The sequence below is a fragment of the Paenibacillus sp. GP183 genome (genome assembly GCF_900104695.1).
Lineage (GTDB): Bacteria > Bacillota > Bacilli > Paenibacillales > NBRC-103111 > Paenibacillus_AI.
Map to the genome: position 1 here is coordinate 3,856,715 of NZ_FNSW01000001.1, position 230,686 is coordinate 4,087,400.

The following is a 230,686-nucleotide window of genomic DNA, read 5'->3' on the forward strand; positions in this document are numbered from 1 at the left end:
TGTGGAACAGCTGCGGCCGCTAACCGGGCAAGATGCCGATGTGTACGAGTATGTCATGAAATGGTCGGAGACACAGGAGTTTTTGAGCAAGCTGCTCGATATGCTGCATTTCTTGATGCCGCAGTATAAGAAGGAAGGCAAAAGCCAAGTCGTCCTCGGCATCGGATGCACGGGCGGCAAGCACAGGTCAGTGGCTATCGCTGAATATCTGGGCAAGGTTATAGATAACAGTGAGACGGAGATCGTCAGAGTGAGTCATCGAGATGCGGATCGGGACCGCCTATAAGAAGGTGAAATGGAAATGAAACGTGACGATCCCTCCAAAGCTCCTCGAATTGTGGTTATCGGCGGCGGAACCGGTCTTTCCGTCATGCTTAGGGGACTTAAGGAGAAGCCGGTAGACATTACCGCGATTGTTACGGTGGCGGATGACGGCGGAAGCTCCGGTATTCTCAGGAATGAAATGCAGATGCCGCCTCCCGGGGATATTCGAAATGTGCTGACAGCACTTGCTGATGTAGAACCTCTGCTGTCCAAAATCCTGGAATACCGATTTCAATCGGGTACGGGACTAGCGGGACATAGTCTGGGTAATCTAATTTTGGCAGCGATCAGTGACATTACCGGCGATTTCGTAACGGGAGTCAAGGAGATGAATCGGGTATTTGCCGTACGCGGCAGAGTGCTTCCGGCATCCAATCAAGCCATCCATTTAAAAGCGGAAATGCTGGATGGTTCCATAGTCGAAGGCGAATCCAATATTCCCAAAGCACAGGGAGTTATCAAGAGAGTATACATTGAACCGCCCGATGTTTCTCCTCTGGAAGAGGCGCTCCAAGCCATTCGAGAGGCTGACGGCATTGTTTGCGGACCTGGAAGCTTATATACAAGCCTGCTTCCGAATTTATTGGTTCCGCATGTGGTCGATGAAATAGCGGCTTCACAAGCGGTTAAAATGTACATTTGCAACGTGATGACCCAACCGGGTGAAACGGACGAATATTCGGTCAGCGACCATTTGAAAGCCATCCATGACCACGTAGGACATCCTTTATTCGATTATGTGATTGTGAATAATGGTGAAATTCCGCCTGAGGTACAAGCTCGATATGCCGAGCAAGGCGCCAAAGCCGTACATCTGGATTTGGATGAGGTGGCGAGGCAAGGCTATCGGATCATAGCCGACCGATTGGTGCTGTTCAAGACCTATCTCCGGCATGATGCGGAAAAACTGAGTGATCATATTTATCAGCTAGTAGAAAGCTGGATGATGAGGAAGAGGTGAGTCCTTTGTCCTTTGCGGCACAAACCAAGAAAGAATTGACGCTTATCGAAGCTGAGCCCTGCTGTGAGAAGGCGGAGCTGTCTGCCTTAATCCGGATGAATGGATCCGTTCAGCTCTCGAGCCAGCGAGTCATTCTGGATATATCCACCGAGAACGCCGCCATTGCAAGGAGAATCTACACCCTCCTCAAAAAGACGTTTCAACTGCATGCCGAGCTGCTCGTGCGCAAGAAAATGCGCTTAAAGAAAAACAATGTGTACATTGTGCGTGTTCCGAGTCAAGTGCAGGAGCTGCTTTCCGAGCTGCGGATTGTTTCAGAAGGATTTATGTTTACTCCCGGAATTGATAAAGAAATCATCCGCAACAATTGCTGTAAACGAGCCTATTTGCGAGGTGCCTTCCTGGCCGGCGGTTCTGTGAACAATCCGGAGGGATCCTCCTATCATTTGGAGATCGCTTCGATTTATGAGGAGCACTGCCGATCCTTATGCCGGTTGGCTAATCGGTTTGATTTGAACGCACGCTGCATTGAACGTAAAAAGGGTTTTGTGCTCTACCTCAAGGAAGGCGAGAAGATCATTGAATTTCTCAGCATCATTGGAGCGCATCAAGCTCTTTTGCGATTCGAGGACGTTCGGATCATGAAGGATATGCGCAATTCCGTCAACCGGATCGTCAACTGTGAAACCGCGAACCTCAACAAAACCATCGGCGCTGCCGTTCGCCAAATCGAGAATATCCGCCTTTTGCAGAAAAATATCGGGCTTGAGAATCTTCCGGAAAAACTGAGGGAAGTGGCCAAAATTCGTCTGCAGCACCCGGATATGAACCTTAAGGAGGTTGGCGATATGCTGAAAGGGAATGTGAGCAAATCCGGAGTCAACCATCGTTTGCGTAAAATCGACGAAATGGCCGAAAAGCTGAGAAATTCATCGGTTTAGTCCGTGAATCAGGTCGTTTATGAAGTTTTTCTGATTTGTTCTAGTGTACATGTGGGAATAATGTTATAATGTCTAATAAACATCAGTTGCAGCGTACATCATGTAGTTTATATGAGTTAAAGTAGGGGGAATTAGTAACATGTCCAGACGGCCAGTCGTAGTGAAATTAAAAACCGGCCTTCACGCCAGACCTGCGGCATTGTTCGTACAAGAGGCGAATAAATTTTCATCAGAGATCTTCGTGGAAAAGGATGAAAAGAAGGTAAACGCGAAAAGCATAATGGGCATCATGAGCCTTGCGATCAGCACAGGCACTGAGGTATCCATTAGTGCAGAAGGCTCAGACGCGGAGCAGGCTGTAAACGCTTTAGTCACATTGGTGAGCAAAGAGGAATTAGAAAACCAATAAGTCGTTGAAAGCTTCCTGGGCTGGAAGCTTTTCACTTTAAACAAGCTTTTCAAATATGGCAAATTTGTTACAACCATACGCTGCAAGAAACCTTTTCCTCATCCAAGCTGTCTATATAGGCAGTAAGATCAGGGGAAAGGGGTATTTGCCGTCCCAATCACATGTTAAATCAATCCAAACCGCGTATAAACAAAGGAGCCCATATGAAGCTACATAAGAAACAAGCCGCAATACTTTTGGCCATAGTTGTTTGGATATCGAGCTTTTTAGCCGTACATCCAGTGGATGCCGCCATTTCCACCAGCTCAAGCACCATTCTGATGGATGTAGATAAAACGGATGCTTTCATCAATGGGCAGAAGATTGAATTGGAAGTGCCAAGCTCCATCCTCGCCGACAGCAAGATGTACGTACCCGCCAAATTTCTCGGAGATGCCATGGATTTTACAGTGAAATGGGACGATGCAACCCGCACCATTCGAATGACGCCTCCGGGATACGAGATCCTGATGGATCCGGATCATCGCAAGGTTACGATCAATGGGGTGGATACTCCCTTTGAGACTGTGGCTGCGATCGTAAGAGGGAAGCTGCTGGTCAAATTAACATGGGTAACGGATTATATGGGGGCAAGCTATACCTTTGATGATGCGCTTAGACGGGTAACCATTGGGTACACTCCTCATCCGGCAAGTATTTATATCGAAAAAGACGGTAATTCGCGACCCGTTGCCAAGTTTACAACCGCCAAGCTTTCTTACCGCATTGGAGAGCCTGTGAGCTACGTGGATCTCAGCTATGATCCGGATGCGGAAGGTCTCAGCTATTCGTGGGTCGGCCGACAGGAAGCTTTTTTTACACCGGGCGAGTATCAGGTAAGTCTGCAGGTAACGGATCAGCACAGACATACCAGCGAGCGGTTTACCTATCAGGTCATAGTGAGAAATGAGCCCTACTTGACCGAGGCGGAATATCCCTTTTACATGAAGCCCATCGGAGGATTTATTCAAACGAGCTTGGGAGTTCCATGGTCGAGGTTTGATGAACTGCCAGCTTTGGCGAAGACGGTGACCCAAAATTCAGACCGCAAGCTGTTGGTCAGCAGCAGTCCTCAAGATATAACGGATAAAGGCATTCTCTATCAGGATCAAGTGAATGGCAAAGCCAGATTGTATGCCAACCATACGAATGGAACCGGTCGGAAAATGACATTTGCCATCCTGGCCACGAACAAGACGGATAAGCCCGTGACCATCCAGTCCACACATAAAGGAACTGTGGTATCTTCAGTATACGAGAATATTGTGGGTGATCAAACGGCCTCAGATTTATTAATCAATAAGGATTATGATGAAAAGATCGTTGTCCCTCCCAATAAGTCCTTGGTTTACTCGCAGGTTCCCAATCTGTATCCCGGTGAAGTGACCAATAACTTCTATGACATCACGACGGACGGAGAGCTGACAGTGACATTTGTCGCGGATAACGAGCTGACTCAATCCACTTTAACCAGCCTGTTCGTTCTTCCTAAAACAGATCAAGCCAGAGGAACTTTTCCGGTTACGGAGCAAAGTTGGAATATCCAAGCCTCATCATTAGATAAGGTGCATATAATAACCATCGGTGACAATAAGATTGATCCTTTTATAAAAAGTACAGATGCCACGATGAAGCAGGAAGCGGTAAATACCGGTAATTTCGGTGTTGTTTATAAAATCCATGCGGACAAGCCGCGTAAAATGGCCGTAATGGTATTGGCGCGCGGGGGTATCTTTAAGGGCTCCTTCAAAGTCAACGGTGAAATCGTTAGTGCTCCGTCAACAGGAGTTATGACAGCTCTGGACGGTATGAGAGTCCTTGCACGCACAACAGGCAAAGAGGATTCGCTTGATATTGAATTCACTCCTCCTGTCGGCTCCGTGCTGCCGATTGATTTAGTCTTTTACCCATTGGATGAAAGAAAATAAAAAAACCGGCTGGCGCCTCATGCGCACAGCTGGTTTTTTGTTTGAAATTATACGCGTTCGATGACTTTATCAATCAGGCCGTAAGCAGCTGCTTCAGCGGCGCTCATGAAGTAATCGCGGTCGGTGTCCTTCTCGATGCGCTCCAGCGGCTGTCCGCTGCGCTCCGCGAGAATTTTATTCAAGCTGTCGCGCAGCTTCAGAATACGTTTGGCGCGAATCTCAATGTCGGAGGCTTGGCCTTCGGCACCGCCGAGAGGCTGATGAATCATCACTTCGCTATTGGGTAAGGCATAGCGTTTGCCGATAGCGCCGGCTGTAAGCAGGAATGCGCCCATGGAAGCCGCCATACCTACACAAATCGTGGATACATCCGGTTTGATGAACTGCATGGTATCATAGATGGCCATGCCCGCAGTAATCGATCCGCCGGGACTGTTGATATAAAGGCTGATATCCTTCTCAGGATCTTGGGCGGCCAGGAAAAGCAGCTGGGCAATAATGGAGTTGGCCACAACATCGTTGACGCCGGTACCCAGGAAGACGATGCGATCCTTCAACAAACGGGAGTATATATCATAACCTCTCTCACCGCGTGCGTCTTGCTCTACGACCATAGGAATAAAACTCATACGAAAATGCCTCCTTCTAGTGCTTCTTTTATTTGTAAGTATAACTTGTATCAAGGTTCTACAAACATAATACCGAAAAATCCTTCAAAGGTCAATAAAGGTCAAACTGTAATGAAAAAAAAGGGGTTTAACGCGCCCGCAAGGAATCGAACCTTGATCTCAGGCTCCGGAGGCCTACGTCATATCCATTGGACCACGGGCGCATGCATGTTTAATATTATGAAGCAAGGGTAATTATACGGTAGGCGCAAGAAAAAATCAAGCCGTGAGGGATTATAAATACTTGATGAGATTTCTCGCCAAATGGTTGAATCATTTTGGGAAATTGGGTATAATATAAGAGCTTACAGATTTACTTTGTCCTAGTGGGACTTAAAATGCATACCTGGGACATAAATCGTCCATCTTTGAAATCAGAGGAGCTGCCGATTTGCCATGAGAGAAATCCTCGAGATTCAGAAACAACTCCTGCCTGATTTGCTTGAGGTTATGAAAAAAAGGCATTCCGTCCTCCGCCATATTCAAGTGACGGGTATTGTCGGCCGAAGGACGCTAGCAAGCTCACTCCATATGACCGAGCGGGTGCTGCGTGCAGAGGTTGATTATTTAAAGGACCAGGGATTGCTGGATATCGATGCCAGCGGCATGAAGATTACTGAATCTGGCCGGCGGTTATTGGAGGATATGGAGCCTCTGATCAAGGAAATTTTGGGCATTTCCGCATTAGAGGAACGGATCCGCACTGCTTTTCAAATAAAGCAGGTCGTCATTGTTCCCGGAGATTCGGATGTTTCAGATTTAACTAAAAAAGAGCTAGGTCGTGCGGGAGCTGCAGTTTTGCGTAAATATGTCGCTAACAATGACGTGATCGCAGTTACCGGGGGTTCAACCATGGCACAGGTGGCCAACCACCTGACAGCCTCTGCTCCAATGAAGAGCAGCTGGTTCGTACCGGCACGCGGGGGTCTGGGTGAAAGTGTCGAGTTGCAGGCGAATACGATTGCTTCGACCATGGCCAACAAGACCGGCGGTAAATACCGGCTGCTGCATGTCCCTGACCACCTGGGCGAGGAAGCCTATCAGTCTCTGATTCAGGATAGTCAGATCAAAGAGATCATCGAGGTCGTGCGACAAAGCCGCATCGTCGTTCACGGTATCGGAGATGCTATGGTCATGGCTCGCAGGCGCAAGGTCGATGATGCAACCAAGCAGAGCCTTCAGACGGAGGGCGCTCTGGCGGAAGCGTTCGGGTATTATTTTGATAGGCAGGGCCAGGTCGTACACAAAATGCCGACCGTAGGCATCAGGCTGGAGGATCTTCTCCATATTGAAGTCATTATCGGTGTGGCGGGCGGCCAAAGCAAAGGCGAAGCGATTGCATCCGTGCTTTTACACGGGCAAGAGGATGTGCTGGTCACTGACGAAGCTGCTGCACTAGAGATATTGAAGTATGCGCCATCATGATGTGCATTTTTGCATGTCTTGAAATATAAAAGAAACTATATTCTAGGAGGAATTTCACTATGGTAAAAGTAGGTATTAATGGTTTCGGACGTATTGGTCGCAACGTGTTCCGCGCAGCGCTTAACAACCCTGATGTACAAATTGTGGCTGTGAATGATTTGACCGATGTTGCAACACTGGCACATTTGCTGAAATACGATACCACTCACGGCATAATCGATGCAACTGTTGAAGTCGGAGATGGCGCAATCATTGTAAACGGACGCTCGATCAAAATTTTTGCAGAACGCGACCCTGGCAACCTGCCTTGGAAGGACTATGGTGTTGAGATCGTAGTGGAATCCACTGGAATTTTCACAGCCAAGGAAAAAGCATCCCTTCACTTGAAAGGCGGAGCCAAGAAGGTTATTATTTCCGCTCCGGCGACAGATGAGGATATCACGATCGTGCTTGGCGTTAACGATGACAAATACGATGCTTCCAAGCATACCATTATCTCCAATGCTTCTTGTACAACGAACTGTCTGGCTCCTATGGCCAAAGTGGTCAATGATAAATTCGGAATCGTCAAAGGAATGATGACGACCGTTCACTCCTATACCAATGACCAATCCGTTCTGGATCTTCCGCATAAAGACCTTCGTCGTGCGCGTGCTGCGGCTGAGAATATCATTCCATCCTCCACGGGCGCTGCAAAAGCGATCGGACTTGTCCTGCCTGAGCTAAAAGGCAAATTGAACGGTATGTCTATGCGCGTGCCTACACCTAACGTATCCGTGACTGACCTAGTCGTAGAGCTCAGCAGGAATGTAACGGTTGATGAAGTAAACGCAGCCTTGAAAGAAGCGGCTGACGGTTCGCTGAAAGGCATCTTGAACTACTCCAATGAGCCGCTGGTATCCAGTGACTACAACGGCAACCCGGCTTCCTCCACTATTGATGCATTATCCACTATGGTTGTTGGTGACAATATGCTGAAGGTGGTTTCCTGGTACGATAACGAGTGGGGCTACTCCAACCGTGTCGTTGACCTTGCTGCCTTTATCGCTAAAAAGGGCCTATAATTTCACACGTACACTTATAAAGGGGAGAAGCGATTCTCCTCTTTCGGTGTGAATGAAGGATGGAAAACCGAAAAAGTAAAGAAAATTCCACCAGCGAGCAGAAAAGCCGTGTTTTGCTGCTTATTGCACGCCGAAGGGCTCTACAGGCAAAGCTTGATTGCTCAAAAGAGCCTCACTTGCGCATAAAAGCCTCATTTGCGCAAAAAAGCTCCACAAAGAAATCATCCCCAAGGAGGATGCCGTCCATGAATAAGAAAAGCGTTCGCGATGCGGATGTTGCAGGGAAAAGAGTGTTTGTTCGCGTTGACTTTAATGTGCCCTTGGAAAATGGGCAAATTACGGATGATACACGAATCAGAGAGACGCTGCCCACCATCAAGTATTTGGTGGACAAAGGCGCTAAGGTCATTTTGGCCAGTCACCTGGGCAGGCCAAAAGGTCAGGTAGCGGAGGACCTGCGGCTCACTCCGGTTGCCGCCAAGCTGTCCGAGCTGCTCGGCAAGCCGGTAGCTAAGGCGGATGAAGCTATTGGCGAAGCGGTCAAAGCCAAGGTGGCAGCGCTGCAAAAAGGCGATGTGCTGCTTTTGGAAAATGTGCGTTTTTACGAAGGTGAAGAGAAGAATGATCCCGAGCTGGCGAAGGCTTTTGCCGAGCTTGCCGATCTATATGTGAACGACGCTTTCGGAGCGGCGCACCGTGCGCATGCTTCTACGGAAGGCATTGCTCATTACCTTCCTGCAGTTTCCGGCCTTTTGATGGAGAAGGAGCTGGAGGTTCTGGGCAAGGCACTGAACAATCCGGAGCGTCCTTTTACCGCGATTGTCGGCGGAGCGAAGGTGAAAGATAAGATCGACGTCATCAGCAACCTGCTGAATCTGGCGGATACGGTGATTATCGGCGGCGGGCTTTCCTATACATTTATCAAAGCTCTGGGCCATGAGATCGGTAAATCGCTTGTAGATAACGAGAAGTTGGATCTAGCGCTCAGTTTCATTAACAAGGCTAAGGAAAAAGGCGTGAATTTCCTGATCCCGGTGGATATTGTGGTGGCGGACAAATTTGGTGCTGATGCCCAAACCAAAATTGTAGGTATCGATGCTATTCCTGCAGATTGGGAAGGTATCGACATCGGTCCCAAAACACGAGAAATCTATGCTGATGCTATTGCCAAATCCAAGCTGATCGTTTGGAACGGGCCTATGGGCGTGTTCGAAATCGAGCCGTTCTCGCATGGAACCCTTGCGGTGGCTGAAGCATGTGCCAAAGCATCCGGATATACGGTCATTGGCGGCGGTGATTCTGCTGCGGCAGCTGAAAAGTTTCATTTGGCGGATAAAATGGATCATATCTCTACAGGCGGCGGTGCTTCTTTGGAGTTTATTGAAGGTAAAGCTTTACCTGGCGTTGTAGCCTTGAACGATAAATAAGGAGTGGACCAAACGATGAGAAAACCGATTATTGCGGGCAACTGGAAAATGTTCAAAACCGTCACGGAAGCCGTGAGCTTCGTGAATGAGGTCAAGGGCAAAGGAGAAGTCCAAGGCGTAGACAGCGTTATTTGCGCTCCGTTTACAAACCTGCCCGCACTCGTTGAGGCTGTAAAAGGAACTTCTCTGCATGTGGGTGCACAGAATCTGCATTTTGAGGACAATGGAGCCTACACAGGCGAGATCAGCGGAATTATGCTGAAAGAGCTGGGCGTTGAGTATGTGATTATCGGCCACTCCGAGCGCAGAGCTTATTTTGCCGAGACTGATGAGACGGTGAATAAAAAGGTGGCAGCCGCATTCAAAAACGGATTAACGCCAATTGTATGCGTGGGCGAGAAGCTGGAAGAAAGAGAAGCAGGCCAAACTAAAGACGTTTGCAAGGTGCAAACGGAAGCGGCCTTCCAGGGAATCAGCGCCGAGCAAGCGGCGAAAGTGGTTATCGCTTACGAGCCTATCTGGGCGATCGGCACAGGGAAATCATCGACAGCAGCGGATGCGCAGGATGTTATCGGCTACATCCGCGAGCTGGTCAAAGGCCTATATGGCGCCAAAGTTGCGGATGCAGTACGCATTCAATACGGCGGCAGCGTGAAACCGGGTAACATTGCGGAATACATGGCGCAGCCGGATATCGACGGGGCGCTTGTAGGAGGAGCGAGCCTGGAACCAGCTTCCTACATCCAGCTCGTGGAAGGGGCGAAGTAGCATGTCCAGACCGAAACCGGTGGCGCTGATCATCCTTGACGGGTTTGGCCTTCGTTCGGACACGCAGGGCAATGCGGTCGCTCAAGCCAAAAAACCGAACTACGACCGGTATTGGTCAACATTCCCTCACACGACGCTTACAGCGTGTGGTGAAGCCGTTGGTCTACCCGAGGGACAGATGGGCAATTCGGAAGTCGGCCATTTGAACATCGGGGCAGGACGTATCGTTTATCAGGACCTGACGAGAATTTCCAAATCGATTCGTGACGGCGATTTTTTTCATAACGAAATGCTGCTTGGGGCTGTAAGATATGCGAAAACAAACAAGAAGAAGCTCCATCTTTTTGGCCTTCTTTCGGATGGCGGTGTACATAGCCATATCCAACACTTGTTCTCGCTGCTGGATTTAGCGAAGCAGGAAGGGCTGGATCAAGTGTACATCCATGCTTTTCTGGACGGACGGGATGTAGCTCCCGATTCCGCCAAGATGTACATGGAGCAGCTTCTGCAAAAAATTGCAGAGGTTGGCGTTGGCAAAATTGGAACCGTGCAGGGCCGTTACTATGCCATGGATCGCGATAAGCGCTGGGAGCGTACGGAGAAATCTTACCGCGCGATGGTCTATGGCGAAGGTCCGCGTTACACGGATCCGATGGCAGCGATCCTTGAATCTTATGCAAAATCCGAATTCGACGAATTCGTCATACCGTCGGTTATCGCGGATTCATTAAACCAGCCTGTGGGACTCGTTGAGTCCGAGGATGCCGTGATCTTCTTCAACTTCCGTCCCGACCGTTCGATTCAGCTTTCCCAAGTGTTTACGAACGAGGATTTCAGCGGGTTCGATCGCGGCTCCAACCCGCCCAATAGGCTGTATTATGTCTGTTTGACGCTGTACAGTGAAACGGTGAAGGGCTTCGTAGCCTTTAAACCGAAAAACCTGGATAACACGCTCGGCGAGGTGCTGGCGCAGCATAACCTGAAGCAGCTGCGGACTGCGGAAACGGAGAAGTACCCGCATGTGACGTTCTTTTTCAGCGGAGGCCGTGATAAGGAGCTTCCGGGTGAGACGCGGATCTTGATTCCTTCTCCGAAGGTCGCCACGTACGACTTGAAGCCGGAAATGAGTGCGTTCGAACTGGCAGAAGCTGCAGTAGCCGAAATCGAAGCGGAGCGTCAGGATGTGATCATCATGAACTTCGCCAATCCTGACATGGTTGGCCACTCCGGTTTATTGGAGCCTACCGTCAAGGCGATCGAAGCGACTGACACCTGCCTGGGCAGAGTGGTGGAAGCTATTCTCGCCAAAGGCGGCGTGGTGTGCATCACAGCTGATCATGGCAACGCGGATGTCGTGACGAATCCGGACGGATCGCGCAACACGGCGCATACGACCAACCCCGTTCCTTTCATTGTGACGGACAAACATGTTACACTGAGAGAAGGCGGCATTTTGGCCGATATTGCCCCAACCATGCTGGATTTACTCGAAATATCGCTGCCTCCGGACATGACCGGATTCACGATTATCAATCGCTAACCAACCAATTTATATAATAAGGAGTGTATGTTTAACGATGAGTGAAATTATTGATGTTTACGCACGCGAAGTTCTGGATTCCCGCGGGAATCCAACAGTAGAAGTAGAGGTTTACCTGGAATCCGGTGTTATGGGCCGCGCAATCGTGCCTTCCGGTGCTTCCACAGGCGCTTATGAAGCTGTTGAGCTTCGCGATGGAGACAAGAGCCGTTACCTGGGTAAAGGCGTCCTGAAAGCAGTCGAAAACGTAAATGACATTATCGCTCCGGAATTGATCGGATTGGATGCCCTGGATCAAGTCGGTATCGATAACAAAATGATCGAGCTCGATGGTACTCCAAACAAAGCCAAGCTGGGCGCCAATGCAATCCTGGCGGTATCCATGGCAGTAGCACGCGCTGCTGCTGAGGCTGTTGGTGTTCCGTTGTACGTATACCTCGGCGGATTCAATGCCAAGACACTTCCGGTTCCCATGATGAATATCGTGAATGGCGGAGCACATGCCGACAATAACGTGGATGTTCAAGAATTCATGGTGCTTCCGGTAGGCGCGCCTAACTTCAAAGAAGCTCTGCGAATCGGCGCGGAAATTTTCCACAGCTTGAAGTCCGTTCTGAAGGAAAAAGGCCTTAACACGGCAGTTGGTGATGAAGGCGGATTTGCTCCGAACCTCAGCTCCAATGAAGAAGCGATTAAAACCATCATCACAGCTATCGAGCGTGCAGGCTACAAGCCGGGCGAGGATGTATTCCTCGGTATGGACGTAGCTTCAACTGAATTTTATAAAGACGGCAAGTATCACCTGGAAGGCGAAGGCAAATCCTACACATCCGCAGAGTTCGTTGATTTCCTTGCAGATTGGGTAGACAAGTATCCGATCATCACGATTGAAGACGGATGTTCCGAGGATGATTGGGAAGGCTGGAAGCTGCTGACCGAGAAGCTGGGCGGCAAGGTTCAATTAGTGGGTGACGATCTGTTTGTAACGAACACAACTCGTTTGTCCACGGGGATCGAGCAGAACATCGGCAATTCCATCCTGGTAAAGGTTAACCAGATCGGTACGCTGACTGAAACCTTTGACGCAATCGAAATGGCTAAACGCGCTGGTTATACAGCGGTCATCTCCCACCGTTCCGGTGAGAGCGAAGACAGCACAATCGCAGATATTGCGGTTGCTACCAATGCAGGCCAAATCAAAACAGGCGCACCTTCCCGTACGGATCGTGTAGCGAAATACAACCAATTGCTTCGCATCGAAGACGAGCTAGCTTATGTGGCTCAATATGCGGGCAAGAACGCATTTTACAACCTTAAAAAATTCAAGTAAAGCCTAAACCATGAGAGGGGTTGAGGGTATGAGCAACTGGTTGAAAACTATTTTATTTCTGATAGGATCCGCTATGCTGACGCACCTTCTCCCTACATCTTTTTTTCGCAATCTGGATACGATGATTCACGAGTTCGGACATGCGATCATGACGCTGGCTTTCTCGGGCCAAGTCATGTACATTGAGCTTTATGCCAATCACAGCGGTGTCACCTATTCCACGATAGCGAACTCTTGGGCCGTTATTCCTGTCTCCCTGGCCGGTTATATGTCGGCATCGTTGTTTGCTTGGTATCTGTTCTCGGCCTATGCCAAAGGCAGGCAAAAGCTTGGACTTCAAATCATCACACTGCTGGCTGTTCTGTCACTTGTGCTGTTTGTTCGCAATCAATTCGGCATCACCTGGCTGATCGGTTTTATTTTGCTGAACTTATTCATGATGATCGTCGGCAAAATAGCATGGATTCGCAATTTCTACTATTTACTGCTTGCCTTTCTATGCCTGGAGGAGTCGGTGTTCGGTCCATTATCACTCGTCCTTTACGCACTCAGCGATCCGAATAAAGCAGGCGACGCAACAAATTTAAGTCAATTCACGGGTATTCCTTCCCTTCTGTGGGCTGTCCTGTTTACCTTGTTCGCCCTTTGGTGTGCCAAGCGAGCTGTTCAAGCCTTTCTTGGTAGAAATAAGCGGGCACGCCCTGTACGATCAGCATCGCCTTATTATCAGGAGTGAGATTATGCTCATTCTTGTATTCTTGCTGGTTGTATGATAGAATACTCATGCTGATTCATTCGGCAAAGTTCATGCAATTGGGGTGCACAATATGGTAATAGCAATGAAGATTTTATTAATCATAGCATCAGTCGGATTGATCGCGATCGTCTTGCTTCAAAAAGGAAAAAGCGCTGGGTTATCCGGAGCGATTTCCGGCGGCGCAGAGCATCTGTTTGGTAAACAAAAGGCTCGCGGCCTGGAGCTTTTCTTAAACCGCCTGACCATGGGATTAGCTGCGGCTTTTTTCATCCTTTCGATTGTTGCAGCTTACGTAGTTAAACTTTAATGTATAAAACCAGGACAGCAGGGGAATTCTACTCCTGCTGTTTTTTCTTTTCATAGCAAAAACGAAACAACAAGAAGGTGGAACTATGGTGAACAAGATAGAGATTGTCGATTTTATGCGGGATACCGCTTATAAGCCCATGACTTACCAAGAGCTGGAGCAGCATTTTGGAATTAGCACAGCGGCGGACTTTAAGGAGCTTTTGAAAATCCTCAACGAGCTGGAGCATGAAGGGCTTATTCTAAGAACGCGCAACGACCGTTATGGCATCCCCGAGCGGATGAATCTTCTTCGTGGTAAGCTGCAGGCGCATGCCAAGGGGTTCGGTTTTCTGATTCCGGACGACCGGGAGCATCCCGATGTGTATATAAACGCACACGATATGAATACCGCCATGAACGGCGATATTATTTTGGTGCGGGTAACCTCCAAAAGCCAGGCCGGAGGCAAGCTCGAAGGCGAAGTGGAGCGGGTGGTCACTCGAGCCAATACGCAGCTGGTGGGTACTTTTCAGAATCAGGAGAGCTATGGCTTTGTTGTTGCTGATGATAAGCGTGTGGGCCGTGATATTTTTATTCCCAAGGAAGGCTTTATGGGGGCGACGACCGGTCAGAAGGTTGTTGTCAAAATCGTCAGTTATCCGGAGGGACGAGCGGCAGCAGAGGGAGAGATCATCGAGATTTTGGGTCATAAAGACGATCCGGGTGTCGATATTTTGGCGATTATTCGTAAGTTCCAGCTCCCCGAGGCGTTTCCTGAAGAAGTGATATTGGAAGCTGATGCTGCACCGGATTCGATTAGCGAAGATGAACTCAAAGGCCGGCGCGATTTGCGGGACAAACGGATCGTAACGATAGACGGCGAGGATGCCAAGGACCTGGACGATGCAGTCAATGTGGAAAGGCTGCCTAACGGCAACTATTTGCTGGGCGTACATATTGCAGACGTTGGTTATTATGTGAAAGAGGGCTCAGCTCTCGATACAGAGGCCTATCAAAGAGGCAATTCTGTGTATCTTGTGGATCGTGTAGTCCCTATGCTGCCGCATCGGCTATCCAATGGGATCTGCTCGCTGAATCCGAAAGTGGACCGGCTGACCATGTCCTGTGAAATGGAGCTGGATGAGCAGGCGAATGTGGTTCGCCATGATATTTTTACAAGTGTGATCCGCACTAGTGAGCGTATGACCTATACGAATGTTCGCAAGCTGCTGACCGATGAGGAAGTTGAGCCTGAGCTGCTGGAAAAGTATGATTATTTGCTCGAGGATTTCCGTGCGATGGAAGAGCTGGCGGGGAAGCTTCGCGGTAAGCGGATGCGCCGCGGCGCGATAGATTTTGATTTTGAAGAATCGAAAATTATCGTGAACGAAGAAGGCAAGCCGATAGATATCGTAAAAAGAACCCGTTCCATCGCCGAGATGATGATCGAGGAGTTCATGCTTGCGGCGAATGAAACGGTTGCGGAGCATTTTCATTATCTGAAGGTTCCGTTCTTGTATCGGATTCATGAGGATCCGGACTCCGAGAAGCTGATTCATTTTATGGAGTTTATCACGAATTTCGGATACGTGGTTCGCGGCAAAGGCAATACCGTGCATCCGCGGGCTTTGCAAACGCTTTTGGAAGAGATCAAAGGGAAGCCGGAAGAGACGGTCATCAGCAAAGTAATGCTGCGTTCGATGAAACAGGCGAGATACGATGCGCAGAGCCTGGGGCACTTTGGCTTGGCGGCTGAGTATTACTCGCACTTTACCTCTCCAATCCGTCGATATCCCGATTTGGTCATCCACAGGGTTATCCGGGAAGTGCTGGAGAACGGTGGAATGTCCGACAAGCGGCTGGATTACCTGGCTTCTCGTATGCCTGACATTGCTCAGCAATCATCCGAGCGCGAGCGTGTCGCTGTGGAAGCGGAGCGGGAGACCGACGCACTGAAGAAAGCGGAGTTCATGCTGGATAAAATCGGCGAGGAATTCGAGGGTATCATCTCGAGCGTTACCAGCTTCGGTATATTTGTGGAGCTTGATAATACCGTGGAAGGGCTGATCCGGCTCAGCGATTTGACGGATGATTATTATCATTATCATGAGATGCAGCATGCTCTTATTGGAGAGCGCACATCCAAGGTGTTCCGCATCGGCGATGAAGCCAAGGTTCGGGTGGCCCGTGTGAGTGTGGCGGAGCGGACCATCGATTTTGAGATGGTGAATATGAAGTCGCGCGGTAACAAGTTCAGCATGGTCGGCGGGGATCGCGGAGCAACAGGCGGCGGCCGCGGTGGATCTGGCGGTGGCAGACGCGGTGGAACCGGTGGGTCTCGCGGGCGGAGCGGCGGCGCCGCTGGCCGAGCCGGAGGAAGCCGGGACAAAAACGGCGGCACCGGCGGGTTTCTGGCCAAGGGCGGCAAGAGCCGCGGCGGTAAAGGCAAAGCTGGCAGCGCAGGAGGCGGCAAAGCACGCACCAAGGGCGGCGGCGAAAGCATCGGCGCCATGACCGGTGCGGGAAGCGGCCGGAACGGCAGCAGGCAAGGCGTGTTAGCTGGCGCAGGCGTAGACAAGGATGGCAAGGCCGGGTTGGTTGATTCGGCCGCCAGCAAAGGTGTCAAGCTCAGCGCAGGCGGCGGCAGAGGTGGAGAAGGCAAGAGTGGCGGCAGTAGAGGCAGTGCGGGCGACACCGGAAGCGGCAGAGCCGGTGAAGGGAAGCGCGGCCGAGGCGGTAAAGCGGGTGAGACGGGAAGCGGCAGAGCCGGTGAGGGCAAGCGCGGAGGGCGTCTCGGTGCGCAGGCCAAGAGCGGTGAAGCCTTGACGGGCGTCAAGGCGGCGAAGCAAAGGATCGAGGCCAAGAACCGCGAGCTGCGTGCAGGCGCCAAGCCCGCGGGAACGAGCAATTGGGCGAGCGACGTGAACGTGCTCGCCAAGAGCGGACGCCGCCGGGAACCGGAAGGCGACGGCGATGGTGCGAAAAAGCGGCGGACGTAATCGCCGCTTTTTGTCTGGGCTGCGCGCTTTGCTGCGCAGCCATGTTTGGGCCGCCTCGGTGGGCGGCGGGTTCTTGATTTATCGAGGCGAAGTTGATACAATAGGCTTCACTTAGGCGAAAGGAGAGATGGACGTGGCGACCAAAAAAGCCGAAAACAAAGTGCTCGCGCAGAACAAAAAAGCTTCGCATGATTATTTCATCGAAGATACCTACGAGTGCGGACTGGTGCTGACCGGCACGGAAATCAAATCCTTGCGAATGGGCAAAGCGAATTTGTCAGACAGCTTTTCGACGATTCGTAATGGGGAAGCCTTCGTGCACAACATGCACATCAGTGCTTTTGAACAAGGCAATAGAAACAACCCGGATGATCCCACCAGGGCACGGAAGCTGCTGCTGAAGAAGATGGAGATTCGCAAACTGCTGGGTCTGGCCAAGCAGGAGGGCTACACCCTGGTTCCGCTTAAAGTGTATATTCGTAATGGTTTTGCGAAACTATTAATCGGCGTTGGCAGAGGGAAGAAGCAGTTCGATAAGCGCGAAACCGCAGCGAAGAAGGATGCCGAACGCGATATCCAGCGCGCGCTTCGTGAGAAGCAGAAGGTAGCTCGTTAATGTTTGACCTATTTTACACTTAATAGACTTAACCAATATGACCATACACATTTAGTTAGCTTAACTAGGTGGAATGGTTGTTTTATTTTCGTGGAATACTTTAGATTCAGAGCAGTTTTTCTATGTCTTTAGCAATTCGGCTTGGAGCTGTCACCGGTGCAAAACGACGCACTGCATTTCCCTGACGATCGACCAAAAATTTCGTAAAGTTCCATTTGACATCCCTGGATAAAAGGCCGCCGGTTCGCATGGTTAAGTATTGAAAAAGGGGATGTGCATCCGGGCCCTTTACATTGATTTTGGCGAACATGGGAAAAGTAACTCCGTAATTGGTTTCACAGAATTGATTGATCTCTTCGTTCGTTCCGGGTTCCTGCTCCCCGAATTCATTCGTCGGAAAGCCCAGCACAGCAAAACCTTTGTCCTTGTATCGGTCGTAAAGCTGTTGGAGCTCTTTATATTGTTTCGTAAACATGCACTTGCTGGCCGTGTTTACGATTAGCAGAACTTTTCCGTCGTATGTGGATAGGGGAAGCTCCTGCTCTTGAATTGTTGTACCCGAGAATGTATATACGCTCATTATGGATTCCACCTTTGATATTTTTGTCTATTTTTCCCATTATAACTCACAATCATTACTATCGGTTAATTATGGAGGAATAGCTATATTACTGGTGCTGGCTTTACTTTGATTTTGGGGCGCTATATAATATTAAGGTACCTAGTAACGACTATGTCGTAACGGGTCATCTTTTATCTTGGGGGCGTTTTTGGATTCGACGGGGATAGTTCGAGCGCGGGTTGCGGGTAGTGGGGACGCGTCCACTATAACAACGCTAAAGCCTATTAAACGGCAAAACACAAAACAACTACGCTTTAGCAGCTTAATAACCTGTTAGCGTGCTCCTCCCTAGCATCGCCCATGTGACTAGGATAGGGGCTCAACTATAGTGGGATACGACGTTCGGTCTCCGCCTGGGGTCGACGTAAGAAGACAATCAGGCTGACCCAACGCATAGCCGGTTACGGGGCGCTGCTCGGGTGACATCAAAACTGTGACTACACCCGTAGATGCCTGTGTGGCGATGTTTTCGGACAGGGGTTCGACTCCCCTCGCCTCCATCTTGAAACCCGCTCCTGGAGCGGGTTTTTCTGTGAAATCAACCATAATTTTGCCGCCTTGGCAAGGATATGCTTGATTTAGTGTATGGCAGCAATATGCTTGATTTTTTAAATTGTTTTTACACGGGGGCGTTATTGGATTCGACAGGAGTAGTACGAACATGAATAGCGGGTAGTGGGGACGCGTCCACTATAACAACGCTAAAGCCTATTAAACGGCAAACAACAACCAACTTACGCTTTAGCAGCTTAATAACCTGTTAGCGTGCTCCTGCCTAGCATCGCCCATGTGACTAGGATAGGGGCTCAACTATAGTGGGATACGACGTTCGGTCTCCGCCTGGGGTCGATGTAAGAAGATAATCAGGCTGACCCAACGCATAGCCGGTTACGGGGCGCTGCTCGGGTGACATCAAAACTGTGACTACACCCGTAGAAGTTTATGTGGCGTTGCTTTTGGACAGGGGTTCAAATCCCCTCGCCTCCATAAAGTTCTAACTCATAAGCATATTCTTGCCAAAAACTTGGCTTGGATATGTGTTTTTTTATTAATATATTGTACAAATTTGGAGATGAATTCATTTGGAGAAACACTCTTTGCCTAACTTAATTGGAGTTCGAATAAAGTATATAAGAAAACTGCATAAGCTAAATCAAATTAATTTCTCTGAAAGTATTGGTATCTCGCAGGGAAACTTAAGCGAAATTGAATCAGGGAAAATATTGCCTTCGCTTGAGACGGTTATCAAGTTAGGGCAACAGTACAATTTGGATTTGAATTGGCTAATAAACAATACTGCTAAAAACGTATCTACACAGCTCCTTGAAGATGAAGACAAATTAATTTATTTATATAGGCAATTACAGAGTACAGCAAAAGAAGAGGTAATTGATTTTCTTGAATTAAAGGGAAAACGATATACAAAAAGTTAAAAATAAAGAAACTAATTAGCTGTATACTCGTAATATAGAATATTATTTAATAATTTTGAAAAGTGGTGTTTTAATGGAGCAAGAGAGATTAAATTCACTCATGGCAACGCTACAAGAACAATTTGAAAGCGGAAAACTCCATATAAACAGCAAAGAAACCTTAGAATCAATGTTAAAAGTTCGCTATAAACCAGATGGTGTTAATGTAGAACCAACTTCAGTGGATAGTAACGTTAGGGCTTTAGCACTTGGAGTTTTATTGACCAAACAAAATGAACACTATCTTTCCATACCTCTTAAGGAATCCCAAGAAGAATATTTTAAAGTACTTGATCTTTTCTTCGAAGTACCTTTTAAAGAAATGCAGAAAAAAGGTGGAAACCCTCATCTAATTGCTATTAGTATGTCGCAGAAACCTTCTATGGTAAAAGCTTTTATTGAGGATTTTGTGCATTTGGAACAAGGGCTAAGAGAATTTTGGGATTATTACGCTCCAGTTGTTAATGCACATATTAGACATTTAAAAGGGATAAAGTCTGTTTACGGCGGTGACATCTTTCCTTCGTATACTCAGAATATTGCACATAATGTTGGCCTTTATGTAGATACAATCATCCTTCCTGATCCATTATTAAGGACAAGCACATTCTTTAATAAAATGCCACCCGAAAAGGCTTTATATTACTTTGCCAAACACGCTCTTAACGCTTTACAATATAAAGAATTAGCTTTGGCTGATGTAGAAAACCCAATTATTATCATATCACCTGATGAAATGTATTTAGATGATACTATTGCAAAACTAATTGATAGAAGCTCTCAGGAAAATGTCGTCTCGCACTTAAACAAGGTGTTTGGCACATCGTTTAAAACAGAAGAAGAATTCGATCAATATTTAGAGACCATACTAACCTCAAATGAATTAATTCAAACAATTAAAAACCCCAAAAGAGTATTATTTGATACAGATTGGGAGGATACTCCTGAAAGTCAAATTTCACAGTGGCAAACTGATAGCAATCATGATTTTGGTGATTATTTCCGTGATATACCTATAGGAGGTCAATTCAAATTTAGTATTTTAGGTCGGATGATGCAAACGAACGATATTGTTATTCGGTCTACAAAGTTCGGCGGATCACCCTTAATTGATGCGCCTACGTCATGGCAATATCTCTTGTGGAAGTATGAATATGATTTAGAAAGAGCAAAAGAGAACGATCAAGATATAAAGATAATGTTAGTAAGTAATTCATTAACTAAGATTAACTTTAATATGATTGGTAAATTGACGGATCAAGCTATCATTAATTTGAGAAGAGAAAATGCATTGCATGATTTGAGAGATTTAATAGCAAAAGGCATCAAAGATATAGGTGAGGCAACTGACGAAACATTCAAAGAGGTAACAGATGAGGTCTTCAAGACATTAAGTAACGCTTTTGACAGTCATCAAAAACAAATCGAAGATCTTTCGTTAATGAAGAAGAAGTTTTTTGGTTGGGATCTTACTTCAATGTTAGTATCAGGCGGACTTTCGATTGCTGCGGCATCAACGGGCAATCCGTTATTATCTACACTCGCAGCAAGTTCAACTGCTTTGTTTGGTGCACCGTCAGCTAAGGAAGTAATAACTAAAGCGTCACAGATTCGAGATGGTCATCAAAAAATCTTTAAATCTCCCGTGGGAATATTGATTAAAAATTCAAAGTAGACTTAGGAAACAACGTTTCCTCTTGCTGAGTTGTGATACAATTGCAAGCAATAATTCCTGTTATGGATGATTGTGACATTTTAACGCTAAAGCTATTTTAATTCTTGTACAGAAATAATGTTTTACAAGTGTTAGTCATAAATTGGGGAGGATTGGCATTATTATGGACGGAATAAACTGGGACATACTTAATGGCACTGAATTAAGGGGAATTGCGATTGATTTAGTTCAAGAAAAGTTTCGGCAAACTGGGTTTTAGTTTACCTACATCTTATGAACAAGGGGTAAACTTTAGTGATCTCATTTGTGTTGTACAGCGAGTTTATTCGATTGACGATCTTTGTTATCGGACCATCTGGCGGATGAAGTTTTACACCTTGGAGTTGAATCAATACGACACCTCCGTTAGGTTGGTTTTCTCTATCTTAGCACATACCACATTCTCGTTTTAGGGTTAGTTATTACAGTTCGAATGATTCTGAACCAGCAACGTGATGAGCGGCTGCTCAGATCAGGTATATATGACATCGATAAGATGGACGGCCGGCAGTTTGAATTGTACCTCGGCCTGCTGTTTAAGGCGCTTGGATACAAGACCGAAGTGACCCTTTCGGCCGGTGATTACGGCGCCGATCTCGTAATTGAGAAGAACGGCGTGCGAACGGTTGTCCAGGCAAAGTGCTTCGTGTAGAATGTCGGCATAGATGCTGTACAGCAAGTCCATGCGCCGAAAGCGTACTCCATTTTCAAGCCCCAAATTCAATGAAATCACGATAAACCTCGTCGCTTTTATACCACCCATGTTCTTGTCGTACAATGTGTTCTTTTATGCATTTTTCCCAGTACAAAAGAATCAGCTCAAAGTTAAGTTGGTTTTGCGGAAAACAAAAAACACAGGATAAGGTGCTTATGTATTTTCACTATATATTGCCGTTTGGCATAACGAGTGCAGCAACAGTCAACTCGGGTGACTGACCCGTGCCATTTAAGTTCGCTGCACTAACGGATAACGATAGCGTAAACGGCTGCCGATCTAATGATCAGCAGCCGTTTGCTCAACTAACGGGCAGAAGTGTTAAATGTTTATCAGTAATTTTATGGTAATATTGGTATATGCCGTAACGAGGAGTGTCAAGGTAATAACTTTTGAGAAAAGAGGGTGCTTTATGTTAGGAAAGATTCACCCACATTATTATTTGGGGGCACTAATTGGTGTGGTTATAGGGTATGTAATATCTAAAATTTATCAAATATGGGCTATTGTTTATCGTGAGAGTCATTTTGACCTCCATATGCAAAATTCTTGGAATGCTAAAAACCCACCACTTTGGATTACAGCTACAGAAAATCCAGAGGTGTTTTCTTTTTGGGTCGTTTTTATTTTTATCATAGTCGGTGTAATTTTTGTGAGGATATTAAAAACAAAGAAAAACTAAATGATGTGTTCCTTTAGAGGCTTATTTTGTACAAAGGACCGCTCCACTAACGGAAACGATAGTGGAGGAGCTGCATGTCGGCAGCTCCTTTTTCGTTTTCTGAAGTAACCATCCATGACCTTTCGGTCACAAATTTGAATGAAAAACCCAATCGTGATTAAGCCCATTCTTTTTTCATATCAACGGGCCGGAATCTTTAATGAGGCGAGTTTGAAATAAACAAGTGTGATAGTATAAAACTATCTTTTTATGTAGGAGAGAGAGGTACCACATGAAAAATAGAATAGAAACATTCACAGGCTCAAAGCATTTCCGGTTGAATCATATTGCTGGGGGTGTATTTGCAGCGATTTCGGTCCCTGGTACCGGTTCTTTGGGGAATGCTGCAATCATTGATCTAGGTGATACAACGCTTGTCGTGGATACATTCACGACAATACAGGCTGCAGAGGATTTGCAGGCAGCCGCAGAGCACCTCACAGGAAACCCGGTTTCTTATGTAATCAACACGCATTGGCACAGTGATCATACGTGCGGGAATCAAGTGTTTACCCCCACTGCTCAAGTTATTTCTACATCTACTACACGTGAAATCATGGCTACATTTGTCAAAAACAGGTTAGCCCAGCATTTGTCAAATCCGGAACTGATTTATCAGGCTATCGACGAACTCGAAGAGAAAATACAACAAGAGACGGATGAAAAGTTAAAAAAGGAAATGGAATGGGAAACTGCATGTGACCATGAGTACATGAAGATGCTGCCTAATCTGGTATACACACTGCCGACGATAACTTTTGATCATCAGATGACCATTCATGGTAGTAATCGGACCGTGCAATTCATTACGTTTGGCGGCGGTCACACGCAAAGTGATGCATTCGTGTATATTCCGGAAGACAAAATTGCCGTTATGGGGGACCTGGTGCTTTCCAAGCATCACCCGGTTATGACTTATGCAAATCCTCAGGAATGGCTAAACATTTTGGAGCAGGTCGAACTACTAGGTGTAAAAACTATAGTACCGGGGCATGGCGAAGTGTGCTCACTGAAAGAACTTCATGAGGTAAAAGGTTACATAACCGATATAATGGCTATGGTGACGAAAACCGTTCAAAGTAAGAAAAGCATCGATGATATCTTAGTACCGAAAGCTTATCAAGACTGGTACTTTAGTACATATTTTAAGACAAATTTGAAAATAGTTTATGATTTGATCACTAAATCAGAGGATTAACGAAGACAATAGCTCAATAAACATCAGGAGAAGGCTGCCGACAGCAATGAATCGGTAGCCTTCTTCACTACGAACAGGCTGGTCTGGAACAAAGACATCCATACCTGTTTACAGTCCATTAAAATGTGTGATAATGTTTTATCTTACTAATCGATTTATTGCGTAAAGCGTCTAAGTGCGAAAACTATTGGGGGGAGTGCATTTTATGACAAAACTAGATGAACTGAGGAATAACATTGACGAAATTGACCAAAAAATAATTGCTTTATTAGCTCAAAGGTTTAAATATACGGAAGAAGTCGGAATATATAAAGCGAAGTATCATCTAAATGCCCAAGATGCTAACCGTGAATCTCAACAGTTTCAGAGGATCTTTCAGCTTTCGGATCAGAATGGTTTAAATCCTGAATACTCATCTGAAATATATAGACGTATTATTGATATTGTAATTTCTCGGCATCAAGAGTTAGTGACAATGGAAGGATGATTAAGCTAACGGATACGATAGTTATACATAAGGGTTCCGTATATTAGTCATGTATAATATGTGGAACCCTTTATTTCATCTAAATTTTATAAATTTAGGTCTTGATAAATTGAGAAAATAAAGTATTAGACTAGACCGCAAGGCACATTAAGTAAAAATACGATACGGACTTGTTGAATTCCCTGCATCTATCAACGCCATCTTGTTTGCCAACATTCGGGCGAGATGCGTTTGAACTTGCTCCAATTCGTCTTTTTTCCTTTCGATCTCCTGCATCTTTTGACGAAGAAGCTCAACGACCTTTGACAGGGGAAGCTCATTGGCTTCGTCTGCCTGGATCACTTCTTTCAGTTCTGCTATCGAAAACCCTATGGTCTGAATCTTTTTGATCATCCGAAGATGATCAACTGCTTCCTCGCAATAATCGCGATAGTTATTTTCTCCGCGTCGAACATGACGTTCATCCAGTAGCCCCTCCTTCTCATAAAATCGAATGGTAGGAGCCGTTAAACCTATCCTTTGAGCCAACGTATTAATTTTCATGGGAGTCTCCTCAAAAAAAGGTATTGACCTTCAAGTATACTTTATAGTTTATACTCTAAACATCGAGCAACATTATGTCAAAATGTTCGAAAGAAGGAGATGCTTGATGAGTACGATTCGTGCAATTGTTGTTGATCCTACAGTAGAAGGTCGTCTCAAGATTGACGATGTGGAATCGCCCCGCCCTGCTTTATCTGAAGCACTGGTCCGTATTTCTGCCATCTCGCTCAATCTTGGCGAGGTACGTACTACAACCAGAGCAAGTGCAGGGTGGCGACCAGGGTGGGATCTATCGGGAGTAGTAGAACAATCGGCCGCCGATGGATCGGGACCGCCGATCGGAACCAGAGTCTTTGGAATGGTCACTTCCGGATCATGGGCGGAACTTGTGGCAGTTCCAACAAACTTCTTGGCGGAGATTCCTGAAAATGTTACTTTTGCTCAGGCTGCGACGCTGCCTGTCGCCGGTCTCACAGCTTTAAATGCATTGGAGAAAGGCGGCTTTCTGCTCAATCGCAAAGTGTTGGTTACCGGAGCGTCGGGCGGTGTAGGCCATTTTGCCTGCCAACTCGCTCAGCAAGCAGGCGCTGCAGTTACCGCCCTTGTACGTCGTGAAGAACGTGCAGCGAATCTTCGAGAGATGAGGATAAACAAAGTAGTCATTGGAGAAGACGTTGCTGCAGCTCAATCATCGGGGCCTTACGATTTTATCGTTGATACGTTGGGCGGAAAATCTCTGGTCACCGTTTCGACCTTTCTCGAATTGGATGGCCGTTGTGTTAATGTTGGAGCAGCAACAGAACCGGAAATGACACTGCAAGCCCGGCTGGAGTCAATTCCGGATGGCGTACTTGTCAATGATGGAATTGGAAACCGGCTAGGTGTGTCGAAAGATCTCGGCCGATTGGTTGAAATGGTTGCCGAAGGACGATTGCATCCGCAAGTCGATCGGGAGGCATCTTGGACTGAAATCGCCGAGGTTGCCCAGAGCCTTTTGAACCGTCGTATTGCCGGTAAAGCGGTGCTATCTGTCTCCTGATGTTACATCTCAAATGGTTATGTTAGTGAAGTATAAGGGTCATAAGTTATACTTTTCACTCTAATGGTCACAATGCACAATTCGTGCCAAGAAGGGGACAGAAGTCATTCCCGATACTGCGTTGTGATAACGGATACGATAGCTCAATAAAGCACAAGAAGAGCAGGCTGCCGTCTAATGGCAGCCTGCTTACTTATTGGGTAGGAGAGTAAAAATAAGACAATTGTTATCTTTTAAAATTAATAAATCTAGAACCTTTATAAGTAATCTTTCCGTGATCACCATCAACGATCAGTCCAAATTGGTTTCCAGTAACACGGAGTTCTATCCTACGATTTTCTTCTAATTCAAATGTAATGTAATACCAAGTGCTTGTACCGAACATTCTGCTTGAAACGTTGGTACGTTTGGATATAACTTTTCCTTGTGTTTCAATCAAATTAGCAGATTCGTTTCTAAACCACCTAACAATTCTAGGTAATACTATGAATAAAAACATGCAAAATATTATAATAATGATGGGAATTAAAGTTATGAAAATTGGATACTTCATCTTATTATTCCTCATTTCTAATTTTTGTTACTCCAAGTACATAAGACAATACGTACTGATATAACAATAGTTTCCATTATTCTTTTTAGATCGTGGACACTGGTACAAAAGACGACTTGCAATTATTTTTTCAGCTAACGGGCAGCATAGCTCAGTATTAATATTAATATCTTGATGAAACACTAATTTATCCAAAACGTAGTTAGTAGTAAATAATAAACTGAGGATGTCTCCTAAGAAAGCAGGTGAATATTTTGGTGGCTTTTGCAATATTTTTAGCGCTTTTAGGATTGTTCAATCTTTTTGCTCCTCGGGCAGCATGGTATGGCAGTATTGGCTGGAAGTTACGCGATGCTGAACCTTCAGATGCATACTTGATTATACTTCGTATTGGAGGGGGGATAGTATGCATAGTTGCCATTATTATTTTTCTTACTGCGGGGACAGGGGATAGGGAAACTTCCACTGAAAAGATGATTCGTGATAACCTGGCAAATAACCAAATTGAATCTGTAACTTTGCAGATGAAACCTGTTACATCGATTGATGCTGATGAATTGAAAAATTGGATACTTAAATCGAATTGGAAAAAGCCTGCTATTGATTACCGTAAACAAAGCAGTTTCAGTTCTGCTGCAGAACTCGACATACATTTAAATAATGGAAGGGAAATCGAAGTGTTTAAAATGGGAAATGATCAAATTGGTATTGGTGAGAAAGTTTTTTATCCTGAATATGTATTCTCCAGTCCTTTGCTAGAAAATTGGTTCTCTACTCATGGATATTGATAGTTCCACTACGGGTACATAGTGGAGGAGCAAATTAGCTGTGGGCATTCGGTCCATCTAAAATAAAAATAGACGTTACGGAGGTGGAAATAATGAGCAAGCAAAAGCTAAGAGTTGCCTGGATTATCCCAAATATCTTCATATACGTTCTATTCATCTTTTTTAGTGGCTTTGTAATAATTAACCAAATGGACTGAGAGAAATAAATCGGCTTAGTATTTGGATTTTTGTCCTGATTTTGTTGCTTTTCATTGCATTGTTTGGCACTCATCGTATTTGGGTTTGGATTAAACAAGGTAAGTTATATCCTTAGCTGACGGAAACGATAGCTCAAAGGACATCCGTACAAAAACAATAGCTTTTGTGAAGATGTGCAGGTGCAGCAGTATTTTGTAATCAAAATGAAACAAGTTGTTTACACTGCGATAATGAACCACGCCTATAATAAAACTCGACCCCTTTAAAATATATAAAATTAAGATCCACAGTCTGTTGCTGTGGATCTCTTTCTGTCTGCAGCCTTATCACTACTAACTGGCAGGATAGTTGAGTAATCTATTTACCAGATGTGATATAATTCAGTTAACTTTTTTAGCGGAGTTTTTAGATAGATAATTAGGAGGGCTAAAATATGTATGAAAAGTCAAGCATTGATTATTTGATCGATCAAGAACGAGATAGTGATTCTTCTTTAGTCGTATTAATGTGTGGAATAGCTGGTTCGGGAAAAACAACCTTCTCTCAAAATTTAGAAAAGGATGGATTCGTACGTCTTTCTATTGATGAAGAAGTATGGTCTACGAATGGTCGCTATGCAATTGATTATCCAGCTGAAAAATACAGGGAGTATTTGGATGAAGCGCATATAAGATTACGTAATAAGTTAGTAAAGTTAATACAAGATAATAAACAGGTTGTGGTTGACTCTAGTTTTTGGCAACGGTCAGAAAGAGATGAATTTAAACAGCTTATTGAAAACTCTGGAGGTAAATGGAGACTTATTTATCTGAAAGTACACCCTGATGAATTGCGAAAGCGCCTTAAGATACGAAGCCAACGTTTTGATGCAAATGCAGCTTTTACTATAACTGAAGAAATTTTATCAACCTTTCTTAATGGATTTGAAGAACCAAGAAATGAGGGGGAAATTGTTATAGAAAATTAGATAAAAAGGTCCATATAGCTCAATAAAGGACTTCAGTAATTAGGGGGGATAAAATGTTTGGTATTCTAATTTCTGTATTTGGTTTTATAATTGGTTCACTTATTTTGTTCTGGATCATCCGTAGTGCAATTAATGATTCCAATCTTAACACTCATTTACAAGAGTTAAAGAACGAACTTGTAGAATTAAAACAAGAATTGAAATCATTAAAAAAATAATGAGGTTATGGACGTGCTTATACTGGATCAGTGCGCCGATTTTTCTTTATCTAAACGATAATTAAGCTTCTAACGGAAAACGATAGTTGAAACACCGAAAGGGGTGCCGAAGGGCACCCCTTCGCTGCACTAACGGGCAGTTTAGCGTAGAAAGATAAAAAAATACATTTACAAAATGGAACATGTGTTCTATGATTAAACTAAAATTTTCCATAGATACAAACACAATTTGTAGAAATGAATTAAAAAAGCTAAATTACTAAGAATGGAGTTGTTAACAATGAATCGAGTAGTAATGTTTGAACTAAGTAGTCAAAATCCGGAATTGCAAGCAAAGTTTTTCTCAACCGTATTTGGATGGGAAGTATCAGAACCGCAGTGGGGTTACAGTTCTGCTAAAACAGGTACCGATGAAAAACCAGGAATAAACGGTGGGATAGCTCAAGGTCCAGCTGAATTTCAGCAAGGTACTCGCATACAAATCCAAGTAAATTCAATTGATGAATCAGTTGAAAAAGCAATTGAAAACGGGGCAAAGGTTGTACAAGCGAAAATGGATCTGGGGGATTTCTACCTTGCATATATTGTTGATCCAACAGGATTGCATTTAGGACTCATTCAATATAAATAACAATGAAATTTGGAACATGAACTAAATCAGTTGGTGATTCTTCTTCTTTGATCCGACATAAGAAATGTTAACTAACGGATGATAACTATAGCTCAATAAACATCAGGAGAAGGCTGCCGATTGAAATGGATAGGTAGCCTTCTGTGCTATAACGGGCAGTTATGCGTATAAGAATGGCGAGGGAATTTCAATAATCAGGACACCATTTTCCGAATTATGGTAGTATGAATTGAGATGATACTCTCTTTTCAATTAAAACCAAGTGTTTCGGGAGGAATTTTCATGACGAAATATTTTGAAGGTTTAGCTCAGATTAATTTTTACGTTAGGGATATCGAGAAATCAATTAAATGGTATCAAGATGTTCTCGGAATGAGATTGCTCCAGAGATGCGGTGCCCATACTGTTGTTTTAGATTTTGGGCAAGGTAATGACAATTATGACATGGGAAAGAACGCAACAACCCCTGTTCTATGCTTAATTTATAAAGATGGCATGCAGCCCATTAAATTGGAGTCCTGTCATCCTGTATTCCAATTAGCATTGGAATACAAAGATAAACTTTATGATGAACTGAAGAACAAGGGCGTTAAAGTAGAAGAAAACCCTAAAAACAAATCGCACTTTGTCTTCTACGATATAGATGAAAACATGATAGAAGTTTACTTTCCGGGAATTTACGATCAATAAAATAATCATTACCCGTCGGATAAATTAGTGATTAAACATTAAACTAACGAAGTACGATAGCACAACGTTCAGCCTCATTTTCACTGTATGGTTTTCAATCAAAGTTGACATTTTATTGACAATGGTGTAAAAAAGAATTAACTGAATGTCTTAATAAATTCATTGACGAGAAAGAGTACGCTAATCCCTTGTTCCCCAGAGAGTTGGGCATGTGCTGAAAGCCAACGTTCAAGACTTAGCAGAAAATCCTCTCCGAGAAGGAAAGCTGAAGCAATTAAGTAAGCTGACCCGGGATCCAGCCGTTATAAAGGATGCGTATGATGGTACGTAATAAGAGGTGTCGTAAGATCATGTCTTTCATGATCATTACGGAACTAGGGTGGTATCGCGAGATGAAATCTCGTCCCTTATGGGGCGGGATTTTTTTGTGTTTTACAATGTTAGCCGATAAATTAAATTCACTTTGTTTTAAGAAAGGTTGGTATGTATGAGAAAAGTTGATGTGAAAGAGAAAGCGAGAACCCGTGAGCTTCGTGTTCTGGAGCAGTGGATACAAAATGATACATTCCGCAAATCGATTGAAAACCGCGTGGGCAAACCGAACTTTGTCTTTTACGAGGGGCCTCCGACTGCAAATGGAGAGCCTCATATCGGGCACGTACTTGGACGCGTCATTAAAGACTTCATCGGTCGTTACAAAACTATGTCAGGATACCGTGTCATCCGTAAAGCCGGTTGGGATACGCATGGCCTTCCTGTCGAACTAGGCGTGGAGAAAAAGCTAGGTATTTCCGGCAAACAGGAAATCGAAAAATATGGAGTTGCCGAATTCGTAGAAAAGTGCAAAAGCAGTGTTTTCGAATATGAGAAGCAGTGGCGTGAACTGACCGAAGCGATCGCATACTGGACTGACATGGAAAACCCTTATGTTACGCTTACAAACGATTATATCGAGAGTGTATGGCACATTTTATCTGCAATTCATAAAAAAGGTTATCTGTATAAAGGCCACCGGGTAAGCCCTTACTGTCCTGATTGTCAAACAACACTCAGTTCTCACGAAGTTGCCCAAGGCTATGAAGATGTAAAAGATTTGAGTGCCACTGTGAAATTCAGAAGTAAAAACGGAAATGAATATTTCCTTGCTTGGACGACAACACCTTGGACACTGCCTGCAAACGTTGCTTTAGCAGTAAATAAAGATTTGGATTATGTCAAAGTAAATCAGAATGGCAAGGTATACATCGTCGCAAGAAATCTTGTTGAAAAGATCATGAAAGGGGAATACGAGATCTTATCAACGCATAAGGGTTCTGAATTTGTAGGCACTCCATATGAGGCTCCTTTTGGCTATATTAATGTGAATAAAGGGCATATCGTCGTAGACGCGGATTATGTCAGCGACACCAGCGGTACCGGTATCGTCCATATCGCTCCAGCTCATGGAGAAGATGATTATCGCACGGTCAGACAGCACGAAATGGATTTCGTAAATGTCGTGAATATGGCCGGCCGTTACACCGATCAGATCGCAGATTTTGCAGGACGCTTTGTCAAAGATTGCGACATCGATATTGTGAAAAACTTGTCCGAGCGTAACTTGTTGTTCTCCAAAGAACGTTACGAACATAGCTATCCATTTTGCTGGCGCTGCAAATCACCGCTGCTCTATTATGCGACCGAAAGTTGGTTCATCAAAACGACAGCAGTCAAAGAGCAGCTAATCGAGAACAACAGCAGGATCTCCTGGTACCCTTCTCATATCCGCGAAGGTCGGTTCGGCAAGTTTCTAGAAGAACTCGTCGATTGGAATATCAGCCGGAATCGCTTTTGGGGTACTCCACTTAATGTATGGGTATGCCAAGATTGCGCATCGGAATATGCACCGGGCAGCCATAAGGATCTCCGGGAAAAATCGGTTCATCCGATAGACGAAAGCCTTGAGTTGCATAAGCCCTACGTAGATAAAGTGAAGCTTCGCTGTTCTTGCGGCGGTTCCATGGAAAGAACGTCGGAAGTGATTGACGTCTGGTTCGATAGTGGCTCGATGCCGTTTGCCCAGTACCATCAGCCGTTCGAAAATGAAGAGCTATTCCATGAGCAGTACCCTGCTGACATGATCTGCGAAGGGATTGATCAAACGAGAGGCTGGTTCTTCAGTTTGCTGGCTGTCTCCACGCTATATAATGGCAAATCCCCTTACAAAGCTGTCATATCAACCGGGCACGTACTCGATGAGAATGGACAAAAAATGTCCAAGAGTAAAGGTAACGGTATCGACCCTTGGGAAATCATAAATGAATTTGGAACGGATGCATTTCGGTGGGCCTTGTTGTCTGACAGCGCACCTTGGAACAGCAAACGGTTCTCAAAGCAAATCGTAGCCGAAGCTAAATCAAAAGTAATCGATACGATCAATAACACGCATGCTTTTTATGCGTTGTATGCGACGATTGATCAATATAAACCGGAAGAGCATTCAAAGCAGATTTCTGTGAACTTATTGGATCGCTGGATTTTGTCGAGATTGAGCAGCACCTTGCAAAATGTAGAGAAGGGGCTGGAGATCAACGATTTCCTGAACCCAGCAAAGCAAATTGAAACATTCGTCGATGAACTGAGCAACTGGTACATCCGACGTTCTCGCGATCGTTTTTGGGGCAGCGAATTGACCGCGGATAAAATATCGGCATATCAAACGCTGCGTGAAGTTCTGCTGACACTCGCACGAATGATTGCACCGTATGCACCGCTAATAGCTGATGATCTATACGATAATTTAAGAGGAAAAGGAAGTGTACATCTGGCGGACTATCCGAAGATGAACGATACGGCACTCGATGAAACGCTTGAGAACGATATGGAAGCCGTTAGGCAAATCGTCGAATTGGCTCGCAATATTCGTAATGAAACGGGAATCAAGACCCGCCTGCCGCTGTCCGAGGTGCTCATTTCGCTCGACCGCGAATTTAACCTTGGACAATTCGAAGACATCATCAAAGATGAGATCAACGTCAAAGAAATCCGAGTAGTACGAAGTGATATCGGCTTCTTACGCTTCAACTTAAAACTAAACTTAAAGGTAGCAGGAAAAAAGTACGGCAAATTCGTGGGACCGGTGCAAACCCATTTGAAGCAATTGTCCGCTTCAGAAACGAAAATAGTGATCGATAACGGTTTCCTGGATGTTACGATCGAAGGTGAATCACTGCATATCCTGCTCGATGAATTGCTTGTGGAAATACAAGCGAATGTAGGCTTCGCTTCTGCATCGGGTTACCAAATGACAATCGCCTTAAACACAACAATTACCGAAGAATTGGAACAGGAAGGTGTTGTTAGGGAGGTAATACGTGCAATTCAGGATTATCGTAAAAAGCTAGGGTTGCCGATCGAAAAACGTGTCAATCTTGTTCTAGATGTTGATACTCAGTTGAAAACAGCTCTAAAGCGTTTTGATCATCTTTTGCAGGAAAACGTATTATTGTCCCGAGTCAGATACGCGAAAGAACTAGGCATGGAATCAGTTTCGTTTGGGGATAACAATTTCAGTATGCTCATTGAGTAACAATCACTGAACAAACTAATGAGAATTCCTATGAATTTAAACTCTTTAATCCAATATCAGAATAGTCTACCATCGAATAACTTGGTAGCCTATTCTGATATTGGGATGCGATACAATAAAAATTAGCCGCATTCTTAATCAAGCGGATTTACTTACATCGGAAAATAAAGTATTAAACTGGGTGGGGCGTTAAGCTAACGGGCAGAATAGCGTAATTCAATTTGTGGAAAATATGGACAAATTTTGTTTGGGAGTGATACATTTAATATCAACAACTCGTTAGGTGTGATATTGATTGGGAACCATCATAAGAAGAATGATTGTTGACGATATTCCTATGTTACAACAGGTTGCAAAAACCACGTGGAACAAAACATATGAAGGAATTATCCCATCACATATTCAAGAAGCATTCCTTCAAAGGAATTATTCGGAAACAGCGATGAAAAATAGAATGGATAGGTCAGTTGTATTTGTTGCAGACATTGCTGGGAAAATTAAGGGATTTGCGAATTTCTTTCGGTCTAAGGAACATGTCGAAGAAGCAGAACTTGGAGCAATCTATATCCTGCCAGAAAAACAATCACAAGGAATTGGTAGTCAATTATTAAATGCAGGAATTGAAGAATTGAGCGGAATTAAAAGCTTATTCGTTGTAGTGGAAAGAGAAAATACTATTGGCAAAAGGTTTTATGCTTCCAAAGGTTTTGTCACACTTAACGAGTTTGAAGAACAATTAGATGGGCATACACTAAAATCGTTGAAAATGGTACTGAAGGTTTAACTAATTGAGACAAGAGCTAAATAACCAGACCACGAGGTTGCCGAAAGATTGAGCCTCCCTCAGCTATCGAGCAGATTTCAACAACAGAGAAGGTATAAATGAACGCATGATGAATATACCATATTATCCCTATTGACGGAAGGGGTCAGACCCATGTTTAGAGTTGATGTCGCTTAAGCACTTCTTACAAATGAGGAGCATGACAAGGTTTTAATTGTTAGGAATATTCACTCCTCAAGTTGGTCTTTACCTGGCGGTGCTGTAGAGAGCGACGAATCATGGTCTTCAGCCGCGATCAGAGAGGCAAGAGAAGAAACAGGAATTGAAGTTGAATTACTGGGTATAAGTGCTGTGAATGAGTGCTTTTTTGAAGAAAAAGGTGAACATGTAGTATTCGTAACCTTTAAGGCAAAAGCAAAAAATACGGACATAAGGATTACACGACCACATGAAATAGCCGAAGTAAAATGGGTTGGTTTCGAAGAGGCTGATCAAAAAATGCCTTATTATAAATACGGTAAAAGAAAACTAATCGAATCAGATGTAATCCCTTACGATTTTCAAGGGAAACAAACCATTAAATCCTACAATTCTTTAAGCTAATTGAGACGTTAGTTAAATACCGAAAGGGCTGTCACGCCAGGCTTCGCTCAGCTAAACGGGTAGTATAGCGTAGTAAAGAGTATTCTAATGAATATGAGAGTATCTTGTATTACGGGGGCTTTATATCATGTTAGATAAAATTGAAGCACACCGATTGATGTATCGATTTATTAAGAATCAAATTCCGATATCTGAATTTGAACAGTGGTTGTATAGTCACGACGAGTTGGAAGACCTTCTTGGAAAGAAAGAATATTTTGACTTTGTTTCTAGAGACTATAAAAATAAATATGCTTTTCAAGATACAGAAAAGCAAATTAGAAATCTAAATCTGATCTCCCTTGGTTTGTTTGAACAAGAAAGAATACTGGGTTTGCTAAATAGATTGGAACAAAATGATAACGAGTCTTTGGGAATAATGGAAAGATTGTACGACGATTACTGTGATGGTTTTACTTTTCTGAGGTACATTGCGTTGTATTTTATTACGACGAGCGAAGAGTATTTAGAAACACTTAAAAACGACCATATAGCTCTTCAACAGTATTTGGCCCCTATAAAAGTCGAGGCGAAAAGGTTATTAGCCTTCTTTGAAAAAGACGAACTTTCGATTGTAGGTGAGAATGACTACTTCGACAAGAGACATGAAGCAGAACGGATTGAAATGCACAGTATAAATGAAATGTTAGCCAAGAAAAAATAACTCTAAAAACATTGAACTAACGGATACGATAGTTGAATGATCCTAGGAGCAGATTGCCGCTGCGGTAGCTGCTCTTTTAATCGTTGAAGTTACGGGCAGGATACCCTAATTACAACGCAGAATCACTTTATATCGGGAAACCCAAAGTTATCTAAAATGAAGTTGAGTATAAGGAGGTATTATGAACTCGAAGAATGATAATAAAAAATTGCGCGAGTCATTTGAACAAGCTGCAAATATTTATCAGCAGGCGCGTCCGGATTACCCAGAAGAATTGTTCGATGATTTAATCCATGCGACAAATTTGAATCCAGGTGATCGTTTGTTGGAAGTGGGTTGTGCTACAGGAAAGGCTACTCTCCCGTTAGCCAAGCGCGGATTTAAAATCACGTGTGTAGAACTTGGCGCTGAGCTCGCTGCAGTTGCCCGTCAAAACCTTGTCGGAATGGACGTTGAAATAATCAACGGGAGCTTCGAAGTCTGGCAACCGGAGGCGGAGAATGGGTTTGATCTGGTATTCGCTGCAACCGCTTGGAAATGGGTTGATCCCGAAGTTCGGTACAATAAGGCATGGCAGGTCCTTCGTCCCGGCGGACACCTCGCATTTTGGAACGCAGATCACGTATTTCCAGACGGTGGAGACCCATTCTTCCGTGAAATTCAAAATGTTTACTATGACATCGGCGAAGGTAAATCGGTGGACAACAACGATTGGCCGCGACCTGGGGAACTTCACGAGCAAAGAGATGAGATTGAGAAAAGCGGCCTGTTCGAGGTTGTTCACATACGACATTTTGATTGGGAGCGCATTTATCATGTTGACGAGTACATCAAACTCCTCGAAACCTTTTCCGGGCACATACTTATGGAGGAATGGAAACGCGACAAACTCTTCAACGAAATCCGAGTTCGCCTTAATAGTCGTCCAGAAAAGTCGGTTTCCCGCCATTGGGGCGCTGTTCTACATGTCGCCCGTCGAAAAGATTGACAATGGATATAATGGCATTTCATCGTTAAGCTAACGGGAAACGATAGTGGTATAGAGGCTAAATACATGGTTGTCATAAGTACTTCAAAACTTTTTTGTATTTTAGCCTTTTTGTACCAAACAACCACTTCAGAACTTTATTTGTATTTTATATTTCTCAAATAAACCAGCCAACCCATGAGTTTGCTGGTTTCTTGCACTTCAAGACTTTATTGTCCCCCAACATCATTTTGTTGAAGGACAATAAAGTTTTGAAGTAGACAATAATGTCTTGAAGTGAACAATAAAGTCTTGAAATAGACAATAAAGTTTTGAAGTATGAAAATTTAAAAATGGAGCTGGCGATAGATAATAAAAAGCCGACCTAGCTTTTAGAGCCGGCAAAGGTGATGTGAAAGTTATTCGGGCGATTGTCGGAGAACGGACTTGGGGAGCAATCGGCCAGCCAATTTTCAGGCATTTCGGTGCGGATATTGAGAACGGTTAAAAGTCCATCCTTTTGTGGGATGGACTTTTTATGTGCGATCAGGCGGTTATTTGATTAGATTTCCATGCCCTGACGTCCGGAAACTTGCCGGAATTTCACATAGCTGCCAAATCTCCAAATGCAAAGGTAGACAAACACCAATACCATCGTTAAAACTGTAAATTCACTGTAATCCATGCTCTTGAAATACAGCGACAAACCGATCCGGATGATCACAATCGCGATGATGACGTATTTAAAATTTTTATTCGGTTTTGAATAAACCAGACCGTCCTCCCGCTTTTCATACGACGTCTGCATGAGAATAATGACACCTAATGATATCCCCAGCAGCACAGCGATCACGATTTCCCAATAAGCCGGGAGGTGAAAAGTTCTGCCAGGTATGTGCATGAGCTGGTATAAACCTACATACATGAGCACGAACACCAGCAGAACGGGAGCTAAAATCCATAAGCCGTTTCCTTTAATCGGACTTCCTCTGCGTTTTAATCTGATCCATATGACCAAACCGATAATAATGAGAGCGAATACGTAGGGTACCCAGGCTAACATTGCAATTTCCACCTTTCTTCAATTCATAAGTCTTATAAAGTCAATTTGAGTTCAAGTACGTAGGCGGTAAATCGAATAATAAAATAAGCCGCGATCCAACTTGCCCCCATTCCGGCCGGCACTTCCCATGGGATAGGGTGCCAGGCTGCCTCGGTTAAACTGCGAGCAGTCGGGCTATCTGGAAAAAACTTGCCGAGCCCTCCGAAAGCATAGCTGATTCCTCCGACAAAACCCGCCCAAAGAATCGGGCTTAGGGGTCTTAATGAGCTGAATTGTGTGCCGGCAATTAGCAAACTGACCGCAAGTAAAAACGGACTGAAGCCGATCATCAGCAAAAGCCACTGTAGTCCAGTCAAAATAAACGATTCCACTTCCGCCAACGTATACAAGCTTAGCGATATCGATATCGCTAAGGCATATATCGAGAGCAAAGCGAAAACACTGAGCACGGCCACCAGCATTCGCAGCCACGCGGCGATCCACTTGGCGCTAACGAGCCAAAGCCGCGAATACGGCAACGTGAGCCACCAGCCGTAGGTCTCGTTTTCCCATTCCCTCTTTAGAATAGCGACCCCGAATGCGATCAATACGTAGGGAACGCCGATCCATACGGACCATAGTCGCTTCAATGGCAGTTCATAATGAACGGAATAATAAGTAGTGATTCCGGCACCGACAATCACGATCAGCGCGAGGTAAAGGAATACCCAACCTTTGGAGAGATGCAGCCGGCTGCGCCCTTTCCAGCTTCCTTTCAGCTTGAATTCATGATGCACCATTTTCCAAAACATGCCGGATGGATTCACCGTTCCCACTCCTTTTTGTACAGTGTCCGGAACACATCGTGCAAGGATCCGTGCCGGGCCCGCAATTCATCCGTTTCGCCCGACCAAATGGCTCTCCCTTGATTCATCATCACGGTGTAGTCGAACAATCCCTCGACCTCCTGAATATCGTGGGTGCTGATCAATACGGACTGCTCACTGTGCTCCAGATAATCGAACAAACCGGCAACGATAGCTTCTCTGGAAAGCACGTCGATCCCGGCAAACGGTTCGTCCAAGATGATCAGCGGCACATGCCGTGCCAAACAGAGGACGAGCATAACCCGGGCCTCCTGTCCGCGGCTCATGCCGGCGATTTTCATGTTGAGTTCGATATCCATAAAGGCAACTAGCCACCGCGCGATCTCTATATCGAAGCGCGGAAGGAACGATTGTCCCCAATCGAATGCTTGCTGCGCCGTATAATTCGGATACCATCGCGCTCTGTCCGGCAAATAGGCGATTCCTTGGTTCGTTTGCCAACCGACCGGTTGACCGAGCACTTCCAGCCTCCCTTCATCCGGTCTGATCAAACCGGTGATCGCGCGAAACAGGCTGGACTTGCCGCATCCATTGGGACCGAGTATCCCGACGATCCGGCCGGCTGGAATGGTAAGATTAAGGTCGTCGAGCGCGGTTTTCTTGTCATATCGCTTCGTCACTTTTTCGGCAACGACAATGGGTGAAGTCACGGCTCCATCCCTCCTCTATCCAATTGTTTCTTTTTCATGACATAGTGTTCAATATCCGTCCAGGCAACCCCCAGGCTTTCCATTTGCGCCATAAAAGCGTCAATATATTTGGTTGCAAGATCAGTACGAAACGACCTTACGCGCTCCGCCGATGAAGTGACATAAGTTCCTTGTCCGCGGCGTTTTTCTGTTAACCCGTCCCTCTCCAATTCCTGATAAGCCCGCATGACGGTATTCGGATTAATGCGCAATTCCTGCGCCAATTCCCGAACAGAAGGCATCCTGTCTCCCAACCCGATCTCTCCTTTCGCGATAGCGCTTCGCACCTGATCAAGTATTTGTTCGTATATCGGTTGACTGAAGTCGATCCGGAATCGCAGCCAGGCATTCGAAGATTGTTCCATGGGCGTTCCTCCTGTCGTCCACACTTGCATTAAGTGTATTATATCACTTAATACACTTAATGCAAGCCCATAATAGAAATCCAGGGTATTACGATCGTATCTGATACTACTCACATCATCTGCAAAATGTTGGTCCAGTTTTAGTCGATACACGGATTCTCCAACCTGGTGGCATTGTTGAATAGCTGATTTTTGCTTGACCCTAACACTAAGGTCAGGGTTTATAATGAGAATATCTCGAGCAGAAAGAGAAGATGCAGTAGAAGATTGGGAAGTTAGCGAAGTGAGGGTTATATTAATTTGTATAATCTACAAGAAAGGAAAAAAGATGCGTTATGGATATTACGCCACAAGAAGAAAACATGATTAAGGCTCTCCGTGAGGCTGCATTACCACCTTTATTTGTGCTCATACGAATTAGAAATGATATTTCAAATGATACTGAAAATGTCGAAGAGAGCCGAAGAGATGACGTCGTAAAAACATTAGAAAAATACATCGGCCCACTATGGGAAGACTATCATGAGGGGAAGAATTCACAAGCCAAAGAAAGACCTTAACGAATTAATCTTAACTATGCAGTGGCTACAAACCAGCACCACTTTGATTGATATCATTACGAGGGACGGATACGATAGTTGAATGAGACCTAAAGATACATGTTTGCAAGAAGTACTTCAAAACTTATTTGTAGTTCAGCCTTTTTTTCCAAACAACCACTTCAAAACTTTATTTGTATTTTATTTTCATGAAAGAAACCAGCAAAACCTTGCGTTTGCTGGTTTCTTGCACTTCAAGACTTTATTGTCTCCCAACATTTAATGCTAAAGTTAATGCTAATAATAGCGATTATCGAAGACTATGTTTATAAAGAGAGAAACACTTTAGTTACAATAGGAAAAGAAGGAGGGATTTCCTTCCATATTGCCGAATTATTGCACTAGGAAGTGACCATGTGATCTCTATCATTATGTTTATTTTTAATGGATACACCAAATTTAAATGATGACCTAGCCTTAAACTTTGGCTAGGTCATTTTTTTATTGTAGACTTATTACATTTTGGTATATAAGGTAATAATTCATCATTAATATTTATTTTAAAATAAAATATAATGAAAAATATATGAATAGCAAATATTATTTTGGGGGGATAATTATGATTAATGGCTACGAATTAGCCACGGCTTGGGTTTCAGAAGTTGGTATTTGTTTGGAAGATCGTACTTATTCGGGAAAGACTGCAATTCGAGAACAATGGTTTCAGAAAGCTAAGATTCATGGACCTTGGGCTATTACAGTAAATCACCTCCCCTGTGACTCATCACGTATATATCTAAACAATTATAATTTCGAGGTGTGTAAAGTTATTGAATTCACATTATTAGATCAAGTTGATTTAGAGCAATACTATAGCCTTATTGAGATCTATAAAGAAAGCAAGCGTAAGTTCGATCGCCTAAAACGGGGATATAACTATGGATCCTTACGCTAAGTTAGAGATAGGACAGGAAGAAATTATTTTACCGGCGATAAGTACCTTATATTGCCTGCAACCAATGGGTTTAAATACAATGGCTGCTGAATCCCTAACAAGTTATATCGCTCGACAATCTCAGGCGCATTGCATCAAAACTGGAAATCTGTTCTCAAGGCTCTTATTCCCGTATTTAGATAAGGAATATATGAACCAGGGCGGAAGTGGCTTTTACACTTCAGCCCACTTAATAAATGGATTAACAAAAATTGCAACTGAATTTGTAGACATGCTACGCGAATTAACCCTAAGCAACATTTTAGATCAACTTACTTTGTTACGGTATAAAAATGTGATTCCTACTCGGGGATTGTTAAGAAGAAATAAGGCATGGTGCCCCTTGTGTTTTCAAGAGATGAGAGAACAAAAACTTACTGTTTATGAACCACTAATGTGGATGCTCCAAGCTTTGAGTGTATGTATGAAGCATGACATTAGTCTTCAAGAAATATGTCCACACTGTTCAAATACAAATTTAGTTCTAGAAGGCAGAAGTGCTCCCGGTTACTGTTCAAACTGCTCCTCTTGGCTTGGTAGTCGAGAAGAAGAAAGGATTCAGACTAAGGCTAATGAATGGGAACTTTGTAAGGGGAGATTAATTAAAGATCTGCTTTCGTCTGAGATATCAGATTTTAAAAGAGATGATGTCAAATGGACTTTAATGAAGTTAGCCCAGCTTTACACGAATGACAATATATCTGGGTTTGCCAAGTTTATAGGTGTTCCTAAAACATCATTCTGGGGATGGTATACAGGAAAAAACCTTCCGACCCTCGAGGATGTAATGAGGATATGCAACAAATGCGACATCTCACTTGGTTCTTTTTATTCTGGGAATAGGTTAGGTAGTAATAGTCAATATGTGATATCTGCAAAAAGAATCAAAAAAGAAAACTTCATACTCACACAAAAGTCGGTAGCTGAAGTGGGCAGGATATTTAAACAATTGGTGTTGGATCGAAAAAATATGCGAATAAACGTTACAAGTATGGCTAAAGAAGTGCAAGTCAATAAAAAGACATTGTATAAGTATTTTGGACCAATTTGTAAACAGCAGACGCGTATGAACAGGTATTACAAAGTCGGACAAAAGAATTTACGGATTATTAAATTAAGTGGTGAAATATCAAAAGCATTTTCTTCGTTATTTAGTTCGGGTTTATTGCCTACTGTTCGTAGAATCGAGATAGAGTTACAGCGGCCAGCTATCTTACGAGAGAAAAAGATGAGTCGGCATTATAAATTGTGTAGGGAAGTATTCAATATATAGGTGATAATTGAAAAATTATATCTAGATGTAGTAGGATTTTTTGAATTAGTGGAGAATTATGATAATTAAACCAATAACAGGCGGTGATGGAAATGTTGAATGATGATGATTTCAGGAAAATATGTGAGTTACATCATCTCTCTAAAGAGGCTATTGAAGTTATTCAGCAAATTAGAACTTCTCCACCGGCAAGAAGAGTATCAAGCACCAGAGGAAGTCTGTCTGGCTTTTACAGCAGCAAAAAAATGGGAGTTACTATTCAATATGAAAGCCATACTTTGGAGCTCCCCATCACTTACCTTTTAGAACATGATCCAAAAGTTTATGAGTTCTATGATCAGCCGCCAACTTTTCCAATTCGGTATTTGGTGAATGGGAAGCGACGCGGCCATCTATACACAGCCGATCAGTTCGTAATCTCGGAGGATTTCGTCGGTTGGCAGGAATGTAAAACTGAAGAGAAGTTTGAAAAATTATCGAAAGAACACCCCGAACGATATTGACAGAACAAGGCACTTGGGACATGCCACCAGTAAGGGAATACGCAGAGCAGCTCGGTTTATCTTTTCGAATTCGTACTGATAAGGAAATTGATTGGGTGTTTCAAAGCAATCTTCAATTTCTTGAGGATTACCTGCTAGAGGAAAATGTAGAAGTTCCACAGGACATGAGACAAAAGATAATGGATATCGTAAACGAGAAGCAGGGAATATCACTTAAAGAATTAATTAATCGATTTGGTGGACAATCTGACTCAGTATATAAATTAATTGTGTTGGATGATATTTATATTGACTTGTGTCAAGAAAGATTAACTGAGTGGGAATATGTTCGAGTATATACCAATGAGATTATAGCCAACGTACATGCCAAGCTACGCTATTGTCATAAAACAGAAGGGAAGTTTACTGGGGCGGTCGATATAAAAGCAGGTAACAAAGTCCAATGGGATGGTCGGGCTTGGACTATCCTAAATCACGGGGAAACTACCACAATACTTCTCGGTGAAAGCAATGAACAACTTCCACTCACTAATGAGGTGTTTATTGATTTAATAAAATCTGGTGACATTCAAAACTTGAGGGCTGATTTCAAAGAAGAAGACGAATTGTTGAGTGAAATTTTATCGACTGCTGGTCCAATGGACTTGGAGAAGGCAATAAGAAGATTCAATATTGTATTTCCCTTAATCAACTGCGAAATGTCCGTCGAAGATTCCGGTATTCCATCCCGTACATTACGTGGTTGGATAAGTGATTATAAGAAAGGGGAAGAGGTCCACGGTAATGGGTTCATTGGTCTACTACCTGATTCCAAAAGTCAAGGAAATAGAACACCTCGGTTGTCGGAAGAAACTAAAGCTCTAATTGATGTATACATTGAAGAAGAATATGAAACTAGTACGAACAAAAAGATGAAAACGGTGTGGAGGGCTCTTAAAGAGAAGTGTGCTGAGAAGAAGATTCACTGTCCAAGCTATCAAACATTTTGTGAACATGTAAAATTAAGACCTCTATACGAACAGACTAAAAAGCGGGAAGGATTTAAAGCCGCGAATAATCATAAGCCTTTTTATTTTGAGTTAGAACAGACTACTCCTCGTCATGGAGAACGCCCTTTTCAAATTGGACATATTGATCATACAGAACTTGATCTTGACTTAAGATGTCCTAAGACAGGTAAGTCATTGGGAAAGGCATGGATCACATTTCTTGTAGATGCATTCACAAGGCGAATTCTGGCCTTTTACTTATCATTCAACCCTCCAAGTTATCGTTCTTGCATGATGGTTATTAGAGAATGTGTAAAAAGACATGGCCGACTGCCAAGAAATCTCGTTGTTGACGGTGGTAAGGAATTTGCCAGTGTTTACTTTGACACTTTGTTAGCATTATACAAAATTAATAAAAAGGAACGTAAAGGACAACCACGGTTTGGTTCAGTTATTGAAAGACTTTTTGGCGTTACAAATGAAATGTTGATTCATAATCTATTAGGTAACACTCAAGTGATGAAAAATGTTAGACAAGTCACTCCGGATGTAAATCCAAAGGGAAAATCAGTTTGGACATTATCTGAATTAACACAATTAATGGCCTTGTGGACATACGAGGTCTACGATACGAAAGATCACATTGCTTTGGGTGAAAGTCCGAGGGATGCCCATTTACATGGAATGGCTCAATCGGGACAACGTGAATTTACGATGATTCCGTACAACGAAGATTTCAAGATGCTAACTTTGCCAACAACAAGAAATAAAACTGCTAAGGTTTATGTGGGTCGAGGAATCAAGCTAAACTACATTTATTACTACTCGCCTGCTCTAAGACAAGCAGATGTGGAGAATACTCAGGTTCCAGTACGTTATGACCCATTTAATGTAGGCATCGCATACGCATTTGTAAAGGGCAGATGGACTCAGTTAAGGTCAGAGCAGTACATGACATTTATTAATCGAACTGAAAAAGAAATTCAAATTATTACTGAAGAACTTAAGAAAAGAACAAGCAATACGGTGAAAGCCGGTGATAGTATAACTGCTTCTAAGATTGCGGCTTTCCTTAACTCGTCCGAAGGAAAACAAATTACATTAATGCAGCATCTTAAAGATCTTGAATCACGACAAGCGCAGATGGTTCTAGACGGGAAACCAGCAACAGAACCAGTGAACAGCCAAGTTTCAAAAGAGCAAAACATAGAGACTCATTCTATGGTCGAAAACCATGCAAATAAAGGAACTACCATAAGGCAACCCTCGAAGCCGAAGTTGCGTGAAAATCCAACATACATTGCATACGGGGAGTTGTCATAATGACTAAAAAAATTGCACCTACAAATCCAAACTCCATTGAGGTACCAAGATTTCCAGAAGCTCTGCTTTCATCATCAATCCAGGAGCGAGTAAAATACTTTGAAAACTATCAAACAAATCATCCTCATTTAAGTGAAGCTAGAGATAAATTGCTAGACGCCATCACCAATCCAGGTAATCGGTCAATTGTCATGGTTTGTGGTCCAAGTGGGGTCGGTAAATCGACCCTCTTCAAAGTTGTTAGAAATCACATCATCAAAAATTTTGTGCAAACGAATAAAGGACATATACCGATTGTAGGGGTTGAGGCAGTAGCCCCCGACAATAGCAATTTTGATATTAGGGATTTTTATATTCGATCTTTGGAAGCTTTAATGGAGCCGTTAATCGAATACAAGATTTATTATGAAGACGATATTAAGTATTCAAATGATGATAAAAACAGAGATCTTCGGAAGTCTCTAGAGAATGCTCTTAAGAACCGTGCCCCTAAGGCCTTTTTAATTGATGAAGCTCAACATTTTACAAAAGTTACATCTGGGAAAAAACTAGAGGGTCAAATGGATTTGTTGAAGTCTATGGCCTCACTTTCTAAGGTTTTGCATGTACTAATAGGCACATATGAATTAGTTCCTTTCATAAACCAGAGTGGGCAACTTTCTCGCAGGGAATTCAACATTCATTTACCGCGCTATCGTCATGAAAATAAAAATGATATGCAGGCCTTCGAAAACGTTATTTATATTTTCCAACGTAATATTCCGTTGGAAAAGGAACCGGATCTCGTATCACATATTGATTATTTATATGAAGGAACCATTGGGTGTGTTGGAACATTGAAAGATTGGTTATTTAAAGCTGTCAAGGAAACATTGGAGTCTAAGAAAAAAAAGTTAACTATGGACTGTTTGAAGAAACATGCATACCAAACTGATCAGTGTATGACAATGCTTTTAGAGGCTCGTGAAAACGAAGACTTTGATGTAGAGAATGAGATTAAAAGCGCTGAGTATAGAAATTTACTATACCACGGAGTTATACCATCAAATAAAAACCAATCAAAAAAGAATGAAACAAATACAGGGGGAAATAAAAAACCGGGAGTAAGGAAACCAACACGCGATCCTGTGGGAGTACAGCAAATGTAATAATGAGCGATTGGTGTTCTGGAAAGGAGGGGAGATGTTGTACAATCAAATTGTTTTTATTGATGATGAGAGAATATTAGCTGATATTTTGAATAAAGTTAGTTGTTTATATTCATTACCTCCAATATACATAAATAGTTTTGAGGTCGAGAGTTTAACGAGTTATATTTCTAGGCTAGCTGTGAAACACTCATTAAGTGCGGGGATGTCCAATAAATGAAGCGACGGGAGTCGTACAAGCACAGTTTTGCTTCTGTCCTAGTATTAGTCCTTATAATTAGTTTAGCATCGAATTTTGCACAGCTTTCATACAAATGCGTTTATAGCTAAATTGCCCTCAAAATTAACTGTGCAGGTGAAGTTGCAAAGGAAGTTATTAATACTTTAGAACTGCTGACACCTCGATGGGGGATAGTAATATGTACGATACCATAACAACAGAGTTTGGTTTTAACGAATATAAAGATGAAGTTAGTACATTTTATTCTTTGGAACCAAGGGGACGGAATAGTTATTTGATTGAATGTTTAACAAGCTATATAACAAGGTTGGCATCAGTTCATAATGTTTCTACTGGTAGACTGTTAATATTTATAAATCAATTAAATGTGATTTCTCCACTCACCAGTAGCAGGAAAAATCCCGTTGAACTAGGAAAGCAGTTGAATGGCGTAGGAAGTGCATCCAAAGACTATTGTATGATTTTAAATAATCTTACTTTGCAGCAAGATCTCACCGAATTAACATTGATTCCATGGGTTGGAGTTAGAGCATCGCGGTTACTTCGAAAGTCTAGGGCTTGGTGTCCACTATGTTTAAGCGAATGGAAGAACCAACATAAAACGATTTATGAGCCTTTAATTTGGTCCATGAAACATGTCACATTTTGTCCAAAACATAATATTCGTTTGCATGAACAATGTATTCACTGTAAGTCTGATGTGTCATTTTTAGTATCAAACAACAGGGTAGGTCGATGCACAAAATGTTATAGATGGTTGGGGGAAGGGGGGCTTTTAAAAACCGAGCCAATCTCTGAATGGGAACGCTGGATAGTAAACAATATTGTATATTTAATGGATAAGATAACACAAAATAAACTCTCTATTAATAGAGACACTGTTGAGCAAATTATAAACTCAATCACGAACGATGGTTTTAAAGGCAATATTTCCGAGGCTGCAAGGAAAATGGGATTTGGCACAATTCTTTATAGTCAATGGAAAAATGGTTATGCATCCACCCCTCTGGAAGCAATATTAAAAATGGCTTACTACGTTGACACACCGGTCACAGAATTAATGGCAAATAATTATAAGTTTAACAAGGATAATTTTAACGTCTCTGCCACAGATATAAGTATTACAAAGAAAAAACGAGATGAGGCATCGTTTCTAGCGGCAAGAAATAAACTTCGGGTAATTATTGATGAAAATGAATTTCCCCCACCCAGTGTATGTGAGGTTGGTAGAAGATTAAAGCTCCATACAAGTTTTTTATATAGACACGCTGGCAATGAATGCAAAATTATTTCAGACAGGTACATGAGTTATAAAAGTGAAATGAGTTCTCGCAGATTATCACAATTACATTCAGATCTGAAGATGATCATTGAGACGAAGTGGAAAAAAGATGGGCAAATTCCAGGTGATCGGTACATACAAAAAAAATTACAAGGTCCATATTATCACGAAGAGGTCAAACATATAGTAGAAAAAGTGAAACAAGAACTAAATTTAATATAAACTGACATAAATTTATTTGGATTTGACCCCCGTAGTGAGACAGGGATGAAAACACCTTTCAAGTCTAAGCAACCTGTCGTCGGAATTGAATGCGAAATTAGTTATAGTAGTGAATGTAGTCTCGAACGATCTAAACAACGATTGCCGTCGTTGTACAGATAAATAAATCCTTCGAGAAAGAACGTATCAAACTTCAGCGTGGAATAACACGATTCGTTTGGGGCACTATCAGAGGGCGTACCCTTACGGGACAGGCTCATGGTAATGCCTTTCGTTTTACAGCATCATGGTACGCCCGGGATGTGTACACACTGCCTTGAACACCTAGTATTAGCTAAAGGTCGGTGGACCACTTTTACATACGGCAACAATATGACTGATTGCTCCTCGATATCGCGTCTAAAACTCTTGTATATTGCTTTATTCACGGCAAAATTATTACTGATTCTACGGCAAATATATGGCTGATGTCACATTTTTTGCTTTTATAGTCCTAAATTGTAGACAAAATGTAGACATACACAATTTTATTCTCGCCTTTTTTATAAAATTGTAGACCGATTGTCTACAATGAGGATGCACATTACCTCGCACGGTGGACGTAGACATATAGATTGAAGAAAGAAAATTCTGTTTACTAAAATCACCCAATAATATAAGATGGGTAGGAAAACTACTTAAAAAATAGTAATAGATTAGATTACTACTGCCGAATATATGCCATTTTAGCATGCCAATTACTATCATGTTTAAAATCAACACACTTATCTGTTTGGCGGGTAAATTAGTTGAATTATTTAGATAATCCTCAAAATGCCAAAGGTTACAAGAATAGCAGCTAACCCCTCTGTCAAATTATTTTTTGTTTCTACATTTCCTTTAGCTATAATATTAGCGTGCTAAAGACGTGTTACAGAGTTTTATTAATGTAAATTGGGGATTTGGAAAATCTGTTACAATAAAGAAAGAAAATAAAAGAAGAAGCCCGAGTCATAGTTCGGCAGAGATGATACTCCGCTACTCCAAGCCCACCGAAGATGATAATCAGAGAGCTGAGTGGCACTTATTAGAACACTTTGCACGAGCTTACAAGGTTTATCATTCATTAATCAGACCCAACCCAGTACCGAATGATTTATTTTTATTGTAGTGTCGGTTTTTACCACATTTTTTCCATACCAATTTCTTCTGACTTATTTGTACGTACCATGAAAATTAAGGTTGAAATTTATGTAACTTCAATTTATCAACTATGGTAGGTATAACAGGAAGATAGATTACTAGTTATTGATTGTAGGGAAATTTAAGTGTATAGTAGAGAAAGTAAATTGGAAAAACACACCACTTGAAACATTAAAATTACTGAAGGTGTTTTATGAGAGAGTTTATTGGGTATCATTGTAATGAGGCTAATGTAATCTCAAGTGCAGTAAAAAACGGCATTTATAATACCAGTGAAGGTCACTCACACTGGTTAGGAAATGGTACATATTACTTTGAGGAAGAACCAGATGGATTACAACACGCAAAGACGTGGGGGAGAAGAAAAAAACGACCTAAAATAATAAGTAACAAAATTAAAGTGGATGATCCCTATTTAGTTGATTTAGAAAAAAATGAACACAAAATTAGGATAAATAATTTGAAAAGAATATCAATTAAGCAAATTCTTGAACTAGCAAATTGGACACCGAATGATGGTTACATTGATGGCGTCTTTTTTAACATGTGGGATAGGATATTTCCTCTTACACCCATTCACGTAATTAGAAAATGGGAATATTATGTTGAAGATATTGATTACGAACTTAAAATTAGGTCTAGAATGGATAATGCCATAGTATTATGTGTTAGAGAAAAGGAATGCATAGTTAAACCCCCTATTTCTGTTGTATCTTAAATCTAAATAAAAAGGTGATTATTATGTGGGATGAAAAGGTGCTGATGGAACAGTTAGATGCATATTTCGAGACAGCAACCAAAGAACAACTCATGAAGGACTTAGAGGAAACAGGTTGTCTGGAGTTTATGCACGAAGTCAGGAATGAATTGCCTTACAATGACCATATTCACGATTTTAATTATAATATCAGTGGTGAAGTTATTGCTAATGAAGTTAAAACTAAAATTGGATTACAAGTGTTTCAAAAAAATATTACTTTTAGCAATATGACTTACAATAATAATAATATCTCAAAGCAAGATAATACTTATAAAAATATTTCTAATTTTTTTGAGTATCAAATCGGAGCGTGACAATGGAAAAAGAGATTGTACCTAGTAGTTTTACTTTTGATGAGTATATTATCAATAAATCAAATTTTGAAGTAAATCAAGATTTTATGCAGACAGATAACATAAATCTTGATTTTAAACTTAATACAGACTTTCAAGTAAATGAAGAAAATGATAGAGCACTTATTATTTTAATATGTGAAGTATTTAATGGATTTAAAGAAAAAAATTATCCATTTAATTTATATATTGAGATAGTAGGAAAGTTTTCATTAAACGGTGAAGTTGATGTGGAATTCGCTAATTTATGTAAAGTAAATGGTACAGCAATCTTATTTCCATATCTACGTGCATACATAAGTTTCGTAACTTCTATGTCAGGAATGCCAAATTTAATTCTACCAACTGTAAATGTTTTGAAAATGTTGGAAGAACAATAATACTTTCTGAAATAATTAAATAGAAGGACGAGTTCTCATTTACTCGTTCTTCTATTTAATTATTTATATTCACTTGTATATTGTCCCGTCCTTCTTCATATGTAAAGTCGAGTGCCAGTTTCATTAGAACGGGTACTTATTGACAGGGTTAACAAGGAAAATAAAGGTTTATATTCCAACTATATTGGCCAATCAAAGAAAGTAGATGCCATGAGTCAGGTTCTTCGAAAAATTTAATTATTATCAAAAAAATTGGTTGAAATCCGTGGTATTAGAACATTGTTTTTATTTAGAACTGCACAAATTCCTGTCCGAATTCTATAGACATATTGTAGACAAACACAATAAAACGAACATATATTCAACTAATGCAAGATATAATGAAAACATACAAAGGCTTGTGGGATAAGGGCAAATAGGTATTATATAATGCATGAGGAGACAAATTAAAAATATTGATTTCAGGAGTTCGACTTCCCTCGCCTTCATACAGTAAAGACACTGACCAATTTAGGTCAGTGCCTTTTTTAAAAGATAAGAAAGTATAAATTTTTAGGTCCCGAATGTGGACCTCTTTGCATTTTTGGTTAATAGAATAATATGGAGACAAATATCCTGAAGCAGATTCTATTCGACAAAAATGGGCACTGGGATGCCTTCATAAGCAAACATGGCAAAAAGATTCGACCAGTCGTGGTGCGTGAAGTGGAGAAGTTCCGAAAGTGTGGGGATCCACGGAATGGGTTCAAACTGCTGGTATGCGAAGGATGCCATGACATGAGACGGGTGCCTTACCGGTGTAAGGGGGGCCTGAGAAGGCAAGTTTCATTTTTAAACAAGCTGCATAAAACTTGAATAACACGTAGATTGACTCATTCGCAGGATTTTAAAAAGAAAGCACGGAGAACCTGCCCGAAAAGGGCTTAGACCCGTCCGCTAAACGCAATCGGTCTCCACACCTTGGATAGGTATGACGATGGATGTAAGGGCTTAGACCCGTAGAGCCATGGGATGGTAAACTTCCAGGGTATTCGTGGAATATGCGTGCAGAGGAGTAAGATTTAGAGGAAAGGCTTTTATGGTTCCTCTATTCCCGCACGCTCGGCTCGGAGTCTTCTTTTTTATGGATAAAGACGCCATGTTCACAAAAGATTTTGTACATTTGTCCTGTTTACTCAACTACCGGGCAGTTTAGTGGAGTAAATTTGGGCGGACAGTTTTAATAAAAAAAACTTTATGAGTGGTAATTAACACTAATATGTTGAGCTTTCCATTCAGAGATAGCTTTACTTATTTCTGCATCACGATATTTATCATTGGGTCTAGGTATGGTTGGAGAAACCTCATAAACGTTCAAACGCAATTTTAACATTGAACTTGCAATGTTACGTCTCATTCCAATTCTGTTCACCTTGCACCACCACCTTTACATTAAGTATACATTAATTAGCTGCTTAGATCGACTAATAGATCATCCCTTTAAGACATTCAGATAAATTCTTTTTCTTTGAGAAAAGTAGTGTTTTGTCCATTTGTCCTATCTAAGTTTAGTATTCAACTGGTTCTTCTTCATCAAGACATTTCATAATACCTAAAGTTTATTGTAAACTGGACATTCTAAATGTTTGAAAAATATGTTTTAGACAGAACCGCATAAATAAAAGAGTTGCAGTTCAGTAAGTGAAGTATTGGATTACAACTCTTTATATGGAGCTAACGTTACCCGTTAGCTGGAAAATTGCGCTTGTGGCAAGGATATGCTTAATTAATGTTCATTTGGCGGAAATATGGTTGATTATTATTTGATACATGTATGAAATCGCTTATAGAAACATTGGTTTTAGGCAAAAATATGCCTTATTAATTGGCATGAATATGGTTGAAGTCACATTTTCCCATTTATGGCCGAAATTGTAGCCATTTTGTAGCCAACAGTATTTTTGCCCCTCATTTTAGAACTAGTCTTGTAGCCATTTTGGCTACAGTCCGACGTATGGCATAACTTTTTGCGCCATGTTACGATGAAAATGAGGTAGGGAATTCCCCTACGAAAAATACTTTTGCTCTAGATAGGGGTTCCGGTTTAGTGTCCGGATACTTCCGGAATCGCCGTCCGGATCAGCCGGAATACGCACCCCATAGATATATCTTTTTTAAATCATCTGTTCCAATGCGTCTTATTTGTTCATAAAGTTGTAATTTTGGAGAAATTCTTTTTGACAAAAGATCGATGACATAATCATCTCCCTTCTGAAAATCATGTTTTGCTTTGTTTACAGCTGTGCTCCACTCCTCTCCCTCGACTAAATAAGTTAATAAAAGGGAACCATAAATAGAAGCTGAAAGACTGTTCACTTTCCACAAATTCCCTATTACTGACTGATTTTGATTTGCAAGAGTTGGACCAAATCCTATAAAGCCCATCCCATCATACCTAACGGGGGAGCAACCGCTTTGGCAAGCGTTGAGCACTAATAATCGCCTTTTGTCCAATGGTGGAATCTTCTCGATTAAAGTTTTTAGTGAAGTTTCATAGTAATCATCTAAAACTATCTTTGAATTTGGCGCATCATCATAATTAAACATTCCGTGGCTGATAACCCAAATTAAATCATAACTTGGATCTGCATATTCTTCGAGAAACTTATAGCTATCCTCTAACTTCAGCAAACGTTAACACTGACGGTAACAATATTGATTTGTGGATCAATAGGTGTTCCTTACATATTTAGTCATATTTAATAACATTAATGAATATTATTTATGTAACGAATTTTATTTAAATGTAATATAATATTACATTTAAATGTCAAAATTATTGACAGTTGAACTTTGGGTGATTTAAAATAACTGTATATACCAATCTTTCATAATTTAATAGTTATTTAAATATTAATTGAAGTGGTCTGACCTTAATAACTTAATATCAGTATAGGTGTAACTTGATTTTGAAATACCCCTTTATTTGGATGTTCACCCATTTGTTATCAATATTTACTGGATCGCTCTACTAAAGTCTGCCCGTGTTAATGGGCATTCGAAATTCAGGTTTATGATAAACGAGGAGGATACTATAGATGAAAAGAAAATACGCTTTGCATCGTATGACTGGGAAAGAGATCGAAGAAAATTATTAGTGGAGGTTTAAAATGTTAAAAACATCAAAATGGACAATCTATTTAACTGTACTAATCTCTATTTTATTAGCGTTAGCAGGATGTACAAACTCAAACAGCACTCAAAACAGCAGTCAACAGCCGGCGGCAACTGCCGGCAGCACACCTAAGGCTGGAGGAACATTAAACATTGCTTTATCTGCGGATCCTACGACATTTGATCCTAGTTTTTCAACCGCATTTTTCGATAGACAACCCTATCAAAATATTTACGATAAATTGGTAGATAGAGATGCTTCAGGGAAAATTGTTCCGATGCTGGTAGAGAAGTGGAGTATCTCCGATGATAATAAAACCTATACATTTAATTTGCGGCAAGGTGTCAAATTTCACGATGGAACCGATTTTAATGCCGAGGCTGTCAAGTTTACCTTTGAACGTAACATGGAAAAATCTTCAGGACGGAAGAGCGAGATGGCCGTTGTCAGCAAAGTAACCGTTGTTGATCCCAATACGGTGCAAATAGAACTCAAACAGCCGTTTTCAGCGTTTCTTTCCAGTTTAACTGATCGTTCCGGTATGATCGTATCTCCAGATGCCGTTAAAAAATATGGAAAAGATTTTGCAACCCACCCAGTAGGTACAGGACCGTTTATGTTTAAAGAATCCACCCGCGGTTCTACATTTGTATTGGATAAAAACCCAAATTACTGGAAAAAAGGTTTTCCAAAGCTCGATCAAGTTGTCTATAAGATTTTTCCGGATCCCAATATTGCATTAGTCAATCTAAAGAGCGGGGCAGTCGATATGATTACCGTGTTTCCTACTAAGGAAATTGCAAATATGAAAAACGATCCTAAATTTCAAGTAATTAATGTAGCGGGTCAAGGATTTGTCGGATTTGAAGTGAATACGACTAAACCACCCTTTAATAAGGTGGAATTGCGTCAAGCCGTAGACCTATTGATTGATCGGAATGCAATAGTCGATGTGGTGCTGAATGGCACCGGTATTCCTGCGCATTCACCTTTTGTCCCCTCCCATTTTGCTTATGGAGACAGCGATAAAGCTTTACAGCCAAATCTGGAAAAAGCAAAAGAACTGCTGAAAACGGCAGGAGTGCCAGGTGGATTCACATTCACAATGAAGTATGTCCAAACTCCTATGAATCAGCAGCTTGGGCAAATGATTCAGAGTATGCTGAAACCCGCCGGTATAATAGTAAATCTAGAATCAACGGATTCCGCCGCAAATAATGATAATCTTAATAATAGAAATTTTGAGGCGATCATTTCAGTATGGAGCGGACGGTCAGACCCGGACCAAAATATATATGATTTCTTTAGAACTGGGGGGGTATTAAATCGTTCCACTTACAGTAACCAAGAAGTTGACAAACTTCTGGATGAGGCGCGATTAGTAGTGGATGAAGGAAAGCGAAAGTTGATTTACGACAAAGCCATGAAAATCATCAATGAAGAGCTGCCATTTGTGTTTCTATATCACCCTAATAATACAATAGGATATTCTAAATCTATACAAGGTTTCAAATATATATCCGACGGGTTGATTCGCGCAGTTGACTTGAGCAAGAATTAGGGGTGACTCAAGACCATAATATCTTTATACGTTATGAAGTGGTTTTAATTATTTAATTATAATAGGAGGCTAAACAATGGCGAGTCACCATTTTCAACCCGAGCATTACCACAACACAATGGGGGAGCATCAACCTGTACTCAAAATTGCCGACGGCGATACTGTCGTGACAACCACCGTGGATGCCAGAGGCTGGGATCACAGGGGGGAAAGCGTAGCCACGCGCGGCAATCCGATGACGGGGCCATTCTATGTGGAAGGTGCGCAGCCTGGTGATACCCTTGCTATACAGCTCGAGTCGATAAAGCCCAACCGTGATTGGGGGTGGACGCGCAATATACTGGCGCCAAATGTCGTCGATCCGCAGGTTGCAGTAGATTTGCCACCATATGAGTTGACACGGTGGTCTGTGAATGCTCAGCAAGATTCGATTATTCTGGAAAAGCCCACACCCGGTCTGGCCAAATTAAAGCTGCAAGTACGTCCGTTTCTGGGCTCCTTTGGTGTGGCGCCTCCAAAGGGACAGATCATTTCAACGGGTACCAGTGGAGAATACGGCGGGAATATGGATTATAAAGGACTTGTATCCGGCGTTACCGTCTATTTTCCGGTTTTTTCAGAAGGAGCGCTCTTCCATCTCGGTGATGGGCACGCTGCTCAAGGTGATGGAGAAATTGTGGGTACCGGTGTGGAAATTTCGTTGGATGTTCGTTTCACCGCTCGGGTTCTGAAAGGGAAAACGATCGGTTGGCCGAGAGGTGAATCCAAGACGCATTTGTTTTGCATCGGCAACGCCAGGCCGTTGGATCAAGCGCTGCAGCATGCAACGACAGAAATGCTGACATTGCTTAAGGAAGATTACGGCTTATCGGCTACGGAAGCGAGCCTGCTTATGGGTCAGGCCGTCGAATACGAGGTGGCCAATACGTTCAACCCCGCTTATAGCGTCGTTTGTAAAATTTCAAAAACCGTATTATCCATGTTGGAATAACGGTTTGAAAAAAGCATAAGCTTTAGGTCATCTATGCTGCAGTTTGGGCTACCAATCTGACCATATAATATAATAAACAACATTGGTTGCTGAACCGGTTAGCCGAACTTGTAGATGAAGGGAAAATTCGTACTGATGTCACTGAGAGAATATCTCCGATTAATGCGACAAATTTTAAACATGCCCATGCTAAAATAGAATCCGGAAAAACAATTGGAAAAATTGTTCTTGAACATTTTGAATAAGCCAGACGAAAAAAAGCGTTCGATGGATTTATCCTCTCGAACGTTTTTTTGTTTTGTTTACAGGTATTGCACTACAATAGCATCTTGGGTTCGTTCAAGAAGATGAAATATGATATTTACTAAATTTGCGACTTTTCGTTGAACTAACGGAAACGAGGGAGTTCAATAACTAAATCAAGAGGCAGCCGCGGGATCAAGTGGCTGCCTTTGCACACCTAACGGGCAGGATGTTTTCTTTGCCGTGGCGGCGAGGGATGATATTATATTCTTATTTTATGACAAATGTATGTCAAACGCCCCCGAAAAAATAAAAAATTACTAGAATGGAACTACCCTTAAATATCAAATTAGTTTTGTCGAAATAAATAGTGCAAGAAAAAAATTCTAATTTAAAAAAGGATGATGAAATCATGAAAAGCTATTGGCAACCGCAGCAGCACTCTTTGTGTACCAGCTTTCGTTGCTCAAAACAACGGCAGTATCAACATTAAAGGCAACAACGACAACTAATGTTTCACATTTGAACAATACTTCTACCATGACAAAGGAGCGAGCTCATTGAAAGGAAAATCATCTGTTCACATAGTTGCGTTTTATTTTTCGCTAGAAGAACTCCACCGAGGGGCTATCCGTGAAGCGTTCCGTATTGAAGGGGCATTTGAAATCAAAACGGTAGAGGTATATTTATGATCCGGAGCGCGCTCGTAAGGCTGATTTTGCTTGTCCTTCTGGCCGCTCCGGCGAGTGCTGGGTTCGTCCTTCCGGCCAAAGCTTCCGGAGCGGACCCTGCGCCAAACTGGCGGCTGATCGAGCCTGCCTACCCGACAGCCGATACGTTCGTCGCCGCTTATTCCGTGAAGGATTTCGGGGCATCCGGCGACGGCGTCACCGACGTCACCAGCATTTTTCAAAAGCTGCTGGATGCGCTGGGCCGTTTGGGGGGCGGAACGCTGTTCGTGCCGGAAGGGCGCTACGCCATCCATGGAACGCTGCTCATTCCGAAGGGAGTCACGCTGCGCGGCGAGTGGAGCAAGCCGGTCAAGGGGGAAGCCGTAAAAGGCACCATCTTGATGGCATACGCCGGCAGGGGCGATGAGGAAGGTACGCCATTCATTACGATGGAGCCTTCATCGGCTGTCCGCGATCTCGCTTTCTGGTATCCCGAGCAGTTGCCGGATCAAATCACTCCGTATCCACCGACAATCATGTTCGGCAGACCCCATTATTTCGGCAACGATTTTTGCAATGCGAAGAACATTACGTTCGTCAACTCGTATACCGGAATCATGATTTCCCGAGTGAACGGCGGGTCGAGCCCGGTCCTGAACGAGATTTACGGAACCCCTTTATCGCGAGGGGTCGAGATCGACAATATCGCAGATGTCGGACGTCTGGAGCATATTAGCTTTTCGCCGGACTATTGGCCAGGCTCGGGGTTGCCCGGCGCCCCAGCGGCCGACGGCGCATTCAAACAGTGGATCTTCAATCATGGCACGGGCATCGTCATGAGGCGCAACGATTGGTCGTATACGAGCTATGTATCCATCGAAGGATACATGACGGGATTCCACGTAGCCCCTTCGATAGCCAGACCGGGCTCGAAACCGAACGGCCAAAATTACGCGTTGGATTTCAATATTTGCAAGACGGCCATCTACTTCGAAGCGGTCAGCACCGCTGGAATCATGTTCACTCAGGTTCATATTGCGGGCGCAGAAAACGGAGTTCTGGTCGGTCCCGGAGCCGTGGGAGCGATTCAATTAGACGCGTTCGATATCCAAGCGACGGACCATGCGATCGTGGCCGATCCGTCCTCAAAGTCGCAGGTTTTTATCAATCAAAGCACAATCAGGCAGGGCATGGTCGATATCGAGGGCGGCACCTTGGACGCGTTGGATTCGGATTTCGACAACGCGGCGCCGCAAATCCGTTTGGGCCCGGAAGCGAGAGGGATTATTGCCGGTAATCGGTTCAAGAAACCGGTTCAAATCGACAATAGTTCCCGCTATATATCGGCTATTAATCATACGGCGACCCAAGCGAAAAAGCTGCCCGCCTTTCCCGAGATGAAAGTACGGACGCACAAACCGCAGCGAATGGCGATGTATGTCGCGACCGGAGCGCCGTTTTACGCCAAAAACGACGGGTCCGCCGACAATACGGCAGCCCTGCAGGCAGCGCTCGACCAAGCGGGTTCGGACGGCGGGGGCATCGTGTTCCTTCCTCCGGGCAAATATAAAGTCCTCGGCCATCTCAAAGTTCCGACAGGAGTCGAATTAAAAGGCGCGGTTGACAACAGCACGGTTCCGACCGGTGTCGGTAGCATCATCGAAGTCTATGCCGATAAAGGAAAACCGTCGGAGAGTCCGTTCCTGAAGCTTTCCGCCGGAAGCGGCCTTCGCGGAATAACGTTCGATTACCCGGAGCAAGCGGCGGACCTGCTCCCCAATCCGGCCGCTTATCCCTACCTGATTCAAGTGAAGGGCAGCGACGTTTATATCGCGAACGTCGGCATGCGCGCCGCATACAACGGCATCGATATGTTCACTTATCGGACCGACCAACACGATCTGGATTTCGTGACCGGACACGCGTTTCATAACGGGATCAAGGTTGGCGGCGGTTCGACAGGCGGCATAATCAGCAATCTTCACTTTAATCCGATTGTGTATGCCAACGGCAGCGAATCGAAATTCGGGGGCTGGCCGAACTCGCCGAAGAAGGACAATAAGCCAGTATACGATTACGGGTACAATAACCTGGATTTTCTGGTGCTGGGCGATGTCCGGAACGAGATTCTCTACAACGATTTCCATTACGGCTCCGCACGCGGTGTCGTGTTTGAACGGGAAAATGGAACCGGTCCCTCGGGGATCAGCCTCGGACTCGGCGTAGACGGTGCCAAGCAGTCCATGGACATCGAAGCGACAGGAGCAGGAGGATTCGATTTCATCAATTCCCAGATCGTCTCGATCGGCGGGGGGCCGGACACGAGATATATCAAGACGGGTCCGAACTTTCAGGAAGAGGTGTCCTTTTACAGCTCGGACTATTGGGGAGGCCCGGCTTACGGTGTAGACCTGCAGAACGGCAAGATCAACTTCCGGCTTGCTCATTTCCGTAACCCGGGGCTGGAAGGCTTTGCTGTGTTGGATAAAGGCTCACTCAGTCTGGAGAGCTCCAGCTTAGGTAAGACAAAGGCGCTCTTAAACAGCGGAGCGGAACCGCGATTGTCCGTCAGGTCGTCGATTGCGGATGCGGTGGGGATCGACTGGAAGAATACGGCCTTGTGGCAGTATAACCTGACAAACTATGCCATCAGTGATATTTCTGGACACTGGGCGGAAGCGAATATCAATCAAGCGGTAAGCACCGAAATCGTCAGCGGCTATCCGGACGGCACGTTCAAGCCGGATCAAACCGTAAACCGGGCAGAATTTGCAGTCATGCTGATGAATGCGCTTGGACCGCATGGAGATGGCGCGGCACGGACGTTCACTGATAAGGCGAAAATCGGCTCCTGGGCGCAGAAATCGGTCGCGCAGGCCGTGTATGCAGGTATTATAAGTGGCTATGAGGACGGCACGTTCCGTCCGGATACCGAAATCACACGCCCGGAAATGGCTGTGATGATCGCGAGGGCCTTGGGCCAATCTAGCGCAGCGGCTTCGGCAACGGGCTTTGCGGACGATAAGGACATTCCGGACTGGGCGAAAGGCGCAGTGGCAGCCATGAAAAAGCAGGGCATTATCGATGGCAAAGGCGCGAACCAATTTGCTTCTGGCGATCAAACGACAAGAGCAGAGGCAGTAACCGTGCTACTGAAAATGCAGGAGCACAAGGGCAAGTAAATGAAACTCTCACAAGGCTCCCTTGCTGCATTAGGGCAGCCCCTTATTTTTCTTCCTCGCATCCCATCCCACATCGTTTTGTTGGAGAATGTGCAATCGATCAAGACAAGCGAGGGGATACGGGCGGAGGATGGAACGTCGGCCAGATCGTCGCGGGAGAGTGGCTGGAATGGCAAGAAATACCGCTGCAGGGCACTGTAACGATGAAGGTGCGAGTGGCGACACCCAACAGTGGGAAGCGGATGCGATTTGTTATCGACGGTGCAGCTGGCCCGACAGTCACGCTGCCTAACACAGGTGGCTGGCAGACTTACCAAACGGTTAACGCTGGCACATTCAGTTTTCCAAACGGAACATATCATACAGTTCGAATTGAAATGATCGACGGCGATTTCAATTTGAATTATTGGACGAATTGATTAGAGGTGGGGTGGGTTTTTTCTGATTGTTTGGGCTACTAATAAAAAGGGTTCAAGTGCTTTGTGGGTTCCAAACTGAGGTAAACTGCTCCAATAACGAATAACTATAGCTCAATGAACCACAGGTAGGCTGCCGCGAAGCTGATCGGCAGCCTTCGCTGCGCTCCCATGAAAATTAAATCTGCAGTCACTGAAAAAGACAATAGTAAATAAGACGCAGCTCATTCATTTTTTAAAAGGGTGCAGCGCCCGAGAATAAAGAATATTGGTATCTTAGGAGGCTTCTGTAATTGTCACGGTATAACCTAAGTTTTCTAACCGTCGAACTGCGTACTTTACAATAGATTGTTGCTTCTGTTTGTCAAAGTAATTTTCACCTAAGTCTACATACATTTCCTTACGAGTTAAGAGATAGAAGGCAATTCTTAACATAGCATGGGCCACATTTATTGCCGCTCGTTTTTTTCCTTTTCGTGCTGCTATTGGCAATCCATTCCGAATCCTTGACATCTGTTTTACGTCCAGGTAGTGCTTTCATATGCTGAGCATTCACCACTAAAAATTCAATGCCTTCAGCTTCAAGTAAATTAACAATAGGCTTCCAAAATACTCCTGTGCTTTCCATAGCAACGTGAGTACATTCATGTTGTTTAATCCAATCAATCAATTGTAATAGAAACACAGTTTTAGTTGAAAACGTTTGAATCTCCTTTCCCTCAGACGTTAGAATACATGCCGTAATGTTATCCTTATGAATATCCATACCGCATGCTCGTTCAATGACAACTTCCATCTTAAGAACATCCTCTCTATGGCTAAATCAGAGTAGAGGCTGGTGCAACAATCAGAGTAGGATTAATCTCCCATGAGTGCTTCCCAAAAGGGAGCGACAATCTGTGATGCACGTGGTCGTTGGAGTCAGACTAACGGATGGGCTCTAAGGCACCATAGCGGATCGACCTTCCTCTCCCAGCCATAGTAGCAGTATTGACGGATTCTTCGACACATTTTCATCATCTGTGGTGCGGCGCTTGCGCTGCATGTATGGCTAACGGGCAGTTATGCGAAAGATGTAATTGCAAATCCACAGACAGTATTCTCCAAAAAAATGGATACGATTGTTATATTGTAGGCTATTATACATTGTTGTTTTTCGTACATTTTATCGAAAAAGATAAAAGGGAAATTTCGACTATTTCAGGAATATAAATAACCAATTGACAATTTGGGGGTTGGCAAAATCGATTAACGGAAAACAATAGCTCAATAAAGGACTTCTGTAATTAGGGGGGATAAAATGTTTGGTATTCTAATTTGTGTATTTGGTTTTATAATTGGTTCACTTATTTTGTTCTGGATCATCCGTAGTGCAATTAATGATTCCAATCTTAACACTCATTTACAAGAGTTAAAGAACGAACTTGTAGAATTAAAACAAGAATTGAAATCATTAAAAAAATAATGAGGTAAGGGACGTTCTGATACTGGATCAGTGCGCCGATTTTTCTTTATCTAAACGATAATTAAGCTAACGGAGAACGATAGTTGAATAACAGAAATAAGCAGGCCAAGACTGTATTGTTCCAGTTTTGGACTGCTTTTTGTGATGCTCCCTCAAGAATACATTGAATACATGTAAACAATGTGCAGATCATTATATTTCAATGGGTTTTCACACGCTCGTTTAGATAACGTTAATTTGTTGGCGGTACCCCATGCCCATCAAGTTAAAATTTTCGAATACCCCCAAAACGAAAAAAAAGCCATCCTTTATTTACAAAAAGAATAGCTTTTTTTCGTTTTGGGGGTGTATTAATTTCTTAGCTTGATGGCTATGGGGTATCTGCATGTGGACGGCTATCCAGGCTACCACAAAGTCGCTGGTGTTACACTAGTCGGATGCTGGGCACATGCCCGGCGCAAATATGACGAAGCGTTAAAAGCGTCGCCGGAGAAGAAGGGGCAATCGGACACGGCGGCGGGTCAGGGGCTGACGTATTGCAATGCGCTCTTCGCCATTGAACGCGACTTGAAGGATGCCACGCCGGAAGAACGGCATGCCGTAAGGCAAGAACGAAGCCTTCCGGTATTGGAGGCTTATTCGAAATGGCTCCATCAGCAGCGATCGCGAACGCTGCCGAAAAGTTTAGTTGGACAAGCGATCGCCTACAGTTTGAATCAGTGGGAGAAGCTCACCGCTTTTCTGAAGGATGGAAGGCTTGAGATCGATAACAATCGCAGCGAGAGGTCGATCAAGCCGTTTGTCATTGGGAGAAAAAACTGGCTGTTTGCTAACACGCCAAGAGGCGCGAAGGCCAGTGCAGCGATCTACAGTATCATCGAGACGGCGAAGGAAAATGGACTGCATCCGTTTAAGTACCTCATGCATCTTTTCGAGAAATTGCCGCAGCTCGAGGATCCCCGTGATCCGAAGTCGCTGGAGCCGTTTTTGCCTTGGTCATCGTCTATTCCACTGATGTGCCGTGTCTTTACTTCGTGATAAGTCTATAACAGCCCCAGTACAATGATAGGCCTGGGGCTATTGACGTTTACTTTGAAACTGACCACATGCGAGTGTAACAACTCCATGTGGTTTTCATTTTGGTTAAAGAAAAATCGCCTTGGAGAACGATCAAAGAATCATTTGAATAAGACAACGAAAAAGCCCATCCTCGCGGCGGATGAGCTTTTTTTATTTTCCCAATAACCGTCCCACCGTTCCGTTAAGACGCGGCCGGTTTGATGATGATCTTGTTAAAGTTGTTGGCGAAAAAGTGGACGAAGGCCATCGTTTCGGCCATGGCGCCCATGGCGTTGCTCGTGGACGTCAGCAGCGCGACCGTTTGCTGGCCGTTCGTGGCGTACGCGGTAAATTTGGAGTTCGCGGGCAAGCCCCGAACGTCGACGATGATTTCGTCGATGCCCGGCATTGCGCGTACCTGGGCATGTCCGGCTCCCGTCGTGCCCTGCACGTCAAGGGTGAGGTACACGTTTTTCTGATTCAGGCCTTGCGAGCTGAGCCCCGTGCTGCTGCCGGGATCGGGGCGGGCGACGTAGACGAGCGCCATCGGGGATTGCCCGATCGGCAACGTATGGATGACTTTCATCGTTTTCGTGTCGATGACGTCCATCGCGTCGGCATATTGCAATGCGACGTAAATGCGGGTGTTGTCCGGACTCGGCCAAATGCCATGCGGACCCCCGCCGGAGTTGTTGATGCGCGTCACGAGCGTCGGCGGGCCGCCGTTTGGCGAACGACGGTAAACGAGCGTCTGGTTCAAGTCGCCGACCGTAACGTACGCATAATTAATGCCGTTAACCGTGACGAAGTTCGGATGATTGGTTCGCGGCCCCGTGTCCATTACGGCTTCGACTTTGAACGTTTTGGCGTTTACGACCGTAGTCGTTTTGCCGTTGATCGGCATGCCGAGCCAAATTTCCTTGCCGTCCGGGGAAACGGCCATGTCCGAGGATCCGCCGGCGTCGGTCGGAATCGCGACGTGCTGAATGATCCGGCGTTTGGCCACGTCGACGACGTCGAGCGCGTCGGCGCGCAAGTGGTTGACATAGGCTAGCTTGCCATCCGGGCTGAACAAGATTTTCGAAGGCCCGTCCTCCGATACGATGTGATCGACGACGCGATTTTGACGCCAATCGACGATTGCAATGGTGTCCATGCCGCGTTCCGCAACCCACAGTTCGCGTCCGTCGGGGGAGAAAAAGCCTTCATGCGGCGCTCTCCCCAAGTAAACGGTGCTCAAAATTTTGTTCGTGGCGGTATCGAAAACGTACACGGAGTTGGTTGTCACGTTGATGACGCAGAGGTAGCGTCCGTCGCGGGAAAACCCGAGGCCGTGAACGTTGATTTCGCCGTGATACATCGCGCCCAGAACATCCATGGTCGTGTCCATACGAACGCTGCCGAGCGGAATCGTGCCGAGCACCGTGTTCGTTTTCGGATTTACGACGGTGACCGTGTTGGAGTCTTGGTCGGCGGTGTACACGCGGTCGTTATCCGAGATGGGCTGCGCGCCCGGCAGCGCCGGGGCTTGGATCGGCGCTTTTTTCGGATAGGCGGCGGCTGAAGACGCCGCACCGAAGCTAATCGCGATCGTCAACGTGAGCGCAAATGCTTTGCGGGTGAAAATCATGCGTAAATCCCCCTACTTTTGCGGCGGTTTGTTTTTTTGAATGGGCGAATAGACTGTAGATATTGATAAGCTTTCCAAGACAGAAGCGCGTTATGCAAATATTAACAGCACCCCTCGTGCGGGCTTTTCGTTGGCTTGCATCATGCGGGCGCGTTGAGTCCAACATCGTACAAGGAAACCGCGGGCCGCAAGCTGAAAACGTCGTGAAGCGGTAAGGAACGCCAATATACCTCGAACGTCATCGTTCGGGGCATATTTTATCCGGACCGAGGAATCAAGCGGAAAGGAAGGGCCGGTTTATGTATCACTCGAAAAAAAAAGACCGCTGAAAGAAATCGATCAAACTGAGCCCGCATAAAAAAATCCCACCCTGACCATCCGGTCAAAGGTGGGATCGCATCAATCGTCAGCCGTCGATGCCGTTTAAATACCGTTCGACGTCGCTCGCGGCCATGCAACCGGAGCCTACGGCGCTGGCAATTTGGCCGTAGCGGGCGTCCTGCACGTCGCCGCAGGCGAAGATGCCGTCGATTTCCGTTTCCGTCGTGCCGGGCTTGACCAGCAAATGGCCTCGCTTGCTGACGGGAAGCTGCCCTTCGAGGAACGCCGTGTTCGGCGTGCTTCCGATCACGACGTATATACGTTCCGCCGGAATCGTTTCTTCCGCGCCTGTACGGTGGTTTTGCACCTTCAGGCCCGCGACGCGCCCCTCGTCGTTCAATACTTCAAGCGGCGTCGCGTCCAGCATCCATTTGATTTTGCCGGATTGCTGGGCGCGGTCTTGCATGCCTTTGGAAGCCCGAAGCTCGCTTCGGCGATGAACAATCGTCACCTCGGTGGCGTAACGGGTCAAATACAGCGCATCTTCGAGCGCGGAATCGCCGCCGACGACGACGATGACTTTTTTATCGGTCGCGTAATAGCTGCTGCAAGTGGCGCAAGTGCTTACGCCGCGCCCGAAGTTTGCTTCTTCGCCGGGAATGCCCAGCGTTTTGAAGGAAGCGCCGGTCGCGATCACGATCGATTCAGCTTCAATTGAATCGTGGCCCTCGATATGAATGCGGAGCCGAAGTTGAACGGGGCGAACTTGTTGCTCTTCCATGGCAAATTCCGGACTTGCACGTGTATACACAGATGTTATGGCATAAAGACAAGTGGCTTTCACCAATCATATTATCTTTCATAGAAGCAGCAAGGGAAGTTATCGCTATAGAGGAGGAGAATAAAACCGTTTAGCCTATTCAGCGATAGGAAAACACCTATTCACCTGCGGGCTATTTGACCCTCGATCCGCAACTGTTGGAGGACAAGAACATGTATCGTTAACCGAAAAGGACAAGAACATACGATTAAGCTAACGGAAACGATTGTACAGTAACGGTGCTGCGGCAGCCCGAAACCTGTGAACCACGGATAGCAATAAAGCCGGTTATCCTTATCGTGGTGAAAACCGGCTGTTTTTGTGTCCAAATCCCCTTAACGTTGTAAATCCGCGGTAATCCAAAGATGAGTCGCGGTTAATGCCGCGGCTTTTTTTCTTCTCGATTATCGACAAATGTTTTGATGAAATACAATAAAGATATGTCAAAAGTATTACAAATTGACCGAAAAAAAATAAATAATAGTATCAATGAACACAGACAATCTAGTTAAAATTAAAGATTTGCTGAACTAACGGAAATGTTCAATAAAAATAACGCAGGGCTACCGAACGAATGGGTAGCCCTGTTACATTAAAGCATGAACAAAAAGTACCTAAGTTGAAGCAAGGCCGCCCGCCATAAGGCGGTCCATAGTGGTGCAAAGCGCCGCCAACGCGATTGCTTGATCTTACGCTTACGGAAAGTCTCACTCGTAAACATTAAAGTAAAGGCAGACCGCAATTGCGGTGTGTTTTTCATATCAACGGGCAGAATACTTCAATAAAGAGATCAGATGCATTCAGCAATCTATAAGAAATTAAAGCAGAATGAATATGTTAAAATAAATAAAAAATTATCAGAAAATTGGAGGAATAATTATGACAAAGACAAATCAAAACATCGTTCCGCATTTATGGTATGACAAGGAGGCGAATGAAGCTGCAGAGTTTTATGCTTCCATATTCCCGGACTCAAAAATTACGAATATAACAACACTCCACGACACACCATCAGGTGACTCCGATGTAGTCTCTTTTGAGTTGTGGGGGCAGAAGTTCATGGCAATCAGCGCAGGGCCTTTGTTTAAGTTCAATCCGTCGGTGTCTTTCATAGTTAATTTTGACCCATCGCGAGAAAAAGACGCGAGAGAAAAAATAAATGAGGTTTGGAACAAATTGTCCGAAGGTGGCACAGCGTTAATGCCACTTGATAAGTATCCGTTCAGTGAAAGGTATGGCTGGATTCAGGATAAGTATGGTTTGTCGTGGCAGTTAATCTTTACCAATACAGAAGGTGAAGAGCGGCCTACGATAGTGCCGTCGCTAATGTTTGTCGGTGATAAATGCGGCAAAGCGGAAGAGGCGATTAATTTTTATTTATCCGTATTTAAGAACTCAAAGCAGGGCCTTATTGCCCGCTACCCTCAAGGCATGGAACCTGACAAAGAAGGAACAATCATGTTTTCTGATTTCATGCTTGAGAATCAGTGGTTTGCTGCAATGGACAGCGCGAGAGAGCATAAATTCAGTTTCAACGAGGCAATCTCATTTATGGTATATTGCGACAAACAAAAAGAGATTGATTACTACTGGGATAAGCTCACTGCGGTTCCTGATGCCGAGCAATGCGGCTGGCTGAAAGATAAGTATGGACTGTCCTGGCAAATTGTACCGAGAGAGATGAACGAGACTATGAGCAAGGGTACACCGGAGCAAATTGCGCGCGTAACTAAGGCATTTCTTAAAATGAAGAAATTTGATCTTGCGGAGTTAGAGAAAGCATACAAAGGATAATGAAAATACAGCCCGCGACTTGGTTGCATGGAAGCCCTGACTTAAGTAAAACTAAATTTTCCATTGATAAAAGAGATCTTTACATCAAAATGTTGTTGAACTATCGTGTACTATAGTAATAAAAGCATGAAATGTATTTAAAGAATTTAGGAGGCATTAGTGATGCTAAGATGCTCATGGTGTATGAAAAAAATCAAAGAAGATAAACCCTGCTACGGTTTAAATGTCAAGTTTGCTTCGGGGGTTGATTTTGACGAGAAAGATGGAAAGATAATATCCTTACATTTAAAAACTAGAAATACAAGTGTTCCTTTAATAGTTGTGGCCGAAGATTCAGAAGCAAAAAGAAATGGACAGGATGGGATCTTTGCAATTTGTAGTGAGAACTGTGGGACTAAGATGAAAGCAACAATTACAAAAGAATTAGAGCTATTTTCAGGTGAAAGCAGTATGATACGTTTATAAAAAACCTTTCAATGTGATTTAGCTATTTATAATCAGAACTTGCTGTAAAATCGGGAACTCTTTATAAGAGTAATAATTAAATAATTACTTTGGTCTGGTTCAAGCGACTCTAAACATTAAACTAACAGATCGATAATTGAACAAACAACACAGATAGGCTGCCGCAAATTAATCCGGTAGCCTATTCAGCTAACGGGCAGGATTTTTGAATGACTTTCACGAATATCCTGAATTCATGCTATATATTAATAATTAAAACCGATAAGTGAGGGGATTTCATGGAGAAGAACTTTATTGATTTAAGTCATACCATTGAAGATGGATTAATTACTTATAAGGGCCTCCCTGCTGAGGGACGCATTCCTGCAGCTGATTCCACCCCTCTCATATAATTCAGAAAAGACGCTAACCCATCAAGATCATGATTAAACCTAAAGATCTTCCCATGAGGTACTCCACGGTCTAAAAAAGCTTGTGCATGGCTCTCTCCCTTTGATACATCCAAACCAATGACTGGATTCATGACATCACTCCTGTAGTATTTTCACCGGCAACCCCTAACCTTTTTGTCTTCCACACTATCGCATGTGATACGGGATTCATATCCCAACCAGCCTAACCATGGTTTAACAAGTAGGGGGGATGAACTGAATAGCTCTCGGGATCCAAGTCCCACGGGCAGAAACGTTCGATCCCCGGCTACCGCTATCTTACGACCTTACAAAAAAGAGGTCGACCAGAAAGATCTGGTGACCTCATAATACGAACGGGCAGGATAGTTTAAAAAGGGTCACAAAAATAAACTTTTTCATTTGAAGGATAAATTAGTTTTTCTAGAGTATTTTATTAGAAACATTTTTTGCTCATTCAAGAACTAACCAAAGGGGAAGGTTTGTTTGATAAAACTAATAAAGTATGATGATCTTGCATTATTTAAGAAAGATGTGATCTCTTTCTTAGAACAATATGAAGCTGAAAACAATTTAGTATTAGGTGTCTTGCAATCTTTAAGTGAAAAAGATGAAAGTCCTCTTTTTATGGCTACTGCAATAAAAGACAACGAGATAGGGTTGGTCTTACTACAAACACATCCTCGTGAAATAATCTTATCAAAATCTGTTTCTTTTACATCTAAGGAAATACACGTTATAGGAGAAAAGTTGAATAACACAATTCGAGAAATACCTGGATTTATAGGTGAAAAGAAATTAACTACTGAACTAGCTATGTATATTTCGAACGTAAAAGGGATTCAAGCAAGTGTTTTTATGGACCAAAAAATTTATAAACTAGAAAAAGTCGAGAAAAAAACAAATACAAATGGAAAGCTTCGGAGAATTATAGAAAAGGATCATCACACAATAAAAGAGTGGGTGTATCAGTTTTGTAATGAAACTAACCAATCTATAAGTATAGAAGAAGCAGATAGTAAAGCTAAAGTAATGATTAATAAAGGAAACTTAGTTGCGTGGGAAGTGAACGGAGAATTGGTTTCCATGGCTTATGCTACACGTCCAACCCAAAATAATATTACAATCAGCTATGTTTACACCCCGATTAGCGAAAGAAAAAAGGGATATGCCTCTGATTGTGTTTCAGCTTTCACTCAATTCTTGTTAGATCGTGGTTATAAAACAACAAGTTTATACACTGATCTCAGTAATCCTACTTCCAATAAAATTTATATTCAAATTGGATATGAAGCGATAATGGATTCAATCGTTATCCTTTTTAAATGAAAGTATTGAAAAATCGAATTTTGTGTCCCACTTCAATGTAGTTTGAAAACCTTCGCTAGTGACCATCAAAATAAAGTAAAGTATTAAACTGGATGGGGCGTTAAGCTAACGGGCAGATTTGTTCAATAATATCTCAGTTAATTTAATTAGTCTTATGGTATCATCTAGGTAAAACTCCCAAGGAGTGAACCAATGAGTAGTGATTTAATTGTTGAAGCTCTTGGATTTGGAGTTGGAGGGAAGTGTTCGAATGATCATGAATTCACAACGACCTTGGCCAGTCCCAAGTGGTTCTTGGATCATAAAGCAAAGTTGGCGAGATCTTTTATTTTTGCATTACCCCGTCAAGGTAGAATCTCTTAGACATCATGTTCCCATTGGTTTAGAAATTGATACTTATAATGAATCTGCTTGGATTAGTGTTGTGCCTTTTTGGATGAGTGGAATTCGGTTTAGGGGAACTCCATCCGTACCTTATTTATCGAATTTTCCAGAACTAAACGTCAGAACTTATGTGAAAGTAGGAAATAAACCTGGAGTTTTTTTCTTTAGTTTAGATGCAGAGAGTGCGTTTGGGGTTTTCTTTGGCAGAAGAATCTATAAATTACCTTATTTCTTTTCACATATACATATCGCTCGCGAGGCGGATAATAAACAATTCTATGAAAGCATTAGAAAAGAGAAGAGAGTTACATTTAAGGGAAGCTATAAACCAATATCGGAAGTTTACCACGCAGAACAAGGAACCTTAGATTATTGGTTAGTTGAAAGGTATTGTTTATACAGTGAGGATCGTAATCGGGTATTTATTTCTGAAATTAATCATCAACCGTGGATTTTCAGGATGTGGAGTATGAGATTAGCGATAATTCGATGCTTAAAGCATATGAAATTGATTTACCAGAACCATTTTGTGCTCACTATTGTAAAAGGATAGATGTACATGTATGGCCACTGAAAAGAGTAAAGTTATAAAATTAGAGCGTCATCTCTTGATGTTTCGTTACGCTAACGGATAACTATAGCACTACAACGATAAGCTTAAAAAAGGAGCAATTTAACGATGTACGAACATCTCGTTGTATTCAAGTTCAATACTAATGTCACGCCAGCCAAGCAACAGGAATTACTGGATCAATTGCTCACGTTTCGGGATCGTATCCCCGGGATATTTGATATAAGTGCAGGTATCAACGTAACTGAAGAAACGGAAAATATCAAGGGCTACACGCTCGGATTGCGGGTTACATTCGAAGACCTTGCATCGCTGCGTTCATATGGTCCGCATCCTGTTCATCAGGAATTTGTTAAATCGCTGGATGGTATACTGGAAAATGTTATTGTAGTTGATTACCCAAAGGTTTAAGCAATCAGTACGAGGCTGCCGGAATAGATCAGTAGCTTCGTTGCGAACGGGCAGTATAGTGTGGTGGCAGCTTATTATGCTACGTTTGCATTTGTTGAAATAATGGGCTAAGAGTTTAAGAAGGATTTACCAATTTTCCAATGAATACTTATAGAAATAATGCAATTGGAGGGATAGAATGCTGTGTCCTTTAAATGGAACTTTTCCAACTGACAAAAAAATTGCTGGCGTACACAGCATACCAATTACCGAAGATGGCTCAATTGTTATGGTCTGGGATAAGAATGAAAAGGCGATCACTACAGTCGGTGGGAGGATAGAAGTTAATGAGGATATTGATACTGCTTTAAATCGTGAGACAATTGAAGAAGCCGGTCTTATTTTAGAGTCTAAGAGAGTACCGATTGCTGCTTGGTACTGGGAGAGTACGGATTCATACACTGTTTTTGTTATGGCAAGAGTAAAGGATTATGTAATCATGCCGGAAGGTTTTGAGACAACTGGAAAAGTGACCATGAATTTTGAAACAGCTCGCCAAATCATATCAAAAATTGAAGGGGACGGCTTTCGAGTTGAATTACTAGAGATGGCTGAATCGGTCTATGAACAGTTATTCAAAAGTTGATTTTGTTACGAGGGACGGATAACGATAGCTCCACAACAAGCAGGCTGCCGATGATAACTCGGTGGCCTGCTGTGCTAAACATTCCTGTAAGGGCTAAGAAATGACCTTTGTCAAAAAAGGAGCACCTCGGTATGATGGGTTTGTACACGGGTTCATAACCCAACCCCATCAAAGGAGGCGCTCTTACTATGAAGTTTAAGCAATCAGACGGACAAAATCAACGCATTGAACGAATCTCCACATCTCACCTTGTTGTAGGTATCGACATTGCAAAGGAAACTCATGTAGCACAAGCGACTAATTTTCGTGGCATCGTACTTACTAAGCGACATCTTACATTCCCAAATACACGTGAGGGTTTCGAAAAATTAGATCGATGGATGGATGGATTACAACAGAAACATCGATTAAAGGGACTCATCATCGGCATGGAGCCGACCGGACACTACGGGTTTAATCTGGCTAATTGGCTTGCCGACAAGGGCAAGCACGTTGTCATGGTGAATCCGGCCACCACCAAACGAAACAAGGAGAACCGCGATAATTCTCCCTCCAAAAGTGATCCGAAAGATGCGCTTGTCATCGCAGATGTGGTCAGCCGAGGCTACTACTATGAATACTCGCGACAGGCTACTGTCTTTCAAAGGTTGCGCACAATTATGAGTGACCGGGAATTTTGGGTGACGAATAGTGTACGGCTGCAGAACCGGATCATCCGCTGGTTAGACATTCGGTTCCCCGAGTATTTCTCGGTGTTTAAAAACTGGACCTACAAACGTTCCTTGACTACGCTTAAAGAATTCCCTTCTCCGCGGGATATAGAATCTCTGTCCGTCTCCGAGGTGATCACAGGATGGAAAAAGCATATGAAGCGAGCCGGTGGCTCCACTGGCATGCAGAAGGCTGCGCAGCTCATCGCTCAAGCTAAGCGAAGTGTAGGCGAAACGACTGCCCTCGATGAAGCGAAGCAGGATTTAGAGCGGCTATTACAAGAGTTCGAACGGATTGTTGAAATGCTAGATAGAATTGAACAGGATATAGAAGTGTTGCTCAGTGAAATTCCTATGGCCGATCATCTTCGATCCATCGGCCTAGGCACTATCTGCATTGCAGCCATTCTATCAGGTGCTGGCGACCTAACACAGTATGCCCATGGACGTCAGTTATTGCGTAAAGCAGGCTTAAACCTGGCTGAAAAAATGTCAGGAAAATATAAGGGTCAAATCATGCTCTCAAAAAGGGGCGATGCTACACTGCGGAAATATCTGTATCTGGCCACGCTCCAACTCGTTGGAAATCATGCTGTGTTCCGACAGCTGCATGAGCATAATGTTCAAGTCAAGAAAATGAAGAAGCAACAGTCGGTATTTAAACTGCTTGGAAAACTGGCACGAATCATCATTGGCATTGTTGGGCGGGGAGAAACTTTTTCTCCTGAAAAAGCGGCCCCTACTTGCACTCAAGCTGCTTAAGACTGAATAAACGATCACGTAAATTGACTCATTCGCAGGATTTTACAAAGAAAGCACGGAGGACCGAGTTACTGCCCGATAAGGGCTCAGACCCGTCAGCTAAACGTTATCGGTCTCCACGCCTTGGTCAGGTGTAACGAAGGAATGTAAGGGCAATGACCCGTTGAGCCATGGGATGGTGAACCGCCAAGGAAATTGTGGAGGATGCGTGCAGAAGAATATCACTTGGAGAAATGTTCCACACGCTTCTTCTGTTCCCGCATGCCCAAAACCGAAACAATGGTGTCTAATAAGCTTGCTTTCCGAACGACAACTGTTTTCCAAGGCGACGAAATCCTGCGAATGAGTGAGCATACGTGAGAAAATCCCTTAAAACCGAGGGACGGGCAGTATAGCGGAGTAAAGAATCTGTTGGAACGGTATAAGCCGACGGGTAAATACGGCTGTCTAGTTCTGAGAAATTTATGTACACGTATGATATGATTGCAAAAAGAAGGTGGATTCATGAAAGAAGGATGGGAACGAACGAAGCTGCCCATTTCTCTTGACCTTAGACAAATTAACTAATTTATTGGAGTTTAGGCATATAAACATTACTTGAATTTAACATTAGCGTCAAGCAAGATAGCATCCCAATTAAAATAAAACATAAAGGAGATAGAGATATGACGGAATTCTGGGAAACAAGTTTTATAGAAAAACAAACGATGTGGGGATTTGAACCTACAGACTCCGCAATCGTGACAAAGGACTTTTTCCTTGAAAGGAATGTTAAGGACATACTGGTACCAGGTATTGGATATGGCAGAAATGCAAAGGTTTTTATTGACAATGGAATAAAAGTAACAGGTATTGAGATTTCAAAAACAGCGATTGATTTAGCGAGGCAAAACGGGCTTGATATTAGTATTTTTCAGGGTTCAGTAACTGATATGCCTTTTGATAACAAACTCTATGACGGTATATTTTGCTATGCACTTATTCACTTATTGAATAATCGTGAGAGAGATAAGTTTATTAAAGATTGCTATAATCAGTTAAAGCCAAATGGATATATGATTTTTACGACTGTTTCAAAAAAAGCCCCAATGTTTGGAAAGGGCAAACAATTGGATAAAGACTATTTCGAGATAATGGAAGGCGTAAAAATGTTTTTTTATGATTCTGAATCCATAAAACAAGAATTTGAAAAATATGGACTGGTAGAGTTTTCAGAAATTGACGAGCCAAGTAAGAACATGAAAAATAAACCTCCAGTAAAATTTATAATTGTAAAATGTAAGAAAGAACTATAAATACACAGTTAGAGTCTCAACATTTTCAGTTAGCGGTAATTGTATTGGAGGGCTTTATTTGCATTTTTTTTAAGGAAACATGATTGAGCTAACGGAAACGATAGCTCCATAACAAAAGTGCAAGCAGGCTGCCAATGATAAACTCGGTGGTGGCCTGCTGTGCTAGACGGGCAGGAGTGTTGAATATGAACGCAACAAATACATGGAAAGTCTAAAGATTTATAATCATTTTTTCCTTAACTAATTGTACCTTCCGGCGATCGCTTTCACGCTCCAGTGCCGCCCAAGTAGCGAACATGTCACGTCGAATCATTCGCCCAAAGTAAAACCAGAAAAGTGGTACAAGAGGGCCGCTGACCCATACTGTCTTAGAACAGCGAATTCGTTCGTCGCCTAATGGCTCAAACACATTTTCACCGGCGATCTTCCCACCAGGCATGGGGCTCTCAGAAGCCCACATTTTCTGTTCAACTACTTTAGTGATTTTCCATGACGTTCCGGGGCCACCATTAGGTTTAGACCATCCTGTCGTTCCAACTGCGAAAGATCCGTCTAGTCGAGCCTCTTGTTCATGCGGATCCCAGGTCGGCCAATTATCAACGTCAATAACTACGGCCCATACTGAACTAAGGTCACCTTTAATTATCGTTTCTGCTGCAATCTTGTACATAAAAAATTCCTCCTAGTTTCCATAATCGTTCATACATGTGGGAGCAACATCCAAAACCTACTGCCGTCAATGCTCGCTTTACGTGATGATTTGTAACTTCTGGTTCCATTATTTTGACAATAAAAAGGTCGGTAACACTCTATAAGGTAAGTATAATGTAGACCTACTGACAACAGTGTGTCAGTAGCGTTTCGATTTAACAATAAAAGTTTTGTCATTGAAATAACGGGCAACATAGTTCCAGAACGCAAATAAAGGGTTTTGGGCAATTATGTAGAAGAGTTTGAGGAAAAGATATCCAAGATTGGTGTTACTTGATTTTGAAACTTTCTTTTGAAAAATTCGAAGCCGCCCATAATTATTTAATGAAAAACGGGAGAGATCTGGAACAAGAATTATTTCGATTTTACTTCGAAAACGGTTCTCTTCAAACTTTACTTGACGTCTTGAGTAGCTATCAGGGCGAAGATGGTGGATTCAAAAATATGGGCGAAGGAAACCCCATTTCTACAAATGCAATGGATACCAGCATGGCTTTCCAATATCTTAGTGAAGTTGTAACTTATGCAAAAAGCTATCGGGTACGAGTTTGATTAACGGAGAACCGATAGTGATATGAGCAGATGGCTGCAGCTGTCTGCTTTTTCAATGAACAAACGGGTAGGTTATTCAATAGCAACATGGTATGAACAAAAATGATATATTATCAGGTGATATCAATTTTATATAAAATTAGAACTGGACGGTGTTACTAATGACTAACGAGTATCAGTTGGCTCAGATTAATATTGCAAAAGCGATTGCTCCACTTGATCATCCCACGATGAAAGGTTTTGTCGATCAACTGGATTACAATAATGAATTGGCTGATAAAAGCCCTGGATTTGTATGGCGGTTACAAACGGAAGATGGAGATGCAACTGCATTTAAGGTATTCGACGATCCACTTATTATCGTTAATATGTCAGTATGGGAGTCTTTGGAATCGCTAAAGGCGTATGTTTACTTCGGTGATCATGTTGAGGCATTCAAGAAACGGAAAAACTGGTTTGAAAAGTTGGACTTTCCTTCATTAGCGTTATGGTGGGTTCCAAAAGGTCAAATACCAAAGTTGAAATCAGCTAAAGAAAAGTTGGAATTACTCAAATTACAGGGACCTACCCCCAATGCATTTACGTTTACCCGACCATTTCCACCACAAGAATAGTATTCAGAGAGATAGTACGTTATTTGGAAACAAAATATCTTTGCTTCAGCTAACGGGTACTATTGCACCACAACGATAAGCATAAAAAGGAGCAATTTAGCGATGTATGAACATCTCGTTGTATTCAAGTTTTATACTAATGTCACGCCAGCCAAGCATCAGGAATTGCTGGATCAATTGCTCACGTTTCGGGATCGTATCCCCGGGATATTCGATATAAGTGCAGGCATCAATGTAACTGAAGAAACGGAAAATATCAAGGGCTACACGCTCGGATTACGGGTTACATTCGAAGACCTTGCTTCGCTGCGTTCATATGGTCCGCATCCTGTTCATCAGGAATTTGTTAAATCGCTGGATGGTATACTGGAAAATGTTATTGTAGTTGATTACCCAAAGGTTTAAGCAATCAGTACGAGGCTGCCGGAAGATCGGCAGCTTCGTTGCGTTAACGGGCAGGATAGCTCCATAACGAAGATCAAGCAGGCTGCTGGTGATAAACTCGGTGGCCCTGCTGTGCTCCCTCGAATATAAATGCTGGTGCGAATGTCAGTTCCGTAAAATTGACGGTATATGTTAAACGCAGGATACAAAAGTAGGTGTTCCTACTAATCTACTTGAAGAAAGTTACTTATACATATCAATTGTGACCTCGCCATGTTCCCTCTAAGGTGCTACCCAGAATGGGTACGACAGTTTGTGATGCGCCTTGATGGTTGGAGTCAGACTAACAGTTGGGCTCTAATGGCACCACAAATGAAGATAGACAATTTTATTTGCAAAAAAATAAGACCGGGGGATATACCCTCACCGGTCTTACTGGTTACTTACTTTGTTTGAATTGTTGCGCCTTGGTCATTAGTACTTACAGTAAGATTTGGCAAATCTACAAGCGATTTTGCTGAAATGTAACCATGGCTGCTTGAGCTGTCCCAAATTGCATCCTTCAGTGTAATAGATTGTCCATCTATTGAAGCTTGATTGGAGTACAATTTAAGTCCTACTGAATGTCCATTGTATTGAAGTGTTATCGTTTGTGTATTGCTATCATAAGACACAGTGGCATTCAGGTTACGCGCAAGATCTACGATTGGAATCATTATGCTGCTATCTTTTACAAATGCATTTTCTTCGTTTAGCCCATGTGCTAGAAGGGCATTGTTAAATTGAACTTTAGCAGGTGTTCCCCAAGGAGATACCGCCTTGCTATTATCATCTTGATACATATAAGGTGTGAAGTTTGGATTGTTAAAATCAAACATGTCCGTTAAATTGTTGGCAGCAGCATCACGGTTGTTTAAAGCTGGCAAATTGTAGTTTGTTTCAAGGAACTTCAAAATGGAGGTATGATCGTATTGCACATGGCTGACATAATTTTGCTTTGCATAAGGTGAAATAACTAGTGCCGGTACACGCGGGCCGTTTCCAACCAATCCGTCCGCTGTTGTAACTGCCGCCGGTGGAGCTATATGGTCGTAAAAACCGCCACCCTCGTCGTAAGTGATAATAATAGCCGTGTCTTTCCAGTAAGGACTATTCATGATCTGATTAATGGTTTTAACGGTAAAATCCTCTGCGGATGGAGTACTTTGATTTCCGAGGCCCGGATGCTCATCGTCACCATATCCAGCTTTTACAAAACTGACTTGCGGCAGAGTTCCATTTACAACATCTGTACTAAAATTATTATAGTCTTTTAAGTTATTGTCATATTTTCCGTTCTCATAGTTTTGAAAATATTGGAACGGATTGTGGTGCGGTGAATATTTCAGTGCCTCAGGTGAAACTGTTGAAAGGATATTTTTGTCCAAAGCAGGTTTGGTTGCATTTGTTGCTGCTTTTGCTGCATCCCAGCCTCCTGAATACCACGCCCAGGATTGTTTCGAGCCAGTCAACTCATCCCCAATGTTTTTGTACGTGAGATTATATGTAAGTCCAGCAGAGTTATCTCCACCAAATGGACCATTTTTAGGAGTTGGGTCACCGGTGATTTGTGAATTAGGATCCTTATTGCTGGCCGCGGCAGACCCATTACCGGATTGCGCTGCTATAAGATAAAAAGCACCTGGTGTGGATGGACCCGAAATCGGTTGGAAATAATTATCAGCTAATGCATAATGCTGAGCATACTGCCAGTAAGCTGGGATTTCATTGTAGTCGAAGTACGACATGGACAATTTTCCGCGGGTGGGGTTTAAAGTTGTCCCTTTGGAATTCATAGTATAAAACTTGTCCATTTTTCCGCTGTTTACCATCGTGATCATGTCTGCATAATTATGGTTGACGTCCACTTGTTGAATATTAGCTTTTCCTGCATCGTGCCAAGGGTAAACCGGATTGCCGTTATCATCCGGATTGTAGACATTGCAGCTCACATCTCTTGCCGTATTACCGATTACATATTTAAAGTTTCTTACATCTTGAGGTGTGCTGCTGAGTGGATTAAAGCCCGGTGCATAAGGATACGTACCAAAGTAGTTGTCAAAAGATCGGTTCTCTTGGAAAATAACAACTGTGTGTTTAATAGGTGAAGAAGTGGTGGGAGACGACTCTGCGGACGCCAATGTAGCAAATGGTGCGGCTGCTAACAAAAGAGCGCTTGTAGATGTAACTAAACAACGAAAAATATTTTTCAAATTGAGTTTACCTCCTTAAATTTTATGTAAATAATGATACTCTAGCAATTATAAGAAAACATTAAATAATTATTTTTTTTATGTAAATTGAACTGGATTCTTTCAGGAGCAAGATTAAAAGAATGGAATTTCAAAGGTAATGGCGATGATATATTACATAGTGAAAGTAGTACTAACAACAATTTATGTCGGAGGACAAGAACATAACTTGAAAATAAAGTCTTAGACCATTAAGCTAACGGGCAGCATAGTTGAATAAGAATCCATGGTAAAATGAAGTACTTACTAGGGAATTTTATATAGTAGTGGTGTGAGGTTGAAATATCGTAAAGCAAATGTTAATGATATTGATGAATTGATTGGTTTAAGGAAAAAACAATTAATTGATGAGGGAATAGTACCTAATATTCTTCTGTAGAAGGTTAGTTCCAAATCGTGCCGCAATAACGGATTTGTCAAATCTGAGCCGGAAAATAGCCCTTTCGAGTTATTCTTCTTTGTCCCAGGTTATAGTAGATTGAGGGTGGTGGCGTGAAAAAAACTATTTCAGAAAGATAGGGTGATGATGTGAAAAGAAATTTTATTATCGTAGGTGTGTTGATGTCTTTGTTATTGATTTTTTCTCAATCTGTCTATGCTCATTCCACAGTCGTGAACTCAGAACCAAAGAGTGATGCCTTATTAACCACATCTCCCCAGCAGGTAAAGATCTTATTTAACGAACAAATTACAGCTGCTACTATTCCTGTTACTGTAACCGATGAAAACGGAGATCGCGTGGATCTGAATGATGGTGCTGTTTCCAAAGAAAATGTAGATATGTTGCAAGTAAGCTTGAACTCCCCACTTAAGCCGGGAATATATCAAGTTAATTGGTCGATCATTGCGGATGATGGTGATCCTGTTAAAGGTAATTTTAAGTTTACGGTTGGTAACGCTAGTTCTACGGAAAAACAACAAGACGACGTTGGGGTAAAAGTCGATGGTACATTAAAAGTATTTCCGGATGCAAAGCCTTACGTTGATCAGGATAGCGGGCACACAATGGTTCCTGTACGATTTGTGAGTGAAGCATTAGGTGCTGATGTAGCCATGGATAAAGATAATACTACAGTGAAGATAACGCGAAATGGGAAACAGATTAGCTTAATGACTGGGTCAAACACTGCAATAGTTGATGGCAATACTGTTGCTTTGGATACTGGAGCTGTATTAAAAGATAGCCGGCTTTTTGTACCAGTTCGATTTATCAGTGAGAGCTTTGGGGTACGAGTGGACTGGGATGCTGACACACGTACAGTTCTGATCAATACAAAATAAAGGAAGTTCGATTAAAACTAAATTCGAGTCTGTGTAACTTCAATTTATGTGGATTCTATACTACATGGGCTACTGTGTACTTTTGAACTGAACACCTATTTTTATGCAAATGTCATCTAAACAGGAGGATCCGCGACAGCGGGTCCTCTTTGTACTTCATCACAAAATAAATGTTTTTGTACATATGCCTAAAAACGTAAAGGTCTTCTTTTATTTTTATGGATACATCCGCACAACCGCTAACATTTTAAAACTTACTCATTATAATCTCATCTAAATCTCATTTTCCATTAAGCTTATCTTCAGAAATTATGGTTACCCTAAACAATGTAAGATAAATTTGGAAAACAAGGTGGTATGAGACTGTGAAATCGATTCGTAAGAAAATCGTTGTGGGCACCGTAGCAGCAAGTTTGATATTTGGAGGTGGCCTGATCGTAATGCCACATAATCAGTCATTCGCGGCAGTTACAGGAACTTCTACCGCAAACACGACAATAACAACAACAGACGACCAAGAGACAGCCGATGATGGAGGACCGATAGCAGATGACCAAAATAAAGAAGCCGCTGATTTAAGTCAAGTCGCTCTGCAGAAGCAAGCCAAAATTACAAAAGAGCAAAGCACCACCATTGCTACGGCACAAGTTCAAGGAACCGTAAAAGATGTTCAACTGGAAGATGAAAATGGCACAGCTGTATACAATGTACAGATTCAAGACAGCAATGGTCGAATCACGGAAGTTAATGTAGATGCTGCGACTGGAAAAATCAATAAACAGGAACAAGCAGATAATAAGCAAGAAGGTCAAGATAAGGAAACGAATGACGATCAACTACAATAAGGGCTTGGACTCCGACAATATTTAACGAAAGAAGTAAACTGTTTGTGCTATACTTTCCTTAAAGGAGCCAGCACCTTTGTTGGCACTTACAAAACGAGAAAGGAAACAAATCAACATGAAGAAGTTACTCGTATTAGGGCTTTCCGCTTGTTTACTATTTAGTTTCACAAGCTCTGCTTTTGCTGCTACTAAAACTACCGTTCAAACTAAACACACCGTAACTCATGCTAAGAAAAAGGATACAATAGCTAAGAAAACTACTAAGGCTAACTCTAAAAAGTACGCTGTGAGTAAAATTAAAAAGGCAAAGGCTGTACATAAAAAAACAACAAAGACTGCAAAAACAGCGTAATGCATAAAGTTGAATATCAAATTTTGGAGTCGCGGACCAGTATCGCGGCTTTTTATTTTACATATCGAAGACATTACATGAAATTTGGGGAGCGGTTCATTAGAATTAACAAAAAACGTTGAATAGGATTTTGTCACTTGTTACGCTAGCCATGGGATGGTGAATTTCCAGGGATTTTGTGGAGTATACGTGCAGTAGAAAAAGGCTTTAAGGAAATGTTCCAGCCATTTCTTCTATTCCCGTATGCCCAAAAATGTAACGGCGGGCTCTCATCAGCTTACATCCCTAACGATCACTGTATCCAATGGTGATGAAATCCTGCGAATGAGTGAGTATACGTGAGAGAACCCCTTAAAACCGAGGGACGGGTACGATAGCATCATTACGAACAGGCTGCCGGCATCATCGGTAGCCTACTCAACTATCAGGCAGTAATGCACAATAATACCTTGACTTGAATTAATTCTCCTAATATAATTTAGTAAATATTTGGTATGTGTAACTGGCGTAAACGTGGATAACCACGAGGAAACACATATTTATATGCCGTACGCCTGGGCAAAGTATTTGGTCAAATCTGATCGAATGCTTTTTTTGTTTTTGGTTGGAGGTGAAAGAGATGGATATTTCAGCAATCGTTCTTGATCTTGATGGGACTCTATTAAATTCAAGTAAGAAAGTGTCCGAGCGAAATTTGGATGCAGTTTTAAGATGCAGCCATAACGGAATGAAGATCATTGTTGCAACAGCCAGACCACCTAGATCAGTTCGGGCATTACTACCGATTGAACTGTTAGATATATCCTCATTTGTATTTTATAATGGCGCATTGATCGTGGATGTAAAGGCGGGACTAGAAGAACACATACCCATTGACAGAACAACTACAGAAGATATATTGGATTATTGTTCAGTGAAGCTGCCAGATTGTGTAATAAGCCTTGAAGTTAAAGACCATTGGTACTCTAACCATAAAATCCTGGATAATGCCGTGTATAACCCTTTATTCCATCCAATAGTATGTGAGTATAGGGAGTTAAAGCAGCATTTAGCAACAAAGATATTAATAACTGATTTCGGTGAGCCAAAGGAATTACGTCTATTATTCGAAGAAAAAGTTAATTATTTATTAACTGACAAAGGGAAACTTGTTCAGATGATGAATAAATCAGTTTCTAAGGCTACTGGAATACTAAAACTAATTAGTCATTATGGCATTAACACTTCCCAAATTATCGTTTTTGGTGATGATTACAACGACATTGAAATGTTTAAGATATCAGCATATTCGGTTGCGATGTTGAATGCAGTCGATGAGTTAAAGAACTTAGCAGATGAAATAACGGATACAAATGATAATGATGGTGTAGCGCAAATACTTGAAATGATTTTGAGGGGAGTTCGATAGTTACTTTTGAAAATGAGTTGTTTCATAACCCGTATCCAGGTAGGACTATCATAATTGGCATGACGGCGTGGCTTTTTTGTGTACTATTTCTGTAAGGGCATTCTATAGTCACAATTGCTAAAATTAACCATCATGGTGGCAAATCATTTTTTACATTGTTTTGTTTCGTGTTCCACATCGTCAAAATGATTGGGAGAAGGAAGTCGTGATGTGGCGGTTTGGCCTTTGAGCACAGTGGTGAGGAACGGACGCAGAGGGAAATTGCTAAGGAGCTGGGAATTTCTCGATCGTATGTGTCAAGAATAGAGAACCGGGCACTGATGGAGCTATACCATGAGTTTTATAAGGCGAAGCGGTAGTTTATAGTAGCGCTCACAAGACGTGAGGGTTCAAATCCCTTCGACCGCATCCTATTGATTAAACGATAAATGCCCTGAATAATAAGGCTTTTTTTGAGGTTCTGGTGTAACGATATAGGTGCTATTTATTTATAGATGCTCTACCTCCACCGATACAACATGATCAATGCGTTTAATAAAATAATAGATCTCGCTTGTAAATTGTTTCTCAGGTGCGGCTAGAATTAATTCGACTTGTTGGAAGCTTGAATCCAAATCTTTAATTTTCAAATGTCTAATATCCATTACCTTTTGATTGTGTTCTATTCCTGTTTGCTCCTTACCCTCAATGGTTTTGATCAGATCGGTTAGTTTGTAATTGGCTTCCATGACAATTTTTACGGATACATCCCGCTGGCTTAATTTGACCGGACCCAACCGTTTAATCGCATGAGGCAATACATTAACGGCTAGTAAAAGAAGACCAGCTACGTACAACGCTTCTAAATAAAAGCCTGCGCCAACTGCGATACCGAGACCGGAAGCGGCCCAGATCATGGCTGCAGAAGTAAGCCCAGAAATCACATCATTGTTTCTTCTCAAAATAATTCCGGCGCCTAAGAAACCTACTCCGCTTACAATTTGTGCTGCTAAACGCATGGGATCCCGGTTGGTAAGCCCAAGGACAGCAAACTTCGTTACCGATTCTATAGATATGACCGTAATTAAACAACTAGCAACACAAATGACCATGGTCGTATTAATATCCAGTCGCTTGTGTTTGAGTTGCCGGTCTATACCGATAAGCAATCCTAAAAACAGGGCAAAGGTTAGTTTAATGTAAAGTTCAAAATTCATGGGCATCACCTCTACTATATCATGTCAAGATTTCCCTATTTTTATAAGCGAATACTTAATTAGGTTCCGGTACACTGGTGTTGAATGGATCAAAAAATATTTAGGTATTGGGATAGGAAGGAAAAGAAAAAAAGGAAACCGAATATCATACTGACAAGTAGTTTCATTATTAGCAAGTTGGCAAATTGAACAGGATTACGGGACGATTTCTTTTGAATGAAAAGGACGGACAAATGTTCATTTGCATGCCAATGTAATCATTAAAGAATTTGATGATGCCACTCAGCTTGATGCGATTAAAATCATTGACATGGGATTGGGGCATAGTGTAATTATTGTTGGATTTGGAAATTGTTTGTGGTAAGGGGAATTTTCAAGTGAAAATTTTCCGAAATGGGGAAAGGAGGCTGAAGCATGGAAGCTAGATCCAGTTTTCACCATTCTTTAGATGAATTGCAGCGAAAATTGCTTGATATGGGAGCAAGTGTGAAGCATATGATCCATTCAGCCGGGGAGTCCCTAGCTCGTCACGACGATAAGTTGGCGAATGACGTTATTGATAGCGATGATAAAATTGATGAGTCGTTGCAACATATTGAAGAACTATGCTTGCAATTGATCGCCCTGCAGCAGCCGATGGCCAGCGACCTTCGTATTATTGGAACGGCACTGAAGATTTCCACAGACTTGGAACGTATCGCTGACCATGCTGTCGATATTGCAAAGATTACCATTCGATTGAGTGGCGAAGAACTGGTAAAACCGCTGGAAGACATTCCCCGAATGGTAAATCTGGCTAAGGAAATGCTGTTGGAGAGTTTGTTGTCTTACACGGAGCGAAACGTGCATCGTGCCGCCGCACTCTCGGAGAAGGAAGAGCAAGTCGATACACTTTACAGCAGCATCATGTCCGAAATGGTTGAATTAATGAGTTCTGAAACAGCGAAAAAAAACCGTCAACTAACCCATTTGATTTTGGTAGCACATCACTTAGAAAGAGTTGCGGACCATATAACCAATATTGGTGAAGGGGTCATCTACATGGTAACAGGAACAAGAAAAGTTTTGAACATTTGAATGCGAAATCAAGAATGAGATTGTGAAAAAAGAAGGAAGGATCTTGCCTTGCATATCTCGAGTACAAGTACCCTGAACCTTTAATTTCCGCACATTTATACGATGTTGCTATATAAACAACGAAGAAGATCACTAACGGGTGCCGTTTTGAGGTGCAAAAGTACGAAATGACACTTCTATCGACAGGGATAATTGGCAACATTTTTGAATTAAAACTGAAAAAATGGCGGCCGAATTGGTCGCCATTTTGTATGTGTGAATCTAATATGTTCAAAAAGTTGAAACTATAATATGATTAACCGCGTCTTAAAAGAAGGCTGTTTTCGCGTGGTCGTCAAATTTTACGACTGTTCAGTTTCTAAAAGAAATGGCTTAGGAGAGAGACTATATGAAAAAACTGTATAGATTAGGAATTATCCTGTTGATTTCATGGGCTTTTATCGTAGCCTTTGGTTTCATGTCATTAAATTACAAACAAGAAGGTTTGCTAACGCTCATAGTTAAATCTCTTTATATTGGCATCATATTTATTCCATTCCTTCTTTGCTTTTTCGTTCATTTATTACAAAGCAAGAAAGCATTGACAATATTATTGCTATTTAGCAACAATATTTACGAAAACAGCGTAAAAGAAAAACATTATTGGCCACGTTGGATCAGTCCCTGCGAATATTCCAATTGAATTATGCGGAGAAGAAATAGTTTGTGCAAATCCTGGTATATTTGATGAACTTCTCTCTTTACTACGTTCAAGAAATTGCTGACAGCTAGTGGACATTTTATTTATCTCACGGGTGATTAGTTAAGTTTCTTCATGTTGTGGAAGGAAAGGGCTATCTTTAGGGTAGCCGTCCTTTAACCTCGCGGTTTGAACTCCCATGAAAATTAAATCCGCGAAAAACCTCAAAAAGACAATAATAAATTAGACCTAGCCGAATGATTTTTTAAAAAAAGGCTGTGCCTGAGAAGAGATATGAAATTAAAGTACCAAATACCATTCAAGGCTGAAAATGAAAATGAGGCTGGTGCAGCAACCAGAGTAGGATTAATCTCCCATGAGTGCTTCCCAAAAGGGAGCGACAATCTGTGATGCACCGTGGTCGTTGGAGTCAGACTAACGGATGGGCTCTATGGCACCATAGTTCATCGACCTTCCTCTCCCAGCCATAGTAGCAGTATTGACGGATTCTAACCATTTTCATCATCTGTGGTGCAGTGCTTGCGCTGCATGATTGACTAACGGGAAACGATAGCTTAATTGTGGTTTGCTTTTGGTAGCTGCTTTTTTTTGCGAACGGGTAGTATAGATGATTTTTAACATTGTTGTTGGAAAAATTTAGAAGAGGTACAATAAAGTCAGAAAACAATACCCAAAGATACATATGATCGGAGGAACAGTGAATGAGTCTGCTTTCCATGAAAGACATCTATTTGCCAGTAACTGACCTTGAACGTTCGATCAAGTGGTTCAAAAACATATTCGACGTTCGGTTCGCATGGGTTGATGATAAGAAAGGAAAAATCAACTTTGCTAACGATACTTCGATCGTTTTGGTAGAGTCGAATCAGCTTAATGAGTATACGCATATCCCATTTAATTTAGAGTCTCAAAATATGGTTAAGTCACGTTCAATGTTAATCGAAAAAGAGGTAAGAACTAAGTCATCCATTTCAGACGGTTTTCATTGTTTGGATTTTTTTGACCCCGACGGGAATAGACTTGGTCTTGTTGGTGCCGAGATCCCCAATAAATTAGATCAACACCAAAAAGTAGCTATATGTGCTACATTTTTGGCTGTAAGAAACATCGATAAGGCAATCGATTGGTATAGTGAAATATTTGGTCTTTCCTTTAGAAGTTGGTCGTTTAGAGGTGGAGCTGGTTACAACAGCCATACATATGAACATGATTTGACGATAAATTATGCGGCCTCCAATTTTCCTCATTGGGGAGGCATAACTCTGGTTGAAACCCCAAAAGTGAATCCATTAGTACATATTCCATATATTATACAAACATCGGACGCACTGGCCTTATATAATAAACTACAAATAAAAGACATTAACATTGGCAAGCTTCAGCGTGATAACGGCACCAATTATTTTGAGTTTGTAGACATTGAAGGCAATCAAATAGGGATTAGCGATGAGCTAAATTAAACGATTGTTACTACGCTAACGGAAACGATAGTACAATAAAGGCCGTCGCGGTGGCCAGCCTTTTAAAGCGCATTATGTTGGTTGTTTCAGTCGTCAAGTCATCAGGGTCAGGAAAAAATAGGTGTTATCCACCGCCGAATCGAGGATCATGAATGTCCGTAATGAACAACTCTATTCAAACTCCCTTTGATGGAGGTGACATCCGCCGTTTGAGCTAGGAATCATTTCGAAACATGATATAAAACAAAGTGTACATGATGAAGCAATTCATCAGAGAAATCGAAAAGAAATAGACTGACCGGTTTGAAAAAATGACTCCGTAATCGTTTAACAACGATACAGAGTCTTTTCCTTTTTCAAAAAACGGTATACAAGGTATTATGTTGATTTCTTGAAAGTTCGCCATACCGGGATTGTTCCTTCCACGCGGTAGAGCCGGTAATCCGTATAGCGAATTGTTTAGCGTTTTGCAAATGAAATTCAGTATATTCCTGCCAGCGTATGATGTTTTCTACAAATTGTTTGTATGAAGTGGGGGCGGCATCCCTCATGACAAGTAAACCGGCGTTTACATTACGGTCTCTCTGTTCGCTGTTTTGTATGCAACCAATCAGCGTTTCCACTATGGATGGCGCGCTTTCTCCGTTCAACAACCTTTGCGCGGAGCCGGTTGCCGTCACACGATGATAGGATGCCGGAACAAGATGCGAATGCATTTCCGCATTTCCTTTCAAATCTTTCATTTTGGGTATATGAAACAACTGTGTACTCATGGAACAAACCATCTGTTCGTCATATAGGCTGTGGTGTAACTCGGTTACAACAGATTGCCACATTTCATTTTGTCTCAACAAGAACACCTTCCTGAACCATTTTGGGTAAATCGCCTACGTTATAATATGCAGGGTATTCCTGTTTGCATCTGATTGTTGATCTTTCATCAATATGTAGGCCAGATTCGCCTCTGTGGTCTGTATATCGCAACTAGTCTTTTAGGGGTGTTTTATACATTATTCGTAGGTATTTTGGTTTATATTTACAATAAATAGTATTTATTGCTTGGATTTTGTGATACCTTATATTTCAATAAGAAGTGTATTGTCGAAAAACAGAATATTGGCAAACTTATGGAAACATAATGTACGCAAAGCTAAGTGCCTAAAGGATTTAAGTCCTATGGTTGACTAGTTGCTGATAGGGGGAAGCCATCCTAATCGTGATTGCTTTTTTTGTGCGTTTATTTGTCGAAACTGGCAGTGAAGGAGTTTGTTAAAACATACAAACTATCAGCTGAATTCCAAAAAGGAGAGGAAAAATGATTCATCCAACAGCACTGGTACACCAAAATGTAGTTATCGGTGATGGGGTTCACATTGGACAGTTTTCTATTGGCAGGAAATTATTCCTGTCCTGCATGGATGGCAAAGGACGTGCCAAAGACAAGAAAGTAATTATGCGAAATGCTCAAATATTAAAGGAGAGATAATGATATGTTTTCTTTTAAAAAACGAAAGAATCCCTTTTCTAAAAGATTGGCAGCATTCGGCTTAATTGCGGTCCTTCTTATTAGCTTAGTGCCTATTTTTTCTTCAACTGCTTCTGGGGCAACTACAGCCTGGGCACCGAACACAGCTTATGCAGTAAACGATTTAGTTACGTATAGCGGAAGTACTTATTCCTGTATTCAAGCTCATACTTCACAAGTAGGCTGGGAGCCTCCTAATGTTCCGGCTTTATGGTCGTTACAAACTGGCTCACCAACACCGACACCAACAGCAACACCAACAGCAACACCAACAGCAACACCAACAGCAACACCAACACCAACACCAACACCGAGAGGAGCGGCAATTCCCGGGAAAATTGAAGCCGAAAGCTACAGCGCGATGAGCGGCATACAAACGGAAACGACAACCGATACAGGCGGTGGTCTTGACGTGGGCTGGACCGATACCGGGGATTGGATGGATTACAGTGTCAATGTGCAAAGCGCGGGCACGTATACCGTTGAATTCCGAGTAGCGAGCACCTCTGCAACAAGCCAACTCCAATTGAAGGATAGTGCTGGCACCATTTTAACCACGGTCAACGTACCGAATACGGGCGGGTGGCAGACATGGACAACAGTAAATACCAATGTAAGTTTAACGGCTGGCAGTCAAACGTTAAGGGTTTATGTGTCTGCCGGAGGATTTAACCTGAATTGGTTGAACTTTACCACTAGTTCTACACCAACACCAACACCAAGCACAATTGATTTCTTAAAAACCAACGGCAAAGTAATTAAAAATAACTCTGGTTCCGGAGCTACTATTAATCTTCATGGAACCAATTTGGGCGGTTGGATGCTGCAAGAAGGCTGGATGTCTCCTATGAACACGCCAGATCAGTATACTTTGACTCAAACGTTGTGGAATCGTTTTGGTACAGATACGAATCAAAGCTTGCAAAACGGATATCATGATACATGGATTCAGGCAAGTGATCTAGACAATATCAAGAACATGGGATTAAATCTTGTACGCGTACCTATGTACTGGGAAGATTTTATGAACCCAGACGGCAGTATGAAACCTGATTCTATCTCCTATAGAACACTTGATTGGTTGGTTACTCAAAGCGCCCAAAGAAAGATTTATGTCATGTTAGATTTTCATGGTGTACAGGGTGGAGATTGTCCATGGCAATCCTGCGGGATCTCAAATTCGAATCAATTATGGGTGAATTCAACCTATCAGGACAGAACCGTACAAATCTGGGAGCGACTCGCTGCTCACTACAACGGGAATCCTACCATAGCGGGTTACGATTTGTTGAATGAGCCGCTGCTAACTTCAGGGGGAGGAGAAAGCACAGCACAGGTAAAACAAAAATATGATTACTATAACAGGCTTTATAATGCTGTTCGTGCCAAAGATGCTAACCATATCATTATCGTCGCAGCATTTTTTGACTGGGAGCAAGCCTTAGCACCATCGACATATGGTTGGACGAATGTAGTCTATCAAACGCATAACTATAACATGTCTAATTACAACGACTGGAATACGACGAATTCTATGATGGACTCATGGCTAACCAAAATGGCTCAATATCAAGCAAATTGGAACGTTCCGGTTTATGCGGGTGAATATTCTTTTGGGCAGAATGACTTGTGGGAAAAATGGTTGACTGGATTAAATGCATTAAATGCTTCATGGTCAAATTGGTCTTATAAAGTAACGGGCTCAGGGAATTGGGGTTTCTATACGAATAACTCAAATCCCGTTCCAGATATATATAATGATAGTGCTGCTACGATTGCGTCCAAATGGAGCAAGTTTAATACGGCGAATTTTCAAGAGAACACAGCATTGAAAAATCTAGTCCAAACCTATGCAGCTATTCCAGTAACCTCCAGTATCAAAGCACTGGCGAATAATAACTATGTATGTGCGGATAACGCAGGACTTGATCCATTGATTGCAAACCGGACAACTGTTGGTGATTGGGAACGATTTAAGGTGATTAATAATCCGGACGGCACAGTATCGTTCTTGTCCATTGCGAATAATAAGTATATTACAGTCGACGTAAATAATAGCGGTAAACTCGTCGCAAGAGCAAAAGGTGTTCTAGGATGGGAAAAATTTATAAAAATCGATCGTGGCAGCGGAAAAGTGGCTTTTCAGGCCGTGGCGAACAATAAATATTTAAGTGCTGATCTGAACCAAGCATCTGTTTTATTTGCGAATAGGGATACTGTAGGTGGTTGGGAAGAGTTTACCATCACCGCTGCTCCATAAAGAATACCAATCGATATTTTTATTTGAAAAGGCAGGTGAATAGATCATTCGGCCTGCCTTTTAATTTAATTTTAAGAATTTACAATTTATCCTAGCATCCTATTATTCTTATCTTCTTTAATTAGTCCATTAAACATAAGGTTATTCAACTATCCTTTCGGTTTTATTATTGAATATATTAAGAATATATTAAGCTTATAAAAAATATAAAAGCATACATGATACTCCTGAAACGAATGCGGCGCTTAAAAAAAGGCTGCTCAATCCAGGATAACAGGGCTTTTAGTTCTATCAATTTTGCAAAGGAGGCAGCTCGTTCCAAATTAAAAAAACATTATTTTAATAAATGAAAAAAAAGCTTTTATTAAAAATTAAAGGAGTGTTATGAAATGTTTTTTATAAAACGAAAGAATCCCTTTTCTAAAAGAATAGTAGCCATCGGCTTAATTGCGGTCTTTCTTATTAGCTTAATGCCTATTTTTTCTTCAAATGTTTCTGGGGCTACAACAGCCTGGGCACCCAACACATCTTATGCAGTGAACGATTTAGTTACGTATGGCGGGAGCACTTATAAATGTATTCAAGCGCATACTTCGCAAGTAGGCTGGGAGCCGCCTAATGTTCCGGCTTTGTGGTCGTTACAAGCTGGCTCACCAACACCAACACCAGCACCCACAACAACACCTACAGCAACACCTACAGCAACACCTACAGCAACACCAACACCAACACCAACACCAACACCAACACCAACACCAAGCTCGACTCCAGCCTGGGCACCCAACATATCTTATGCAGTAAATGTTTTAGTTACTTATGGCGGGAGTACTTATAAATGTATTCAAGCTCATACTTCGCAAGTAGGCTGGGAGCCGCCAAATGTTCCGGCTTTGTGGTCCTTGCAAGCTGGCTCACCAACACCAGCACCGACTACAACACCTACACCAGCACCCACAACTACACCTGTACCAACAGCAACACCTGCACCAACAGCAACACCTACACCAACAGCAACAGCAACACCAACAGCAACACCAACAGCAACACCAACAGCAACACCAACACCAACACCAACAGCAACACCTACACCAGCACCGACTACAACACCTGCACCTAAACCAGCACCAACACCTACACCTCCAGCAGGAGCTTACAAGATTGTCGGTTACTATCCTGAGTGGGCAGTTTACGGTAGAGCCTATTCGGTTCCAATGATTAACGCTTCCAAAGTAACACACATCAATTATGCTTTTGCAGATATTTGTTGGAATGGCAGTCATGGAAACTCAGATCCTTCTGGTCCGAATCCACAAACTTGGACTTGTCAAGATGAAAATGGAGTGATTGCTTCCGCTCCAAACGGTACAATCGTACAAGGCGACCCTTGGGCTGCTACAGGAAAATCCTACCCAGGCGATACTTGGAATCAACCGATTAAAGGAAGCTACAATCAACTGATTAAATTGAAAGCAGCTAATCCGGGTCTAAAAACGATTATTTCCGTCGGCGGATGGTCATGGTCAAACCGCTTTTCCGATGTCGCAGCTGATCCAGCGACTCGCGCAAACTTTGCGAATTCCGCAGTCAGCTTCTTAAGAAAATATTCATTCGATGGCATCGATTTAGATTGGGAATACCCTGTTGGCGGCGGACTTTCTGGCAATAGCGTCCGTGCAGCGGATAAACACAACTATACCTTGTTGTTACAAGATATTCGATCTGCTTTGAATATCGCAGGTGCTGCAGACGGGAAGTATTATTTATTAAGCATTGCCTCTGGAGCAAGTCCAACTTACATTCAAAATACTGAATTAAGCGCTATAGCTAGTATCGTAGATTGGATCAACATTATGACCTATGATTTCCATGGTGGATTTGACCCGATTAGCGGTAACAATGCAGCATTAACGTTTGATCCAGCTGATCCCTCACCAAATAAATATTCATACTATGATGATGCGGCGATTACAAACTACCTTAACGCAGGAGTGCCTGCCAAAAAACTAGTCATGGGTGAACCCTTTTATGGACGCGGTTGGTCAGGCTGTACCAACGTGAACAATGGTTTATATCAATCATGTTCTGGTGCGGCAACAGTGGGTACATGGGATAAAGGCGTATTTGATTTCAATGACTTAGAGAACAATTATATCAACAAAAATGGCTATACTCGTTACTGGAATAGCGCCGCACAAGTCCCTTATTTATACAATCCTAATGGTGGAACCTTCATAAGCTATGATGATGCGCAATCCATAGGTTTAAAAAATAACTATATTAAATCCAAAGGATTAGCTGGCGTAATGTTCTGGGAATTAACTTCCGATCGCAACAATACATTACTTAATCAAATCAATGCGGATTTACCTCATTAATAGGATTCAAAGAATAGATAAACTGAATGGATCCAATAGAATAGACTGAATGCATCCCAAAGGGGCTGTCCTAAAAGCCATGAAAGTGGCTGAAGGATAGTCTTTTATTTTGTAGGAGGACAAGAACATTGACCTATTGAGATCCGCGCCCAGTTTCCGTTGACGTGACCCCAGACAATAGACGCGTTTATGTGGCAATTCAAGCCAGCAACGTAGTTTCAGTGATTGACGCAGCAAGTCAGACGGTGATGGCTGTCCTCCCTGGAGGAAGTGCACAGAGATCTGTTAAGATTACGCCAATCTTGCTATTTTAATTTGAGCATCTTCCAGCACTGACGCTCATAAGTGGATGTTACTTGCTCGTTAAAATTCCGGGGCAAATACTGAGACGAAACTCAGACAACCGAGTCCAATCCTCATTTTAGACCTTGAAAAATGGAGCTGGCGATAGATATATTAAATTCTATCTCTGCTCCTTTTTTATTCAACGATTGCAATTCAATTTGCCAAATGGATATTCTTTCGTATGGTTTTACGAGGGTAATGAATATAAATAGGCTGAAATCGAAACCTCTGTTGGGGAATTTGAAACCATAGAGGAAGCACTCAATTATTTTCGTGCGGACAAGTTGGTGAAACACAACGGGTGTAAGACGTGACCAGTCCAATCATTGGTTCGCAGTAAAAAAAGATTACCAAGGCTTAGGTCTTGGAAAGGCTTTAGTAGCGGAGTGCTTGAATAGATTACTGTACCTTGAGGGAAAAAAATGTGTGTTCCTGCACACGCAGACATGGAGCTACATGACGCTATTCCAATCTTAAAAAAGTAATTGTGTTCACTTTAATATGCAAATAATGGTGTACGGATACTCGGCACGAATGCTATTATTTTATGAAATGAGAGGTGAGAGTATGAAACGGACAAGTATCCGTTTGCGATTAATGATACTCATGATTTTTTTAACCACGCTTCCTATTATCACCGTAACCACGATTGCTACGAATAATACTCGGGATTCTGTGGAGAAAGAACTCATAAATGCAAATAACTCCCGAATGCTGTGGGCAGATCAATATTTAAAGGAGCTTACACAGCAAATTGATATTTTGTTTTATACACTGCAAATTAACCAACAGCTGATAACCAACCTAAACAACATGGACTATCCGGATGTCGGCGTACAATTCAGCACGCAAAATTATATCAAAGACACACTAACTACGGTTTTTCATGCGAATTCCCGAAAAATTGATAATTTGGATCTCTATATACACCCAAGTCAAAAAGCATTTTCGATCAGTTATGCCAATAGCGGAATCATATTTTCCTTAGACATACAAAATGGGAATTGGAGTCGAATGCTTCATACTCCTGTCAATATGTATTTCAAACAATCCAGTGACGGCATCTATGCCTATCATAGTATGAACAGGTTCGAGGACCGAAAACTCCTCGGAGGACTCTCGGTTCGAATCAATAAGCAAGTCTGGAAGGAAGTTATTGACATCTTAAAATCTGAGCCGGAAAGCTCGGTATTTCTAATCAACGATGAAGGTGAGTTTCTCTCTGGGTCTTCTTCGACGAAGGAATCGATTGAAATCCAATCCAGACTGAGAAGTCTGAACTTGCAAAATTCGGAGTTGAATTTTCTTAAAACCAATGACTATTTCTATTTCTTCAAGCAGGTTGGCGATGGCGAATTGACTGTGGCGAAAGCGATACCGGTTGAAACGGTCAATCAAAGCGCGCGTCCGACCATAAGAGCCGGTATTTTAACGGGCTTAGTCTTTGCTATAGTCTCGATCTTGCTCTCTATATTTGTATCACTTCGTATCAGTCGGCCTATTGTCAGCCTGGCAAGGACGATGAGAACAACGCACATTAGCAATTTCACTATGAAATCTGTGCAAAGCCGCGACGAAATAGGACTCCTTGAAAGCGGCTACAACCAGATGATGCAGCGCATGAAAGAATTGATCGAGGGTGAGTTACAAAAGGAAATCGAAGTAAAGAATGCGCAGCTAAATGCGCTGCAAGCCCAGATTAATCCCCATTTTCTGAACAATACCCTTCATCTCATTGGGGGAATGGCACTCTCCAAAAATGCGCCGGAGATCTATCACATTGCCCGTGTTATTGGCGAGCTGATGCGTTATTCCATCAGCTCCGAGGGTATTATCGTATCTCTGGAGGATGAGCTGAAGCACATGCGAAATTATTTGTTCATCCAAGAGCAAAGATTTGCGGGGCGATGTACGGTTATTGTTTCAACGGATGAAAGTCCACTATCCTGTTTGATTCCCAAGTTTTCCCTGCAGCCTCTTGTGGAAAATGCATTTGAACATGGATTGCAGCGGAAGGAAGGGGCTTGGAAAATCGAGATTCAGGTGAAACAAATTAGTAGCAGAATAGCCGTTTTGATTAAAGACGGAGGTGTAGGCATCGAACCAGATAAGCTGCAGCAGCTGAGAATGGACCTGCAAGGAGGTTTATCTTTGAAAACAATTGTTGAAAAGCAGGACGAGCCGAGAAAAAGAAAAAGTATCGGCCTAAGCAATGTCCAAGCAAGGCTCAAGCTGCAATTCGGTGAACAATACGGTATTCGAATATTTAGCAAGGTGGATGTCGGTACGTTGGTCGTGATGAGCTTACCTATATCCAGAAAGGGGGGCGATGCGGATGCTTAATCTATTGATTATCGATGACGAGCCTTGGTCCAGGCAGGTGGTTAAAGCGCTCGGGGATTGGGAAACTCACGGACTTCAAGTGGTTGGCGAAGCACAGGACGGCAGGGAAGGGATAGAAATGATTGAACAGCTGCAGCCACAGCTGGTTTTGACGGATATGCGCATGCCCGGTTTAGACGGAGTCGAGCTTCTGAAAGAATTGAATGAACGTTTTCCTGCTCTCAAGATCATTGTGATGAGCGGATACGATGATTTTGTTTATTTGCAACAGGCCATTCGTTCTCGCGCTGTAGAATACCTATTGAAACCTATTGATCCTGATGAGTTGAACAGAGCATTAGCCCAGTGCGTGCAGGAGTTGGAAAAAGCTCATCAGTTAATGAATTCGTCATGGAGTACACCTCATCTTTTTGCGAATAAGGCAGACTTGGATACTTATTTATCCTTTCGTGAGAAGATTTACGAGAATTTGTTGGAGCTCAACGGTTCAGCAGTTCTACTGACTTTTGACAGGTTAGGCGAATACCTGCAGAGCACATTTAAGGACAAACAGGACGACAAAGTGTTGATCAAAATCGGAAGTGATTTGATTGTTATGCTGGAGGAATTCGCTTCCGGGAACGAAGTTGATTTCGATTTATCTCGGTTGGAGAGGAATCGGGAAAAACCATTTAAGGCTGGCCTGCATTCCATTTCGGATGAAGTCACCCATCTTGCCACTTATTTTGGTGAAACCATTGAAGCCATTCAAGCGAATCGGAGAAACCGAAATCGACTTGATCTTGCTGCGGTACAAACCCACATCAATCGTCACTTTCAAGAACCGATATCGCTGGAAACGATCGCACAGTATTTTTATGTGAGCAAGGAACATTTAAGTCGGACGTATAAAGCTTCCTTCGGAGAAAACATATCGGATACGATTATCCGCAAAAAAATGGAGAAGGCACGGGAGCTTATTGTCGAGCACAAGCTGGCGATCAAGCATATAGCTGAGCTGACGGGATACACGGATCTAGCCTATTTTTATAAGGTGTTCAAGAAGCATTACGGACTGACACCCGGTGAGCTGCGGAAAGAAGAATAGATCAAGGATATCAATAAATTACAATAACGAATGCTAATATCCTCAAAAGATTTATCGGTAAGGACTCCTCTATACTAAAAGTGCAATTGAATAATTCTTAGGGGGAAAAAGAATATGAAGAAAGCGCTTCATTTAGGTTTGAGTGTTGCTTTAGTGGCAACGATTACAGCTGGCTGCGGCTCAAGCTCCAATTCAGGAAATGGAAGCGGAAGTGCGACATCGGCACCACCTGCTGCAACACCCGCAGAAACGAAAGCGGTTACGCCTGCCAAGAAAGTGGAATTAAAAGTATTTATGGGCTTTCCCAGATTTAAAGATCAGTTCGATAAATACTTTGAACAGTTCAAAGCCAAGGAAAAAGCAGAGAAAAACTTGGATGTAACCATTAATTTGGAAATGCCCAACCCGGACCAAGCCAAACAAATTTTACAAACTCGCTTAGCCTCTAATGATGCGCCTGATTTGTTTACACTTCATGCGGGAGCAGATATTCCAACCTGGTATAAGGCAGGCTACTTGGGCGACTTGTCGAGCCAGCCGTTTGTAAGTAGTTTATTCGACAATGTTAAGAAAACGGTTACTTATGATGGCAAGATCGTTGCACTTCCGCTCGAAAGCTTGGAGTGGGGATATTTGTACAATAAAAAAATATTCAGTGATCTCGGGCTAAAGCCGCCACAAACCTTGGATGAAATGAAGACGGTTGCAGAGAAAATAAAGGCGAACAAAATAGCACCCTTTGTGTTGTCCTTCCAGGAGTCTTGGATTCCTCAGCTCATGATGGCTTTATCCTTAGGGGGCGTCGTGAATTCCTCTCAGCCGGATTGGATCGAAAAAATGAATAAGGGCCAAGCGTCTTACAAAGATGTACAGGATGTTTTCAACATTATTGACATCATCATGCAAAATGGCACAGATAAACCGTTCGAAGTCGGCAGCGCTCAGGGTTCTACGGACTTTGCCAATGGTAAAGGGGCTATGTGGGTGCAGGGGCCATGGCAGGCGGAAGCCATTCAGAAGGCCAATCCGAAAATGGAATTCGGCGTAGCTCCACTGCCGGTCAGCAACGATCCGAAAGGAGCCATGATTAATCTATCGACCTCTACTTCATTAGCTATTTCACCGACCAGCAAGAACAAAGAGGTTGCTTTGGATCTGCTCAATTATATTCTCGACCCGAAGGATTCTTCAGCACTTTTCGAACAATTGAAATTTAATCCTGTTTCTAAAGTGCACACGTACAAATCTTACCCATGGATCGACGAGGCCATGACCTATGTCTCTCAAGGGAAGGCATACCAAGACTTATCTCTTCCGAATGGAGTTACAGACGAACAGGCAAAATTGCTGCAAAGTTATTACGCTAAACAAGTAAAGAAAGAAGATATTATTAAATCACTCGACAAAAAATGGGCAGACGCGATAAAAGCCCAGAAATAAACGCAATATCGGTTGACTGGGAGTGATGAATCGTTATGACGAAAACTAATAAACAAACGGTCATCCTATTGGCCTTCGTTTTCCCAGCGCTTGTGTTCTATGCTGTATTTGTACTCGCCCCCGCTTTTGGGGGCGTTTGGTACAGCCTTACAGATTGGAATGGGCTTAATCGCACATATCAAATGGTAGGATTGTCTAACTATATAGAAGCGCTGAAGGATGACCCCATTTTTCTGAAATCAGTTTGGTTCACCCTGAAGTTCGTGGTGTTCATGGTTGTTTTGCAAAATGCAATTGCCTTATCTCTAGCAGTTCTCGTGGAATCCAGAAAGCGAAGCAAAGTATGGTTTCGAACCATTTTTTTTATGCCTAACATGATGAGTCTGATTATCGGCGGTTTTATGTGGTTGTTCATTTTTACGAAAGTGCTGCCTTATATCGCGGAACACTCAGTGTTCAAATTTCTGGATCAGTCCTGGATCGGTGATCCGAAATTCTCCTTCTTTGCGATCCTCACCGTCTCACTTTGGGGCGGAGTTGGTTATCTGATGGTTATTTATATTGCGTCTCTTCAGGGTGTGCCTCAGCATTTGAAAGAGGCAGCTGCTATAGATGGGGCCAATGTGTTTCAGATTTTTCGTTATGTTACGCTGCCCATGATTTTTCCTGCACTGACAATCGGTATTTTTCTTACGCTCAATGGTTCTTTTAAAGCATTTGATGCCGTTTTTTCGCTCACCGGAGGCGGCCCGGGAAGATCCACACAAGTTATCGCCCTTAACATCTACGAGGAAGCTTTTAAATCCAGTTATAGGTACGGGTATGCCAATGCAAAAGCCATGATCTTATTCTTGGTCATATTCATCATCACAGTTATTCAGCTGTGGATTATGAAGAAAAGAGAGGTGGAGTCATGAGTCATGAAGGTACAAAATCCGTCTCAGCAAGTATCGGACACCGTGCTGGATCAGCTCTAATCTTTCTTATTCTGATTGCTTCAGCTGTGTTTACACTCTTCCCGATCTATATGGGTTTATTAAATTCTCTAAAGACGGAAGGCGCCATGATGAATAACATCCTTTCCATTCCCACTCAACTGGAATTCAAAAATTATGGAGGCGCATTTCATAAAACGAACTTCTTGCGCAGTCTGTGGAACACATCCTACATAGCAGTAGTGGGTTTGATTGGAATTATCGGTTGTGCTTCGATGGCAGGATACAAACTATCCCGCTCTCCGGGCAAGCTAAGCGCATTTTTGTTTCTTCTTTTCGTTATGTCCACGTTGATTCCGTTTCATTCCATTATGATTACATTGACTAGAATTGCCAAAAATCTTCATGTTCAGGGATCTACGACTGGTCTTGGGTTGATTTATATTGGAATGGGGGTTGCCTTTGCCATTTTTCTATATCATGGATTTGTGAAATCCATTCCTCGAGAGCTTGACGAAGCTGCGGTTATTGACGGTTGCAGTGAATTTCGTCTGTTTGTTGTTATCATATTCCCGCTGCTGCTTCCCATCACGGCGACTATAGCCATTCTCAATCTGCTGTGGATATGGAATGATTTTCTACTGCCGCTGCTCATGTTGACGGATTTCAAAACATACACCTTGTTGTTATCGACCAATATGCTTTTTGGCCAGTATGGCAACAACGATTGGTCGGCTATACTGTCTTCTTTGATACTGGCACTGCTGCCTGTCGTCGTTTTGTTCTTTTTGCTGCAAAAATACATTCTCCAAGGCATCGCTGATGGAGCTATAAAAGGATAATCATTATCTCTTAGGAGTGAATAAGCTTTGAAGGATCATATAGATTACGATGTTTCCGGATTCGTAAAAGCACAGGGCAGTAAACTTGTGAACGGAGAAGGACGGGAGTTTTTATTTCGCGGTGTCGGTTTTGGAAGCTGGCTCCTGCCTGAAGGCTATATGTGGTTGTTTCCTGATCAAGGAGATCGTCCTCGACGAATTGAACAAATGATTCGCGATTTGATTGGGGAGGAGAAGGCGAAGCAATTTTGGGAGCATTATTACCAGAAGCATACTTCTGAAGCGGATATCCGCCAAATTGCAGAAGAGGGCTTCAATTCTGTCCGAGTGCCAATCAATGCCAGATTTCTTCTGGATGAGGAAGAGACGAGTTTGTTTAAGGAGCAGCATCTGCAAATTATTGACCAGATTATTGAATGGTGTCGTACACATCGTCTGTATGTCATTCTTGATTTGCACGGGGCACCAGGTGGTCAAACCGGAACGAATATCGACGATTCCGAGAACGATCAGCCGGAATTGTTCATGGATGAGCGAAATCGGCGTCTTACGATTGAAATCTGGCATATGCTGGCTGAACGCTACAAGGACGAATGGATCGTGGCCGGATACGATCTTCTGAATGAGCCGCTGCCAAACTGGTTTTCAGCTTATAACAGCATGGTCATGCCGCTGTATCAGGATATCGTGAATGCAATCAGGAAAGTGGACAACCGTCATATGATTATCCTGGAAGGTGTCCATTGGGCGACGGATTGGTCCATATTCACGAATAAGCTGGATGACAATTTGATGCTGCAATTTCATAAGTATTGGAATAATCCGGATACAGAGAGTATTCAGGTGTATTTGGACAAGAGAGTAGAATGGAACGTGCCGATCTTCATGGGAGAAGGCGGCGAGAACAACAAAGAATGGTACGCAGGCGCATTCCGTTTGTTCGAGGATCATGAGATCTCTTGGAATTTCTGGACCTGGAAGAAGATGGGCAAAGGAAATTCTCCTTGTCGAGTAAAAACTCCAAATCAATGGCAACAGTTGGTTGATTATTTGCAAGGCGGCGCTAAACCTGATGTAGTTACCGCTGAACGCATTCTATGGGAGTATCTGGATAACCTCTCGTTCGATCATTGCGTATATTATCCTTATGTTGTGCGAGCACTGTTTCGCAGACCACAAACCCATATACCGGCCATATTTTATGGTTACCGTGGCGAGGGTGTAAGCTTCTCAATTGCGAATCGGACGAGTGAGCATGTTGGTTTTCGCATCAACGATGGGGTTGACATTCGGTTTGTGGAAAGCGAGAGGGAGATGGTTAACTTTCAGCATAGTAAAGGGGAACCGTGGCAAATAGATGAACGGCTTTACGTTCTATTGGCTCCAGGTGACTGGTTAGCATATGACATGCAGGTAGCTCCTTACTCGAGTCCGACACTTTATACGATTCATCTATGGGTGAGTGCATTTGGGGAGAATGGATCGATTGCCATTACTGTAGATGGAGATTTGGTTGGAGTTGCAGAAGTTTATGGACAAACCTGGAATAAGGTTCAGCCGGAACTCGGGTTTAGTCTTGACTCAGGCCAGCATACAATTGTTCTTAAAGCTGAGAAGAACCCTGTCCGTATTGAATGGTTCGAAGTCATAAGTAAAGGACCGGTACCCTTAGGGTAACCGGTTGTAATTGTTTATGTTGCCCAAATGTATTGCTGAACTCCCATGAAAATAAAAAGGCTCGAAATCTTAAAAAAGAGCAAATTAAAGTAGACCCAGGAGGAACTTTTTTAAAAAAAGGCTGAGCCTCTGATTGATCCTTATGAAGTTGGGTATTAGTTTAGCAACTTTCTTCCAAAAATAAAGGTAAGGCTGGTGCAACCAGTCAAAAAGGATTAATCTCCCATAAGTGCTACCCGTATTGGGTGCGACAGTCTGTGATGCACCGTGATGGTTGGAGTCAGACTAACGGTTGGGCTCTAATGGCACCATAGTTCATAGACCTTCTTCTCCCAGCCTCAGTAGAAGTATTGACAGATTTTATCCATTTTCATCCTCTGTGGTGCAGCGCTGATCTTGCGCTGCATGAATGACTAACGGGCAGATTACATAATAGTAAGTATAAAGATCTTGCATTACAAATTGTGGTATTATTGGGGTAAATATCACGTATTCATCGATTAGTTATTAGGAGGAGGTTTTATTGTGAACAGTATAAAATCACCTGGCGGCTCGTTATTTCCCTATTTTTATAAAGATGGCGAGATCCATTGTCTTAAATATGGAAGTTTTTATTCTAATAAAGACGCCTTGTTTTCCTTAATAAAATCGGAAGAAGAATTTATATTGGAAACTACATAGACGCCTGGATATTTGGGTTGATTTCTATAAAACAAGCTTAACACAAGAGGTAATAAATGAGTTTGTAGAGAGTATAAGGCGGTTAAACAAGTCCATTCGTAAGCTTTCAATTGTTGGTTGCTCATCTATAGTGAAATGGAGAATTCGTAATAAAATCAAGCGAAATGGAAATATCTCAATGCCAATAAATTTTTTTAACGATCCGGAGGATGCAAAATCTTGGCTTGTGATGGAGTAGATTTACAACATGGTGCGACTGATTCAGCTAACGGGTACGATAGTTCAGAATTAATCGCCTAATGTTTGGGCGGTTTTTCTTTTGTTTTCGATTCGCTTAAACGGATATTCTACCCTTCATTTAGTTTGATAGATGTATTTAATTTTGTGGGAAAATATGGTACGTTCATTGTGGAAAAAATATATCTATGTTATCACGCGATTTCGTTTTTGCACCAGAACCATGTAAAGAGTAATTGTTTTCTTTTCATTCATTCCATGTTACATTAAAATTAATAATTTTATATGCGATCACTAGGGGGGCCATTAGGCTGAGATGGAAGGTATTCCAAACCCTTTGAACCTGATCTGGGTTATACCAGCGGAGGGAAGTGGAATCGGTATCTTCCGTAGTTTTTTTATTTTATGGCAGATGACGACCACTTTTCTTAGGAGAAGTGGTCTTTTATGTATTTGGAGGTGTTTCATTATTGATTTATGAAGGTTTACATATTATTTCAAATAACAAATTAGCTTTAGATGACTTTGCTCTATTAGCCGGGAGGATAAAACAGTATGTAACTGCTTTTCATCTGCGAGAAAAAACGAAAACGGCTCGCGAATTGATAAACGGGATCGAGCTTCTCTTGGCTGCCGGTGTTTCTCCGGAATGTATCATTGTGAATGATCGCGTAGACGTTGCGGCTGCTATGGGTATTTCAGGGGTGCAGCTTACTTATCATAGTCTCGCAGTGAATCAAGTGAAACGTCTTTTTCCGCGGCTAAAGATTGGAAAGTCTGTACATTCGGTTGATGAAGCAAGACTTGCGGAGGATGAAGGCGCGGATTTCCTTATTTTTGGGCATATTTATCCGACAGATTCTAAACCGGGTTTACCTAGTAAGGGAGTGGATCTTTTACGTCAAGTTATGGGGAATGTGTCTCTTCCGGTCATTGCCATCGGTGGAATTAAACCAGAGAACACAAGGGAAATTTTGCGTAATGGAGCAAGGGGAATTGCCGTAATGAGCGGTATTCTTGATGCTGAAAATCCAGTACTCGCTGCAAAGGCATATTATGATTTTTTACAAATGGGGCGATCGGATGACAGGTTATGATGTGATTATTATAGGTGGCGGAGTAATCGGCGGGTCCATTGCCTTTCATCTGTCGAAGAAGGGCTTCAAGGTTCTTCTTTTGGAACGGGATCGTATTGCTTCCGGGGCATCGGGCGCAGCGGCGGGAATGCTAGGAGCGCAAGCAGAGATGCAAGACGGAGGGCCACTCTTTTAGCTAGCGCGGCGTAGCAGAAGAATGTTTCCTACGCTAGCAGAGGAATTAAAAGAAACGTGTGGGTTGGACATCGGCCTGGTTCAAAAGGGGATGTTGAAAATTGCTTTTCTCCCAGAACATGTTGAAGAATATCGCCGCACTGTGACTTTTCAACAAAGCTCAGGCGAGCAAGTAGAATGGCTCACCCTTTCGCAAGCATTAGAGAGGGAACCTGCGCTTTCAAACCATATTCTAGGCGCGATGTATTTTCCCGACGAAGGCCAAGTATTAGCACCTAGGCTTTCAACGGCTTATGTTAAAGCAACGGCTATTCTTGGTGCTGAAATAAGGGAATATGCTGAGGTTAATTCGCTTTTGATAACGAATGGCAAAGTAAGAGGGGTTATTACAAACGAAGAAACTATACATGGTGATCAGGTTATTATGGCAACGGGAGTATGGGGGAATCAGCTTCTAGAGCAAACAGGGTTATCCTTGAACGTATATCCAGTCAAAGGGGAATGTTTCTCTGTAGTGACCCATACGCCTCTCATTCAATCCACTATTTTTCATTATTTGGTCCCGAAACAAGGCGGCAGAATCGTTGTGGGTGCAACAATGATTGAGCATTCTTACGATAGATCTGTGAGTATGGAAGGTCTCTTTACTTTGATGGGCAAGGCTAAGGAGCTGCTTCCTTCCATTGCTTCCGCTCGTTGGGAAACAAGCTGGGCAGGGCTTCGCCCGCAAACCCTTGACGGTCTTCCCTATTTAGGGGAAGCGCCGAATCTTAAAGGACTTTTTATCGCAATGGGCCATTATCGCAATGGTATTTTATTAAGCCCGATTACGGGTAAAATCATGACGGATCTAGTAGAAGGCAAAGAACCCAATGCGCTGGATTTATCTGCATTCTCACCCGCGCGTCATCAAATTCAACAGTAAAGGAGTGCATATTGTGCAACTAATTATTAATGGGGACCCTATAGGAGTACCCGAAACGGTAACCACGATTTCTCAGCTCTTGTTGCATTTAGGTTTAGAAGAGAAGATTGTGATTGTTGAGTTGAATCAGGTTATTTTGGAAAAAGCGAATCATTTGAACACAACGGTATCCAGTGGTGATCGTATTGAGATCGTACATTTTGTAGGAGGCGGATGATAAATATGTTGAAAATAGGATCGTATACATTTAATTCAAGACTTCTTTTAGGAACGGGTAAATTTCCAAGCTTTGAGGTGCAGCGCGAAGCTGTTAAAGTATCGGAGACGCAAATTTTAACTTTTGCTGTGCGGAGAATGAATATTTTTGAACCCACGCAACCGAATTTTTTGGAAATGCTGGATTTATCGCAATTTACTCTTCTCCCGAATACGGCTGGGGCCAAAACAGCTGAAGAAGCCGTACGGATTGCGAGACTAGCTAAGGCTTCCGGGCTGTGCGATATGATCAAGGTTGAAGTTATCGGGGATTTTAAGACACTCCTCCCAGATCCGATTGAAACGTTAAAAGCGACTGAAATGCTATTGGCGGAAGGTTTTATTGTCTTGCCTTATACTTCGGATGATGTGTTATTGGCCAAAAGACTTCAAGATTTAGGGGCTCATGCCATTATGCCGGGCGCTTCACCCATTGGTTCAGGGCAAGGGATTGTGAACCCTCTTAATCTAAGTTTGATTATTGAGCAAGCGAGTGTCCCTATTATTGTTGACGCAGGAATTGGTACGCCTTCGGATGCTGTCATTGCAATGGAACTGGGTGCCGATGCTGTTCTATTGAATACCGCGGTTTCTGGAGCTAAAGATCCTGTCAAAATGGCATTGGCGATGAGATTAGCCATAGAGTCAGGACGTTTAGGCTTTGAAGCCGGACGCATTCCAAAGAAGCGTTATGCCACGGCAAGCAGTCCTGCAGAAGGAATGAGCAAATAATGAACGCACGTTATTCCAGACAGCAGCTGTTTAAGCCTATCGGGCCAAAGGGGCAGGAAAAGCTGGGTCAGAAGCATGTTTTAATTATCGGAGCTGGCGCCTTGGGTACTGGGATTGCGGAAACGCTAGTTAGGTCAGGTGTCGGTACGATTACAATAGTGGATCGTGACTATGTCGAATGGAGCAATTTGCAGCGGCAGCAGCTTTTTAATGAAGAAGACGCACGGCAGCGGCTGCCTAAAGCCATTGCCGCGAGACACCGATTAAAGGAAATCAACTCAGAGGTAGATATTCGAACGCATATCATGGATGTGACGATTAGAGAGATCGAAGATCTCGTCAAGGGCGTTGATCTGATTTTAGACGCAACGGACAATTTTGAAGCACGACTCTTAATAAATGACATCTCCCAAAAGATAGGGATACCGTGGATTTATGGTGCATGTGTAGGCAGCTATGGCCTAACCTTTACCGTTTTACCTGGGATTACAACCTGCTTGAATTGCCTCTTGGAAAATATGCCGATGGGAGGAGCTACCTGCGATACTGTGGGTGTTATTGCTCCTGTTGTGCAAATGGTCATTTCCTACCAAACCAGCGAGGCTTTAAAAATCCTAGTGGAAGATTTGATTTCTTTACATGGCAAACTCATTAGCTTTGATTTGTGGACGAATGCACATTGCGCGATAAAAGCCGATAAATTGAAAAAACCTAACTGTCCTTCCTGTGGCGAGAAACGAACATACCCCTATTTATTAAGCGAAAATCTATCCCATTCCGCAGTCTTATGTGGACGTGATACCGTACAAATCCGACCCGCCAAGCCTTTTTCACGAAACATGAAAGAAGTTGCGCAAACACTTATGCAGCAAGGGGGACATGTTGAGGCTAACCCCTATCTCATTTCATTTACAATTGGCAATCATCGTCTAGTCATTTTTCAAGACGGTCGTGTACTCATTCATGGCACGAAGGATATCGCACAGGCACGCAGCTTATATACTCGTTATCTTGGCTAATATTTTAATTTGTGTTAAAGGAGTCATTAAACATGATGGCAAAAGTAAGTAAAGTATTAACGATTGCCGGTTCAGATAGCGGCGGCGGTGCTGGGATCCAAGCCGATCTCAAAACCTTTCAAGAACTAGGTGTTTATGGCATGTCTGTTATAACTGCTGTCACAGCACAAAATACGCTTGGTGTGCAAGGTGTTCTTGCATTGCCAGTTGACATCATTATTCAGCAAATAGATTCCATTGGAACAGATCTTGAACCGCAGGGACTGAAGACAGGCATGCTGTTCAGCAAAGAGATTATCGAAGCCGTAGCCTGCCAAATTACAAAATACGGCTGGCCTAATTTAGTCGTTGATCCCGTCATGATCGCTAAAGGCGGTACTGCATTATTACGAGAAGATGCTGTGGAGGCTATGCGCAAGGTGCTCATTCCACTAGCGGAAGTAGTGACTCCCAACATTCTCGAAGCGGAGGTTCTAGCAGGATTTGGGATTGAAACTTTAGAGGATCGTAAGGAAGCAGCCAAACAAATTTATAAGCTGGGCGCCAAGCATGTATTGGTAAAAGGCGGTCATGGAAAAGAAAGTGAAGAAGCTATAGATATTTTGTATGATGGTAAAATTTTTACGAAATTTACTGCAACAAGGATATTAACCAAAGATACACACGGTACGGGATGTACATTTGCGGCAGCGATTGCATCCGAGCTAGCCAAGGGCTCTACGATGCAGAATGCCATTCAAACTGCAAAAAGTTTTATCCAATCGGCAATTGCGTACCCGCTAGGGTTAGGTCATGGTCATGGGCCAACCAACCATTGGGCTTATAATCGCATGAACGAAAGGACAAAGGTATGAAATCAAAATTAAAGGAGCGCTTGAAACTCTATTTTGTTATGGGGAGTCCGAATTGTGTCAAGGACCCGTTAATCGTTTTGCATGAAGCGATTGTTGGAGGGATAACTGCTTTCCAATTTCGTGAAAAAGGTAAGGGAGCATTAACAGGTCAAGACGCAATTTACCTTGGCAGTGAGCTGAGGAAGCTTTGTAAAGCGCATGACGTTTTATTCATAGTAAATGACGACGTGGAGCTGGCTTTAAAATTGAAAGCGGATGGCCTGCATATTGGACAGGAAGATGATTCCCTTCTGAATATTAGAGCTAATATGTTGGATAAAATAGTCGGTGTTTCTGCACATAATGTCGCTGAAGCTGAAATAGCTGTACGTAATGGTGCAGATTATTTGGGGGCAGGTCCCATGTATACGACCTTAACTAAGCTCGACGCGAGAGAGGTACAAGGACCCCAAATGATCCGTGAAATACGGCAAAACGGCATCGTTATTCCCATAGTTGGGATCGGCGGTATTACAGCTGAAACGGCGGAAAAGGTTGTGGAGTCCGGAGCTGACGGTGTTGCTGTCGTATCTGCAATCAGTTTAGCCGCTTCACCACAAAAGGCTGCAGAGGAAATACTGCAAATCGTGAACAATTACCATACCAAATGAAAGGGGATCTTTAATTTGGAACAAAATATTCAATTTGCCGGTAATGAATCTGTGCCCGATCTGAGTCGCGATATTGAGCGTAAAATGCCTCTTGTCCAGAGTTTTCTTTACGGTTTACAGCATGTATTCGTATCTAATGTTTGGTTAGACCCCTTATTTATTGCTGCAATGGTTGGTCTGCCTTTGGCGATGGCTTCCAATTTGGTTAATGCGATATTTATTGCCGCAGGTCTTGTTACTTTAACACAAGCAACTAGATTAGCCCGATTGCCCATAGTTCAAGGTCCTTCAGCCGCTTTTGATTCTTTAATGATCACCTCAGGTAAAGCGAATGGACTCTCGGCAGCAGGCGGTGCTATTTTGATTAGCGCAGTTGTAGTTTTCATTATGTCCGTCACCGGGTTGCTGGGCAAGCTTCAAAAGTTTTTCACTCCAGTTGTGTCTGGAACTGTCATTTGTGTCGTAGGCATTGCGCTTTCACATTTCACGATGTTTGAGTTTTTAGGCGGCAGTCCTGGTATGCCTGGATTTCTTTCCGGTCCTAATTTGCTATTATCCATTACAACAGCTGTCATTGTTATCCTTTTATCGAATTTCGGAAAAGGGCTGTGGAAATCGTATGGTTTTTTAATTGCTTTAATTATTGGAGACTTGTTGTCTGTCTTTATGGGAAAGACTGATTTTTCGGTTATTTCGCAAAAAGGCTGGTTTGGTCTTCCTCAATTATTTCCTTACGGTGCGTTCACTTGGGATGCAGGTATCATTCTTACATTTTTTATTGCTTATATCGTTGCCGTTATTGAAGCTATGGGCGTTTATCATGCTGCCGCAGAAATGGTTGATATTAAGCTTGATTCTCGGCGCATTAAGCTTGCTTTTACTGGTGAATCCGTAGGCTCGATGATTTCATCCGTTCTTGGTGGTACACCGACAACAGCTTATGCGCAAAATGTAGGACTGCTTCGTCTAACTGGAGTAGGTTCAAGGTTTCCGGTCATTATGGCTGGTGTGATTTTTCTTGTATTGGGCTTTGTGCCAAAAGCAGGCGCGGTGCTGGCTCTGACCCCTGATGCAGTTGTAGGCGGTCTATTCTTACCTGCTGCGGCTGGATTGCTGATGTCGGGTATCTCGATATTAGTGAAAATGCCAAAAACCGAGGCGAATTATACAATAGCGGGTTTATCTTTATTGCTTGCCATTGCCTTGCCTGAAAATTTTACACAAATCTCAGGGATTTGGGGTACTATTTTGACGAATAGTATTTTGGTAGGTGCGTGCAGTGCTATATTCTTACAACTATTTTTAGTCCATATTCCATTATTTTTACGAAGGAGTAAGAGCTAATGCGAGAAGCTTCTGCATTCATAAATCGTGAGGTTTTGCAATTTATCGCTAATGCTTCATTATCTCTGGAACAGAATGCTAGTGAAGCAGCTTTTAATTCGCTTGCGTTGCAATTGTTTCATTTTCAATATGAACACAACCGAGCTTTTCAAAAATACGCACAATTAAAACGCAAAACTCCCTATACAGTAAAAAACTGGCGTGATATTCCGCCCGTTCCAATCCAAGCCTTCAAAAATGCGGTGCTGTCTTGTGAACCAAGCGATGAGGCAGAGGCTGTTTTTATGACTAGCGGAACAACGAATGCTGAGCATAAAGGGCGGCAATTCCATCCGACTTTGGACGTTTGGGATGCTTCCATGACTAGTGCTTTCAAGCACTTTGTAATGCCGGATCTGGAAAAAATGACCCAATATGTGCTTTCACCCGCACGTGATAGGAATGTAAACTCGTCTCTATCCCGTTATTTATCCCTTGCTGTTGAACGATATGGCAGTCCGGATAGCCAGTTTTTCTTTAATGAACATGGTTTGCAAATGGAGGCACTTGTTAGTACTTTAAAGAAATCGGAAGCGTTAGGGAAACCAGTGCTTCTTTTAGGAGCTACCTTCGCTTACGTCCATTTTTTAGATTATTGCGAAGCACATAACTTAATCTTTCAGCTTCCTCCGGGAAGTCGCATTTTGGATACAGGCGGTTTTAAGGGACAATCACGTGAAATAGAGGTTGAGACGCTTTATCGTCAATTCTATACTTACTTTCATGTGCAAAGAGCATTCTGCATAAATATGTACGGGATGACAGAGCTGAGCTCACAATTTTATGACCAAACCATTTATGAGAATTTGTCGAATAGCGGTCAGATTAACTACATGAAGGCAGGTCCTGCTTGGTTAAGGACTTGTGTTTTGGATCCGAATACGCTGCAACCGGTTGAAAATGGCAAAAGTGGTGTTTTGGCGCATTATGATTTGGCGAATTGGAATTCTTGTACGGCCATTCTGACAGAGGATCTTGGGGTTAGACATGAACATGGCTTTCAATTAATGGGTAGAATCCAAGGCAGCGAAGCGCGGGGCTGTTCCATTGCCGTAGATGAATTTTTGAACATACAGGTAAATATATGAATACGAGACCATTTGTTTATCGAATTCAAGCGTATAAGCTACCCGTTGATATGTCGGTGGATGAGCAAGAAATCCAACAAATCGAGACTCCGCAAGGTGTTTATTCACTGATGTTTCCTACATTAAATGAACAAAAAATTCGCGAAATTTCATGTAGGCTTGAAAAAAATCGACATGATTATTTGGCGCTGCTTACCACTTCCGAGATCATAGATAAAATTGACCTCGCCGTACACAAGTGGTTAGACCCAAATTACCCACAACGCCGATTAGCTGAGCTGCTGCTTCCTTATGTGACTGGCTACGATGCGGATATGATTCGCCTTCAGCTCAAACGCTATATGCGGACTTTTCGCAAAAAAGAACTGTTGCGATTCCTCGATGAGGAGTTCGATAATCCAGCGATGTTGGATGAGTTTCGGCCAAGAAAGTCAGGCGGATTCAGTCGAATCTATGGTCCTAAGCTGATTTTTCATATATTTTCCGGTAATGTTCCCGGAATCTCGATTTGGAGTCTTATTATGGGGTTGCTCTTAAAATCGGCCCAACTAGGGAAGACTTCATCAGCAGAACCTCTAATGGCAGTCTGGTTTGCGGAGTCACTAGCTGAGGTTGATCAACGTTTGGGAGATGCCATTGCGATTCTTCCATGGCAGGGGGGAAATAGGGAATTTGAAGACCCGGCCATTGAAATGGCCGATGCAATAATTACTTATGGAAGCAACAAGACGCTTGAGAATATTCGCCCGCGTATACCTATCCATAAAAATTGTTTGACCTTTGGACATCGGATCAGCTTTGCGATGATTGGCCAAGAAGCATTGACACCTGATCGGATGGACGATACGATTGCTCGCCTAGCTGCAGATATAGCTCTCTATGATCAACAGAGCTGCCTCTCGCCACAATCAGTATTTGTTGAAGAAGGAGGGAGCTTGAGCCCACAACAATTTGCCCAGAATTTAGCTGCGGAAATGGATAGAATGCAGCTAAGAAAACCACGTGCAGATTTAACGGACGCGGAAGCTTGGGCGATTCAAAATGAAAGAAATCGTTATACATTCGAACATGACGACGTTTTTGTATATGAGAGTAAGCAAAATACGGCTTGGACAGTCATTTATCATACGAAACCAGGATTTCAAAGCTCTCCACTAAATCGAACCGTGCATGTATATGCTTGCAAACAGCTAGAAGAGGGGATTCCTTTCTTATCTTCCTTCAGAACTTATTTACAATCCTGTGGAATTGCAGTCAGTCCAGCAAGATTATTAAATTTAGCACAAACACTCGGGGAGGCTGGAGTGAGTCGAATTTGTCCATTGGGTGCAATGAATCAAGCAAAGCCAGGCTGGCACCATGATGGGCGATTTAATTTAGTAGATTTAATCCGTTATGTTGATATCGAAAAAGGGACAGAGGAATTGGCGGAGCAATATGATCCGGATGTTGAATAAAAGGGGTGAATAAATATGCTGCTTCATAATAAGGTTGCCGTAGTCACAGGAGCAAGTCGGGGTATTGGTGCTTCTATAGCTAAATCCTTTGCTGAGGAAGGCGCAATCGTGGTTATTAATTATTTGCATCAAAAGGAACGGGCAGATCTACTTGTAAAAGAAATCCAGCAAGCAGGAGGACAAGCTATTTCAATACAAGCAGATGTTAGAATTCTCGAAGATGTTGAGGCTATGCTCTCGCAAACCGTTGAACGGTTTGGATCATTGGATATTATTGTGAATAATGCTCTGAGTCCCTACAGCTTTAATCCGAAGAAAAGGAAAGCAGCTTGGGAACTGGAATGGATAGATTACCAAGAGCAAATCGAGGGAAGCGTTCATGGGGCGTTTAATATATGCATAACAGCTATGCCCTTTATGAAACAGCAATTATCAGGCCGAATGATCAATATGGTGTCTAATCTTGTAGATTTCCCGGTTGTCCCTTACCACGATTACACAACGGCCAAATCAGCTTTGTTAGGTTATACGAGAAATTTGGCAAAGGAATTAGGCAGGTTTGGAATTACGGTTAATGCAATTGCACCTGGGCTTACAGAATCTACCGATTCAAGTAAGGGTACACAAGAAGATATTCGAGATGCGATTATAAAGCTTACCCCACTACATAGACTTGCAGTTCCTCAGGATATCGCCAATGTTGCCTTGTTTTTGGCATCAAGCCTGAGTTCATTTGTGACGGGTCAATGCATAAAGGTAGATGGCGGGCTGGTAATGGTGTAGTTGAGCTATTGCAAAATTCGATTGTTGAAAAAATCAGGTATTGGTGCAAGCTTTATGAGCTATATTGATTATAAGTCGGAAGATCCGAAAAATTAAAAAGTAGGAGCAATAATTATTAATGAAAGTTGACTCGGAGGAGTTTATGGAAAAGAACAATGGAATCCACATAACTTTTCAAAAAAGCTTCATACAATTTAACACTTACTGCTTGTTCTACTGGACGATTATTTGCCTTTACGAATAAAACCTTTCTCATTCCCGTCTCCCACCTTATTTTGACTATTGCTTTCGATTCCAGTTTAATCCCTTCCACTAGTGTCAGGGTCAATACCTTTCTGTAAGAGACCTTCAAATTTGGAACGCTTGAGATCAATAAATAGGCCAGATCATTGCGGGCAGGATAGTATAACAATCAAAACCAAAATATAGTATGATTTGGAAAGGTGTATAATTTCTCGTATGTAGATTGGAGAGATCTATGATGGATCATGATACTGTATCGAAAAATGTATATATACTCGATAATTCGAGAAGATGGGTTAAAGAAGCGAATATGAAAGGTGTTGAATTATTGAATATAGTTGATAAATCGTTTGATCTCGGTGGTTCCTTTGATAATTTTAAACTTATCACGGATAGTAGATTAATTACACAATATTATTTTATTTTAGCTTTACATCGCTCTCTTGAATGGTTAAAGCAAGGTAAAAAAATTGCTCCGGAATTTGAAAAGTTCTTCTTTGAAATAGAAAAAATTCCATATCTTGAAGATATACGGAATATGCATGAGCACGAGCAGGAATATGCAATAGGAAAAGGAAGGGATAGAGAACGATTCTTTTATGAAGATAAAGAGAGGTCTTACGTTTCAGATGCTACGGGTTCAATCGGTACAATTGATGGGAAATATAGAATAGGTGGCAGGCTAATAGTTCAAGATGCTATTTCAATTTGTGAAAGAATCCTTCCCGAAATTGAACAGGTGATTGAAAAATATCAAAGTAATTATTAGGAAGTGTTGGACAGATAACGATAGCGGAGGAGCTTGCTGCACTTTTGGTTTATTGGAGTAGCGGACAGATTAATGTAACCAACCATAAATTGGAAACGTATATAGATATATTTCCGATTGTTAATAATGAACGATCTGTACTGAGGGGCAGGAAATGCGTTTATCCAGATCCAAGGCAAAGAATTTTGCCATTTCATGCTCAATTTGTGTTCTCGCCGGTTCCAAATTCGTTCATAGTGACACTTTCGAAATCAGCAGTATCGACAAGCTAATGGCCGATGGCCCATGGCGTTTAAGGGCAATGGCAATAACGATTCCTTTGCAACGGAAGAAATATGCAATACGGCATTGGATGGTGTTATAATAATTTAACATCTTATGGAAAGGAGGCGATAAATTTGAAAAAGTTTATATATTTATTTTTGTCTGTTATTGTATTGATTTTGGCTTGTCTTAGTCCTACCCAACACCTAATTTCAAGTGCGAATCATACTGTTAAACAATCAATTGTAGCTGAAAATGAATATGTAGCGACGAATAATTTTATTATTACTGAAAACAGTAAACACAATTACTTCCCCGACCTTCCGGATTTTATCTTTATCATACTCCTTAATGTTATCATTTCAACGAAGTTTAAAAACCATATTTACTCATATATCCCTCTTATAAAACTTCTCTATTTCCTATTTCCTATAAAATACAAATCCCGTTACTTAGTTTCTTTCCCATTCATTTAAATGCAAATATTAAATGAAATGGAGAGCTTAATACATGATAAATTTTAAGAAATTAACATTGTTGATGGTAATACTTGTATTTATGGCCACACTTGTTCTAACCACATCTTCTAAAATTACGAATAATATTAAGCTGGGGCTGGATTTGAAAGGTGGGTTTGAAACCCTATATCAAGCCTCACCTATTGAAGGCAATAAACCCGTTACACATGAAGCTTTAGTACAAACCGCAAAGAGTTTAATTGATCGCATCGGTAGGACAACCGGTTATGTAGCCGAGCCTGATGTCACGGTAGAAGGTAATGATCATATTCGTGTGAAATTAGCGGGCATAGAGAAACCAGACGAAGTAAGGCAAATATTAAGTAAGCCCGCTGAGTTAAGTTTTCGTGGTCCTAATGGAAAGAAAGAAATGTTAGGTAATGATTTTGTTGAAAATGCCGCAAAAGTCGGATTTAACCCACAAACGAACCAACCATACATTATTATAAAAACAAAAGATATTAATAAGTTCAAAGATGTAACAACCCGGCTTTTAGGAAAACCGCTTTCCATCTATCTGGACGACCAAGAGCTTTCCTCACCCGCCATTCGTAATGTAATTACAAACGGTGAGGCTACTATTGAGGGTTCATTCACTTACGACAAAGCCAAAAATATAGCAGATACAATTAATCTTGGTGCTTTACCACTGAAATTGAGCGAAAAATACATACAAAAGGTAGATCCAAACTTAGGACAGATGTCGTTAGAAAAGACAATCAAATTCGGCATAATTGCATCTCTTGTTATTTTGATATTCATGCTTTGCATTTATCGAACTCCCGGACTCGTAGCCAATATTTGTATTATTAGCTATGCGTGGTTGCTTCTTCTTGTCTTTTTTCTGATGAAAGCCACACTTACTTTACCAGGAATTGCTGCCTTCGTGCTTGGAATAGGAATGGCTGTCGATGCAAATATCATCACATTTGAACGAATAAAAGAGGAGATTCACAGCGGGAAATCGTTATCTTCAGCATTAATAGCAGGATCCCGCCATTCGTTTCGAACCATTATCGATGCACACGTAACGACAATTATTGCTGGTGCAGTATTGTATTGGTTAGGAAACGGCGCAGTTAAAGGGTTTGCCTTGACGCTGATATTAAGTATATTAGTGAGTATCTTGTCAAATGTATTTTTCTCACGTTTTCTCCTAAATTTATTAATTCGAATTAATTTAATAAACAATCCGGTCTTTTTTGGAGTTCGTGACAGCAATAACAAAGATCGATTTTTGTTTAATATAGTTAAACATCGCCGGAAATTTTTTATCCTTTCAGGAACCATAACGCTTATTGGCTTACTATCATTGACCATATGGGGATTTAATTTTGGGGTAGATTTTAAAGCAGGTACTAATCTGGATATATCCTTAGGAAAAACGGTTGAGAAAAGCCAAATTGAAAAAATCATTCAAAGTACCGGAACTATTAAAGAAGATTCGGTTAATGTCGGCCAAGGAGGGCATACGACAGTCCGATTTGGCAAGATTCTAGATCAATTTGAGGTGGATAGACTAAAGTCCGCCATAACCAATACATTTGGGAATCAAGTGTCTTTTGAAGAAAATAAAGTTAGTCCTGATATTGCCCAAGAGTTAGGGAAAAATGCGATTATCACCGTTTTGATTGCTAGCTTGGGTATCTTAATTTATATAACAATTCGTTTTGAGTGGAGGTTTGCGATAGCTGCAATTTTAGCACTGCTCCACGATGTGTTTATCGTAATTAGCCTTTTTTCAATACTCAGACTAGAAGTTAATCTTACCTTCATAGCCGCAGTGTTAACGATTATTGGTTATTCCATTAACGATACCGTTGTCATTTTTGATCGAATTCGTGAAAATTTACGTTTTTCAAAATTAAGATCATTTAATGATCTAGAAATACTTGTTAATAACAGTATAAGGCAAACGATGACTCGTTCGATATATACGGTTGTTACGGTATTTATTGCTGCAATATCTCTTTATTTTGGAAGTGAGTCTATTCGACTGTTCAGCTTAGCGATGATCTTTGGGCTCATCAGTGGTGCTTATTCCTCAATATTTATTGCGAGCCCCATTTGGTTACTATTGAAAAATTCTCGAAATGTGAAAAGCCAACTTGATAATAAAAAGGTCAATGTTGACTAAACTAACAATTTGAGGATTGCTAGAAAATTTTAATAAGGTTCTTGTCATCGGTTGATGCCAAGAACCTTATTAATTTCTGAATATTGAAAAGCAACCTAATGACATTATCATGATGACCCCAAATCATTAAGCTAACGGATAACGATATCGGTCAATTTCTGGACAAGCTTAATCGTCAGCTTACGGTCATATTAGATTGGCGAAAACAGTGTACAAATAGAATAACAAATATTGACAGTATAATTAGGGTCTGGTAAGATGTATTTAAATAAATATTTAAATAGTATTCATTCTTGTTTAATTAATATTGAATTAAAATGAAGGGAGAAATTGATCATCTTTAACCCTGAAGAGATAGGAAAGAGCATGAGATTCGGTTACAGTGAACCCTTAGAGTTTATTGCTGCAATGACGATGATTGCCAAAGTAGAGTACATGAGTGAGATTGCACGGGAGTTGAGGTTTACTCCGGATACCGAATTCATGGAGATGATGGATGTGTTGATAAGTCAACTGTCTCGGCATGTTAAAGAGGAGATGGCCCGTTTCTTCGGGAAAAGTTTGACTTACGACCGTCTGGATAATGTCTTGCACCAGGTATTTTACGATGTTGATGAACCGAAGACCGTGGAAGCTTGGTTGGAACTCTACAAATCGCGGCAGGGTGAGGAACTGGTGGCCATGCTGGCTGAAGCTGTCTATGCGGGGGCAGGTTCAGATTGGCTAGGCGGGAACAATTATGAGATGGTTCGCCAAGATCCAGTTCTTCTGTATCAACTGGTCGCAGCGCATCCGATTCCGGATGCAGAGGTCCACGCCGAATTAATGGAGCATATACGTTTCCATGAGGAATTCAAGCTGAGGACGCTGCTCGTTCTCGATTCTTTTCAACAAGGCTTCGCGGTGATTCGGGACCGTCTCAAAGAGCTTGGGGAGGAAGGGGCCGTCCGGTACGCAGAACATTTCGCAGGACATCCAGAACGGGCGTTCGGAGATCTGGCGAATTCCAATCAAGGGCTTATTGTGAAGCCCACTCGGATTCATGTTAGCTACATCTCGCAGGTTCGAATGGATTTCCGCCATATTGAAAGAGAGTCCCGGCCTGATTGGATGATTCTTGGTTTTCGAAACGACGCACTGGCCTGGCAGCGGGAAGAGAAAGAGACGATCGAGAAGTTCCTGAAGGTGATCGCCGATAAACGGAGACTAGACATGATCGAACTACTGAAGGAGCGTAATCGGTATGCAGGCGAGCTTGCGCAGTTGATGGAGTTGACACCTGCTGCCATCAACTACCATACAAATCTGCTGATAGACTTGAACTTGATTCGGATCACCCGGTCGGACAATCGGATCTACTATGAGTTAGACACTGATCGGCTGAGTATTATGATGGACCAAACCAAACGCTTGCTTCTGCGGTGAGCGAAGGAGACGATTTTCAATGGACAATTGGATATACGAAATTGAGGATGTCAGCCAGCTCTACAAGAAGGGTAAGATCAAAGCCAACGACGATATTTCTTTCACCATTCAGAGAGGCGAAATTCTGGGCGTGCTTGGTCCGAACGGAGCAGGGAAATCGACGCTTATCAAACAGTTGGTGGGACATCTAAAGCCGACCGAAGGCCGGGTGTTGTATAACGGACTGGATGTGTTCAAACAAACACACGTTGTCGCAAGCCAAGTGGCTTATTACGCACAAGAACCGCATGTTCTCTCGGCTTTAAAAGTGATCGATGCGCTGGTCTTCACCGGCCGATTACGCGGGATGAACCGGAAAGCGGCGGAACGGGAAGCGGAGGAATTATTAGATCGATTTGTGTTGACCGATATCCGTGACATGCAGTTGAAACGGCTCTCAGGCGGGCAGAAACGGATAGTTGGAATCGGAACGGCGCTTATCGGAAGTTCACCGGTGCTGATTCTCGACGAGCCGACCAATGAGCTAGATCCAAAAAAACGCCGGTTGGTCTGGAATCTCATTCTTGAACATAACCGTTGCGGTGCTACGGTCATCTTGGTGACGCACAACGTGCTGGAAGCAGAGCATGTAGTGGACCGGGCGGCCATCGTCAACCATGGAAAGCTTCTTGCCATCGACAACGTAGCAAAACTGAAGCAACGAGTAGATCAGCGATTGAAGTTTGAGATCCAAACAGTCTTCGGAAAACGTCAGGAAGCCGAAGTAGAGTTAGCGCAGTGGGGAATCGTCCAGGGAAGCGGGGAAAACCGCATCTGTCTAATGGTGGATAAAACGCAGGCAAGTGCCGTGTTGGATGCAATCATCTCACGACGAGATCTTCCGATCGAGGAATATTCCGTCCTCCCGCCTAGTCTAGAAGATGTTTATTTTCATATCGATGGGCACGTAGCAAAAGAGGTGATCGGTGCATGAACGCCCCTTTGAATCCACTAGGGCTACAACCGCCAAGAATTAAGGGCGGACCACGACGCTGGTGGACGGAAGCTTCGATCTTGTTCCGTATTCAGTTTGCGATCGTCAAGGACAGTTGGGCGTGGGTACTTCTGATGGCAACGTTGTTTCCTCTATCGACCATTCTGTTTATGCGGTTTTACACGGTGAATCCCAGTGATGAAATGATTGTGCAGATCATTGCAGGTAATCTCATTTTCGGCGTTATAGTTATGGGCATGAACGGGATTGGCCAGGAAATCTCTTGGCAAAAGCATCAGGACCATTTTACGTTCTATGCTTCCCTTCCAATATCTAAAAACAACTTCGTGCTTGCAAACATGCTGCGTGGACTGATGAACACGCTTCCATCTCTTTTCATTTTAGGAGTGCTTGGCCAATGGATATACGGAGTTCGACTTCATTATTCTCCAGGCCTACCGATTGTAATCTTACTTTGCTTGTTTAGCGTGGTCGGCATCGGGGTTATTCTCGGATTCTGGTCACCAAATCACCAATTGACCAATATGCTCTGTCAAGCCCTGATGATGTTCGTTTCCTTTCTGTCTCCAATCATGGTGGAGATGAATCAACTTCCCGTGCCACTGCAATGGATTTCGTACGCTTTTCCGACAACGTATGCCGCCGATGCGATGCGTAAGGTTTTGACAGTCGGGTGGACGGAGGACGTAATGTTGGATTGCGCAGTTATGCTAGTTTTTAGCCTGATTTCATTGTTTATAGTGAACCGAATAGTCAGTTGGCGGTTGGACAAATAGACTTATAGATAAGGTAGGGGAAGTTAAAAAAGCCAGAATTTAATGTTTCAAATTGCAAAGTGGAATAATGCCTGACCTGGGAGTTTGCGCCGAGTCATTGAAAGCAGAAGCCCTCAATCCTACTATAGGAAAGAAGGCTTTTTGTTTAATTTACATTGCAATTAGCTCAGTCATGAACTCATTTACTACACTGGATTAAATCGTAAAAATCAAACTCTTGTTGATTTTGTAGAGAAGCAGTTGCTAGAAAAGAAACATTTTTAGAGTAAACACTAAATACCAAAGTAATTGTCGGGTGACAAGAACTTTATCTCATTAATTGCCACGAATATCCGGCTATTTTATTTTATGTGAACAAGTTCTTGTCTTTTTCTGATGACAAGAACTTGTTCACATTCCCGAGATTGACAAGAACTTGAACTCATTCCCGACTAAGCAACATGGATTATAAATACGGACTAAGTCCGTTACGGGCAGTTATGTTTAATAAACATTTACCTACCCGATACTAAAATAGGGTAAGAACTCACCGAGGTGACGGTAAATGAAAATTATACTACGGCTTTTAAATTGGCTAAAGAACTTAATATATTTCTTAGTCATAACTTATTTAGGCTTGGAGTTGCTGCCCTACGCTGTGCTAACGGGCAGTTTAGTGGAATAGAGGAGGCTTAACTCAGTTGGGAGAGCGCATCGCTAGTAGCGATGATTAATTTCCCTGATTGGCGTCACGTAGGAAGACGGTATCTGATTCTGCTGCCGCGTTCTGCATCGACGAATACTCAAACAGAATCCTAACAGGTTTGGGCTGGCCTCAGGGCAAGCCATTTTCGTTATGGAACGCCACTGGCACAAGTGCAAGTGGTTTTTTGCATTTTTCGCTCGTCTGTTAGCGTCCTTGCTTAACACTCAAAATTCTTTTCAGATTTAGACATTATATTGACTAATAATCTCCTTCTTGTTATGATTCTGTTAGACAGTATAATGTCAAAGTGAGGAGATGTTTATGGATATTTACAGAGAAATATTTTTGATGCAGCAGACTTACGCGACCCTGTTTTCACTTGCAAACAAGATCCAGATAAAAGGCGACAGCTACCTGAAGAACTTGACATCCAGACAGTATATGGCAATGTTGGCAATTGCACATTTACAGGAAGATGAAACAACAATCAATAACATTGGAAGAAAACTTGGCACTACCAAACAGAGCGTTAAGCAAATCATCATGATTTTGGAGAAAAAAGGATACGTTCTCATTACAAACAATCGGAAGGACAAGCGCGCAGTCAATGTAAAAATCACAGAAGCGGGAAAACAACTCCTACTGGAATCCGCTGAAAAAGGAATATATTTTTTGATGGATCTTTTTACAGATTTCTCAGCGGAGGAATTGGAACAAATGTGGAGTCTGTTGAGGAAAATGTATCGTTTTGACGGTGAAGACCAGGATGGTTTTGAAGATGACGGCAGCTTGGAACCAGTTGAAAATCAAGATGAAATACAGGCAAGAGTATTAATGGAATTTGAAAGGCGGAGAAAGCTGTCAAAAATGGAGAGTGCAAATGATGAAGAATAAATTGGAGAGGCCTATTTGTCTTGAAGAATACGTAATCATAAATGGTATCAGTCAATTTTTATATCATTTGGGAACTAGCTACGATAATCCCGTAATGCTGTTTTTGCATGGAGGACCCGGCTCGGCTGAATCCTTGTTTACGAGGGCGTTCCAGGAAAAATGGGAGGAAATCTATACCGTTGTTCATTGGGACCAACGCGGAGCTGGAAAAACATTGACTAAAAATCCGGATAAGCTCCCTACAATTGACTTGCTGCTGCAGGATTTGTTTGAAATCATCCAATACCTGAAGAAGAAATATAACAGGCAAAAGATCGTTATACTCGGCCATTCATGGGGAAGTGTTTTAGGTTCGGTGTTCATCAGAAAGTATCCCGAAGAGGCAGCCTATTATATAGGCACAGGGCAGGTTGTCAGTATGTTGGAAAATGAGCGAGTTGGGTATAACAAAGTGAAAGAAATGATCGAGCAATCCGGTGATAAAAGATCTATGAAGAGGCTAGAATCAATCGGTGAATATCCTGGACATCGAATTGTTTTTAACAAAGCATTTTTGAAAAAGTGTGAACAGGTTAGAAAGCTTCAAGGAAAATATAAATTGGGTATGAAGTTGGATCTTACGATTTGGATAACTGTTTTCAAAAGTCCCATTTTCAGGGTTTCGGATATTATCGCGTTTATGAAAATTTTCCGGGCAAATGCCAATCTTCATAAATTTCTAGGTGATTTTAACCTCCGCACTGAAACGGCAGATTATAAAGTACCAATATACTACATTTTGGGAGGGAATGATTGGCAAGCCCCTTACGTCATTTCACAAACATACTTTGAAGAGATAGAAGCCCCGAATAAAGGTATATACATCATTCCCAATGCTGGACATATGACAATGATGGAACAACCTGATCTGTTCTTTGATGCATTGCTGGAAATAATCAAGATAGAAAAGATGAATCAATAATAGTTCTCTTTTTAGTGTTATGGGCAGTGAAACTAACCAGCGTGGGAGAGCGCATCGCTGTATTTCTTAAGTCCTTTATAATTAATCAACAAAAGTCCGATTATAAAAAAAATAAGTATTTTCCAGCCAATTGTAATAGTAACTGGTGTAACAGGAGGGTCATTATCAGTCTTATCAATCAATATGACAAAGGTAATTCCAACACTTTATTAGCAGGGCAATAAGGACATTTATCATTAGCGGGGTTACTATTTTGTCTTCAATTTCAGTTTTGTACCTATTAAAGGATTTCTTAAACTAAATGGAGCTGAACTGATAACAACAAAAGAAGAACCAACTTCATTCAGCTAACGGAGAACGATAGTTTAATTAACCGCCTATTTAATGGGCGGTTTACTTATGATTGAATTTAAATCCGATGTACGAACAGCAGATATTTATAAGCCAACCTGTTCCCATAGCTTGGACAAAAATATGTATAGTTCTGGAATATTTAATAAATTATGGGAGTCCATGCATCCTTTTCGAAGTATAATAATATCATAGGATACGTTTGGAGGTGTATTAATGCGATTGAGCGTATTAATAATGTTAATTGCTGTTGTATTACCAGCGTGTACTCAGGAGCCATTACGGGATAACGAAACGAAACAGGATATCAATAAGGTAAGGTCCACTGAGGGGATGAATGTGTACCAACACGGTTATGACAACATGGATCGTGGTCACCATGAATTTGATGGCGTCGATATCGTTGTTGACCAAACTTATTACAAAACACATTCTGTTCAAAGAGGAGACATTATTTATTATCGGAACCCGAAATTGGCGAACTCGAAAATGAATTTAAGCGAGAATGAAATCTCAAGAGTTGTCGCCTTGCCTGGGGAAAAATTTCGAATTGATAAAGGTCAGATTTATATTGACGGAAGACAACTTGATTCCTTTTATGGGCAGGCACACCGACTTGGGATGAATGTTAATGAACTAATAGAAACTTCCAACCGTTCTGAAATCACCGATAACATTCGCAATAACTTCAAAGGAAATGCGAAGTGGATCCAAGAAAGCGATGATTCCAATAAAAAAGAAATTCAGGTACCCAATGGGCAGTATTATATTATTGGTGACGATTGGTTTCGTAGTGCAGACAGCAGACACTTTGGCACAATTTCAAAAGAAAGTATACTTGGTAAGGTATTGGGTTACAAAGAGTAATTCAATAAAGCCTGCTGATGGATCGACAGCCTTACTCCGATAACGGGCAGGATAGTTGAATATTAAAAGGAAAAGTCAATGGAAGAGGAGAATTGGTTCATGAGATAGGCGAAAGCGAGGTGGTTAAGATGTTTACGGCTATTGCTTATTGGTCACTGCTTGTTTGTGTTATGTCCTTTATTTTCGCTATAAAAGGGATCCATCAACTTTATTAAATTGTCCCCCCCAATTTCAGTACACATGCCAGATTTCAGACATCTTGTATCTCAGCCTCTGTCCACTCTTGGGACAACTCCGCTTTGATCACATCCCGAAACATAAACCACTCCCATCAGCAACTCCAGTAAACGGATCTTCGGTGTCCAGACGGAAGCTGTCACGCTGGGTACATGTCACAATGCCGGTTACACTTCGCAAATCGTACTCACCGTATAGAGTCAATCTGACCACTTTCTGATTTCTGTGAGATTGAAAAAGAACGGTGCTGATAATCTCCACTTCCTGATCATCCAAAGTGGGCTTAACCAGGCGATCTGTTTGCTTTGCTTGCCTCCGAGTCACATCCTTGTGCTCAGGTAACATCATTCGTGAGGATTCCCATAGTCCATTAGCTTCGAGTTTTTTAGCCAAATTAATCATCTCCAAATAAGAACATATATTCCGACTATGCACTCTGCTCAGGAACACCTTTTGTCGGTTGACAAGAAATTGATGTCATAAATGCCAGAACTTTATCCCATTGCTGTAGCCCGCAGCAATGCAGCAATATTAAACATAAAACATCGCCTACAAACCTGGCGATGTTTTATGTTTAACGAACTTATTCATTTAGAATTCTAAACGGCCGCCTCAAGTTTGGAAAATCCGACACAACCCCGGTTTGCAGGCACCGCATTGTTAAGATTAATTCGTTAAGGGCTGTCTTTAACTAGTGATTTTTTCCCTTCATGATAGTCTTCCCATAATGGGCCGATGTATTTTTCTAATGTTTTAACAATAACATCTCTTTGGCTCTCTTTGACATTTCCAATGTCATTTTCAATATCATTTCTGACTCGTATGATTACAAATAAAGGTGGTAAGTCAGTCTCACGGAAAGCCTTAATCATGGATTCTTCTTGTGGTGTAATATCCATAAAGCATTCTCTTCCTTTCCAGTTAGATTATACACATTAATTTTCACACTCTTAGGCAATTATCACGTCCACGAATGGAAATCCTGTTATCCCAGCATTTGCATGCTCGGAGTAAGTTATCTCGGGACACTGGGCTGCTGCTTCAGGTCCGCTCCACTAATTCCCCAAATATTCAGTTGCATCCTCTCCTTCTGCTCGAGATAATCTCATTCTACACCCTGACGTCAGCGTTAGGGTCAAGCGAAAATAAGTGATGACCAATGTTCCATTTCACGGTGCCATATTGCTTTAATGATCTTTTTTCCCATTTCAAATCCCACTCTCCTCTGTTAATAACTACCTGTTACATGTTTCTAATTATTTACCCTTAATTGATCAGTGTTCAATAAAAGGACAAAAAAATTACGTCAGTCCACGCAGCAATAATTGGATATGTAAATCGGCCAACTTGGCAATGTCTTCATACGATTGCGCGCTGTGAATATAAAAGCTGACAAAACCATGAAGAGACAGAAACAGCACCCAGATCAATAGGTGGTCTTTTGCCCGGTCTGCGTTGATCACTTGCAGTGATTCGTTCACAGCGTTGAGAAATTTCTCATAGCTGCCCATCTTTGATTGCGCCGTGTAGCATTCAAGTCCCGGTTCCTGAATCAAAAACATCAGCTCGAATGACCGTTTGTTCTCAAGACCGAATCGGATAAAAGATAAAAAAATCAACTCAAGCTGATCGCGTCCTGGATTTGGCGATGTTCTTACCGCTTCTTCGAGCAGTCTATCCAACTGGAGAAAATCCTCGGCCGTCATCTCACTAAACAAATCTGCCTTCTCGCGAAAATGATAATAGAGCGATCCTGGTGAATATCCCAGCTCCTTCGCAATGCCTCGCATAGATACATCGCGATAACCATGCTGCACAAACTGCTCCCTTGCAACTTCAAGAATTCTTTTTCTGTTTAACTCATGCTCAACGGCTTTTCTAGCTGCCAAGTAAAATACCCCACTTCATTTGAACGGTGTTTAATAAAACATAGCATACGCAGTATAGCCCTGTCAACGCCCTTCGCCTCCACCATGTAAACCCCGACCGCAAGGAGTACGTGATCATGACATCTCCATTTTATGTTATATAAGTTAACAATATAAATAATACATATAACAAATATAATGGAAATTGGATAATTTACAATTGACATTCAGGGTATATGTCATTACTATGTAACTATATATAACAATTAATTTCAATAAATAAAATAAATATTCACTTTATTAAAATAATCATGTAATCTATGAATATAAGCGCTTTCATTAATTAGACGATTTATACCACATGTGAGGTGAATCATGGATACCAATCTCCAACCATTTCAGAATGAAGCCTTTTTTCGGTCAATTCCGATTTATGAATCAGGTGAGCCTTTAGTCTCTCTATCGAATATTTCTTCTAAAATTAAGGTTTTTCCTTATTATTTTCAGGAAAAGCTTCCGGGTACATTTAAAGAATGTTATTTACGTGAAGGAGCGGCAAAGAGACTGGTGAAGGCAGCAGAGAAACTGCCAAAAAACCTTGATTTTGTTGTGCTGGATGGCTGGAGGCCCTATGAAGTTCAAAAAGTGCTTTATGAAATGACAAGAGATGGTTTTAGAAAAAAAGGAATGGACGAGAGTGAAATTGATCGTGAAATCTCCAAGTTTGTATCTTATCCTTCTGAAAATGTAGATACTCCTTCTCCGCATATGACTGGGGGTTCTATTGATTTGACAATCGCTGATCAGGATGGATGGCTCGACATGGGAACAGGGTTTGATGAATTTACGGATAAAGCAAAAACTGATTGGTATGAAGAAGCTCCTAACCTTAGTGAAACCGAACAACAGATTCGAAATAACAGAAGGCTCCTCAAACAAGTAATGACGGATGTTGGATTTCATAATTTTGAAGAAGAATGGTGGCATTACGATTACGGGAATCAACGTTGGGCCATGTTGAGCCATCAATTAGCTATATACAAGGGTTTAAGATAATAAAGCATTCTTTATAAATTATGTTTCAATATATTGAAAATAAAATTAATATATTGCGACTTTATATAGTGGGTCTTACAACTAATTAGGAGGGTAACCATGAAATCAAGATTTCTACAAACTTTTCTCCTTCTCATCCTGATCGTGGCATTAGCAGCTTGCAGCAACAACCCCAGTCAATCGGCGTCGCAAAATCCTACCCAGACATCCACTGCCACTACTACAAATGGAAAAGATAGTTTAATAGTGGCCATGACAGCCGATGAGGGTACCCTTGACCCTGCTGTTACGATGGATAATGCAGCTTGGAAAATAACGTATCCAACGTATGAACGGTTGGTGGAATATAACGGATCCACTACAGAAGTAAAGCCAGGACTTGCCAAAGAATGGAAGGTAACTCCAGACGGGTTAACTTGGACTTTTACACTGAATGAGGGTAGAAAGTTTGCCGATGGATCACCGGTAGATGCGCAAGCAGTAAAATTCACATTTGATCGTATTTTACAAATAGCTAAAGGACCTGTCGATGTCTTTGGTGTCATTCAAGAGATCAAAGTCCAGGATGCTAAAACCGTAATTTTCACATTGAAGAAGAACTTCCCGCCCTTTTTATCTACATTAGCCGCAAACTATGGGGGCATCGTAAACCCGAAAGTGAAGGAACATGAAACGAGTGGAGATTTGGGTCAAAACTATTTGGCCAACCATACGATGGGAAGCGGGCCTTACCAGTTGGCGGAATGGAAAAAAGGAGAGTATCTTAAGCTCGAATTAAATACAAACTCTTCCGTAAAACCGGCTTTCAAAACTGTGTACTTTAAGATTGTTGCCGATTCGTCAGCTCAACGCTTACAACTGGAAAAAGGTGATATTGACATTGCGGAAGGAATTCCGGTGGAACAATTGAAGGGGATTAGCGCTCTTCCTAACGCACAAATTTTTCAGAAGCCAAGTTTATTTGTGGATATTGCTTATATCAATTCAAGCAAAGGAAACGCAGCATTAAAAAATCCGAAGGTACGGCAAGCGATCAGCTACGCAGTTGATTACGCATCTATGACTAAAGCGGTGCAGCAGGGTTATGCCACCCAAATGCGCGGCCCTATCCCTCAGGGACTATGGGGTCACGACAATCAGGCCAAACAATATTCATTTGATACAGCCAAAGCCAAATCGCTTCTTTCCGAAGCAGGAGTAAGCAATCTGTCCCTGGATCTGCTTTATTCGGATAAATGGCCTTGGTGGGAGACCGAAGCCTTAACTCTTCAATCTTACCTCGCAGATGCGGGAATTAAACTGAATTTGAAAAAGGTAGCATATGCTGCTCAGCGCGATATGATTGATAAGGGACAATTTGACTTAAGTCTTGGAATATGGAGCCCGGATTTTGCGGATCCTTTCATGTTTATGAACTATTGGTTTGATTCCAATAATTTTGGTTTATCCGGAAATCGCGCTTTTTATAAAAATGACAAAGTAGATGCATTAGTGCGTAAGGCTGCATCCAGCAACGATCAAACGGAGAGGGAAAAGCTTTATAAAGAAGCCCAGAATATTGTAATTGACGAGGCGCCTTATCTTTATTTGTATCAGAAAGATTATATACTTCCGATCAGTAAAGCTGTAAAAGGTTTTACGTACAATCCCATGTTGGAAGGGATCTATAATCTGGCAGAAATGTCGAAATAGATGAAGGACAGGAGTGTTTTCTCATGGGACAAATTATTGCTAAGCGTCTTATCATGCTTGTCTTCGTGGCATTCGGAGTTACGCTGATCATCTTTTTCCTTTCTCACATTATTCCGGGAGATCCCGCAAGAATGTTGGTAGGTCAGCGTGCGAATGAGGAAACACTGCAACAAGTCCGCCATCAATTGGGCCTAGACCAACCGGTCTGGGTCCAATACTTTATCTATATCAAAGGACTTTTTGCAGGAAATCTGGGAATGTCAATCAGAACTCAACAACCAGTTGCTCACGATTTGTTTGCGTTTTTTCCGGCCACGATAGAATTGGCCCTGCTCGCTTTTATAGTGGCTATTCTCGTTGGAATACCTCTTGGTATATTGTCTGCAGTGAAAAAGGATACCGGTTGGGATCACGGAGCCCGTGTATTCTCAATCGCAGGCGTTTCAACGCCGGTTTTTTGGAGCGGGTTAGTCATGATTCTTATTTTCTATGGATATTTGGGCTGGTTTCCATCTACCGGCAGATTGGATATGAACATTCCACCCCCAACAAAAATAACGGGTTTGTACCTATTCGACAGTTTTGTAACAGGGAACTGGCCCGCTTTTAAAAACAGTGTCTGGCACATTATCATTCCTGCAATCACTCTGTCTTATGCTCAGTTGGCCATAATCACCCGTCAGGTACGGGCAAGCATGCTGGAGGTTTTAGGACAAGAATATATTCGAACGGCCCTGGCCAATGGAATTAGCGGTCCGTTTCTTCTTCTTCGGTATGCATTAAGAAATGCACTTATCCCGACAGTTACAGTTGTAGGACTATCTTTTGGATCTCTGCTGGGCGGAGCTGTGGTGACGGAAACCATTTTTGGATGGCCGGGCATGGGCAAATATGTGGTAGATTCCATTACGTACCTGGATTTTCCGGCGATAATGGGATTTACCTTAATCATTTCAATCGGGTATGCACTTATTAATCTGTTCGTGGATTTGACTTATTACTTTCTCGATCCACAAATTAAACAATAAGGGAGAATAATGATGCAAATTCAGTCAACTGATCTGGTTCTCCCCATAAGAGAGGCCAATCCATTCTGGTATAAACTAAAAAAGAATCCGATGACTTTGATCGGCCTAACGGTCTTGGGGATCATCATCCTTCTTTCTTTAGCCGCTCCTCTTATTACCTCCTATGACCCGAACAAAATTAATGTAATTGAGCGTTTTCAGAGCCCTACGGGGAAACATTGGTTTGGAACGGATGAAGTAGGGAGAGATATTTTTACCCGTATTCTTTACGGCTCACGACTTTCATTAGGTATAGGGATAGTAATTGTTGTTGCGGCAGGATTGGTGGGTATTGTTTTCGGAACAATTTCAGGTTTTTTTGGAGGCAAAGTGGATCAAGTCATTATGCGAATCATGGATATGATTCTCGCCTTTCCCACATTAATCTTGGCTATGGCTTTTGCTGCCGCATTAGGCCCAAACTTACAAAATGCGATGATTGCTATTGCGATCGTCAAAATCCCGGTTTATGTTCGATTGGCACGAGGAGAAACGTTGTCTCTGCGGGAAAAGCTGTTTGTGAAAGCGGCGATTATCTTTAGAATCAAATCGTGGCGAATTATCGCCAGACATATTATTCCTAATGTCATTTCTCCGATTATTATCCAAGTTACATTGGATATAGGTGATGCGATCCTTTTGGTTGCTACGCTCGGATTTCTCGGATTAGGCGCTCAACCACCCACACCGGAGTGGGGAGCGATGATCAGTACAGGCTGGAAATATCTGCTCGATTATTGGTGGTATCCTACTTTTCCCGGTTTAGCCCTTTTTTTGGCGTCAGGTGCTTTAAATCTGATAGGGGATGGTATTCGTGATATTCTTGATCCCAAATCCAGTCGCTAGGAGGAGAAAGAATGCTTATTGAAATCAAAGATCTGTCTGTTGAATTTCATGGGATACGGGGCAAAATGAAAGCCTTGCAGCATGTAAGCTTCTCCGTAAATCAAGGTGAAATTGTCGGGATCGTAGGAGAATCCGGGTCTGGCAAGTCCGTTACGGCCTTATCGATTCTAGGTTTGCTGGAGAAAAATGCAGCCATAACGAGCGGTGAAATTATATACGCAGGAAGAAACCTCCTTGCCCTAAATAAAAAGGATACGCAAGCCATTCGAGGAAAAGAAATCGGCATGGTTTTTCAGGAACCGATGACGGCTCTTCATCCCACTATGCGTGTGGGAAAACAGTTGGCTGAAGTCATAAAAAGGCACCGCGGTGTAACGAGAAAAGAGGCAGGCCGCTTAGCGATCCAGGCCCTGCAAGATGTTCAAATTCATGACCCCGAATTGGTGGCAAGAAAATATCCATTTGAATTAAGCGGTGGCATGAGACAAAGGGTTGTAATAGCTTTAGCGATGGCTGCTCCCCCTGATTTACTCATCGCGGATGAGTCAACCACCGCTTTGGACGTTACCATCCAATATGAGATTTTAAAGCTAATGAAGGAACTATCGGAAAAACGGGGAACTGCGATTCTGTTAATCACACATGATCTTGGTATCGTAGCTCAATTATGCAGCCGGGTTGTGATCATGTATGCAGGAGAAATCATTGAGGCCGGAAACACGTCAGAAGTCCTTCGTAACCCGCAGCATCCCTATACGCAAGCTTTATTGCATGCGCTTCCCGATTTAGTTGATCCGAATGAACCTTTAATGGCAATCAGCGGTGAGGTACCTGATTTGCGCAATCGTCCCACAGGCTGCAGTTTCGCCTCTCGCTGCAGTCAGGCCGTTGATTTGTGTAGAGCAAATAAACCGAAATTAGAGGAGCAAACGCCTGGACACAATGTTGCATGCTGGTTGGCGGGAGGTAATGGAAACCATGAATGAGATCATTCAAATTCAGCAGGTACACAAGCTGTTTGGAAAAGGGAAGCAGCTGGTAAAAGCTGTCCAAGAAGCCGATCTGGCCATTTGCCAGGGGGAAGCCTTCGGGCTGGTCGGAGAGTCCGGATCCGGAAAAAGCACAATAGGCAAAATGTTGGTCGGCATGGAAGCACCAACGCATGGAATCATTACTTACCTTGGGAATTCGCTATGGAAAAAAGGAGAATTTCAAAGCCAGCGCCCCGGGGAAATCCAAATTGTATTTCAAGATCCGCAGTCTTCTCTCGATCCCAGGATGACAGTCAAAGATATTATACTAGAACCACTCTATGCGCTGCCTTCAGCGGAGCGAAAGGAAAAAGGGTCGCACACACGGCTTCATTCCCTGATTAAACGAGTGGGTCTCAAAGAGGAACATCTCTCCCGTTATCCTCACGAATTCAGTGGAGGGCAGCGGCAGCGCATCGCCATCGCACGAGCATTAATTACAGATCCTTCTTTTATGGTTCTGGATGAGCCGACATCGGCTCTTGATGTCTCGGTACAGGCTCAAGTGTTAAATTTATTAAAAGAATTAAAAAAAGAACGAAACCTGACCTATTTATTCATTTCGCATAATATGGCCGTCATTCGCTACATGTGTGATCGGATTGCTGTCATGTACAAAGGGAAAATTGTGGAGGTGGGTCCCTCTCAAGCTATGTTTAAGCATCCGAATCATCCTTATACACGAATCCTTCTATCCTCACTGCCAAGTGTATATGAGGATTCCACACAGGGTATAGGTTTTGCTGAATCTGCAAGCAATGGTGACGATAATGCCTGCGTATTTTATCAAAGATGCCCCTCCCGGCAGGACATTTGTCTCCAATCTCCCGCTTTTGAAGAGAGGGAAGTAGGCAGGGGCTGTGCATGCCATTTTAAAGAGGTGAATAAGAGTGTTTAATGGGGAACGGGTTCGGGAAATTCGAAAACAAAAAAACATCACCCTTAAAGAGTTGGCAGAAAAAACAGGACTAAGCATTGGTCTTCTTTCTCAAATTGAAAGGAGGATCGTAGATCCTACGGTAGGAACGTTCTGGAAAATTTGTACCGCCCTGAACATTCCTATTCATCACTTTTTTCAAGGCATAGAAGAGGAGCACATCGTTGTCAGGAAGGATCAACGCCGATTGATGGAATTATCCGATTCCAGTGTACGTTACCATATTCTTTCCCCGAATCGGTTAGGGAAAATTGAGTACCTGCTCGTGGAAATTCAACCGGGGGAAATGGTCGAAACCGAGCTTGTCAGCCATCCGGGTGAAGAGTGTGGATTCATCATGCAAGGCGAAATGAAAATCATACTTGACCAACAAGAGATTTATTTGTATGAAGGAGATAGTATTTGCTTTCCCAGCACAACACCCCATCGTTATGTAAATACGGGAAGCACAGTTGCCCTTTCCATTTGGGCTATGGTCCATTGAGATCAACATCTGTTGGGCCTAAGCATAATAGAGTTCTATTCCAATAAGGTTGTGGTGAAAATATGGATACTGAACTTATAATAAAAGAGTTGATTTCAAACAAAGAAGTTTTCTGGACCAATCGCGGTTATGAAAAGTTTGAAACAGGCATTGCAAAAGCTCCTCTGCATCTAAGAGATGTAATGGAAGCAGGAGCAAGATTGCAACGTTTTGTGCCGTATATGGCAAAGATTTTTCCTGAAACCAAAGAAACGAATGGAATTATTGAATCTCCTATTGTTAAAATACCGGCGATGCAGCAGCATTTGGAACAAGTGTATCAAGAGAAATTGTATGGCAATCTCTTGCTCAAATGTGACAGTCATCTTCCAATTTCCGGATCTATTAAAGCGAGAGGTGGAATATATGAAGTTCTTAAACACGCAGAAGATTTAGCTTTGCAGCATGGGCTTCTAAAACCAACAGATGATTATTCGGTGATGGACAGCGAGGCGTTCAGGAATTTTTTCTCCCAATATTCGATTGCGGTCGGTTCAACGGGAAATTTGGGGCTTAGCATCGGTATCATCAGCGCGGCAATGGGATTTAAGGTTACGGTTCATATGTCGGCAGATGCAAAGAAATGGAAGAAAAATTTACTTCGAAGTGTTGGGGCCGTCGTTGTAGAATACGAATCGGACTACAGTAAAGCTGTGGAAGAAGGAAGAAAGCAAGCCGAAAAGGATCCTCTTTGTTATTTCATTGATGATGAAAATTCACGCCATCTCTTTTTAGGATACTCAGTTGCCGCTTTACGGCTAACCCAACAATTAGAGGATCTGAAGATCAAGGTAGATGCGGAGCATCCCTTGTTTGTTTACCTTCCGTGCGGCGTAGGCGGAGGACCTGGAGGAGTTGCCTTTGGTTTGAAGCTCATGTATCAGGACTTTGTTCATTGCTTCTTTGCAGAGCCTACCCATTCACCTTGTATGTTACTTGGTTTAATAACCGGTCTTCATGACCAAATTTCCGTACAAGATATAGGCATCGATAATATTACGGCAGCAGATGGACTTGCCGTTGGAAGGCCCTCCGGTTTTGTCGGTAAATTAATGGAGCCTTTATTAAGCGGGAGTTATACGGTAAGTGATCGTACGCTATATCGCTTATTGTACGCATTAGCGGATACGGAAAAGATCTACCTGGAGCCTTCCGCTTTGGCCGGAGCCTTAGGACCGATTCAATTGTTGAAAACGGAATCAGGGCAGAAATTTGTAAATACTCATCTCTTGCAGGACAAAATGAAGCATGCCACACATATCATTTGGGCCACAGGAGGAAGTATGGTACCTAAAGATGTGATGGATGAATACCTCCAAATCGGGTTGGATTTATCTGATTTATCTGTAGACGCGGGGGACTCTTTGCCCGATTAAACAAACAACTTCATAATTAATAGTGTTCATATGGGAAGCCACTTCATCAATAGAGAGGAAGCTTTCTTGTGATCCGCCAAACAATACAACTTCGTCACCTATTTGAACGTTGGAAACGGAAGTAACGTTTAATATGGTTTGATCCATACAGACTCTTCCTACTATGGGGACCCGCCTATGGTTAACCAGAGCACATCCTTTATTGGAGAGCTGCCGCGACAATCCATCGGCATAGCCGATTGGAATGGTTGCTGTAACACAGTCTTCTTCTGGTTTAAATGTACAGCCGTAGCTAACAGGTTGACCCTTGGGAATATGCTTTATAGCTGAAATTCTTGTTTTCAAATGCATAGCCTGTTCAAGTGCAAAGTCCGGATGCTGTACGTTGGCAGACGGACGCAGTCCATAAAGTGCGATACCCACTCGAATCATGTCTAGATGCATTTGCGGAAAATGAATGGCGGCCGCACTATTGCAGCAGTGCTTAATGGGTACTTCGATTTGATTGCTCTCCAAAAATTGAATAAACGCGTTGAATAATTCAAATTGCTGCAGCGTATAAGACGGATCTAAACTATCCGCATCTGCAAAATGAGTAAATATACCTTCCAAAAGCACAAATCGGGATGAACATGTTTTTTTTGCTAAAGATAAAGCTTCCTCTTTGGATGTTAGTCCTATCCGTGACATTCCGGTATCAATCTTTAGATGAATTCGTGCTTTTTGTTGTAATTGTTCCGTACAAGCAATAATTTCGTCCAATACCTGCTCTGAGTACACGGTTAAGGCAATTCCGTTTTGGATGGCGGCTTTAACGGAAAGAGGAGGCGTATAGCCTAAAACAAGGATCGGTTTATCAATGCCTGCGGCTCTTAATTGCAAAGCTTCATCAAGAATAGCGACACCTAAATAATTTGCTCCTGCTGTAAGAGCTGTTTTGGCAATTTCAATGGCACCGTGTCCATACCCGTTTGCTTTAACAACAGCCATCAAGAGACAGGATTCCTTCATTTTGGATTTGAATAGATGGGTGTTATGGAAGATGGCATCCAGTGAGACTTCGGCCCATGTTTCACGGTAGCTTATTCGACTCTCACTTGTTTCCAACACATGATTGGATAGACCACTGCTCATAAAAAGGCCCCCTTGTCTACTCTAAACCAAGTATAAGTTTATACATGATTTTTTTCATTGTTGAAAAAAAACAAAATATCAACCCACAGTTGTGGACTTGCACAAACATCGTTATAACCATTAGAGCGGGAGGCGCATGACTGGATGCACATGGAAGAAGACCCGTTTGAAAAAAGCTTTGAAAGCTTAGAAACTTTAGCCGAAACCATAAACGAAGTGCTTGGGTGTCCGGTAACCATCGAAGATGTTAATCATCGGCTTTTAGCCTACAGCTCCCACGATCCGCAAATGGATACTGCCCGAATTGCCACTATCGTCGGTCGGCGTGTTCCGGAAAAAGTGATCAGTGGTTTGTGGCGGGATGGCGTGATTCAGCGAATAGTGGAGAGTCAAGAGCCAGTCAGGATACCGGCGATAAGGGATATTGGACTCAATGACCGGGTTGCGATTGCCATTCGAAAAAACAGGGATATCTTGGGTTATATTTGGGTGGTTGAGGTTGGAAAACAGCTGGGGGATCAAGAACTTAATCAATTAAAAAAAGCGGCGCAAGCGGCAAAGACGAAACTGGTTCAGCATCATATGCAAAGACGAAAGGAAGAAGAGGGGCATAAAGATTTTCTCTGGCAGCTCTTAATGGGACATTTAAAATCCGAGTCGACGATTAAAGAAAAAGCGGAAAAATTAGGAGTGGTGGTTCCAGCTTCCTTCCATGTACTTGTGTTCCAATTCGTTTCTGAAATTACGGAAAAATGGGTTCAGCAGATCCTGGACCTGATCTCAGCAGCTCAACAAATTCGCGTTGTTTTTCATGTTGTTGACAATTATCAGTTAATTTTACTTTCTGCGCCAATCCTGCAGCATCCTTCAAAGCAAGACTACGCCAAATCCTTCATTCACTTCATGGATCAAATCAAAAGTCGATTCGGTTCCGCTTTCTCTGAAGGGGGCAATGGTTCTTTTTACCAGGAATATACAATGGTGGAGAAAAGTTATCAAGAAGCGTTAATGGTTTTGCAAATTAAAAAACAATTTCCTAACGAAACGAAAAACCTTTATCATTATCCAGACCTTGGTTATTATCGTTTTTTGCCCTTGATCTTAGAAGAAAAACGCAAACGCAGCTTTAATAATTCATGTTTGGAGAAGCTTAGAGAATATGATCGGGAGCACAACAGCAGCCTGCTGTACACCTTGGAAGTATTCTTAAGCTATGACTGCAATGCTAAGGATGCAGCAGATGTCCTACATGTCCATACCAATACATTGAATTATCGGTTAAAACGAATCTCAGAAATTGGAGAGATTAACCTAACGAATATGGATCAAAAAGTAACGCTTTATCTTGATCTAAAAACAGAGCAGCTTGGCGAGAACTGAGGTTTGTTGATTTGCACAATCCCGGATTGAACTTTTCATGTTTCCATACAAACAAAAAAGACGATTCTTCCCCTATACTTGGCTTAAGTCAATATAAGAGGAGACTATGATTATGCGAATAGGCATACCCAAAGAAATTAAAAACAATGAAAATCGAGTCGCAATTACCCCCGCAGGTGTCATTTCCTTTGTAAAAGCAGACCATGAAGTGTTTGTTGAAAAGAATGCTGGGGTTGGCAGTGGTTTCAGCAATGAAGAGTATATGGCGGCAGGTGCCCGAATCGTAGACCATGCTGCAGAAGTATGGTCTTCGGCTGATATGCTGATGAAAGTAAAAGAGCCTCTCTCTTCCGAATATGGGTATTTGCGCGAAGGATTGGTTTTATTTACGTATCTGCACTTGGCGGCAGAACCTAATCTTGCTCGTGCCCTTATTGAAAAAGGGGTTATCTCAATAGCCTATGAAACTGTTGAAATGAACCATACATTGCCGCTTCTGACCCCTATGAGTGAAGTAGCTGGGCGCATGTCCGTTCAAATTGGTGCGCAATTCTTGGAAAAGCCAAATGGCGGGAGAGGAATTCTTTTAGGTGGAGTTCCAGGGGTAAAACGCGGGAAAGTTACGATTATTGGCGGAGGTGTTGTGGGATCAAACGCTGCCAAGATTGCAATAGGGCTTGGCGCAGAGGTTACGGTTATAGATCTAAGTCCGGACCGTCTTCGCCAATTGGAAGATATTTTTGGATCAGACATTCAAACATTAATGTCGAACCCGTTCAACATAGCTGAAGCTGTGGCAGAATCCGATCTTGTTATCGGTGCGGTCTTAATTCCGGGCGCCAAAGCACCCAAGCTTGTGACGGAAGAAATGGTGAAGTCCATGAAACAAGGATCTGTAATTGTAGATGTTGCAGTTGACCAAGGCGGAATTTTTGAGACGGTTGATCGAATTACCACACATGCCGAACCGACTTATGACAAATATGGTGTTGTACATTACGCTGTTGCAAACATGCCTGGCGCTGTTCCGAGAACATCAACCCTTGCTTTAACAAACGTCACGCTTCCTTATGCTCTGCAGATAGCAAATAAAGGTGTGAGACAAGCTATCCAAGATAACAAGTCGCTTCTGCTTGGTGTCAATGTTGTAGGAGGGTCGATCACATATGAAGCCGTAGCCAAAGATCTGGGTTATGAGTATGTTCTGGTAGAAAAAGCGCTGGAAAAACAATTTTCCATATCCTAATAAACTTAATGCGCTTGGTAGCTATAATAGACAGCTGGCTAAGTTCCAGCTGATACTCTTGCTATTTAGAAGGTCATCGGAGTAGTACCCATGTATTTAACATCCCGTTGGTTCTACAAGTTAATTGTTAGCGAAGTGTGTTAATTGCCCCAACGGCAATCGTGGTAACTATTAAAATGTGTGAATCGAAACCTAATAATAAACAACTAATGATATGAGGGGATTGACAGGGTTTTCAACAGTGTAAGCTCGCCTCCATTCAAGAACCCGCTCCTGGAGCGGGTTTTTACCTTTTTAAAGGCTAAATTGTAGACATTTCAATGTTCCAGTATTATGTAACATCGATCAGATTATGTTTAATCATCCAATCCAGCGATTCCTTGACCGCCTCCAGGGAAGAATAGCGCGGCTCATAGCCGATCAATCTCCGTGCCTTGTCGATGCTGCAGTTTGGACTGTGTGCGATGTGGTCCCAGGTGCTACGTGCCTCCTGCTCGGACAGCTTGTCCTTCAGCGTTTCGAACGGTTCAAAGCGCATATTTGTTTCTTTTCCGAACCAGGAAGCGACGGCCTCAGCGTAGCCTCTCAACGTCAAGGCTACCGGAGAGACGACATGGAAACTGTTACCGACTGCGGTGCTCCAGCACTGCGAAGCTTTAATGAAAGCCTGTGAAACGTCTTCCGCGTGAACGTGGTGTACGGTTTCCAGACCGAGATTCGGGATGACGATCTCCTTACCCTTGGCCAAACGGGAGAATACCTGTGGGTTGAAATGACCGGCCGGATTAAGCGGCGTCCACCCCGGGCCAACGATATGTCCCGGATGAAGCACGGTAGCTGGGAAGCCTGCCCTTCTCGCACGGTCAATCAGATAGCTTTCAATTTCTGCCTTTAAAATGCCGTATTCGCCAAACGGCCTTCGCGGGGCTTCCTCAGTGGTGGGCACCGATGCACTCGGTCCGTGAACCCAGATCGTGCCGCAGGAAATATAATGCTGAACCTCTCCGTGCAAGGTCTCCACCATCTGCCGCGCGCTCTCCGGCTTGAAGCAGATCATGTCGATGACAACATCCGGCTGGAGTCCGGCGATTTTCCGCCCGAACGTCCCTTCCGCTTCTTCCGAAGTCCTATCGGCGGTGAGATGCCGTACTTCCTTCCAAGCAGGGTCCGGACGATAAGGCTCTCTAGTCCCCCTGCTGACATTAACAACCTCGTGACCTAAACGCACCAATTGCGGAATCATATACGTTCCGACATGACCGCTGCCTCCAATAATTATGTATCGCATAAGAGCTCCTTTATATGGGTATAGTTGATCTCGCGGAAGTTATCCATCTTTTAAAGCTCAGTATACCACTACGCCCGGACGTCTGTCAGCTAGCGCTTTCCGGCATTCCACCGCGATGAATTATATAAAAATGTAGTTACCTTGTTAGGTAAGACATATTCCCCATGCACTCTTTCTGAGTTCGTGCTGTTTTCTGTATGCGGGAACATGGTGAGTTGGTTTTCATACAAATCAGCGATAAATGTGTCCAGTTCTTTTAGGTAGATGTTAGCAAGCAATGAGCTGAAAATTCCACCTTGAGGTGTCCCTACATCTGTTTCCTGAAATTCGCTTTAGCGGGTCATTGAGGCTAGCGCTGGGTTGTTGGAAGGGCTTCAGACCCCGATTCTACTCCCGAACCGGCGCATGCCTTCCTAGCCTAACCGGTTTAAGGTAGCCGATTGCTCTTAATTGAACGTCAGCATAGAACGCCTCGTGGCGCACAGTGTATCCTTGTCCATGCGATTATCTCCTGATTAGGTATTTGGGCAGGACTACCTGCTCCCCTAATTATGGAGATTTTTTCTTTGAATCGTAATTGATCATTAATGTTAGTAGAACGCACCTCGGAATGTAAGTTAATGACATGTTACATGACATGGAAGAAATAAAATTACATAAAAATCTTTACAAAATGAAATAAAACTCATTATAATAGGGATAAGAAGTCGTCGCAGGTTACAAATAACTTATTCAAATTACAAAGATACCATAGAGGTTGATGCCCATGTTAAAAGGTGGATTAGTGAGCATAGAAGCTGCCATAGCAAGCTTGAAGCCGATGGAGCGCAAGGTTGCACAATATATATTGGAACATCCGCAAGAGGTAGTTAGGCTTTCTGTACAGAAACTGGCGGAGTTAGCCAACGTTAGTGAAGCGACAATCGTACGACTTTCACGTTCTCTCCACTGTAAAGGATTTCAGGATCTTAAGATGCGAATCGCCGGCGATTTATCACAATCGTCATTGCCAACAGAGGCGTATCAGGAAATTAATACGGACGGTTCAATAGGGGAACTCATCAAATCGGTCACGAATAACAATATCGTTTCGATTCAAGATACGCTAACCGTTCTCTCGCCGGAAAGTGTGGAGAAAGCCATACAAACGCTAAGTGCAGCAAGAAAAATCGGCGTGTTCGGCATCGGTGCCTCGGGAGTAATCGCGGAGGATTTCAAGCAAAAGCTTACACGGATTAACTGCTGGTGCGAGATTGGCACAGGGTTCGATGCGCAAGCTACCATTGCTGCTAACCTGCTTCCCGGTGATGTCGTCTTTGGTATTTCTTATTCGGGTCAAACGGAAGATATGATTCGTTCGCTCGCCGTAGCGAAGAAAAATGGCGCATCGGTTATTACGTTGACCCGATTCGGATCTAATCCGGTAGCTGAGCTTGCAGATATTCAGCTGTTTATTAGTACCTTGGAGAAGAGCATCCGCAGCGGGGCGATGGCATCAAGAATTGCGCAGCTGAATGTCATCGATATTTTGTATGTTGGAATCGCTGGCTGCCATTACGAGGAAAGTGTGAAATCGCTGGAAATGACCCGACAAGCGGTCAAGGTGGGGAAACGCAATGGATAACGTGGACCGCTTGGTGCAAGATTGGCTGCAAGAGGGACTCCTGCCGGGCGCCGTTCTGGACATCACACTATCAAACCGTGTACGATTCCAGAAATCGTATGGTTCATTCTCGGATGGCACCAAGGAATGCCCGATCCGATTGAACACATTGTTTGACATTGCCTCACTGACGAAGGTAACCGCTACACTTCCGGCGATTCTCATCTTGGTGTCTCAAGGCAAGGTTTCGTTAGAAAGCTCCGTACAGAAGTACGTGCCTGCATTCCACCACCCACAAGTAAGCGTGCGCCATCTCTTGCAGCATGCTTCCGGGTTGCCGCCTGATTTGCCTGTTCGACCGCGCAAAGAAAAGCGGCCAGCACTACTGGAAGAAATTCTCGCACAGGAGCTAAACTTTCAGCCGGGTGAAGATATGCAGTATAGCGACCTCGGTATGATTCTTCTTGGGATCATCGTAGAACGTGTGACTGGCGAGCCGCTGGATCGCTTTGTTAAGCAGTATGTATTTGATCCGCTTGGGATGCGCGATACCGTCTACACCCCCAGTCTTAAGCTACAAGAACGTGTGGCCGCTACGGAACCTCTAGATGGAACGTTCATTATAGGTGAAGTTCACGATGAAAAGTGCTTCCACCTTGGGGGGGTGTCCGGAAGCGCGGGATTGTTCGCCACGGCAGATGACCTGACACGCTATGCTGCGTGGTGGTTAGCGCCGGAAAGCCAAGACTTGATACCATCATGGCTAATGCGAGAAGCCACCGGGCATTCGGTTCGGGGCCGCGGACTCGGCTGGGAGGTCAGCCATGATCCCACTTTTGTGCCCAGCTGTGGTGTAAGTTGGCCACCGGGCAGTTTCGGTCATACAGGCTTCACTGGAACGAGCTTATGGATAGAGCCCAAACAGGGTATAAGCGTCGTATTCCTTACAAATGCAGTTCATCTTGGGAGAAATAACAAGATTCGAGAGCTGCGTCCGATTTTGCATGAAGCGGTTTGGTCCTCTTGTAAATCTGGAGGTTAAACATAGAAGTGAAAATTAGAGGGAGGTTTTTCTATGAAACGTTTATTCAGTGGGGCAGTATTAACTATGGTCGCAACATCTTCCATGCTTGTCGCATGCAGCAGCAACACCGCAACTCCTAGCGCAACCCCCGGCACAGCAAGTACCTCATCACCAACAGCAGCGCCACAGGAAAAAGTGAAGCTGACAATAGGCAGCTGGCGTACAGAAGATACAGATGCTTACACAAAAATCATTGCTGAGTTCAAAAAGAAAAATCCTAATATTGATATCGAGTTTAAACCGACCAAGAATACAGAGTACAACACAGCTCTGAACACAAGTCTACAAAGCGGGAACGGTCCAGATATTATTCATCTTCGTCCTTATGCCGCAGGTGCCGCATTGGCGGATGCGGGCTACTTGGAGCCATTGACCGGAATTAAAGGAATGGATGTGTTCTCGAAGGATACGTTATTGGCTGCTACAGGAAAGGACGGCAAAGTATACGGTGTTCCGACTGTATTCAGCTCAACGCAAGTATTTTACAACAAAAAAATATTCCAAAAGTACAATCTTCAAGAGCCTAAAACTTGGGATGAACTCCTTAAAACAGCGGATACGTTAAAGAAAAATAATGTAACGCCTTTCGCTTTTGGTTCTAAAGAAGGATGGATTCTTTCGTTGACGCAAGGGACGCTTGGACCGTCTGTTTATGGGACGGATTTCATGAAGAAAATACTTAGCGGGGATGCGAACTTCAAAAGTCCGGAATTTGTAAGCTCTATTAAAACGCTGAAAGATTTGACACCTTATTTCCCGGATAATTATGTAGGCATCGGCATGGACGACATGAGAAACATGTTTGTAACTGAGCAGGCAGCTATGATGGTTATGGGGGATTGGGAATATGCGGTCATGAAGAAAACGAATCCAGACCTTCAAATGGATGTGTTCCCGGTTCCGCCTATGAAAGCAGATGGCAAACCAACGGTAACCACTTGGGTAGACGGCTCATTTTCCGTGAATGCGAAATCTGCACATAAACAGGAAGCTCTGAAATTTATGGAATTTTTGACAACGAAAGAATTCGGAGTGCTTGCCGTAAATGAGTTGCAAAAACCAAGCACAATCCCAGGCGTGGCGGCAAATGATCCTTTGGTAGCCAAATTTGCCAAAAATGCCGATACGATCTCCACTCCTTACGCTGCAGTCGTTTATTTCAATGCTGGTAATCCAACGACTAAAGCTACGTTAGAAAATTCAATCCAAGGCATGTATTTAAACAAATTGACACCGGAGCAAGTAACAGAAGAAGTTCAAAAGAGTGCAGATACATGGTTTAAACCTAAGAAATAAGTAATGAAAAGGTGGGGGGGACATGAATAACTTGGCCAAATCGTCCGGGTGGAAAAAGGGAGCAGTTCATCTGTTCCCGGTTCCTGCCCTCGCAGTTTACATTATGTTCGTGATTTACCCTATTCTTTCCGCATTTGGTTACAGTTTTTATGATTGGAAAGGTCTCGTCCGCGGAGAGTTCATAGGGTTCGGCAATTTCGTAAGCTTGTTTACGAAAGAACCGTTCAATCATCTGTTTTGGAATGCGTTTGGCCATAATCTTTATTATTTTGCTGTAGAGATGATTGTACAAAATGTGCTTGCGTTTGTTCTTGCTTATCTTGTTTATAGTAAACTTAAAGGTTCGAATTTTTTGAAAATGGCCTACTTTTTACCGAGGCTGCTGTCTGTCATCGTGGTAGGATTTTTGTGGAAGCTCATGTTGAACCCCAATAATGGTGTCGTGAATGTCCTGCTTAAGAAGATGGGTCTTGTTTCATGGGCCAAACCTTGGCTGGGAGACCCGGCTACAGCATTGACCTCGATTACTATCGTCAACAGTTGGTTTGGTGTTGGTTTCTCAATGTTAATTTTTCTTGCCGGTTTACAAGCGATTTCAACAGAAGTTATTGAAGCAGCGCGGTTGGATGGAGTCAAAGGTTTCCGCTTGATCCGTTCGATCATCCTGCCCATTATGAGTCAGTCCCTGATCATCATTACTGTATTTACATTTATCCATGCCTTCGAAGCTTTCGAGCTGATCTATGCAATGGAAGGCTCGCAGGGAGAGCCTTATAACTCGACAGATACGTTGGCTGTATTCTTTTATCGAATTGCTTTTGGAGGCTCGTCTGGCGGCGATTCGGTGGCACTGGGTCTTGGCTCGGCATTGGCCGTTGTTCTATTTTTCATTATCGCATCGATATCAGCTTTGTTCCTGTACTTCACCAGGAACCAATCGGCTCAGCAATAAGACAGGAGGCAGACCATGAAAACCAACAAATCCGTTCGGGGACTCCAATATGCTTTGGCGTATTTGGGGGCATTGGTCAGCTTGTATCCGATCTTTCTGATGCTGACCTCCTCATTAAAGACGAATATCCAGATTTTGAAAAATCCGTTGTCACTGCCAACTTCGATATCGTTTGCGGCTTATAGCAAGCTGATATATCAGATTCCATTTTTTACTTATTTTTGGAATAGTCTTGTAGTTAGCATCGTGTCAGTAGTTCTCATTTTGCTATTTGCTGTTATGGCCTCATTCTATATTGCCAGATATCCGTTCCGTTGGAATGGGGCATTGTTCTTCTTTTTTCTCTTGGGCATGATGATTCCCATTAAGCTCGGGATCGTACCCTTGTTCCTTTTGATGAAGAAGCTCTCGATGCTGAATAGTATTTGGTCTTTGGTAAGTGTGTATACGGCGATTGGTATGCCACTCGCCATTCTAATCTTAACCGGATTTTTCCGAACGCTCCCGAAGGAGCTGGAAGAAGCGGCACGCATCGATGGTTCCTCCGACTTTGGTGTCATGTGGCATGTTTTACTGCCGCTAATCCGGCCAGCGTTAGGGACTGTGATGATTATGAATTTTATAATGGCGTGGAATGATTTCTTTTTCCCACTCATTTTTATTCAAGATGATATGAAGAAGACGATACCGGTCGGCATGCTTTCCTTGTTCGGACAGTACTCAACAGATTTAAGTATGCTGTTCGCTGGGCTGACCCTGGCTTCTGTGCCAATGATGATTATATTTTTCCTTGCTTCCAAACAGTTTATGGAAGGCATGACAGCAGGAGCGGTGAAGTAATATGGCTGAAGGAAAACGATATATAGGGATTGATGGCGGTGGGACCAAAACGGTCTGTATCCTCGGCGATGATGAAGGCGTCATTATGGCTGAAAGCCGTGGTGAATCCAGCAGTGTGAAGTCTCGTCCTTGGGAGGATGTACAGCAGGTTCTGCTCACATTGATTAGTGATGTGTTAGAGCAATCAGGTACAGGTCCTTCTCGCTTAGGCGGAATCTTCCTCGGTCTAGCGGGAAGCGATCGATCGGAAGATCGTAAACGGATCAAGGACTGGCTGCAAGCCGAATTGCCCAAAGGTGTGGCAATCACAGTCCACAATGATGCCGTGACCGCGTTAGCAGCAGGAACTTGGGGAAAGAAGGGCATTGTACTCATTTCTGGCACGGGTTCGATTGCCTACGGTTTCGATCCGGCAACTGCAGACTTTGTCCGAGTCGGAGGCTGGGGTTATTTACTCGGCGATGAGGGAAGCGGCTTTGATCTTGGACGCAAAGCGCTGGTGGCTGTGATGCGAGCGTTTGACGGTCGGGGAGAGCCCACCGCTTTAACAAAGCTTATTCTAGACCGTTGGTCCTTGCAGCATCCCGGCCAACTGATCAATACGATGTATGGCCAGGATAATGTGCGTACAGCGATTGCGGATGGCTCCAAGCTTGTCATGCAGGCGGCCTCAGAAGGTGATCCGATTGCAGTTAGCCTCGTTGAAGTTGCGATCCGCGAGCTGGAAGAGCTGGTCGTGACTGTAAGCACTTCTATGGGAATCCAGCTATCATTGGCTTCCGGTGATCCAAGGAAAAGAACCGAGAATCGAATCCCGCTTGTCCTTACAGGTGGCTTATTTTCAGATAGAGGCTTTGAACAACGTTTTATGCAAACAAGGGCGATACGTTCCGGCTTATTCGAGGTTCGGCTACTCGAACGTCCTCCTGTGATCGGTGCCTATCTGCTTGCTTTACAGGAACAAGGCATCGAACTAACAGCTGACAGACAACAACGGATAGCAGGATTTGTCTTTCGTTAATAGAACAATAGGCTAATCAGCAGTGAAGCATATCCAAGAAAAGGAGGCAAGGTATCGTGGTACAACAAAAGAAGAATCAACTGGTTACTGAGCAGAGAAATGAAAAGTCACTGCACCTTGACCGACTCAGTATTCAGGAAATCGTGACATTAATGAATGAGGAAGACCAAACCGTAGCGCTTTCGATCCGAGGCGCAATTCCTCAGATTTCCGCTGCTATTGAAGCCGTATCTGAAGCCATGGCTAGCGGCGGTCGACTTTTCTACATCGGAGCTGGAACGAGCGGACGTCTTGGAATTTTAGACGCTTCGGAATGTCCTCCAACATTTGGGGTAGAGACAGAATTGGTAATCGGCCTCATTGCCGGTGGTGAAAAAGCGATTCGCGCAGCCATAGAAAATGCGGAAGATGACGAGCATGCAGGGGTACTCGCCATTGCAGAGGTCGCCAAACCAGGTGATGTTGTTGTTGGCATTACAGCAAGCGGAACGGCTCCCTATGTGATTGGCGCTATTCGTGAATCGAATCGTTTAGGTTTAGCGACGATCGGCATTAGCTGCAATCGGGATACACCGTTGAGCGCCGTTGTAAAGTATCCGATTGAGGTGCCTGTCGGGCCGGAAATTATTACTGGATCGACACGCTTAAAAGCAGGAACGGCACAAAAAATGGTGCTGAATATGATCTCTTCCACGACTATGATTCAAATGGGGAAGGTTTATGGCAATCTGATGGTTAATGTTCAGGCGACCAATCAAAAGCTACGAGAACGTACGGATCGGATAATTCAAGAAGCAACTGGCACTGATGAAGAAACAGCGCGTCGAACTGGAATTGAAGCGAAAGGTGATGCAAGAGTTGCTATTTTGATGCTGATGTTCAGCGTTAGCCAGCAGAAGGCCTTGGATGTACTCGTACAAGCCCGAAACCATTTTGGTGATGCCGTGAAGCAGCTTCAACAAAGTCATAAGTAGAATTCAGCTCTTTGATTTGATAAACACATGGAATTAGAAGCAAAGTTAAACCGTAGCAGCGGATGACTTTGCTTCTTATTATTTGGATTATCAATAATGGTTGTGTTGCAAAAAGCGAATAAATACAGACTACATGTTTCAAAATTAATCATATGCATAGTTTCAATCCCTTTAATTGTCTGCTCGGCTGTTTGATCGATCTTCAGCTCGATAAAGGTAAGTTCAATGACCTTTTACTTTGATATAGGTTGAAAAAGATCGAGCATACTCGCCAAGACAACTTTAAATAAACAGGAGGAAAAGTACATGAAATATCGTAATTTGGGCAGAAGCGGATTAAAAGTAAGTGAAATAGCATTGGGAAGTTGGTTAACTTACGGAACGGCAGTTGAAAAACAAACGGCAATAGATTGTATCAAATTCGCTTTCGAAAATGGAATTAATTTCTTTGATACAGCCAATGCCTACAATCTGGGCGCTTCGGAAATTGTTGTTGGTGAAGCTCTTAAGGATTTTTCAAGGGAAAGCTATGTCATTGCAACAAAAGTATATTTTCCGATGGGGAAGGGGCCAAATGATAAAGGGCTTTCCCGAAAGCATATCTTAGAGCAGTGCGAGGCTAGTTTGAAACGTTTGGGTGTTGAATATATTGATCTTTATCAATGCCATCGTTTTGATCCGGAAGTTCCGTTAGAGGAGACGCTTCGGGCGCTTAACGATTTAATCACTCAAGGCAAGGTCCTATATGCCGGGGTTAGCGAATGGAGTGCAGCGCAAATTACGGATGCCGTACATATTGGTAGAGACCTGAACTTAAGGCCGCTTATTTCGAACCAGCCGATTTATAACATGCTTGTTCGGTATATTGAAAAAGAAGTATTGCCGACTTGCGAGAAGGAAGGACTGGGTCAAATCGTTTTTTCACCGCTTGCACAGGGCATTTTAAGCGGTAAATATAAAGCGGGTCAAGCCGTTCCAGTTGATAGCCGCGCGGCTAATAGCGATATTAACCGCTGGATCAGTAGTTATTTGAAGGACGATGTCCTCCAATGCGTAGGCAAGTTGGAAAGCGTCGCCGCAAATATAGGTTTAACATTATCGCAGCTTGCGATTGCTTGGGTATTAAGACAGCCCGGAGTAAGCTCGGCTATTGTGGGGGCAAGTCGCCTTTCCCAATTAGAGGAGAACGTTCGGGCAAGCAAAGTTCAGTTAACACCGGATGTACAGAAAGCAATAAATACAATTCTTGAAGAGATAAATGATTTTGTACCCGTTTGGTAGTGTTTTGGGTTGATATGCAAAAGAAATGGGTTAAGACCGTAGCAACTTACAACAGAGAATATTTATACAGGAATTTTCATCGGTAACTTCATAAGAGATTGAACGTGCCGTTGAACTTCATTGACTTCCAACGGACCTCCATGCCCCAGAATTCCGATCTGATATGAATAACCAAAGCTGTTTCATCATATATCGTTTCTTCTCTGGAAGGCGGCGTAATGGCTAGCAGATTAAGTAGAGATAATGAGCATGTCGAATTCGTGATACAACAGTTGAAGATTTTGTTGTTAACATACGCAAAAGCTTGATAGTGACCCGCAAGCTTAGAATCCGAGCGGATAGAATAAACTAGTCTAAGGTTATTCAGTACGGGCTTTATTAAACTTAGTTGACAGGGTTTTCAACAGTGTAAGCTCGCCTCCATCTTGAAACCCGCTCCTGAAGCGGGTTTTTCCCATTTTAGGGGCAAAAATGTAGTCCAAATCCTCGTAAAACTCGATCGATTTCGAAAGTGTTGTAGTCCAAATGGCTACAATGATTTGTCTCCAAATAAGGTATTCATACTTATCGGCTTAATCATGTTCATTTTGACAAAGTTTTGCTAAAATAGGATCAAATAAACCAAAAGAGGTCGATCGAAATGCAATTAATGGACGAGCTTTTAGATGCCTACTTGGATAACAACTTTGAGCACCCGTATTATTTGGATCTACATACTGGGCAAGTTATTTTGGATATGGAAGAAGCGTATACAGGGGAACCGGGAATCGACTGGGATGATGAGGAAAACGAAGAACGTTTCATAGATGTTCCAAAGATTGATTCTAACGAGGCGTTTTATGTGATGACGAAATTTGCCCAGCGTACCGAATTCGATCCTAAAAATAAGTTATTTGATGCCCTTAATGGCAACAAACCTTTTCGAAGGTTCAAGGATACACTTTACGAATTGAATCTTTGGGATGAGTGGAATAAATTCGAACACAAGTTTGCGGAAGAAGCGATTCAATCCTGGATGGAACGGTTTGAACTGGATTACAATGGATTGAACGAAAAGCACAAAAATAATCATCCTTTTTCACAATCAAAGGGGTAGTTATCTTGAACAGACAAGAGATACAGAAAAAGGTTCGCCATACGGTGCATCAATTGATTTTTGAAAAAGGGTACGCGAGCCCGTTGGATTTGTTCTTGAAGATGGAGAAGCTCTCTCCAAAGCTTGTAGAGGAATGGCGATTCGGAAGGGTTCCTTATCTGGAGCGGGTCCTACATGGGAATCTGGCTCAATTCAGTTTCATGATGAAAGAATTCCGGAAAACGGCGAGGGAGATGACCCTGAAGGAATCCTACACCGTCTATATGTCCTGGGGAAAAGGAACGAAACGCCCGCTCCGTTTCTCGAAATCAGGTGACTCCCAAGTTGAACGGCACTATTCCACCCACTATGTGAAGCCAGTTAAACTTAAACCCGCTGCAGAGGGATTAATTCAGTCGCAAGGATGTGATGAGATTGAATCTAAACAATCTTAGCAAATATCTGGATCCTGTTATTTTGGACAGAGGACGGGAGTATTTACTGGGCGGCCACGTTCTCTCGATAGAGGATATAGGAGACTTAGATTACCGTGCCGAGGTGGAAGGAAGCGAGTTATATGAGGTGTATGTGGAGCTTGACGAGGAGGGTGAAGTTATATCATCCGATTGCGATTGTCCTTACGATTACGGGCCTGTCTGCAAGCATCAAGCTGCGGTAATGCTCAAGCTTCGAGATCATACAGCAACGCTATCAGAATCCATAACGAAAGAACTGCCTACGAATCCGAATAAGAGCTTGAAGCATCTTTTGGAGGCTGAGAGTAAAGAGAGCTTGATAACCTTACTGCTTTCACTCGCGGCTGATTCTGATGTTGTGGAACAGCGGGTCAAGCTTCAGTTATCCAAGGTCGGCAGGGCCAAAGAGCTGGAAGAATGCAGAAAGCTGATTCGTTCATACATCGATACGTATTCGGACCATCATGGTTTTGTCAATTGGCGAAACGTTGGTAAGGCGGTCGGAGGCGCAGAAATGGTGGCCGAAAAGGCCTGTGAAGCAACGGATAATGCTGAATGGACTCGAGCTGTCGAGATTAACCATTGTATATTGGAAGAAATGGTCGATTTTCTTCAGGAAGCGGATGACTACGGCGGTACTATCGGATGTGTCATTGATCAAAGTCTGGAACGTATAGATGAGATCATACTTCAAAGTGACCGAATTTCGCAAGTGGACAGGGAAAGCCTATTCCAACTGCTTCTGGATGAATCGAAGCAATCGCGTTATGACGGATGGTCCGACTGGCAGTTAGCAATGCTCGATAGCGCCTCACGCTTGGCGGTAACAGCTAATTTACGCAGGAAATGGGAGAAGCATGCTTCCCGGGTGGCCTCCGAACAAACAGGAGGGACCAGCAGCGGAAACTACTTTGCCCAGCGGGTAGCCGTGATGCGGTATCATTTGATTCAAATCTATGAAGATGAAGGGCGGGCCAGCGATTATCTGAACAGCCATTTACATTTCTCGGATTTCCGGGAAATGGCTATACAGGATGCGTTCCATAACGGTTGCTATGATGAGGTCATTCGCCTGACTGAAGAGGGAGAAGCGCAGGATCAAGCCAAAGGTTTTCCCGGACTGGTCAAACAATGGAATAAGCACCGCTATGAGGCATATTGTCGTTCCGGACAATTGGAATTCCAGCGTAAACTGGGTGTAGCACTCGTACTGGACGGTGACTTCTCGTACTTCAAACCGCTTAAGGACACATATCCAGCTATCGGGTGGCGACCTGTTTATCTGGACATGCTGCAGAAGCTGGAAAAGGATAAATGGCCCGGGAATATATACACACGAATTCTTGTGGAGGAGCAGGAATATTCGCGGCTCTTGGCTTATGTCAAGAAGCAGCCTTCAAGAATTGAAGAGTTTTACTCTCATTTGAATCAGCATTTTCCTATGGAAGTAAAGGAATTATTCCATATCCATATTGATGCAGAGGCAGACCGATCCACAACAAGGAAGCATTATGAAAATGTTTGCCGGATCATCTTTCTACTTCAGCAAGCCGGAGGTAAAGAGGAAGCGCTGCAAATCGTGCGGCTGCTTCTTGCAAAATACCCTAAAAAGCCGGCTTTTCGGGATGAATTGATGAAATTGAACTACCGATAAAAATACATGGTCGATACGATTTTTGAAAGGAAGGAATCATATATGCCATCTCCCCATGCTGCTATAAATCCTTTGCTTATTTCCACCCTGAAAAGACAACCTTTATCAAGCATCCCGGAGAAACCGACAGTTTCCTTGCTACCTGGCATTCTTACCAAAATAATTACTAGATATAAAAAGAAAATTGATCTTCAATTCGAATCCAACAAGCAGGTTTTGATCTGCGGTCATTGTGGGAGCAAAGGACAGTATGATATTGGTTTTGTTGCGTTCAATCTGGAACGTTGGCAGAAAGATGAGAAAGATTCAAGTTTCAAAAGCCAACCCTATCAAAGAGACATGATGGATTATGTACAAACGACAGGGTATATTCGCTGCAAACAATGCAATGGTGCAGGAAACTGGAAAGCAAAGGATCTTTTTTCCATGTTTGGTTTATTGACGAGGTTGTTTGCAGAAGGGAAAGAAGACAAGTCAAGTTACATGGCAGGTGAAATTGCCCTTTATGACGGGAGTACTCCCAAGTGGGCAACCGATGCAGAGGAAAACTTTTTGAATAAGCTTCGTGAAAATGTTCAAGACGGTTTTCTATGGAATCGGTTAGGCAACCTGTATTTGAAAGGGGGGAGACCGGAACTGGCCGCCGCAGCGTATGAGAAATCTATTCAAGTGGACCCGTCCCAAGTGGAATCCCATTATTCACTGGGCCGGCTATTATTTCAAGTTGATGAACTTGAAAAATCCGCTTATCATAGCAGAATGATGCTGGTATACGCCCGCCATTACCCAAAGATGGCCATCCTTGATCTGAGAGAGATTTTGGCTATAGGACTGCAAAACTTATATGACATTCATGTAGAATCTGACCGGAAAATCGCGTTTATGCCGACAAAGGAAGAGCTTGAGGTTTTGAATTCGTTTAAGGAAGTGGCTGCAGGTTCTGAACCTCCTACGTTGTCCTTAGTCGATTTGGAGGTTTTTCCGGATGATCGGAAATCGTTCTACCCAGTGGCTGAAATGTATATGTGGCTCAGAAAGGATGAAATTCCGGCTAGCGAGAGAACTTTGGATCAATACTTGCCGGAGAAACGCAAGCAGATCGTGACACGTGCTGGGGGTCATTCTGCAACCGACTTAGGAACAGATAGCAAACCTGTCGTCATAAGAGTAAGATCGGAAGAAAGAGCTGAAAAAATTTATCAACTATGTGAGCGATACGAACTTCAATGCATCATTGGGATTGAATATGTAGAAGATTTGTCTGACCTTAGAAAAGCATTGATGCAAAAACTTAGTCCGTCCAATGTATATGTTCCGTGTCTATGCGGCAGCGGGTTGAAATATAAGTTTTGTTGCGGCAATAAGCTAAAAAATTTCGATTTGGAACGGTTTATTGAGGAAAATGGTACAGGCGGCGGGGCCAAATGATTTGGAGAGAAAAGAAGTGGAAACCAAGGGCACAACAATGTGAGACAAGAGTGTCGCTATTTTGGGCACTGTTTATGATGAGGATGAACCCGGAGAAGATGAAATCATGCTTCCTACAGTCTCTAATGAAACCTTGAAGGTTTATAGTATAGCTTGTATATGTCCTCATTTACTATAAAAAGATAAATGACTTGAATGGTTATTTGTCGAATGAGGAACCGTTTGATATTAACTTTGGACCATTGAAACACGAAACAAGCCATTCATGAAATAGTGAATGCTGGATGTATGATGGAGAAGTTCAGATCAACAGGTGATTCTCACTATCTAGGAGATGGCTATTATTTTTATCATGACCTAGTACAAGCTGAGGTTTGGGCGAAGATGAAAGTAAGTAGAAACCCGAAATACTCTGGTGAGGACTGGGCCGTACTGAAGTGTGTAGTAGATTTAGATGAGGATCAGCTTCTTGATCTAGATAATAGAGATGAGCAGGACTTTTTCTTTTCTGAAATAATCAAATTATATGAACAACTTGGAGCAAATCAGCTGGAGCTCTTTGAATATAATGATTCATATCTCTGCAATCATATTGCATCCATTACTGGGGTTCAGTGATCACGAAAACATTTCCCTATGTTGATAAAGGTGAGGTATTTCCGTCAAGATTCTGCTGGCTTTAAAGTTAGAAATAAACCACAAAGCAAGTAAGTTTTTTGAGGGGATGCAAACGAAGTATCTTGAATAAAGCTGTAAATTACAAAATAAAACTAAATAAATTTTACTGTACGTTACCCGAGAATCCCCTCGTTTTTTTGTAGTCAACATGTAGCCAAAAGGTCTAAATCAAGGTAAGAACAGCTAAATTTAAATAACATCAATTAACATGCTCTGGTCCTCGAAACCCGCATGAGATAACACTTCTTAACACTTTTGAAGAAATCCTAAAACCATTTAAAACGGACGGGACAACTGTTCGACTCCCCTCAGTTGTTCGAACCCTTGTCCATACAAAACCACAACTTAAGGAAATGGAAAGGAGTTCGGCACGCTCTAGTCCTAACCAAGCGTCTAATCATTAATAGCGTCAGTACAGTGTGTTGCGTCTTGGTGACGCTTTTGACGGTACTGACGCTTTTCTGTAACGTTTAGCTTAGGGGTATACAAAACCGGGGCTTTTTATTTTACCGACATCTTATCTGTGATACAATTCTGATTATAAGAAACCATCGAAAGTTATTTGCTCGGAGGTAATATGAATGACTTTGAAAATAAGCTTCAGCATGCTTTATTGGAAATTCAACGATTAAGTCAGGAAAACGAACACCTTAAAAGAGAACTATCAAAATCTTTACCTGCAGTAGCTGTCGATTCTCCTCAATCTATAGTCGATTGTTCGAGCAAATTGCAAGAGCTTAAAGTGGAATCCGTTCATAATTTTTCGTCACCTCCTGAGAAAATCGCTCTATTTCGTAGTCTCTTTAGAGGTCGTGAAGATGTCTTCCCAATGCGTTGGGAAAACAAAACGGGGAGATCAGGGTATTCTCCTGCTTGTGGAAATGAATGGACGTCTGTTTGTAAGAAGCCGCAAGTGAAATGTTCTGAATGTCCGCATAAAGATTTTTTACCTGTGACTAACGAAGTGATTAATAAGCATCTGGATGCAAAAACCAACCAAACTATCGGTGTTTACCCCATGCTGCCCGATGAAACCTGTCGGTTTCTTGCTATTGATTTTGATAAGAGAAACTGGAAAGAAGATGCACTGGCAGTAGTGAACGTTTGTAACGAATTTAACGTTCCTGCAGCATTAGAAAGGTCGCGCTCAGGCCAAGGGGGACATATTTGGATCTTTTTTGACGAGGCCATCGACGCAAATTTAGCCAGGAAACTTGGATGCGCGATTCTAACCAAAACCATGGATAAAAGAAACCAGATCGGCCTAGATTCCTATGACCGACTTTTCCCGAACCAGGATACGCTTCCAAAAGGAGGGTTTGGGAATTTAATCGCTCTTCCCTTGCAAGGGATTCCTAGAAAGAATGGTAACAGTGTTTTTGTCGATGAGACTTTGCAGCCTTATCAAGATCAATGGCTATTCTTGTCTCAATTAAAGAAAATGAGCCGTGAACGGGTGCTGGGATTCGTACAAGATGCCGTTCGTAACTCGTCTGTTCTAAGTGTAGGGTACACAGACCCAGATACTGATGATGAAAAACCATGGGAACAAGGTAATGAGGTACTTGAAGAAAGGCCTATCGAAGAACCGCTGCCTTCAAAAGTGAAGATCGTACTGTCAAATATGATATATATTGAGAAAAATGATCTCCCATCTATCATGATCAATAGAATCTTTCGTTTAGCGGCTTTTCAAAATCCTGACTTCTACAAGAACCAAGCGATGCGACTATCTACTTTCGGAAAACCGCGAGTAATTAGCTGTGCAGAAGACTTCCCCAAACACATTGCACTTCCCAGGGGTTGTTTGCAAGCTGTGCTGGACCTTCTTAAGATACATTCAATCGAACCGGTTATTGCTGATGAACGCTTCCTAGGAAATCATATTGACGTAGATTTCAATGGAACCCTCACAATGTTACAAGATACTGCTGCAAGGTCTATTTTGGCGAATGAGATAGGAATTCTTTCGGCAACGACTGCTTTTGGAAAGACGGTTGTAGCAGCGTCAATAATCGCTAAAAGAAAGTTAAATACCCTGATACTTGTGAATCGACGCGAACTAATGGACCAATGGAAAGAACGGCTCAGTACCTTTCTGAATGTAGATATGAAGAGTATTGGCGTCATCGGAGGAGGAAAAGAAAAACGAACTGGTCAGATCGATATTGCTGTTATTCAGAGTTTAAATCAAAAAGGAATAGTGAAAGAATACATTAACGAATACGGCCAAATCATTGTAGACGAATGTCACCATGTTTCTGCCTTTAGTTTTGAGCAGGTATTAAAGAAGGCAAAGGCGAAGCATGTTTTTGGTTTGACAGCAACACTGACAAGACAAGATGGACATCAACCTATTGTACTTATGCAGTGTGGGCCTATACGTATTCGCGTGGATTCAAAGTCACAGGCAGTAGCGCGTAATATGCAACATAAAGTGATACCTAGATACACCCAATTTCGTTTGCCGAGTCAAATATCAAACCCAGGAATACAGGATGTTTATCAGATTTTAATAAATGATGAAGAAAGAAACGAAATGATTTTTGATGATCTGTTGAAGTGTTTAGAACAGGGTAGATCGCCGATTCTTTTGGCAGAGCGGACTGCTCATGTTGAATATTTTGAAAAGAGGCTTGAGAAGTTTGCTAAGAATGTAATTGTCTTGCGTGGTGGAATGGGGAAAAAGCAGCGTGAGGCTCTTAGAGAGAAAATTGCAGCCATTGGGGACAATGAAGAACGTGTGCTTATTGCTACAGGTAAGTTAATTGGTGAAGGTTTCGATGATGCTCGTTTAGACACGTTATTTTTGGTGCATCCTATTTCTTGGAAGGGTACTTTGCAGCAATATGCTGGTCGTCTGCATCGTTCTCATATTAATAAGACTGAGGTTCAGATTTATGATTACATTGATCTGCAAGTTCCGGTGCTCATGAGCATGTTTAGGAAGAGGGTAAAAGGATATAAAATGATGGGGTACACAGGTGTTGACTTGATGTAGGGCGGGGCTATGCTACCTCCCCAAACATCCGAAGCAAAAAGCGGCGACGAATTGTGGATTTGGTACACCACGGTTCGCCTCCATACTGCTTGTGAGAGAGTACCTGAAAAGGTGTTCTCTTTTTCTATTTAGGGCTTTTGTGAGGGTTCGCGGCGGTTAGGAAACTTGATATGACTGGGTTTGTGGCTACCGCTGTTATTGAATAGCATAACAGTCTCTCACAGGGTACATTAACAGGCGCATCTTATATGAGAGAAAAATTGCTTCGGGGAACTGACTTATTAGAGGTTAAAATTCTAAGGCTTTATTAATTGCAACGAGAATCCTATCTTTTTGAAAAGGTTTAACAATAAAGTCTTTAGCACCCGCATGTATCGCTTCAATTACCTTGAACTGATGGCCTACTGCCGAACATATAATCACTTTTGCGTCTGCATGAGTTTTCTTGATTTCTCTTAAAGCTTGCAAACCGTCCATATCAGGCATCGTTATATCCATTGTCACCAGATCAGGTTTAACCTGCTTAAACAATTTTACGGCATCCTTACCATTAGTTGCTTCTGCCACAACTTTCAAGCCACTTTCCTCCAATATTTTTTTTAACACCATTCTCATAAATGCAGTATCGTCCACGACCATGACATTTGCCATTGTTAATTAACCTCCTTATTGTGGAATTGAATCATGCTACTATTTGTTCAACATGGATGGTCGATTCTTTACTTAAGTCAACGAATGCTTTCTCGACGCGCACTAAGGGACGAATCGGGTCTTCGGGGTTGATCATGATAATGCAACCTGTTCTTCCATCTGTTAATAAAGCATGATTCCCTACGAGTAATTGCATCATTTTATTCAAAAACAAATGAATAATTCGAGCATCGAAGATATCGAATGCATTTTGATGCATTTGTTTCAGTGTCTCGTAAAATGGAAAAGCATTGCGGTATGCTCTCTTAGAAGTCATCGCATGGAACACATCAGCTATACCAACAATACGACTGAAGAGATCGATTTTGTCTGCCCCTATCCCAAATGGATATCCGCTGCCATCTTGCCTTTCGTGATGTTGGAGAGCCACTAATGCTTGTCTATGGCTGCTCCCTGCTGTTTCTTTAATCATTTCGTAACCGAAAATGGAATGCTTCTTCGTGAAGTCATATTCATCCTTTGTCAGTTTCCCCGAATTATTAAGAATGTCTAATGGAATTTTCAGCTTGCCTATGTCATGAAGTAAGGCTGAAATAGCTAATTCTGATAGTTCAGTTTCTTTCAAACCGCACCATTTTCCAATTAATGTGGAAATAACTGCTACAGCGAAACTGTGTCGATAAGTGTAATCATCTTGGGATTTCAGTGACGTGAGTAATATTAATAAATTTGGTTTATTTGTAATTTGATGGATATGTGGAATGATTTGTTGCTGAAAATATAAAAGTGGCACTTTTTTCGAATGGCGACTCACCTGAAAAATCTCATTAATCTGTGTAACGCTCTCGTCAACAAGTTTATAGGGGTCGCAGCTCGAAAAACCTTCTGACGCTATTCGCCTCTTTTCATGATTCAGCGACATAATTTCAACCATTCTCATCCCTAACCTTTCTCTCATATCAGTTAAAATGTTACAATTAGTATCGCTTTTTGTTTTTATTTTATGGCACATTTTGTATCATGTCAATCATTAATTTGGAGTTTTGTCGTAAATTTGATTCGAATTGTATCAAAAAATGAAGTATGCAACTGAATCAATTGTAATCGACGGATTGTGGATTTGAACTGCCACACCTCACCTCCATATTGTAATCCACAACAACGAAAAGGAGCTTTGCCACTGAAGGTCAGTGGCAAGCTCCTTTTTGCTTTATACAGCATCGTTGTTCGATTACTGCAATCGTATTATTTATAATTCCAATTCAAGTTCAGTTTTCCGAACGCCATCTTCAAGCAAAAATGACTGCGTCTTTTTTACTGGCTTAATACCCTACAGCAGCGCCGTCACCGCGAGGATCCGCTCCGCCAAATTTGACATTAGTCGTAGGATCAATCAGAATCGCGCCGGCATGGCCCATCGTAGCCGAATAGTCCGGAAGTACTTTCACGGGATGACCGCGGCGGCTCATTTCTTGTACAACATCAGCCGGTATGCGTCCCTCGAGTTTCAAATCGTTGGAGGATGCGCCCCATGTACGGCCATGCAGCCATCTTGGAGCTTCAATCGCATCTTGTACGCTGAATCCGTAATCGATAATGCGGGTAACCAGAGCAGCTTGCGTTTGCGGTTGGCCTTCACCACCCATGGTTCCATATACCAGATAAGGTTTGTCGTCCTTGAACAGCATGGCAGGATTCAAGGTGTGGAACGTACGTTTATTCGGCTCCAAATGATTCACATGATTTCTATCCAAGGAGAAGAAGCTGCCCCTGTTTTGAAGCAAGACGCCTGTTCCTTTCGGAACGATGCCTGAGCCGAATTCATGATAAATACTTTGTATGATCGAAACTGCATTGCCATCTTTATCCACGACGCCGAACCATACGGTATCACCCTTCGGATCGAGCGGTTTCACATCAGTTGCGGCCTTGGTCATGTTAATGCGAGCCGCCAAGTTTTTGCCGTGCTGATCAGACAGTAAATAGTTCAAAGGAATTTGGCTGAAGGCCGGATCCGTCAAATACTTATCCCGGTCGGCGAAAGCTTGTTTGGTTGCTTCAACCATCAAGTGATAGTAATCCGCCGAGCCTTCCTTGATTTTTTTCAAATCGAAGTTGTTCAGCACGTTCAAAATTTCCAAGGAGGCCATGCCCTGCGTATTCGGCGGCAGGTTATAAGCCTGGTAACCTCTGTAATTTACCGTAATCGGATTGACCCAGTCGGCATGATGCATCGAGAAATCCTTTAGGGTCAGCAATCCTCCATTGACTTGTAAATCAGCTACGATCTTCTCGGCCACGTCGCCTTTGTAGAAACCGTCGGCTCCTTCCTCCTGGATCACTTTCAATGTTTCGGCCAAATCCTGTTGAATGAACAATTCGCCGGTTTTGTAAGGCTTGCCGTTCTCCTTCAGATAGGTTTTAGCAAAGCTGTCAAATCGCTGCAGGTTTTTGAATTCTAAATCGGTTGTATCCAATACGGCAACGGTGTTACTCTCTTGGCTTGGTGTTACTGGGAAACCGTTTTCCGCATAGCCGATAGAGGAGTCGAGCAGCTTGCTCCACGGCAAGTTGTTATCCATTGTCTCTTTCGCGTAGTTATACGCTTCCTGCCATCCGGATACAGCTCCGGGTACTGTGTTAGCCGCCAAGAATCCGCGCGCCGGAATCTTTTCGTATCCTTTGCTTTTATAGAATTCTATGGTCGCATTCTCACCCGAGTGTCCGCTTGCGTTCAAACCTTTCAATTCCTTGGTCTTCGCATTGTAGATCAACCAGAAGTTATCTCCGCCGATGCTATTCATATGGGGATAGACAACGGCCAATGTAGAAGCGGCTGCGATGGCTGCGTCTACTGCATTGCCTCCGTCTTGCAGCACTTTTAGAGCGGCTTGAGAGGCGAGGTAGTTGGAAGTGGTGACCATTCCATTTGTTCCCATGGTCGTCGGGCGATTGGCTGCAAAACTATTAATAGAGGGGCCAATCATAAGTGGTGCTACTAGCGTGAAGCCTGCTAAAAATTTTGTTAAACGGTTCATAGTCTACCTCCTACTAATTTGGTATATATTACATTTATTATAAATGATATATTCCGATTCGCAATGAAAAAGTACCAAACTATGTAAAATATATTTACATTGAAACACGGTAAATACAATAACGAGGTAAATCGAGTGAGAATATGTAACATAAATAGGGCAAGGATAATTGTGGTAATAAGGAAGGAATAACATGTTTTCTAATCGAATATATCGTTTATTGAACTTGATTCCATTTGATGAGGTGAAAAATGAGAATTACTGTTGTTGGAGCGGGAGCAGTAGGAGGATATTTCGGTGGTAGAATGCTTGAAGCGGGACTGGACGTTACCTTTATGGTTCGGGAGAAGCGGGCAGAGCAGCTTAGACACAAGGGGTTGTTGATTAAGAGTCACCATGGTGATGCAAGTATACAAAATGTAAAAATGGCGGTTCACGCCGAGGAGATTGTAGCATGTGATGTCGTTATCATCGCTGTGAAAAACTATCATTTGGAGCAGGTAATCGAGCAAATACGTTCTCTTGTAAATAAAGGAGCCAAAGTGCTGCCGCTGTTGAACGGGGTCGAGCATTTTGAGCTTTTGCAGCAGGCCTTAGGGAAAGAAGCCGTGATGGGGGGAGTTAGTCAGGTAATTGCCACACTGGATAGCGACGGACGTATCATTCAAATTGGACCTCACGATATGATGATCGGTGCCCTGCAGCCAAGCCAGGAACAATTATGCCTACAGCTGGATAAGGCTCTCACAGTTGCGAATATGCGGTGTTTGTACAAAGAGAATATTACACTGGAAATTTGGTTGAAGTATGCATTTATTGCCGCATTCTCAGGGGTAACGACTGCGGCACGGCTGGAGATCCATGACGTTCTTGCTACCCAACCGACACAAGACGTATTCCGTCAAGTATTGACTGAGATGCAGATGTTGGCGAATGCGAATGAAGTACAATTTCCCGACAATTTTGTGGAATTCATTTTTCAGAGAGTACGTCAATTGCCCAAAGGCTCTACTTCATCTATGCATCAGGATTTATCCAAGGGGTTACCCTTGGAAGTTGAGAGTTTGCACGGAGGAGCTTTAAGATTAGCTTCGCGGCTCAGTGTGGAAATCCCTGCAATCAAAACTTTATATGGCATAATAAAGCCTTATGAACAAGTTTCTGCAGTAGTATCTTGATTTCCTCTATCATTGGAATTTGAGGACGTTTTGTTCAAAAATGAGCTCTCTAAAAAGATAATGCAAAGATAAGAAAAGAATCCCCACTGCTAATAAGCAAATGGGGATTTTTTCATCTTAATGAACAACTTCAAATGTTGTTTCTGCGCTTGAATTGCCAGATGAAACAGTAATTCCCCAGTTTCCAAGAGTGGTGTTTCCTCCAACGTGCCAAGACCAACTTACATTGCCATCTGAATCAGCCTTTTTTGATTCAAGACCCGCAGCGGTACTAGGACCGCTCTTATAATGAACAACAATAGATGCTGTTGCCCCTGGTGCAACATTGGCTTTTAGGGTTGCGGTAGAATTTCGTGCGGCTGGAGATGTCACACTAAGGATTTTGACAACGGCTGTTTCTTCTTTTGGAGTTGCTTTAGTAGTTGGCTTTGGAGTTGCTGCTATAGTTGCTGAAGCGTTTGAGGAGTTAGGTGTTGAAACGGTTGATTGTGTAGCACTCGGTTGAGCTGATGGAGAAGGGGATGTGGTAACAGTTGTATGTTGAGTTGACGGAGAGGGGGATGTGGTAGTAGCTGCTGGTTGAGCTGATGTTGGCTTATTAGCTGTGCTACACGCTGTTAATGATAGGATAAGAACTAAAGACAAGGCAGCATAACGTAACTTTTTCATTGGTAATCTCCTTTTACATTTATATATTAGTTATTTTAAAACATCAGCTATTAAGTTTAAATTATAAAATAATAGAATAAATTACATTTTATGTATTTTAATTTTTATAGCAATTGATCATTTTTGGGTTGAAAAGTGATTACAAAATAAATACAGCAGCCTAGAATATGATCCTAGACTGCGGGGAAGGTTAACGGGGGTTAATTTTCCGTTGTTATTTTATCCAATTGCTGGTCCATCATTCGGGCCTTATCTGGATCATTGTAGATCGCGATTTTCGAATCGATGAGCTCAAGGTTATTCTTCAAGTCGTCAATTTGCTTCAAGACTTGGTTACGGTGAGCGGTGAGCATTGTTTTCCGTGAGTCAATCGTTTCGCTGCCCTGCGTGCACCAATCCGTGTATTGCTTGATGTCTTTGATCGGCATGCCAGTATCCTTCAGGCAACAGATCATTGCTACCCAGTTAAGATCCAATTCGGTGAACATCCGGTTACCGGATTTGTTCCTTGCAATAAAGGGCAGAAGGCCCTCTTTGTCATAAAAACGCAGCGTGTGCGCGGTCAGGCCGAATTTATTGGCCACCTCGTTAATAGTAAAGTTCATTATTTTCACCCTTTGTCTTGACTTAGAGTTAACTCGAAGTGATATTCTCACTATAGACCACAAAATTAGTAAGATCAAGTGGTCAATCACATTATTAAAGGAGCATGCACAATGGAAACAACTCAGAAAATCGCGTTAGTTACAGGAGGCAGCCGCGGGCTAGGCAGGAATTCAGCCATCGCGTTGTCCCGCAAAGGAATAGATGTCATCGTCACTTATCATACCCGGAAAGATGAAGCGGAATCGGTCGTCAAGGAAATCGAAGGCAACGGCCGAAAGGCTGCCGCACTGCAGCTGGATGCGGGGGACGTATCCTCTTTTGAAGCATTTGAATCCAAACTGTCAAATGTGCATCTTGAAGCCTTTGCTTGAAAGTGCCGACGAAGATGACAGGAGCGCTGTGGCGGCCCTGTTCGGGAGAATCGGCATCAAAGAGTTTTACAAGCCGCTTATCCCGTTGCTTCAGGACGAATCTGCACAGGTCCGTCGTCGTGCGCTTCGGTCAGCGGGAACTCTGCAAGTGCCGGAGCTCGTTTCGTACATTGTGCCGCTGCTTCAACACGGAGGCACTCGCAAGGATGCAATCGAGGCTCTGGCAGAGTACGATGAGAAGAAAATGATCCCGTTGCTCGTGCCTTACTTCGATCGGCCGCTGTCTCCACTGCATTTGCCGAAGGTATTCGAGAGAATCGCTACGCCTTTGGCGTTCGATAAGCTGTCGCATTGTATTCTTCGTCTAGCCTCGAGATGAGGGACAAGCTGCTGGAAGCCTTAGTCCGCATGCTTCGAAGCGTAACGGTCGCAGACAAGCAGGCTTCAGTCATCGAGGGACTGGTTGAGCAAGAGATGGAGCTGTACTGGGAGATATCGGAGCAAATGGCGGGGCTGTCTGCCATTCAAGCCTACGGGGAAGTGGCGGAAGTCGCCGGACAGATTCGATCGGCGGTCGTTTGGCGGATTTTTCAATTGCTCGCCCTCATTTTTGATGACTCGACAATTCGGGCGGTATACGCGAACTGGTCGGAGGGTGACGCACGCCAACAGGCAAACGCCATGGAAATTATGGATCAACTGACGAAAGGCCAGATCCGAATGGAATTGGCAAAAATCATGGCGATGCCGACAGCGGACATGAATGGCGTTAGATCGGAATCTCAGTTGGATAAGCAGTTGGAGTGGTTGAACGAACAGGACGACTTGTGGCTGCGCCAAATCATTCGGTACGCAGCGTATCCTGACGAGTCCGACGAACTCAAGGATCATATGGATCGTATTCGGCTTTTGCGGAACTTCTCTTTGTTCCATGGACTGACGAGCAGGGAGCTTTCCGCTTTGGCATTGAAACTGGTGACGGTGAGTACAAGCCGTGGGGAATATATTTTCAAGGCCCAGGATCCCGGAAACTCGCTCTATCTAGTGCGGAGCGGGGCGGTCGGAATTTATAGGGATGAAGAGAAGTTGGGCGAGAGGAAGGCTGGGGAATCCTTCGGACAGTCCGGGGTTCTGATTCGCAGGGTGCGGTCGGCGGACGCGAAGGTAGAGGAGGACAGCTTGTTTTGGAGGCTGGATTCGGATGATTTCTATGAAGTCATGTTCGACCGGTCGACTATCGCTATCGAGATGATGAAACGGTTATCCCGCAGGCTAAGATCGGTCTTGGCTCAGCAGAAAGAACAAACGAACGAAGCGGTGGACATGACGGCCCTACCCGGTGCCGCGTCCGTTGCGGCAGAATTAACTGCCAAGGAAGCAGCTGCGGCTTCTTTATTCATCGGGAAAGACCATCCGGATTCACTTCTTCGCAGGGTGTTGATTTTGCAGAAAATTGATCTGTTCAAGCACCTGTCCGCAGACGATATCGTTCGTTTGGCGCAGATGGTGGATGAAGTAGAATACGAGACGGGGGAAGTTATCTGCCAGGTGGGCGACTATGGAGATATGCTGTACGGAATCATCGAAGGAACCGTCCGCATCCATCGGGATGGTGATACAATCGCCTACCTGGGTACAGGAGACTGTTTTGGAGAAATGGCCATTATCGATAGCGGTCCCCGCTCGGCGGATTGCACTGCGACTACCCCGACCGTCCTGCTGCAGCTAAATAAAGATCAAGTTTTCTCGCTGTGCTTTCAGAACATCGATGTACTGCGGAGTATGCTGCAGGTTATGGGGGATCGGCTAATAGGAATGGCAGGTTAATCAGATCGTATGTGAATATAAAAGCCTTGACCAGTCGAAATGGTCAGGGGCTTTTATATTTTTTAACCCCTGTTAATGTGATTCAAGCAGGTGCTAGATTTTTCTCTCACCGTATTTTCATTTTAGTTATCTATACTGGTAAAGTAACTTTCTAAGGGGTATGCTATGTTTTAAGAGATAAAGCGCAACGAGAGTGGTGGTGGCATATGAAAAATTTTATGACTAAGCTGAAGACCAAGATTGTGAGTAAATGGCACGAATTGCTCAATGACCCTGCAGGACCTCATTTAGTAGCAATGAGCTTTGCAATAGGGGTAATCTCAGAAATGTTGACCATACCAACAATAGGCATTGCTTTTGTTCTGATGATTGTTGTAGTCAAGTGGTTGAAATTTAGTATGACATCAGCAGTAGTCGGCTATTTCTTTACTAAGCTTGTATATATTCCGTTAGCACCATTAGAATTAAAGATCGGAAAGAGCTTGCTCCATCAAAACTTCGATCCGCATGGGCATAAATGGGCTTGGGCTAGAGGTGTTTTGCACAAAGACGCTGAATTATTGCTGGGAGCTGTTATTATTGGAGGGATTTTAGCTGTCATTTGTTACTTTGTGATCAGACAAATCCTCGTCCTCAGGTTAAAGCGTAAATCGAAAACCGCTCTTTCTTGAAGTGTTTTGAAAGCAAAAAAACGGCCCTTTCGCAAATGTTACGAACAGAGCCGTTTTGGAGTTATTCTTTGAAACATTTCTATGTTAAACTTATTGCGCCGTTGCGCTGTCTGGAGTGTCTCCAGCCTCTGGTGTATCCTTTTTCTCAACAAATTGCTTAAGTTTAGCAGTCATGCCGTCTTTGATCTTGTTAATCAATTGCTCCTCAGTGATACCTTTAGCCTGAGCAATTTCAACCAGAGATTTGCCTGACTGTAAATCTGCTTTCAGTTGTTGTCGAGTGACACCAAGAATCTGGGATAAAGCTGCTGGATCTCCGAAAGCTCCGACACGTCCTTTTTCATGGCCGTCATTTTTTTCTACATTCTCAACCTCTTTTTTTAATCGAGCCGAAAGCCCGGACTTCATCTTATCCGCTTGAGCTTGGGTGATCTTGCCCGAAGCTAATGCAGCGGCGATGGATTGATTTTCAGCATCTGTAAGCTTTTGCAGGAGAACATCCTCCGTGTTCCCTTTGGCTTGTGCAATTTGAACCAAGGTTTTTCCTTGTTTGAGCTGGTCAGTAATCGCGGTTGGATCCACATTTAAAATAGTGGCCGTTTCCTTAATGAGATTTTGTTCATAACCTCGTTTTCCATGGTCATTGGCAGAACTTTTGGTGTTTTGAACAACAGTAGTTCCCGTTGGAGTTGCAGCTGCGTTTGCCTGAGTATTATGCAGCAGCCCGGCTCCTCCGATCAAAAATGCCGCCGCTATCGCACCTGTTAGAATTTTTTTTTCGATTGGTTTCTTCATCGTTCTTTTCCACCTTTACCTTAGATTTTTGTTTCGTTTTACATAGGTAATTTAACCACGGTTTATGAAAGAAAGATGAAATCAACATGAGGCTAGTATAAAAATTTACTTAAGATAACCTTAAAAAAAGGTTCATATGTAAAATAGTTAAAGGGGTTAATGAGCCAATGGATAAAAATCCGGATCATAAAACAAATGAGTCCGAATTTGAGATGGTCAAGCAGTCTATTCAAAGAATTCCTCGTTGGTCTTATCTGCTTGCCATCTTATTAATTGGCATTCTGTTCAGCATATTATCGGAGAATGTCACTATAGGTCCGAGCTGGATGGTTCCGTTGATAGCGTTTATTTTACTCATCCCCTTGGGTCTGGCGGTCATTAGGCGCCATCATAAATGGACGCGAATTATTGCTTTTTCCATTACAGGCTTGGTTACACTTGGATTAGTGAGCAGCGTAATATTCCTGGTATTGAATCTGTTTTCACATATGGTTTCAGCATCAATTCTGTTTCGAAATGCGTTCATACTATGGGCGGCCAATGTATTGGTTTTCAGCATGTGGTATTGGGAAATTGACCAAGGAGGGCCAGCAGCTCGTCATGTAAATAAATTGGAACCCGTGGACTTTCTCTTCCCTCAGTTAATTTCAGATGCAAAGCTTTGGGGGGACTGGAAGCCAGGTTATTTGGATTATTTATTCTTGGCCTATAACACAAGCACAGCATTCAGCCCTACGGACACTATGGTGATGTCAAGGCGGGCAAAACTTCTTATGATGACCCAAGGCTCCATTTCACTCGTTATTGTAGCTGTATTGGCCGCGCGTGCCATTAATATTGCCTGAAAATAATTCCCTACATCAATGATTTTATAGCAATCAACAATAGAATAACTCCGCTAAGTACTGTACTAAATTGACCCATCGATAAGGAACCGATACGTACGGTTGAAACCTTTCGGCCTAAAGCAACCCCCCACCAAATGGCAAGGAAGCTAAATATGGCTGCGGACGTAGATATAGCAAATGGGGAAAGTCCAATTAATCCAGCTCCTAACCCATTTGTAAGAGCATTCATTGAAACAGCAATACCAAGTGCAATGGCTTCAAAAGATCCAATATGACCTGAATTATCGATATCGGCCTTTTCAGGGGTAGTCAAATATTCAGTTATATTAGAGTGTGATTGTGATTTAGGTTTGTTGAAATCGTCTGGAATTGGTACTCTTTTCTTTGGAAGAGTAAGTAAGATAATCCTAAAGCCTATAACAAGGAGAAAGATGGCTCCGATCAAAGTAGATAATACTCCAGGCATAATTTTTGTAAGATATTGCCCGAATAGGATTCCCGTTTCGCTGAAAATAAACGCAATCAAGGAAATAATGAGGTTAGAGAGAAGACCTACACGAATACCGCGAATGCCATAAGAAATTCCGACTCCGAAGTTATCGATACTTGAGGAAAGGGCGAGTGCCAAAATAGTTAACCAGTACATAAGCTGAAGCCTCCTTTTTTACACAGCTTATGCTGATTGAGGTACGTTTGACTAAAAACTATAAATACGGCCATGATTAAGTTGAATGGACATTTCGATACTCCCTCGCCTCTATATCAAAAACCCGCTCATTGAGCGGGTTTTTGCCTTTTATTTTACACACTATAGAGATGTTATATATTTCATTTCAGCTAAATTTACAAATTTATCTCAGAAAATTAATTGCATGAACGTAAATCTAAGTTTTATGTTATGGAACATTACATCAAAATTGTCATTCTGAATGATTGATGCATAGTTTCCATAAATATCATTGACGCGAACCAGTCTGTATGTTATTTTAATTAACATAATTAATTGTAGATTGTTAACAATATACATTTGTAATCTGAATGCTTAAAAAGCAGCTATTTTTCTGCTAAATGTCTTTGTATAAATTGTTGATATCCTGATTCTACTAGCAAAGGATGAGATTTTTTTTGGTCAAAGAGATGATAAGAAAATATTTTCAGGATTTGTCCGGGTTAGTTGGAGTTTCTGGCACAGAACAAGATGTGGTCAGATACTTGAAAGAATGTTTAACTCCCATTGCGGATGAGGTCAGAATTGATCATTTCGGCAATGTGATTGCTGTGAAACATGGTACGGCGCCAGGGCCAAAGCTGATGATTTCCACACACTCCGATGAAATCGGTTTTTGTGTCAAGAACATTTTTTCCAATGGATTTATCACTTTTGACAAGATTGGATATGTAGCGGATCTATTGCTTCCAGGCAGAAAGGTGTGGATAAATAGCAATAAAATTCCTGGGATCATTGGAATAAAGCCCGGACATTTGCAAACGCCGGACGAAAAGAGACAGGTGCAGTCGATACGTGAATATTATATCGACGTAGGCGCCTCATCCAGATTGGAAGTTGAAGATATGGGGATCAAGATTGGTGATCCTATCGTGTTTCAAAGCGATTTTATGGAAATGCATAATCCGGATCTGATATCTACGAAATCGGTCGATAATCGAATTCATTGTGCAGTGTTGATCGCATTATTTCATCAGCTTCAAGAAATGGATTTTGCAGGGACCTTGTATGGGGTGGTCACCGTTCGAGAGGAAGTGGAGCAGCATGGCGCACTCATAGTGGGTAATTCCATTGTACCGGATTATGCCATTGTACTGGATACAATTCCCGCTGGCGATACGCCGGAAATTGATACTGAGAAAGTGCTCCCGGTTTATTTAGGTAAAGGTCCCGCATGTCCGATTGCGGATGGTGTTCCCGGATTTGGCTTTACGTTCATCCATCCGCGGGTGAGGGAAATGATCGAAGAGCAGGCGAAAAAAGCCGATGTTCCTTTGCAGCTTTTGACATTTATCGGGGATTCTTATATGACTGATGCGTCGAAGTTGGTTGCCAGCGGCAAAGGGATTCCACTCGGAGTTTTAACTACTCCTCGAAGGTATTCACATTCACCGGTTGAGCTAGTTAATCTTAATGATGTTGTTGGCACGCTGAAGATTGTTAAAGGAATTGTTTTGGATAACGGCAAGAAGGAATTGAATTTTATTTAAAACATGGTTCCGACAAAATAAAGAGGGGAAATGAAACCAACATGAAAAACAAATTTTGGACAACTCTACTAATAACTTCACTAGTTTTAGCTTTAATCGGATGTACTTCGAAAAGTGCCGATACTACCGCGACTACGACTACGACACCTAAATCAGGCGGTACGTTAAAATTCGCTTATAATGTACAGCCGACAACACTCGATCCGCAAATAACAACAGCTATAGCCACGAGAGACATTTCAAGAAACATGTTCGAAACGCTTGTGACATTAGACTCCAAATATAAAGTTGTTCCTATGTTGGCAGAGTCCTTTGAAGCAAGTTCAGACGGTAAAACAATCACGTTCAAATTAAGAAAAGGGGTTAAATTCCATAATGGCAAGGAAATGAAAGCGGAAGATGTTGTTGCGTCCATGCTTAGATGGCAGCAAGGCCCTGTTGCAAAGGCGAACTTCGGCAGCTCCACTTGGGAAGCAACAGACGAGTATACAGTTGTCCTGCATCCCGAAAAACCTTCATTTTTGAACTTGATCGATTTGGCCTCAACGGATCAGTTCGCGGCAATTATGCCCAAAGAAACAATCGCTGCCGCCGATGCTACCGGAGTTAAGGAATATATCGGAACCGGTCCATTTCAATTTGTAGAATGGAAGCAAAATCAGTATGTTCATTTCAAGAAATTTGCGGGTTATTCGGCTGTATCTTCCCCGGCAGACGGCCTTGCAGGGAAAAAAGTAGCATTGGTGGACGATCTGTACTTCAATATCGTCACAGACAGCTCGACTCGCGTGAACGGAATCATAGGCGGAGAGTACGATTTGGCCAATGCTGTGCCGTATGATGCGGCAGCTCAAGTGAAAAATGCGCCCGGCGTTAGTACTATCGTTTATCCGATGGGGATCCACATCATTGTTTTTAATAAACAACAAGGATTGTTCAAGGATGTAAAGGCTCGTCAAGCGGTAAACCTGGCATTGAATGAAAAAGAGCTGCTGACCGCCGCTTTTTCCAGCAGCGAATTCTATGACTATGGAAACTCCTTTTTCCCTCCTACCCAAGCGAATTGGTATACGGATATGGGCAAAGAAAATTATGATCATCAAGATCTGGAAAAAGCTAAGCAATTGCTGAAGGAAGCGGGATACAACGGCGAACCCATTACGATTATAACCAATCGTGATTATATAGAGCATTATAATACCGCTGTTAACTTGCAGCAGCAGCTGAGTAAAATCGGCATGAATATCAAGCTGGAAGTGATGGATTTTACTACCCAGCTGGATCGTCGAAACAAACCGGATCAATATAATATGTTTGTCTCCGGCCAGGGAACTTTTATTTCACCGTTCCAATTCCCTTTCCTGGATTCCAAATCAAAATGGGCCGGCTGGACTAACAATCCGGAAATTGACAAGCTTTTGGCTGAAATTAAGTCACAACCTACTCAAGCGAAAGCGACAGAATCGTTTGTGAAATTGCAAAAGTTGGTTTGGGAGGATTTACCGGTTATCAATACCGGGACCTATAAGCAAATCAAAGCGGTCTCCAAGAAAGTGAAAGGCTTCCAAGAGTTTATCGGACCGGTTCTTTGGAATACAAGCATCGAGAATTAAACGAAGTCCATCCGTATTATTTCAGCCTGCATGCTGCTTAAGCAGCATGCAGGCTGGCCATTTATAGAGAGGGGATTAATTCATGAAGGCTTACATTTTACAGCGAATTTTATCTTTAATCCCTGTATTATTAACTGTTGCCTTTGTCGTGTTTTTTATTATACATTTAACGCCCGGCGATCCGGCGGCTGTCATTCTTGGCTCTGATGCAAATCCTGGAGATATAGAAAAGCTGCGCGAGAAGCTCGGATTGAATCTTCCCTTATATGAACAGTTTTTTGTCTGGTTCATAGGTCTCTTCAGAGGGGATCTTGGGACGTCTGTATTTATCAAACAACCCGTGCTGAAGATCTTTATGGATCACTTGGGTCCAACCCTGTCTTTATCTATACTGGCACAAGGAATTTCCATCTTGATCGCAATCCCCATGGGGATTATAGCGGCCAAGAAGAGAGGGACCATCGTTGACCAATCGATCATGGTTTTTTCCTTGCTCGGAATCGCCATCCCCAGTTTCCTGTTAGCCTTGTTATTCGCTATGCTCTTTGCCGTAAAATTGCATTGGTTTCCTGTTGCAGGATATAAACCGTTAAACGCTGGATTAGTGAATCACTTGAAATATTTAATTTTACCAGCCGTATCATTGGGCTTAATCCAGTCAGCGATTATTGCAAGGATGACCAGAGCGTCGATGCTGGATATTTTAAACTTGAATTATATCAAAACGGCCCGTGCAAAAGGTGTCAAAGAGATCCTCATTACTTATAAACACGCCCTGAGAAATGCATTTATTCCGATTCTAACCGTACTTGGCCAAACTTTTGGGATGCTTGTCGCCGGATCGATCATTACTGAGACTATATTCAACATCCCCGGATTGGGTCAGCTTATCATTACCTCGATAACTCAACGCGACTATCAAGTTTTGCAAGGCACTGTGCTATTAATTGCTCTAGCTTATGTGCTGATTAACTTGATCGTGGATTTACTATACGGCGTTGTAGATCCCAGGGTGCGGGTCTCGTCAAAAAGGGGCTAAGATGATGAAAAACAGTTCAATTGAAGGAAGATTGCATTCTTTGCAAGCGAAAAATCAATTTCAAAAAGAGCGGAGATCCTTGCTCTTCCGCCGGTATCTGTCAAATAGATCAGTCGTTATCGGCAGTGTTATTATTTTGCTGCTTGTCCTGATATCCGTATTTGCGGTCTTTATTGCCAAATATGCGCCGGATCAAATGGAAGTGGTCAATCGTCTGAAGCCTCCAAGTCCGGCACATTATTTTGGAACCGATAATTTTGGAAGAGATTTATTCAGCCGAATTATTTATGGAACGAGAGTATCCATGATAGTCGGTTTATCGGTTGCGCTGATCACGATGATCACAGGAACCGTAATAGGTCTATATTCCGCTTACTACAGGATTTTGGATCATATTCTCATGAGAATCTGTGACGGATTGATGGCGTTCCCTGCCATCCTGTTAGCCATAGCTCTGATGGCAGCTCTTAGGCCAAGCCTGTGGAATGTAATTTTGTCGTTATCTATCGTCAATACGCCAACAGTTGCTCGTACCGTTCGTTCTGCGGCGATGGTTGTTAAAGAACAAACGTATATCGAAGCATTAAAATCACAAGGCGCAGGATCATTGCGGATTATATGGAAGCATGTTGCTCCCAATACGATGTCACCTCTAATTGTGCAAGTTACCTATGTTTTCGGTGTCTCCATATTCATTGAAGCGGCCCTCAGTTTTCTCGGGGCGGGAATTCCTGCGCCGGCGCCAAGCTTAGGAAACATATTATTAGATGGGAAAATTGTCATCTACTCGGCCTGGTGGATGACCGTTTTTCCGAGTATATTTATTATTTTCGCCGTATTAGGATTAAACCTCTTCGGCGACGGTCTTCGGGACTTGCTGGATCCGCATACCAACAAAGCCAAAAAATAACCGGGACACGCCATCGGAAGGGGAATAATATGCCAAAAGAATGCTTATTAGAGGTCAAAGACCTGAAAACGACGTTCTCGACGGAAATGGGACCCGTCACCGCGGTCAATGGCGTTTCATTCAAAGTTTATGCCGGGGAGACTTTGGGAGTCGTAGGAGAGTCGGGTTGCGGAAAAAGCGTAACCTCCGAATCCATTCTACAGTTGTTGAACGACAAGACAACGAAATACGAAGGGGAAATCCTGTACAAGGGACACAATTTGTTTTCCTTATCGAACGAGGAAATGAGAAATATCCGGGGTAATGAGATTTCGATGATTTTTCAAGATCCGATGTCTTCGCTTAATCCGGTATACACAATCGGAGAGCAGATTGCTGAATCCATCATCACTCATCAGAATCTCGGCAAGAAGGAAGCTCATCTCCAAGCGGTAGAAATGCTGCGGCTGACAGGGATCCCTTCGCCTGAAAAAAGAGTGAACGAATATCCCCATGAGCTGTCCGGCGGCATGAGACAGAGGGTTATGATAGCCATGGCGCTCGCCTGCAGGCCGAAGCTCTTAATCGCCGATGAACCGACAACCGCATTGGATGTAACGATACAAGCCCAGATCCTTGATCTGATTCAAGACCTGAAAAAAGAATTGAATATGGGTGTTATTTTAATTACGCATGATCTGGGAGTCGTTGCTGAAGTCTGCACTCGTGTGGTGGTCATGTATTTGGGTCAAGTGATTGAAGAGGCTGAAGTAAACGATTTATTTACCACACCTCTGCATCCTTATACCAAAGGATTGCTGCAATCGATTCCTCAGTTGGATGGAGACCGCTCCAAAAAGCTGTCCGTAATCCAGGGAATGGTGCCTTCTTTGAACAATATTCCGCAAGGATGCCGTTTTGCGCCGAGGTGTTCCTACGCCACCGAGATTTGTGAGCAAACTCCTCCAGAAATTCAAGACGACGGAAAAGGTCACAGCGTAAGATGCTGGCACTATAAATCGATCTTACAAGAGGAGGTTTAACTATGCTGCAACCGTCAACAGAGGGCAACACTCCTCTTCTTACAGTCAAAAATTTAAAAAAGTACTTTCCCATTTCGACGCCGCTCGGACAAGTAAAAGGATATGTGAAAGCGGTCAATAACGTGGAATTTACTTTGCGGGAAAGAGAAACCATGGGATTGGTCGGCGAGTCCGGTTGCGGCAAAAGTACGACGGGAAGAACAATTATCCGATTGACGGAACCCACCGAAGGACAAGCGATTTACAGGGATAAGGATTTGTTTAAGTTAAAGGGACAAGAGCTTCAGCAGATGAGAAAAGAATTGCAGATGGTTTTTCAGGATCCGCATTCCTCTTTGGATCCCAAACAATGCATCGGTCATGCCATTGAAGAACCCATGCAGATTCACAATATGGGGACGAAAAGAGAACGTATGGAGAGAACGTTGGATTTGCTCCATAAAGTGGGACTCAGGGAGGAGCAGTATTATAGATATCCGCATGAATTTTCCGGCGGGCAACGGCAGCGGATCGGAATCGCAAGAGCGCTCGCGGTGAATCCGAAAATTGTCATCTGCGATGAGCCCGTTTCCGCCTTGGACGTATCCATCCAATCACAAGTCATTAATTTATTGCAAGAGTTGCAGGATAAATTTGATCTTTCTTATCTGTTCATCGCTCACGATTTGAGTGTCGTCAGACATATCGCCGATCATATCGGAGTCATGTATTTGGGGAATATGGTAGAAAGGGCAGCGACTGACGAATTGTTCAAGCAGCCTTTGCATCCTTATACCCAGGCGCTGCTTTCGGCTGTTCCTATCCCGAATCCGAAGTATAAAAAAGAACGAATTATTTTGAAAGGCGATATCCCGTCGCCGCTAAATCCCCCTACAGGGTGCATATTTCATACTAGATGCCCTCATGCTATGGAACGCTGTAAAACGGAAGCTCCCATGATAAAGAATATGGGGGGTAGCCATTTCGTTGCATGTCATTTATATTAACAATAAATGGATGAAATGAATGGAGGTTGATTTATATTATTATCAGGAAATTAGCTGACAACCATAGTCTTCCTTATTTAATTAAAGAAGAAATTGTAAATAAGATCATGCAAGGCACGTTGAAAGCCGGAGATAAATTGACAGAAACAGAATACGCGGAGGAGTACGGTACGAGTAGAGGACCGATTCGGGACGCTTTCTCTTTGTTATTATCAGACGGTTTTGTGCAAAAGTTCCCCCGAAGAGGCACCGTAGTAAAAGGATACACGTTCGATGAAATTCGAGACCTTCTTGATATCAGGAATCTGCTTGAAATATTGGCTTTGGAAAAAATCATATCCAAGGATCTGCGAGCTTATCTGGATAAAATGAAGCTGCTAATTGCGGAAATGGAACGAAAACAAGATCAAACCAGTGAATATGCCAAACTAAACTATGAATTTCATTATCAGATTATTATTGCTTCGGAAAGCAGTGTCATCATCAATGCCTACGACAGATTAGGGGCTCCATTGCTTTCGATACAATCGTTTTCACTTTTGGATACCCAAAATATTAATAAATCGCTTGAGGAACATAAACAAATCGTTCATTACTTGGAAGAGGGAAATTTGGAAAAAGCCGAACATATACTAAGTTCTCATAATAAATATGTTTTCACGCGTATTGAGATGGCATTATCTAAATGAAGCAGTGCTGGTACGATACATCAAGATAATGAAAGGCGTAAGCAATGAGTAATTACTGGAATGTTATGTTTGAAGTCGTATTACCGATCTTGATGACTTGTGTATGCGGCATCTTGATTCAAAAATGGAAACCGATCGATATTCAGAGTCTTGCAACGTTGAGTCTATTTATCTTAGCTCCTAGTCTTGTTCTTATTTCACTCACAGAATCCAAACATAATGCAGCAGACTTAAAGGCAGTAGTCTTGTTTACATTATTGCATTCCGCGGCTTGCGGGATAGCAGCCTTGCTAACTTCTCGCATCTTTCGTTTTCGTGAAGAATCGAGAGCGTCAATCTCCTTGACCACAATTTTCGGCAATGCCAATAACTACGGACTGCCTATACTTCTGCTTGCTTATGGGAATGTCGGTTTTTCACAAGGTCTCAATTACGTAATCATGCAAGTCATCCTGGTGAACACGTTAGGGCTCTATATCGCTTCAAGAGCGAAAGTAAGCGCAAAACATGCGATTAGACAAATTGTAAAAACCCCGCTGCTTTACGCAGTAATCATAGGAATCATGCTATTTGTTGGCCATATTGCTATTCCCAAGGGAATAGCAAATGGGTTACATCTAATGGGAAACGCATATGCGGCTGTTGTTATTTTGATTCTTGGTCTCCAGCTTCGCAATGTCAGCTTTAAGGGGATCAGAAGACCGGAGGTATGGGCTGCGGTAGGTTTAAGATTGGTGGCGGTACCTATTCTCGCTAAGCTTTGTATTGGATTATTAGGTATTAAGGGTCTTTTGGCCTCCATTTTATTCGTGCAATCGAGTATGCCGGCTGCAATTAATGCCTCCGTCTTGGTCATGAAATTCGGCGGGGATGAGGAGCTGGTTACTCTAACTGTGGCTATAACAACTATCGTCAGTTTTGTGACACTTCCTTATTATATTCATATTGGTTAGTTATGCGAGACGAGATTTAGTTAATTACCTATAAGAAAAACGGGAGTGAGACAGCTTTGAAAAAAAGAAGTATTGGAACCGTATTGGCTACTGTGCCCTATACAGGCTGGCATTTGGAGAAATTGCGGACAGCGCTTGAGCCGTCTACATTCATCCATCTCGATCAAAATGATGAAGCAGGTATAGCCGAGGCGTTGAAAGAAGCCGATGTAGCGATACTAGCTGCCGATCTGGACGAGCGCTTCATCCATGCGCCGCATTTGCGATGGGTCCACTGCGACCACTCGGGCTTAAACGCATCTGCGCGTTCTGAGATATTCGAGTTAGGCCTTATGGTGACCGGTTCTGCCGGACGCTCAGCGCCGGTTCTTGCCGAGCATGTTTTTTACTTCACTTTATCGTTGATTTATGACTCGACAGGATTGCAAAATATGCAAAAAGCACATCAATGGGGAGGGCTTCCGGGTTATCAAAACCGCCGCGGGTTATACGGCAAGACGATGGGAATTATCGGTTTAGGATATACCGGCAAAGAGGTTGCCCTTAGAGCTAAAGCTTTCGGGATGCGTGTACTGGGATATCGCCACAGTGTAACCGAATTGCCTCCAGGTGTAGACTCGTTGTATTGTGCGGAGCGCGGAGATACGATCGACGATCTGCTGCGGGAAAGCGATGTGGTCGTGTTGTCAGTCCGATTGACCGACGATACGCATCATTTGATCGGGGATAGAGAATTTGGTTTGATGAAGCCCAGCGCTTTCTTGATCAATATGGCGCGCGGTCCTGTTGTCGACGAAAATGCCTTGATTGCTGCTTTATATGAGAAAAGGATCGGCGGCGCCGGACTCGACACCTTTGACCAAGAACCATTGCCCTCCGACTCCAGGCTTTGGGATACGCCCAATTTGCTGATTACACCTCATGGTACGCCAGGGATGCCGGATATGGTTGCCCGATCGTTGGACATCATTTGCGAAAACGTGCGGCTGTACCGCGAAGGCGAACCTCTTCTTAACATGTTGACGCCAAAGGATGTGTACACCAAATAACGTAGATAAGGAGGAGATCTCGTGTCGACAATCATTGTTCATGGAAGCGTGGAAACAAGCGAGGAAGCCCCGTTTATCGAAGGCTTAAAGAAAGGTGCTCTTAAAGGTTATGCTAAACTGACCGAAGGCCGTTTGAAGGCAATTGAAGCGGCTGTTAATGAGCTTGAAGACAATCCGCTTTTTAATGCCGGACTGGGTTCCGTATTGAATAGAGACGGATTTGTGGAAGTAGACGGATCCATTATGGACGGAGAAACCGGGAAGTTTTCAGCAGTTGCTGCGATGCCACAAACAAGGTATGCCATTAGCGTCGCTTATCGTTTGCTGGAAGAATCCGATCCTGTTCTATTAGCCGGTTCGGGGGCAGCCTTATTTGCTCGGGAGAAAGGGATTCCATTAGATAATTGCATCAGCAGCGAGCAGCTTGAATCCTGGAAACTGGCACGCAGCATGTTGGATGAAGGGAAGAAGCTGGATTTCAGTTTATATACCGGAATAAAGAAAGAGACCGATACAGTTGGCTGTATTATCTGCGACGATGATGGAAAGCTGGCTGCGGGCTCTTCTACCGGGGGTTCATTCATGAAACGGCCTGGAAGGGTGGGAGATACTCCTATCATCGGAGGCGGGATTTATTCATCCGATCAATCTGCAGTTGTTTGTACAGGTAAAGGTGAAGCCTTTATTCAGACCTTAACGGCAAAATTTGTTGACGATCAGATCCGATTGGGCAAACATCCCCAGGATGTTGCCGAAGAGGCGATTAAACGAATGACGCGTTTAACCGGTGAAACGGGCGGCTTGATTGTAGTTGATGCCTTGGAACGTATTGGAATCTCTCACAATTGCAATTCGTTTCCTGTAGTAGTTATAGTAAATGGAGAGGTTAAAAATATTATCAATAGCCGCATGATCAGTCAACCCGCTGTAAACTAAATCAATCTGAGGAGATGGAATGAAATGGCGAACATTGGAACAAAAATGACAGGTAATCAGTATAATCAGGCTAAAATTGATAAGGTTATTTTCGGTGTGGGTGCATTCGAAAACCACGGATACCATATGCCGTTTGGCACAGATGCTTTAATTTCCAACGGATTGGCGGAAAGGATTGCGGATCGGGTCGACGGATTAATGGTTATTCCTCCTATTAATTACGGATTCAGCGCTCATTATAATAAATTACCTTTTGTCGTAAGCCTGCAGCCTGAAACGATTACCAATGTCATTAAAGAAGTTCTTCAAGAGGTGATCCGCAATGGCATCAAAAAAATCATCATCATCAACGGGCACGATGGAAATATCGCTCCGATCGAATTGGCTGCGCGTGCGGTAAAAGTTCAGCATCCGGACGTAGTCATCGCCAGTTTAAACGACTGGTGGGTAGCCGCCGGAAAAATGATTCCACCTGGAACCTTTGAAGTGTGGGACGGTTTGGGTCATGCAGGCGAAGGGGAAACTTCGATGGGGCTTGCCCTGTTTCCTGAGCTGATGCAGATGGAACATGCCAAAGGAGTTGTCCCCAAACTTCCGGAACATGTCGATATCAAATGGCGCTTTGAAGAATTGACGGATACCGGTGCCAGTGGGGATCCCAGTGTAGGAACAGTGAAAAAAGGAAAGCTGCTCGAAAAGGCTGTCATCGATGTCATGGTCAATTTCATTGCTGAGATGGATAAAAATGATTGGAAATACGGTTTGGCCCTCAAGTAAACTTAATTAACGAGAGGATGACAACCTTGTTTAATTTAGAAGGAAAAGCGGTCATTGTAACGGGATCCGGGCGTGGAATCGGGAAGGGAATCGCTGAAATGTTAGCGTCATTGGGCGCAAAAGTAGCGATAAACGATATCGACGAACATCTTGCGCAAAAAACGGCTGATCACATACGTTCACAAGGGCTCATAGCGATTGCTGCAGCCGGTGATGTTGCGCAGCAGGCCGACGTCAAGAAAGTGGTTGAGCAGACGGCAGAAGAATTTGGTCGTATCGATGTTCTGGTCAACAATGCAGGGATTATAGGGCTGAAACCGTTCCCCGAAATTACGTTGGCTGAATGGAATAGAATGTTTCATGTACACTTGACTGGAAGCTTTCTTTTCTCACAAGAAGTTATCCCCTATATGAAAAGCAACGGCGGGGGAAGAATCATCAACATCGCATCTAACTGGGGACAGCGCGGGGAAGCCGGTTCCGTTCATTATTCAGCGGTTAAAGCAGGGATTATTGGATTTACAAAGGCGTTGGCGCGAGAATTGGCTCCAGATCGTATTCTGGTCAATGCTGTTGCTCCCGGCCCGATAGAGACCGATATGATCGAGGAAGAAGCCCGTCTTCTGGGCACGACTGCAGATCAAATCCGCGATAGTCTGGCAGCCAAAATTCCTTTGCAGCGGTTAGGAACGATACGGGATGTGGCCGTCAGCATCGCCTTTCTGGCAGGAGATACAGGCAATTTTTATTGCGGGCAAGTGATATCCCCTAATGGGGGAGAAGTTATGATGTAATTTGTTTGGGGAGGTGACCGCCAGCATGGTCTTAAAAGAAAAGATTTCGATTATTACTGGCGCAGGCTCAGGGATAGGCCGGGCCTCCGCACTACTTTTTTCCAAACAAGGGGCAACAGTTGTCGTTGCCGATCTTAATGAACAAATGGGAATGGAAACCGTTGAGCTGATATCCGGGCAAAATGGGCAGGCGGTATTTCAACAAATAAACGTGGCGGATGCGTCCGACGTGAAACGATTAATGGATTTCACTCACAAGCAATACGGGAAAATCGATATCCTGTTTAACAATGCAGGAATTGAGTATTTTACAACGATAGAAGACACGACCGAGGAAGAGTGGAGCCGCACCATCGATACGAATTTAAAAGGTGTTTTCTTAGGCTTGAAGTATGTGCTGCCGATTATGAGAAATCAGCGATACGGCAGTATTATCAATATGGCATCCGTGGCAGGTCTTGCCGCATGGCCGGGATTAGGCGTTTATTCGGCGGCCAAAGGGGGAGTTGTCCTTCTCAGCAAGGCGGCTGCGGCCGAGTACGGCAAATACGGGATTCGGGTAAACAGCTTATGCCCCGGTTCCATCCGGACGCCTCTTTTGGAGGAACAATTTTTTGGTAAAATGAAAGATCCGGCAGCAGCGGAATTACAGCTGCTTAGACACTATCCGCTCAATCGATTGGGATCTCCCGAGGAAGTGGCTAATGCCGCCGTTTTCTTGGCCAGTGATTCCGCCTCTTTTGTAACGGGGCAAGCATTCGGTGTTGATGGAGGGTTGTCCTCCTTTGTCGGAGATCTGATTCAATAGGAGGCGTCTCATGAGATATATTTGTACGCAATGCCAAAAATTGTTTGTCCCCAATACTTCGCTATGGCGATGCGAATGCGGCGGGCTGTTAGATCTTGAGCAGACTGAGATTAGTCTGGACCTGGAATTGATCAGGCAGAGGCCAAATTATATATGGCGGTATAGAGAGGCACTGCCCTTTTCGAAGCAATATGAAGGGTGGAGCGGCGTTACAATGGGCGAAGGCGGTACGCCGATTGTGCCTTTATCCTCTCAGCAATCCAATATTTTACTGAAAATGGATTACATGATGCCTACCCTATCTTTTAAAGACCGGGGGGCTGCGGTGCTCGTCGCCAAAGCGGTTGAGCTCGGCGTGAGACGGATGATTGCGGACAGCAGCGGAAATGCGGGAACGTCTATCGCGGCTTATGCGAACAGGGCGGGCATCGATTGCGATATTTATGTACCGGAAAATACGTCAAGCAAAAAAATCAAGCAGATTCGCATGCACGGAGCGAACGTCCATGTGATACCGGGAAGCCGGGAAAATACGGCACAAGCGGCCATAGATGCTGTGCAGCAAAACGAAGCTTTTTATGCCAGCCATGTATATAACCCGTTTTTTTATCAGGGAACAAAAACGTATGCTTACGAAATATGGGAGCAGTTGGGGGAGCCGGACGTACTGATTGTGCCGGTCGGAAACGGAACTTTGCTGCTAGGGGCTTATTATGGGTTTAAGGATTTGCTCAGATTGGGTTTGATCCGTAAACTGCCTAAGCTTGTAGCCATACAAGCTGAAAGATGCGCGCCGATTGCTGCGGCCTTCCAAGCCCAGCTCGAAACGGCTGTTCCGGTTGTGAACTCTGGAACGGCTGCTGAGGGGATAGCCATTGCCGATCCGCCGAGAAGCAGGCAGATTCTCGCCGCAATCCGCGAAACCGGCGGTGTTGTTGTAACGGTGCCTGAGACTATGATCGGCGAGGCTAGAGAGGCTTTGGCCCGGTATGGTTTTTACGTTGAGCCGACGACGGCTGCCAATTATGCCGGCTATTTGGAATATGCCAAGCATTTTGGGCCAGTGGGTGAGGAAAAAATTGTGATTCCTCTTTGCGGAGCGGGATTAAAAGCAGACTAATCTCAGAAAGAGGAACAATTATGTCCGAGATGATGATTATTGGTGAAAATGATGTCAAAAGCTTACTGACAATGAAAGAAGCCATTCAATTGGTAGAGAAAGCTTATTCGGAGCTTAACGATTCCAAAAGTATAATTTTTCCTGCTATTCGAGAAGAAATTCCAGCCCATAAAGGGATATTCGGTATTAAGTCATCTTATTTGAAGCAACAAAAATACATTGGATTAAAGGCCGGCGGTTTCTGGCCCGGCAATGCAGCTAAAGGTAAATTGAATCACCAATCCACCATGTTGTTGTTTAATGCGGAAAGCGGTGAGCCGGTATGTGCGGTAGGCGCCAATTATTTAACGGGAATACGAACGGGAGCCGCTGGGGCAGTTGCTGCCAAATATTTGGCGAAACCAGACAGTAAAGTTGTTGGTATCATTGGAACCGGCACACAATCAAGAACACAGCTTGAAGGTTTGTTCACCCAATTCCCCATCGAAAAAATTGCTATTTACAGCAGGACAGAAGATGGAGCTGAAAGATTATCAAAGGAAATTATTGAAAGAGGTTTGGCGATAGATGTTTGCATATACACTCACCCTCAAGAAGTAACTGAACAAGCAGACATTATTGTGACCTCCACACCGTCGTTTTCACCGATAATTAAAACATCTTGGGTAAAAAGTGGAACGCATATTAATGCAATAGGAAGCGATACAAAAGGAAAAAGAGAAATTGAAATAGATAAGAAGCCGGATAAAATGGTATGTGATTTATGGGAGCAGTGTTCGATCATGGGTGAATTTCAACATGGGATTTCCCGTAATGAACTTTATGCAGAAATTGGAGAAATCGTAAACGGTAAAAAAATGGGTCGTGAAAATAATCATGAAATTACTTTGTTTGATTCGACAGGGTTATCTGTTCAAGATCTTGAAGCAGCTGTGTACGTATACGAAAAAGCCAGAAATTCCGGACTCGGTTCTCTGATACATTTTTAACGGCAGATGCCCCGCATCATCAACTGCGGGGCATCTGAATATACAGATGAAAGCCTATTTTACAGTCTTGTAACGATTATATGCATCAGTGTGGATCTTAACCAACTTTTCAAGTCCCATATCGTTGAGCTTTTTAACATAACCGTCCCACTCTGCGTCGATACCGCCTTGTGATACCCATTTGGCGCGAGTTTGGCTTATATAACTGTTGATATCCGTTAAAAGGGTGGGCAACTCTTGGAACTCTTCCTTGTTATGCATAACATGCGGGAATGGCGCAGTTACATAATCCTTGCCAAGCTTGTCAATGACCAACTTCAGACCATCTCCGGAGTTAGGACTCAGCAGGATGTTCTTCTCAAATGCCGGACTCACATATTTGGGACCGAAATCCCGGACGGATTGCTCCCAATACCATGCGTCCGCGCTGGTGCCCTTCGGAGGGTCCATCAGCGTGTAAGTGTTGTTGTCTTTCTTTTCAATGACCGTACCGATCGCACCCCAGAAATTCTGGATGCTTGCTTCATTGGTATAGAACTGGTCCGCCCAACGCGCAGCGATCTCCGGATATTTACTTGAGGCAGAGATCAACAATTCGTTGCGTCTAAAACTTAAACCATTCGGGTCACCAATTTGGTAACGCTTTCCATCCGGACCGGCAATTGGCGGAATGGCCACATATTCGTCTTTCCATTTTTTGAAAGGGGCATCCGGTGTCCACCCATAGTCGAACCCTATAATCGCAATGTCCGGATTATCGCGCTTCGCCGTTCTCATCGTACTATCCTGTACGAAAATTTCTTTGTCGATCAAACCTTCCGAAAACAATTTATTCGCCCACTTAAGTCCTTCTTTATATTCTTTTGTCGCTGGAAAGAATACCGGTTTACCGTCTTTGAGGATCATATTGCTGATATTTGTGTTATTAAAATTATTGCCATATAAGTCAGTAAAGCCAAATGGACTCAGAAGATCTACCCAGTTTGTATTTTTCGATCCGGTGACAGGAATTTCATCCTGTTTTCCGTTCCCATTCGGATCCTTTTCTTTAAAGGCTTTCAGTACCGTATAGAGTTCATCAATGTTAGTGGGAGGTTTCAGCCCCAGGCGGTCGAGCCAGACTTTGTTGATGATAGGCAGATTAGCGGATATCGGTCGTGAAGGAAGTCTTGCGGGCAAGGAATAGATCTTCCCGTCCGGAAAAGTACTAATTTTCTTCATCTCCGGCGATTCTTTCATGGCCGCTTTAAGATTGGGCATATATTTGTCGATATAATCATCCAGCGGACGGAAAGAGCTTAAATTGTTGACGATATCGGAATCTGTAAACACAATGTCACCGAATATGATATCCGGAAGCTTACCATCGGCCATGATTATGGTTTTTTTAGTAGCCCAATCATTGGTAGATTGTACTTCCCAATTGATTTTAACATTGGTCTGTTTTTCTAAATCCTGCAGCCATTTGTTTTTGGTAAAGGTATCTCCCATGTTGTTATAGCGAACGGTCAGCACATTCAGCGTAATCGGTTCTTTTGCAATCGGCATGCCCTCTTGGTTAAAATTGCTGTTCTTGTTAGCAGCAGGTGAACCTGTAGTATTGTTGTTGCTAGTGCTGGTACTGCAACCTGTGTACAACAGCGAAGATGCCAGGACCAGAACGATAGGCAGTTTTCTTGACATTATTTTCGATTTTATCACCTTTCGAGAACCCTCCCAATACGATTTTATACTGCTTGTAACTGCGAATTGCCTATGACTTCACCGCGCCAATCATCACCCCCTGATTAAAATACTTTTGCACAAACGGATAGACACACATGATGGGCAAGGTAGAAATAATGATAACGGAATAGCGCAAAAGGTTAGAGAGACGCGCAGCGATGGCTGCCGCTTCACTATTGGCTTCGATATTAAACTGCGCTGAATTGGTAATCAGGATATTCCGCAGAATTAACTGCAGGGGGTACAGATCCTCATTTTTTAAATAAATCAAGGCATTGAAATAGGAATTCCAATAGCCGACGGCGGTCCACAAGCCCAGCACCGAAATCAACGCTTTTGAAAGCGGAAGAACGATTTGTACATAATATCGCAGGTTGCCGCATCCATCGAGCTGCGCTGCATCCCACAATTCATCGGGGATACTGTTCTGGAAGAAGGTCCGTGCTACGAGGATGTTGAACACAGCAACGGAGAAAGGCAGCACCATCACGAGAAATGTGTTGTATAGATGAAAGTCCTTGATCGTCAGAAACGTAGGAATCAGACCACCGTTAAAAAACATCGTAAAGATAAAAAATAACGAGATAAATTTACGGCCGACCAGGTCTTTTCGCGACAACGCGTATGCCGCTGATAGATTGACGGCTAAACCGATTGCTGTACCAACAACCGTATATCCAATCGTATTTCTGTAACCGATCCATATATTTTTGTGCTTCAGCAATTCTTTATAGCCATCCAGGGTAAACCCTTTTGGGAAAAGCCATATCTGCCCGTTTGCGACCGCAGCCGGATCGCTGAAGGACGCGATTACCATAAAGTAAAGCGGATAGATTAGGATGACCAGTAAAATAACCGCACCAATATATAGCAGCAATTCCATCAAAGCGTCGGAAGATGGTTTCTTAACCTTCCGCGTAGTCGATTTTGTCATTGCCTCCACTATCTCCATAGTATCCTTCCTCTCTATTACCACAGGCTGCTATCGCTAAATTTTTTTACGGCTCTATTCACAACGATCAGCAAAATGAAATTAATGATGGTGTTAAATAAGTTGATTGCCGAGGAATAGCTGTATTGGCTGCTCAAAAGCCCTATCTTATACACATAGGTAGAAATGACCTCGCTTGCGGAGATATTCAGGTCGTTCTGCATGAGGTAGATTTTTTCAAAGCCAACACCCAAGAGTGTGCCCAAATGCAAGATAAGCAGAGTTATTACCGTAGGCATTAGCATTGGAATATCGATATACCGGACCTTCTGCCATCGGCTTGCTCCGTCCACAGTAGCCGCTTCGTACAAGCTCGGATCAACCGCCGAGAGCGCCGCGATATAAATGATACTGTCCCATCCAGCTTGCTGCCACACATTGGACCATACAAACAAACCGCTGAATAATCCAGCTGAACCGAGCAGATCAGGAGCCTCAGCTCCAAACAGGTGATAAATATTCCCGATCAAACCCTTGCTGGGAGAAAGCAGAATCAGTATCAAACCTACCATAACAACGGTGGAAATAAAATGAGGCATATACGTCACTGTTTGGAAGAACCGTTTGAACCGGTTTATTCGCAATTGATTGATCATCAGCGCAAGCATGATCGGAATCGGAAACGTAGCGAGGCTGTAAATGCTGATGACCAGCGTATTAATAATTGTTCTTGAAAATTGAAAGGAATGGAAGTACTTTTCAAAGTACTTGAATCCTGCCCAGGGACTTCCTGTGACTCCTAAAGCTGGGGTGTAATCTTTAAAGGCAATCAAGACGCCATACATTGGCTTGTAGGAAAAACAAAGAAGCAACACCACTGCGGGCAGCAGGAGCACATACAGGCCCCAATTCCTTCTTATCCAGCCGCTTGTACGCTGAATATCGATGCTTAGTTGGCTTGTTTTCAAAGAGATTCCCCTTTCTCGTTTCAACTACTTTATTATAATTCCTATTTGTAATGTTATTTGGACATTTAAAAATCGTGATTCGGACATTTTTGATTCCTATTTTGGTTTAAGCGGAACAACGGCAATAATACCATACATCAATCATGACAATATTCGGACTTTATTATGTGCTTTCCGGACTTGGGGGAAAAAACAAAAGTATCAGTGTGTCTTTTTTTTCGCCAATAGCTTTATAATAGCTTTATAGGGACTAGAAAGCGCATTCATTAATTGAAGCGGAAAGAAAGGAACTCTGCATGAAGCATTTGATAAAAAGAACAAAGAACAAACCGTATCCCATTCGCTACTACATAAATATGATGCTCTTTATTATGGTCACTGCACTGGTTCTGGATTGTGTCATCAGTTTTGCCGCAATTTCGATTGTCAAGCAGCAATCAACATGGTATTTGCAGGAGACGGCAGATCTTTATATCAACCGGATTGACCATGATTTCGCCTATATGAACGAATATATGGGATGGACGCTCGTCAACGATGAAAGCTTGAGTAGTATGGAGACGTCATACGAAACCGATATAGTCGGGTTTTTAAAGTCAAATGATGCGCTGTATAAACATTTTTCCGAACTTCAAAGAAATTATGGCCAAGCGTATAATTTTTTCATCTATCTGAAAAAACCGAATTTTATGACGAACATCGCGCCAATGACTCTATCGTATCCCGATTATCAGGAGTTAAAAAAACAGATGGATACCAATGTAGAGAATAAAAAGGTATACGAACAATTCTCCAACTGGACGCTTGCCCTCGTAAATGATAAATATTACATCATTAATATCGTTCCTTACAATGATCGGTATTTGATCGGTCTGATCTCCGCAGATGACCTGGTACGACCGTTGCATCAGCTCAATCTGGGGGAAAACGGGTACGCCTCCCTGGTAGATCATAACGGAAATATTTTCACCAGTCCTATATCGAACAACGGAGAAGCTCTGCAAAAAGATGCGGCAAAGACGTCCGTGCTGAACCACTTACAGTCCAGAACCACCGTCAGCAGACCATTTTCAAAAGCATCGTTCTCGGTAAACATGGTAATCAAGTTCGGATCGTTTGAAAAAATCATGATTGCCCAATTGCTGATTATGCTTCTGTTCCTCTTCATCACCTTTATGCTGGGTGTCATTATCCTATATATTAAGAAAAGGGTGCTAAAACCGATCCTGAACTTTTCGAAAAACCTGACGCTTATTATTGAGGAAAATGAGCCTATGGAATTAAAAAGCAGCAAAATTTCCGAACTCGAACAAGCGAACATAAAGTTTATAGATCTTGTCGAGCAAATAAAAAAATACAAGATTGATATTTATGAACGGGAGTTGGCAAAGCAAAGAATCCAGCTTGACTTTATGAAATTGCAAATCAAACCCCACTTTTTCCTGAACTGCCTGACTACAATTTACAGTATGGCACAGATGCAGATGAACGAAGAAATTGAAAAGATGACCATATCCACTTCAAAGTATTTTCGGTATATTTTCCAGAACGGCCAGGATTTTGTCAGATTGCAAGACGAAATAGAGCATGTCAGAATTTATCTGGAAATTCAAAAGAACCGTTATCGAAATGCATTTTCTTATCGCATCGAACAGGCAGAGGACACGTACGATGTGAGAATTCCGCCGCTTATACTTCAAACTTTTATTGAAAATTCGGTCAAATACGCCGTTCCGAGAGTAAATAAGGTACAGCTCATGCTTACTGTAAGCAGCTGTTTAGAAGAGGAACAAGAAACAGTCGTTATCCAGATATCTGATAGCGGCCCCGGTTTTTCATCGGATGTATTGGAAAAATTAACAAACGGGCAATCCTTGGATCAAACCAAGGAAACTCATATTGGAATAATGAATACCCTTCAAAGACTTGAATTTCTTTATGATAAAAAAGCAAGGATTCGTTTTTCCAATATTGAAAACGGCGGTGCTTGTGTCACCTTGCACCTTCCATACCTTGCGGAGGAAAAAATATGAGAGGAGAATCATGATGAATGCATTGCTTGTTGATGACGACTATTTTGTCGTAACCGCGTTGCAAAAGAAAATTGATTGGAAATCGCTTTCTATTGACATTGTCTATACGGCTAATAGTGTTGCTCATGCACAGGACATTCTCCAACAGCATTCTGTTCAAATTTTGATTTCCGATATTGAAATGCCACAGGGGAGCGGGCTGGAACTCCTGGCCTGGATTCGTGAGGAGCATTACAGTGTTCAGGCTATATTCCTGACCAATTACGCCGATTTCAACTATGCACAAAAAGCAATTGAATTGCAGAGTTTTGAATATTTTCTAAAACCGATCGAGTTTGATAAATTGTCGCTTATCATCCAAAAAGCTGTCGCTAGAGCAAATGAACATCAAACTAAAGAGAAAGCGATACGGGAAGGCTACTTTTGGAAGAAAAATGAGAAGAAAATAACGGAGCATTTCTGGCGCAAGCTGATCATGGAAAAAACTTCACTGTCCAAACCAGCCGCTATCGTGCATGCAGTTAATGAGCAAAACCTTTCCTATCAAACAAATGATATATTTCTACCCGTTCTAATCAATATTTTTCCATATGACCGAAGCTTGGGCAAGGAGGATAAAGACCTTTTTGATTTCGCGCTGCTAAATGTGCTGTTTGAATTATTTCAGGATCCTTCTTTTTCTATTGAAGCTATCCTGGAATATAAGGAATTCAACTGGGTTGCTATATTGAAATGGAAGCATTCCCCCGATTCCCATATCATCGAAGGAATCTGTTCGTCTTTTATTCCAAAGGCGAACAAATTTCTCAAATGCGACGCGTGCTGTAATATTGCCATCTCCTCCAGGCTGGAAGAAACACACCCGGTAATCAAACATTTGATCCATATGAACGAAGAGATTATCAAGTCTCGCAATCAAACTATTTTCCTGGAACATTATCGTCAAAATGAAGCGGCTTATACGCCGCCCGATTTGGCACTTTTGGATGAGCTGTTAAACAAAGACAATCCCATCACTTTTCTTGAAAAAACGACCCAATATTTGCAAAACCTTGTAAAAAACCAAGTTTTAAACGTGTCCGTTTTGAGCTTATTCCGTTTGGATATGGTGCAGATTGTTTACTCCTTTCTCAAAGGTAAAGAGATACAAGCTCACAAACTGTATTTTGGAAGAACGAATGACCAATTATTTGTACAGTCTCTGAATTCCATTGAGGATATGGAGAAATATCTCAAATATTTAGTGATTACCGCAATGGAGTACCGAGATTTCGTAACACAACCAAAGTCCGTTGTCGAAGAAATAAAGCAATACATCCACACTCATTTGGGAAATGATCTGACAAGAATCAGTCTGGCGGAAATCGTCTATCTCAATCCTGATTATTTAGCCCGGTTGTTTAAAAAAGAAACAGGAATTTCATTAGGGACCTATATCCTTCAAGTCCGAATCAAGGTTGCAAAACAATTGCTAGAGACCACTAATTTGTCAGTAAATACAATTTCCTTCAAAATAGGGCATGCAAACTACTCCCATTTTTCCAAAATTTTTAAGCAAGAAATCGGCTGCACGCCCAATGAATATAGGAAGAATCAGCAAGATTCTAAACCTGTTCCGCGGTTTTAAACAACAGGGCGGATACTGTGTCATTTAGTACGCATTCTTTACCGGTGAGCCCCGGGTTGAAGATTACGGATGTCGGTTTAATACGTGTGGATGAGAGAGAGATTGTGCCGATTTTTGTGGAGTAAAGAATTACGCAAGAACAGCTTTCCTGAGCCGCAGGCGGAGGTAGATTTGCTTGTGATAAAGCTAGAAAAATAAACAGTCCGCCCTCATGCAAGAGGAGACGGACTGTTTGAATTGCCATACAGACAAATTGTTATACTAGAGAAAATCGGGCCTGGATAGATTCAGCCGGGAGCGGCTTGCTGAAGAAGTAACCCTGCATTTCATTACAGCCTTTATCTTTTAAGAACTCGAACTGCAGCTCATTCTCTACACCCTCCGCAATGACTTCAAGGCTCAGACTCTTGGCCATTGCGATGATCGAGGAAGCTATCACAGCATCACCTGAGCCATGGGTTATATCCATGACGAAGGAACGGTCGATTTTCAACCGATTTATCGGAAAATCCCGTAGATAACTAAGCGAAGAATAGCCGGTACCGAAATCATCAATGGAGATTTGGATGCCGAGCTTCTTCAACTCTTCCAACGTAATAATGATTCGCTCCGGGTTTTGCATGGCGATGCTCTCTGTAATCTCCAGCTCTAAATAAATAGGATTTAAACCAGTCTCGTTTAAAATTTCGGCAACTTTGTTTATGATATTATCCTGTTTGAATTGATACACTGACAAATTAACAGCAACCCGGATTGGAGAAAAGCCTGCGCCCTGCCATTCTTTGTTCTGTCGGCAAGCCGTACGCAGCACCCATTCACCAATCGGGATGATCAATCCTGTTTCTTCAGCCAAAGGAATGAATTCGGCCGGGGATATCATTCCCCGTTTTGGATGCTGCCAGCGAACGAGTGCCTCTACCCCAGTAATGGCTCCTGATTCAAAATCCAGCTGGGGCTGGTAAAACAAGACAAATTCATTTCGTTCCACTGCTTTACGAAGCTCTTGCTCCAATTCGAGCCGTTCGGATGCTTGGGTGCTCATGGTCGGCATGAAAAGCTGATACTTATTGTGGTTGCTTTCTTTCGCGCGATACATCGCGGCATCGGCGTTCATCATCAATGTTTGGGCATCCGTTCCATCGTTTGGATAAATACTAATACCAATGCTTGTTGTGATTGTACACTCATGGCACTCAATGATAATCTGCTTATTAATGACTTTAATAATACTTTCGGCTGTATGCACAATTAATTGTTCATCCGTAACTAAAGGAAGAAGAATGGTGAACTCATCGCCGCCCATTCGTGCAATTGTTCCTTTCCCTTCCACACATGTCTTTAAACGTTCCGCAATGGTTTGCAGAAGACTGTCTCCAAATGTATGTCCCAATGAGTCATTGATATACTTGAATCGGTCCAAATCCAGAAACAAAACAGCAAGCTTGTGATGCCCCCGCGCCGCTTGATCAAGCGCCAAAGTCAGATGATCAATAAAGTGTCTTCTGTTGGGTAAATCCGTCAGCGCATCGTGGTACGCCATATGATTGATCGTATCTTCAGCTTGTTTATTTTCGGTAATGTCCTTACTTATTGCATAGACACCAACAACCCTTTTGTCTATGATAATGGGTACGAGTCGTACCTGCAGTTGGACATAGTATCCTTTCTTATGCTGCACAGAGATTTCAAAACTGGAAGAGATTCCTCTTTTGGCCCTAAGAAAATATTTGAAGATAGGGAAGACTCTCTCTTTTTGAAAAAGATGGCCACAAGTTCGGCCGGTTAATTGATGGGCAGTAAAACCAATAATTTTTTCCGTTGCGGGGTTTATGGTCACGAATTTTCCGTCCAATTCAAAGGAACATACCGAATCGGGATTATAGTCAAATAAAGACTTATAACGATGTCTGCTTTCTTCCAGCATTCTTTGAGCATCTTTACGCTCCGTGATGTCCCGTACAATACCGCGAAAACCTGTAGGCATCCCATCTGCAGATTCTCGAATGAGCACAATGGACCCTTCCACAGGCTTGCTGGTGCCATCTTCGCGGATAATCTCCCATTCCACGCAGTTGACGGCTTTTCCTGTATGGTACACCCATTGATACGTTTGCTTCATTTTTTGTGCGTCTTCTTTGCTCATAAAATTTGTGTAGTGACGGTCCTGCATGTTTCCAACGCCAATCCCCAAAATGTTGACCATAGATGGATTAATCAAGATATAATTACCAGCTGCATCCATCTCGTAATAACCATCCTGAATACTTTCCAGTGTGGAGCGAAATTTAATTTCTTCCCGTTCCCAATGTAGGGCTTCTATTTGACGAACAGCCTTTAAATGGTGACGAATCATGAAATAAAGCAAGCAAGCTGCTATGATCGTCCCAGCAACACTGAATAGGAAATGAGGAAATTTCATCTGTAAACCAAAAGGAATCAGAGCAGCAAACAGCAGATTGACGGCTATGATACGAAGAAAAATTTTATTGTCCTCTTCTTTTTTTCTTATATGTATGAGCTTATCCAATTGTATGTTCTCCAGTTCTACAAGCTGTTAAATGATATTTAGGAGCAGATCAATGATCTTGATCCCGATGAAGGGGAAAATGACGCCACCCACCCCGTAAATCATCAGATTGCGAAATAAAAGCTGATTGGCCCCTATTGGTTTGTATTTGACACCTCTAAGTGCGAGTGGAGTTAATAGCGGAATAATGACTGCGTTAAAAATTAAAGCCGACAGCACTGCGCTTGTTGGTGATTGCAGCCCCATGATATTGAGAACTTGAAATTCAGGTAGAGATGTTGCGAACATGGCGGGAATAATGGCAAAGTATTTTGAAAAGTCGTTGGCAATACTGAAAGTCATCACGGCTCCTCGTGTAATAAGCAGTTGTTTGCCAATGGAAATAACCTCAATAATTTTGGTCGGATCAGAGTCCAGATCCACCATATTGGCTGCTTCTTTCGCTGCAGCCGTTCCGCTGTTCATGGAGATCCCGACATCAGCTTGGGCTAATGCAGGTGCGTCGTTTGTGCCGTCTCCTGTCATAGCAACAAGCTTTCCGCGAGCTTGCTCGTCCCTGACAATCCGGATTTTATCCTCCGGTTTGCTCTCGGCGAAGAATTCATCTACACCTGCTTCCTTGGCAATAGTTGCAGCGGTGAGTGGGTTGTCTCCTGTGCACATAATCGTTTTAATACCCATCGCCCTCAAAGCTTGCAGGCGTTCACGCATTCCCGGTTTTATCGTATCTTTCAAATGAATCAATCCGAGAATCTGGTTATTTTTACTTACTGCGAGCGGAGTACCGCCTGTTGAAGCTATGGAATCGCTTTTTTCTTGCAGATCAGATGGAATATGTCCGCCTCGCTGTGTGACGTAGCTGCAAATCGTTGTTACAGCCCCTTTACGATAAAAGATCCCGTTATGATTCAATCCACTCATACGTTCTTCCGCAGTAAAGGCAATGACCTCCCCTTGGTAGGCTCGCAAGACGGAATCAACGGAATGCTGTTTACCAAGCTCAAGCACCGATGTACCTTCCGGGGTATTATCGAATATGGAGGTAATTAGAGCTACCTCAACCAATTCCTGAAACGATGCCCCTGACACGGCGACAAATTCGGAAGCCATTCGATTGCCAAATGTAATCGTACCTGTTTTATCTAAAATAATAGTGCTGATGTCTCCTGCCGTTTCCACAGCTTTTCCTGATTTGGCTAGTATATTAAAGCGCATCACCCGGGTAATTCCAGATATACCGATCGCCGAGAGCAGTCCTCCTATTGTGGTCGGAATTAAACATACAAACAACACAATTAACGTGGTAACATCCACTTGAACGCCTGAATAAGCGGCTAAAGGATATAAGGTACCAACTACGATAAGGAATATTAAAGTCAAGATGACCAAAAGTGTGTTTAGGGCAATTTCGTTAGGGGCTTTTTGACGCTTCGCACTCTCGACCATGGAAATCATCCGATCCAGAAAGGAGTTCCCGGATTCAGCTGTTATTTTCACTTTAATCCAGTCGCTCACAACGGTAGTACCGCCGGTAACGAAATTGGAATCAGTGTCGGCTTGTTTGATGACAAAGGCAGATTCTCCTGTAATGGCTGATTCGTCCACAGCTGCGACACCCTCAATGATAATACCGTCACCTGGTATCACATCCCCTAGCTCAACAAGCACTATATCATCTTTACTCAGTTTAGCAGCGGACATGCTTTGGATGGATCCATCAGCGAGAATTTGCTTAGCCATGAGCTCTTTTTTTGCACGGAGAAGACTATTGGCATTCGCCTTTCCTCGTCCTTCGGCCAACGCTTCCGCGAAATTGGCAAACAAAATCGTGAACAGCAAAATCAAACACACGATGGTGTTATAACTGATTTTATGTTCAGTGCCAAAATACGACGGAAACACAATCATCAGTAATATCAGCAAGGTTGCTATCTCTAAGACAAATAGAACCGGATTTTTCATCATATAAAAAGGATTTAATTTCCAGATACTCCCTTTTAAAGCTTGCAAGATTAAGATTGAACTAAAAGTCCGATTGGAATTCTGATTCATGGAGACCACCTTAGCGATGATTGTTTGTGCCCTATGGCCTTCCTCTATTAGGTACAAGTGCCATCACAAAGCCTATCTGGAAGTATTCAATGAAATGAAACAAAATAACCCCATACCAAGTAACAGCAACGAGAATACGAAACCAGAAACTACGGTTGTCTTGAATATTTGAATTCTGTTATTTATATAAACTCTAAAAAATACGATACCAATCATCCCAATAAATAAGATCGTTATGAATGTAATTCCCGTAAATTCGGGAATTTGAGTCCTCGAAGCCATTTGGGCTGCAAAGTAGCTCATGATGATTGAGCCAATAAAAAGAAGGAATACCGAAGTTCGGTATAACATCTTCCTGTCCTGATGAATGTTACGAATTTCAGGATAGCGCGTAATCAACCAATGTATCCACTGAATCCACAAAATGAATATCACAATAAAATATATAATGCTCATCATAGAATCCTTCCCTTTCACTAAATCTATCTCCCTACAGTATCTCTAAATCTTAAAAGGAAAAGTAGGATTGCGATTGATCGAACAAAAAAGAACGCTCCAATGAAATATTTATATGTTGCGGTGCATTAGTATTCGGATTTTGCAAATGATGTATAAGGTCCTGTAAAGCGGAAGAAGCGAGCTCAGTTCTTATAGTTCCCAATGATTCATTATGATTTTGCACGAAATGGATGGCATCGGATATGGTGAGGCCCTTGATATGCATAAAAACTGAAGCCCATCGAACGAAGTCGAAATGTTCGTCTTTGACCCTATATTCCCCCCAGCCAGAGATGCCATTACTTGAGATTTTAAATAAACCACAATGGCAATTGCTGAGATCACGGATTCGTTTTTCTGTAAATTGGCAATCAAATTGGTAAATTTCCATGGAGCATATTTTGCGATTTAATACACTCTGGTTTTCCAATTTGGGTAAGGGGTCCGTTAGTTCTATCATAATGTAATCACTCCTATGAATTTATAAGATTTTTATACAAAAAAAGCCCGCGAGTAGAGAAACTCTAATCGTGGACTTTTGCATACACAGTTAAAAACACCTGTTAGGTGGCACGATAGCCGTTCTCTCAATTCGCTTACGTGGTTAGCTGTCGGATTCGGGATTGAGAGTTCCCTACCATCGGCTATATGAGCGAGTAACAGCCGTGGATTCACCCCATAAAACCATACATTTCTTTCATGGTTTTTATTGGTTCCCCCGTTTCCCTTTCGGGAATTAAGCGATTGCGAAATAATGAAGTTGTTGAATTGAATATTACGCCGAGCTGATTTGAAAGTAAACCATAATTCAGGCTCTAAATGGGGATAATTTAGCTTTTTTTCCTCATGTAAGCGAATTCAATGCCGAATGACATTTATTATAAATATGAATACTTATTAAATCTCTGTTTTTACGGTTTTATGCCCGTAGGATGAACATGGACGGATTTCAAATGTGAACTGACAAGAAAAAAGCAGCCGTCATATGGGCTGCAAAGGATTTATTTTGTCAATATACTCCTCATAAAGAGGGGGCACCTATTTCAACTTCGTTTGGGCCCTTTTAACACAAAGAATTCTCGAGCAATATTGTTTCGATCCATCCCATCTACCCCAGACACATCCCGTGCATTTCTGGGGCTGTCTTGGTTGGAAACCGGAACTGATTATTTTTGTCATATGCCCTCCTCAGTTAGATGTACTTACAATAGGAGATAGTTTATGTTAAGGGCTAACCAATATTTTGGTAACCACAATTAATCAATGATTAAAAAGAAAAGTAGGATTGCGATTGATCGAACAAAAAAGAACGCTCCATTGGAATATTTATATTTTGCGGTACATTAATATTCGGATTTTGTAAATGAGTTATAAGGTCCTGTAAAGCGGAAGAAGCGAGCTCGGTTCTTATAGTTCCCCATGGTTCTTTATGATTTTGCACGAAATGGACGGCATCGGATATGGACAGGCCCTTGATATGCATAAAAACTGATGCCCATCGAATGAAATCGAAATGTTCGTCTTTCACCCTGTATTCTCCCCAGCCAGAGATGCCGTTACTTGAGATTCTGAATAAACCGCAATGACAATTACTGAAATCACGGATTCGTTTTTCTGCAAACCGGCAATCAAATTGGTAAATTTCCATAGAACATATTTTGCTGTTTAATACTTTCTGGTTGTCCAAAACGGGTAAGGGGTCCGATAGCTCTATCATAAATATGGCACGCTCCTGATCTATTTTAGTTCATTTTTTGTAGTTCGATGTGGTGCTCTTGATTCACTTTTTGCAAAAACTCCATAAGATCCTTCTCATTTTCACAAACGGCCGCATGCTCTAACCAGATGAAATGTCTCTTTTTTTGTACGGCAGAAACATGGAAGGGGTATTGATTTCGGGAACGAATGAGATACCATCCAGGTAATACATGTTTCCACGGCAATTTGAAGTTTGTATATACAGGTAATCGGGCACGATGTGTCCAATCCATTTCTTTTTGCTTTTTACGGATCGAATTATAAATATCATGAATGTTTTCGATATCGAGTACTTCATTCCAGTTTGTAACTCCGAGCTCGGTCACTTTTTGGATAATGTCATTTTTTCGGTGACCAAACCAATACCCAACTACAATTTGTTGTGATTTCTCTATTGTCCACAAAGTCCCAAACCATTTGTATTCTAATGTTTCCGGTTCAAGCAATCTCGACATACATCCTAAATAATAACGAGATGGGCTTAACATGTAATCACTCCTATGAACCAATAATTTTATACAAAAAAAGCCCGCGATTAGAGAAACTCTAGTCGTGGACTTTGCATTCACAGTTAAAAACACCTGGCAGGCGGCACGAAAGTTTTCTCTCAATTCGCTTACGAGGTTAGCTGTCGGATTCGGAATTGAGATTCCCTACCCGTACGCAAGACTTACGCTTGTCGTACATGGATTCACCCCTAAAACCATAGTTCCTGAATGGTTTTTTCAAATAAACGCGCGCGTCGCTTAGACATCGCAGCCGTTTATCCCTGGTTCCCCCGCTTCCCTTTCGGGAATTAAGCGATTGTGAATAATGCTATGAAGTTTATGAAATGAATCATACGCCGAGCTATTTTGAATGTAAAACATAAAGGAGGTGTTTATTCGCGATATTTTCGCTTTTTTATCTTATGTAAGCGAGTTCAATGGCATTTACCATTTATTATTAACATGATTGCTTATTATTTCTCTGTTTTGTGGTGAAAATTATGAAAAGAAGCCTAATCCTTAGATTATTGAAGGAAATGGAAGATAATAAGGACATTTCAGATGTAATATTTCACATTTAGACTTACATCATCGAATAAGCATTTCTGTTGTTCTTTACAGTTTTAGGAGAGAGGCGTATGATACGATTCATGATTGAAAATAAAGCTTCCAAATTTTATCGCTGAGTTTCCTGCAAGCAGGGGAACGGGGGAACCAAAAAGGTACATGTGCGCGGTGTGAGAGCCGTTCACATGGATCTGGGGTGAATCTCGGTATATGAACAACATGGAGTTCATATACCGGGTAGGGCGACTCTCACCGCCCGAATCCGTCAGCTAACCTCGTAAGCGTGGCAGTTCGAACAACAACTTATTGCAACATTAAGTATTTGTTCATGAGAGGATGATGAGGCTTGTGATCGCGTAAACAACGACTGCAGGGTGGGTACTCTGTGGTTTTCTAATGCCCTAAAATGAAAAATTAATGAAAACATATCTTTATTCGCTGAATTCCTGAATTGAAAGGAATCGGGGGAACCAGGCGGCTATTACCCGAAATATACGGGTGCAGCCATGGGGTGAATCCAATGATGACAAGCGTAAGGCTTGCATCTTAGGTAGGGCGACTCTCACGCCCGAATCCGACAGCTAACCTCGCAAGCGTGTCCGAGAGAGGCAATAATCTATCGTTATCTGAATCACGGATTTTTTTTGCCGTGCCTAATGAAGCTACGTGAAGATTCCTCTTCTCTGTAGCTTCTTTTTAATGTAAGGAAGGTGGCTTCACTTGGAACCACAAAGCTATGTTCTTGTTTATGCCCCGAATGGAATGGGTGAAAAGTTTATTCATCTCTTGGAAAATCGGGGAATTCCGTTTGCTGCTTTGGTCAATTGCAGTTCGCTGCGCGAACGTATGGAAAATTTGCGTATAAATCAAATTATACAGGTAGATACTAAAAATCACAGCAAATGGGTGGTCCCGGAAATAGCTGTAGGCTCTATTTATCTGTTTGAAAACAGTGTATCCGCGTGTTGCCGCTACATTCAAATTTGCCGGCAATGGACCACTGAACCGATCTACGTCATTACACAAAGCACTCATCCAAGAATGATATATAAAGGATTAGGCGCGAATCACGTGTTGTATACAAATAACGACCATGTTTCTTTTTTACTAAGCTAATCAAGAAGGTTTTCGTGCAGGAGGAGGTGATACCATGTACAACGATTTTGTCATGGTTTTGATTTTTATCATTTCATTTTTAGCGTTATGGGGTTTTACGGTATTTAGTGAACGGACATAATCTTCTTAGTTATGCTTACGAAGTCAGTTTTACTGAAGCAAAACTCAAGTTTATGCTTACGAAGTCAGTTTTGCAAAAGCAAAACTCTTAGGAGGAAAACCATGATCTGGATTGGGATTATCGCTTTAGCCATTGTTGTATATCTCATCTTTGTACTTATCAAGCCGGAGAAGTTTTAGAAAGATCGATTATTTTACAATTTGCATCTACAAGCAGGAGGAGATTTTTAAATGGGAATGGGAATAGTGCAGGTAGCCATTACGCTTGTCATTATTATGCTGCTTGTCAAGCCTGTTGGCAGCTACTTAGTGAAAGTATTCGGTTCTGAGAAGACAAAGCTGGATCGCGTATTCGGTCCCTTTGAACGATTGATTTATCGAACCATTGGTGTACGTGAAGACGAATCGATGGGCTGGAAGAAATATTTAGGTGCGATGCTGGTTACCAACTTTGTGATGCTCCTTATGATTTATGCCACTTTTAGACTTCAGAAATATTTACCCTTAAACCCGGATAATATTGACAACGTGCCTCCGACTTTAGCTTTTAATACAGCCATTTCATTTATTACCAATACGAACTGGCAGGCTTACAGCGGAGAAAACACATTATCTTATTTATCCCAGATGATCGCTATCACGTTTCCGATGTTTACATCAGCTGCAACTGGTTTTGCGTTAGCTATTGCTTTTATCAGAGGATTAATTGGAAGACAGGATAATCTGGGTAACTATTTTGTGGATATCACCCGTTCCATCACTCGGGTCTTTTTGCCTCTTTCCTTTATTGTTGCGTTGTTCCTTGTCTTTCAAGGAATCCCACAAACCATAGCGGGTGCTGTTGACGCTACAACTATAGAAGGGGCGACACAGACGATCACCAGAGGATTGGTTGCTTCCTTGGAATCCATCAAACATCTTGGCACAAATGGTGGAGGGTGGTTTGGTACGAATGCCGCACATCCATTTGAGAATCCAACACCCTTAACCAATTTAGTTCATATTCTTAGCATGATGCTGCTTCCAACCGCACTGGTTTATGCTTTCGGTGTGATGATCCGCAATAAGAAACAAGGTTGGACTGTTTTCACGGCTATGGGCATCATTTTCCTAGTCATGCTGATTACTGTTTTCGTAGCTGAATTTAAGGGCACACCGGCTCTTCAAGCCCTAGGGATTCATGGTAATATGGAAGGTAAAGAGGTTCGCTTCGGTCTATCGGAATCAGCACTTTTTACAACTGCTACGACAGCGGCAACAACAGGAACGGTAAACAATATGCACGAATCGCTTACGCCGATGGGCGGATTCGTACCACTGGCTGAGATGATGCTGAATAACGTTTATGGCGGTAAAGGTGTGGGACTTCTCAATGGGCTTATGTATGTCATATTGTCCGTATTCATTTGTGGATTGATGGTCGGACGTACGCCAGAGTTTCTTGGGAAAAAAATTGAAGGTAAGGAAATCAAACTCGCATCCATCGCGCTTCTGATACATCCTGTGCTCATATTGGTGCCTACTGCCATTGCTTTAATGCGCCCGGAATCCGTCACATCCATTTCTAGCTCGGGATTCCATGGCCTTACCGAGGTCTTGTATAATTTCACTTCGGGAGCGGCTAATAACGGATCTGCTTTTGCCGGTATGTCAGCCAATACGAATTTCTATAACATGTCGATAGGACTTGTTATGCTTTTTGGACGCTACATTTCGATTATTTGTATGCTGGCTATTGCCGGTTCACTTGCAACCAAACGTGTTGTTCCGGTATCTACAGGAACCTTACGCACAGATACAACACTATTCACAGGAATTTTGATCATGATCATCGTGCTGGTAGGGGCGCTCACTTTCTTCCCGGCCGTTGCGTTAGGGCCGATTGCAGAGCAATTAGGCATGCTTCATTAGCATCACTGAAATTAGAGGAGGATTCATATGGCTGCGGTGCGAAGTAAAACACTTTCCCAACAAATTGTAAATCAAGCATTACTGGATTCGTTTAAAAAATTAAACCCTGCAGTTCTGATTAAAAATCCGGTTATGTTTGTGGTGGAAATCGGAACTCTGATTACCCTTATCTTATCCTTTGCGCCCGATGCTTTCGGAACAACAGGCGTGGGCAGTGGATATAACCTTGCAGTATTCTTCATTCTTTTATTTACTTTATTATTTGCCAACTTTGCCGAAGCGATTGCTGAAGGTCGAGGAAAAGCACAAGCCGATAATTTACGGAAAACCAAATCCGATACGATTGCCCGCCTTGTACAAAAAGACGGCAGCTTCAAGCAGGTTTCTTCAACGCAGCTGCGTAAGGGCGATATCGTCCGTGTCGATATTGGAGAAATCATACCTTCGGATGGGGAGATTATTGAAGGGCTGGCATCTATAGACGAGTCGGCCATTACCGGAGAGTCCGCTCCCGTTATTAAAGAAGCAGGCGGTGACTTCTCTTCCGTTACCGGAGGTACAAGGGTCGTATCCGACTACATTATAGTGAAAGTGCTGACGGATCCCGGCGAGTCCTTCCTGGATCGGATGATTGCCTTGGTTGAAGGCGCCAAGCGCCAGAAGACGCCTAATGAGATTGCCCTGACTACCTTATTAGCCGTTCTTACGTTAATTTTCTTGATTGTGATCATGACCATCGTACCCTTTGCGAATTACCTTGGCGTTAATCTGGATGTAGCCACCTTGATTGCCTTGCTCGTTTGTTTGATTCCGACGACCATTGGCGGCTTGCTTTCTGCTATCGGGATTGCAGGGATGGACCGTGTTACCCAATTCAATGTACTTGCCATGTCAGGTAAAGCGGTAGAAGCCGCGGGCGATATTGATACCATGATTCTGGATAAAACAGGTACCATCACTTTCGGAAATCGGATGGCAGCAGAATTTCTTCCTGTTGGAGGAGAGTCGGCAAAAACGATCACCTTAATTGCCTTACAAGCTTCCATTAAAGACGAAACTCCCGAGGGACGTTCTGTGGTAGAGCTGGCTCATAAGAATGGCGCAACCTGGGCAATGAATGAATACGAAAACGCCGATCCTGTGGAGTTTAGTGCTGAAACCCGAATGTCTGGGCTCAATTTGAAGGATGGTACAGAGATTCGTAAAGGTGCTGTCGATGCGATTAAAAAATATGTATCCGCTAAAGGCGGGAGTATTCCGAGTGACTTGGAAGAGAAGTCAAACGGAATAGCCCGTGAAGGTGGAACGCCGCTGGCTGTTGCAGTAAACGGCAAAATTTATGGTGTCATCTATTTGAAGGATACCGTGAAACCGGGACTTAAAGAGCGTTTCGCAGAGCTCCGGGCCATGGGAATTAAAACGGTGATGTGTACCGGAGATAACCCGTTAACCGCAGCTACCATTGCAAAAGAAGCTGGCGTAGATGAGTTTATTGCCGAAGCGAAGCCTGAAGATAAAATTGCCGCCATTAAACGCGAGCAGCAGGAAGGCAAATTAGTCGCCATGACCGGTGATGGTACGAACGATGCTCCGGCGCTTGCTCAAGCGGATGTGGGACTCGCGATGAATTCAGGTACCATGGCAGCCAAGGAAGCGGCCAATATGATCGATCTCGATTCGGACCCAACGAAGCTGTTATCCGTAATTTCTATTGGAAAACAGCTGCTGATTACTCGCGGTGCCTTGACTACCTTTTCTATCGCAAACGATGTCGCCAAATATTTTGCGATCATTCCAGCGATGTTTATGATAGCCTTCCCGCAGCTGCAAGCTCTCAATATCATGAGCTTGGCTTCACCGCAGTCAGCTATTCTTTCGGCTTTAATTTTTAACGCGATCATTATTCCGCTGCTTATTCCCGTTGCCATGAGAGGTGTGAAGTATATACCGCAATCAGCCGATAAACTGTTAGGCAGAAATATCCTTGTCTATGGTGTCGGCGGAGTAATCGTACCTTTCGTAGGCATTAAAATCATCGATTTGATCTTACATGGATTGCAAATAGTCTAATTTGAATGAGTCAGGAGAATAACTATGAAAATGACCTGGATAGCTATAAGAGCCTCTATTGTCCTAATGGTGATCTGCGGATTGATCTATCCCCTCGTCACGACGGGTGTTGCACAAGCCATTTTTCCTAGACAAGCGAACGGCAGTTTAATTGAATCTAATGGAGTCGTTCAAGGCTCCGAGCTGCTGGCCCAAAATTTCGAATCACCCAAGTTCTTTCACCCTCGAGCCTCCGCTGCTAAGTATGACCCGAAAAGCTCGGCTGGCTCTAATGTGGCGATATCAGACAGTGATTATGTCAAAGGGATATCCGATCAAATTGATGCATTGAAAAAAGAAAACCCAACGCTGAATGATGTTCCTGCGGACTTGGTTACTGTTTCGGGGTCTGGTTTTGACCCGGACCTCTCGCCTGAGGGCGCAAGGGCTCAGGTTCCCAGGATCAGCACTGAAACCGGGGTATCTGCTGATCTTATTCAACAATTAATAGATAAGCAAACGATGAATCGACAGCTCGGCATTTTCGGAGAACCGCGAGTGAACGTGCTTGATTTGAATCTAGGTCTTCTCCAGCTGCAAAAGTAAATGAAGCAAGCTGCCGCTCCTTTTCAAAAGGAGCGGCTTTTGAAGTTTATACGACCGGAAGGTGATGATATTGGACAGCTTTAAGAGAAAAACGCCTGAAGAAATCCTGGCATCGATCTCTAATCTCCACCGGGGCAGGTTGAAAATCTACCTTGGAGCCGTTACGGGTTCTGGAAAGACCTATCACATGCTCAGAGAGGGCCAGTTATTAAAACAGCAGGGCATCGATGTTGTGATTTGTGCGGTGACTACTCTTCAAAGACCTGAGACCATAGAACAGCTGGGAAACTTGGAAAAAATTCCCAGTATTCATTGGTTTAAAGATGGGATCGAACAAAAGGATTTGAATCTGGATATGCTCATCGAACGCAATCCGGAAGTGGTTTTGGTGGATGGGCTGGCTCATCGAAATAGAGCGGGGGCTCAATTTGCCACAAGATTGGAAGACATTAAATATTTACTCAGCAAAGATATAAGCGTGATAACAACGGTTAACGTCTATGAATTGGCAGGCGCTAAAGAGATGGCCAAGAAGCTGACGGGAATTGAAGTTACGGAAACGGTCCCTTCCGATACCTTGGAGCTTGCGGATGAGGTCAGACTCATTGATGTAACACCGGAAACCATCCTGAGCCGCATGGCCGAAGGGAATCTGAAGGTGAATCAGGATAAATCCGTATTCAAGCGCGGCAACCTCGGTGTATTAAGAGAGCTTGCTCTTCGGCTTGTTGCCGAAGGTGTCAATGACTCCTTGGATAAACATAGGGAAGAGATGGGAATGGTTGGCCCTTCCGGCGCAACCGAAAGGATTCTGGTATCCGTTCAATATCATTGGAATGGTTCCTTATATGTACGGAGAGGCGACCAAGTCGCAAAAAGACTGAATGGAGATTTGCTGGTCGTTTGCTTTCATGATGCCAAAAGGGCCATGTCCAAAGAAAAAACGACGTTTAAAAGATCGATAGTCAAGCTTGTGGATAAAGTAGGAGGGGAGTTTGAAGAACTGCCAATTGTCAGTCGCAGGTCCATTCCTAAAATACTGGTTGCCTACGCAACAGAGAAAAATGTGACCCGCATCGTTTTAGGTCATTCCAAACATACACGATGGGAAGAATTTTGGAAGGGTTCCATTGTCAATGATATTTTAAGAAGGACAAAAAATATTGATGTATTTTTGATGGCGGATCGAGCCGAGCATGAGGGAGAGCGTATTCTTCCTGCAAAAATGACCTCACCTATAAATGAGACGGAAATGTTTCGTCGATTGAGCAATCAAGAGGTAAAAGAACGAATCGGTGAAATTAAACGCGGCAAATTTAAAGTATATATCGGAGCTGCGCCCGGTGTTGGAAAGACCTATACCATGCTTCGTGAAGGCAATGATTTGAAAAAAAAATGCATTCAAGTCTGTATAGGTCTATTGGAGGCGCATGGGCGTAAAGAGACCTTGGCTCAAGTCAATGATTTAGAAATCATACCTCGGCAGTCTATTCATTATCAGGGCTTGGTTTTGGAAGAATTGGATACGGAAGCTATTATTCGCCGTGCACCGGATGTCGTTTTGATTGATGAACTGGCCCATACGAATGTTCCGGGGAGCAAGAATAAAAAGAGATACGAAGATGTGCTAGAGATCCTTGAAGCTGGAATTAATGTCATTACAACGGTTAACGTGCAGCACCTGGAAAGCTTGAATGACGCCGTTCATCAAATTACCGGAATAAAAGTAAGAGAAACCGTTCCAGATGACATCCTTCGCTTAGCGGACGAAGTTCAATTAATCGATGTTTCCCCTCAGGCCCTGCAGCAAAGAATGAAGGAAGGCAAAGTATATGACATGCAAAAAGTGGACCAGGCGCTAAGTAATTTTTTTAAAACAGGAAATTTGATTGCATTACGTGAGCTTGCTTTGCGTGAGATTGCCGATGACGTGGATGAACGACTGGAATCCCTGGAGCGTAAAAGCTCGCTGAGAGGTCCCTGGCGAAAAAAAGAAGTTATTTTTGTTTGTGTGAATGATACGCCTCACGCGGAAAGGCTGATACGCAGGGGATTTCGTATCGCCTATCGTTTAAAGGCTGCCTGGTATGTCAATTTTGTTCAAACGGATCCTCGTGAAAATCATGATTTGAATAAGCGTTTGGAGGTACTGAAAAAGCTGACGGTTCGTTTAGGCGGCAAATTTGAAATTCATTTTTCTGAAGGTACAAATCAAATCCCCCAGGTTCTTGCAGCTAAAGCTGAAGAAGCGGGTGCCTCTCAAATCATCGTTGGCCAGTCCAAACAATTTTTCTGGGAGGAGCTCTGGAAAGGATCTGTGGTCATTCGCTTGCTTCGACTAGTCCGGCATATGGATGTTCTGGTCGTTGCGGATTATGATCCGAATATGAACATCTAGGCAAAAAGCCTTCAAAACCACTATCGAAGTGGAATTGAAGGCTTATTTTACATATAAATCAGGGACAATGCTTTATTGCTTCATACGCGGGTCCAGCACATCGCGCAGACCATCTCCCATCAGGTTGAACCCGAGCACGGTAAGCACAATCGAAACGCCTGGGAAAATAACCGTCCATGGAGCTGTATCGATGAACTGGCGAGAATCAGACAATATCTTGCCCCATTCCGGCTCCGGCGGCTGGGCGCCAAGGCCGAGGAAACCGAGAGCGGCCGCTTCAATGATCGCCGTCGCGATACTCAGCGTACCCTGCACAATAATAGGCGCCAAGCTATTCGGCAGAATATAGCTTAACAGAATGCGGCGATCCTTCATCCCGAGCGCACGTGCCGCAGTGATGAATTCTTCCTCCTTGAGGCTAAGCACCCGCGAGCGCACAAGCCGTCCGAAGGTCGGCACATTGACTATGGCGATCGCATAAAGGGCGTTTTGCAGAGACGGTCCGAGCGCTGCTACGACTGCAATGGCCAGCAAAATGCCGGGAAACGACAACAAAATGTCAAACAGGCGCGAAATCAGCATATCCACCCACCGACCGTAATATCCAGCGAGAATACCGAGCATTGTTCCGATGACGACGGATCCGCTTACGGAGAAAAGCCCGACCCATAAGGAAATACGAGAGCCGTATACAATACGGGTAAACAAATCCCGTCCGAGGTCGTCCGTACCGAACCAATGCTGGCCTGACGGCGGCTGAAGCCGGTCCATTAGCGATTGTGCCTTATAATCGTACGTAGTTAGAAGGGGGGCGCAGATAGCGACTACGATGAAAAATACAATGATGAATAGCCCTAACAAGGCCATTTTGTTCCGTTTGAAGCCTTTCCACGCATCCCGCCAAGGGCTCGCGGCTTGCTCCTTTATGACGTTGACAGAACCCGGTTGAATCGTCGTTTCAGACATGGAATCACCTCTATTTGTAGCTGATGCGCGGGTCAATGGCCGCGTACAGGATATCCACCAGCAGGTTGATGATGACGAAGATGAAGGCAATCACCAGAATGCCCGATTGAATGACCGGATAGTCCCGTGAGCTGATCGCTTCGAAAATGTAGCGTCCAACGCCAGGCCATGCAAAGATGGTTTCAGTCAGCACTGCGCCGCCGAGCATACGGCCGGTCTGCAGACCGATGACTGTAACGATGGGGATCAATGCGTTTTTCAGCGCATGTTTATATACGACCAATACTTGCATGAGCCCTTTCGCCCTTGCTGTCCGGATATAATCCAAACGCAGTACTTCAAGCATGCTTGAACGGGTCATGCGGGCGATGATCGCCATGGGGATCGTGGCCAGCGCGAATCCGGGCAAAATCAAGCGCTTCATGACTTCCCACCATTGATCCCAACGGCCGGCTAACACCGTATCGATCAAATATAAATGCGTTACGCCGACCACCGGATCGCGGGGGTTCATTCTCCCGATGGTGGGCAGCCACTTAAGCTCTATGGCGAATATGAGCTGCTCCATCAGGCCAAGCCAGAAAATCGGCATCGATACCCCGATCAGAGCAATGAACATACCCGTATAATCAAACCATGAGTTTTGTTTCCAGGCGCTTATGATGCCGGAATTAATCCCGATTACGACAGCAATCAATATGGCAAACGCGGTCAATTCCGCAGTAGCGGCCAGATATGGGCCGATTTCCTTTGAAATCGATTCTTTTGACTTGATGGATTGGCCAAGATCGCCATGAAGGAGTTTTGATACATAAGTCCCGTACTGTACGTACCAAGGTTTGTCCAACCCAAGCTCAGTACGCAACGCGGCTTTCGACTCCAGACTTGCCTTTTCCCCAAGGATAGTTTCTGCCGGATCCCCTGGTATCGCATGAATGATGGAAAACACGATAATCGTCATGCCGAGCAGTACGGGTATGAGGATCAGTAGTCGTCTGATGATGTAAGATAACACAATGGTTCACCTGCTTTTATGGGGTGATGTAAAGAACGGAGCTTCCGGAAGCGAGGAAGCCTCACGAAAGCTTTAAGAATCAAAACCAGTGAAAAAGGGTGGCAGCCTTTACTTGCCTGCCACCCTTGAGCAATGTTTCCCATTACTTGAAATAAACATTCGAGTAAGCCTCTGAGCTTGTCGGAGAAGGAACATATCCCGTAAGATTCGCTTTGGCGGCTAACAACGGTGTAGAGTGCACGAGGGGAATCCAAGGCACATCCTTCTTGATGATTTCCTGTGCTTTCTTATACGCATCAGCGCGCTTGTTCTTGTCGATTTCGGTTTGCGCGCCGACGAGCAGGGTATGCAGCTCTTCGTTCACATAAAATGTGCGGTTGTTGAGGCCGATGTTGCTCTTGTCGAGCAGAGCGTACAGGAAGTTATCCGGGTCACCATTGTCTCCAGTCCAACCGAGCATGAACAGATCGTCTTTCTGGCCTTTTTTCGTGTCATCAATGTAGGTCGCCCAGTCAGGAGACTCGATTTTCGTCTTCACGCCGATTTTGGCGAACTCGGCCTGCAGCGCTTCTGCGATTTTCTTGCCGTCCGGCATGTAAGGACGAGCGACAGGCATGGCATAGAATGTCAATTCATTCGGAATGCCGTTTGCGTATCCGGCTTCCGCAAGCAATTGCTTCGCTTTTTCCAGGTCGTACGGGTAGTCCTTCACGTCTTTGTTGTAGCCAAGGATGCTCGGAGGCATAGGGTTGGTCGCCGGTTCAGCAAGACCGCCATAGAAGGCTGAGATGAGCGCTTTCTTGTTGACTGCATAGTTCAAGGCTAGACGTACCTTTGGATTGTCGAACGGTTTCTTGTTTATGTTGAATCCAACATAGCCGACGTTAAACGACGGACGGATGATTTTTTGCAAATCTTTGTTGCCTTCAAGCTTCTTCAGATCGTCCGGGTTCACGCCTTCGATCAGGTCAAGCTCTCCGTTAGCCAGCGCGTTGTAACGTGCGGAGTTGTCAGGAATGACGCGGACGATGACTTTATTCAGCTTTGGAAATCCTTGCTGCCAGTAATTCGGGTTTTTCTCCAATGTGATGGAGTCGTTGCGTTTCCACTCTTTGAAGACGAACGGTCCTGTGCCGACGGGCTCGGACTTAAATTTCTCTTTCTTCTCCTGTATCGCCTTCGGGCTTGCGATACTGAAGGTCGGCATGGCGATGTTTTGCAGGAACGGCGCCTGCGGTATGTTCAAGGTAAACTCGACTGTATTCGGGTCGACGGCTTTTACATCCTTGATTACCCGCTTGTCTTCCGGACCGAACATGGTCTTATAGTAATCGAACGAATCACCTTGGAATTTATAAGGGCTTTGTGGATCGTTCCAACGTTTAAAGTTGAAGACGACTGCGTCTGCGTTAAAATCGGTGCCGTCGTGGAATTTGACGCCTTTACGCAGTTTGAATGTGTACTTCAAGCCGTCCGGGGATGCTTCCCAGCTCTCGGCGAGACCTGCTGTTACCTCTGTCGTACCTTCTTTGAAGTCGAGCAGTGTGTCGAACACGTTGTGAGCAATCTTGAGCGATTCTCCGTCGGTCACAATGGATGGGTCGAGGTTGGCCGAGTCACCGCCCCGTCCCACGATCAGGGTGTCTTGTACCTTCTTGGATTCTGCTTTTGGCGTTTCTTTCGCGCTGCTGGAACTCTTAGGTGCGGCTGCTGGTTCACTTTTGCTGCAACCTGTCAAAGCAAGCACAGAAATCAGTGTCGCTGCAAGCAGGTGGTGTGTCCATTTCTTCATCGGAAACCTACTCCCTTCTTTTTTTGAAAATGTTATTTATGTTTCCACCACCGGTTCCATTGCCGGTCCCGGAGTACAGATGGCATAGTAAGGTTACGGCTGGGCTGAGTACAGATGGCAGGCGGTCAGATGCCCTGCTCCCATATCCATCAGCTGCGGACGGGACGATCGGCAGACATCCATCGCCTTCGGGCAGCGGGTATGAAACGCGCAGCCGATCGGCGCGTTGGAAGGGCTCGGCACATCGCCTTGCAGGATGATGCGATCCCGCTTCACATCCGGATCCGGTATAGGTACCGCAGATAGCAGCGCTTGCGTGTACGGGTGCTTCGGGTCGCGGTACAACTGCTCCTTATTGCCCAGCTCAACGATCCGTCCGAGATACATGACGGCTACTCGATCACATATATGCTTGACCACACTCAAGTCGTGGGCGATGAAAATATAGGTCAATTGAAATTCCTTTTGCAAATCTTGCATGAGATTGATCACTTGGGACTGGATGGATACGTCAAGCGCCGATACCGGCTCGTCAGCCACGATCAGCTTCGGATTCAGCGCGAGTGCTCTGGCGATCCCGATCCGCTGTCGTTGTCCGCCTGAAAATTGGTGCGGATACCGGTGCAGATACGACTGTGTCAGACCGACGACGTCCATCAGTTGGCGAATCCGGGCATTTCGTTCTCTTGCATTGCCCATGCCGTGCACAAGCAGCGGCTCTTCGAGAATCCGCTTGACGTTGTGGCGCGGATTGAGTGAAGCAAACGGATCCTGAAACACAATCTGCATATCCCGGCGCCACTTGCGCATTTCCTGCTGCGATAGCTTCGTGATGTCCTGGCCGTCAAACACGACCCTTCCCTCCGTTGGTTCCTGCAGCCGAAGCAGCGTCCGTCCCGTCGTCGATTTGCCGCAGCCGCTCTCGCCGACGAGCCCGAACGTCTCCCCGCGGCCGACGGAAAAGGTTATGTCATCGACAGCTTTGACATGGCCCTGAATCCGGCCGAAAACACCATTGCGAATCGGGAAATATTTCTTTAAGCCTTCCACTTGCAAAAGTGTGTCGCTCACAACGGTTTTCCCTCCTCTTGCTGCAGCCAACAACGGCACTTGTGTCCGGGTTCGATTTCCTCAAGCTCAGGCAGTTCCACACGGCAACGATCCATCACATATTCACAGCGTGGGGCAAACCGGCAGCCGACCATGTCCTTGCTAAGCGTCGGTACGTTACCAGGAATCGAATACAGCCGCTCCCGTGTGTCATCCATCCGGGGAATCGAAAGGATCAAGCCCTTGGTGTATGGATGCTGCGGGTTATGGAAAATTGCTCGCGTATCGCCTTCCTCAATCACCTTGCCGGCGTACATGACCACCACCCGGTCGCACATTTCTGCCACGACGCCAAGGTCGTGGGTGATCAACATGACAGCGGTACCGAGTTCCTTATTCAGCCTGCGGATCAGATCGAGTATTTGTGCCTGGATCGTCACGTCAAGGGCTGTCGTCGGTTCATCGGCAATGAGCAGCTCAGGGTCGCACGAGATCGCCATTGCGATCATGACCCGTTGACGCATGCCTCCGGATAATTGATGCGGATATTCGTTCACGATCGCTTCCGCACGAGGAATGCCAACGAGCTTCAACATATCGACAGCGCGAAGCTTCGCTCCCTTCTTGCTGATTCTGAGGTGCAGGCGGATCGTTTCGATCATCTGCTGACCAATCGTAAAGACGGGATTTAAGGATGTCATAGGTTCCTGGAAAATCATGGCGATCGCATCACCGCGGATGGCTCTCATCCTGCTTTCACTGTAGGGGACAAGATCGTCGCCCTTGAAAAGGATTGAGCCGTCGATGATTTTGCCCGGCGGTTGTGGAACCAACTTTAACACAGAGAGTGAGGTGACGCTCTTGCCGCAGCCGGATTCTCCGACAACAGCAAGCACTTCACCCTTGCCGACATAGAGGTCAATACCGTCAACGGCCGGTATTTCTCCGCGATCGGTAAAGAAATGGGTGCGGAGGCCCTGAATATCCAGTATACGCTCGGTGTTCATAGACAGCTCCTTTTTTCTGAGGTGATATGAGGTTTATATTTCATGTCATTAACATAACGGTAACAATTAATGTTCGATATCATTACTCGAATTGTAAAGAAAAATATTCCATCGGTCAATGACTTTGTTTATTAAAGCCGTTTATCCTTGTTTCACCGAGTTGCACTGCTCACGAAATGATCGAACAACAGTTGCTGAGTCCGGTCTCGTTCCGCCATCATCTCCGGGTGCCATTGGACCGCGAAAACGGCAGTATGCGACGTCGCTTCGACGGCTTCCACAACTCCATCATCCGCACGTGCCGTGATCATCAAACCATCTGCCAAACGATGAATGGCCTGGTGGTGAAGCGAATTGACCGCCAATCTGTCTCTTCCTGCCAGCAGATGCAGCCTGCTCCCCATTTCGAGAGCGACCTCGTGCGTGGCCTGCCATTTGCGGAATTGAATATGGGCATGAAACACATCCTGTCCGAGCGACTGCTGCAAGTCCTGATAGAGGCTGCCGCCCATAGCCACATTGAGCAGCTGCAATCCTCTGCATATGCCGAATATCGGCATATCCCTGGCAAGCGCACGATTGGCAATCTCCAGCTCAAACGCGTCCCGTTCCTCCTCTATTTTGCCGAGAGAAGATGTCGGCGCTTCGCCGTAATACAAAGGATTGATGTCCGTACCGCCTGTTAGCAGCAGACCGTCCAAACGATCTAGCAGCGAATCGAGCAAGCTTGTTTCCGTAACAGGCAGCACGACCGGAATCCCGCCTGCCCGCTCCACAGAGCGCGTATAGTCATAGGAAGCCACTCCAAAATCGCGGTCGAATGACCCGTAAACCCCAAGCTTTGCCGCATCATGTTTATTCATGTAATAGCCGGTCACACCGATAAGCGCTTTCATACCCATCTCCTCCCTCTGGAAAAAATGTCTTATTTATCAGTGATTTGAGGAAAATTATACCATAGTTCAAATAAACGAGAAGAGCTAATTTTCAGAACGATTGTCAATCAATACACCGGATTTTGTTTTTATAAATTAATTTTTACCAATTTGTGTGAAGTCCTCTTGTTTATAATGGATTTATGAGAGGAGAGATCAGATGAATTTTTCCAAGAAAGATGTACTGTTAGATCAGCTTGCCGCTTGCCATAATGACCTGAGCTGGTTTCCTACGTTTCTTGACTCGGTACAGGGACTGACAGCGGAGCAGGCCGTCTGGCGTAAGGATGATTCAAGTCATTCTATTTGGCAGCTTGTAAACCACCTGACTTATTGGAATCAAAAATGGATGAGCTACTTTATCAACAATGAAGTTTTTGCAGGAATTGGTACTGATAACAAGAGTACGTTTGTCATAAAGGAAGAAATAAATGAAGAAAGCTGGAGAGCTGCGGTAAATAAACTGGATGCAGCCTACATCGAATTCCGTAATGTGCTTGCTGACTCCCCTGATTCGAAGCTTGATACTCTCATACCCAATTATCCAGGTGATTGCCCATGGTGGGGCGCCATCTCTAATCTCTGTACTCATAATGCGTATCATATCGGTCAGATCGTATTTATTCGCAAACAACAAGGTTGGCACATCGAGTAGCGCGATCATAAGAGTTTGAAACTTAAAAAGACCTCTTTTAAGAGGTCAGATTGTTGGCAAAGCCTCGTTTTTCGGGGCTTTTTGCTTTTTAGACATTATTTCATGATTTTAAAATGGCTGCATAGGTACAATCATTTCTAAGGTATATTTTGTAATATTACTGTAGACTATAAATCTAAAGCTGGCTCGAATCCAGTATGTAAGAGAAGGAGAAATATTTTATGCATATGTTATCGTCATGGACTTATCCTATATTTTATGTCTTGGCGATCATAGCGATTTTATTTTCACTTATAAATTTTGAGTATTTAAAGCGGATTCTAATTGGTCGACCCATGCGAACGAAAGAGCTGAATGCCAAACACAATAAGCTTCTCTGGTTCATTGCATTGCCGATTTTATCAGCTGATCTTTATTCATCCGTGGCCTACGGGCCTGAAGCAGGAGTTACAGAACTTATTGGTTTGGGGGCCGAAGTAAAATGGCTCATTTTGCCGATTACTGCAGCCACTGTTATTTTGCTTGGAATTTTAATTACATCGTATATTATGGGGATTTTAGCTTATCCAAATGGCGGTGGTGGATACACCATTGCAAAGGAAAATTTTAAAAAGCCTTGGATGTCTTTGATTGCTGCCAGTGCATTGCTTATTGATTACGTGTTGACCGTTGCCGTATCCGTTTCCGCAGGTATTCAGGCAATAGTATCCGCTTTTCCTGAAGTGGCAGCTTATCAAATTTCATTGTCCGTCTTATGTGTGGTATTTATTCTTATGGTAAACTTACGCGGCGTGTCTGAATCGGCTGATATTTTCGCTTGGCCTAACTTTCTCTTTATCGTTTGTATGCTTGCCCTGATCATAACCGGCTTTTTTGATGAATTCCAACACGGATTTGTTCAAAGCACGACACCGCCATTCGGTACTCTTCCTGCTAACTTAACATTGCTGGTAGTTTTAAAAGCATTTAGTTCAGCATGCTCCGCCTTAACTGGAATAGAAACGATTTCAAACGCGGTTCCCATTTTTCGAAATCCGCCGTTAAAAGGTGCAATTAAAGCTTATATCACGATGGGGTTACTGACGGGTGTGACCTTGTTAGGATTTGCCTATCACCTGTATGTAAAGGGAATACCGGTTGACCCCAATCATACGATGTTGTCACAATTGGCAAGCATTTATTTTGGACAGGGCATCTTCTATCAAATGATCACTTGGTCCACATTCATCATCTTGATTATTGCCGCGAATTCTATTTTTACAGGATTTCCGCAGCTGATGGCGTTGGTTGCTGCAGATCGTTTTTTACCTCGTTCATTGATTATTCGGGGGGACCGGCTTGGTTATTCGAATGGAATGATTGTTTTAGCGGCATTATCCATACTACTAATCGTAGCGTTCCATGCCCGAACAAATGCCTTAATCCCTTTATTTGCAATCGGTGTCTTTGCGGCGTTTACTGTGGCTCAGGCTGGGTTAACCCGTCGTTGGCTTAAAGTAAGAGGATCCTATTGGCAAGTCAAAGCATTGATTAATGCCGTAGGAGCCATTATATCTGCTTTGGTTTGCGTCGTATTTGCTGTGACCAAGTTTAAAGATGGGGCTTGGGTTGTCCTCGTGGCACTTCCTCTAATCGTGTTTGCTGCAATTGCCGTTCGAAAACATTATGATCAGGTTGCAGAAGAATTACGAATCGACGTGAAGACCATGCATCCCCAAAAACATCGTGTACTCTCCATTGTTCTTGTAGCAGGAATTCATCAAGTGGTTTTAAACAGCATTTCATTTGCAAAAAGCATTAATGATGAAGTAATGGCACTGCATATCGGTTATGATGACGAATCCATAGAGAAAATGAAAATGAAGTGGGAAGAGTGGGGTTCCCCATGCCCGCTGATCACTCTGAAAAGTGAGTATCGTTCTTTATTGCAGCCGTTATCCCGTTTTATGAAAATGGTTGAGGTAGCAGAAGGCGGAAAACCGGATCATATCCACCTTATTATTGCCCAATTCATTCCAAAGAGATGGTGGCAATATGCGCTCCACAATCAAACTTCTTTGTTAATCAGGACTTTGTTTTTAAAGAACAAAGACGTTGTAATTACCACCGTTCCTTATCACCTGCATAGGTAAGGTATCCACATTCAAGGTGCTTTTAAAGGAGGATTCTCCTCTAGTATCGATACACTTTCCATCAGTTTGAGTTTTCTAGCCACTAACGGAGTTGTGCTGGCTTGTAAAAGCAAGGTGGCTAAAATAGCAAGAAAGACAACAGATGACACTAATTTCCCCTCAACCAGATCGGAGCTTGCAACAATTCCTGCAAGTGCAGCTGCGATTATACCTGTTTCCCGTGTCCAGAACAAGAAAAGGACTTCCTGTCGTGTCCATTTGGCTTTGGAATCCGGTAAGAGACTAGCAAGTACCGTAATCGGTCTAGCAACAAAGATAAAGATGGCAATGACGGCCAACCCTGCTAATCCATATTGTTTCAACACAGAAAAATCAACTTGACTGCCCAATAAAATGAATACGAGCATACGAAGCTTTAAACTTACTGCATCAATGAATTGATGGACCGCATGTTCTTCTTTAGGCAAAATAGTCAATCGCAAGGACTTCGCATTTCCTAGCACTAATCCTGCAACAAACACACTCATAAATCCACTCGCATGAATCTGCTCTGCCAGTAAATATGCACCTAAAACAGCTAATACCACAACCATAGGTGTAAATTCACGGAGTAGCCCGCGATCGTTTTCAGAAATGAGAAATGTAGCTATAAAGCCTACAATTACTCCTACAACAATCCCACCTAAGGCAAGCTGAATAAATTGGAATCCGATGGAGAACATTCCAGTTGTTTGACTCGTAAACAACAACCCAAACACCACCGTTGTCATAATTGCCCCGGTAGCATCTGTAAATGCGGCTTCAGTAATAACCGTTTGAGCAACCTTTCGGCGAATCGGAAATTTTTGAAAGATCGGAACAAGTGCAGCCGGATCTGTAGAAGCCAGGATAGAACCAAGAAGAAGTGCAACCAAGAAAGGAATATGAAATATCCATGTCGCTGCAAACGCCACGATAAACGCTGTGAGGACAACACCAAGCGTAGATAGCAATGTGATGGTACGCCATACCTTTTGCAATATCTCAAAGCTAGTAATAACCCCGCCGTGGAAAATAATAAAGCAAGCTCCAAACACTAATATCATTTGATTCATTGTTGATTCTATATGGATATTAATGACAGATAACATGGAAGGTCCAAGAACGATGCCTAATAAAATAAATATGGCTACATCCGGAATTCCTAGTTTATCAGCTAGTTTACCGCCAAGGGTACCAATGAAAAAAATGATAAATAAAGCCATTAAATAATGCTGTGCTAATAATAATGTTGCCGAATGCATGACAAACCCCCGTATTCATTTGATAAACATAATATTCTGAATTAACCTCAAAAAGGCAAAAAGAAGCCTAGATGACAGGCTCCTCCCATTTGATTATTATTCACTTTCTTGTACCTAAGATTATACAGATATTTTATGGATACCGCCAATTTTTTCCGTATTCGGTAATAGAATATTCAACTTTTGGGGGGATTTGAGCGTAAACTTTACGCTCGACAATATCTTCCTCCTCTAATTCTCGGAGTTGATTGGTTAACATTTTTTGTGTGATACCGGGCAAACTACGTTTTGAGAAATTAGCAAAAAATATTGAACTTATTGGAACAAAAATTTTACCGGAAGTACGGAAGCATACAGCAACAGCAAAATAAGGGGGGAATTACGATGAAAATCGTAGGATTATCGGGTTCGAAAGTAGGGTCAAAAACACGAACTGCAATGGATTACACTTTAAAATCATTTGCTGAAAAATATCCGAATGCCGAAATAAAGCTTATTGATTTGGCTGAATATGATGTTCAATTTAGCGATGGGCGCAGTTACTTGGAATATGAAGGTGATACTTTATTTGTTACAAAAGAAATCATGGAAGCAGATGCTTTAATTATTGGGACACCTGTATTTCAAGCTTCAATTCCAGCGACGTTAAAGAACATATTTGACTTGCTCCCGGTTGGCGCTTTTCGCGATAAAATCGTGAGTATGCTTGTAACAGCCGGTACGCCCAAGCATTACCTCATGGTTGAACAACAGCTAAAACCGATATTAGCATATATGAAAGCACAAATTGTGCAAACCTACGTATTCATCGAGGAAAAAGACTTCCATCGCAAGGAAATCGTCAACGATGACGTGCTCTTCCGTATTGAACGTCTGGTTGAGGATACATATGTATTAACCGAAACGTATACAAAAATCCGTGAAGAACAAGAAGCTAAATATGAATTTTAATTATAGCAATCCATAAGAAACGACTTCATTTGTTATATGCTAAAATAGGAAGGTCAAATCAGGTTTCTGTTTGATGATTACCGATCCAACTGGTAAACTTTTGAAGTTGAAGTTCAATACAAAAAAGAAATGAGGTAAATAATGTCAATCAATTCTACTACTGTTTCTGCTGCTGAAGATCAAGAATTTAAGATCAAATCCATTATGGGCCCGGTCATGGCTGTCGTAGTAGGAATGATTATGGTCATTCTCGACAGCACGGTTGTCAACGTTGCGATGCCCAATCTGATCGATTACTTCCATTCCACGGTATCCACGATACAGTGGACGATTACGTCGTACACTCTCGCGCTTTCTGCGGTTATCCCGTTGGCCGGATGGCTGATCGACAGGTATGGAGCCAAACAAATCTTTTTGATCACCATCGTTTTGTTTACGTTAGGTTCTGTGCTTTGTTCTCTGGCACAAACGCCGGAACAGCTCATTCTTTACCGCATCATTCAAGGTATAGGCGGGGGTATGGTATCGCCGATCGGGATGGCTATCATTTTCAGACTCGCTCCTCCGGGCAAACAAGGCTCGGTCATGGGGGTGCTCGGCATTCCGATGATGCTGGGGCCTGCTATCGGTCCGACGCTCTCCGGATTTCTGATCGAGTACGCAAGCTGGCACTGGATTTTCCTGATCAATCTGCCAATCGGAATCATTGCTGTTTTGGTGGGTATCAAATATTTGCCTCAAATTGAGCGAAAAGCAGTTCCTGCGCTGGATATTGCAGGCATGCTGCTCGCACCGATCGCATTTGCCGCACTTGCTTATGCGGTCAGCGAGGGAGGTAAAAATTGGGGCTCCACCCAAACGATTACGGGCTTGTTGGTAGGCGGTATCGCTTTGATCCTTTTAATCATCGTTGAGCTTCGTCACAAGCAACCGCTGCTTGAGCTTCGCGTATTCGGCTCTTCTGACTTCACCCGCGGCATCATCATTTCCTGGCTGTCGATGATGGCGCTATTCAGCTCGTTTTTGCTCGTTCCGATGTACTTGCAAATGGTTAAAGGGTACACTCCGATGCATTCCGGTCTGATGAGTATCCCGCAGGTCCTCATGTCCGGCATCATGATGCCGATCGCCGGAAAACTGTTTGACAAAATCGGCGCACGCCTGCTCGCCATTATTGGCTTATGCTTTGTCTCTGGCGGCTTGTTCCAACTGTCTCAAATATCGGCCGACACCGGATCGGGTTATGTGATCATCGCCTTGATGTTAATGGGCGCAGGCATGGGCATTTCCATGATGCCTGTCAATACGCACATCTTGAAAGCGGCGCCGCGCAGGCTGGTCAACCGGGTAACGTCGCTTACTACAGCTGCTCAGCAGGTTGTGGTGTCGTTCGCGATCGCCGGTCTCACCGGTTATTTGACTTCGCGGATCACACAGCATATGGCCGCAGCATCCGGCAACAAAGTAGCAGCCATGGTTTCCGCATTCGGAGATACGTTTTACTTTGCGGCATGGATTGCCGTTGCCGGGGCTTTGGTTGCAATTATCTTACGAAAGCCTAAGGTCTCGGAAGGCGAAGGGCAGCAAGATAATCAGTCAAACCCCATGACGATGGGTCACTAGACAATATGAGTCAGGCATCATAGCAAAGGGGCTGTCCCAAAAATCATCAAAGATGATGAAGGGATAGCTCCTTTTTATTTGTTCAAGGCTGCCCCAACCTATGGACCAGCTCCGGTCCTTAAAATTCTCTCTTTTGTTTCTTGCTGAACATAATGACCAGTCCAACTACGATAAGAACAATAGCTATTGAAGATTGACCCATAAAATTGAAGTTGATGATGGATCCAAGTGTAAAGATGGTGAAAAAGGTCAACGATACACTGCCAAGAATAAATACGGGAACCAGAATCCATTTGTTCCTTCCGCCAAACCAATAGAATTCAAGGAGGCCAAATGCCACTGCAAGAGGAAAGCCCGGCCACATATACGACCAGATGTCGAACAGCATGGAAATCTGACAGATAACTCCCCCCAAAAGCAAGATCCCTCCGGGAATTAACAAGCCGCTGCCGCGCCGATGAGTTGCAAAAAAGTACATCCAATGAAACAAGATACCCAGTGGAATTACGAATAAACTTGGCCAGAAAATGCCAAAAACTGTGCCTGGATCCATCACACTTCCTCTATTGGTAAAGAGAAATATACCGACCAATATTAAGATAACTCCTAAAAACGCCCTTTTTTCCACCTTGTTACCTCCGTTAATTATCAAAATCTTACAGTTTTATTTTAGAAAAAATTTCCTTATCAAACAAGCACCCCAGGTATGGGTTTTTTATCAGTCTCGAGACTGAGTTAGATCAATGCTCCCTGCATTTCAGCCGTAAAGGAGGTTTTTTTTGTGGAGAAAAGCGGCTTTACAACGTAACAATGTTATGTTACATTAAGCGAGAAAGGAGGCCGCTATATATGGATGTTGAACTTATTTCCAAAAAAGAGCTATTAGAGCTAACAGGCATATCATACGGGCAATTATACCGCTGGAAGCGTAAAAATCTGGTTCCGGAAGAGTGGTTTATTCGAAAATCGGCGTTTACGGGACAGGAAACTTTTTTTCCTAGGAAACAGATGCTTGCCAGAATCGATAAGATCGTCAATATGAAGGATGATTTATCGTTAGATGAACTAGCTGATGTATTTTCGCCTGTTCTGACTGAGCTTTCTATCCACAAAAATGAATTAGTGAAACGAAACATTGTTTCGACAAATGCTGCAGAATATGCTGATAAACATATAAGCGGTTCCGATATTTATACGTTTGAACAAACCATGTACCTCTTTATGCTGGATCATTGCTTGCAAACCGGTGAAATGAGCCTGGATGAAGGTAAGTTTCTGCTGCAAACTCTTGCCGATCAATACAGAAAATTTGAAGGGAAAAACTGCGATTTGATTTTTATCCGCAAGATGGGTGTTTCTGCATTTTTGCTGGTTTCGGCGGGCAGCGAGCTTTACTTTGAGCAAGGTGTGAAAATCATTCTTCGGGTGAATGTTGGCAAGCTCATTGAAGAATTGAAGCTGAAAATAACGACAATGTAAAGGAGGTCAATCTCTATGAAACAAGAAAATCGACTTAATCTGCTTATATCGGGCATAGGTTCTTCAAATGGGGGCACTGTCCGTTTAGCCAAAATTGACGGGATCGGAAAAGTTGACGGTAATATCAACTGCTCCAAATTCATAGTGAATGGCAGAGCAGAAGTGAATGGAAGTATCAATGCCTCGGCTGCCGAGATTCACGGAACCGCTATTGTTGAAGACAGCTTGCATGCAGATCGGATTCGAATTCATGGCAAAATTAGCGTGTTTGGAGATTTAATCGGCGATATCATTCAATTAAACGGCACGATCTCCGTAAATGGAAATTGTGAAACAGAGCACTTCGAAGCTAGCGGCAGATTCCAGATGGGCATGCTGAATGCGGGAAATATCCAGATTACCCTGCACGGAAATAGTCGCATTGCCGAGATTGGAGGAGAGTATATCAAGATCCGAAAACAGCCGGGTATCGATTTTGCAAAATGGTTGAAGGTGCTGCCAATTCCTCTGGCCAATAGCAATAGGCTTAAGGCGCAATCCATCGAAGGTAATGATATATATGTGGAATATACAACCGCTGAGGTTGTTCGGGGAACGAACATCACGATCGGACCGGGATGCGAGATTGGCCTCGTTGAATACAATAAGAAGTTTGAGCAAGATAAAGGATCTTTGGTTAAGAGATTGGAACAAATTTAAAAGAAAGGAGAATGCCATTGTGGATAATATGACAAAAGGCAAGCTGACCAAAGGGAATCTGACGATCACAGGCAGCTCTACCGCCACAGGTGGAAAATATGATAGAGTCCGTATCATCGGAGAAGGAACGATTGACGGAGATGTGGAATGCAGTCAATTGAAATGTATAGGTACGCTGGATATGGATGGCCGCTTGAAATCCAATCAGGCAGTGGTTGTGGGCACTTGTTCTTTCTCAAAGGATGTTCAGGCAGCTAACATGAGGATTTCCGGGACTGTGACCATTGGCGGCGATGCCCGATTGAAGGAACTCCGATGCTCGGGAACCATTGATATTGAGGGCAATCTGTATGGGGAGCAATTGGAATTAAGAGGCCAGCTGAACACAAAGGGCGACTGCGAGGTTGATGTGTTTAAAGCCAGGGGGGTATTTAAAGTCGGAGGTCTGCTGAACGCAGGGAAAATGGATATTAAGCTGTACATGGATTGTCAAGCCCGGGATATCGGGTGTGAACAAATAAATGTGAGAAGAGCAAGCTTGATTAGTCCTTTCAGCTTCTTTTTTAAACCGTCTCCGCATGCGATATTGACTGCAGCTGTTATTGAAGGTGATGAAATTTACCTGGAGCATACGAATGCGGAAGTCGTTCGCGGAAAGCGTGTGATCATTGGGCCTGGATGCGACATTGAGCTTGTGGAATATAAAGAATATTTTAAGCAGTCAAAGAGTACTATCGTAAAGTTAAACCGCAAAGTATAATGATGCATAGCGAAGTCTAATCTGCTAAAAATTGGAAAAGTGAGGAACTATTGAAATGAATTCAAAACAAAGCCATCTGGGACTGGTATTAGCCGGACTTTTGCTGAGCATTTTAATGGCTTCGATGGATAATACCATTGTCGTTACGGCCATGGGCACGATCGTCGGAGATTTGGGCGGTTTTGACAAATTTGTGTGGGTGACTTCTGCTTATATGGTTGCCGAAATGGCAGGAATGCCGATATTCGGCAAGCTGTCGGATATGTTTGGGCGCAAAAGATTTTTTATTTTTGGCTTGATTGTGTTTTTAGCGGGATCGATTTTGAGCGGTACTGCAGAAAGCATTGTTCAACTAAGCATTTACCGGGCTATTCAAGGTATCGGCGGCGGGGCGCTCATTCCTATTGCATTTACGATTATGTTTGACACCGTTTCGGTAGAGCAGCGTGGTAAATTAGGCGGCTTATTCGGCGCCGTGTTCGGCTTATCGAGTATTTTTGGGCCTTTGCTTGGCGCCTATATCACTGACTATATCAGCTGGCATTGGGTATTTTATGTTAATATTCCGCTCGGCTTGTTAGCCCTTATCTTTATTGGAGGCTTCTATAAAGAATCCCCTGTTCACTCGAAGCAAAAAATTGATTGGTGGGGTGCTATTACCTTGGTGGGGGCGGTCGTCAGCATCATGTTCGCGCTTGAGCTGGGAGGCGGCCAGTATGCATGGAATTCAGGAGTCATTCTGGGCTTGTTCGCAGCCTTTATCGTTTTGTTTATCGCCTTTATTATGATTGAAAGAAGAGTTGAGGAACCGATCATTTCGTTTCCGATGTTCAAGATCCGCTTGTTTACCATGAGCAACGCAGTAGGCTTATTCAGCGGGATGGCGTTTATCACGGCTTCCGTCTATATTCCGATTTACATTCAAGGTGTGATCGGCGGTACGGCGACAAATTCCGGACTTGTGCTGCTTCCGATGATGCTCGGATCTGTAGTATCAGCTACAGGAGGCGGATTCCTGATGAACAAATGGAACTACCGTCAAATCATGATTCTCTTCATTACTTTGCTCGTGGCAGGCATGATCTTGCTGACGACTTTAACTCCGGATACAAGCCGGCTGCTCGTTACGATTTATATGATCGTGGTCGGGTTGGGAATCGGGGCTTCGTTCTCTGTGCTAGGCAACTCGGCTATTCACCATTTTCAGCCTTCGCAGCGCGGCTCTGTGAACTCTACGGTCGCTTTTATCCGTTCACTTGGCATGACGATTGGAATTACCGTGTTCGGGATCATTCAGCGCAATGAGTTTACTTCCAAGCTGAAAGAGATCTTTGCCGGATTGGGAGGAGGGCAGGTCCAACCTGCCAACAACCCGCTCCTGAGTGATCCGCGAGCTCTGCTTGCGCCTGAAGCGCGGGCTCAAATTCCGGCCCCTGTTTTGGAGAAGATTACGGCGCTGCTTTCCTCCTCCATCACACATACTTTTATGTGGGCGCTCATTCCTACTGCAGTGGCATTTGCGGCCACAATGATGATGTCCCGCGAAAAATTGAGCTCATCCGTAGAACATCAAGCAGCCATTAGTGAACAGGCATAAAGGTAAAAGATTGGAAAGATGCGGCTTGGCGGAAATATTCTGCCAAGCTTTTTTCATGCGTCGATAGAATGGAAGGAACTTAAAACAAAGGAAATAGGAATGAATTGTCGAATATAATTTCGGGAAAAGGAGGCGGTTTGATGATTAAATATCGGCGGCTGTCAACTATAGCTGTATTGGCGCTTTTTATCGCTTTCATAGGTATGATCGGTTTAGGTTTCAGTGATGATCATAAAATCACGGCGGAAGCCTTGTCTGCAGTCCAAACCGCACCTCCTGCCGATGCCGGCAAGACCGTTTATCAGCAATATTGTTTATCCTGCCATGCTGTAGACGGCCATGGAAACAATGGCGCATTTCCTGATCTGGTCAGTGATCATTTCAGAAAAAAATTGGGAACCTTCGAGAAGGCTTACAACTTTATAAGTCAAAAGATGCCTGAGAATGCACCGGGTTCTCTAAACGACGATCAATACAAGGCTGTTGTTAAATATATACTTTCCCTGAATGGAATTCCCACTGACTTTGCTGATATTGATGCGTACTGGGCCCAAAAAGAAATCAACTATTTACTCGGGGAACGTTTTATCGACGGCTATGTCTCGAACGGCCAGTTGTATTACAAACCGAATCAAAGTATTACCCGAGCGGAGTTTATCCGCTATTTGGTCAAGTCCAAACAGTTGTTTCTATCCAATTCCTCAACAACGGATCTAACAGACATCGATAAATCGAAAGACAAGGTCTATATCCTAACTGCCGTTGAATACGGCATGATTGACGGTTATCCTGATCATACTTTTCATCCGCAAAGCAGCATTACCCGTGCAGAAATTGCGGCAATTCTAGCTCGCAGCGAAGGATTAACTCCACAGCCAGTAAGCAGCTTTAGCGATGTGTCACAGAGCCACTGGGCTAATTCGTTGATTGGCTCCGTTGTGCAAGCCAAGTTGTTTAACGGCTACGATGACGGCACCTTCAAACCTGGTTCGGCCATCACTCGAGGGGAAGCGGCAGCTGTCCTGTATCGATTAATCCATCCGACAACATGAATGGTGTAAAAGTCTTTTGAATAGTTAAGAGAAGCATGTTATTATTCTTGAATCGCTAAACACTTGGGAGTGCTTGATGTTGGTTAAATCAGAGAAAGTCATCTATGTCATTCTAGCTATGGTTGTCATATCATGGGGATTAAATATTGTCATGGTTAAGCATCTAACAGAGTCTATGTCACCCTTGTTAGTGGCGTCTGTCAGAATGCCGCTCGCTGGAATTGTGCTGCTGCCTTTTGTATGGAAAATGCATGGCTTCTATAAACCAACAGCCAGACAGTGGGGACTTCTCGTCCTCATTGGAGTAACGTCGATCTTCTTTCATCAAATGTTATTAGCTTATGGAGTAGTTACAACAACGGCCACAAATGCATCACTCATCCTGGGCTTGAATCCGCTCACTACAGCTCTTCTGGCAGCCATATTCATTGGTGAAAAATTCACTTTTCGATTAGCTGTTGGTATTGTGCTTGGCTTATCAGGGGTCATTTTGGTCATATTCTCAAAATCAGCAGACAGTACTGTCGATTTATCCGGCTGGGGAGATATATTTATGTTTTTGGCAATGCTGGCATATGTAGTGGGAGGCTTGCTCGTCAAGAAAATCACGGCAACGCCGATTCCTACATTAGTAGTCACGGCATATTCCACAGTAATTGGCGGAGTATTCTTAAATCTGGGCACAGTTGTATACTTGGGTCCTTCTTCTTATCAACAGATTCACATGACAGGGACGGCTTGGATCATTATGCTGCTTTCAGCTTGGGGAGCATCTTCCCTAGGCACATTGGGTTGGAACTACGGTATTAAACAATTGGGCGCCAATCGAACAGCCATGTTCATCAACGGCATGCCGTTTGCCAGTATTGTAGGCGGAATTATTTTCTTAAATGAGAAAATTGGCTGGATTCACGTCGCTGCCTTTATCCTCACTACCTTGGGTATTGTTATAGCAACATTAAAGACAAGGGGAGTTTTCACAGCTAAAGGAAATTCCGCAGGAATGACGTCAAAGCTGTGATACACCCTAATGTACAAAATGCAATGTTCGCCGCATCTGTCCAACTAATAAGGCTGCATCCGGCACCAAATCGTGATCTGTCGCAGTTTGATGTATCCGGAGCAGCCTTTTTGCATAAATCAATTTCTCTGCTATTGCCTTAGTACAATCCTATTAGCGCGCTTAGTCACATTAAAATTATCGTCGATGAGCAGCCAGTTTTGCGGGAAACTTAACCCCAGCTTCCAATAGCTTACCCCCCGCAAGCTTAATTCCTTGACTAAATTGAACTTGGCCTGGATGGACCGCGCATCTTCAAACCAGACGATGTGGTGTTTTCCTTGATTATCCCAATAACTAAAATGCGGTGCCTGAGCTGTATAATCATATTGGATCGCAGCGTGTACTTGTCTGGCCAAGTCAATCGCCGCTTGAGGACTTAAAGCCTTGGCAAATCTTCCTCCGGGCACATAGGGCAGTGTCCAATCATAACCGTATAGATTTTGCCCCATCATGATTTTGGAAGCAGGCATCTCACTGATGGCGTATTGGAGCACATTACGAACAGATCCAATCGGCGAAACGGCCATAGGCGGGCCGCCGCTATATCCCCATTCATAGGTCATAATCACAACGAAATCGACAATTTGTCCATGTGTCTTATAATCGTGAGCCGAATACCATGCACCTGTTTGAGCTGCGCTTGTTTTTGGAGCTAAAGCCGTCGAGATCAAAAAGCCTGCTTGATGGATCTGGTTGGCAGCCTTCCGCAGGAAGCTGTTATAGGCATCCTTATCTTGTGGACGCAAATGTTCAATATCGAAATGAATGTCCCGAAAATTCAATCGCCTTGCCGTTTGCAGAATGTTGTTCAATAATGTATTTTGAAGCTCTGCATTATTCAAGAATAATGCACCGAGATCCGCACTGAACTGATCGTTTTCCATGTTGGTAACTACCATCATCAGGGTGACATGGTTTTGTCTTGCAATCTCTTGCAGATTATCTAAGGGTGGCGCTTTTAAAGACCCATCACGTTTAATTTGGAAGCTGAATGGGGCCAGGTAAGTCAGGTGCGGTGCGGCCTGAGTAGCGGATTGTACTAAATTTGGCGCCACTTCGCTTCCCCTGATATCCAGATAAGCATTGATTTCGGCTGAACGGCGTGGCTTTGAATCCCCGGCTACAGGAATGACTAATGCCTGTCCTACGACTAACGTCTTATCTATAGATATCTCATTGGCATCTGCGATTTTCTTGGCAGGTACCCCATACATATGAGAAATCTGATAGAGAGTTTGGCCAGGCTGTACTACGTGAATTCGCATTGGTTTCCCTCCTTATTGGTTTAGCTTTGAATAAGGTATTCCTTACCTATAAAATGGGTGTCTGTCTAACCGCAGGGTTATTGCTGGAGTTTTGTGATATAATAGGGATATTCAGAACGACTAGGAATGAGAAAGGTTGCAGGATATGGAAGCATTTCAAGATTGGAGCCAAAAGGTGAAAAGAACCTTTAATGCAACAAGCAATGAAGTTGTATTGACCGTAACGGAAGCGGGTAATTCCCTGGGCCTCTCTAAAGACAACATGAAAATATATGTGGATAAGCATCATTTAACCAAGATTCCCATCATGAGAAGCGTGCATAGGTACCTTTTGTTAAAGAGCGAGATTGATGAAATATTGAAGAATGATTAAGTTTTTTTTCGCGTCATAACTGCATCATTGCAAGTCAAGAATCCTAATTCTGATTAGGATTCTTTTTTTTCGCTGCCCATCGTAGAAACCCCCATAATTTGCAAGATTCTGTCGAATGTTATAAATTGTAAGTATACATATCCAAGGAGGAGTTAAACGAATGAAAAGAAACTGGTTGATCATTCTTACCTGCATACTGGCATTTAGCCTGACGGCAGGATCCGCATTTGCAAAATCGAAGGACAAGCAAGAAGATTCCTCGAATATGTCCGAGCATGAAACAAAAGACGGAAATAACAACGACAAGAATGATGCAAAAGGCAAAGATGAGTCGGTTACATCCAATACATACGGTCATGATAAAGATCATGAAAAAGATCATGAGCATGGTCAAAATGGTTACAAGGGACTTTTCAAAGCAATTGAAAATGTAAGCGACAAGCCAGCCGGAGTCGTAATTGCTGATCTGCTTTTAACCAAATATGGCACACAGCTAACGCCTGAATTGAAAGCTAAACTCGAAGCAGTTATCGAAAAAGATGCGGCTTTATCGGAGCTGGCTGATATCCTGGATCAAAAGGGCAGCGTAACCGAAGCGGTTTATGTGGGAAAAGAAGCCATACAAGCGAATATCAAAAATATGGACTCTTACAAAAAGGTGAGCAAGTTATATGAGAAATTAGGCAATACAGGTGTGAAGTTGTATGTGAACGGGACAGAGCCTGCCTCTGAGGTTGCACCCATCATCAGCAACGGAAGCACTTTGGTACCTTTTAGAGCGATTTCCGAGTCATTGCAAGCCAAAGTTACCTGGAATGGAGAAGAGCGTTCAGTCACCGTTATCCGCAATACCGTTACAGTGAAATTATTGATCGATAGTAAGATTGCTTATGTCAATGGAGTAGAAAAGACGCTTGAGGTTCCGGCCACAATCGTTGGAGGCAGCACTGTTGTGCCTGCCCGCTTTTTAAGTGAAGCCCTAAATGCAGT

203 protein-coding genes, 1 tRNA gene, 2 other RNA genes, 12 pseudogenes, 7 riboswitches and 1 other annotated feature (2 of these 226 cut by a window edge) are annotated in these 230,686 nt (G+C 43.2%); of the genes and pseudogenes, 168 read left to right on the plus strand and 50 right to left on the minus strand.

The window, feature by feature from the left end:
• The 5 genes from rapZ to BLV33_RS19035 all read left to right on the plus strand — a co-directional run.
• Positions 1–286: the 3' end of an RNase adapter RapZ gene (gene rapZ / locus BLV33_RS19015; protein WP_090799056.1), read on the plus strand. Its footprint begins 602 nt before the window's first position; 286 of the gene's 888 nt are visible here — the last part of the coding sequence; the start codon falls outside the window, past its left edge; it ends in the stop codon at positions 284–286.
• Between the two features lie 15 nt (positions 287–301).
• On the plus strand, positions 302–1,285 hold the full coding sequence (locus BLV33_RS19020) for a gluconeogenesis factor YvcK family protein (protein WP_090795143.1): 984 nt from the start codon (positions 302–304) through the stop codon (positions 1,283–1,285).
• Between the two features lie 5 nt (positions 1,286–1,290).
• Positions 1,291–2,226, plus strand: a complete 936-nt coding sequence (gene whiA / locus BLV33_RS19025; protein WP_090795146.1) for a DNA-binding protein WhiA — start codon at positions 1,291–1,293, stop codon at positions 2,224–2,226.
• A 139-nt stretch (positions 2,227–2,365) separates the two neighbouring features.
• On the plus strand, positions 2,366–2,635 hold the full coding sequence (locus tag BLV33_RS19030; RefSeq protein WP_090795150.1) for an HPr family phosphocarrier protein: 270 nt from the start codon (positions 2,366–2,368) through the stop codon (positions 2,633–2,635).
• Between the two features lie 203 nt (positions 2,636–2,838).
• Entirely contained in the window at positions 2,839–4,602 is a 1,764-nt protein-coding gene (locus BLV33_RS19035; protein ID WP_090795154.1) for a copper amine oxidase N-terminal domain-containing protein, read from the plus strand.
• Positions 4,603–4,649: 47 nt separating this feature from the next.
• Here the strand turns inward: BLV33_RS19035 and clpP are convergent, their stop codons facing one another.
• Both clpP and BLV33_RS19045 read right to left on the minus strand, forming a co-directional pair.
• Positions 4,650–5,231: an ATP-dependent Clp endopeptidase proteolytic subunit ClpP gene (gene clpP, locus BLV33_RS19040; RefSeq protein WP_090795158.1), complete on the minus strand. Its 582-nt coding sequence runs from the start codon at positions 5,229–5,231 to the stop codon at positions 4,650–4,652.
• 131 nt (positions 5,232–5,362) lie between these two features.
• A tRNA-Arg gene (locus BLV33_RS19045) sits at positions 5,363–5,434 on the minus strand.
• 232 nt (positions 5,435–5,666) lie between these two features.
• Here BLV33_RS19045 and BLV33_RS19050 point away from each other — a divergent pair.
• The 11 genes from BLV33_RS19050 to smpB all read left to right on the plus strand — a co-directional run bounded on the left by BLV33_RS19050 (position 5,667) and on the right by smpB (position 17,484).
• On the plus strand, positions 5,667–6,695 hold the full coding sequence (locus tag BLV33_RS19050; protein WP_090795160.1) for a sugar-binding transcriptional regulator: 1,029 nt from the start codon (positions 5,667–5,669) through the stop codon (positions 6,693–6,695).
• Between the two features lie 59 nt (positions 6,696–6,754).
• Positions 6,755–7,759: a type I glyceraldehyde-3-phosphate dehydrogenase gene (gene gap / locus BLV33_RS19055; protein WP_090795163.1), complete on the plus strand. Its 1,005-nt coding sequence runs from the start codon at positions 6,755–6,757 to the stop codon at positions 7,757–7,759.
• Between the two features lie 245 nt (positions 7,760–8,004).
• Positions 8,005–9,186 (plus strand): phosphoglycerate kinase, encoded by a 1,182-nt coding sequence (locus BLV33_RS19060; RefSeq protein WP_090799058.1) that lies wholly within the window; start codon positions 8,005–8,007, stop codon positions 9,184–9,186.
• Between the two features lie 15 nt (positions 9,187–9,201).
• The gene (tpiA, locus tag BLV33_RS19065; protein WP_090795167.1) at positions 9,202–9,954 is read left to right on the plus strand and encodes a triose-phosphate isomerase; all 753 of its coding nucleotides are present in this window, start codon (positions 9,202–9,204) and stop codon (positions 9,952–9,954) included.
• Between the two features lies 1 nt (position 9,955).
• On the plus strand, positions 9,956–11,494 hold the full coding sequence (gpmI, locus tag BLV33_RS19070; protein WP_090795170.1) for a 2,3-bisphosphoglycerate-independent phosphoglycerate mutase: 1,539 nt from the start codon (positions 9,956–9,958) through the stop codon (positions 11,492–11,494).
• A 37-nt stretch (positions 11,495–11,531) separates the two neighbouring features.
• Positions 11,532–12,824 (plus strand): phosphopyruvate hydratase, encoded by a 1,293-nt coding sequence (gene eno, locus BLV33_RS19075; protein WP_090795174.1) that lies wholly within the window; start codon positions 11,532–11,534, stop codon positions 12,822–12,824.
• 28 nt (positions 12,825–12,852) lie between these two features.
• Positions 12,853–13,560 carry a M50 family metallopeptidase gene (locus BLV33_RS19080; protein ID WP_090795175.1) on the plus strand — a complete coding sequence of 236 codons (708 nt, stop codon included), beginning with the start codon at positions 12,853–12,855 and terminating at the stop codon, positions 13,558–13,560.
• A 91-nt stretch (positions 13,561–13,651) separates the two neighbouring features.
• Positions 13,652–13,888: a preprotein translocase subunit SecG gene (gene secG, locus BLV33_RS19085; protein WP_090795179.1), complete on the plus strand. Its 237-nt coding sequence runs from the start codon at positions 13,652–13,654 to the stop codon at positions 13,886–13,888.
• Between the two features lie 85 nt (positions 13,889–13,973).
• A complete protein-coding gene (gene rnr, locus BLV33_RS19090; RefSeq protein WP_090795180.1) occupies positions 13,974–16,868 on the plus strand; it encodes a ribonuclease R in 2,895 nt (964 codons plus the stop codon).
• Positions 16,843–16,983 (plus strand): hypothetical protein, encoded by a 141-nt coding sequence (locus BLV33_RS29410; protein WP_171909200.1) that lies wholly within the window; start codon positions 16,843–16,845, stop codon positions 16,981–16,983. The genes rnr and BLV33_RS29410 overlap by 26 nt, the downstream gene beginning before the upstream one ends.
• A 12-nt stretch (positions 16,984–16,995) precedes the next feature.
• Positions 16,996–17,484 (plus strand): SsrA-binding protein SmpB, encoded by a 489-nt coding sequence (gene smpB, locus BLV33_RS19095; protein WP_090795183.1) that lies wholly within the window; start codon positions 16,996–16,998, stop codon positions 17,482–17,484.
• Between the two features lie 106 nt (positions 17,485–17,590).
• Here the strand turns inward: smpB and BLV33_RS19100 are convergent, their stop codons facing one another.
• Positions 17,591–18,064: a glutathione peroxidase gene (locus BLV33_RS19100; protein ID WP_090795187.1), complete on the minus strand. Its 474-nt coding sequence runs from the start codon at positions 18,062–18,064 to the stop codon at positions 17,591–17,593.
• Positions 18,065–18,244: 180 nt separating this feature from the next.
• Between BLV33_RS19100 and ssrA (BLV33_RS19105) the strand changes: the two genes are divergently transcribed.
• From ssrA (BLV33_RS19105) to BLV33_RS19140, 8 genes are all read left to right on the plus strand, one after another.
• Positions 18,245–18,609, plus strand: a transfer-messenger RNA (tmRNA) gene (gene ssrA / locus BLV33_RS19105).
• Positions 18,610–18,731: 122 nt separating this feature from the next.
• Positions 18,732–19,096: a transfer-messenger RNA gene (gene ssrA, locus BLV33_RS19110) on the plus strand.
• A gap of 107 nt (positions 19,097–19,203) precedes the next feature.
• Positions 19,204–19,539: a helix-turn-helix domain-containing protein gene (locus BLV33_RS19115; protein ID WP_171909201.1), complete on the plus strand. Its 336-nt coding sequence runs from the start codon at positions 19,204–19,206 to the stop codon at positions 19,537–19,539.
• A 73-nt stretch (positions 19,540–19,612) separates the two neighbouring features.
• The gene (locus BLV33_RS19120) at positions 19,613–21,253 is read left to right on the plus strand and encodes a hypothetical protein (protein WP_090795192.1); all 1,641 of its coding nucleotides are present in this window, start codon (positions 19,613–19,615) and stop codon (positions 21,251–21,253) included.
• 535 nt (positions 21,254–21,788) lie between these two features.
• Positions 21,789–21,944 carry a restriction endonuclease gene (locus BLV33_RS19125; RefSeq protein WP_253187253.1) on the plus strand — a complete coding sequence of 52 codons (156 nt, stop codon included), beginning with the start codon at positions 21,789–21,791 and terminating at the stop codon, positions 21,942–21,944.
• 475 nt (positions 21,945–22,419) lie between these two features.
• On the plus strand, positions 22,420–22,689 hold the full coding sequence (locus BLV33_RS19130; protein WP_090795197.1) for a hypothetical protein: 270 nt from the start codon (positions 22,420–22,422) through the stop codon (positions 22,687–22,689).
• 271 nt (positions 22,690–22,960) lie between these two features.
• A complete protein-coding gene (locus BLV33_RS19135; RefSeq protein WP_090795199.1) occupies positions 22,961–23,926 on the plus strand; it encodes an MBL fold metallo-hydrolase in 966 nt (321 codons plus the stop codon).
• Between the two features lie 205 nt (positions 23,927–24,131).
• The gene (locus BLV33_RS19140; protein ID WP_090795201.1) at positions 24,132–24,413 is read left to right on the plus strand and encodes a chorismate mutase; all 282 of its coding nucleotides are present in this window, start codon (positions 24,132–24,134) and stop codon (positions 24,411–24,413) included.
• 147 nt (positions 24,414–24,560) lie between these two features.
• Here the strand turns inward: BLV33_RS19140 and BLV33_RS19145 are convergent, their stop codons facing one another.
• On the minus strand, positions 24,561–24,956 hold the full coding sequence (locus BLV33_RS19145) for a MerR family transcriptional regulator (RefSeq protein ID WP_090795204.1): 396 nt from the start codon (positions 24,954–24,956) through the stop codon (positions 24,561–24,563).
• Between the two features lie 106 nt (positions 24,957–25,062).
• On the opposite strand from BLV33_RS19145, the gene BLV33_RS19150 reads away from it, so the two are divergent.
• Positions 25,063–25,995 (plus strand): zinc-binding dehydrogenase, encoded by a 933-nt coding sequence (locus tag BLV33_RS19150; RefSeq protein ID WP_090795207.1) that lies wholly within the window; start codon positions 25,063–25,065, stop codon positions 25,993–25,995.
• A gap of 226 nt (positions 25,996–26,221) precedes the next feature.
• On the opposite strand, the gene BLV33_RS30840 is transcribed toward BLV33_RS19150, so the two are convergent.
• Complete coding sequence (locus BLV33_RS30840) at positions 26,222–26,563, minus strand: DUF2500 domain-containing protein (RefSeq protein WP_090795209.1); 342 nt, start codon at positions 26,561–26,563, stop codon at positions 26,222–26,224.
• A 242-nt stretch (positions 26,564–26,805) separates the two neighbouring features.
• Here BLV33_RS30840 and BLV33_RS19160 point away from each other — a divergent pair, with 242 nt between their 5' ends.
• The 9 genes and pseudogenes from BLV33_RS19160 to BLV33_RS19205 all read left to right on the plus strand — a co-directional run bounded on the left by BLV33_RS19160 (position 26,806) and on the right by BLV33_RS19205 (position 36,686).
• On the plus strand, positions 26,806–27,336 hold the full coding sequence (locus tag BLV33_RS19160) for a DUF6199 family natural product biosynthesis protein (protein ID WP_090795213.1): 531 nt from the start codon (positions 26,806–26,808) through the stop codon (positions 27,334–27,336).
• Positions 27,337–27,967: 631 nt separating this feature from the next.
• Positions 27,968–28,501: a P-loop nucleotide/nucleoside kinase family protein gene (locus tag BLV33_RS19170; RefSeq protein WP_090795215.1), complete on the plus strand. Its 534-nt coding sequence runs from the start codon at positions 27,968–27,970 to the stop codon at positions 28,499–28,501.
• Positions 28,502–28,999: 498 nt separating this feature from the next.
• The gene (locus tag BLV33_RS19175; RefSeq protein WP_090791123.1) at positions 29,000–29,350 is read left to right on the plus strand and encodes a VOC family protein; all 351 of its coding nucleotides are present in this window, start codon (positions 29,000–29,002) and stop codon (positions 29,348–29,350) included.
• 282 nt (positions 29,351–29,632) lie between these two features.
• Positions 29,633–30,040, plus strand: a complete 408-nt coding sequence (locus tag BLV33_RS19180) for a VOC family protein (RefSeq protein WP_171909112.1) — start codon at positions 29,633–29,635, stop codon at positions 30,038–30,040.
• Positions 30,041–30,193: 153 nt separating this feature from the next.
• Positions 30,194–30,451 (plus strand) — a binding site (T-box leader).
• Positions 30,452–30,527: 76 nt separating this feature from the next.
• On the plus strand, positions 30,528–33,608 hold the full coding sequence (gene ileS / locus BLV33_RS19185; RefSeq protein WP_090795219.1) for an isoleucine--tRNA ligase: 3,081 nt from the start codon (positions 30,528–30,530) through the stop codon (positions 33,606–33,608).
• A 295-nt stretch (positions 33,609–33,903) separates the two neighbouring features.
• Positions 33,904–34,392, plus strand: a complete 489-nt coding sequence (locus BLV33_RS19190) for a GNAT family N-acetyltransferase (RefSeq protein ID WP_253187110.1) — start codon at positions 33,904–33,906, stop codon at positions 34,390–34,392.
• Between the two features lie 192 nt (positions 34,393–34,584).
• Positions 34,585–34,995 (plus strand): annotated as a pseudogene (locus tag BLV33_RS19195) (NUDIX hydrolase); the annotation flags it as partial.
• A gap of 127 nt (positions 34,996–35,122) precedes the next feature.
• Positions 35,123–35,698, plus strand: a complete 576-nt coding sequence (locus BLV33_RS19200) for a hypothetical protein (RefSeq protein ID WP_090795222.1) — start codon at positions 35,123–35,125, stop codon at positions 35,696–35,698.
• Positions 35,699–35,879: 181 nt separating this feature from the next.
• The gene (locus tag BLV33_RS19205; RefSeq protein WP_090795224.1) at positions 35,880–36,686 is read left to right on the plus strand and encodes a class I SAM-dependent methyltransferase; all 807 of its coding nucleotides are present in this window, start codon (positions 35,880–35,882) and stop codon (positions 36,684–36,686) included.
• Positions 36,687–37,227: 541 nt separating this feature from the next.
• Here BLV33_RS19205 and BLV33_RS19210 read toward each other — a convergent pair.
• From BLV33_RS19210 to BLV33_RS19225, 4 genes are read right to left on the minus strand one after another with little or no spacing between them, the layout of a single operon-like run.
• The gene (locus BLV33_RS19210) at positions 37,228–37,728 is read right to left on the minus strand and encodes a CcdC protein domain-containing protein (RefSeq protein ID WP_090795227.1); all 501 of its coding nucleotides are present in this window, start codon (positions 37,726–37,728) and stop codon (positions 37,228–37,230) included.
• A 32-nt stretch (positions 37,729–37,760) separates the two neighbouring features.
• Positions 37,761–38,534 carry an ABC transporter permease subunit gene (locus tag BLV33_RS19215; RefSeq protein WP_090795229.1) on the minus strand — a complete coding sequence of 258 codons (774 nt, stop codon included), beginning with the start codon at positions 38,532–38,534 and terminating at the stop codon, positions 37,761–37,763.
• Entirely contained in the window at positions 38,531–39,244 is a 714-nt protein-coding gene (locus BLV33_RS19220) for an ABC transporter ATP-binding protein (protein WP_090795232.1), read from the minus strand. The genes BLV33_RS19215 and BLV33_RS19220 overlap by 4 nt, the downstream gene beginning before the upstream one ends.
• Complete coding sequence (locus BLV33_RS19225; protein ID WP_090795235.1) at positions 39,241–39,648, minus strand: GntR family transcriptional regulator; 408 nt, start codon at positions 39,646–39,648, stop codon at positions 39,241–39,243. Before BLV33_RS19225 ends, BLV33_RS19220 begins: the two co-directional genes overlap by 4 nt.
• A gap of 335 nt (positions 39,649–39,983) precedes the next feature.
• Between BLV33_RS19225 and BLV33_RS19230 the strand changes: the two genes are divergently transcribed.
• The 7 genes from BLV33_RS19230 (at position 39,984) to BLV33_RS19265 (ending at position 48,162) form a co-directional block, all read left to right on the plus strand.
• Complete coding sequence (locus BLV33_RS19230) at positions 39,984–40,208, plus strand: hypothetical protein (protein WP_090795238.1); 225 nt, start codon at positions 39,984–39,986, stop codon at positions 40,206–40,208.
• Between the two features lie 598 nt (positions 40,209–40,806).
• Positions 40,807–41,142 (plus strand): hypothetical protein, encoded by a 336-nt coding sequence (locus BLV33_RS19235; protein ID WP_090795241.1) that lies wholly within the window; start codon positions 40,807–40,809, stop codon positions 41,140–41,142.
• The gene (locus BLV33_RS19240) at positions 41,126–42,454 is read left to right on the plus strand and encodes a TniQ family protein (RefSeq protein ID WP_090795243.1); all 1,329 of its coding nucleotides are present in this window, start codon (positions 41,126–41,128) and stop codon (positions 42,452–42,454) included. The genes BLV33_RS19235 and BLV33_RS19240 overlap by 17 nt, the downstream gene beginning before the upstream one ends.
• Positions 42,455–42,546: 92 nt before the next feature.
• Positions 42,547–42,957: a hypothetical protein gene (locus BLV33_RS19245; protein WP_090795246.1), complete on the plus strand. Its 411-nt coding sequence runs from the start codon at positions 42,547–42,549 to the stop codon at positions 42,955–42,957.
• Positions 42,958–42,977: 20 nt separating this feature from the next.
• Positions 42,978–45,269: a Mu transposase C-terminal domain-containing protein gene (locus tag BLV33_RS19250; RefSeq protein ID WP_139305773.1), complete on the plus strand. Its 2,292-nt coding sequence runs from the start codon at positions 42,978–42,980 to the stop codon at positions 45,267–45,269.
• Complete coding sequence (locus tag BLV33_RS19255) at positions 45,269–46,417, plus strand: ATP-binding protein (protein ID WP_090795256.1); 1,149 nt, start codon at positions 45,269–45,271, stop codon at positions 46,415–46,417. The genes BLV33_RS19250 and BLV33_RS19255 overlap by 1 nt, the downstream gene beginning before the upstream one ends.
• Before the next feature lie 419 nt (positions 46,418–46,836).
• Positions 46,837–48,162: a TniQ family protein gene (locus BLV33_RS19265; protein ID WP_171909203.1), complete on the plus strand. Its 1,326-nt coding sequence runs from the start codon at positions 46,837–46,839 to the stop codon at positions 48,160–48,162.
• A 133-nt stretch (positions 48,163–48,295) separates the two neighbouring features.
• Here the strand turns inward: BLV33_RS19265 and BLV33_RS30175 are convergent.
• Positions 48,296–48,481: pseudogene (locus BLV33_RS30175) on the minus strand (IS3 family transposase); the annotation flags it as partial.
• 1,056 nt (positions 48,482–49,537) lie between these two features.
• Between BLV33_RS30175 and BLV33_RS19270 the strand changes: the two are divergent.
• The 4 genes from BLV33_RS19270 to BLV33_RS19285 all read left to right on the plus strand — a co-directional run bounded on the left by BLV33_RS19270 (position 49,538) and on the right by BLV33_RS19285 (position 51,692).
• Positions 49,538–50,062 carry a hypothetical protein gene (locus BLV33_RS19270; protein ID WP_090795267.1) on the plus strand — a complete coding sequence of 175 codons (525 nt, stop codon included), beginning with the start codon at positions 49,538–49,540 and terminating at the stop codon, positions 50,060–50,062.
• A gap of 23 nt (positions 50,063–50,085) precedes the next feature.
• A complete protein-coding gene (locus BLV33_RS19275) occupies positions 50,086–50,418 on the plus strand; it encodes a hypothetical protein (RefSeq protein ID WP_090795271.1) in 333 nt (110 codons plus the stop codon).
• A 2-nt stretch (positions 50,419–50,420) separates the two neighbouring features.
• Positions 50,421–50,837: a protein-export chaperone SecB gene (locus tag BLV33_RS19280; protein ID WP_090795275.1), complete on the plus strand. Its 417-nt coding sequence runs from the start codon at positions 50,421–50,423 to the stop codon at positions 50,835–50,837.
• Between the two features lie 600 nt (positions 50,838–51,437).
• Positions 51,438–51,692: a transposase zinc-binding domain-containing protein gene (locus BLV33_RS19285; RefSeq protein ID WP_253187111.1), complete on the plus strand. Its 255-nt coding sequence runs from the start codon at positions 51,438–51,440 to the stop codon at positions 51,690–51,692.
• A gap of 379 nt (positions 51,693–52,071) precedes the next feature.
• Here the strand turns inward: BLV33_RS19285 and BLV33_RS29415 are convergent, their stop codons facing one another.
• Both BLV33_RS29415 and BLV33_RS19290 read right to left on the minus strand, forming a co-directional pair.
• A complete protein-coding gene (locus tag BLV33_RS29415) occupies positions 52,072–52,248 on the minus strand; it encodes a hypothetical protein (protein WP_171909204.1) in 177 nt (58 codons plus the stop codon).
• Positions 52,249–52,955: 707 nt separating this feature from the next.
• Positions 52,956–53,507, minus strand: coding sequence for a CHAT domain-containing protein (locus BLV33_RS19290; RefSeq protein ID WP_090795278.1), 552 nt, complete (start codon positions 53,505–53,507; stop codon positions 52,956–52,958).
• 479 nt (positions 53,508–53,986) lie between these two features.
• Here BLV33_RS19290 and BLV33_RS19300 point away from each other — a divergent pair, with 479 nt between their 5' ends.
• The 7 genes and pseudogenes from BLV33_RS19300 to BLV33_RS29425 all read left to right on the plus strand — a co-directional run bounded on the left by BLV33_RS19300 (position 53,987) and on the right by BLV33_RS29425 (position 61,058).
• A complete protein-coding gene (locus tag BLV33_RS19300; RefSeq protein ID WP_090795283.1) occupies positions 53,987–55,552 on the plus strand; it encodes an ABC transporter substrate-binding protein in 1,566 nt (521 codons plus the stop codon).
• A gap of 76 nt (positions 55,553–55,628) precedes the next feature.
• The gene (locus BLV33_RS19305) at positions 55,629–56,543 is read left to right on the plus strand and encodes an acetamidase/formamidase family protein (protein WP_090795286.1); all 915 of its coding nucleotides are present in this window, start codon (positions 55,629–55,631) and stop codon (positions 56,541–56,543) included.
• A gap of 74 nt (positions 56,544–56,617) precedes the next feature.
• Positions 56,618–56,788 (plus strand): annotated as a pseudogene (locus BLV33_RS19310) (zinc-binding dehydrogenase); the annotation flags it as partial.
• Positions 56,789–57,346: 558 nt separating this feature from the next.
• A complete protein-coding gene (locus BLV33_RS30490; RefSeq protein ID WP_290439058.1) occupies positions 57,347–57,478 on the plus strand; it encodes a hypothetical protein in 132 nt (43 codons plus the stop codon).
• On the plus strand, positions 57,475–60,639 hold the full coding sequence (locus BLV33_RS19315; protein WP_090795289.1) for an S-layer homology domain-containing protein: 3,165 nt from the start codon (positions 57,475–57,477) through the stop codon (positions 60,637–60,639). The genes BLV33_RS30490 and BLV33_RS19315 overlap by 4 nt, the downstream gene beginning before the upstream one ends.
• Positions 60,640–60,840 (plus strand): hypothetical protein, encoded by a 201-nt coding sequence (locus BLV33_RS29420; protein ID WP_171909205.1) that lies wholly within the window; start codon positions 60,640–60,642, stop codon positions 60,838–60,840.
• Positions 60,786–61,058: a carbohydrate-binding domain-containing protein gene (locus BLV33_RS29425; RefSeq protein WP_253187255.1), complete on the plus strand. Its 273-nt coding sequence runs from the start codon at positions 60,786–60,788 to the stop codon at positions 61,056–61,058. The genes BLV33_RS29420 and BLV33_RS29425 overlap by 55 nt, the downstream gene beginning before the upstream one ends.
• Positions 61,059–61,539: 481 nt before the next feature.
• On the opposite strand, the pseudogene BLV33_RS29710 reads toward BLV33_RS29425, so the two are convergent.
• Positions 61,540–61,851, minus strand: a pseudogene (locus BLV33_RS29710) (IS110 family transposase); the annotation flags it as partial.
• Between the two features lie 1,044 nt (positions 61,852–62,895).
• Between BLV33_RS29710 and BLV33_RS19330 the strand changes: the two are divergent.
• Positions 62,896–63,558, plus strand: a pseudogene (locus tag BLV33_RS19330) (IS66 family transposase); the annotation flags it as partial.
• 223 nt (positions 63,559–63,781) lie between these two features.
• On the opposite strand, the gene BLV33_RS19335 reads toward BLV33_RS19330, so the two are convergent.
• Together BLV33_RS19335 and BLV33_RS19340 are read right to left on the minus strand one after the other, a co-directional pair.
• Positions 63,782–65,209 (minus strand): YncE family protein, encoded by a 1,428-nt coding sequence (locus BLV33_RS19335; protein ID WP_090795295.1) that lies wholly within the window; start codon positions 65,207–65,209, stop codon positions 63,782–63,784.
• Between the two features lie 406 nt (positions 65,210–65,615).
• Complete coding sequence (locus BLV33_RS19340) at positions 65,616–66,311, minus strand: NAD(P)/FAD-dependent oxidoreductase (RefSeq protein ID WP_090799062.1); 696 nt, start codon at positions 66,309–66,311, stop codon at positions 65,616–65,618.
• On the opposite strand from BLV33_RS19340, the pseudogene BLV33_RS30180 reads away from it, so the two are divergent.
• The 3 genes and pseudogenes from BLV33_RS30180 to BLV33_RS19355 all read left to right on the plus strand — a co-directional run.
• Positions 66,275–66,445, plus strand: a pseudogene (locus BLV33_RS30180) (LysR family transcriptional regulator); the annotation flags it as partial. The gene BLV33_RS19340 and the pseudogene BLV33_RS30180 overlap by 37 nt on opposite strands.
• A 784-nt stretch (positions 66,446–67,229) precedes the next feature.
• Positions 67,230–68,144 (plus strand): VOC family protein, encoded by a 915-nt coding sequence (locus tag BLV33_RS19350; protein WP_090795298.1) that lies wholly within the window; start codon positions 67,230–67,232, stop codon positions 68,142–68,144.
• Between the two features lie 183 nt (positions 68,145–68,327).
• Positions 68,328–68,609, plus strand: coding sequence for a hypothetical protein (locus tag BLV33_RS19355; protein WP_253187112.1), 282 nt, complete (start codon positions 68,328–68,330; stop codon positions 68,607–68,609).
• A gap of 349 nt (positions 68,610–68,958) precedes the next feature.
• Here BLV33_RS19355 and BLV33_RS30185 read toward each other — a convergent pair.
• Positions 68,959–69,132, minus strand: a pseudogene (locus BLV33_RS30185) (IS110 family transposase); the annotation flags it as partial.
• A 373-nt stretch (positions 69,133–69,505) separates the two neighbouring features.
• Between BLV33_RS30185 and BLV33_RS19365 the strand changes: the two are divergent.
• The 6 genes from BLV33_RS19365 to BLV33_RS19390 all read left to right on the plus strand — a co-directional run bounded on the left by BLV33_RS19365 (position 69,506) and on the right by BLV33_RS19390 (position 75,106).
• The gene (locus tag BLV33_RS19365) at positions 69,506–70,348 is read left to right on the plus strand and encodes a GNAT family N-acetyltransferase (RefSeq protein ID WP_090795308.1); all 843 of its coding nucleotides are present in this window, start codon (positions 69,506–69,508) and stop codon (positions 70,346–70,348) included.
• A gap of 250 nt (positions 70,349–70,598) precedes the next feature.
• The gene (locus BLV33_RS19370; protein WP_090795311.1) at positions 70,599–71,285 is read left to right on the plus strand and encodes a YqjF family protein; all 687 of its coding nucleotides are present in this window, start codon (positions 70,599–70,601) and stop codon (positions 71,283–71,285) included.
• Positions 71,286–71,411: 126 nt separating this feature from the next.
• Positions 71,412–71,714: a Dabb family protein gene (locus tag BLV33_RS19375; RefSeq protein WP_090795315.1), complete on the plus strand. Its 303-nt coding sequence runs from the start codon at positions 71,412–71,414 to the stop codon at positions 71,712–71,714.
• 178 nt (positions 71,715–71,892) lie between these two features.
• Positions 71,893–72,339 carry an NUDIX hydrolase gene (locus BLV33_RS19380; protein ID WP_090795318.1) on the plus strand — a complete coding sequence of 149 codons (447 nt, stop codon included), beginning with the start codon at positions 71,893–71,895 and terminating at the stop codon, positions 72,337–72,339.
• 188 nt (positions 72,340–72,527) lie between these two features.
• Positions 72,528–73,811: an IS110 family RNA-guided transposase gene (locus tag BLV33_RS19385; RefSeq protein WP_090795324.1), complete on the plus strand. Its 1,284-nt coding sequence runs from the start codon at positions 72,528–72,530 to the stop codon at positions 73,809–73,811.
• A gap of 665 nt (positions 73,812–74,476) precedes the next feature.
• Positions 74,477–75,106: a class I SAM-dependent methyltransferase gene (locus BLV33_RS19390; protein ID WP_090795327.1), complete on the plus strand. Its 630-nt coding sequence runs from the start codon at positions 74,477–74,479 to the stop codon at positions 75,104–75,106.
• Positions 75,107–75,317: 211 nt separating this feature from the next.
• On the opposite strand, the gene BLV33_RS19395 is transcribed toward BLV33_RS19390, so the two are convergent.
• On the minus strand, positions 75,318–75,776 hold the full coding sequence (locus BLV33_RS19395) for an SRPBCC family protein (protein WP_090795330.1): 459 nt from the start codon (positions 75,774–75,776) through the stop codon (positions 75,318–75,320).
• Positions 75,777–76,096: 320 nt separating this feature from the next.
• On the opposite strand from BLV33_RS19395, the gene BLV33_RS19400 reads away from it, so the two are divergent.
• The 3 genes from BLV33_RS19400 (at position 76,097) to BLV33_RS19410 (ending at position 77,388) form a co-directional block, all read left to right on the plus strand.
• On the plus strand, positions 76,097–76,369 hold the full coding sequence (locus BLV33_RS19400; protein WP_090795334.1) for a hypothetical protein: 273 nt from the start codon (positions 76,097–76,099) through the stop codon (positions 76,367–76,369).
• A 161-nt stretch (positions 76,370–76,530) separates the two neighbouring features.
• On the plus strand, positions 76,531–76,983 hold the full coding sequence (locus tag BLV33_RS19405) for a DUF3291 domain-containing protein (protein ID WP_090795338.1): 453 nt from the start codon (positions 76,531–76,533) through the stop codon (positions 76,981–76,983).
• Positions 76,984–77,085: 102 nt separating this feature from the next.
• Positions 77,086–77,388 (plus strand): Dabb family protein, encoded by a 303-nt coding sequence (locus BLV33_RS19410; RefSeq protein WP_090795341.1) that lies wholly within the window; start codon positions 77,086–77,088, stop codon positions 77,386–77,388.
• 422 nt (positions 77,389–77,810) lie between these two features.
• Here BLV33_RS19410 and BLV33_RS19415 read toward each other — a convergent pair whose 3' ends face one another.
• A complete protein-coding gene (locus BLV33_RS19415; protein ID WP_090795343.1) occupies positions 77,811–79,619 on the minus strand; it encodes an alkaline phosphatase family protein in 1,809 nt (602 codons plus the stop codon).
• 567 nt (positions 79,620–80,186) lie between these two features.
• Here BLV33_RS19415 and BLV33_RS19425 point away from each other — a divergent pair.
• The 5 genes and pseudogenes from BLV33_RS19425 to BLV33_RS19445 all read left to right on the plus strand — a co-directional run.
• Positions 80,187–80,939 (plus strand): stalk domain-containing protein, encoded by a 753-nt coding sequence (locus BLV33_RS19425; protein ID WP_139305774.1) that lies wholly within the window; start codon positions 80,187–80,189, stop codon positions 80,937–80,939.
• A gap of 365 nt (positions 80,940–81,304) precedes the next feature.
• Positions 81,305–81,784, plus strand: coding sequence for a PepSY domain-containing protein (locus BLV33_RS19430; RefSeq protein ID WP_090795348.1), 480 nt, complete (start codon positions 81,305–81,307; stop codon positions 81,782–81,784).
• Positions 81,785–81,863: 79 nt separating this feature from the next.
• Positions 81,864–82,136: a hypothetical protein gene (locus BLV33_RS19435; RefSeq protein ID WP_139305775.1), complete on the plus strand. Its 273-nt coding sequence runs from the start codon at positions 81,864–81,866 to the stop codon at positions 82,134–82,136.
• Positions 82,137–82,624: 488 nt separating this feature from the next.
• Positions 82,625–82,703: riboswitch (ZMP/ZTP riboswitch) on the plus strand.
• Between the two features lie 52 nt (positions 82,704–82,755).
• Positions 82,756–83,544 (plus strand): HAD family hydrolase, encoded by a 789-nt coding sequence (locus tag BLV33_RS19440; protein ID WP_090795353.1) that lies wholly within the window; start codon positions 82,756–82,758, stop codon positions 83,542–83,544.
• 236 nt (positions 83,545–83,780) lie between these two features.
• Positions 83,781–83,903: pseudogene (locus tag BLV33_RS19445) on the plus strand (sigma factor-like helix-turn-helix DNA-binding protein); the annotation flags it as partial.
• Between the two features lie 129 nt (positions 83,904–84,032).
• On the opposite strand, the gene BLV33_RS19450 reads toward BLV33_RS19445, so the two are convergent.
• Complete coding sequence (locus BLV33_RS19450) at positions 84,033–84,740, minus strand: MgtC/SapB family protein (protein ID WP_090795356.1); 708 nt, start codon at positions 84,738–84,740, stop codon at positions 84,033–84,035.
• A 414-nt stretch (positions 84,741–85,154) separates the two neighbouring features.
• Between BLV33_RS19450 and phoU the strand changes: the two genes are divergently transcribed.
• The 3 genes from phoU (at position 85,155) to BLV33_RS19465 (ending at position 87,977) form a co-directional block, all read left to right on the plus strand.
• Entirely contained in the window at positions 85,155–85,817 is a 663-nt protein-coding gene (gene phoU, locus BLV33_RS19455) for a phosphate signaling complex protein PhoU (protein ID WP_090795358.1), read from the plus strand.
• Between the two features lie 388 nt (positions 85,818–86,205).
• Positions 86,206–86,499 (plus strand): hypothetical protein, encoded by a 294-nt coding sequence (locus BLV33_RS19460; protein ID WP_090795361.1) that lies wholly within the window; start codon positions 86,206–86,208, stop codon positions 86,497–86,499.
• 719 nt (positions 86,500–87,218) lie between these two features.
• Positions 87,219–87,977 carry a VOC family protein gene (locus BLV33_RS19465; RefSeq protein WP_090795363.1) on the plus strand — a complete coding sequence of 253 codons (759 nt, stop codon included), beginning with the start codon at positions 87,219–87,221 and terminating at the stop codon, positions 87,975–87,977.
• Positions 87,978–88,333: 356 nt separating this feature from the next.
• Here the strand turns inward: BLV33_RS19465 and BLV33_RS19470 are convergent, their stop codons facing one another.
• The gene (locus tag BLV33_RS19470) at positions 88,334–88,750 is read right to left on the minus strand and encodes a hypothetical protein (protein WP_253187113.1); all 417 of its coding nucleotides are present in this window, start codon (positions 88,748–88,750) and stop codon (positions 88,334–88,336) included.
• 335 nt (positions 88,751–89,085) lie between these two features.
• A riboswitch (cyclic di-GMP riboswitch) is annotated at positions 89,086–89,173 on the plus strand.
• Positions 89,174–89,292: 119 nt separating this feature from the next.
• Between BLV33_RS19470 and BLV33_RS28880 the strand changes: the two genes are divergently transcribed.
• The 22 genes and pseudogenes from BLV33_RS28880 (at position 89,293) to BLV33_RS19580 (ending at position 114,141) form a co-directional block, all read left to right on the plus strand.
• Positions 89,293–89,463 carry a hypothetical protein gene (locus BLV33_RS28880; protein WP_139305776.1) on the plus strand — a complete coding sequence of 57 codons (171 nt, stop codon included), beginning with the start codon at positions 89,293–89,295 and terminating at the stop codon, positions 89,461–89,463.
• A 4-nt stretch (positions 89,464–89,467) separates the two neighbouring features.
• Positions 89,468–91,762, plus strand: a complete 2,295-nt coding sequence (locus tag BLV33_RS29715) for a carbohydrate-binding protein (RefSeq protein ID WP_090795366.1) — start codon at positions 89,468–89,470, stop codon at positions 91,760–91,762.
• A 389-nt stretch (positions 91,763–92,151) separates the two neighbouring features.
• The gene (locus tag BLV33_RS19480) at positions 92,152–94,137 is read left to right on the plus strand and encodes a glycosyl hydrolase family 18 protein (protein WP_253187114.1); all 1,986 of its coding nucleotides are present in this window, start codon (positions 92,152–92,154) and stop codon (positions 94,135–94,137) included.
• Between the two features lie 164 nt (positions 94,138–94,301).
• Positions 94,302–94,451 carry a hypothetical protein gene (locus BLV33_RS30845; RefSeq protein ID WP_090795368.1) on the plus strand — a complete coding sequence of 50 codons (150 nt, stop codon included), beginning with the start codon at positions 94,302–94,304 and terminating at the stop codon, positions 94,449–94,451.
• Positions 94,452–94,815: 364 nt separating this feature from the next.
• Positions 94,816–94,959: pseudogene (locus BLV33_RS30850) on the plus strand (GNAT family N-acetyltransferase); the annotation flags it as partial.
• A gap of 90 nt (positions 94,960–95,049) precedes the next feature.
• Positions 95,050–96,825: a sensor histidine kinase gene (locus BLV33_RS19495; protein WP_171909208.1), complete on the plus strand. Its 1,776-nt coding sequence runs from the start codon at positions 95,050–95,052 to the stop codon at positions 96,823–96,825.
• Positions 96,818–97,912 (plus strand): response regulator, encoded by a 1,095-nt coding sequence (locus BLV33_RS19500; protein WP_171909209.1) that lies wholly within the window; start codon positions 96,818–96,820, stop codon positions 97,910–97,912. The genes BLV33_RS19495 and BLV33_RS19500 overlap by 8 nt, the downstream gene beginning before the upstream one ends.
• A gap of 114 nt (positions 97,913–98,026) precedes the next feature.
• Positions 98,027–99,352: an ABC transporter substrate-binding protein gene (locus BLV33_RS19505; protein WP_090795377.1), complete on the plus strand. Its 1,326-nt coding sequence runs from the start codon at positions 98,027–98,029 to the stop codon at positions 99,350–99,352.
• Positions 99,353–99,387: 35 nt separating this feature from the next.
• Positions 99,388–100,269: a carbohydrate ABC transporter permease gene (locus BLV33_RS19510; RefSeq protein WP_090795380.1), complete on the plus strand. Its 882-nt coding sequence runs from the start codon at positions 99,388–99,390 to the stop codon at positions 100,267–100,269.
• Entirely contained in the window at positions 100,266–101,129 is an 864-nt protein-coding gene (locus BLV33_RS19515; protein WP_090795383.1) for a carbohydrate ABC transporter permease, read from the plus strand. Before BLV33_RS19510 ends, BLV33_RS19515 begins: the two co-directional genes overlap by 4 nt.
• Before the next feature lie 27 nt (positions 101,130–101,156).
• Positions 101,157–102,806, plus strand: a complete 1,650-nt coding sequence (locus BLV33_RS19520; RefSeq protein WP_090795387.1) for a cellulase family glycosylhydrolase — start codon at positions 101,157–101,159, stop codon at positions 102,804–102,806.
• A 1,204-nt stretch (positions 102,807–104,010) separates the two neighbouring features.
• Positions 104,011–104,111: riboswitch (TPP riboswitch) on the plus strand.
• Positions 104,112–104,194: 83 nt separating this feature from the next.
• Complete coding sequence (tenI, locus tag BLV33_RS19530; protein WP_366414825.1) at positions 104,195–104,821, plus strand: thiazole tautomerase TenI; 627 nt, start codon at positions 104,195–104,197, stop codon at positions 104,819–104,821.
• Positions 104,808–105,920, plus strand: a pseudogene (thiO, locus tag BLV33_RS19535) (glycine oxidase ThiO). The gene tenI and the pseudogene thiO overlap by 14 nt, the downstream one beginning before the upstream one ends.
• Positions 105,921–105,933: 13 nt before the next feature.
• Positions 105,934–106,137 (plus strand): sulfur carrier protein ThiS, encoded by a 204-nt coding sequence (thiS, locus tag BLV33_RS19540; protein ID WP_090795391.1) that lies wholly within the window; start codon positions 105,934–105,936, stop codon positions 106,135–106,137.
• A 5-nt stretch (positions 106,138–106,142) separates the two neighbouring features.
• Entirely contained in the window at positions 106,143–106,907 is a 765-nt protein-coding gene (locus BLV33_RS19545; protein WP_090795394.1) for a thiazole synthase, read from the plus strand.
• Entirely contained in the window at positions 106,907–107,926 is a 1,020-nt protein-coding gene (locus BLV33_RS19550; RefSeq protein ID WP_090795398.1) for a thiazole biosynthesis adenylyltransferase ThiF, read from the plus strand. Before BLV33_RS19545 ends, BLV33_RS19550 begins: the two co-directional genes overlap by 1 nt.
• Positions 107,927–107,961: 35 nt before the next feature.
• On the plus strand, positions 107,962–108,780 hold the full coding sequence (gene thiD, locus BLV33_RS19555; protein WP_090799067.1) for a bifunctional hydroxymethylpyrimidine kinase/phosphomethylpyrimidine kinase: 819 nt from the start codon (positions 107,962–107,964) through the stop codon (positions 108,778–108,780).
• Positions 108,777–109,430: a thiamine phosphate synthase gene (gene thiE / locus BLV33_RS19560; protein ID WP_090795402.1), complete on the plus strand. Its 654-nt coding sequence runs from the start codon at positions 108,777–108,779 to the stop codon at positions 109,428–109,430. Before thiD ends, thiE begins: the two co-directional genes overlap by 4 nt.
• Positions 109,431–109,445: 15 nt before the next feature.
• A complete protein-coding gene (locus BLV33_RS19565) occupies positions 109,446–110,774 on the plus strand; it encodes a solute carrier family 23 protein (RefSeq protein WP_253187115.1) in 1,329 nt (442 codons plus the stop codon).
• On the plus strand, positions 110,774–111,901 hold the full coding sequence (locus tag BLV33_RS19570) for a LuxE/PaaK family acyltransferase (RefSeq protein ID WP_090795405.1): 1,128 nt from the start codon (positions 110,774–110,776) through the stop codon (positions 111,899–111,901). The genes BLV33_RS19565 and BLV33_RS19570 overlap by 1 nt, the downstream gene beginning before the upstream one ends.
• On the plus strand, positions 111,898–113,358 hold the full coding sequence (locus tag BLV33_RS19575) for an acyl-CoA reductase (protein WP_090795409.1): 1,461 nt from the start codon (positions 111,898–111,900) through the stop codon (positions 113,356–113,358). The genes BLV33_RS19570 and BLV33_RS19575 overlap by 4 nt, the downstream gene beginning before the upstream one ends.
• 15 nt (positions 113,359–113,373) lie before the next feature.
• Entirely contained in the window at positions 113,374–114,141 is a 768-nt protein-coding gene (locus tag BLV33_RS19580) for a 3-oxoacyl-ACP reductase (RefSeq protein ID WP_090795412.1), read from the plus strand.
• Between the two features lie 157 nt (positions 114,142–114,298).
• Here the strand turns inward: BLV33_RS19580 and BLV33_RS28885 are convergent.
• Positions 114,299–114,397 (minus strand): annotated as a pseudogene (locus tag BLV33_RS28885) (FMN-dependent NADH-azoreductase); the annotation flags it as partial.
• 222 nt (positions 114,398–114,619) lie between these two features.
• On the opposite strand from BLV33_RS28885, the gene BLV33_RS19585 reads away from it, so the two are divergent.
• The 8 genes from BLV33_RS19585 (at position 114,620) to lepB (ending at position 125,025) form a co-directional block, all read left to right on the plus strand.
• The gene (locus BLV33_RS19585) at positions 114,620–115,153 is read left to right on the plus strand and encodes a hypothetical protein (protein ID WP_139305777.1); all 534 of its coding nucleotides are present in this window, start codon (positions 114,620–114,622) and stop codon (positions 115,151–115,153) included.
• A gap of 774 nt (positions 115,154–115,927) precedes the next feature.
• Positions 115,928–118,072: a protein translocase subunit SecD gene (secD, locus tag BLV33_RS19595; RefSeq protein WP_090795422.1), complete on the plus strand. Its 2,145-nt coding sequence runs from the start codon at positions 115,928–115,930 to the stop codon at positions 118,070–118,072.
• Between the two features lie 330 nt (positions 118,073–118,402).
• On the plus strand, positions 118,403–119,497 hold the full coding sequence (locus BLV33_RS19600; RefSeq protein ID WP_090795424.1) for an ArsR/SmtB family transcription factor: 1,095 nt from the start codon (positions 118,403–118,405) through the stop codon (positions 119,495–119,497).
• Between the two features lie 19 nt (positions 119,498–119,516).
• Entirely contained in the window at positions 119,517–120,470 is a 954-nt protein-coding gene (locus BLV33_RS19605; protein ID WP_090795427.1) for an ABC transporter ATP-binding protein, read from the plus strand.
• Positions 120,467–121,267 (plus strand): ABC transporter permease, encoded by an 801-nt coding sequence (locus BLV33_RS19610; protein WP_090795431.1) that lies wholly within the window; start codon positions 120,467–120,469, stop codon positions 121,265–121,267. Before BLV33_RS19605 ends, BLV33_RS19610 begins: the two co-directional genes overlap by 4 nt.
• Positions 121,268–122,273: 1,006 nt before the next feature.
• Positions 122,274–122,846: a MarR family winged helix-turn-helix transcriptional regulator gene (locus tag BLV33_RS19615; RefSeq protein ID WP_090795434.1), complete on the plus strand. Its 573-nt coding sequence runs from the start codon at positions 122,274–122,276 to the stop codon at positions 122,844–122,846.
• Positions 122,833–123,807, plus strand: a complete 975-nt coding sequence (locus tag BLV33_RS19620; protein WP_253187116.1) for an alpha/beta fold hydrolase — start codon at positions 122,833–122,835, stop codon at positions 123,805–123,807. Before BLV33_RS19615 ends, BLV33_RS19620 begins: the two co-directional genes overlap by 14 nt.
• A 567-nt stretch (positions 123,808–124,374) precedes the next feature.
• Positions 124,375–125,025 (plus strand): signal peptidase I, encoded by a 651-nt coding sequence (gene lepB / locus BLV33_RS19625; RefSeq protein ID WP_090795436.1) that lies wholly within the window; start codon positions 124,375–124,377, stop codon positions 125,023–125,025.
• Positions 125,026–125,328: 303 nt separating this feature from the next.
• Here lepB and BLV33_RS19630 read toward each other — a convergent pair whose 3' ends face one another.
• The 3 genes from BLV33_RS19630 to BLV33_RS19640 form a co-directional block, all read right to left on the minus strand.
• Positions 125,329–125,655, minus strand: a complete 327-nt coding sequence (locus BLV33_RS19630; RefSeq protein ID WP_171909210.1) for a YolD-like family protein — start codon at positions 125,653–125,655, stop codon at positions 125,329–125,331.
• A gap of 281 nt (positions 125,656–125,936) precedes the next feature.
• On the minus strand, positions 125,937–126,161 hold the full coding sequence (locus BLV33_RS19635; protein ID WP_090795444.1) for a hypothetical protein: 225 nt from the start codon (positions 126,159–126,161) through the stop codon (positions 125,937–125,939).
• 402 nt (positions 126,162–126,563) lie between these two features.
• On the minus strand, positions 126,564–127,151 hold the full coding sequence (locus tag BLV33_RS19640) for a TetR/AcrR family transcriptional regulator (protein ID WP_090795448.1): 588 nt from the start codon (positions 127,149–127,151) through the stop codon (positions 126,564–126,566).
• A 354-nt stretch (positions 127,152–127,505) separates the two neighbouring features.
• Here BLV33_RS19640 and BLV33_RS19645 point away from each other — a divergent pair, with 354 nt between their 5' ends.
• The 8 genes from BLV33_RS19645 to dsdA all read left to right on the plus strand — a co-directional run bounded on the left by BLV33_RS19645 (position 127,506) and on the right by dsdA (position 135,658).
• The gene (locus BLV33_RS19645) at positions 127,506–128,186 is read left to right on the plus strand and encodes a M15 family metallopeptidase (protein WP_090795451.1); all 681 of its coding nucleotides are present in this window, start codon (positions 127,506–127,508) and stop codon (positions 128,184–128,186) included.
• A 99-nt stretch (positions 128,187–128,285) separates the two neighbouring features.
• On the plus strand, positions 128,286–129,878 hold the full coding sequence (locus tag BLV33_RS19650; RefSeq protein ID WP_090795455.1) for an ABC transporter substrate-binding protein: 1,593 nt from the start codon (positions 128,286–128,288) through the stop codon (positions 129,876–129,878).
• A gap of 23 nt (positions 129,879–129,901) precedes the next feature.
• Positions 129,902–130,906 (plus strand): ABC transporter permease, encoded by a 1,005-nt coding sequence (locus tag BLV33_RS19655; RefSeq protein WP_090795458.1) that lies wholly within the window; start codon positions 129,902–129,904, stop codon positions 130,904–130,906.
• A gap of 9 nt (positions 130,907–130,915) precedes the next feature.
• Entirely contained in the window at positions 130,916–131,791 is an 876-nt protein-coding gene (locus BLV33_RS19660) for an ABC transporter permease (RefSeq protein ID WP_253187117.1), read from the plus strand.
• Positions 131,792–131,802: 11 nt separating this feature from the next.
• Entirely contained in the window at positions 131,803–132,777 is a 975-nt protein-coding gene (locus BLV33_RS19665; protein ID WP_090795465.1) for an ABC transporter ATP-binding protein, read from the plus strand.
• On the plus strand, positions 132,770–133,720 hold the full coding sequence (locus BLV33_RS19670; RefSeq protein WP_090795468.1) for an oligopeptide/dipeptide ABC transporter ATP-binding protein: 951 nt from the start codon (positions 132,770–132,772) through the stop codon (positions 133,718–133,720). Before BLV33_RS19665 ends, BLV33_RS19670 begins: the two co-directional genes overlap by 8 nt.
• A complete protein-coding gene (locus tag BLV33_RS19675) occupies positions 133,713–134,243 on the plus strand; it encodes a helix-turn-helix domain-containing protein (protein ID WP_090795471.1) in 531 nt (176 codons plus the stop codon). The genes BLV33_RS19670 and BLV33_RS19675 overlap by 8 nt, the downstream gene beginning before the upstream one ends.
• Positions 134,244–134,305: 62 nt before the next feature.
• The gene (gene dsdA / locus BLV33_RS19680; protein WP_090795475.1) at positions 134,306–135,658 is read left to right on the plus strand and encodes a D-serine ammonia-lyase; all 1,353 of its coding nucleotides are present in this window, start codon (positions 134,306–134,308) and stop codon (positions 135,656–135,658) included.
• On the opposite strand, the gene alr is transcribed toward dsdA, so the two are convergent.
• A complete protein-coding gene (gene alr / locus BLV33_RS19685) occupies positions 135,623–136,792 on the minus strand; it encodes an alanine racemase (protein ID WP_090795479.1) in 1,170 nt (389 codons plus the stop codon). The two genes, dsdA and alr, sit on opposite strands and share 36 nt — an antisense overlap.
• A gap of 144 nt (positions 136,793–136,936) precedes the next feature.
• Here alr and BLV33_RS19690 point away from each other — a divergent pair, with 144 nt between their 5' ends.
• Complete coding sequence (locus tag BLV33_RS19690) at positions 136,937–138,172, plus strand: PucR family transcriptional regulator (RefSeq protein ID WP_090795483.1); 1,236 nt, start codon at positions 136,937–136,939, stop codon at positions 138,170–138,172.
• Between the two features lie 112 nt (positions 138,173–138,284).
• Positions 138,285–139,418, plus strand: a complete 1,134-nt coding sequence (ald, locus tag BLV33_RS19695; RefSeq protein WP_090795486.1) for an alanine dehydrogenase — start codon at positions 138,285–138,287, stop codon at positions 139,416–139,418.
• A gap of 331 nt (positions 139,419–139,749) precedes the next feature.
• Here the strand turns inward: ald and BLV33_RS19700 are convergent, their stop codons facing one another.
• Positions 139,750–140,706 (minus strand): NAD-dependent epimerase/dehydratase family protein, encoded by a 957-nt coding sequence (locus BLV33_RS19700; protein WP_090795489.1) that lies wholly within the window; start codon positions 140,704–140,706, stop codon positions 139,750–139,752.
• A 766-nt stretch (positions 140,707–141,472) separates the two neighbouring features.
• On the opposite strand from BLV33_RS19700, the gene BLV33_RS19705 reads away from it, so the two are divergent.
• From BLV33_RS19705 to BLV33_RS19775, 14 genes are all read left to right on the plus strand, one after another.
• Complete coding sequence (locus BLV33_RS19705; protein WP_090795492.1) at positions 141,473–142,330, plus strand: MurR/RpiR family transcriptional regulator; 858 nt, start codon at positions 141,473–141,475, stop codon at positions 142,328–142,330.
• Positions 142,323–143,351: a serine hydrolase domain-containing protein gene (locus BLV33_RS19710; RefSeq protein ID WP_090795496.1), complete on the plus strand. Its 1,029-nt coding sequence runs from the start codon at positions 142,323–142,325 to the stop codon at positions 143,349–143,351. The genes BLV33_RS19705 and BLV33_RS19710 overlap by 8 nt, the downstream gene beginning before the upstream one ends.
• Before the next feature lie 33 nt (positions 143,352–143,384).
• Complete coding sequence (locus BLV33_RS19715) at positions 143,385–144,689, plus strand: ABC transporter substrate-binding protein (protein WP_090795498.1); 1,305 nt, start codon at positions 143,385–143,387, stop codon at positions 144,687–144,689.
• A 22-nt stretch (positions 144,690–144,711) separates the two neighbouring features.
• The gene (locus tag BLV33_RS19720; protein WP_090795500.1) at positions 144,712–145,641 is read left to right on the plus strand and encodes a carbohydrate ABC transporter permease; all 930 of its coding nucleotides are present in this window, start codon (positions 144,712–144,714) and stop codon (positions 145,639–145,641) included.
• A gap of 15 nt (positions 145,642–145,656) precedes the next feature.
• Positions 145,657–146,481 carry a carbohydrate ABC transporter permease gene (locus tag BLV33_RS19725; RefSeq protein ID WP_090795504.1) on the plus strand — a complete coding sequence of 275 codons (825 nt, stop codon included), beginning with the start codon at positions 145,657–145,659 and terminating at the stop codon, positions 146,479–146,481.
• A 1-nt stretch (position 146,482) separates the two neighbouring features.
• Entirely contained in the window at positions 146,483–147,502 is a 1,020-nt protein-coding gene (locus BLV33_RS19730; protein WP_090795508.1) for an N-acetylglucosamine kinase, read from the plus strand.
• A gap of 56 nt (positions 147,503–147,558) precedes the next feature.
• The gene (gene murQ / locus BLV33_RS19735) at positions 147,559–148,476 is read left to right on the plus strand and encodes an N-acetylmuramic acid 6-phosphate etherase (protein WP_090795512.1); all 918 of its coding nucleotides are present in this window, start codon (positions 147,559–147,561) and stop codon (positions 148,474–148,476) included.
• 306 nt (positions 148,477–148,782) lie between these two features.
• Entirely contained in the window at positions 148,783–149,757 is a 975-nt protein-coding gene (locus BLV33_RS19740) for an aldo/keto reductase family protein (RefSeq protein ID WP_090795516.1), read from the plus strand.
• A gap of 640 nt (positions 149,758–150,397) precedes the next feature.
• Positions 150,398–150,853: a UPF0158 family protein gene (locus tag BLV33_RS19750; protein WP_090795520.1), complete on the plus strand. Its 456-nt coding sequence runs from the start codon at positions 150,398–150,400 to the stop codon at positions 150,851–150,853.
• 5 nt (positions 150,854–150,858) lie between these two features.
• On the plus strand, positions 150,859–151,287 hold the full coding sequence (locus BLV33_RS19755; RefSeq protein ID WP_216234797.1) for a hypothetical protein: 429 nt from the start codon (positions 150,859–150,861) through the stop codon (positions 151,285–151,287).
• Positions 151,268–152,962, plus strand: a complete 1,695-nt coding sequence (locus tag BLV33_RS19760; RefSeq protein ID WP_090795523.1) for an SWIM zinc finger family protein — start codon at positions 151,268–151,270, stop codon at positions 152,960–152,962. The genes BLV33_RS19755 and BLV33_RS19760 overlap by 20 nt, the downstream gene beginning before the upstream one ends.
• Before the next feature lie 42 nt (positions 152,963–153,004).
• Entirely contained in the window at positions 153,005–154,390 is a 1,386-nt protein-coding gene (locus BLV33_RS19765) for a tetratricopeptide repeat protein (protein WP_171909211.1), read from the plus strand.
• A 288-nt stretch (positions 154,391–154,678) separates the two neighbouring features.
• Positions 154,679–155,008, plus strand: coding sequence for a hypothetical protein (locus BLV33_RS19770; protein ID WP_139305779.1), 330 nt, complete (start codon positions 154,679–154,681; stop codon positions 155,006–155,008).
• 637 nt (positions 155,009–155,645) lie between these two features.
• Positions 155,646–158,069: a TOTE conflict system archaeo-eukaryotic primase domain-containing protein gene (locus BLV33_RS19775; protein WP_090795533.1), complete on the plus strand. Its 2,424-nt coding sequence runs from the start codon at positions 155,646–155,648 to the stop codon at positions 158,067–158,069.
• 288 nt (positions 158,070–158,357) lie between these two features.
• Here the strand turns inward: BLV33_RS19775 and BLV33_RS19780 are convergent, their stop codons facing one another.
• The 3 genes from BLV33_RS19780 to ggt form a co-directional block, all read right to left on the minus strand.
• Entirely contained in the window at positions 158,358–158,720 is a 363-nt protein-coding gene (locus tag BLV33_RS19780; protein ID WP_090795537.1) for a response regulator, read from the minus strand.
• Positions 158,721–158,751: 31 nt separating this feature from the next.
• Positions 158,752–159,660 (minus strand): HD-GYP domain-containing protein, encoded by a 909-nt coding sequence (locus BLV33_RS19785; RefSeq protein ID WP_171909212.1) that lies wholly within the window; start codon positions 159,658–159,660, stop codon positions 158,752–158,754.
• 382 nt (positions 159,661–160,042) lie between these two features.
• A complete protein-coding gene (ggt, locus tag BLV33_RS19790) occupies positions 160,043–161,707 on the minus strand; it encodes a gamma-glutamyltransferase (RefSeq protein WP_216234853.1) in 1,665 nt (554 codons plus the stop codon).
• Between the two features lie 302 nt (positions 161,708–162,009).
• Here ggt and BLV33_RS19795 point away from each other — a divergent pair, with 302 nt between their 5' ends.
• Complete coding sequence (locus BLV33_RS19795) at positions 162,010–162,936, plus strand: ketopantoate reductase family protein (protein WP_090795550.1); 927 nt, start codon at positions 162,010–162,012, stop codon at positions 162,934–162,936.
• 117 nt (positions 162,937–163,053) lie between these two features.
• Here the strand turns inward: BLV33_RS19795 and BLV33_RS28890 are convergent, their stop codons facing one another.
• Positions 163,054–163,605, minus strand: a complete 552-nt coding sequence (locus BLV33_RS28890; RefSeq protein WP_139305780.1) for a hypothetical protein — start codon at positions 163,603–163,605, stop codon at positions 163,054–163,056.
• Between the two features lie 200 nt (positions 163,606–163,805).
• Entirely contained in the window at positions 163,806–164,210 is a 405-nt protein-coding gene (locus tag BLV33_RS19805; protein ID WP_090795558.1) for a MerR family transcriptional regulator, read from the minus strand.
• Between the two features lie 111 nt (positions 164,211–164,321).
• Here BLV33_RS19805 and BLV33_RS19810 point away from each other — a divergent pair, with 111 nt between their 5' ends.
• The 4 genes from BLV33_RS19810 (at position 164,322) to BLV33_RS19825 (ending at position 167,080) form a co-directional block, all read left to right on the plus strand.
• Positions 164,322–164,582, plus strand: a complete 261-nt coding sequence (locus BLV33_RS19810; RefSeq protein ID WP_090795562.1) for an SDR family NAD(P)-dependent oxidoreductase — start codon at positions 164,322–164,324, stop codon at positions 164,580–164,582.
• On the plus strand, positions 164,530–164,961 hold the full coding sequence (locus BLV33_RS19815; RefSeq protein ID WP_171909213.1) for a HEAT repeat domain-containing protein: 432 nt from the start codon (positions 164,530–164,532) through the stop codon (positions 164,959–164,961). Before BLV33_RS19810 ends, BLV33_RS19815 begins: the two co-directional genes overlap by 53 nt.
• Positions 164,962–164,990: 29 nt before the next feature.
• Positions 164,991–166,409 carry a cyclic nucleotide-binding domain-containing protein gene (locus BLV33_RS19820; RefSeq protein ID WP_171909214.1) on the plus strand — a complete coding sequence of 473 codons (1,419 nt, stop codon included), beginning with the start codon at positions 164,991–164,993 and terminating at the stop codon, positions 166,407–166,409.
• A 206-nt stretch (positions 166,410–166,615) separates the two neighbouring features.
• Complete coding sequence (locus BLV33_RS19825) at positions 166,616–167,080, plus strand: DUF2062 domain-containing protein (RefSeq protein ID WP_090795569.1); 465 nt, start codon at positions 166,616–166,618, stop codon at positions 167,078–167,080.
• 90 nt (positions 167,081–167,170) lie between these two features.
• Here BLV33_RS19825 and BLV33_RS19830 read toward each other — a convergent pair whose 3' ends face one another.
• Complete coding sequence (locus tag BLV33_RS19830; RefSeq protein ID WP_090795573.1) at positions 167,171–167,875, minus strand: hypothetical protein; 705 nt, start codon at positions 167,873–167,875, stop codon at positions 167,171–167,173.
• Positions 167,876–168,042: 167 nt separating this feature from the next.
• Here BLV33_RS19830 and BLV33_RS19835 point away from each other — a divergent pair, with 167 nt between their 5' ends.
• A complete protein-coding gene (locus BLV33_RS19835) occupies positions 168,043–168,720 on the plus strand; it encodes a hypothetical protein (protein WP_090795577.1) in 678 nt (225 codons plus the stop codon).
• 10 nt (positions 168,721–168,730) lie between these two features.
• Here the strand turns inward: BLV33_RS19835 and ytaF are convergent, their stop codons facing one another.
• The gene (gene ytaF, locus BLV33_RS19840) at positions 168,731–169,369 is read right to left on the minus strand and encodes a sporulation membrane protein YtaF (RefSeq protein ID WP_090795579.1); all 639 of its coding nucleotides are present in this window, start codon (positions 169,367–169,369) and stop codon (positions 168,731–168,733) included.
• A 479-nt stretch (positions 169,370–169,848) separates the two neighbouring features.
• Here ytaF and BLV33_RS19845 point away from each other — a divergent pair, with 479 nt between their 5' ends.
• The 15 genes from BLV33_RS19845 (at position 169,849) to BLV33_RS19915 (ending at position 184,625) form a co-directional block, all read left to right on the plus strand.
• A complete protein-coding gene (locus tag BLV33_RS19845) occupies positions 169,849–170,940 on the plus strand; it encodes a M42 family metallopeptidase (RefSeq protein WP_253187118.1) in 1,092 nt (363 codons plus the stop codon).
• 41 nt (positions 170,941–170,981) lie between these two features.
• Positions 170,982–172,553, plus strand: a complete 1,572-nt coding sequence (locus tag BLV33_RS19850; protein ID WP_090795587.1) for an ABC transporter substrate-binding protein — start codon at positions 170,982–170,984, stop codon at positions 172,551–172,553.
• An 82-nt stretch (positions 172,554–172,635) separates the two neighbouring features.
• Positions 172,636–173,592 (plus strand): ABC transporter permease, encoded by a 957-nt coding sequence (locus BLV33_RS19855; protein ID WP_090795590.1) that lies wholly within the window; start codon positions 172,636–172,638, stop codon positions 173,590–173,592.
• Between the two features lie 4 nt (positions 173,593–173,596).
• Entirely contained in the window at positions 173,597–174,502 is a 906-nt protein-coding gene (locus tag BLV33_RS19860) for an ABC transporter permease (RefSeq protein WP_253187119.1), read from the plus strand.
• 29 nt (positions 174,503–174,531) lie between these two features.
• Positions 174,532–175,524, plus strand: a complete 993-nt coding sequence (locus tag BLV33_RS19865) for an ABC transporter ATP-binding protein (protein WP_090795597.1) — start codon at positions 174,532–174,534, stop codon at positions 175,522–175,524.
• Positions 175,525–175,526: 2 nt separating this feature from the next.
• Complete coding sequence (locus tag BLV33_RS19870; RefSeq protein ID WP_090795602.1) at positions 175,527–176,510, plus strand: ABC transporter ATP-binding protein; 984 nt, start codon at positions 175,527–175,529, stop codon at positions 176,508–176,510.
• A 26-nt stretch (positions 176,511–176,536) separates the two neighbouring features.
• A complete protein-coding gene (locus BLV33_RS19875) occupies positions 176,537–177,199 on the plus strand; it encodes a GntR family transcriptional regulator (protein WP_090795606.1) in 663 nt (220 codons plus the stop codon).
• Positions 177,200–177,243: 44 nt separating this feature from the next.
• On the plus strand, positions 177,244–178,152 hold the full coding sequence (locus BLV33_RS19880; protein ID WP_090795609.1) for an AEC family transporter: 909 nt from the start codon (positions 177,244–177,246) through the stop codon (positions 178,150–178,152).
• A gap of 56 nt (positions 178,153–178,208) precedes the next feature.
• Complete coding sequence (locus BLV33_RS19885) at positions 178,209–179,201, plus strand: D-2-hydroxyacid dehydrogenase (protein ID WP_090795614.1); 993 nt, start codon at positions 178,209–178,211, stop codon at positions 179,199–179,201.
• Positions 179,202–179,222: 21 nt separating this feature from the next.
• Complete coding sequence (locus tag BLV33_RS19890; protein WP_090795618.1) at positions 179,223–180,137, plus strand: isoaspartyl peptidase/L-asparaginase family protein; 915 nt, start codon at positions 179,223–179,225, stop codon at positions 180,135–180,137.
• 24 nt (positions 180,138–180,161) lie between these two features.
• Positions 180,162–180,914: a creatininase family protein gene (locus tag BLV33_RS19895; protein WP_090795621.1), complete on the plus strand. Its 753-nt coding sequence runs from the start codon at positions 180,162–180,164 to the stop codon at positions 180,912–180,914.
• 26 nt (positions 180,915–180,940) lie between these two features.
• A complete protein-coding gene (locus tag BLV33_RS19900; RefSeq protein WP_171909215.1) occupies positions 180,941–181,708 on the plus strand; it encodes an SDR family NAD(P)-dependent oxidoreductase in 768 nt (255 codons plus the stop codon).
• A gap of 25 nt (positions 181,709–181,733) precedes the next feature.
• Positions 181,734–182,516, plus strand: coding sequence for an SDR family NAD(P)-dependent oxidoreductase (locus BLV33_RS19905; RefSeq protein ID WP_090795631.1), 783 nt, complete (start codon positions 181,734–181,736; stop codon positions 182,514–182,516).
• A 10-nt stretch (positions 182,517–182,526) separates the two neighbouring features.
• Complete coding sequence (locus tag BLV33_RS19910) at positions 182,527–183,636, plus strand: threonine synthase (RefSeq protein WP_090795636.1); 1,110 nt, start codon at positions 182,527–182,529, stop codon at positions 183,634–183,636.
• 20 nt (positions 183,637–183,656) lie between these two features.
• Positions 183,657–184,625, plus strand: a complete 969-nt coding sequence (locus tag BLV33_RS19915) for an ornithine cyclodeaminase family protein (protein ID WP_090795640.1) — start codon at positions 183,657–183,659, stop codon at positions 184,623–184,625.
• Between the two features lie 54 nt (positions 184,626–184,679).
• Here BLV33_RS19915 and BLV33_RS19920 read toward each other — a convergent pair whose 3' ends face one another.
• The 3 genes from BLV33_RS19920 to BLV33_RS19930 form a co-directional block, all read right to left on the minus strand.
• Positions 184,680–186,308 (minus strand): extracellular solute-binding protein, encoded by a 1,629-nt coding sequence (locus BLV33_RS19920; RefSeq protein WP_090795644.1) that lies wholly within the window; start codon positions 186,306–186,308, stop codon positions 184,680–184,682.
• Positions 186,309–186,378: 70 nt separating this feature from the next.
• The gene (locus BLV33_RS19925) at positions 186,379–187,302 is read right to left on the minus strand and encodes a carbohydrate ABC transporter permease (RefSeq protein WP_090795649.1); all 924 of its coding nucleotides are present in this window, start codon (positions 187,300–187,302) and stop codon (positions 186,379–186,381) included.
• 17 nt (positions 187,303–187,319) lie between these two features.
• Positions 187,320–188,249, minus strand: coding sequence for an ABC transporter permease (locus tag BLV33_RS19930; protein WP_090795653.1), 930 nt, complete (start codon positions 188,247–188,249; stop codon positions 187,320–187,322).
• Between the two features lie 296 nt (positions 188,250–188,545).
• Here BLV33_RS19930 and BLV33_RS19935 point away from each other — a divergent pair, with 296 nt between their 5' ends.
• Complete coding sequence (locus BLV33_RS19935; RefSeq protein WP_253187120.1) at positions 188,546–190,282, plus strand: sensor histidine kinase; 1,737 nt, start codon at positions 188,546–188,548, stop codon at positions 190,280–190,282.
• A gap of 10 nt (positions 190,283–190,292) precedes the next feature.
• Positions 190,293–191,909, plus strand: a complete 1,617-nt coding sequence (locus BLV33_RS19940) for a response regulator transcription factor (RefSeq protein WP_366414826.1) — start codon at positions 190,293–190,295, stop codon at positions 191,907–191,909.
• Positions 191,910–192,165: 256 nt separating this feature from the next.
• On the opposite strand, the gene BLV33_RS19945 is transcribed toward BLV33_RS19940, so the two are convergent.
• From BLV33_RS19945 to BLV33_RS19970, 4 genes are all read right to left on the minus strand, one after another.
• Positions 192,166–194,436, minus strand: a complete 2,271-nt coding sequence (locus tag BLV33_RS19945) for a sensor domain-containing protein (protein WP_090795660.1) — start codon at positions 194,434–194,436, stop codon at positions 192,166–192,168.
• A gap of 27 nt (positions 194,437–194,463) precedes the next feature.
• Positions 194,464–196,488, minus strand: coding sequence for a potassium-transporting ATPase subunit KdpB (kdpB, locus tag BLV33_RS19950; protein WP_090795664.1), 2,025 nt, complete (start codon positions 196,486–196,488; stop codon positions 194,464–194,466).
• Between the two features lie 1,077 nt (positions 196,489–197,565).
• A riboswitch (cyclic di-AMP (ydaO/yuaA leader) is annotated at positions 197,566–197,739 on the minus strand.
• 514 nt (positions 197,740–198,253) lie between these two features.
• Positions 198,254–198,514, minus strand: coding sequence for a hypothetical protein (locus BLV33_RS28895; RefSeq protein WP_139305784.1), 261 nt, complete (start codon positions 198,512–198,514; stop codon positions 198,254–198,256).
• Positions 198,515–198,728: 214 nt separating this feature from the next.
• Positions 198,729–199,232: a hypothetical protein gene (locus BLV33_RS19970; RefSeq protein WP_090795681.1), complete on the minus strand. Its 504-nt coding sequence runs from the start codon at positions 199,230–199,232 to the stop codon at positions 198,729–198,731.
• Between the two features lie 111 nt (positions 199,233–199,343).
• Positions 199,344–199,557, minus strand: a riboswitch (cyclic di-AMP (ydaO/yuaA leader).
• 345 nt (positions 199,558–199,902) lie between these two features.
• Positions 199,903–200,098: riboswitch (cyclic di-AMP (ydaO/yuaA leader) on the plus strand.
• Positions 200,099–200,225: 127 nt separating this feature from the next.
• A riboswitch (cyclic di-AMP (ydaO/yuaA leader) is annotated at positions 200,226–200,410 on the plus strand.
• 109 nt (positions 200,411–200,519) lie between these two features.
• Between BLV33_RS19970 and BLV33_RS19975 the strand changes: the two genes are divergently transcribed.
• The 6 genes from BLV33_RS19975 (at position 200,520) to BLV33_RS20000 (ending at position 207,999) form a co-directional block, all read left to right on the plus strand.
• Positions 200,520–200,915 carry a hypothetical protein gene (locus BLV33_RS19975; RefSeq protein ID WP_253187121.1) on the plus strand — a complete coding sequence of 132 codons (396 nt, stop codon included), beginning with the start codon at positions 200,520–200,522 and terminating at the stop codon, positions 200,913–200,915.
• A gap of 222 nt (positions 200,916–201,137) precedes the next feature.
• Positions 201,138–201,215 (plus strand): K(+)-transporting ATPase subunit F, encoded by a 78-nt coding sequence (gene kdpF / locus BLV33_RS30855; protein ID WP_139305843.1) that lies wholly within the window; start codon positions 201,138–201,140, stop codon positions 201,213–201,215.
• A 57-nt stretch (positions 201,216–201,272) separates the two neighbouring features.
• Positions 201,273–202,946 (plus strand): potassium-transporting ATPase subunit KdpA, encoded by a 1,674-nt coding sequence (gene kdpA / locus BLV33_RS19985; RefSeq protein ID WP_090799077.1) that lies wholly within the window; start codon positions 201,273–201,275, stop codon positions 202,944–202,946.
• 27 nt (positions 202,947–202,973) lie between these two features.
• Positions 202,974–205,016, plus strand: a complete 2,043-nt coding sequence (gene kdpB / locus BLV33_RS19990) for a potassium-transporting ATPase subunit KdpB (RefSeq protein WP_090795686.1) — start codon at positions 202,974–202,976, stop codon at positions 205,014–205,016.
• A gap of 24 nt (positions 205,017–205,040) precedes the next feature.
• Complete coding sequence (gene kdpC, locus BLV33_RS19995; RefSeq protein ID WP_090795688.1) at positions 205,041–205,601, plus strand: potassium-transporting ATPase subunit KdpC; 561 nt, start codon at positions 205,041–205,043, stop codon at positions 205,599–205,601.
• A 64-nt stretch (positions 205,602–205,665) separates the two neighbouring features.
• Positions 205,666–207,999: a histidine kinase gene (locus BLV33_RS20000; protein WP_216234798.1), complete on the plus strand. Its 2,334-nt coding sequence runs from the start codon at positions 205,666–205,668 to the stop codon at positions 207,997–207,999.
• 72 nt (positions 208,000–208,071) lie between these two features.
• Here BLV33_RS20000 and BLV33_RS20005 read toward each other — a convergent pair whose 3' ends face one another.
• From BLV33_RS20005 to BLV33_RS20030, 6 genes are all read right to left on the minus strand, one after another.
• Positions 208,072–208,965 carry an ABC transporter permease gene (locus tag BLV33_RS20005; RefSeq protein ID WP_090795691.1) on the minus strand — a complete coding sequence of 298 codons (894 nt, stop codon included), beginning with the start codon at positions 208,963–208,965 and terminating at the stop codon, positions 208,072–208,074.
• A 10-nt stretch (positions 208,966–208,975) separates the two neighbouring features.
• The gene (locus BLV33_RS20010; RefSeq protein ID WP_090795693.1) at positions 208,976–209,980 is read right to left on the minus strand and encodes an ABC transporter permease; all 1,005 of its coding nucleotides are present in this window, start codon (positions 209,978–209,980) and stop codon (positions 208,976–208,978) included.
• Between the two features lie 142 nt (positions 209,981–210,122).
• A complete protein-coding gene (locus tag BLV33_RS20015) occupies positions 210,123–211,772 on the minus strand; it encodes an ABC transporter substrate-binding protein (RefSeq protein WP_090795697.1) in 1,650 nt (549 codons plus the stop codon).
• Positions 211,773–211,865: 93 nt separating this feature from the next.
• A complete protein-coding gene (locus tag BLV33_RS20020) occupies positions 211,866–212,843 on the minus strand; it encodes an ABC transporter ATP-binding protein (protein WP_090795701.1) in 978 nt (325 codons plus the stop codon).
• Positions 212,840–213,829 carry an ABC transporter ATP-binding protein gene (locus BLV33_RS20025; protein ID WP_090795704.1) on the minus strand — a complete coding sequence of 330 codons (990 nt, stop codon included), beginning with the start codon at positions 213,827–213,829 and terminating at the stop codon, positions 212,840–212,842. Before BLV33_RS20025 ends, BLV33_RS20020 begins: the two co-directional genes overlap by 4 nt.
• Positions 213,830–213,981: 152 nt before the next feature.
• Positions 213,982–214,725: a gamma-glutamyl-gamma-aminobutyrate hydrolase family protein gene (locus BLV33_RS20030; RefSeq protein WP_090795708.1), complete on the minus strand. Its 744-nt coding sequence runs from the start codon at positions 214,723–214,725 to the stop codon at positions 213,982–213,984.
• Between the two features lie 199 nt (positions 214,726–214,924).
• Between BLV33_RS20030 and BLV33_RS20035 the strand changes: the two genes are divergently transcribed.
• Together BLV33_RS20035 and BLV33_RS20040 are read left to right on the plus strand one after the other, a co-directional pair.
• Positions 214,925–215,419, plus strand: coding sequence for a DinB family protein (locus BLV33_RS20035; protein ID WP_090795711.1), 495 nt, complete (start codon positions 214,925–214,927; stop codon positions 215,417–215,419).
• Positions 215,420–215,640: 221 nt separating this feature from the next.
• On the plus strand, positions 215,641–217,551 hold the full coding sequence (locus BLV33_RS20040) for an APC family permease (protein WP_090795714.1): 1,911 nt from the start codon (positions 215,641–215,643) through the stop codon (positions 217,549–217,551).
• 11 nt (positions 217,552–217,562) lie between these two features.
• Here BLV33_RS20040 and BLV33_RS20045 read toward each other — a convergent pair whose 3' ends face one another.
• Both BLV33_RS20045 and BLV33_RS20050 read right to left on the minus strand, forming a co-directional pair.
• Entirely contained in the window at positions 217,563–218,834 is a 1,272-nt protein-coding gene (locus tag BLV33_RS20045) for a cation:proton antiporter (RefSeq protein ID WP_090795716.1), read from the minus strand.
• A gap of 133 nt (positions 218,835–218,967) precedes the next feature.
• A pseudogene (locus BLV33_RS20050) lies at positions 218,968–219,123 on the minus strand (winged helix-turn-helix transcriptional regulator); the annotation flags it as partial.
• 95 nt (positions 219,124–219,218) lie between these two features.
• Here BLV33_RS20050 and BLV33_RS20055 point away from each other — a divergent pair.
• Positions 219,219–219,785 (plus strand): NADPH-dependent FMN reductase, encoded by a 567-nt coding sequence (locus BLV33_RS20055; protein WP_090795723.1) that lies wholly within the window; start codon positions 219,219–219,221, stop codon positions 219,783–219,785.
• Positions 219,786–219,926: 141 nt separating this feature from the next.
• Positions 219,927–221,408 (plus strand): MDR family MFS transporter, encoded by a 1,482-nt coding sequence (locus BLV33_RS20060; RefSeq protein ID WP_090795726.1) that lies wholly within the window; start codon positions 219,927–219,929, stop codon positions 221,406–221,408.
• A 118-nt stretch (positions 221,409–221,526) separates the two neighbouring features.
• On the opposite strand, the gene BLV33_RS20065 is transcribed toward BLV33_RS20060, so the two are convergent.
• The gene (locus BLV33_RS20065) at positions 221,527–222,036 is read right to left on the minus strand and encodes a hypothetical protein (RefSeq protein WP_090795730.1); all 510 of its coding nucleotides are present in this window, start codon (positions 222,034–222,036) and stop codon (positions 221,527–221,529) included.
• A gap of 221 nt (positions 222,037–222,257) precedes the next feature.
• On the opposite strand from BLV33_RS20065, the gene BLV33_RS20070 reads away from it, so the two are divergent.
• The 6 genes from BLV33_RS20070 to BLV33_RS20095 all read left to right on the plus strand — a co-directional run bounded on the left by BLV33_RS20070 (position 222,258) and on the right by BLV33_RS20095 (position 228,016).
• A complete protein-coding gene (locus tag BLV33_RS20070; RefSeq protein ID WP_090795733.1) occupies positions 222,258–222,887 on the plus strand; it encodes a YhbD family protein in 630 nt (209 codons plus the stop codon).
• A 15-nt stretch (positions 222,888–222,902) separates the two neighbouring features.
• Positions 222,903–223,586: a polymer-forming cytoskeletal protein gene (locus BLV33_RS20075; protein ID WP_090795736.1), complete on the plus strand. Its 684-nt coding sequence runs from the start codon at positions 222,903–222,905 to the stop codon at positions 223,584–223,586.
• A 19-nt stretch (positions 223,587–223,605) separates the two neighbouring features.
• Entirely contained in the window at positions 223,606–224,346 is a 741-nt protein-coding gene (locus BLV33_RS20080) for a hypothetical protein (RefSeq protein ID WP_090795739.1), read from the plus strand.
• A 55-nt stretch (positions 224,347–224,401) separates the two neighbouring features.
• Complete coding sequence (locus tag BLV33_RS20085; RefSeq protein ID WP_090795742.1) at positions 224,402–225,943, plus strand: MDR family MFS transporter; 1,542 nt, start codon at positions 224,402–224,404, stop codon at positions 225,941–225,943.
• A 140-nt stretch (positions 225,944–226,083) separates the two neighbouring features.
• Positions 226,084–226,995, plus strand: a complete 912-nt coding sequence (locus BLV33_RS20090) for an S-layer homology domain-containing protein (RefSeq protein ID WP_090795747.1) — start codon at positions 226,084–226,086, stop codon at positions 226,993–226,995.
• A 76-nt stretch (positions 226,996–227,071) separates the two neighbouring features.
• On the plus strand, positions 227,072–228,016 hold the full coding sequence (locus BLV33_RS20095) for a DMT family transporter (RefSeq protein ID WP_216234800.1): 945 nt from the start codon (positions 227,072–227,074) through the stop codon (positions 228,014–228,016).
• Positions 228,017–228,147: 131 nt separating this feature from the next.
• Here the strand turns inward: BLV33_RS20095 and BLV33_RS20100 are convergent, their stop codons facing one another.
• Positions 228,148–229,323 (minus strand): glycosyl hydrolase family 18 protein, encoded by a 1,176-nt coding sequence (locus tag BLV33_RS20100; RefSeq protein ID WP_090795750.1) that lies wholly within the window; start codon positions 229,321–229,323, stop codon positions 228,148–228,150.
• Positions 229,324–229,468: 145 nt separating this feature from the next.
• Between BLV33_RS20100 and BLV33_RS20105 the strand changes: the two genes are divergently transcribed.
• Both BLV33_RS20105 and BLV33_RS20110 read left to right on the plus strand, forming a co-directional pair.
• On the plus strand, positions 229,469–229,696 hold the full coding sequence (locus tag BLV33_RS20105) for a DNA-binding protein (protein WP_090799083.1): 228 nt from the start codon (positions 229,469–229,471) through the stop codon (positions 229,694–229,696).
• Between the two features lie 160 nt (positions 229,697–229,856).
• Positions 229,857–230,686 carry the 5' portion of a copper amine oxidase N-terminal domain-containing protein gene (locus BLV33_RS20110; protein ID WP_090795754.1) on the plus strand. It continues 46 nt past the right edge of the window, so only the first 830 of its 876 coding nucleotides appear in the window; it begins with the start codon at positions 229,857–229,859; the stop codon falls past the right edge of the window.

Coding starts and splice junctions, on each gene's coding strand:
- BLV33_RS19020 (WP_090795143.1), top strand. CDS start 302: ATGAAACGTGACGATCCCTCCAAAGCTCCTCGAATTGTGGTTATCGGC.
- BLV33_RS19030 (WP_090795150.1), top strand. CDS start 2,366: ATGTCCAGACGGCCAGTCGTAGTGAAATTAAAAACCGGCCTTCACGCC.
- BLV33_RS19035 (WP_090795154.1), top strand. CDS start 2,839: ATGAAGCTACATAAGAAACAAGCCGCAATACTTTTGGCCATAGTTGTT.
- clpP (WP_090795158.1), bottom strand. CDS start 5,231: ATGAGTTTTATTCCTATGGTCGTAGAGCAAGACGCACGCGGTGAGAGA.
- BLV33_RS19050 (WP_090795160.1), top strand. CDS start 5,667: ATGAGAGAAATCCTCGAGATTCAGAAACAACTCCTGCCTGATTTGCTT.
- gap (WP_090795163.1), top strand. CDS start 6,755: ATGGTAAAAGTAGGTATTAATGGTTTCGGACGTATTGGTCGCAACGTG.
- BLV33_RS19060 (WP_090799058.1), top strand. CDS start 8,005: ATGAATAAGAAAAGCGTTCGCGATGCGGATGTTGCAGGGAAAAGAGTG.
- tpiA (WP_090795167.1), top strand. CDS start 9,202: ATGAGAAAACCGATTATTGCGGGCAACTGGAAAATGTTCAAAACCGTC.
- gpmI (WP_090795170.1), top strand. CDS start 9,956: ATGTCCAGACCGAAACCGGTGGCGCTGATCATCCTTGACGGGTTTGGC.
- eno (WP_090795174.1), top strand. CDS start 11,532: ATGAGTGAAATTATTGATGTTTACGCACGCGAAGTTCTGGATTCCCGC.
- BLV33_RS19080 (WP_090795175.1), top strand. CDS start 12,853: ATGAGCAACTGGTTGAAAACTATTTTATTTCTGATAGGATCCGCTATG.
- secG (WP_090795179.1), top strand. CDS start 13,652: ATGGTAATAGCAATGAAGATTTTATTAATCATAGCATCAGTCGGATTG.
- rnr (WP_090795180.1), top strand. CDS start 13,974: ATGGTGAACAAGATAGAGATTGTCGATTTTATGCGGGATACCGCTTAT.
- BLV33_RS29410 (WP_171909200.1), top strand. CDS start 16,843: ATGGTGCGAAAAAGCGGCGGACGTAATCGCCGCTTTTTGTCTGGGCTG.
- smpB (WP_090795183.1), top strand. CDS start 16,996: ATGGACGTGGCGACCAAAAAAGCCGAAAACAAAGTGCTCGCGCAGAAC.
- BLV33_RS19100 (WP_090795187.1), bottom strand. CDS start 18,064: ATGAGCGTATATACATTCTCGGGTACAACAATTCAAGAGCAGGAGCTT.
- BLV33_RS19120 (WP_090795192.1), top strand. CDS start 19,613: ATGGAGCAAGAGAGATTAAATTCACTCATGGCAACGCTACAAGAACAA.
- BLV33_RS19125 (WP_253187253.1), top strand. CDS start 21,789: ATGGACGGCCGGCAGTTTGAATTGTACCTCGGCCTGCTGTTTAAGGCG.
- BLV33_RS19130 (WP_090795197.1), top strand. CDS start 22,420: ATGTTAGGAAAGATTCACCCACATTATTATTTGGGGGCACTAATTGGT.
- BLV33_RS19135 (WP_090795199.1), top strand. CDS start 22,961: ATGAAAAATAGAATAGAAACATTCACAGGCTCAAAGCATTTCCGGTTG.
- BLV33_RS19140 (WP_090795201.1), top strand. CDS start 24,132: ATGACAAAACTAGATGAACTGAGGAATAACATTGACGAAATTGACCAA.
- BLV33_RS19145 (WP_090795204.1), bottom strand. CDS start 24,956: ATGAAAATTAATACGTTGGCTCAAAGGATAGGTTTAACGGCTCCTACC.
- BLV33_RS19150 (WP_090795207.1), top strand. CDS start 25,063: ATGAGTACGATTCGTGCAATTGTTGTTGATCCTACAGTAGAAGGTCGT.
- BLV33_RS30840 (WP_090795209.1), bottom strand. CDS start 26,563: ATGAGGAATAATAAGATGAAGTATCCAATTTTCATAACTTTAATTCCC.
- BLV33_RS19170 (WP_090795215.1), top strand. CDS start 27,968: ATGTATGAAAAGTCAAGCATTGATTATTTGATCGATCAAGAACGAGAT.
- BLV33_RS19175 (WP_090791123.1), top strand. CDS start 29,000: ATGAATCGAGTAGTAATGTTTGAACTAAGTAGTCAAAATCCGGAATTG.
- BLV33_RS19180 (WP_171909112.1), top strand. CDS start 29,633: ATGACGAAATATTTTGAAGGTTTAGCTCAGATTAATTTTTACGTTAGG.
- ileS (WP_090795219.1), top strand. CDS start 30,528: ATGAGAAAAGTTGATGTGAAAGAGAAAGCGAGAACCCGTGAGCTTCGT.
- BLV33_RS19200 (WP_090795222.1), top strand. CDS start 35,123: ATGTTAGATAAAATTGAAGCACACCGATTGATGTATCGATTTATTAAG.
- BLV33_RS19205 (WP_090795224.1), top strand. CDS start 35,880: ATGAACTCGAAGAATGATAATAAAAAATTGCGCGAGTCATTTGAACAA.
- BLV33_RS19210 (WP_090795227.1), bottom strand. CDS start 37,728: ATGTTAGCCTGGGTACCCTACGTATTCGCTCTCATTATTATCGGTTTG.
- BLV33_RS19225 (WP_090795235.1), bottom strand. CDS start 39,648: ATGGAACAATCTTCGAATGCCTGGCTGCGATTCCGGATCGACTTCAGT.
- BLV33_RS19230 (WP_090795238.1), top strand. CDS start 39,984: ATGGATATTACGCCACAAGAAGAAAACATGATTAAGGCTCTCCGTGAG.
- BLV33_RS19235 (WP_090795241.1), top strand. CDS start 40,807: ATGATTAATGGCTACGAATTAGCCACGGCTTGGGTTTCAGAAGTTGGT.
- BLV33_RS19240 (WP_090795243.1), top strand. CDS start 41,126: ATGGATCCTTACGCTAAGTTAGAGATAGGACAGGAAGAAATTATTTTA.
- BLV33_RS19245 (WP_090795246.1), top strand. CDS start 42,547: ATGTTGAATGATGATGATTTCAGGAAAATATGTGAGTTACATCATCTC.
- BLV33_RS19250 (WP_139305773.1), top strand. CDS start 42,978: ATGCCACCAGTAAGGGAATACGCAGAGCAGCTCGGTTTATCTTTTCGA.
- BLV33_RS19255 (WP_090795256.1), top strand. CDS start 45,269: ATGACTAAAAAAATTGCACCTACAAATCCAAACTCCATTGAGGTACCA.
- BLV33_RS19265 (WP_171909203.1), top strand. CDS start 46,837: ATGTACGATACCATAACAACAGAGTTTGGTTTTAACGAATATAAAGAT.
- BLV33_RS19270 (WP_090795267.1), top strand. CDS start 49,538: ATGAGAGAGTTTATTGGGTATCATTGTAATGAGGCTAATGTAATCTCA.
- BLV33_RS19275 (WP_090795271.1), top strand. CDS start 50,086: ATGTGGGATGAAAAGGTGCTGATGGAACAGTTAGATGCATATTTCGAG.
- BLV33_RS19280 (WP_090795275.1), top strand. CDS start 50,421: ATGGAAAAAGAGATTGTACCTAGTAGTTTTACTTTTGATGAGTATATT.
- BLV33_RS19285 (WP_253187111.1), top strand. CDS start 51,438: ATGGAGACAAATATCCTGAAGCAGATTCTATTCGACAAAAATGGGCAC.
- BLV33_RS19300 (WP_090795283.1), top strand. CDS start 53,987: ATGTTAAAAACATCAAAATGGACAATCTATTTAACTGTACTAATCTCT.
- BLV33_RS19305 (WP_090795286.1), top strand. CDS start 55,629: ATGGCGAGTCACCATTTTCAACCCGAGCATTACCACAACACAATGGGG.
- BLV33_RS19315 (WP_090795289.1), top strand. CDS start 57,475: ATGATCCGGAGCGCGCTCGTAAGGCTGATTTTGCTTGTCCTTCTGGCC.
- BLV33_RS29420 (WP_171909205.1), top strand. CDS start 60,640: ATGAAACTCTCACAAGGCTCCCTTGCTGCATTAGGGCAGCCCCTTATT.
- BLV33_RS19335 (WP_090795295.1), bottom strand. CDS start 65,209: ATGATTTTCACCCGCAAAGCATTTGCGCTCACGTTGACGATCGCGATT.
- BLV33_RS19340 (WP_090799062.1), bottom strand. CDS start 66,311: ATGGAAGAGCAACAAGTTCGCCCCGTTCAACTTCGGCTCCGCATTCAT.
- BLV33_RS19350 (WP_090795298.1), top strand. CDS start 67,230: ATGACAAAGACAAATCAAAACATCGTTCCGCATTTATGGTATGACAAG.
- BLV33_RS19355 (WP_253187112.1), top strand. CDS start 68,328: ATGAAAAAAATCAAAGAAGATAAACCCTGCTACGGTTTAAATGTCAAG.
- BLV33_RS19370 (WP_090795311.1), top strand. CDS start 70,599: ATGATCATGAATTCACAACGACCTTGGCCAGTCCCAAGTGGTTCTTGG.
- BLV33_RS19375 (WP_090795315.1), top strand. CDS start 71,412: ATGTACGAACATCTCGTTGTATTCAAGTTCAATACTAATGTCACGCCA.
- BLV33_RS19380 (WP_090795318.1), top strand. CDS start 71,893: ATGCTGTGTCCTTTAAATGGAACTTTTCCAACTGACAAAAAAATTGCT.
- BLV33_RS19385 (WP_090795324.1), top strand. CDS start 72,528: ATGAAGTTTAAGCAATCAGACGGACAAAATCAACGCATTGAACGAATC.
- BLV33_RS19390 (WP_090795327.1), top strand. CDS start 74,477: ATGACGGAATTCTGGGAAACAAGTTTTATAGAAAAACAAACGATGTGG.
- BLV33_RS19395 (WP_090795330.1), bottom strand. CDS start 75,776: ATGTACAAGATTGCAGCAGAAACGATAATTAAAGGTGACCTTAGTTCA.
- BLV33_RS19405 (WP_090795338.1), top strand. CDS start 76,531: ATGACTAACGAGTATCAGTTGGCTCAGATTAATATTGCAAAAGCGATT.
- BLV33_RS19410 (WP_090795341.1), top strand. CDS start 77,086: ATGTATGAACATCTCGTTGTATTCAAGTTTTATACTAATGTCACGCCA.
- BLV33_RS19440 (WP_090795353.1), top strand. CDS start 82,756: ATGGATATTTCAGCAATCGTTCTTGATCTTGATGGGACTCTATTAAAT.
- BLV33_RS19450 (WP_090795356.1), bottom strand. CDS start 84,740: ATGAATTTTGAACTTTACATTAAACTAACCTTTGCCCTGTTTTTAGGA.
- phoU (WP_090795358.1), top strand. CDS start 85,155: ATGGAAGCTAGATCCAGTTTTCACCATTCTTTAGATGAATTGCAGCGA.
- BLV33_RS19460 (WP_090795361.1), top strand. CDS start 86,206: ATGAAAAAACTGTATAGATTAGGAATTATCCTGTTGATTTCATGGGCT.
- BLV33_RS19465 (WP_090795363.1), top strand. CDS start 87,219: ATGAGTCTGCTTTCCATGAAAGACATCTATTTGCCAGTAACTGACCTT.
- BLV33_RS19470 (WP_253187113.1), bottom strand. CDS start 88,750: ATGAGTACACAGTTGTTTCATATACCCAAAATGAAAGATTTGAAAGGA.
- BLV33_RS28880 (WP_139305776.1), top strand. CDS start 89,293: ATGATTCATCCAACAGCACTGGTACACCAAAATGTAGTTATCGGTGAT.
- BLV33_RS29715 (WP_090795366.1), top strand. CDS start 89,468: ATGTTTTCTTTTAAAAAACGAAAGAATCCCTTTTCTAAAAGATTGGCA.
- BLV33_RS19480 (WP_253187114.1), top strand. CDS start 92,152: ATGTTTTTTATAAAACGAAAGAATCCCTTTTCTAAAAGAATAGTAGCC.
- BLV33_RS19495 (WP_171909208.1), top strand. CDS start 95,050: ATGAAACGGACAAGTATCCGTTTGCGATTAATGATACTCATGATTTTT.
- BLV33_RS19500 (WP_171909209.1), top strand. CDS start 96,818: ATGCTTAATCTATTGATTATCGATGACGAGCCTTGGTCCAGGCAGGTG.
- BLV33_RS19505 (WP_090795377.1), top strand. CDS start 98,027: ATGAAGAAAGCGCTTCATTTAGGTTTGAGTGTTGCTTTAGTGGCAACG.
- BLV33_RS19510 (WP_090795380.1), top strand. CDS start 99,388: ATGACGAAAACTAATAAACAAACGGTCATCCTATTGGCCTTCGTTTTC.
- BLV33_RS19515 (WP_090795383.1), top strand. CDS start 100,266: ATGAGTCATGAAGGTACAAAATCCGTCTCAGCAAGTATCGGACACCGT.
- BLV33_RS19545 (WP_090795394.1), top strand. CDS start 106,143: ATGTTGAAAATAGGATCGTATACATTTAATTCAAGACTTCTTTTAGGA.
- BLV33_RS19550 (WP_090795398.1), top strand. CDS start 106,907: ATGAACGCACGTTATTCCAGACAGCAGCTGTTTAAGCCTATCGGGCCA.
- thiD (WP_090799067.1), top strand. CDS start 107,962: ATGGCAAAAGTAAGTAAAGTATTAACGATTGCCGGTTCAGATAGCGGC.
- thiE (WP_090795402.1), top strand. CDS start 108,777: ATGAAATCAAAATTAAAGGAGCGCTTGAAACTCTATTTTGTTATGGGG.
- BLV33_RS19570 (WP_090795405.1), top strand. CDS start 110,774: ATGCGAGAAGCTTCTGCATTCATAAATCGTGAGGTTTTGCAATTTATC.
- BLV33_RS19575 (WP_090795409.1), top strand. CDS start 111,898: ATGAATACGAGACCATTTGTTTATCGAATTCAAGCGTATAAGCTACCC.
- BLV33_RS19580 (WP_090795412.1), top strand. CDS start 113,374: ATGCTGCTTCATAATAAGGTTGCCGTAGTCACAGGAGCAAGTCGGGGT.
- BLV33_RS19585 (WP_139305777.1), top strand. CDS start 114,620: ATGATGGATCATGATACTGTATCGAAAAATGTATATATACTCGATAAT.
- secD (WP_090795422.1), top strand. CDS start 115,928: ATGATAAATTTTAAGAAATTAACATTGTTGATGGTAATACTTGTATTT.
- BLV33_RS19605 (WP_090795427.1), top strand. CDS start 119,517: ATGGACAATTGGATATACGAAATTGAGGATGTCAGCCAGCTCTACAAG.
- BLV33_RS19610 (WP_090795431.1), top strand. CDS start 120,467: ATGAACGCCCCTTTGAATCCACTAGGGCTACAACCGCCAAGAATTAAG.
- BLV33_RS19615 (WP_090795434.1), top strand. CDS start 122,274: ATGGATATTTACAGAGAAATATTTTTGATGCAGCAGACTTACGCGACC.
- BLV33_RS19620 (WP_253187116.1), top strand. CDS start 122,833: ATGATGAAGAATAAATTGGAGAGGCCTATTTGTCTTGAAGAATACGTA.
- lepB (WP_090795436.1), top strand. CDS start 124,375: ATGCGATTGAGCGTATTAATAATGTTAATTGCTGTTGTATTACCAGCG.
- BLV33_RS19635 (WP_090795444.1), bottom strand. CDS start 126,161: ATGGATATTACACCACAAGAAGAATCCATGATTAAGGCTTTCCGTGAG.
- BLV33_RS19645 (WP_090795451.1), top strand. CDS start 127,506: ATGGATACCAATCTCCAACCATTTCAGAATGAAGCCTTTTTTCGGTCA.
- BLV33_RS19650 (WP_090795455.1), top strand. CDS start 128,286: ATGAAATCAAGATTTCTACAAACTTTTCTCCTTCTCATCCTGATCGTG.
- BLV33_RS19655 (WP_090795458.1), top strand. CDS start 129,902: ATGGGACAAATTATTGCTAAGCGTCTTATCATGCTTGTCTTCGTGGCA.
- BLV33_RS19660 (WP_253187117.1), top strand. CDS start 130,916: ATGATGCAAATTCAGTCAACTGATCTGGTTCTCCCCATAAGAGAGGCC.
- BLV33_RS19665 (WP_090795465.1), top strand. CDS start 131,803: ATGCTTATTGAAATCAAAGATCTGTCTGTTGAATTTCATGGGATACGG.
- BLV33_RS19670 (WP_090795468.1), top strand. CDS start 132,770: ATGAATGAGATCATTCAAATTCAGCAGGTACACAAGCTGTTTGGAAAA.
- dsdA (WP_090795475.1), top strand. CDS start 134,306: ATGGATACTGAACTTATAATAAAAGAGTTGATTTCAAACAAAGAAGTT.
- alr (WP_090795479.1), bottom strand. CDS start 136,792: ATGAGCAGTGGTCTATCCAATCATGTGTTGGAAACAAGTGAGAGTCGA.
- BLV33_RS19690 (WP_090795483.1), top strand. CDS start 136,937: ATGCACATGGAAGAAGACCCGTTTGAAAAAAGCTTTGAAAGCTTAGAA.
- ald (WP_090795486.1), top strand. CDS start 138,285: ATGCGAATAGGCATACCCAAAGAAATTAAAAACAATGAAAATCGAGTC.
- BLV33_RS19700 (WP_090795489.1), bottom strand. CDS start 140,706: ATGCGATACATAATTATTGGAGGCAGCGGTCATGTCGGAACGTATATG.
- BLV33_RS19705 (WP_090795492.1), top strand. CDS start 141,473: ATGTTAAAAGGTGGATTAGTGAGCATAGAAGCTGCCATAGCAAGCTTG.
- BLV33_RS19710 (WP_090795496.1), top strand. CDS start 142,323: ATGGATAACGTGGACCGCTTGGTGCAAGATTGGCTGCAAGAGGGACTC.
- BLV33_RS19715 (WP_090795498.1), top strand. CDS start 143,385: ATGAAACGTTTATTCAGTGGGGCAGTATTAACTATGGTCGCAACATCT.
- BLV33_RS19720 (WP_090795500.1), top strand. CDS start 144,712: ATGAATAACTTGGCCAAATCGTCCGGGTGGAAAAAGGGAGCAGTTCAT.
- BLV33_RS19725 (WP_090795504.1), top strand. CDS start 145,657: ATGAAAACCAACAAATCCGTTCGGGGACTCCAATATGCTTTGGCGTAT.
- BLV33_RS19730 (WP_090795508.1), top strand. CDS start 146,483: ATGGCTGAAGGAAAACGATATATAGGGATTGATGGCGGTGGGACCAAA.
- BLV33_RS19740 (WP_090795516.1), top strand. CDS start 148,783: ATGAAATATCGTAATTTGGGCAGAAGCGGATTAAAAGTAAGTGAAATA.
- BLV33_RS19750 (WP_090795520.1), top strand. CDS start 150,398: ATGCAATTAATGGACGAGCTTTTAGATGCCTACTTGGATAACAACTTT.
- BLV33_RS19765 (WP_171909211.1), top strand. CDS start 153,005: ATGCCATCTCCCCATGCTGCTATAAATCCTTTGCTTATTTCCACCCTG.
- BLV33_RS19770 (WP_139305779.1), top strand. CDS start 154,679: ATGATGGAGAAGTTCAGATCAACAGGTGATTCTCACTATCTAGGAGAT.
- BLV33_RS19775 (WP_090795533.1), top strand. CDS start 155,646: ATGAATGACTTTGAAAATAAGCTTCAGCATGCTTTATTGGAAATTCAA.
- BLV33_RS19780 (WP_090795537.1), bottom strand. CDS start 158,720: ATGGCAAATGTCATGGTCGTGGACGATACTGCATTTATGAGAATGGTG.
- BLV33_RS19785 (WP_171909212.1), bottom strand. CDS start 159,660: ATGAGAATGGTTGAAATTATGTCGCTGAATCATGAAAAGAGGCGAATA.
- ggt (WP_216234853.1), bottom strand. CDS start 161,707: ATGATTGGCCCCTCTATTAATAGTTTTGCAGCCAATCGCCCGACGACC.
- BLV33_RS19795 (WP_090795550.1), top strand. CDS start 162,010: ATGAGAATTACTGTTGTTGGAGCGGGAGCAGTAGGAGGATATTTCGGT.
- BLV33_RS28890 (WP_139305780.1), bottom strand. CDS start 163,605: ATGAAAAAGTTACGTTATGCTGCCTTGTCTTTAGTTCTTATCCTATCA.
- BLV33_RS19805 (WP_090795558.1), bottom strand. CDS start 164,210: ATGAACTTTACTATTAACGAGGTGGCCAATAAATTCGGCCTGACCGCG.
- BLV33_RS19810 (WP_090795562.1), top strand. CDS start 164,322: ATGGAAACAACTCAGAAAATCGCGTTAGTTACAGGAGGCAGCCGCGGG.
- BLV33_RS19820 (WP_171909214.1), top strand. CDS start 164,991: ATGCTTCGAAGCGTAACGGTCGCAGACAAGCAGGCTTCAGTCATCGAG.
- BLV33_RS19825 (WP_090795569.1), top strand. CDS start 166,616: ATGAAAAATTTTATGACTAAGCTGAAGACCAAGATTGTGAGTAAATGG.
- BLV33_RS19830 (WP_090795573.1), bottom strand. CDS start 167,875: ATGAAGAAACCAATCGAAAAAAAAATTCTAACAGGTGCGATAGCGGCG.
- BLV33_RS19835 (WP_090795577.1), top strand. CDS start 168,043: ATGGATAAAAATCCGGATCATAAAACAAATGAGTCCGAATTTGAGATG.
- ytaF (WP_090795579.1), bottom strand. CDS start 169,369: ATGTACTGGTTAACTATTTTGGCACTCGCCCTTTCCTCAAGTATCGAT.
- BLV33_RS19850 (WP_090795587.1), top strand. CDS start 170,982: ATGAAAAACAAATTTTGGACAACTCTACTAATAACTTCACTAGTTTTA.
- BLV33_RS19855 (WP_090795590.1), top strand. CDS start 172,636: ATGAAGGCTTACATTTTACAGCGAATTTTATCTTTAATCCCTGTATTA.
- BLV33_RS19860 (WP_253187119.1), top strand. CDS start 173,597: ATGAAAAACAGTTCAATTGAAGGAAGATTGCATTCTTTGCAAGCGAAA.
- BLV33_RS19865 (WP_090795597.1), top strand. CDS start 174,532: ATGCCAAAAGAATGCTTATTAGAGGTCAAAGACCTGAAAACGACGTTC.
- BLV33_RS19870 (WP_090795602.1), top strand. CDS start 175,527: ATGCTGCAACCGTCAACAGAGGGCAACACTCCTCTTCTTACAGTCAAA.
- BLV33_RS19880 (WP_090795609.1), top strand. CDS start 177,244: ATGAGTAATTACTGGAATGTTATGTTTGAAGTCGTATTACCGATCTTG.
- BLV33_RS19895 (WP_090795621.1), top strand. CDS start 180,162: ATGGCGAACATTGGAACAAAAATGACAGGTAATCAGTATAATCAGGCT.
- BLV33_RS19905 (WP_090795631.1), top strand. CDS start 181,734: ATGGTCTTAAAAGAAAAGATTTCGATTATTACTGGCGCAGGCTCAGGG.
- BLV33_RS19910 (WP_090795636.1), top strand. CDS start 182,527: ATGAGATATATTTGTACGCAATGCCAAAAATTGTTTGTCCCCAATACT.
- BLV33_RS19915 (WP_090795640.1), top strand. CDS start 183,657: ATGTCCGAGATGATGATTATTGGTGAAAATGATGTCAAAAGCTTACTG.
- BLV33_RS19920 (WP_090795644.1), bottom strand. CDS start 186,308: ATGTCAAGAAAACTGCCTATCGTTCTGGTCCTGGCATCTTCGCTGTTG.
- BLV33_RS19925 (WP_090795649.1), bottom strand. CDS start 187,302: ATGGAGATAGTGGAGGCAATGACAAAATCGACTACGCGGAAGGTTAAG.
- BLV33_RS19935 (WP_253187120.1), top strand. CDS start 188,546: ATGAAGCATTTGATAAAAAGAACAAAGAACAAACCGTATCCCATTCGC.
- BLV33_RS19940 (WP_366414826.1), top strand. CDS start 190,293: ATGATGAATGCATTGCTTGTTGATGACGACTATTTTGTCGTAACCGCG.
- kdpB (WP_090795664.1), bottom strand. CDS start 196,488: ATGAATCAGAATTCCAATCGGACTTTTAGTTCAATCTTAATCTTGCAA.
- BLV33_RS19970 (WP_090795681.1), bottom strand. CDS start 199,232: ATGTTAAGCCCATCTCGTTATTATTTAGGATGTATGTCGAGATTGCTT.
- kdpF (WP_139305843.1), top strand. CDS start 201,138: ATGATCTGGATTGGGATTATCGCTTTAGCCATTGTTGTATATCTCATC.
- kdpA (WP_090799077.1), top strand. CDS start 201,273: ATGGGAATAGTGCAGGTAGCCATTACGCTTGTCATTATTATGCTGCTT.
- kdpB (WP_090795686.1), top strand. CDS start 202,974: ATGGCTGCGGTGCGAAGTAAAACACTTTCCCAACAAATTGTAAATCAA.
- kdpC (WP_090795688.1), top strand. CDS start 205,041: ATGAAAATGACCTGGATAGCTATAAGAGCCTCTATTGTCCTAATGGTG.
- BLV33_RS20000 (WP_216234798.1), top strand. CDS start 205,666: ATGATATTGGACAGCTTTAAGAGAAAAACGCCTGAAGAAATCCTGGCA.
- BLV33_RS20005 (WP_090795691.1), bottom strand. CDS start 208,965: ATGTCTGAAACGACGATTCAACCGGGTTCTGTCAACGTCATAAAGGAG.
- BLV33_RS20015 (WP_090795697.1), bottom strand. CDS start 211,772: ATGAAGAAATGGACACACCACCTGCTTGCAGCGACACTGATTTCTGTG.
- BLV33_RS20025 (WP_090795704.1), bottom strand. CDS start 213,829: ATGAACACCGAGCGTATACTGGATATTCAGGGCCTCCGCACCCATTTC.
- BLV33_RS20030 (WP_090795708.1), bottom strand. CDS start 214,725: ATGAAAGCGCTTATCGGTGTGACCGGCTATTACATGAATAAACATGAT.
- BLV33_RS20035 (WP_090795711.1), top strand. CDS start 214,925: ATGAATTTTTCCAAGAAAGATGTACTGTTAGATCAGCTTGCCGCTTGC.
- BLV33_RS20040 (WP_090795714.1), top strand. CDS start 215,641: ATGCATATGTTATCGTCATGGACTTATCCTATATTTTATGTCTTGGCG.
- BLV33_RS20045 (WP_090795716.1), bottom strand. CDS start 218,834: ATGCATTCGGCAACATTATTATTAGCACAGCATTATTTAATGGCTTTA.
- BLV33_RS20055 (WP_090795723.1), top strand. CDS start 219,219: ATGAAAATCGTAGGATTATCGGGTTCGAAAGTAGGGTCAAAAACACGA.
- BLV33_RS20060 (WP_090795726.1), top strand. CDS start 219,927: ATGTCAATCAATTCTACTACTGTTTCTGCTGCTGAAGATCAAGAATTT.
- BLV33_RS20070 (WP_090795733.1), top strand. CDS start 222,258: ATGGATGTTGAACTTATTTCCAAAAAAGAGCTATTAGAGCTAACAGGC.
- BLV33_RS20075 (WP_090795736.1), top strand. CDS start 222,903: ATGAAACAAGAAAATCGACTTAATCTGCTTATATCGGGCATAGGTTCT.
- BLV33_RS20085 (WP_090795742.1), top strand. CDS start 224,402: ATGAATTCAAAACAAAGCCATCTGGGACTGGTATTAGCCGGACTTTTG.
- BLV33_RS20090 (WP_090795747.1), top strand. CDS start 226,084: ATGATTAAATATCGGCGGCTGTCAACTATAGCTGTATTGGCGCTTTTT.
- BLV33_RS20095 (WP_216234800.1), top strand. CDS start 227,072: ATGTTGGTTAAATCAGAGAAAGTCATCTATGTCATTCTAGCTATGGTT.
- BLV33_RS20100 (WP_090795750.1), bottom strand. CDS start 229,323: ATGCGAATTCACGTAGTACAGCCTGGCCAAACTCTCTATCAGATTTCT.
- BLV33_RS20105 (WP_090799083.1), top strand. CDS start 229,469: ATGGAAGCATTTCAAGATTGGAGCCAAAAGGTGAAAAGAACCTTTAAT.